This window comes from Alcaligenes sp. WGS1538 (assembly GCF_043187505.1).
Taxonomy (GTDB): Bacteria; Pseudomonadota; Gammaproteobacteria; order Burkholderiales; family Burkholderiaceae_B; genus Alcaligenes.
The window spans coordinates 676,215-904,226 of the sequence record NZ_CP171109.1 but is presented as its reverse complement, the minus strand read 5'-3'; the positions used below and the strand labels follow the sequence as shown (position 1 = coordinate 904,226).

Sequence of the window (228,012 nt, the reverse complement as noted above, 5' to 3'; positions counted from 1 at the left end):
CGTACAGTCCGGGTTGATCGGAAAGACCAGGGCGTCAACTTCAAGCAGATTGCCCCGGCGGCGAATTTGCGCTTCAGATAGCAGAGGATGCTCGATGGCTCCGGCGGGGAGAATATCGCCATCGGCCAAGAAGGACAAATCAAGCGCCAAGTCCTGCAAAATCAAAATTTCACCCTTTTTAGCGAGCACCAAGACTGATACATCGTCTCGGACTTGAGGTGTCAATTTAATATTGAATTCAATCATTTCCATCGCCCTATTGAAAATACAGAGATAGGCTGTTCATTGTTGCTGAAGTAGGGAGCAAAATGAGTAAACGTAGCTGACGTATTCGTCGTTACGCCGCTGCCCATTCCGATCCATGAGCTGCCTCGATTGGGCCCAGACCACGCACCGCAAGTTGGGACTGAGCCTGCTGCAAAAACAATTGGAAATTGCCATATATGCGATCTGGACATATAAATTCCAGTTGTTCCTACTGGTTGATCCAGCCAGCTCATGATTAAGCCGTAGTGCTGGCATACCTGCAGTCCATTTTGCAGGCGATACCAAAGCCCATTTGAATTGCTGCCTGACTGCATAACCGCCCCAGCGCCCACATCGCCGATCAGATCGCCGAATGCCGCAGACTTCAGACCAAGGTCCGCCTGGCTTTTGGTAGCAAGGTCTTTCAGGCCAAGATTTGTGCGAGCTGCTGCTACGTCGGCCAGGCCGGCCAAGTTCCTAGCATCGGTCAGCACTTCAACCCACGGGTCCCAGGCAGAGTCCGATGCCGCGCCGGAAATGAACATCCGGCCATTGAGGCAGACGAACATGCGCTGAATACCGCGGATACCAGTCGTATCCCTGTAGTGGGCCTTTATCGAGAACACGCCATAATTGTTGTTACCGCCGCCCAACTGAGGAATTGCCAGCCCCCGGTTTGTCGTCGCGGTTCCGCCGTTTGCAAATCCTGATATCTCGCCAAGCCCATAAAATGCCGACGGGGGTGACCTTGGGTCGATCGCCCCGGTCCGCAAGTCCAACTGAGCTCCAACACCAAATGAACCACGGATCAGGATCTTATTTCCACTAGTGCTTACTGGAGCCCCGGAGGTCATCAACTGACTTGTTTGCACGGCGTTTTCAGCTAACGTCGCTACATCTGAATAGTGCTGCAACAGCTCAGCAGCTCTATCCGCCAGTTCCTTCACATACCCTTGAAACGGCGCCAGCGCATATTGCTGACCAGTAGCTGTCGCTCCTCGGTAAGGTTTTGTGAGCGTCAACGACGTGTTCGATGCGATATTCAGCACCTCGTACAGTCGACCGTCCGGGCCAACAAATGCTTCCCCCTGCCGAGCTCCGGCTACCCACTGCGTGCCGCTACCCGTCACCGTAGCGCTGTTGGCTGTGACGTTAACTGTTCCTGTGTCATACCAAGCCATGTTTTCTCCAAAAAAAACCGCATTTGCGGCAGATAAAAAAAATGCCGCTCAAGCGGCCGGTTAATCCTCGGTTTCACCCTCGGCCTCTAGTTCCTCGGGATACAGACTCGGATCCTCGGCAAATCGCAGGCTGATGAACCGCCCCTCAAGGATGTCCACCGGCTCGCCGGCTTCGGCGCGCCCTGTGCTGTAGTCCGGCGTTGTCGTCTTGATCGTGAGCGTGCGGGCGGCCGAACCCTCCTCATAGTCCATGTGGAAATAGATGTTTCCGTTCCGGTCCTTGGGCGTCTCGATGTACCAGCCATCGCGGCTCAGCAGCGGTACATTGCGCAGCACGTAATGCCCCACCCCGGCATGCTCGAGCACCACATCCCGGATTTCCAGGTGATCGGACCGCTCTATGCGGTCAGCGTAGAGCTGGACAATGGGCGAGGCCCGTTTGATGAACCCGTTGCTGTCGACTATGGTATTGCCACTATGCCAAAGGACTCGCCAGGGGTTATACGCGCTAGATCGCCGTCCTCTGACAAGGGCCTCGCCGAGGAAACTGACGTATATCTGCCCCCCGCCGCTGCCCGTCTGACGATGCACGACCACGCCCTGGGTGTTGATGCCTGCCGGCAGATCACTGGCCAAACCGATGTCTGGCGCCACATAGTGCAGCCCGGCCGGGACACCGGTCTCGTTCAACGACGCCGCGGGAAACCTGTCGTCAGTCGCTGCTCCATCCCGCCCGATGCCAAACATGCCGACCGTCATCAACTCCTTCCAGGCTTTCGCAGTGCCATTCTCGACGTTCCGCATCCAGAATTTGTCAGCAATCGGCGACGCATAGAGTAGAGTTTTATACGAACTGCTCCATCCGAATTTTATGTACCCTGCTCCAGTGAGCCCGTCTGGCGTTCCGGTATCCCCAGAGCCTGACCTGTAAAACCCGTTGGCATGATTGTTCAGAACGTTTTGATCAGCGATCAGACCGCTGATACCCCCTAAGCCATGATCCCCGACTCGCAACACTCGACCCACAGTTGTGTCGGTATTGCTTGCGGTCAACGTGCCCTTGGCGGCCGTGCCGATATCGGCCACGGCTGGCAGTAGCTGCGCGGCGCGGTCGGCCAGCTCTTTCACGTACCCCTGCATTGGCGCCAGCGCATACTGCTGGCCGCTGGCGGTCGGTCCGCGGTAGGGTTTCGTCAGTGTTAAGGACGTGTTCGAGGCGACGTTCAGCACCTCGTACAGACGCCCATCAGGCCCTACGAATGCCTCACCCTGCCGCGCGCCGGCGAGCCACTGCGTGCCTACGCCCGTCACGGTGACGCTGTTCGCGGTGACGTTGACCGTCCCTGTGTCATACCAGGCCATTGTCGCCCTCCTGTTCGTCGTGATGCCCCTGGCCAGCCGGCTGGACGAGTTCGCCTGCCGGGTCCACATCGGCCCGCTGCTGCACGCCGACAGCCAAAATGTCGATCAGACTGCGGATCATGCCGCTAGCCAGCTCCGGCGTGATCCGGTTGCCCATGTTGTTCTCGAAAACCTGGGCGAAAGAGTGATGGATTCTCATGATTTCCCCATAAAAAAAGCCGCGCTAGGCGGCTGGATACTTTTCCTTGACGGCCCGACACCGGATCACCCAATCCTCAACCTCGGGCGGCAACCTCTGACCCTGCTCCTGCAGGTGGCGGGCCAATTTGTAGACCGCATCGAGCTGGTCCCCAATGTCGGGATATTCCGCCCGACGCTTCTGGCGGTAGTCAGACTGGTGGTGGATTTTCAACGGTGTACCTCCCATCAAGATACGGCCAGCGCGTGACCGTGATTTCATAAGTGCCGAGGTACTGGAACGACAGCTCCACGTCCCCGCCCTCGGGACATTCGTACTGCTGGCCCTCGATCGTGATCGTGCTGCCGGGGAGAACCCCGCGCAGGATCTGGCCGTCGGGAATGACCGGACACGCTTGGCGCTTGCGCGCTTCGCCACTGCAAAACCACCACGTATCGTCAAGCCTCCCCTCAGCCCATTGCCCTGCCCAGTCCTGCAGAGTTGGCTGAACCACGAACTGATCAGGCCCCGACACAACCGCATGAAAGCGGCCCTGACTAAACAACGAAACTGTTCTCATGCTTACCTCATCGCGATCAGCATCACCATAGATGCGGCCGGGAAAATCGACTGTAACAGTGAGGCGCCAAAACTAGGCTGCTGCCTCATTGTTATCGAGTGGCGGCCAGCAGGCAGCCAGCCCTTGATGGAGGTAGAGCCGCCTGTAGAAAGCACGGCCTGCAAATCGCGTACAGAGTAGACTGACCCAATCGCATAACCTCCGTTGTCGTACCAAATGACACTACGCGCATCGCGCGTGCCGTTACCACCAAAAATCGTAAACGGTTCAACGTTGGCAATCAGCGTGAAATCCGCTGCGTTTGGCAAGTAAAACTGCAGATTGAAAGAACGTTCATCCACCACAAACCCGGGTTGGTAATACGGCGCAATGACCGATGCATGAATCGTTACGGCATTACCCGCAAGCCGTAACGTATCGACCTCCGCAATACCAATTTTTGCACTTGAGATTGCGGCATCCTCGATCTTCGCGCGAGTAATAGCCGCATCCTGAATCTTGGCTCGAGTGACTGCCGCGTCTGCAATTTTTGTGCTTGTAATCGACGCGTTACCGATCAGCGCCGAGTTTAAGATGCTCGCTCCGCCCTGGACCGAGAACACCGTCGCAGGGCTGCCATTAGCCGCATGCATGACGGCAAACCGATCCGCCAAGACTGCAAATGTGGACTGCATCACGCCAGACTCGTTGGTTAAGTCCAGGCCCACGCCGGCAACGTATTTCACGCCAGCCTGGTTCGTTTGCAACTTGAGGCCCCAAGATGAGGCAATTCTGCCATCCAGCTCAACAAGAGACCTCATCGTTTCCTGGATCGCCGCTGATGCAGCCTCGGCCTGGCCCGACACATCATCAATCTCTGCCTGCACGATACGGATGGACTCTGCCATCGCTCGACTGTCATCAGCCACTGCCTGGCTCAACTGCGCTACCGATGCACGAGTCTGCCATTGGTTAAGCACGCTCTCCAGGTCAGCATCCTCCGTACCCTGAAGGCGCTTCACCTCCGCGTTCAGAACGAGCTGGTTGGTGGCCTGCGCCTCCTGCTTGCCCTCAATGCTGGTGACCCGGCTTTTCGTGTCGTTCAGCGCGCCGGCTGTAGCGGCCAAGCCCGTGCTCGGGTCGTTGACCGTATTCTGCAGCGCCGTCAGATCCCGCCCCTGGGACGTGATCGTGTTGCCCTGCTGGGTCACAGTACCGCTCAAGCTGGTAACGGACTGGGCTGTGGCGACTTCGTCGGGATTGATGTCAATGCCCTGCACTACGCGCGTAACACGGTAGCCTTGGATCTCCGCCCAGCCCCGGGTGCTGGTGTAATTGATGGCGAATCCGAACCGCACGCCGGTAAACCCGTCGGCAATAACCGATGCGGCTGCCTGGTAGACGAAATCGACCAAGTGCCATTCGCCGTCCGCCGGAACCTGGGCTATTACCGACGCGGAGCTGTAGTTGGTCTGGATCCCCGAGTCCCCGTCTGTCGTCTTACGGTACTTGTAGGTAATCCGCATCTGGCCGTCAGAGTCTGGCGACCGACGCATCCAGGCCTGAATGCGGTATTGCTGCGTGATGGGCAGCGTCACGACGCTGAAGTTGAAGGTCCGACCCGTGTCGAAGTGGAAAACCGTAGGCGCGATTTTCCCGTCCGTAACACGGATGAAATTCGGCGCCAGATCAGTCCCTGGATAGTAGCTATACCAGCTATCGGAGTTGGCCATCATGTAATCGGGCAGCAGCGAGTCACTATCAAGGCCAGCGGCCAGCCGGGCATCAATCTTCGTCACGCTCTCGCCCTGGGCCATCAGGCCCTGCTCCGTCGCCGTCACCCGGTTCGTTAAGGCCTGAACTGTGCTGGCGTCGGCTTTCTGACTCGCGATGGCCTGGGCAGCGTCGGCGGCCGCTTTCGCAACAACCGCAGCCGCGGCCGCATCCGTTGCCGCTTTATCTGTGACGGCCACCCACGCCGAACCGTTCCAGCGTTTCGGCGTGTTCGCATTGCCTGTAGTGTCGATCCACAGATTCTGCGGCAAACGCTTCGCTGCAAGCGGAGCTGCACTCCCGAAAACAACCTCCCCTTTTGCGCCAGCAGCATCGGCAGCCGCGGCCGCTGCCTGCTGAGCGGCCACGGCCTTGGCATCTGCATTGCTCACGCTCGCGCCTAACTGCGTGATGCTGCTGGCCTGACTGTCCAGCTGGCCCTCGGTGGCCGTGACTCGCGTGCCCAGCGAGCTGACAGCCGTCGCCAGCCCCTGCTGGGCCTGGTCAAGCCCATCGACGCGGCTGGACAGCGCAGTCGTGGCCTCAGACAGGGATTGCAGGCCGGATTCGAGCTGGCCTGCCTGTGTGCGCATCGATTGCACCGCTGAACCTAAAGCGCCCAGGCCGGTGCTCGGATCGTCGACCTTGCCGGCAACCGTGCTGATCTGCTCGGCGTTTGCCTGGATCCGACCTTCAGCCTGATCCACGCGGCTGATCGTCTCCTGCGCCTGCACGGCCAGCGCGGCCAAGCCGTCCGTGATCGAGGCGTAATCACCGATCAGCTCCCAATGCGCAGCATCCGATACAGGCGTTCCGGCCGGCACAGCCTTCTTGGCACGGTACATTTTGCCGTCGGCAAATACCACCGTACCCACCGCATACGCGGCAGCCGGATCCCACTCGCCCGCGCTCAGCAGCTCCTGGACCTGGCCGTTGATCTCATCTACCCGGCCGTTCAGCTCGCCCAGATCGACGCTGATTTCGTCTACCGTATCCCGGATGCTCGGAATATCCCGAATGTCTCCCATGACGACTTCGCCCAAGCCGCCCTCAACGATTTCGGGCGTGATCAGGTCGTTGTACTCGCTGGCTATCTGGGAGGGCACTCCGCGCACCCCAGGCGCCGACTCAGCCGGATACCAGGGCCCCTGGGTGCCATTCTTGTCGATGATCCGTGCCCAATAAAAATGCTGTGTGGTCACCGCCAGACTGGTCTGAGCCATGGAATCCGTAGGATAGGCATAACTGCCCCCATCTTTCCCATCGACAAACAACTCTGTGGCGCTATATCGGATCTCCACCCGACCCGCAATACTGGGACCGGCTGGGAACCCCCAGCGTACTTTCACGCCCCAAGGAATGGACTCCGTCGTCAAATGCGAAACCGCCGGGGGCTCAGCAACCTGCCCAGTCAGCGCCGTAGTCGGCGAATATGCCCACAAGGACGGTACGTCCAGCGCATTGATCGCCCGCACCCGCACCACATAGTCGCCCGTGTAGAAGTCCGGAATCTCCACCAGTTGCAGGCCCGTGCGCGGCACTTGCACCCATCCGCCATTGTCACGGCGCCATTGCACGTCGTAATACATCGCATGCTCGACCGCCTTCCAACTGATCTCCGCGATATGGCGCGACTGCCCTTGGCGAACCACATAGTGTTCGCGGATCTGCACCTGCGTGGGCGCCGCTTGCACCCGCGGCGGCACCACGCTCACCGGCAAAGGCTCTAGCCGCACCCCATTGTCGATGGCCGAGAATTTGCCCGGGTGGTGGAATACCGCCGACACGTCGAACAGGATGCCGTCGCGCTCCTTGATTGCGATCACTCGCGCCTGCTGCGTGAGCAGATCATCCGCATCCACGGACCAACCTGCTTCTGGCTGCGGTGCGGCACTGTAAGCTGGATGCACCTTCACTACATCACCGTCCACACCGACTACCGCACGGCTTTGCGCCTGGCCATCAGGCAGATTCACCGTCAACTGATCGCCCACCTTCACCGGATGAGCCGCATCGAGCGTAACGTCCGTACCCGTGGCCTGACGAATCAGCCCGCCCAGACGACGGCCCGCCCGGTTGCGGTCGGCGATCCTGATCAGACTGCCCGGCTGCGGAATCACGCCATCCAGCCCCACCGTGAACGACACGCCTCCCTGCTCCATGCGCGCCGTGTGCAAGTGATACAGGCCGACACGTTGCGCTTGGCCACGCGTCGTGCAACCGAACGCCGTCAGCTCAGTCTTGCGGATCCCGAACTGGCGCACCCCCTCCTCGTCTTGCACCACCTCGACCTTGGCCCGGTAAAAATCGTCCGGATCGCTCCAGGACACCAGCGCAACCGTTTTAAGTGTGCCCAGATCCGAACCCACATACTTGAACTGGCCATCGATCACCCGGGCATTGGTATAGGTATAGACCGGGTCGCTGGGCATATCGGCCACGCCCACGACCTGGCCATTGGCCCAATAGCTCATCCCCCGGAACACGCTGGCCAGATCGTTGACCACTCGCAAGGCATCGGCCGAAGATTGCAGATAGGCATTACACACGAAACGCGGCTCCGTGCCGCCTTGCCCATCGGAGACTCGTTCGTCGCAATATGCCCCAATCTGGTACAGCGCATAGCGGTCAATCATGGCCGCGTTCAGCCGTTCACCCAAGCCGTACAGCTTATTGGTCAGCATGTCGTAGAACACCCAGGCCGGGTTGTTCGACCAGGCCCGCTTGAAGGTGCCATCCCATACTCCGCTGTACGTGCGTGACTGCGGGTCGTAATTGCTCGGCACGCGGATGAGCTGGCCGCGCCAACGATAGGCGCGCGTCGGAATGGACCGGAACTGTTCGGCATCGATCTTGACGCCCACCATCGCCGTCATCGGATAGCGAAACTTGCCGTCTATCACCTCCGCGTAGGACTGCACCAGCATGCGCGACTGTACAGCGCTGCTTGTCGAGTCCGGACTCAAACGGCGCACGCGTACGCGCCAGCCGTGCGAACTGGCTGGCAAGTCGATCCGGTGCGTGCGGGTGTAGCCATTGACCGTCTTGCCATCAACCGCCGTAGTCAGCACATTCTCGAACGAACCGCTGCCTACCGCCAAGTCAATAGCGTACTCCACTCGCACCCCGATACGATCGCCCGCCTTAGACCCTGATTCAACCATCTGCATCAATTGCGGCCAGTGCAGGCTGATGCGAATGGCCGACAGATCCGGGTTGGTCAGTAGCTGCGTCCAGGGCGTAAACCAGTCTACCTCCTGCCCGACCGAGGACACGCTGGCACCGGCTGGGAAGCCGGCAATCGGCTCCTGGTCTTGCGTACCCAGACGGAAGTCCACCTGCACCCGTTGGAAATTCAGCGAACCATCCTCGTTCTGAATCGGCGTACCATCCAAGAAAATATCACGCAAGGGCGCATGCGCATGTACCGGACCAGCCATCTCGCCGTTGCCGATCACATCGAGTACGACCGCATAAGCAGTGTTGTGCAGGCTATCGGGTTGCTCTACAGGGGTACGGCCGCTGCTCCCGCCTCCGCCGCCCGAACCAATGATGCGCTGGCCGCCGCGCTTGGCTTCAATTGCAATGGTCATTGTTGATCCTCCGCGTACATATCGCCCGAGATCGTGGCCGCGCCTACGATCATCTCGCCGTACAGCACCGGCACCGGATTGCCTTGAGCCGTAGTATTGACGGGGCCGTTGAAGTTGTATGAAGCCCCGTTGTCCGCGGCCCCTACGCTGGTCAACCCCTGGGGCTGCCGGGTCAGTAGTTGAGAAACACCGCCCAACACCATTGCCCAGCCCAACATGGGCGCATTCGCCGCAATAGCCACGGCCAACGTAGCGCTTGTGCCCCAAACCGCCCCCGCCAAATAGGGGGCGCCTATAATCAAAGCCACCCCAAGGACGATCTGAAACAAGCCGCCCCGGCCAGAACCCAAGATCACAGGCGCAATCCGAATATCCTCATCGCCAACGGGATACTGCAGCTCGTCTTCCCCGATGTTCTGCTTACCGATGAAACAGGCATATCCCAAACCTCGATCCTTGCTTTCGTAAAGAAACCGCTGAAAGTTAGGCAGCATCTGGCACAAAGCGCTGACGGCCTCAGCCGTGCTATTGCATACCAGGCGATGGACCCGGCCGAATCGAGCGCCCAGCACGCCATACAAACGCACAGTGCGAATCTTCTCGGGCAAGAAAAAGCCCGCCGTAGCGGGCTCCATAACAGTTACGACATTCATTTTGCATACCTCACGATCAAACGGGTGATGTCGCGCCAATACCCCGCATACAGCACGCGCTCCGACAAGCGCGGCATGGCATGGTGCAACATCGCCCCGGTCATGCTGGACAAATCAGGCTGGCTCTTCAAAGAAGCACTCCCCAGGTAGACGCCGCCATGATTCGTGCGCTCGCTGCGATACTGCATCAACACCACATCGCCATATTCGGGATCGCCGTCCACTCGCCTGAATCCCGCCTTCTCGAAATTCTCCAAATACAACTCGCCATGCTCCGGCTTGGCCCACCAGTCATCCGGCCGCTCAAAATCCATCAGGGTGATTCCAAGTTCCCGGCTATAGAAATCCCGGATAAGGCCATAACAATCCAGGCTGCCGTGGTGAAAGGCGCGTCCCACCAGCGGCGCCTGGTAACCGGAGGGCGCAAAAGAAAACCACTCGCCTATGCTGGGCCTTTCAACCCCGGCATCCCGCTTAACGCTGACGATGTGCCAAGGCAGCCCCGTCGCCTCGCAAGACACTCGATCGGCTTGCGATGGCTGCGCATCCTGATCGATATGCGAATGCACTACTGCCAGAATGACTCCCAGGTCCTCCGCAGCAGCATAGTCCGCCGCGGACAACTGAAAGTCGCGTCCGTGCTCGGCGCCGTTACGGCAAGGCACATACTGCTGCTTGTCACCTACCGCAACGATCAAGCCGCAGGCTTCGCGTGGATACTCCGCAAGAGCATGGCGCTCGATCGCGTTCTTGACGGCCGTGCGCATCATCGGATCCGGTCCGCCGACGAGAATCCGCCAAAAGGCAAAGGCTGCCACTCGCCAAAGCGCTTCTTGCAGTCGGACAGCAAGCCCCCACACTTATCCAGGGACGGGTCACTGACAGGCGCGCCATTTCTATCGAACATGGCCGAACCTGTATAACCGCACCACGCGCCGCGGTAGCCCCCTTCAGGTCCCGCCTTGGTCAGCCAGCCGCATATATTGGCAATGACCTGCCGGCTGGGGAGTTGAATGCCATCGAACTGCAAAGGCGAAGCCAAGGTGAATTCGACCGCTTCAGGCGTCTCCGCGCTTTTCTGGCTGATGATCCATTTTTCGTCGGGCAAATGTTCCGTGGGACTGGCCGAGGGATTTCCATCCGGAAAATTGACAGCATCAAGGTACTTGGCAAATGTACGCCGCCGGATCACAGTCGCTCCCTTGAGGTCGTTCAGCGCCAGACACAAGGCCGATACCACGCCGGTGATAGCTTGGCCATTCTGATCCCGGCCAATATTGCCCACCATCAACGCCGGCTGAGGCTGCTGTCCATCGCCGGTACGCTCGAAGTCTCGCCCCTCGATCGCCCAAGGCAGGTATTCCTTGCCCTGCCAGACAATCACGCCATCGTTGTGGTTGTGATAGCGCTCGACATCTCCGCCAAGCGCGGCGCAATCCAGCTCCCACATCGTCACCAGGTTGCCGGGCGTCAGTTTTTGAACATCAGAAAGAATCATTGAAAACTCCCAAAAAAAAACCGCCATGAGGCGGTTTTAGTCATCAAGGTGCGAAGCGTTGCACAAAGGTGGCAAAGAGGCTGTAAATGCCTCCCCCATGTGGTCTCACCGTGAACTCAGACACTTCGAACAAACCCTTGGTATCCATGGGAGGGGTCCATTCGAATGGTCTGAAGCCCTGATGTGCTCGCAAAAAATCCCGGATCGGCCGAATCTCGTGTTCCGCACCGGTAAACGTCAGAGGCCACGTACGAGACTCGTTGTTGATGCCGTCCCCAACCACCTGCTTATAACCGTCTCCAAACTGGGCGGCACGCACCCGGAATGTGCTGCTGCCTTCTGGATCCACTCGAGGATTCCATTTGAACTCTTGATAAGCCATTATCTGAATGCTCCTTGTTGCGCCTGCCACGCCATGCCGCCGCCCTGATAGGACCGCAGCTGCAGCTTCTGATACTCGGACCGGGCAATTTCGCCCATCAGCTTCGCGAAGGACTCCAGCCCGTCCGAAGATTGGGTTTGAATCTGCTGATCCGAACCATTGATTTCAATATTGACCTGGACGGGAGCCTGACCCGCTCCGCCGGAAATCGCCGGAGGCAAAGCAGGAGCTCCCGCCATCCCGCCCATAGAGTGGCGCGGACCTCGAATCGCGCGGCGCAAGGCATTAAAGCCCGCTTCACCGCCAATAGCCCGGATCTCGTCCTGGTTCAGAACACCCTCGCCACGGTGGACGATGCCGGCTGGTTCATAGCGCCCGCCGTCTCCTGTATACCCACCGCTCGATAAAGGCAAAAGCGGCCCCCATGTAGCTCCGACAAGGCTCGCCCCAGTCAAATTGCCGCTTCCCCCACCGAACAGGCCACCAAATAGACCAGCCAAAGGACCAACAATAGATTGCTGTATCGCTATCTGAACCAGGTTTTCGATGATGCTGTCTGCCAGGCCTTTGAACTCCAGCTTGCCTGTCATGACAAACTTGCTTAACGATTGACCCATACTATCGAACACGCCAATCACGGTCTTATTCAACCTCTCAAACATATCTCCCGTATTTTGAGAATAGTCCGTCAACCCATCACCGACCTCTTCCCACCAGTCTTTATATTGCCTACCCCCACCATAAATCATATCTTCGCTAATTTTTAAGTAACCAAGCTCATTTCTTTCTTTTTCAACATCATCCACAACCCCACTCCTATCTCCCCCCTTTACTTTATCATCAAAAATATCATAATTTTTTCTACTAATTTCTTCTCCTAAATTTCCACAGCAATAGTTTTTACAAAGCATTTCACTTGAAATACTGTTTTTACGACCCTTCCTTTCTATTCTTTCTTTCGCCCCCATGCCAGACCCTATACCCCTGCTCTCTCCAACCTCCGACTCTGATCCAGTTCCAGGTGGCCCACCTCCATATTTAGCCCAAAGAGAGTGCTGATCAAGCATAACTTTACGTGCTATATAACCTTTCAGCTCATTTTCATATTTTTCTTTTTCCTGCAGCGCAAACTTTATTCCAGATTTCTTAGTCGAATCCATCAGGCTTTTATCATTGTTTATTTTATTTATAAGTTCTTCATTAGCATTTATCCTCTCTTTTACTTCCTTTATTTTTTCATCCAATCCCACAAACTCATCGTTTCTTCCGATACCACGCGCCGCATCCCAAGTCCTCATAAAAGTGTTCGTCACCGAATTTAAAGCTTTTTCTACCCCCGACCAGCTATTTTTTATTCTTTCCGATCTTTGAAAAAACTCATTCGCCGATTTTTTTTCCAAAACATCTATTGCCTCTCTTACCTTTCCTTGCGCCATCAATATTCTAATATTTTCTTCAATCTCACCATTCAGCATCCCATACTTATTTTGAAAAAATTCTATGGCTCGAATCGGGTCTTTCTCAATCAGAGCGAACTCGTCAATAGTTTTTTTAATACTCTTTCCGGTAGCCACCGACATACCAATAGCCGCTTGAGCCATCAATTCAAAGTTCTGACTCGATTTCATCCCGGACTCTGTTAATAAAACCAGAGCCTCTGTCGCCTGAAAAGTCGTTCCTACGACGGCTTTCACATTATTTGCCATCTCCGCTAACTGATAGTTGGTGATCTTTGCTGGATTTCCTGAAACAGTAAGCGCCTCGTTATATCGATCAAATTCTTTTGCGCCTTGATAGTATGCAAAACCGGCAGTGCCAACAGTCGCCGCTACACCTGCTCCCACCATGGCTACAGGTCCGGCAGCAATTATCCCCGCCCCTATACTTCCTATAGTCTCTATAGTGTCTACAACTTCAACCGCTTTACTAACATCGTCCCACCAAGAAGAATCCTGACGCTCTGTTTCAGGCGTTTCAGTAAGTCGTTTAGCAACGGCCACAGCTTTTCCCATCGCCTGTGAAAACTGCTGGACTTTTTGAACGTCCAACTGCTGGCTTTGAGTATTAAGAGCAAAGATCGCATCCGTGTACAAAGCCGCATCCAATTTCCCTTTTTGAAAAGCTTGGGCTAATGTCTGCTCTGTAACGGCTGCATGCGCAAGGCCGCTGGCCATCATGTCTGCTTGGCTCCGCCATTTATCAAGGTCAGCTCGGCTCCTACCACTTGCGCTGGCAACCACATCCAATGCTTGGCCTCGGCCGTGGACAGCCTTGGTTGCGCTCTGCTCCGCCGCAGCTACCGTGGCATGCGCCTGCGCCTCGGCCTGCAGCGCTTGCTGACGCTGAGACGCGGCGTCGCCCAGTTGCCGGTAGCGAATCAACGCTTCCTGATTGGAGGACGACAAGGCTTCCACTGCCCGCTTAGCGTTATCGGCGCTTTGCGAGAACTCGTCCATCGCCTTCTTTGCCTCTTTAGCTCGACGACTGTCAAGTTCAATTTGTAGGCTTGCAATACTCAACATAATATTTCACTCAAAAAAAATCCTGCCCACCGGCAGGATCTTATTGACAGAAGGCATCTTGACAATCAGCCCTGCATGGCAAGGCCATTTCCTCCAGCCAACCCATTAATCAAGGTCCATAGACTCTAGGCTCGAATTTCGTCCAGATAGTCATGTCCTTCCCATGTCAATTCATTCACCTTACAGTCTCGTTGACCATTCACACGCATTGAACTGATCGCTTTTACATAGCCCACCTCCATCAGCATGAAAAGATGATGGGCGACCAGATCCGGATCAAACTGAGGAAAATCCTCTTGGCTGATATAACTGTTGTCAGGCAGATTTTCGATCGCCAGTAAAATCTGGCGAACCAATTCCTTGTTTCGCTTCATATCTACTCCTTCTCAATGAGAACAACATCATGAGGCGCGCATGGCCTGCCCCAAGCCAGACGCCGTCCCGGTCTCGGATACCTGACCGGAATCCATCAACGTGGCCCGGAACACATTGTCCAGTTCAGAAATCAAACGAATCTGCCAAGCGGGCGCCTGTGTCCTCGCAAGACAAAAATACGCATGTATTTCCTGATAGCTAATCGGGTCAGGAACGGCGCCGCCCGAACTCATCTGCCAGCGCCGCTTAGCCGTCAGATCCTGAAAATAGCCCCACACGCGGTAGGCCGCCTCGGGCAGGGACGGACCATCGAGCTGAACCGGCCGGATCCCTGTCTGACGTTCCACATCCTCGTAAAGCTGCCTGAGCGGCTTTCCTGTCTGCTGATGCAGGCGCATCAAGCCGAACTGATGCCTGGCGAAGGCAAGCGTGTCGTCGCTCAGGCCAACATAAAATTTGCGCGGTCCCGCGAAGCTTCCAGAATCTGATCCACGAAATCAGGGTTGTTCTGCAGAAAGCCTTGCAGCAGTTCCGTACTGAACTCCTCCTTGATGCCGCGCCATGCAATTACCCGATGCGCTGCGGATTCGCGATTGTTCTGCAACACCTCTTTGACAGTCCGAACTTTGACCTCACCGGTCTTGGCCGAGGCCAGTTGCTCTTGAGCTCGGCGGTCAGCCCGCTCGATCTCATACTGTTCAACAATGTCGGAATGCTCACCCAAAACCGTCAAAAAGATGCCCAAGCCGTGGCCGACGGGGTATTCCAGTTCGATCTCGAAGCCTCGATCCGCAATAGCGCGGGTATTGATGTCGGACAGAGAGTAGATTGCTTGCATTTCAAATCCTTAGTAAATCCGGCTGACTGATTGGTAGTGCAGCCATTCAATGAATACGACAGGCGCGCCGGCGGCTGATCAAGCCTTGACCAGCCGCCTTGTGCTTAACCCCTATTTAAGGAGCAACAGGAGCAGCCGTCTCCACGGGTTCGCCAGTCAGACGGAAATTGAACGTGGAAGCAATAACACCATCGACGTTCGCATCCCACGAGCGCTGCTGAACCAGTGCCAGGCATGCGAATTTCGATTTGTCTTCAAATTCGATTTCAATCAAACGTGGCTTCTTGTCCTTGTCAGCCGTTTTGATGACGGTCTGAGCAGGATCATCCGATTTCCAGAAGCCGGTCACGCTCAGCGTGCCAGCGTCGCTCAGCCCCAATCGGAACTCTTTGGCCGTACTGCAGATGGTAGTGACATCGTTCTCCGTTGCTTGACCGCCCTGCCATTGGATCTGGCGGGTGGTGCAGTTGAGCTCGGCCATGGTCAGGCCGGTCTTGTCGGTGCTTGTCGCCTCTTGAGTGGAAATATTCATTTTGGTGCCTTGCACCAGTACAACTTTGCTGCTCATATGAGCCTCCAAAAAAAAAAGACCGCCTGCGGCGGTCCATTGATTAAAACGACATCTTTTCCAAAAACGCGAAAATCATCAGATCAAGTTTTTAGTGTTAACTGATCGATTATTTTCAGCATATTTTCTTGCTATAAAAAAAAGCCCCGTAAAAACGAGGCTATTTCTTCAGGGCGCAAGCTCCCTACACGAATTGTCTCACTTGCCTTCCCAGTTTTCAAAGTGTTCATGTCCCACTTTCCACTGGTATTTTGAAAATGCTCCTTTTTTTTCCGCATGTATCATCTTGACCTGGCCTGACTCGGCAAGGCTCTCCAAGACCCGCTTGACGCCTTTGCGCAACCTGTCTCGCTCCTGAGCGCAAACAGGCTGCCCATTGGCTACATAACGCACGATGTGAATCATCCGAAACTCCCGCCCAGGATAAGCCGCCAATAACTCGATAACCTCGGACGCGTACTTCATACCCAAACCTCCACTTCCACTTTGGCTCTGAACTCCTCGACAAAACGCAGATAGTCCTCGTCTTGCACCACCTCTCCGGTCGCCTTCTGTATCCAGCGACGCGCCAATACCCGTCGCTCCATGGCCGTGTTCTGACCAAACCAGGTATTTTTGCGCGTGTACTCCGCCTGTACCGCCATGGCCTGGGTTCGTGGCAGTCGCTGATACAAAGCGTCCACTGCGAGCGCATGCCCCATATGAATAGGACGGAAATCCTCATCTTCCCGGATGTAAGGCTCCATATTTCCTACGGTGTCTCCCGACCAGCACCACCTTGCCCAGTTCCAGAGCAGATCATCCCCCGTCAACTTTTCCACTGCACACCTCCATTTGCCGCCATGCTCTTCATTGACTTGCCCTCCCCCCAGCATCTGTTCCGCCAGCCCCTCCATTCACTGATGCCGCACTCAGCGCGTCGTTCAGCTCGCTCTTGCCCAAAGGCTTGATCACGATCTGCGGACCTGCGCAAGCGCCAGAAAGCAAAGCTCGCGCTTTGTCCGCGTCCCCGACCAGCAATGGCGGTTCAACCGCCTGGCCAGCCTGGGCGTTATGCAGCTCGGCCGCTCCCACCAGCCAACGCGGATACGAGAACTGGGGCTGCAAGGCATAGCCGCGGTAGCGGTTTTCAAACTCCCTGGCAACAAAAGGCCACTCCGCCTCGGTTTTCATGCCCAGAGCCACCCAGCCTCCCATGTCCTGCACGACTGCCAAGATAATGGGATCGTCAAACAACACGCTGCGATAGCTTCCTACGGTGCGCATCACCCTATCCACTTTGGCCCACGCTGCTAAAGCGCTATCTTGAGTAGAACCTTGCAACAGCCTGACGATGTCCGAGGGCTTGGGCAGGAACTGGCCGTTGTCGGGATTGACGCAATGTCTGTCAAACGCCATCCGGACGGCTGCGCCGTCAAACGTCTTCATCGCCTGCCACCAGACGTTCAGGGCAAATCGTGAGAGATCCTGGCGATAGAAAGCGTAGACGTCCGCCATCAACACAAAGAAAGCCTGTTTTTCAGCGTCGTGCATGTCATTTCTCCAAAGCGGCCAAACGGGCGACCTCACGGTTGCGAAACTCCAGGGCTTCCTGACGACTTGATGCCGCCTTGCCTTTGGATTCAGGCGGTACAGTTCGCAGATGCTGATCCCGGCTCAGCCATTCCGCTTTCCCGCCCCGCCAGCCCCTCAACATGCATTCCGCCAGGAAATCGTCCGCTGAATATCCCAGGCTTTGCGCTCGCCGCACTTCCGCTCCAAGACGATTGACCGCCGTCTGGGTCATGGCCGCCTTCAGCTCCCGGCGGTGTTTGAGGTAATCCCCCCAGACAGCCGCCGAGGGTGTTTCGGGCCAAGCCGCAAAATCGACGCCATCCATCACCAGTTCTCCCTTCATCTTTTCTGAATCTGCTTCTGACTCTGGCTCTGCATCTTCATCTAGGCCCGTGACCGCAGGAAAAGTCACACGTGACCTTGGCGTGACCGGCGTGACCTCGGTCACGGCAATGCCCGCCGACTCCGTCGCGGCTACCGTGTCCCGTGCCGCCATTCCCTGCTCTTTCGCCCTTTGCCGGCGTTTCCGTTCAGCCGCGGTCGGATCACCATCACTACGCATCTGCCGCTTGTTCCATCCCAACGGTTGCCAACGGGCATCAATCAAGCCGGCGGCGACCAGACGCTTCTTCACATCGCGAATGATGGCGTGATCGATCCACAGCCGTTGAGCCACGATACGATCGAGCAAGTCTGGCTCACACTCGATGTCCAGAGCGCCGTCAGACTTCAAGGCCAGGACGCCAATGAAGTGCCGCTGGTCCTCAAAAGCCAGGCCGATCAACTTGTGGTCCACCAGAAAATCCGTGTACATACGGAACCAAGGCATCCTGCTCATTTCTACTCCTTTCACTCTGCATTCGAGGCCCACATGGCTCATGCCCTCTGTTTGAAATGCCAGGTCCAGCACACACGCTCGCTGTCACCCGTTCACCACCACTCGCTTTGATGGAAGCGAGCAACCCATGCGTAGAAATCCAGTGCTGAACATACGGATTGGGCAAATACAAAGCGGGACGGATAATGAAACCATTCCCGGCGGCCCGGCTACCGGACAGGACTGTCGCTAAGCCGCCTGCCCGGACGCATTGCCAGCAGTTCGCCTTGCGCGGTGCGGCGTGAAGCCAACCCCATCTGCTTTGCATGAAAGACCAGGAGGCGATGCCCGTTGGACCACCTCATGTCTCTTTGCCCGCCAGACAGCAAGCCGGCGATGGTCGGTTGGGTCACCCCGGCCATGCGGGCGATCTCAGCCTGTGTGAAACCGGAGGCGACAAGGTCATTGATGATGTTCTTCCAGTTCATGACGATATTTATCGGTTTTCCAATAATAATGCCTATCGGCAAACCGATTGTCAATGCTATCAGAATACCGATATGAATACTTTTGGCGAACGGCTGCGTGAAACCCGTAAACGGCTGAAGCTGAGTCAGAAAGAGGTGGCTCAGCGGGTAGGCATGTCCCAACCTTTACTATCGGAGCTCGAGAACGACGAGTACCCTACCTCGGGGTTCACGACGAAGCTCGCCTTCCTGTACAAGGTCAATGCCCGCTGGCTGGCCGAAGGGAAAGGGCCGCGGGACGCTTCCGCAGTCGAGCTTTTTGATGACGAGCGCGCAGCAAAGTTGTGGGAACGCTACCTGGCCCTGGATGAAGCGGGACGCGCTCTGATCGACTATCTATTAGCCCCCGAATCCAAGCCTGAATGGCTCAGCGATGGGGCGGCGGCACTGATCGAAAACGCAAAGGTCCTAGTAACCGAACAAATACCCAAGTAGGGAAAATACATAATCCTTTCATGCGCCTGCTCAAGCAGGCGCTTTTTTTTGGCTTGAGTTTTGCACCTAGCTATTATACTGTACAAATAAACAGCATTTTGTCCCGCCGCCTTTAACTCAAACTCTAAAACCCAGCGGACATCAAAATGACAAGTTATGACGTGTGAAGCTATTTAGGGTTGAACTAATGAGCAAGGCCGAAAAACAACGACAAGCAAAGCCACCTGACTTACCTCATCCAGCCGGTGCCTACCTGAATGCGCTGGACGACGTCCTCCAACTTGCGGACCTCGGGGTGCTTGCTCGAGCGACTCTGTCCCGAGTGCATGAACTCAGGAGCTGCCTTGCGCGCCGCGCTTCTTCCCCCAAAGACTCCGTTCGGTCTACCGATAGCTGAGTCAAAATTAATACGGTGACTTATTGTTACAAATGAATTATCGGTAAACCGATTGACTTGGTTAATCGGTTTACCGATAATCAACGTCTCCCATAACCTAGCAAGGAGTTTCTCCGCGATGACAGCACTGACCGATCTATTCATGTGGGCCGGAGTCGTCACAACGGGAATTTTTCTGGACAAGCTCTGGATACGCTTTATCCGCCCCCTGTTCGCACGGCGCTTGGGCTGGGCAGACCTCCGCCCAGATCATGAAATCCCCTGGACATGGTGCATATGCGCCGCCGCTCTGGTCGGATCAAGCGCCGCAATCCTGAAATACGTGGCCCCTGCAGCGGGCTTCTAAAACGAGAAAATGGAACAAAAGATCAAGAACATGCTGTTCGTGACAGCAAAAGCCTGGAACCTGCCCTTACCGAATCAGACACGACAATCCCAACACCCGTAAGCCAGACCTTTCTGGTGATACATAAGAACCTGCAACAGATCCTGGACGTTTCGTCGGAAGCAGTACGCCGCTGGCTTACAGCAGGAAAGCTTTCTCAGCCTGACGTTAAGTTGTCTCTCCGCACCTCCGGCTGAAACGCTTCAACGCTCATCTCCGCCGAAGGATGTGGCCTTGTTTGTCACCGAACCGATAGGCCATAGGCCGCACTCGCCTTCTTGCGGGAGGACCAAAGATGCCGACCATGGCCGTCAAGAAGCTTCTGGGGCTTGTCCGTGGCCTGAGCGGCACGGCATTGAGAATCTGTCAGGGTATTTGTCGGCATCCTGCCAGACCAGCGAAACGATACCAACGAGAATGCCAACCCATACCGCGTGGTGAACCGTGTCTTCGTGTAGATCGACGTGGGTGAAAACGCGCTCAATCCTTCGGTTTCAGCGGATTTTCGGGGTCTTACAAGAACATGGGAGGGGTGTGGATGGCGGGCCCAGCAGGAATCGAACCTGCAATCTTCCCTTAGGAGGGGAAAGTTATATCCATTTAACTATGGGCCCGCGATGGCGCCGCGGACTCGATCGACGTGGCGCGCTTGCGTAAAGCAGGCGCAAAGTGTATCAGCTAGACCGGAGCGGCGAAAGTCTCGGATGCAAAAGAGCGGTGCGCACGCCTGTGAAGCAGCCGGCACGGTGGGCCGTTCTGGAACCACACGACTGTGTTCATGGCCCGAAGTTGGATCACACGCCGGTCTATTGCAGGCCTTGTAAAAGGGTGCTTTTCCATCGATGAATCCTTTGCGTAACTGCTTGCCTTCCGCTGTTCAATGACTTGGCCCATGCCGCCTATAAGGATCCGTAGATGTATGAGGCTTGCTCCTTGGGTTACAGTGCCAGGCGGCCGCTCACATGGGGGGCTTTTTCGTCCTGGATCACGTCATGAATGATTTTCTCGCCAACGCCCTGCCCCTGCTGGTGCTGGTCTTCGTCGTACTGGGCTTTTGCCTGCCGGATCGTCGTTTCGCCGCCTCAGGCCGTCCCGGCGGTTACGGCGGGTGGCTGATCGCCCTGTCGCTGAGCCTGGTCTTGTCCGCGCTGACCACCGTGGGCAACGCCTACGAGAACGGTCCCTTCGGGCCCGGCCAGATCCCCCTGGCATGGGCGGCCGGGCTGCTGTTCTTCAGCGCCATCGTGGCGTTGCGCCGCTTCTACGACAAACGCACGGTCTGGTGGGCGCTGGCCGTGCTGTGGCTGGCCGGACCCGGCTATTACCTGGCCAGCATGATGCTGTGGAGCCAGCACGATGCACAGGCCTACGCCCTGCAATCCCACCAGCAGGGCCTGATGCACCATCTGGTCCATGCCGTGGTCTGGTCCCTGTACCTGACCCAGTCGCGCCGCGTGGCGCTCACCTACTCACCCGCCGCCCAGACGGCTCAATAGAAGAACGCGCCGCGCTCCAGCGGCACGGTCTTGTCCGTGCACAGGCGCTTGAGCGCCTGGCCGAACAGGACGTCCACCGGCCGATGCGGCCCGGCCACCCGCGTGAACAGGGCAATGGGCGACAGCGTCCATTCGAAGGAATAAGGCACGATGGCCACGCCCGACACGCGCACCAGCTCCTCGGCGATCTCCGTGGGCACCACGGACACGGCGCGCGGATTGTTGGCGATCAGCTCGCCGATAAGCTTGGGCGAGGCGGTCTCCACGCTGGGCACCGGCTCCAGCAGGCCGGCCTTCAGGAACAGGTCGGCCACCTGGCGGCGCATGGGCGTACGGCGCGGCCCCAGGATCCAGTCCAGATCCTGCAGCTGCGCCCAGTCCAGCCTGCGCCGGCCCAGGCGCCCGGCCAGTTCCCGGCTGGCGATCAGGCGCGGATGCTGCGAGTACAAGGCTTCGTGACGCACGCCTTTCATGTTCAGGCCGGGCGAGGTGCGCGCCACCACGCAATCCAGGGAGTGATCCAGCAATTGTTCCAGCAGGTCTTCGGTCAGGCCTTCGGATACGCTGACGGATACAGTCTGCCCCTGCGGGCGCGTGTCGTGAATGGCGCTGGAGATCAGCTTGCCCGACACCAGGGGTATGACTCCCAGCCGCAGATGGGCTTGCCGCCCCGCCGCGTGCGCCTGCAGGTCCAGGCTGAGCAGCTCCAGGTCCTGCAGCATGGCGCGTGCACGAGACAACACGATCCGCCCCTGGGGCGTGGCCGCCATGCCGCGCGAGGAGCGCAGGAACAAGGGCGTGCCGAAGACCTGTTCGGCCTCCGCCAAAGCCTGCGTCACGGCCGGCTGGCTGGTGGCCATGTGCTCGGCCACCTTGGTCAAGGATCCCAGCCTGTCGATATGAAGCAGCAGGGCCAGGTGGCGCAGCTTCAGGCGGCTGAGCAGCCGATGCACCATGTCCGTGGAATCGGGCAAGTCCATACACATCCATAAGCAATTGCTAATAGGGTAATAATAAACCCGAATATCGCTCCCCGAAGGTTTATCTACACTGGCTCCATGACTACAGCCGGCCCGCGCCGGCGCCCGACAACCGGTTTCTTGCCGGCCAGCTGGCCGGCAGCTTGCAAAAGAGGATGACATGAGCACGACGGTAGACCGACAGGCCGCCCTGGATTATCACGAGTTCCCCATTCCCGGCAAAGTCACCATTGCCGCGACCAAGCCGCTGGTCAGCCAGCGCGACCTGGGCCTGGCCTATTCGCCCGGGGTGGCGGCCGCCTGCGAGGAAATCGTCTCCGATCCGCAGAACGTGTTCCGTTTCACCGGCCGCGGCAATCTGGTGGGCGTGATCTCCAACGGCACCGCCGTGCTGGGCCTGGGCAATATCGGCGCGCTGGCCTCCAAGCCCGTCATGGAAGGCAAGGCCGTGCTGTTCAAGAAATTCGCCGGCCTGGACGTGTTCGACATCGAGATCAACGAAACCGATCCGGACAAGCTGGTGGACATCATCGCCGGGCTGGAGCCTACCTTCGGGGGCATCAACCTGGAAGACATCAAGGCGCCCGAGTGCTTCGAAGTCGAGCGCAAGCTGCGCGAGCGCATGAACATCCCGGTCTTCCACGACGACCAGCACGGCACGGCCATCTGCGTGACGGCCGCCTTCATGAACGGCCTGAAGGTCGTGGGCAAGGACATCAAGAAGATCAAGGTCGTGACTTCCGGCGCCGGCGCGGCCGCCCTGGCCTGCCTGGACCTGATGGTGGACATGGGCCTGCCCGAGGAAAACGTCTGGGTCACGGACATCGACGGCGTGGTCTACGCGGGCCGTCCCGGTCATCAGGTGCCCGAGCTGGCTCGCTTTGCCAAGCAGACCGAGGCTCGTACCCTCAATGACGTGATCGACGGCGCGGACGTGTTCCTGGGCCTGTCGGCCGGCGGCGTGCTCAAGCCCGAGATGCTCAAGAAAATGGCCGACCGCCCCTTCGTGATGGCCCTGGCCAACCCCACGCCCGAGATCCTGCCCGAGGCCGCCCGCGCCGCGCGCGAGGACGTCATCATGGCCACCGGCCGTTCGGACTTCCCGAACCAGGTCAACAATGTGCTGTGCTTTCCCTACATCTTCCGCGGGGCGCTGGATGTGGGCGCCACCACCATCACCCGCGGCATGGAAAAGGCCGCCGTGCACGCCATCGCCGCGCTGGCCGAAGAAGAGCAGGACGAGACCGTGGCTGCCGCCTATGGCGGCTATGGCCTGAGCTTCGGCCCCGATTACCTGATTCCCAAGCCTTTCGATCCCCGCCTGATCGTGCGCATTGCGCCGGCCGTGGCCCAGGCCGCCATGCAGGACGGCGTCGCCACCCGTCCGCTGTCGGACCTGGACGGCTACATCGCCAAGCTGCAGCAGTTCGTCTACCATTCGGGCGCCTTCATGAAGCCGGTGTTCGCCGTGGCCAAGCAGTTGGTGCGCGAAGGCGGCAAGGCGCGCATCGTCTTCACCGAAGGCGAAGAGGAGCGCGTGCTGCGCGCCGTGCAGGTCATCGTGGACGAGAAGCTGGCGCACCCCATTCTGGTGGGCCGGCCCGCCGTGCTGCTGTCGCGCATCAAGAAGTTCGGCCTGCGCCTGCGCCTGGGCGTGGACGTGGAAGTCACCAACCCCGAGTCCGACGACCGCTTCCACCAGTACTGGACCACGTACTGGGAAAAAATGTGCCGCCGCGGCATCAGCAAGGAAATGGCCCGCGTGGAGATGCGCCGCCGCCTGACGCTGATCGGCGCGACCATGGTGCACCTGGGCGATGCCGACGGCATGATCTGCGGCACCATAGGTTCTTACCACGCCCACCTGCGCTACATCGACGAGATGATCGGCCGCAAGCCCGGCTCCAGCGTCTATGCCGCCATGAATATCCTGTTGCTGGGCGAGCGCACCGTGGCCCTGACCGACACCCACGTCAACGACGATCCCAGCGCCGAACAGATCGCCGAATACACCGTGGAAGCCGCCAAGGCCCTGAGCTCGCTGAACCTGGAGCCCAAGGTGGCCCTGCTGTCGCGCTCGAATTTCGGCTCGGACGCCTCCTCCTCCGGTCCCAAGATGCGCCGCGCCCTGGAACTGGTGCACGAGAACGCCCCCGACCTGGAAGTGGACGGCGAAATGCATGCCGACTGCGCCCTGGACGAAGCCCTGCGCAACCGCACGCTGCCCACGTCCACCCTCAAGGGAGCAGCCAACCTGCTGGTCTGCCCGAACGTGGACTCGGGCAATATCAGCTACAACCTGCTCAAGACGGCGGCCGGGAGCAACGTGGCCATCGGCCCCTTCCTGCTGGGCGCCAACGCGCCCGTGCACATCCTGACCTACAGCTCCACCGTGCGCCGCATCGTCAACATGACGGCCCTGACGGTGATGCAGGCCAACCGGGTCTGATTCCCGCTGCTAAGGCAAAAAAAACCGGCCCCGAAGGGCCGGTTTTTTGTTGCAGCAAGAGCCGCGGGCCTTATTCCAGCTTGATGTTGCCTTTCTTGACCACGTCGTGCGCCCAGTCGTACTGCTCCTTGATCTCCTTGGCGAACTCCTCGGGCGTGTTGCCCGATGGCGTGGCGCCCTGTTTTTCCAGGGCGGCAATGATCTCGGGGGACTTGAGCGCCTGCACGGCGGCGTCATGCAGCTTGGCCACGATCTCGGGCGGAGTGCCCTTGGGGGCCAGCAGGCCGTACCAGGCGGGACTGTTCAGCTGCGGATAGCCTTCCTCGGCCAGCGTGGGCACGTCCTTCAGGGCGGCCAGGCGCTCGGGCCAGGCGATCGCCAGGGCGCGCAGGTTGCCGGACTGGATCTGGCCCATGGACGAAGGCAGGTTGTCGAACATGGCGTTGATCTGGCCGCCTACCGCGTCGGCCACGGCCGGGCCCGCGCCGCGATAGGGAACGTGCACGATGTCGGTGCCCGTGGCCAGCTTGAAGGCCTCGCCGAACAGGTGCAGCACCGAGCAGGTGCCCGAACTGCCGTAGGAATACTTGCCGGGATTTTCCTTGAGCTGCTGCACGAACTCCTTGAAGTTCTGCGCCGGGAACTTGGGATTGACCTCGATCACGTTGGGCAGGTTGGCGAAATTCGTCACCGGCACGAAATCGTTCAAGGGATCGTAGGGCAGGTCGTTGGGGCGGCAGGCCGGGTTGACGGCCAGCGTCGAAATGGTGGCGATGGACAGCGTGTAGCCGTCGGGCTTGGCGCGCGCCGCCTCGGCCGCTCCAATGGCGCCGCCGGCGCCGCCTTTGTTCTCCACCACCATGGACTGGCCCAGAACCTCGCTCATGCCCTTGGTGACGATGCGCGTCACGATATCGGTGGAGCCGCCGGGCGCGAACGGCACGATGACCCGGATGGCCTGCTTGGGGTAGTCTTCGGCCGCCCGGGCCGACTGGCTGAATCCGACTGCGGCCAGCCCTGCACAAAGGGATAAGAGCGCAAAGCGTCGATGGAGCGTAGATGTCATAGGGTGTCTCTCCTGAGAAAGCTTCTTTTTGGTACCTCCCCCTGGGTAAGGGGTGCTCATCAATAGTAGCGCAGCTGATCGAAAGCGTAGTCAAATAATGCAAAACCTATTGATGCAGGACAGGCCTGCACGCCCGCCGATATCACTTGCGCCATGCCCGCCATTTTCTCGCTGATCCTGCCCGACTTCCTGCTGATCGCCCTGGGAGCCTTGCTCCTGCATCGTTTCCGCTTCAGCGTCGAGTTTTTCCAGGGAGCGGAAAAGCTGGTGTACTACGTGCTCTTTCCCGCCCTTTTGTTCCACTCCATCACGCGCACGCCCCTGAGTCTGTCCGAAGCGTGGACGCTGCTGCTGGCCGCCGCCGCCCTGATCGCCGCCGGAACGGCGCTGGCCTGGCTGGCCCTGCCGGTCCTGAAGCCCGACCTGCGCCGGCACGCCTCGGTCACGCAGTGCGCCTTCCGCTTCAACACCTACCTGGGCATGTCGCTGGCCAGCGCCATCGCCGGCTCTTCGGGCGTGACCGTCATGGCATTGCTGGTGGGCTTTTCGGTGCCCATGGCCAATATGGTGGCCGTGACCGTGCTGGCGCGCGGCCAGCAAGGGCGCATCTGGGTCGAGCTGCTGAAAAATCCCCTGATCCTGGCCACGCTGCTGGCCCTGGCCTGGAACCTGCTGGGCCTGCCCCTGTCCGGTCCGGTGGAGGTGGCGCTGAGCCGCCTGGGCGCCTGCGCCCTGGGCGTGGGCCTGCTGTGCGTGGGCGCGACCCTGTCGGTGCAAGGCGCCCGGCAGGCCGGGCCGCTGATCGGCTGGATGGCCGTCGTCAAGCTGATGGCCCTGCCGCTCGTGGCCCTGCTGTCCGGCTGGCTGCTGCAGATGAGCCCCGTGGAGCGCCAGATGCTGCTGGTCTTCGCCGCCCTGCCCACAGCCTCCTCGGCGCACGTGCTGGCGGCGCGCATGGGCGGGGACAGCCGGCTGGTCGCACTGACCATGTCGATCGGCACTATACTAGCCGGCTTCACCATTCCATTCTGGCTGGCCATCGCCGGCTGAACGCCATGACACATGACACCCTGACGCTGACCCTGCCGGACGAGGAAGCCACCACCCGTCTGGCGGAACGCTTCGCGCCGCTGCTGACCGGGCAGGCGCCGGGCATGGGCCCCGGCGGGCGCATCCACCTGCACGGGGACCTGGGCGCGGGCAAGACGCACTTCGTGCGGGCGCTGTTGCGCGCCTGCGGCGTCGCCGGCCGGATCAAGAGCCCCAGCTACGCTCTGCTTGAAAGTTATAAAGTTTCTAGCTTATACTTCTATCACCTTGATTTCTATAGATTTAGCGATTCACGAGAATGGGTGGATGCTGGTTTTCGTGATATTTTGCAAGACAATGCGGTCGTGCTGATCGAATGGCCTGAAAAAGCAGGGAATTTACTGCCCCCGCCCGACCTGGATTTACACCTGGATTACTGTGGCGACGGTCGTCTGGCCACCCTGGATGCACACAGCGCCAAAGGAACGCTATGGATTACGACACTCGCCCCCAGCCAGCAGAAGTAGGCGCCCCCGGCAAGGCTCGTCGCCGATTCGTCGCCACGGCCACCACCCTGTTCCTGCTGCCCGTGATCCCGCGCCTGGCCAAGGCCAGCACGATCGTCGCCGTCCGCACCTGGCCCGCCGATGAATACACCCGCGTCACGCTGGAGATGGACAGCGAACTGAAGGCCGAGCACTTCACGCTGGAGAATCCCCACCGCATGGTGGTGGACATCCAGGGCCTGACCATGAACCGTACCATCGAAGAACTGGTGTCCAAGGTCCGCCCCAACGATCCCTACATACGCTCCGTGCGCGTGGGCCAGAACCGCCCCGACGTGGTGCGCCTGGTGCTGGACCTGAAGCAGGCCGTCGCCCCCCAGATCTTCACCCTCAAGCCCGTGGGCGAATACAAATACCGCCTGGTGCTGGACCTGTATCCGCGCATCGCCCAGGATCCGCTGGTCGCCCTGCAGATCCAGGACGACAACGATCCGCTGGCCTCCGTGCTGGAAAGTCTGGCTCAGAATTCGTCCGACGCTCCCGTGCCCACGGTCAAGGGCCAGTCCCTGCCGCCGGTGGCGCGCACGCCGGCCCCGCCCGTGGCCGTGCCCTCGCCGCCCTCGGCGCCCAGCACCAGCGGCAGTCCCAACCGCCCCCTGCTGATCGCGCTGGATCCCGGCCACGGCGGCGAAGACCCGGGCGCCATCGGCCCCGGGGGCACGCGCGAGAAAGACGTGGTGCTCAGCATCGCCCGGCGCCTGAAGCGCCTGATCGACGCCCAGCCCAATATGCGCACCTACCTGACGCGCGACGCGGACTTCTTCGTGCCGCTGCAGGTACGCGTGCAGAAGGCGCGGCGCGTCAAGGCCGACCTGTTCATCAGCATCCACGCCGACGCCTGGATCAAGCCCAGCGCGCGCGGCTCGTCCATCTACGCCCTGTCGCAGAACGGCGCCACCAGCTCGGCGGCCCGCTGGCTGGCCAAGAAGGAAAACGACGCCGACCTGATCGGCGGCATCAACCTGGGCTCGCACAACCGCCAGGTGGCGCAGATCCTGCTCGACTTGTCCACGGCGGCGCAGATCAACGATTCGGTCAAGGTCGGCTCGCGCGTGCTGGGCGAGATCGGCAAGATCAATCGCCTGCACAAGAACAATGTGGAGCGCGCGGGCTTCGCCGTGCTCAAGGCCCCGGACATCCCGTCCATCCTCATCGAGACCGCTTTCATCAGCAATCCCGAAGAGGAACGCCTGCTGCGCAGCGCCTCCCACCAGGACAAGATCGCCCAGGCCATGCTGACCGGCATACGCGGCTATTTCGCGGAGTTCCCGGCCCTGGCCAGCCGCGGCTGAAACATCCGCTCCCCCAAAAAAAACCGGCCCCCAGGCCGGTTTTTTTGTCGGCGCCCGGAACAGGCATGTGCCGCCCCGGCGCTTCGCTGTAAAGTCAGCTCAGGGGCGCATCGCCCTTGGCCTTGCGCTTGAACAGCTTCCACAGCGCGCCCGCCACCACGGGCACCGCGGCCGCGCTGATGCCGATCAGCACGATGGTGTTCAGATGCGCCTTGATGAAAGGCACGTTGCCGAAGAAAAAACCCAGCGTGATCAGGCCGCCCACCCACAGGACGGCGCCGGCGACGTTATAGAGCTGGAAACGCAGGGCGTTCATCTGGCCCACCCCGGCCACGAACGGCGCGAAGGTGCGGAATATGGGCAGAAAGCGGGATATCACGATGGTCTTGCCGCCGTGTTTTTCGTAGAAGGCGTGCGTCTTGATCAGGGCCTTGCGATCCAGGAAGCGCGAATCCGTGGTGAACACCTTGGGACCGATGAAACGCCCCACATAATAGTTAACTGTATTTCCCAGGATGGCGCCCACGATCAGCAGGCCGCCCAGCAGGACAGGATCGAGCATGCCCGAAGCGCCGAAGGCGCCGGCGATGAACAGGAGCGAATCGCCCGGCAGGAAAGGCAGGACCACAAGGCCGGTCTCGCCAAATACGATCAGGAACAGAATAAGGTAGATCCAGGCTCCATATTGCTCGACCCAGATGCCCAGGTACTGGTCAATATGGAGAATCATGCTGAATAAATCGGGCATATCTCGACACCAAAAAGAAACCGCGCCGCGCCTTCGGCTTGCCGCTCCGATTCGCCAGGCGCATGGCGGTCCGCAGGGATTGCCATGGGTCCGGGCTCATCCCCAAGGAGGCGCGTTTTACCTTGGGACGGCCGGACGGACACCATAGAATAAGCTAGTAAAATAAGCCGTTACCGTTTAAAACCCGCGGGCCCGCAGCAGCCGGCCCGACACCGATCAAACGCGAGGCAAGACGCCCCATGTCATCACGCCGCAGTATTATCCCACTCCCCGACTTGCTTGTAAGCCAAATCGCGGCCGGCGAGGTCATCGAGCGCCCCGCCTCGGTCTTGAAGGAGCTGCTGGAAAACGCCATCGACGCCGGCGCCCGCTCCATCGAGATCCGCCTGGACGGCGGCGGCATACGGCGCATCTCGGTCAGCGACGACGGCCACGGCATTCCCCGGGATGAACTGCCGCTGGCCCTGCAGCAGCACGCCACCAGCAAGATACGCACGCTGGACGAGCTGGAATCCGTGGCCTCCATGGGTTTTCGCGGCGAGGCCCTGCCCTCCATCGCCTCGGTGGCGCGCCTGACCTTGAATTCACGCACGCAGGACGATGCCCACGCCTGGGAATACGTCCCCGGCCAACCGGGCGCCGAACCCGCATCCGGCCAGATCGGCACTCGCGTGGACGTGCGCCAGTTGTTCGACGAGATCCCTGCGCGCCGCAAGTTCCTGCGCACCGAAGGCACCGAGTACGGCCACTGCGTCACGGCCCTGGAACGCATCGCGCTGGCGCAGCCGCAGATCGCCTTTCGCCTGTTCCACAATGACAAGCCCCAGCGCCACTGGCGCGCCGGCTCGCTGGAACAGCGCCTGCTGGAGATCCTGGGCAAGGATTTCGTGGACCAGAGCCTGCCCGTGGGGCAGGAGCAGGGGCTGATCGGGCTGCGCGGCCTGATCATCCATCCGGCGCATGCCCGTCCCAGCGCCGACAAGCAGTTTCTGTTCGTCAATGGCCGCTTCGTGCGCGACCGCACGGTGGCCCACGCCATACGCAGCGCCTACGCGGACGTGCTGCACGGCGACCGCCAGCCGGCCTATGCGCTGTTCCTGGACATAGATCCGTCCACCCTGGACGTGAACGTGCACCCGGCCAAGCACGAGGTGCGCTTTCGCGACAGCGGCGCGGTCTACCGCTTCGTGCTCCAGACCCTGAGCCAGGCCCTGGCGCAGGGCAGCATGGCCGGCGACACGCACGTAGGCGCCATGCCTCTGCCCGCCGGCGCGCCCGCCCCTGCGGACTCCTCCGCCGGCGTCCCAGCGGGCTTGGCGCCGCAGGAGCGCGAATCCCACGCCGTGACGGGCATGCCCTACACGCATCCGGCCCGCCAGGGCTGGCAGTCCAGCTTCAGCCTGCGCGAACCCGCCATGGCGCGTCCCACGGACTGGAAAAGCCTGTATCGCCCCGTCGAACCCCAGGCGCCCGCCCTTCCCGCGGCCGCCACGGCGCCCGCGGATGACGCCGCGCCGGACGAATTTCCCCTGGGCATGGCGCTGGGCCAGCTGCACGGCATCTACATCCTGTCCGAGACCCGCCAGGGACTGATCCTGGTGGACATGCACGCCGCGCATGAGCGCGTGGTCTACGAGCAGCTCAAGCAGGCGCTGGACGGGCGCGAACTGCCCCGCCAGGACCTGCTGGTGCCGGTGGTCTTCGCCTGCACGGAAAGCGACATCGCCCTGGTGGACGAACACCAGGACACCCTGGCCGAACTGGGCCTGGCCCTGAGCCCCGCCGGCCCCGCCACCCTGGCCGTACGCGCCGTCCCCGCCCTGCTGGCGCAAGGCGACATCGAATCGCTGGCGCGCGGCGTGCTGCGCGACCTGGCCCAGGTCGGCTCGTCCCGCCATCTGGCCGAGCAGCGCAACGAGCTGCTGTCCACCATGGCCTGCCACGGCGCGGTACGCGCGAACCGGCGCCTGACCATACCGGAGATGAACGCCCTGCTGCGCAAGATGGAGCAGACAGACCGCGCCGATCTGTGCAATCATGGCCGCCCTACCTGGTTCCAGTGGAAACTCAGCGAACTGGACAAACTCTTCATGCGTGGACAATGACGGATTTTCCCATACTGTGCCTGGCCGGCCCCACGGCCAGCGGCAAGAGCGCGACCACGCACACGCTGGCGCAGCATTGGCCGATAGAGATCATCGTCATGGACTCGGCCACCATCTACCGGGACATGGACATAGGCACGGCCAAGCCTTCGGCACAGGAGCAGGCGGCCATCCCCCACCACCTGCTGGACATCCGCGACCCGGCCGAGCGGTATTCGGCTGCGGAATTCACCGCCGACGCCGGCGCCCTGATCCGCGACATCCGCGCCCGCGGCCGCCTGCCGCTGCTGTGCGGCGGCACCATGCTGTACTACAAGGCCTTGCGGGAGGGCCTGAACGATCTGCCCGGCGCAGACCAGGCCATCCGCGACCAGTTGGACGAGCAGGCCAGGCAGGAAGGCTGGCCCGCCGTGCATGCGCGCCTGGCGCAGGTCGATCCTGAGACGGCCGCCCGCCTGGCGCCCAACGACAGCCAGCGCATCCAGCGCGCCCTGGAAATCTACCTGTCCAGCGGTCGCCCGATGAGTGTCTGGCTGAAGGAGCAGCGCCCTGCTCAGGACGACGGCCTGCGCTACGTCACGCTGAGCCTGGAGCCCTCGGACCGGCTGCAGCTGCATGCGCGCATCGCCCAGCGCTATCACGCCATGGTGGAACAGGGACTGGTGGACGAGGTGCGCGCCCTGTACGAGCGCGGCGACCTGCACATTGGCCTGCCCTCGGTGCGCTGCGTGGGCTACCGGCAGATCTGGGACTACCTGGACGGACAAACCAGCCTGGAGCAGGCCGTGGAGCAGGCCATCGCGGCCACCCGCCAGCTGGCCAAGCGCCAATTGACCTGGCTGCGCAGCGAGCCGGAACGCCGCCAGGTGGATTGCCTGGCGTCCGACGCGCCCCAACAGGTATGCGAGATCGTGCGGGAGTACTGGCCCGCAGCTTGAAAAGGCTGATCGACAGCACGGCTGACCCGGCGCAGCTCAGGACCGGACCAGCTCCCCCCCAAAAAAAACCCGACCCCGCAGCGGGATCGGGCTCTTACTATGCCGCCAGCGGAATGCGTGCGCGTCAGACCACCACGGTCTGGGGCTGGCCTTCTGCGCGCTCGACGATCTCGCCCAGCGTCCAGACCTGCTCGCCCTGGGCCTGCAGCGTGGCGCTGACGGCCTGGGCCTGTTCGGCGGAAACGATGATGACCATGCCGATGCCGCAGTTGAAGACCCGGTACATTTCCTCGTCGGCCACGTTGCCGTTGGCCTGCAGCCATTGGAACAGGGCCGGCATGGTCCAGGAATCGCGGCGCAGGCGGGCCGTCAGGTGATCCTGCAGGATGCGGGGCACGTTCTCCAGCAGGCCGCCGCCGGTGATATGGGCCAGGCCCTTGATGTCCGTGCCGTGCGCGGCCAGGGCGGCCAGGACGGATTTCACGTAGATGCGGGTGGGCTCCATGACCACGTCCGCCAGGGGACGGCCGTCCAGCTCGTCGGTGGGCTTGGCGTTGGCGTGCGCCAGGATCTTGCGGATCAGCGAATAGCCGTTGGAGTGCGCGCCGCTGGAGGCCAGGCCCAGCACCACATCGCCCGCGGCGATGGACTTGCCGTCGATGATGCGGGACTTCTCCACCGCGCCGACCGCGAAGCCGGCCAGGTCGTACTCGCCCTCGGGGTACATGCCGGGCATCTCGGCCGTCTCGCCGCCGATCAGGGCGCAGCCGGACAGTTCGCACCCCTTGGCGATGCCACCCACCACCTGGGCGGCGGTGTCCACCGACAGCTTGCCGCAGGCGAAATAATCCAGGAAGTACAAGGGTTCGGCGCCCTGGACTAGAATGTCGTTCACACTCATGGCCACCAGGTCTATGCCCACGGTGTCATGGCGCTGCCAGTCGAATGCCAGGCGCAGTTTGGTGCCGACGCCGTCGGTCCCCGAAACCAGCACCGGCTCCTTGAGGTGGGCAGGCACTTCGAACAGTGCGCCAAAGCCTCCGATTCCAGCCATGACGCCCGCGCGCATGGTCTTGGCGGCCAGTGGCTTGATGCGATCGACCAGGGCATCGCCCGCGTCGATATCCACGCCTGCATCGCGGTAGGTCAGGGAAACAGAAGAATTGTTTTTCATGAGAAAAGCCGTGGGATATGTGAAAATTGCGAGTTGGACGAAATTGTACGACACATGACCGAGCAACTGATTCTGGATATATCTCCAGCGCCGCCTGCTTCTCTGGACAACTTTGTTGCCGGAGCGAACCAGGCTGCGCTGCAGGCCCTGCGCCAGTGCGCTCCAGGACGTGCGGTCTATCTGTGGGGACCGCCCGGCGCGGGCCGCACGCACTTGCTGCGGGCCATGGCCAGCCGGGATGACAGCCGCTATTTTAGTGCAGATGAACCCCCGCAACCCATTCTTCGCATCGCCACCGACGACAGGCCCCCGCCCGGGCTGGTGGCGGTGGACGATATAGAACGTTTCGACCAGGCCGGCCAGGCGGCCGTGTTTGCACTGTACAATCGCTGGCGCGAATCGGCCACCCGGACGGACGCCTTCACGCTGGTGGTGTCGGGCGACCGCGCGCCCAAGGCCATGTCCGTGCGCGAAGACCTGCGCACCCGGCTGGGCTGGGACCTGGTCTTTCGCCTGGAGCACCTGTCGGACGCCCACCGGGCCGAGGCCATGCAGCAGCGGGCCCAGGCGCGCGGCCTGCAGCTTCAGGCCGAAGTCATCGCCTGGATCCTGACCCACTACGCGCGCGACATGAATCGCCTGAGCGCCCTGGTCGACGCGCTGGACAATTATTCATTGGTAAAGAAACGCCCCATCACTTTGCCCCTGCTCAAAGAACTGCTGGCCAACAGCCGGACCCAATCCTCTTCCTGAGTCATGACTGCCACTTCCTCTATCGCCCTTTTCGATCTGGACCACACCCTGCTTCCCCTGGACAGCGATTACCAATGGGCGGACTTCCTGGCCCGCAGCGGCCGCGCCGGCGACCCGCTCGAAGCCGTGCGCCGCAATGAAGACCTGATGGAACGCTACAACCAGGGCCTGCTCACCGCCGAGGAGTCGGCCGAATTCATGCTGGGCCTGCTGACCCGCGGCACCCAGGAGGAACTGCTCGCCTGGCAGGACGAATTCATGCAGGCCATCATCCTGCCCTCCATCACCCCGGCCGCGCGCGAGCTGCTGGCGCAGCACCAGGACCAGGGCCACCTGGTGGCCATCGTCACCGCCACCAATGAATTCGTCACCCGTCCCATCGCGGCCGCCCTGGGCGTGCAGCACCTGATCGCCACCACGCCGGAAATGCTCGAAGGTCGATACACCGGCAAGATCGCCGGCGTGCCCAGCTTCCAGGCAGGCAAGATCATCCGGGTCAACCAGTGGCTGCAAGGCATGGGAAAGACCCTCTCCGATTTCGAGCGCAGCTGGTTCTACAGCGACTCGCCCAATGACCTGCCCCTGATGGAGGTGGTCAGCCACCCCGTGGCCACCAATCCCAGCGACCGCCTGCGCAGCGTGGCCGTCGAGCGCGGCTGGGCCGTCATCGATCTGTTCGCTGACATGATGGACAGCAAATCGTAAAATCGAACGCATGCTTAAACGGACAATAAAAACATTCGTCAGCCGGCTCCTGAATCCGGCCCAGCGCGCCCGCCCCGACGGACCGCGCCGCTACGAGCGCCAGGAGCACGGCATAGACCGGCGCCTGGTCTCGCGCCATGCCGTCAAGGTCTGCGAAGTCCTCAGCCAGCACGGCTATGAAGCCTATGTGGTGGGCGGGGCCGTGCGCGACCTGATCGTGGGCCTGGAGCCCAAGGACTTCGACGTGGCGACCAACGCCACGCCCGAGCAGATCCGCGCCCTGTTCCGGCGCGCGCGCATCATAGGACGGCGCTTCCGGCTGGTGCACGTGGTCTTCGGCCAGGAAATCATCGAGACCTCGACCTTCCGGGCCGACGACAGCGGCAAGCAGACCGACGAGCACGGCCGCATCCTGCGCGACAACGAATTCGGCACGCTGCAGGACGACGCCGCGCGCCGCGACTTCACCCTGAATGCGCTGTATTACGACCCGCTGTCCGAGACCGTCATCGACTACCACAACGGCGTGGCCGACCTGAAGGAACGCCTGGTGCGCATCATCGGCGACCCCGAGACCCGCTACCGCGAAGACCCCGTGCGCATGCTGCGCGCCGTGCGCTTCGCCGCCAAGCTGGACGCGTCCATCGAAGCGAAGACGCACGAGCCCATCAAGCGCCTCTCGCGCCTGATCGAGAACGTGCCCGAATCGCGCCTGTGCGACGAGACCCTCAAGCTGCTCAATTGCGGGCACGCCATGGACTGCATCCGCCGCCTGCAGGACGAAGGGCTGCACAACAAGCTGCTGCCCATGATCGAGCCCCTGCAGCGCCTGCCCCACGGCGAGGCCTTCCTGGACATGGCGCTGGCCCGCACCGACAGCCGCGTGCGCGCCGGCAAGTCGGTCAGCCCCAGCTTCATCTATGCCTGCCTGCTCTGGAAACTGGTCCAGAAGGATTGGCTGCTGCGCTGCGACAAGGGCGAGCATCCCCAGCAGGCCTTGCTGGAGGCGGCCGATATGGTCATCGAGTCGCAGACCCGCGTCATGCCCATCCAGAAGCGCTACCAGTCCGACATGCGCGAGATCTGGTTCATGCAGCCGCGCTTCGAACGTGTCGCCAACCGCGCCATCTGGCGCATGACCGAACAGCCGCGCTTTCGCGCCGCCGTGGACTTTCTGCAACTGCGCGCCGAAGCCAAGGAAGTGGACAGCGTGCTGGCGCAATGGTGGATGGACCTGGCCAATGCAGGCGATGACGAGCGCAGCGAGATGATCGCCGTGCGCAAGCCCGCCGGCGCCACCGCCGCGCCCCGCAGCGGCCAGCGCCGCAATCGCCGCCGGCGCTCCAACGCCAAGCGCACCCAGCAGGCCGGCGGCATCGAGGCATGAGCGCGCCCCTGGTCACCGCCTACGTGGGCATGGGCGCCAACCTGGGACAGGCCCGCCAGACGCTGGAGGCCGCCGCCGCCGAACTGGCCGCCACGCCCGGCGTGCAGGACCTGGAGCTGGCGCGCTTCTACCGCACGGCGCCGGTCGATGCCGGCGGTCCGGACTACACCAATACCGTGGCGCGCCTGCGCTGCACCCTGTCGGCGCTGGAGCTGCTGGACCGCCTGCAGGCCATCGAACTGGAGCATGGCCGCACCCGCCTGTACCGCAACGCGCCGCGCACCCTGGACCTGGACCTGCTGCTGTACGGCGAAGCGCCCATCTCCCACGAGCGCCTGACCGTGCCCCATCCACGCATGCACGAGCGCGCCTTCGTGCTGGTTCCCCTGGCGGAGCTGGCCCCCGGATTGCGTCTGGCCCAGGGCAGCCTGTCCGATCTGCTGGCCCGCGTCGGCGACCAGGACATCGCTCCGCTGGATTGAAGCCGTCGGACACAGGACGACACGAAAAAAGCCCGCGCATTGCGCGGGCTTTTTCATGCTTCATGCGGCGGGACGGGCGTCCCGCCGTGCCGGACTCAGATCGCGACCAGCGGGATCTCGGCGATACGCTTGCGCCATTCGGCCGGGCCGGTATTGTGCACCGACACGCCTTCGGAATCCACGGCCACCGTCACAGGCATGTCCTTGACGTCGAACTCGTAGATGGCTTCCATGCCCAGGTCCTCGAAAGCGACGACCCTGGCGCCGCGGATGGCCTTGGACACCAGATAGGCCGAGCCGCCCACGGCCATCAGGTAGGCCGACTTGTGGGCGCGGATGGACTCGATGGCGACCGGGCCGCGCTCGGCCTTGCCTATCATGGCGATCAGGCCGGTCTTGGACAGCATCATGTCGGTGAACTTGTCCATGCGGGTCGCCGTGGTCGGGCCCGCAGGACCCACGACCTCGTCGCCCACGGGATCGACGGGGCCCACGTAGTAGATGACGCGATTGGTGAAGTCCACGGGCAGGGACTCGCCCTTTTCCAGCATGTCCTGGATGCGCTTGTGGGCGGCGTCGCGGCCGGTCAGCATCTTGCCGGACAGCAGCAGGGTCTCGCCGGGCTTCCAGGAGGCGACCTCGGCCGGCGTCAGGGTATTCAGGTCCACCTGGCGGGACTTGTTGTAGTCGGGCGCCCAGTGGATGTCGGGCCAGGCCGACAGCGGCGGAGGCGTCAGTTCGGCAGGGCCGCTGCCGTCCAGGGTGAAGTGCGCATGACGCGTGGCGGCGCAGTTGGGGATCATGGCCACGGGCTTGGAGGCGGCGTGCGTGGGGAAGGTGTTGATCTTCACGTCCAGCACGGTGGTCAGGCCGCCCAGGCCCTGGGCGCCTATGCCCAGCGCATTGACCTTCTCGTAAAGCTCGATGCGCAGCTCTTCCAGCTTGTTCTGCGGGCCGCGCTGCAGCAGCTCGTACATGTCGATGTCTTCCATCAGGGCTTCCTTGGCCATCAGCATGGCCTTCTCGGCGGTGCCGCCGACCCCGATGCCCAGCATGCCGGGCGGACACCAGCCGGCGCCCATGGTGGGCACCGTCTTCAGCACCCAGTCCACCAGCGAGTCGCTGGGGTTCAGCATGACGAACTTGCTCTTGTTTTCCGAACCGCCGCCCTTGGCGGCCACCTGCACGTCGACCCGGTCGCCTGCGACCAGTTCGACGTTGACGATACAGGGCGTGTTGTCGCGCGTGTTCTTGCGCGTGAACAGGGGATCCGTCAGGATGGAGGCGCGCAGCGGATTGTCGGGGTTCAGGTAGCCGCGGCGCACCCCTTCGTCACACAGCTCCTGCAAGGAACGCTGGGTGTCGAAGCGCACGCCCATGCCCACCTTCAGGAACACATTGACCACGCCCGTGTCCTGGCAGATGGGCCGATGACCTTCGGCGCACATGCGCGAATTGGTCAGGATCTGGGCGATGGCGTCCTTGGCGGCCGGGTTCTGCTCGCGCTCGTAGGCGCGCGCCAGATGCTGGATGTAGTCGGTGGGATGGTAATAGCTGATGAACTGCACCGCGTCGGCGATGGACTGAATCAGATCGTCTTCTTTGATCGTGGTCATGGTGGCGTCTATAAAACGGAGTGAAACGAAGGGAAATTACTTGCCCTGCCAGACGGGCTCGCGCTTCTCGGCGAAGGCGGTGGCGCCTTCCTTGGCGTCGGCGGAGGTGAAGATGGCGGCGATGCGCGGACGCTGCAGGTCGAACATGTCGGCCTGGCGCCAGTCGCGCGATTCGGCAATGATGCGCTTGGCGGTCTGCACGGCCAGCGGACCGTTGGCGGCGATCCGGGCGGCCAGCTCCAGGGCCTGCCCGCAGGCCTGGCCCTCGTCCGCCAGACGGCTGACCAGGCCCAGCTCGGCCATGCGTTCGGCCGGGTACATGCCGCCGGTCAGCACCATTTCCATGGCCACGTGATAGGGCACGCGGCTGGGCAGGCGCACCATGCCGCCCGAGCCGGGCACGATGCCGCGCTTGACCTCGGGCAGGCCGAACGAAGCCTTGCGCGAGGCGACGATCAGGTCGCAGGACAGGGCGATCTCGAAACCGCCGGCCAGGCAATAGCCCTCCACGGCCGCGATCAGGGGCTTGCGGGGCGGGCGCTCGCAGATGCCGGCAAAGCCGCGCTCGCCCACATAGGGACGCTGGCCGGTCTTGGCGAAGGCCTTCAGGTCCATGCCGGCGCAGAAGGTCTGGTTCGCGCCCGTGAGCACGCCCACCGCCACGTCCGGGCTGCCGTCCAGCTCGTCCAGCGCCTGGGCCAGCTCCTGGGCCGTCTCCAGGTTGATCGCATTGCGCGCCTCGGGACGGTTCAGCGTGATGAGCAGCACCTTGCCGATGCGTTCGAGCTTGACGAGTTCACCCATGGATATGGCCTCCTGAGACGCCGGCCAGATAAAGCCGGCAAATAAGCGAAGTTTGAATAAACGCATATCATACGTCTAAAACTGTGCTACCCGCTGAGGCGGGTCCGGCCCCGCCCGTGGCCCGGACGGCGCGGCCCGGGCCGGCGGCGGGCGCTTTTATGCTGCAAGCGCGCAGTTCACGGTAAAATAGAAAAATTTTGCGGCTTCTCGCTTTACTGGCCATTGCTCATGCTCACCTTTCAGCAAATCATACTTACGCTCCAGCAATACTGGGACAAGCACGGATGCGCGCTGCTTCAGCCCTACGACATGGAAGTCGGCGCCGGCACCTCCCACACGGCGACCTTCCTGCGGGCCATAGGCCCCGAACCCTGGCGCGCCGCCTATGTGCAGCCTTCGCGCCGCCCCAAGGACGGCCGCTACGGCGACAATCCCAACCGCCTGCAGCACTACTACCAGTTCCAGGTGGTGCTCAAGCCCGCCCCTGAGAACATCCTGGACCTGTACATAGGCTCGCTGGAGGCGCTGGGCATCAATCCCAAGGCGCACGACATCCGCTTCGTCGAGGACGACTGGGAAAACCCCACGCTGGGAGCCTGGGGCCTGGGCTGGGAAGTCTGGCTCAACGGCATGGAAGTCACCCAGTTCACCTACTTCCAGCAGGTGGGCGGCCTGGACTGCACGCCCACGACCGGCGAGATCACCTACGGCCTGGAGCGCCTGGCCATGTACCTGCAGGGCGTGGAAAGCGTCTACGACCTGGTCTGGACCGAAGGCCACAACGGCCAGCGCATCTACTATCGCGACGTCTTCCACCAGAACGAAGTGGAGCAGTCCGCCTACAACTTCGAGCATGCCAGCACCGAAGTGCTGTTCGCGCACTTCAACGACCACGAAGGCGAAGCCAAGCGCCTGATCGACGTGCCGCTGGCCCTGCCCGCCTACGAACAGACCCTGAAAGCCGCCCATACCTTCAACATGCTCGATGCGCGCGGCGCCATCAGCGTCACCGAGCGCGCCGCCTACATCGGCCGCATCCGCAATCTGTCGCGCGCCGTGGCGCAGGCTTATTACGATTCCCGCGAACGCCTAGGTTTCCCCATGCTGACCAAGAACACCACGGAGGCCAGCGAATGAGCGCCTCCAACACGCAGCCTTTGCTGGTCGAGCTCTTCACCGAAGAACTCCCTCCCAAGGCATTGAACCAACTGGGCCAGGCCTTTGCCGAAGGCCTGCAGAAGATCCTGGGCGAACAGGCCCTGCTGGCCGAGGGCTGCGAACTGCGCGCCTACGCCACCCCGCGCCGCCTGGCCGCCTGGTTCAGCGCCGTGCACAAACAGGCCGACGACCAGCCCTACACTGAAAAACTGATGCCCGCCCACATCGGCCTGACCGAGGACGGCCAGATCGCCCCCGCCCTGGCCAAGCGCCTGGACGCCAAGGGCCTGGGCCACCTGGGCGCGGGCGACCTGGTGCGCGAATCCGACGGCAAGCAGGACTATCTCTACGCCCGCGGCGTGGCGCCGGGCGCCGCCCTGCAGGACGGCCTGCAACAGGCCCTGGACTGGGCCATAGGCCATCTGCCCATCCCCAAGGTCATGCGCTACCAGCTGGCCGACGGCGTCACCAGCGTGCGCTTCGTGCGCCCGGCCCACGGCCTGGTCGCGCTGTGGGGCTCGGACATCGTTCCCGTCAGCGCGTTGGGCCTGCAGGCCGGCCGCCGGACCCACGGCCATCGCTTCATGTGCGACACCCCCTTCGACATCCGCGATGCCGACTCCTGGGCCGCCCAGATGCTGGAGCAAGGCAAGGTCGTGCCCTCCTTCGAAACCCGCCGCGAGCAGATCCGCCAGGACCTGGAAAACCAGGCCCGCGCCCTGAACGCCACGCTGGGCCAGGACCCCGAAGTCGAGGCCCTGCTGAACGAAGTCACCGCCCTGGTGGAATTCCCGACCATCTACGTGGGCGAGTTCGACGAGCAATTCCTGAAGGTGCCGTCCGAGTGCCTGATCCTGACCATGCGTCTGAATCAGAAGTACTTCCCTCTGTTCGACCCCGCCACCCAGGCGCTGACCAATCGCTTCCTGATCGTCAGCAACATGCGCGTGGACAACCCGGTCAACATCATCGAAGGCAACCAGCGCGTGGTGCGCCCCCGTCTGGCGGACGCCCAGTTCTTCTTCGAGACCGACCGCAAGCTGCCCCTGGCCGAGCGCGTGGCCACGCTGGCCAACAGCGTCTACCACAACAAGCTCGGTTCGCAGCTGGAACGCGTCGACCGCCTGCAGGCCGTCGCCGGCTATATCGCCGACCAGCTGGGCGCGGACAAGGCCCGCGCCCAGCGCGCCGCCCTGCTGGCCAAGGCGGACCTGAATTCCAACATGGTCGGCGAATTCCCCGAACTGCAGGGCGTGATGGGCGCCTACTATGCCCAGGCCGACGGCGAGGCCGAGGACGTGGTCCTGGCCATCCGCGAGCAGTACCGCCACCGCCTGGACCAGCCCGTGCATCCCCGCACCCTGACCCAGGCCGTGCTGTTCCTGGCCGAGCGCGCCGAGGTGCTGGTCGGCATCTGGGGCATAGGCCTGGCGCCCACGGGCGAACGCGACCCCTATGCCCTGCGCCGCGCCGCGCTGGGCCTGATCAGCGCCTACGAGCAGCTGGAGCGCGGCGGCTACTTCGACAACCGCAGCCTGGACCTGGGCGCGCTGCTGAACCACACCGCCTCGCTGTTCAAGGACGGCATGCTGGCCGCCGACACCGTGCCGGCCGTGCAGTCCTTCATCTACGAGCGCTACCGCAACCAGTTGGGCAACGAATACGACCGCAACGTGGTCGACGCCGTCCTGGCCCTGCAGCCGCCGCTGGAGCAGGTGCACGCCCGCATCCAGGCCTGCGCCTCCTTTGCGCAGCGCCCCGAGGCCGACAGCCTGGCCGCCGCGAACAAGCGCGTCAGCAACCTGCTCAAGAAGGCCGATGGCGCACTGGCCGCGCTGGACCCCGCCCTGCTGGTGGAGCCCGCCGAACGCGAGCTGGCCGAACTGGTTGCGCAATTGCAGCCGGTGGCGCAGCAGCAGTTCGAAGCCGGCGAATTCGACGCCTCCCTGGCAACCCTGGCCCAGGCGCGCAGCGCCGTGGACGCCTTCTTCCAGGACGTCATGGTCATGGCTGACGACCCGGCCGTGCGCGCCAACCGTCTGGCCCTGCTGGGCAAGCTGCACCAGCTGATGAACCAGGTGGCCGACATTTCGGGGCTGGCTCGATAGTGAAGCTCGCCATCATCGATCGGGACGGCGTCATCAACCAGGACAGCGACGCCTTCATCAAAAGCCCGGACGAATGGGTGCCCATTCCGGGCAGCCTGGAGGCGCTCGCGCGCCTGACCGAGAACGGCTGGAAGGTGGTCGTCGCCACCAACCAGTCGGGCCTGGCGCGCGGCCTGTTCAGCATGGCCACGCTCAACGCCATCCATGCCAAGATGCGCCGCGAACTGGCGCTGCACGGCGGCCTGATCGACGCCATCTTCATCTGTCCGCACGGACCGGACGACGGCTGCGCCTGCCGCAAGCCGGCATCGGGCATGTTCCGCGACATCGCGCAGCGCTACGAGATCAGCCTGCAGAACGTGCCCGCCGTGGGCGACTCACTGCGCGACCTGCAGGCCGCCGCCGCGCTGGGCTGCGCGCCCTGGCTGGTGCAGACCGGCAAGGGACTGCGCACCCTGGAAAAAGGCGGCCTGCCCGAGGGCACCCGGATCGAGGCCGATCTGGCGGCCGTCGCCGACAAATGGCTCAGCGAGACCTGACATGGGCATCATCCGCGCCACGCTCTACCAGCTCTTCCTGCTGGTCACCGTCATCCCCTATGCCTTCGCCTGCCTGCTGTGGGCTCCCCTGCCCCTGGACTGGCGCTACCGTCTGACCGTGGGCTGGCCGCGCCTGGCCCTGTGGGGCGCGCGCGTCATCCTGGGCATACGCTGGCAGACCAAAGGCTGGGAGAACCTGCCCGACGGCAAGGCCGTCATCCTGTCCAAGCACCAGTCTGCCTGGGAGACCCTGTTCTTCCCCGGCCACATGCCGCGCCAGGTCTGCTTCGTCTATAAAAAAGAACTGCATCGCGTACCCTTTTTCGGCTGGGGCCTGGCCCTGCTGCGCATGATTCCCATCGACCGCTCCAAAGGCCGCGACGCCTTCGAACAGGTCATACGCGTAGGCCAGCAGCGCATCGACGAAGGACGCTGGCCCCTGCTGTTCCCCGAAGGCACGCGCACCGCGCCGGGCACGACAGGCCGCTACAAGATGGGCGGCGCCCTGCTGGCCAGCCGCACCGGCACGCCCGTCATCCCCGTGGCCCACAACGCCGGCGAGTGCTGGCGCCGCAACGCCTTCGTCAAGACGCCGGGGCTGGTCACGGTTTCCTTCGGTCCGCCCATCGATCCTGCCGGCCTCACGCCCGAAGAATTGAACCAACGCGTGCAGGAATGGATCGAAACCGAAATGCGCGTCCTGAACCCCGAACGCTATGCCGGTACCTCCACAACTGGCGCTGTTTCCTGACACCGCCTTTCCCCACCCCGAGCAGCGGCCCGCGCCGTCCGCCGAACAGCCCGCCCTGCCCGCCAGGGCGCCCGCGCCGCTGACCGTCAAGCCCGACACCCTGCCCGCGGGCGTGCAGTGGCGCCATATCGTGCTGGACGGCCACGACATAGGCTACCAGCTGAAACGCTCGCGGCGCCGCACCGTGGGCCTGACCATCAACGACAGCGGCCTGACCGTCTCCATCCCTTCCTGGATCAAGCTGAGCCAGGCCGAGCAGGTCCTGCAGCGCAAGACGGACTGGGTCGTGCGCAAGCTGCAGGAATACCGCGAACGGCGCGAACAGCTGGCCCTGAACCGGCTGCGCTGGCAGGACGGCGACTGCCTGCCCTACATGGGCGCCTCCATCCGGCTGGCCCTGGACCCGACCGCCCAGCAGATCAGCTTCAGCGGCGCGCCCCTGGCTCCGCAGGCCGGCGACTGCCTGTGCCTGCCCCTGCCCATGCAGGCCGACTCGCGCCGCGTCCAGGAACTGACCCAGGCCTGGCTGCAGCAGCAGGCCCGGCAGTGGTTTGAACAACGCCTGGCGCACTATCTCCAGGCGGCCGGACTGACGGCCCGGAAACTGCGCCTGGCGGCCCCGGCCAAGCGCTGGGGCTCATGCAGCAGCGACGGCACCATCATGCTGAACTGGCGGCTGATACACTTTGAGCCGTCCGTCATCGATTATGTGGTCGCCCACGAGGTGGCCCACTTGAAAGAAATGAACCATGGCCCCCGATTCTGGGCCCTGGTCGAGACGCTTTATCCGGACTTCATGCGCGCCCGCAACCATCTGCGGCAACATGACCCGGGCACCCTGCCCCTGCTGTAAGGCAGGCTGAACTCAAGGAGCTTTTACCCATGCGTATCCTGCACACCATGCTGCGTGTCGGCAATCTGGACCGTTCCCTGGCCTTCTACACCGAAGTGCTGGGCATGAAGCTGCTGCGCAAGTCGGACTACCCCGACGGCCGCTTCACACTGGCTTTCGTCGGCTACCAGGACGAGGCCGACGGCGCCGTCCTGGAACTGACCCACAACTGGGACACCGAATCCTACGACCTGGGCAACGCCTACGGCCACATCGCCCTGGAAGTGGAAGACGCCTACAAGGCCTGTGAAGACATCAAGGCGCGCGGCGGCAAGGTCGTGCGCGAGGCCGGTCCCATGAAGCACGGCACCACCGTCATCGCCTTCGTGGAAGATCCCGACGGCTACAAGATCGAGCTGATCCAGGCCAAGGGCCGCGTGGACTGATTCCAGCCTCAGCCGCCGGACATGGCGGCCGGGTCCATCCAGGCCGCCTCCCACACATGCCCGTCCGGATCGGCAAGATTGCGGTTGTACATGAAGCCCAGGTCCTGCCTGGGGTTGATGTCCGCCATTCCTCCATGCCGGGCGGCCGCCTCGTTCATGCGATCGACGGCGTCGCGGCTCTCGCAGGAAAGCGCCAGCATCACCTCGCTGGCCTCGGCGGCGGGGATGGGACGGCTGGTGAAGGTGCGCCACCGCTCGTGGGTGTGCAGCATCACATTGATGGCCTCGCTCCATACCATGCAGGCGGCGCTCTGGTCGGTGAAGCGCGGGTTGTTGGTAAAACCCAGGGCTTCGTAGAACGCCACGGACCGCGGCAAGTCCGTCACCGGCAGATTCACGAAAATCATTTTCTGCATGTCAGTCTCCTTGCGCAATGCAGCGCAGGCCGGCGGCCATCCGCCCAAAGCCTGCCTGTCAGCCCAAGCTTAAAGACGTTCCCATGCATGGAAAACGGAATTTGGTAAGGGAACGCATCCGTCTGGCACGCGTGCCGGGGCACGCTCGAGCTCAAGCGCAAGAATTGGCAACAACCAGAGTCAGGCCGGCTGGGAACCGTCCGGGCCGCCGCCGCTGCCATTGGTCCGCGCAAAGGCGTCCGCCGGGAAGTCGTCCACGGCAATGACATCGGCCACCGCCTGCTGATAGGCCTCGATCAGGGCGGCCTGCTCGATGGTGATGGCGCCCTTGTCCCGCGCGATGCGCCAGTCGGCCAGGCCGGCCTTGCGCACCTGGTCCAGCAGCGGCTGGGCCTGCACCGCCAGGCTGAAGGCGCGTTCCAGCAAGGCGACGGAGGGCGTGTCATGTCCTTCCCAGACCGCGCCCACCAGGCGGTCGCGCGAGCCGGACGATTCCAGCAGGATCCCGGCCGCCTTGCGGGTCAGCTCATCGCACGGCGGGCGCGCCGCCAGCCCGAATGGCCGCAGCAGCACTCGCAGAAGCCACGCCAGCGGGCGGGAAGGCAGATTGGACAGAACCTCGTCCATGCGCCTGTCCAGGCGCGCCAGGCTGTCCCGCGCGCACCAGTGCACCAGGGGCAGGTCGGAATGATGGCGCCCTTCATCGTTCCAGCGCTTGAGCACGGCGGACAGCAGGAACAGTTCGGCCAGCATGTCGCCCAGGCGGGCGGACAGCATTTCCTTGCGCTTCAGGCTGCCTCCCAGCGACAGCAACGCACATTCCGCCAGCAGCGCGAACGCGGCGGCATAGCGGTCCAGGCGCCGATAGACCGGCGCGATCTCGCCGGCCTGGCGAGGCCAGCGGCCGATCAGGCCGCCCGTCCAGGCCATGCCGGTAGCGCGCAGCGCATTGCGCACGCTGTGAGCCAGATGGCGCCAGATGACGGCGTCGAAATCATCCTCGCCCTGCTGCTCGTCCGGATTGGACAGGGCCTTGACTTCCTGCATGAGCCAGGGATGGGAGCGGATCGCCCCCTGGCCGAAGACGATCAGGCTGCGGGTCAGGATATTGGCGCCTTCCACCGTGATGGCCACGGGCAGCGCCCGATACAGGCTGGAGAGGTAATTGTTCGGACCGTCGATGACGGCCTTGCCCGCATGCACGTCCATGGCCGCGTTGACCGATTCACGCATGCGCTCGGTGCAGTGCAGCTTCATGATGGCCGAGACGACCGCCGGCTTGACGCCCTGGTCCAGCCCGGCGCAGGTCATGCGCCGCGCCGCCTCCACCACGTAGGCATTGCCCGCCATGCGCCCCAGCATTTCCTGCACGCCTTCGAACTTGCCGATGGGGATGCCGAACTGGGTGCGTACGCGCGCATAGGCTCCGCTGGTGTGGGCGGAGAACACGCAGGCGGCCGCCGCCAGCGAGGGCAGCGAGATGCCCCGGCCCGCGGCCAGGGCGCTCATCAGCATGATCCAGCCCTTGCCGGCCTGGGCCGGGCCGCCGATCAGGGCGTCGATGGGCACGAAGACATCCTTGCCTTGCGTGGGACCGTTCTGGAACACCTGCATGGCCGGCAGATGCCGGCGCCCGATGGTGATGCCGGGCAAGTCGGTGGGGACCAGCGCCACGCTGATGCCCGGCTCCGGATCATCGCCCAGCAGGCCTTCCGGATCCTGCAGCTTGAAGGCCAGGCCCAGCACGGTGGCGACCGGGGCCAGGGTGATGTAGCGCTTGGACCAGTTCAAGCGTATGCCCAGCACGGAGCGGCCGTCCACGTCCTGCCGGCAGACCACGCCCGTGTCCACCATGGATGCGGCGTCCGAGCCCGCTTCGGGACTGGTCAGGCCGAAGCAGGGAATTTCCTGGCCGCTTGCCAGGCGCGGCAGCCAATGGCGGCGCTGCTCGTCGGTGCCGAACTGCAGCAGCAGCTCGCCCGGCCCCAGGGAATTGGGCACCATGACCGTGACGGCGGCCGTGATGGAACGCACCGCGATCCGGCGCACCACTTCCGAATGCGCATAGGCCGAGAACCCCAGGCCGCCGTATTCGGCCGGGATGATCATGCCGAAAAAACCCTGTTCGCGCAGAAAGGCCCAGACCGTCGGAGGCAGGTCGCCCCGCACCCACTGGGTGTCCCATTCGTCCAGCATCTTGCACAGTTGCGCCACGGGACCGTCCAGGAAGGCCTGCTCCTGCGTCGTCAACCGCGCGGGCGGCACGGCCAGCAGCTTCTGCCAGTCGGGCCGGCCGGAAAACAGTTCGGCTTCCCACCAGGTATCGCCAGCGTCTATGGCCTGCTGTTCGGTGGCTGACAAGCGTGGCAGGGCATCCCGTCCCAGACGGTACAAAGGAACCGTCAACCATTTTCTGCGCCAGGCTTTCCAGTCCATAATGTCTCCTTAAGAACCTGTTCGATGTCTTTTCATAGCGCCTGTTCCCCCTACCGGCTCGTGGATGCAAGATGCAAGGCGCAGCCGGGCTGGTAGCCCGGCGAGTACTTGCAACGCCGCGGACGCAGCTGGTAGAGGTAAGCCTTCGGGCCCGTGCTCGCGCCACGCCCCTCGTCGTTGCGCGGCTTGCTCAGGCGCGGAGCATGAGCGGCGCCACTCGCCTAGATGGACGCGGCGGGAGTACGGGCAGGCGCTATGAAAAGACATCGAACAGGTTCTAACATGATGCCGTGCTCAATCTTCATTATCACCTTAATGCCCTGAGTCTGCGACAATCTTGCGTGGCCCTTTGTTCCTTCGCGCACTGCCGACAACATGCTCAATACTCTCTGGCTGGTTTTTTTCCTGATCGCCGCCGTCAGCGGCTTCTACCAATGGCTGGTCCAGGGCAACAGCGAGATTTTCGCGCACATGGTGCGCAGCCTGTTCGACATGGCCGCCCTGTCGGTGCAGCTGATGCTGCTGCTGTTCGGCACGCTGACGCTCTGGCTCGGTTTCCTGAAGATCGCCGAGCGGGCCGGCCTGATCGACGTGCTGGGCCGCTGGCTGACGCCGCTGTTTGCCCGCCTGATGCCCGAAGTGCCGCGCGGCCATCCAGCCCTGGGGCTGATCACCCTGAACTTCGCCGCCAATGGCCTGGGCCTGGACAACGCCGCCACGCCCATCGGCCTGCGCGCCATGAAGGCCCTGCAAAGCCTGAATCCCCGGCCGGACACCGCCACCAACGCGCAGATCCTGTTCCTGGTGCTGAACGCCTCATCCCTGACGCTGCTGCCGGTCAGCATCTTCATGTATCGCGCGCAGCAGGGGGCGGCCGATCCCACCATGGTGTTCCTGCCCATCCTGCTGGCCACCACCGCCTCTTCGCTGGTGGGCCTGCTGTGCGTGGCCCTGGTGCAACGGCTGCGCCTGCTCGATCCGGTCCTGCTGCTCTGGTTCACCGCCCTGGCCGTGGTGCTGGGCTCCTTCATGGCGCTGCTGGCCACGCTCAGCTCGGCGGCCATCCAGACCCTGTCCTCCCTGCTGGGCAATCTGACCCTGCTGGGCATCATCTGGTTGTTCCTGCTGGTGGGCTGGCGCCGCAAGGTGGCGCTTTATGACTGCTTCATCGAGGGGGCCAAGGAAGGCTTCGCCGTGGCCCGCGACCTGCTGCCCTATCTGGTAGCCATGCTGTGCGCCGTGGGCATTCTGCGCAGTTCGGGTGCGCTGGATATCGCCCTGGACCTGATACGCTGGCTGGTGGGCCTGTCGGGATTGGACACCCGCTTCATCGACGCCCTGCCGACCGCTCTGGTCAAGCCTTTCTCGGGAGGCGCGGCGCGCGCCCTGCTGATCGAGACCATGCAGCATCACGGCGTGGACAGCTTCCCCGCCCTGCTGGCCGCTACCGTGCAGGGCAGCACGGAAACCACCTTCTATGTGCTGGCCGTGTACTTCGGCGCGGTAGGCATACAGCGCGCGCGGCACGCCGTGCCCTGCGCATTGATCGCGGACCTGGCCGGCGTGCTGGCCTCCATCGGAGTGTGCTACTGGTTCTTTGGCTGATCAGGCGGCCTTACGAGGCCTCGCCGATCTGTCACGCGCCGAGCACGCCCTTGTCCAGCAAGTGGTCCGCCAGGGCGATGTACTGCTGCAGGGACAGGTCCGCGGGCCGGGCGGTGGGGGCAATGCCCAGATCGTCCCAGGCAATGTGCGGCGTCCAGTCGCCCAGTCCGCCGCGCAGCATCTTGCGCTTCTGGGCAAAGGCGCGCGCGACCACCTGCTCGAACGCGCCGGCGTCCCTGGCCTGCGGGCGGTCCGCCGGCAAGGGCACCATGCGCACCACGGCCGACACCACGCGCGGCGGCGGGTTGAAGGCTTCGGGCGGCACCTCGAACAGCTTGACCATGCGATAGCGCGACTGCAGCATGACGGACAGCCGGCTGTAATCGGACGAGCCGGGCCTGGCCACCATGCGATCGATGACCTCGCGCTGCAACATGAAGTGCTGGTCCACCACGGCGTCCGCATAACCCAGCAGATGAAACAACAGGGGACTGGAAATGTTGTAGGGCAGATTCCCCACCACACGCAGTTGCGGGCCCAGCGCGCCGAAATCCACCGTCAGGGCGTCCGCCTCGATGATTTCCAGCTTGCCGGCAGGATACTGATGGCGCAGGCGCGCCGCCAGGTCACGGTCGATTTCCACCACGCGCAGGCGCTCGACCGCCTGCGTCAGCGGCCGGGTCAGGGCCGAGAGGCCCGGACCGATTTCCACGATATTGTCGATGGCACGCGGGCCGATGGCCCGGATGATCTGGTCGATGATGGCTTCATCTTCCAGGAAGTTCTGTCCAAAACGCTTGCGCGCCTGATGCTGCGCCATACCTGTCCTTAACGTTTGCGCGTGCTGGATTCGGGGTCCAGGCGATTGTCGATGTAGGCGCGGCCGCGCAGACCGTTGAGCCAGTCCTCGAAGGCCGGCTCGGCGCGCTGCTGGAACAAGGCCTGACGCGCCTGCATGCGCTTGTACTCGTTTTCCATGTTGCGCGTGCGGCGCTCCACGACCTGGATCAGGTGCCAGCCGAACTGGGACTCCACCGGCCCGCTGATCTGGCCGGGCTCCAGCCTGTCCATGGCCTGCTCGAAAGGCGGCACGGTCTCGCCGGGCGACAGCCAGCCCAGGTCGCCGCCCTGCGGCGCGCTGCTGTCTTCCGAATAGCGCTTGGCCAGGTCTTCAAAGGATTCGCCGTTGTTGATGCGCTGCTGCAGTTGCTCGATGCGCTGGCGAGCCTGCGCGGAAGTCATGACCTTGGACAGCTTGACCAGGATGTGGCGGGCGTGCGTCTGGGTGACCATCATCGGACCGGACTGCACCGCGCCCGCGCCAGGCGCCTGCGTGGTGGTGACGGGCGCGCCGGCGCCGCCGCGCTCGAGCAGCTTCAGGATGTGGAACCCCTGGCCGCTGCGCACCAGATTGGAGACCTGGCCGGGCTCCAGCGCATGGATGGCCCGCACGAACAGGTCGGGCCAGTCGGAAAGCGGCCGCGTACCCAGCACGCCGCCCCTCAGGGCTTCCTGTCCATCGGAGCTGGAAGCCGCCAGGCCGGCGAAATCCGCGCCCGAGCGCGCCTGGGCCAGCAGGCCTTCGGCCTTGCGGCGCAGCCTGTCCTCTTCGCGGGCGTCGGCATTTTCCGGCACGCGCACCAGGATCTGCGCCAGCGTGACCGGCGCATCCTGATGCTGGGCCGCCGACTGCCCCAGGGATGCCAGACCGGCGCCGCCCTGGGCGCGCAGGTAGGTGTCGATATCGGCGTCGGTGATGTTGATGGAGCTGTCCACGGCGCGCATGCGAAGCTGATCCAGCAGGATTTCCTGCTTCAGGTTGGTCAGGTACTGGTCCCAGCTGATGCCGTTCTTCTCGACTTCGGCGCGCAGCTGGGCTTCGGTCATCTTGTTGCGCGTGGCGATCAGCCGCACGCCTTCGTTCACCTGCTCGGGCGTCACCCGTATGCCCATGGTGCGGGCTTCCTGCTGCTCCAGACGCTCGTTGATCAGGCGCTGCAGCACCTGCTTGCGCAATACGTCCTGTTCCGGCGCGGGAATCTTCTGATGCTGCAGCTGCTGGCGCACCTGAGCCGCCTCCTGCTCGACCTGGCGCAGGGTGATGACCTCGTCGTTGACCACGGCCGCGATGCCGTCCACGAACTGCGGGCCGGCCGGTTGGGCCGCCTTGGCTTTGTCCTGCTTGGCCTGCGCCCAGACAGGTTGGGCCGTGCCCAGGCCCATGGCGGCCGTCAGGGCCAGCGCCAGGGTACGGTTTTTCAAGCTGAAACGCATATTATTCATACCTCTCGTAGATCGTTTTTTCCGGTGCGGGCTCCGATACGGGCTCGTAGCCGATCACGCGGTCACGCAGCAGACGCATGGGGTCGTTGCCGATGCCGCCCAGTCCGGAGAGCTCCAGCTGGAAGAACATGGCCTTGTTGGTTTCCTTGGCCGACACGGCATAGCGCTGCAACACCACGCGCGCCGTCCAGCAACAGTCGCCCTTGTACTCCAGCCCCAGGATGGATTGGGTGCCGCGGCTTTCCTGGAAGGAATAGTCGTAGCGCCCCACCGCATAGACCTTGTTGGTGAGCGGCCACTGGCCGGTCACGGAGATGGATTCCTTGCCGCGGAAATCATCCGGCGCGGGCACATAGGAGGGATCCAGGACCTGGTCGGGATTGCGCTCGTAGCGATAGTTCACGCCCAGCGTGGCCAGGCGCTTGGGCCGCCAGCGCAGGCCGGAGGACATGCGGTTGCGGCGGCTTTCCTCGGGGTTGAACTGGGCGTCGAAGTTGACCGACAAGGTATTGGTCAGCGCGGCGCTGGCGCCCACCAGGTAGTCCGAGCGGGTGCTGGTGCGCGGTTTTTCGCCCAGGGTCACCTTCTGATCGTCGAAGTACAGGCGCTGCGCGGCCTGCAGCACCAGGCGCTCGAAGCCCGTGTCGGCGTCCAGCCAGCGGGACGTCAGCCCCAGCGTGATCTGGTTGGCGTTGGAGATGCGGTCCCAGCCGCCGGAGTAGATGTTCTCGCTGAAGGCCTGGGCGAAGTTGAAGCTGGCCAGGCCCGTGTCGAACAAGGGCAGCGTGGACTGGTCGCGGTACGGCACGTACAGATAGTAGACGCGCGGCTCCAGGGTCTGGATGGAAGGATTGCCGAACAGCGAGGTGTCGCGCTCGAAGGTCATGCCCGAGTCCAGAGACAGGATGGGCAGCACGCGGCTTTGCGTGCGGGAGCGATTGGCGTACTGAGGCAGCTCGCCGGGATACCAGTCGGTGGAATACTGGCTCATGTGCAGGCCGGCCTTGGGCGTGATGTACCAGCCGGGACGCACGATGGGATAGGCCACCGTGGTGTAGGAAGAAAAGCGCGTGCCGTCGGGTGCGATGCGCCGGTCCCGATACGCATCGAATTCCCTCAGATTCCCGCTGTAGAAAGGCATGCGGAAACGCGTGGCGTAGTTGTCGCTGACCACGTCCAGGCCGCCCCAGTTGTAGCGCGAGGCCCCCAGGTAGAGTTCGGGCAGCTTGTCGAACTGCGGCTGGCGATAGGTGGTGGTCGCATCCTGCAGCGTCTGGTAGCGCGTGGCGCTCAGATTGGCGCGGAAGTACTTGGAGCCGCCCCAACCCAGGTTGATGGTGCTGGCCAGGTCCTGGATGGTGGAGTCGTTCAGGCCGAAGCTGCTGAAGTCGCGGAAGTAATCGTCGTCCGAGACGCGGCGGATGTCGGCGTTCAGATAGAAGCTGGCGGGCAGCGCCTGGCGGTACTGGCCCATGAAGAGCCAGCGCTTGAAACCCAGCTCGCGATCATGCGGCAGGTAGTTGCCGGTCAGCTCGCCCGAAAAAGTATCGCCCAGATAGCGGAATTCGCCGCCCAGCATGGCGCCGCGCTTGAGCATGACGCGCGGGGTCAGGGTGGCGTCGTAGTTGGGCGCCAGGTTCAGGTAGTACGGCACGCTGATGTCCATGCCGCTGCGGGTGGACATGCCGTAGGTGGGCATCAGAAAGCCGGACTTGCGCTCCTTGCGCAGCGGGAAGGTCAGGTAGGGCGAATACAGCAGCGGCACGCCCTTGAAGTACAGCACGCCGTTGCGCGCGACCCCTTCGTTCTCCTTGGAGTACAGGTCCACTTTGGGGGACTTGATGTACCAGGCGGGTTCAGGGCAAGGACAGCCCGAATACGCCACCTTGGACAGGCGCATGTGATTGCTGCTGAGGATGTCCGCTTCGGTGGCGGTGCCGCTGCCGCCGGTGGCGCCCAGCCAGAATTCCGGCATGGTCATGCGCCCGGTCTCGGCATCCAGGTTGTAGTCGAACTCCGGGCTGCGCACGATAGAGCCGTCGCGCATGATCAGGCCGTTGCCGCGCACCCGGACCTGACCCGACTTTTCGTTGTAGTCGATGCGGTCGCCCTTGACCACGGAATCGATGCGCCGCACCTGGGCGTTGCCCTGCAGGCGCAGGGTGCCGTCCTCCTTGGCCTGCATGTCGTCCCCGATCAGGTAGACGGACATGTCCTCTTCCTGGAGCTTGCGCACCTGCAGTTCCGGAGACGTCTGCAGAGACGGACGGACGGACGACTGGGCCTGGGATGTACCCAGGCCGGCCACCATCAAGACGAAAGACCACGCCGCGACTCGCACTAAGAATGCGCCTCCAGTTGTGTGCTGCACATTTGCTCGCGCCAGGTGCTGAAAACCCTGGCGAGCCGGTATTATAGTTAAGCCTGCCGTTTAGCGGCACTGCTAAAACATCAATCCGTTACGATCCTCTGCACCGAATCATCTCATGTCAGTTCCATTTTCTCCTACTGCGGACGCTCGCCTGCAGCAAGCCATCGCCTGGCTGACCACTCTGAAAGACCGTTACAGCCTGCAACTGGAGACCTTGCAACCGGCATCCAGCGACGCCAGCTTCCGCCGCTATTTCCGCCTGCAGGCCGACGGCCGCAGCCTGATCCTGATGGACGCGCCGCCGGCCATGGAGGACTGCGGCCCCTTCCTGCACGTGACCGAGCTGCTGGCGCCCACCGGGATCAACGTGCCCGACATTATCGCTGTCGACCGTGAACAGGGTTTCATGCTGCTGAGCGACCTGGGCAAGGACAATTTTTACAATGCCTTGCAATCGCCCATGGAGCAGAAGGCGCTGGACCAGCTGTACCGCAGCACCCTGCTCACCCTGGTCAAGATGCAGCAGGCCGACACCACGGGCCTGCCCGCCTACGACGAAGCGCGACTGCTGGAAGAACTGCAGGTCTTTCCGGAATGGTACGTGCAGCGCTACCGCCAGGTCGAGCTGACCGATAAGGAACGGGACATGCTGCGCAGGACCTTCGACGAACTGGTCAAGGCCAACGTGCAGTCCGCCACCGTGCTGGTGCACCGCGACTTCCACAGCCCCAACCTGATGATGCCCCTGCCGGGGCAGACCGAACCAGGCGTGATCGACTATCAGGACGCGCTGGCCGGCCCCATCACCTACGACATCGCCTCCCTGGTGATGGACGCCCGCCACACCTGGCCGGAGGAACAGCAGCTGGACTGGGCCATACGCTACTGGCAGGCCGCCGTGGAAGCGGGGCTGGAAGTGCCGGCCGACTTCGCCGTCTTCCATCATCAGTACGAGTGGATGAGCCTGCAGCGCAACCTGCGCATCCTGGGCGTGTTCGCGCGCCTGTCGCTGCGCGACGGCAAGCATCATTATCTGGACCACATGCCGCGCCTGCTGCAGTACGTGCACCAGGTCGCCAGCCGCTACCAGGCCTTCAGCGGCCTGCTGCGCCTGCTCAACCGCCTGGAAGGCCGCCAGACCGTGCTGGGAATGACGGTCTGATGCGCGCCATGATCCTGGCCGCCGGCCGGGGCGAGCGCATGCGCCCCCTGACCGACACCTGCCCCAAGCCCCTCATACCCGCCGGCGGCCAGCCCCTGATCGTCTGGCATCTGCAGGCCCTGGCCCGCGCCGGCATCCGCGACGTCGTCATCAACCACGCCTGGCTGGGCGAGCAGATCGAGGCCGCCCTGGGCGACGGCAGCCGCTGGGGGCTGCGCATCCGCTTTTCGCCCGAGCCCAGCGCGCTGGAGACCGCCGGCGGCATCGCCAACACGCTCGATTTCTTCCAGGGGGAGCCGTTTCTGGTCATGAATGGCGACGTCTGGAGCGACTGGGATCCCGGCCAGGCTTTCGCCATGGCGCAGCGCCTGCGCGAGGGCGACGAACTGGCCTGGCTGGTGCTCACGCCCAATCCGCCCCACCACCCGGGCGGCGACTTCGGCATGCGGACGGGCCAGGCCCGCCTGTGCGCCAAGGACGAACCGGGCGCGCGCAGCGCCACCCTCAGCGGCCTGGGCGTCTACAAGCCGGAGCTGTTCGCGCACGTGCCCAAAGGCCAGCCCGCCAAGTCGGCCGCCCTGCTGCACGCAGCCATCGACCGGCAACAGGTGCTGGGCAGCCTGCACGAAGGATTCTGGATGGACGTGGGCACGCCCGAACGCCTGCAGGCCTTGAATCAGCACTTGGAATCGCTGACGGCCTCACGGTAAACTGAAACTCAGGGACAGCGAAGCAATCGTTTCCAGGCACAACAAAGGGCAACAATGCAGGCTTAATGCGCCCGTACGCTGCAAATGACGACTATGCTGTCTGGTTTTGTAAACAGGACTTGCCCGCTCGCAAGCCCGCATGTCTGACAGGAACAATTGTTCTCATGCTTGGTTCCTCCAAACGCGCCGTATTCAAACCCACCGCCTACGGTTCCAGCCGTCGCAAGCGCCGCGTGCCGCGCTGGCTCGTGCTGCTGCTGACCGGCATCGCCCTGGGTGCGGGCGGCCTTCTTTTTCTACAGAAAAGCTATGGCCCGCCCCGCCTGACCGTGGAACAGTCGGAGCAGCTGCACTATGACCTGAACAGCGCCAACGCCGACAAGCAGCGCCTGCAGGGCCAGCTGAGCCAGACCAGCCGCGACCTGGAGGAAACCCGCCAGAAAGAAGAAGCGCTGGACAGCAGGGTCGGCGGCCTGCAGGCCAAGGTGGACAAGCTGGAAAAGGACATCGCCCTGTTCGCCGACGCCATGCCGCCCGATCCGCGCGGCACCTCGCCCGGCATCCGGGCCGCCGAGTTCACCGTGATCGACGGCCAGTTGCGCCATTTCGTGCTGATCATGCAGGACAAGGGCAAGGACGCGGCCTTCAAGGGCACCATGGAAATGGTCGCCGCCGGCCGCTACAGCAATGGCCGCAACGGCAGCATCGACCTGCCCGCGGTCGCCTTCGAGGTCGGGCGCTACGCCTACATCGACGGTCTGTCCGACCTGCCCGCAGGCTTCACGCCGCGCCAGATCACCATCCGCGTGAAGGCCGAAGGCTCGGAGCGCGTCAGCGCCACCCGCACCATCTACGTCTCGCGCTGACCGACCTTTCCCCAATGAAAAACCGGCCTGCAGGCCGGTTTTTCATTGGCGCTCCACCATACCCGAACTAGGCCACGTGCTGCAGGAAGTCCTTCAGGCGCTGGCTGGGCGGATTGGCCAGCAGTTCGGCTGGCGAACCGTCGTGGGCCACCTTGCCCTGGTCGATGAACAGCAGCCGGCTGCCCACGCGGCGGGCGAAGTCCATCTCGTGGGTCACCACCACCATGGTCATGCCTTCTTCGGCCAGCAGTTGCATCACTTTCAGCACCTCCTGGCGCAACTCCGGATCCAGGGCCGAGGTGGGCTCGTCGAACAGCATCAGCTTGGGCTTGATCGCCAGCGCACGCGCAATGGCCACCCGCTGCTGCTGGCCGCCGGACAGCTCGCTGGGGTAATGGTCCACCCGTTCGGCCAGTCCGACCTTGGCCAGCAGGTCCAGCGCCTGGGAACGGGCCTGGGCGCGCCCGGTCCCGCGGGTATGGATGGGGCCGAACATCACGTTCTCCAGCGCCGTCATCTGCGGGAACAGATTGAACTGCTGGAACACCATGCCGGCCTCGCGGCGCAGTTCGCGCACCTGGGCCGGCGTGCCGTTGACGCTCAGGCCGTTGACCACGATGTCGCCGGACTGGATGTCCTCCAGCTTGTTGATGCAGCGCAGGAAGGTGGACTTGCCCGATCCGGAAGGCCCCACCACCACCACGACCTCGCCCTTGTCCATGTTCAGGCTGATGTCGTCCAGCACCGTATTCTGGCCGAAGCGCTTGGTCACATTCTTGAACTCGACAATGCTCATACTATCCTCATGCGGTGTTCGATGAACTTCAGCGTCAGGGCGATCAGGCCGGTCAGGATCAGATAGATCACGGCCACCGCCCCCCAGATCTCCACGGAACGGAAATTGTTGGCGATGATCTCCTGCCCCTGGCGGGTCAGCTCGGCCACGCCGATCACGATGAACAGCGAGGAATCCTTCAGGCTGATGATGCACTGGTTGCCCATGGCCGGGATCATGCGGCGAAAGGCCACGGGCCCGATGATGTGCGTGAGGATCTTGTGGAACGGCAGGCCCATGGCCTCGCCCGCCTCCTTCAGGCCCTTGGGCACGGACTGCAGCGCGCCCCGGACAATTTCGGAGATGTAGGCGCCGGAGTTGATCATGAGGGTGAAGATGGCCGCCGTCAGGCCGTCGATGCGGATGTTCGCCAGCATGGGCAAGGCGAAGTAGATGAACATCACCTGCACCACGATGGGCGTGCCGCGTATGACCAGCACATAGGCCTGGCACAGGAAAGACAGGATCACCAGCAGCGAGCGCCGCAAGCCTCCCAGCAGCGCCACCACCACCAGCGCCTGCAGGGCGCTCCAGACCCAGCCCGGCACGCTGCCGAACCAGTGGCTGACCGCCCAGGAGATGCCGCGTCCCAGGAAACCCAGCGCGATCAGGCCCAGCACGGCCAGCAGCGCATTGCGCAGGGTGACGGGCACCCGCACGTAAGTGGTGATGACGCCGGTCAGAAACCCCAATACGGCTCCGCCCGCCAAGCCCATCAAGGTGATGAGCAAGGTCATCTTCGTTCCTTCCAGGAGGCTGGGCAGCGCCCCCCAGATAGCGTCCCATTGAAAAGTCACGTTGCTACCTTTGCGTTAAGTGACGCGCCGCGGCGCGCGCGGCGGAAAAACAAAAGCGGCGACCCGCGACTGGCACGTGATCACCGCTCCGTACTGCACCGGGCCTGACTCAGTCAGGCTGCTTGCCGAACCACTTCTGATAGAGCTTGTCGTAGGTGCCATCGGCCCGGATGTCCTTCAGGGCCTGGTTCACCACGGGCACCAGCTTGCTGCCCTTGGGGAAGGCGATGCCGTAGAAATCGCCGCTCTTGACCGCGCCGGTGACCTTCACGCGGTCCTTGCCGCCGGTCTGGGCGTAGTACTGGACGTTGGGCGTATCATGCACCACGGCGTCCACGCGGCCCGTGGCCAGCTCCAGGAAGGCATTGTCGATATTGGGAAACAGCTTGAGCTTGGCGGTGGGCACCGAGCGCTGCATGTAGTCCACCGTCGCGGTGCCTATCTTCACGGCCACCGTTTTGCCTTCCAGGTCCTTGGCCGACTTGATGTCCGAATTGTCCGCGTTGACCAGGATGGCCAGGCCGCTTTCGTAATACGGATCGGAGAAATCGATCACCTGCTTGCGGTCGTCGCGGATGGTGATGCCCGCCAGCGCCACGTCCAGGTTGCGCGTCTGCAGGCCGGGGATGATGCCGTTGAAGTCCATGGGCTGAAGCTTGTAGTTCAGCTTGGCCTTCTTGGCCACGGCGTCCCACAGATCGATGTCGAAGCCCGTGTACTTGCCATTCTGCTTGAACTCGAATGGCACGAAGGCGGTGTCCGTCGCCACGACCAGTTCCTTCCCCTGCTGGGCCAGCGCCTGTCCGGCGGGCAAGGCCAGGGCCAATGTCAGGCCGGCCACAAGTGTCTTCATTTTCTTATTGAACATCAACAGCTCCTCTCTAGGTTCCGGCCTGCGGAAGGCCGGTACGATGATTCAGCCCGGATCGGCGCCGGGCTTATGGCCTGCGCCGAGCTAGGCCTATCGTACCTGAAGCGGTGGGAAGCGATGCGTTCTTGACGTCCAAAAAAAGAAAAACCTCGGGAAATCCCGAGGTTTTTCAAGCATGCGGATCAGGGCCTGGGCGCGGATCAGAATGCGGGCACGATGGCGCCTTTGTACTTGTCGGCGATGAAGGTCTTGACCTCGTCGCTGTGCAGGGCCTTGACCAGCTTGGCCACGCGGGCATCGTCCTTGTTCTTGGCGGCCACCGCGATCAGGTTCGCGTAGGGAGAGTCAGCGCCTTCGATCACCAGGGCGTCCTTGGTGGGGTTCAGGCCGGCTTCCAGGGCATAGTTGGTGTTGATCAGGGCCAGGTCCACGTCGGCAAGCACGCGCGGCAGCGTGGCGGCTTCCAGTTCCTTGAACTTCAGCTTCTTGGGGTTCTGGTCGACGTCGCGCGCCGTAGCCTGGATGTTGGACGGATCCTTGAGCGTGATCACGCCCGCCTTTTGCAGCAGCAACAGAGCTCGGGCGCCGTTGGAGGGGTCATTGGGGATGGCGACCAGAGCGCCTTCCTTGAGTTCGTCCAGGCTCTTGACCTTCCTGGAGTAGGCGCCGAAAGGCTCCACGTGCACCAGACCCACGGACACCAGGTCGGTCTTGTGCTCTTTGTTGAAGCTGTCCAGGTAGGGCTTGTGCTGGAAGAAGTTGGCATCGATGTGGCCGTCGGCAACCTGCTGGTTGGGCTGCACGTAGTCGGTGAACACCTTGATGTCCAGCTCCACGCCTTCTTTGGCCAGGGCGGGCTTCACGAATTCCAGCAGTTCGGCGTGCGGCACGGGCGTGGCCGCCACGGACAGCTTGTCGGCGGCGTGGACGGCGCCGGCGAACAGCGCCGACACGGACAGGGCCAGAACGGGTACGAATTTCTTCAAAGACATGAACAACTCCATTGCGAGAAAGGGGCCGACACCCTAGCTTCAGGCACCAGCCGGACTTATTTTCGGCTCAAGCGAGCCACCATGGCATCTCCAAACACCTGCAGGAGCTGCACCAGCACCACCAGGATCGCCACGGTCACCACCATGACGTCCGTCTGATATCGTTGATAGCCGAATCGCAGGGCCAGGTCGCCCAGGCCGCCGCCGCCGATCACGCCGGACATGGCCGAATAGCCCACCAGCGCAATGGCCGTGACGATGACCGCCGCCACGATGCCGGTCGTGGCCTCGGGCAGCAGGGCCCACAGCACCGTCTGGCGAGAGTCGGCGCCCATGGCGCGGCAGGCTTCGTTCACGCCGGGGTCCAGTTCGCGCAGCACATTCTCCACCAGACGGGCGAAGAACGGCGCGGCGCTGAGCACCAGCGGCGGGATGGCGCCCGGCACGCCCAGGGACGTGCCGGCCAGCACGCGCGTCAGGGGGATCATGACGATCAGAAGGATCAGGAACGGCACGGAACGCAACACGTTCACGATCAGGGACAGTGTCTGATAGACCCAGGCATTGTCCAGCATCTGTCGGCGGCTGGTCAGGAACAGCAGCACGCCCAGCGGCAAGCCGATGATGACGGTGAAAGCCAGGGACACGCCCGTCATCAGCAAGGTATCCAGGGTCGCTTCGCCGATCAGCGCCCAGTCCAGATTGGTGAAATTCATGGCCGCAGCACCTCGGATTCAATGTTCAGCTCGGTCAGCAAGGCCTGCAGGCGGTCCTGGGAAGAAGCGTCTCCTTCCACCGCCACCACCAGCTGGCCATAGGGTTCGCCCTTGATGCGGCTGACGGCGCCTTGCAGGATGCTGACGTCCAGGCCCAGCTCGCGGGTGACGCGGCTGAGCAGCGGCTGCGTGGTCGCGGCGCCGCGAAAGCTCAGGCGCAGCAGGCGGCCGCCCACCGTACCGGCCAGCTCCTGCCAGCCGTCGGCGTCCACGCCGCTTTCGCTGAGCAGGGATTGCGTGGTCGCGTGGTGCGGGTGCAGGAACACGTCCAGCACCTCTCCCATCTCGACGATCTGCCCGGCGTCGATCACGGCGACGCGGTCGCACACGGACCGGATGACATCCATGCCGTGCGTGATCAGCACGATGGTCAGGCCCAGTTCCTGGTTGATCTCGCGCAGCAGGCGCAGGATGGATTGCGTGGTTTCGGGATCCAGGGCCGAGGTGGCCTCGTCGCACAGCAACAGCTGCGGCCGGTTGGCCAGGGCGCGCGCGATGCCCACGCGCTGCTGCTGCCCGCCGGACAACTGGCGCGGATATTTGTGGGCATGGTCCTGCAGGCCCACCAGATGCAGCACCTCCAGCGCGCGCTGCTGGCGCTGGGCGCGCGGCACGCCGGCCAGGCGCAGCGGAAAGCATACATTGTCCAGAACGGTGCGCGAATGCAGCAGGTTGAAATGCTGGAACACCATGCCCACGCTCTGGCGAAAGGCACGCAGCTGGGCGTCGGAAAAACGGGTAATGTCCTGATCCTGTACCCAGACCTGTCCGGTACTGGGTTGCTCGAGCAGGTTCAGCATGCGGATAAGCGTGCTTTTCCCGGCCCCGGAGCGGCCGATGATGCCAAAGACCTCGCCTTGGCGGATCTGCAGGGATATGTCGCGCAATGCGTGAACCGACCTGCCCGCCGAGGTGTAGGTTTTGGAAATATGTTCAAGACGAATCAAGGTGGACTCAGCCTAAATACGTTAGTCAGTCGAGTTATAAGCGCCTGACCTGAAAGCGAAATTTACCATAAAGCAAATCCGGCAATGAGCAGATGCATATAGCAGCAGGAAATATGAGCCCCTGCCCAGACGCGACCCTCCTGGCGACGGCTCCAGACCTGCTCCATCCCGGCTTGACCACTCGCCCTCGCGCAGCCCCGTCACGCATGGCGATATCAAGCGAGACTGGACAGACGCGGCGCCAAGGGCGCCCCTGCAAGGCGTCAAAGAAACGCTGGCCTCAAGACCGATGCGTCTTTACTTCAGGCGGCACAAAATGAAAGAACCAAAGAAAAAGGCCGCTGAAAGCGGCCTTGTTTCATGTTTCAGCTTAAGGTGGTGGGTCGTGCGCGACTCGAACGCGCGACCAACGGATTAAAAGTCCGCTGCTCTACCGACTGAGCTAACGACCCCCGACTGAAAGATAGAATTATGCAAGGATAAACCCAAGCTGTCAAGCACTGTAGCTCGACTTCAGCAAAATACAGGTGGCTGGGGCCAACTCCATCAGCAGGTCGCCCGCACGGAGCCCTGCAGTCGTTCCCGCCGCAGGAGAAACTGCCTGAGCGCCTGGACAAACAGAACAGGCTGTTCCAGATGCGCGGCATGGCCGCAGTCGGGCAGCACGCACAGGCTCGCCTGCGTCATGGCCTGCACCAGCGCCAGCGCACTGGCCGGCGGGTGGCTGCGTTCGTGCTGCCCCAGTATCACCAGGACAGGCGCCTGCGCCTGCCCCAACCGCCCCGTATAGTCCACGGACTCGAAAGCGTTCAAGGCCGCCGCCGCGCCCTCGACCGTCATGCCCTGCAAGGCGCGCCTGCACAGTTCACGCTCTCCGACATGGCGCCCGGGCCGGGCGAACCATTTTTCCAGCACGGGCAAAGAACTGGCCAAGGGTCCCTGCCGCTCCAGCCGCTCCATGGTCTGGGCAATGGACTCGAAGCGCCGTGCCTTGTCCACACGCAGCCCCGATCCGTACAAGGTGGCCGACGCCAGACGGCGGGGGTGGCTGACCAGCAATTCCTGCACAGGAAAGCCTCCCATGGAATGCCCCAGCACATGGAAACGTTCCAGCCCTAGAAAGTCGGCCAGGTCCAGGACGCGGCCGGCAAACTCCTGCACTGTACGGCAAGGCTCCAGCGACTGACTGCGGCCAAAGCCCGGCCAATCCGGCGCAATCACGTCAAAGTCAGGCTCGAGCTCGCGGCGCAAGGGCTCCCAGAACAAGGATGAAGATGCGTAGCCATGCAGCAGCAGCAAGGCCGGCCCCTGCCCGCTGCGCCGATAGAACAATGGCGGGCGCATGTCACTGCTCGATACGGATGTTGGCGCGCTCGATCACCGCTTTCCAGTACGGAGCCTCCTTCTGCAACTCGGCGGCGAACTGGCCGGCATTGCCCGGCGTCACCACAAAGCCCAGTTCCAGCAGCTTCTTGCGCACATCATCCTGGGCCAGTACTTTCTGCACGGCCTTGTCCACCGTCTGCACCACCTCATCCGGCGTGCCGCCGGGCGCGGCCAGGGCCCACCAGTTGTTCACCACCGCTTCCGCTATGCCCAGTTCGCGGGTCGTGGGCACGTCGGGCAGATCCTTGAAGCGCTGTTCGGCGGACACGGCCAGGGCGCGGATCTTGCCGGTGGGCAGAAAGGAGGTGGCAATGCCATAGCCGCCGATATACATCTGCACTTCGTTGCCCAGCAGGGCCTGCACGCCGGGACCCGACCCACGGTAGTTGATGCCCACCATCTTGCCCTTCACGGCGTCCGAGACCAGCCAGCCGGACAGGTCGGGAGTCGTGCCCGCTCCCGGCGTGCCATAGTTGATGGCGCCGGGGTGCGCGGCGGCATAGTCGCGAAACTCGGCATAGGTTTTGACGGGCAATTGGGCGTTGATGAAAATGAAGGCAGGCACGTCCACCAGCTTGCCGATGGGCTTGAGGTCCTTCAGCGGGTCGAAGCCCAGGTTCTTGTACAGGTACTGGTTGATGACGAAGTTGTTGGTCGCGCCCAGCAGCAAGGTATAGCCGTCGGGCTCGGCCCGGGCAGCGTTCAAGGCTCCGATGTTGCCGCCCGCCCCCGTCTTGTAGTCCGCCACCAGGGTCTGGCCCAGCTCGCGCGTCAGCTCCGGCTGCAGGATGCGGAACACGACATCGCCCGCCGCGCCCGGCGCGTAGGGGATCACCACCTTGATGGGCTGGCGATCCGGGTAGGCGGCCTGCGCCGCCGCGCCGGCGGCGGCCAGCATCAACCCGAACCCTGCCAGGCGCACTGCTTTGTCGTACATCATCCCTGCCTCCTTTGAACAAGTTTGCTTTATGCTTAAATCATAAAGTACGTTCTATAGTTCTTTTTATTCAAAAAAACCCTTAGAGACAGAATTCTACGCAGACGGCAGGAGGGCTATTGGACAGATTTTTCATAAGCCAAGCAGGTAATGAACAGATGCCGGCGCGCCCCTGGGAATGCCACCAAAGGTGGAAAGCGGTTTGTCTGTTGGAAGATTCTGCTTTTGGAGACGCCGGTCTGGTCTTTGTCCCGACTGGACTGGGCTGACGACCTGCCGGTGCTGCGCACCGGTTCCCTGGTCGGGGATCGCTACGGGCGCGCTCTGAACTCCCGCGGTGGCTCGTCCCCCGGACGAGCCACAAGCGTCGCGGTCGAACAGCAGAGCGCTTGCTTCCCTGCGCTCCTCCCCGCCTGCGGCAAGCCGTCCGACCCGCCCTGTCCAGTCGGGACAAAGACCAGACCGGCTCAAAAAACACAACCAACAGACAAACCGCTTTCCACCCAAGCCCGGCCCATAAAAAAACCGCCCCGAAGGGCGGCTTTCCAGCAGGAACGGAACGCTCAACGTGCGCGGGAGATGCGCACCTCGGCGCCGCGGCGCTTCACTTCCAGGCCTTCGGAAGGAAGGATCTTCAGCCCTTCCAGGCCCTTGATATAGCTGGAGCCCTGCATCTGCATGACACGGATCTTGTTGCGCATGACGACGGGACTGTGCTCGGGCATGCCGAACATCCAGACCTCGTCGAGCAGGCGCGCGGAATTGAACTCGGAGGTATGGCCCACCACCGGCCCCAGGCACAGCATGTGTCCTTCGCGACCGAAGACCGGCAGACGATCCAGCCCCGCCTTGAAGTCCAGGGTCGTGCCGCCCTCATAACGCCAGCCCGTGCTCAGGTCCCACCAGGCCTCGCCCTTGGGCAGATAGACCTGGATATCTTCGCCCGGCCGCAGGATGGGCGCCACCAGCAGGGCCGGACCCAGCAGATACTGGGTGTCCCACAGACGCGCCTCGCCGTCGGCCGGGAAAGCCTGGGCCATGGAGCGCTGCACCGGCAGGCCGGTGCGCACAGCGTCCTCGATGATGCCCAGCACATACGGCACCAGGCGGAAGCGCCACTCCAGCCAATGGCGCACCAGCGCCTGGGTGGCCTCGTCGAACGCATCCGGACGCAATGCCGGCACGCCTTGCAGGCTGAAGTTGGCGGAGAATACCGCCATGGCCAGCCAGCGCAGGTACAGCTCGGGCGACATGCCGTAAGTATCGGCGGCCGCATTGCCCAGGCCGTGTACCTGAATGGGCACGCCGCTGTTGCCCGTGGACAGGGCGGATTTCAGGGATTGGGCCAGGCCCTCCCAGGAATTCTCCACGGCCGGCCCAAGCTGCCAGGCAAAACGCTGCGCCGATGGAAACAAGTCCCGGCTGGCGATCACGCCTTCCTGGGGCGTCTTGTGCCCGGCCACCGCATCGAACAGGGCCTGGCGGGCCAGCACGGGGTAGATGGCGCGCAGCAGCGCGCCCGATTCGCCGCCGCGGCTGGTGATGGCGTCCGGAATGTCGAAGCGGGCGTTGCACAGCACGGCGCCCAGGCCATCGTCCACCATCTGGCGCTGGCGCTCCGTCCACATGCGGAACACGTCCTTGTGGGTCAGGTCCAGCAGACCGTAGTCCCGGCCGCCGCTCAGCGCGTCGCCCTTGAAGACGTGGGCGCTGCCGTCCTCGTCATTGATCAGCAGCCAGCCCCTGTCTTCCCATTCGTCGAACAGGGCCGTGCCGGCCGGCACGCAGGGCCGCGTCCAGGCTGCCAGCTGCGCCTGCTCGGCCTGCAGGCCGGCCAGGGTCTCGCGGGGATCGGCCAGACGGGCCGCATCCCACTCCAGCATGGGCTTGTCCTGCTGGAAACCGTAGGACTGCGGCGCGGGCAGGACGGCCACGTCGGCCGCGATGCCTTGTTCACGCAGTTGACGGGCCTGCTCGCGCAAGGCCTGGGCGTCCTGCCCGACGGCGCCGTCCAGCCACAGCCCCATGGGCCAGACGCCGGGCTGGCCGGCGCGGCCGGTCAGTGCGGAATACTGGTTGATGATCTCGCCCGGTTCGCCCACGAACAGGAAGGCGTCCAGTTCAGCCGCATGAATACGGGCGCGGTAGCGGTCATCCGCATCCCTGCCCAGATCGTGCTCCACGCGCTCGAAGGTATTGATGTACAGGCCCCACCCCTGGGTGCTCCACAGCAAGGGCAGGCTGCGATCGGCGGGGCGGTCCGTGTCCACGGTTTCCTCGCGCCGATCCAGCTCGCCCAGGGTCTCGCCCAGGCCATACAGGGCGTCTTCGTCAGCCAGGGCCAGATCCAGCTGCCAGCAGGGGGCGTCGCCCTGCAGCAAGGCCAGAGGCTGGTCGCTGCTGCTCAGCACGCAGCGCTCGCCGCGCCGGATCTCGAAGCGCCAGGGCGCGGCCTGCAGGTGCACGACGACGTCGCCCTGCTCGATGCGCCAGCCCTGTTCCGCGGACTCGAGCTGGAATTCGCTGACGGCCTCATGGCGGGCCAGCAGCATGTCGCCCAGGGCTTTGGCCCGGGTACTGAGCTTTTCGTTATCGAGCTTGGCGCTCGGCAGGCAGCGCAAACGGAAAACACCCGGCGCATGCGCCTCGATGCGGAGCGCGTAATCGGTTTCGACAAAGGCGAAATCAGCATGCGCTGGTTTCGCCGTCAATAAACTCAGATGATTAAACAATTGTGTCACGTCGTCAGAGTGGAAGGACGGAACGATGCTTATCGCAGGGCACGCCCAAAATACTAAACAAGGCCATTATTTTGACGTATTTGCGCCACAAAGGAAAACCCTCGTTAAAAATAAGCGGAAATAAAAAATAAAAAAAGAAATCAGCGCGGCAGAACCGCCCGTTCCAGGCGCCGCTCCAGAGGAGCCGGCTCCTCCAGCCAGCGCGAGGCCAGCAGGCCGGCTGCCAGCAGGCTCCAGCTCAGGCCGCGCGAGCCGTAGGCCGCCGCCATGAACAGGCCCGGATGGCCCGGCAGGCATCCCATGACGGGCAGATGGTCGCTGAGGGCGGCGCGCCAGCCCGCCCAGCCCGACCGGGGCTCGCGGCCGGCTGCCTCAGGCGGATCCGCCAGCATGGCGCCCACCTTGGACAGGTTCTGCGCATGGCCCTCGGCCGTCACTTCCGGCGTCTGGCCGGAACGCAGATACGTGCTGCCGATGACCTGGCCGCTCGCGTCCGCCGGCAGGATGTAGCCCAGGCCGCTGAGCGTGGGCCCCGACGGTGTCAATGACTGATCCGGCGACAGGTAGCTGACCTGTCCCGCCAGGTCCTGCATGCGGGACAGGCGCGGCAGCAGATGAGCCGCCAGCACATCCGAATGCAGGGCCCGCAGGCTGCGCCCGGCCGCCGCCACCACGACGCGCGGCGTACGCTCGGCCACTCCGCCTGCCTCGCGATGGATGTCCCAGCAGCCCGGCTCGGACGAATCCCACACCTGCACCCGCTCCGGCAGGCATTCGATCAGGGGATGGTCCAACAGATGCGCCACCAGGGCCCCCGGATCCACCACCATGCCCTGCGGGAAATGCAGCCCGCCCCGGGCCAGGGCCAAGCCGGCAGCCTGCGAGGCCCGGCCCCGATCCCACCATTGCACCCATTCCTCATCAAGCTGAAGGCGCGCAAGGGCGTCCTGGATATCTTCATCCAGGTTCCCGGCCTGCCCGACCAGCAGTGTGCCGACGCGCCTGGGCCGCGCGGCTTCCGGCAGATCCTTCCAGCCCTGCCAGGCGCGCAATACGGCGTTGCGGCTCAGGCGCGCGAGCGGAGCGTCATCCAGGGCGAACACGGGAGAGATGGCCGCCAGCCTGTGCCCCTGGTGGGAACCGTCGCGCCCCAGGCGCAGCACCGGGTCGCAGACCAGCACCGGCTGACCGCGGCGCGCCAGCTCCCAGGCGCAGGCCGCGCCGGCCAGGCCGGCGCCCACGATCACCACCCGCCCTTGCGCGGGCGGCGCGTCCCGGCGCCCCAGATGCGGCCGCAGGCTCGCCTGCATCGTGCACCATTTGCCGCCCGAGCCGGGCACCTTGCGCACCTCGAAGCCGACCGCGGCCAGATCGCGCCGCACCTGTCCGGCGCAGCACCAGGACGCGGCCGTCGCCCCGGGCGCGGCCAGACGCACCAGCTGGCCCAGCACCGCGCGCGACCACATCCCCGGATTGCCCCTGGGAGCGAAACCGTCCAGGTAGAAGGCGTCGGCCCGGCATTGAAGTTCGCGCATGACGCTGTCCGCCTGGCCCAGGGCCAGGGTCAACGTGACGCGGCCGCCTTCCAGCTCCAGGCGGTGCACGCCGGGCACCAGCACCGGCCAGGCGGACAGCAGCTCCTGCGCCCGAGGCTGCAACTCCTGCGGCAGGCGGCGATACAGGCGCGCCAGGTCGGCCCGTCGGAACGGATGGGCTTCGACTGACACAAAATGCAGGAAGTCGCTGCGCTGGGGATCGCTGCGCCATGCATCCCAGGTCGCAAGGAAGTTGGAACCCAGTCCGAAGCCCGTCTCGCAAATGGTGAATTGGCGACGCCCGCGCCAGCGTTCGGGCAAGCCGTTGCCGCGCAGGAACACTTGCTCGGCCTGGCCCAGCGGACCGCCGGGCGGGTGATAGACGTCCTGATAGGCCGAGCTGACGGGCACGCCCTGCTCATTGAATTCCAGGCGGGCCGGAACGAGCGGTTCGTAAGCTGCTGCAGTCATTGAAAAATTCGCCTGAAGAAAGACCGCCCATTGCCGGTCGCGCCCCCGGTCGGGGGCTTAATAAAACTGGAACAAAGACGCGCGTACAATGAAATGATCCACCGGCTTTTTTCAATCTCGAGAACACATCACATGCCATTGCCACGTTTACCGCTCAGCGACTGCCTGGACGCCGCCGTCACGGCGGCGCACGCCGCTGCAGCCATTTTACAGGCCTACGCCTTGAACCGCAGCGAACTGGTCATCACCAGCAAGATGCGCAACGACCTGGTGTCGCAAGCCGATCACGAAGCCGAGCAGGCCTGCATCGCGGTACTGCGCGAACGTACGCCCGACATGGATATCGTGGCCGAGGAAAGCGGCGGCGCCAGCAACGGCCGCCCCACCTGGTACATAGACCCGCTGGACGGCACCACCAACTTCCTGCATGGCATCCCCCAGTATGCCGTCTCGGTCGCCCTGATCGCGCCGGCCGGCACCCAGATGGACAATGTCGTGCTCGCCGAGGACACGCCCGTGATCGCCGTCGTCTACGACCCCAACCGCGAGGAGATGTTCACGGCCATGCACGGAGTGGGCGCCTGGCTGAACGGCAGCCGCATCCAGGTCTCCCAGGCCAAGACCATCGCGGATTCCGTGCTGGCCACGGGTTTTCCGTTCCGCGACTTCTCCTTCGCCGACCAGTACATGCCCACGCTGCAGGCCGCCATCACCGGCAGCCGCGGCGTGCGCCGCATGGGCGCGGCCGCGCTGGACCTGGCCTGGGTGGCCTGCGGCCGCTACGATGGTTATTGGGAAATGGGCCTGGCGCCCTGGGACGTGGCGGCCGGCACCTTGCTGGTGCGCGAAGCCAAGGGCGTGTGCCAGGACCTGTACCAGGAACAGCCCTGGCCCTCGGGCGGCTACGTCTATGCGGGCAATCCGCAAATCGCCGAACAGTTGCTGGAGATGGCCCGCCCCCATCTGACCCGGCGTCCTTGATCGTCCGCGGGCCGGACCGTTCTGCGCCGCGCCGGTTCAACCGGCCGGCGCCTTCCCGGCTTCCTCGTCGCGCAGCACGCGGCGCAGGATCTTGCCCACATTGCTCTTGGGCAGCTCGTCCCGGAACTCGATGATGCGCGGCCGCTTGTAGGCCGTCAGCCGCTCCTTGCACCAGCGCTTGATCTCGTCCTCGGTCAGGGACGGGTTCTTGCGCACCACGAAAAGCTTGATGGTCTCGCCGCTGTGCTCGCTGGGCACGCCCACGGCGGCCACTTCCAGCACGTCCGGATGCGAGGCCACGACATCTTCGATCTCGTTGGGATAGACGTTGAAGCCCGAGACCAGGATCATGTCTTTCTTGCGGTCGACCAGGCGGATGCGGCCCTGCTCGTCCATGATGCCTATGTCCCCCGTCTTCAGGAAGCCTTCGGCGGTGAAGGTCTTGGCGGTTTCCTCGGGCTGGTTCCAGTAGGCGGACATGACCTGCGGCCCTTTCACCGCCAGTTCGCCCTGCTCGCCCTGGGCCACGGGCTGATCCTGGCTGTCCAGCAGGACAACGTCCGTGGACGGCAGCGGAAAGCCGATGGTGCCGCTGTAGTCCCTGGAGTCGGTGGCGTTGACCGCCACCACGGGCGACGTCTCGGACAGGCCGTAGCCCTCGATCAGCGGGCACCCGGTCAGCGCCAGCCAGCGCTCAGCCACGGACTTCTGCAGCGCGGCCCCGCCGGCCAGGCACAGCTTGAGCTGCGCGAAAGGCAGGGAACGGAACGGTCCGTGATTGGCCAGGGCGTTGAACAAGGTGTTGACCGCCGGCACGACCTCGGGCGGGTTGCGCTTCCAGGCCTTGCAGATGGAATCCAGATCGCGCGGATTCATGATCAATACCATGTGCATGCCCGCATACAGGGCGAACAGACCGCACACGGTCAGGGCGAAGATGTGATAGAGCGGCAGGGCCACCATCATGGTGTAGGCCGGTCCCTGGAAATCGCCCAGGGCCGGATGCCCGACGGCTTCCACCTGCAGCACGTTGGCCATCAGGTTGCGCTGGCTGAGCATGGCGCCCTTGGGACGGCCCGTGGTGCCGCCGGTGTACTGCAGCAGCGCCAGATCATCGGGATGCGCGGGCTCGCGCCGCAGGGGCAGGCTCGCGCCCTGCTCCAGCACATCCTGCAGGCGCAGCGCGCCGGGCAGCGAGTACGAGGGCACCATGCGCTTGAGATAGCGCACCGCCAGGTTGATCACGGCGCCCTTCAAACCCATCAGGTCGCCCACCGTGCTGATCAGCACATGGCGCGGCTGCACTTGCTTGGGCACCTGCTGCAGCACATGCGCGAAGTTTTCCAGGATGACGATGACATCGGACTGGCTGTCGGCCAGCTGGTGCTCCAGTTCGCGCTCGGTGTACTGCGGGTTGGTGTTGACCGCCACCATGCCGGCGCGCAGCGTGCCCACCAGGGCCATCAGAAACGGCAGGCCGTTGGGCAGCATCAGCATGACGCGGCTGCCGCGCTCCAGCCCCTGGGACTGCAGCCAGGCCGCAAAGGCATCGGCGCGCCGGTCCAGCTGCGCGTAACTGACGTCATGGCCCATGAAGGTCAGCGCGGTCCTGTCTTTGTGCTTCTTGATGGCGGTATCCAGAGAGTCGATCAGGGTCTGGTCGGGACCGAGCCGGATGTCCTTGGGCACAGATGGCGGATAGTGCTCGAGCCATGGTTTTTGCTGAGTATCCAAGAGCTTGTCACCTAATTCTGGTTTATTTATGGTTAACTCTACTCTACCTCATTGTTTAGGACCTGTTCACGTTCTTTTCTTGGCGCCTGCCGCCCCTCCGAGGCTGTGGATGCAGGGCGCAAGCCGCAGCCGGGCTGGCGGTCCGGCGAGAAGTTGCGACGCGCCAGACGCGGCCCTGAAGGGGCGATTCTTCGGGCAAGGCATACAGCGACATTCCTTGCTGCATGCCCTGCCCAGGCGCCAGCTTGAGCGGCGGCGCGCGCTCGGCTTGTCTCTGCCTGCTGTCCTGCGGACGCCATGGAAAGAACGCGAACAGGTTCCCGGCCCACGAACAGGACTGCATCATGAAGCTGCTCGAACCCATTTCCGCCTGGTCCCACGAGATCGCGGCCATACGCCGCGATCTTCACGCCCATCCCGAACTGGCCTTCGAAGAGACCCGCACCGCCGACCAGGTGGCGCACTGGCTGCAGCAGTGGGACATCCCCGTGCACCGGGGGCTGGGCGTCACCGGGGTGGTGGGCGTGCTCAAGGGCACGGGCGGCGAAGGGCCTTCCATAGGCCTGCGCGCCGACATGGACGCCCTGCCCATGCAGGAACTCAACGAGTTCGCCCACAAAAGCCGCCACGACGGCAAGATGCACGCCTGCGGACACGACGGCCACACCGCCATGCTGCTGGGCGCGGCCCGCTATCTGTCCGAGCACCGCGATTTCGCCGGCACCATCCACCTGATTTTCCAGCCGGCCGAGGAAGGCTTCGGCGGGGCCCGCGAGATGATACGCGACGGACTGTTCGAACGCTTCCCCATGCAGGCGGTCTTCGGCCTGCACAACTGGCCCGGCATGCCCGCGGGCACCTTCGGCGTGCTGCCCGGCGCCATGATGGCCTCCAGCAATACTTTCGAGATCCGCATCGAGGGCAAGGGCGCCCACGGGGGCATGCCCAACCTGGGCGTGGACCCCGTGGTCACGGCCGTGCAGCTGGCCCAGAGCCTGCAGAGCATCGTCAGCCGCAACGTGGACCCGCTCGAGCCCGTGGTGCTCAGCATCACGCAGATCCATGCCGGTTCGGCTGACAACGTCATTCCCAACGAGGCCGTCATGCGCGGCACCGTGCGCACCTTCTCCGTGCAGGCCCTGGACCTGGTCGAGCAGCGCATGCGCGAGCTGGCCGAGCACACCTGCGCGGCCTTCGGCTGCAAGGCCGAATTCGACTTCGACCGCCGTTACCCGCCCACCATCAACGACCCCGGCCAGGCCGCCTTCTGCGCCCAGGTCATCCGCGAACTGGTGGGCGAAGACCGCCTGCGCCAGGACATCCGCCCCTCCATGGGGGCCGAGGACTTCTCCTTCATGCTGCAGGAGGTGCCCGGCTGCTACGTCTGGCTGGGCAACGGCGACGGCGACCACCGCAGCCAGGGCCACGGCATGGGGCCGTGCATGCTGCACAACGGCAGCTATGACTTCAACGACGCGCTCATCCCCGTGGGCGCCAGCTACTGGGTCAAGCTGGCGCTGGACTGGCTGCGACAGCATCGATCACCGTCGATGCTTTAACAAATGTTTAGCGGCAGACCTCGCGCTTGCCATTACAATGCCAGTTCCCGCCGTCTGCCGTGCGCGGCCCGGTCGCGCACCTCGGCCATCCGCCAATCCGTACCACTGGAGTATTCGTGAGTACCCCAAGCATTCCCACCCAGCTTCCCGACGGCGCGCCCACCCTGCGCGTCATGCCCATGCCCTCGGACGCCAACATCCACGGCGACGTCTTCGGCGGCTGGATCATGTCCCAGGTCGACATCGCCGGCGCCATCCCGGCCACGCGCCGCGCCCAGGGCCGGGTCGCCACCATTGCGGTGAACGCCTTCACCTTCAAGCAGCCCGTCTTCGTGGGCGACCTGCTCAGTTTCTATACCGAGATCGTCAAGACCGGCCGCACCTCCATCACCGTCTCGGTGGAAGTCTATGCGGAGCGCAAGCGCCTGCAACTGGAAACGGTCAAGGTGACCGAGGCCACGCTGACCTACGTGGCCACCGACGACGAGCGCCGCAGCCGCCCGCTGCCCCCACTCTAAGCAACAGCAACAGGCAGGCCTATGCAGGAAAACCAGGTTTCCCCCTCCGACACCAGCCCCAACCCGACGCCGCGCCGGCTGGAGCCCGAAGACGCGCAACAGGCCCTGCATCGCCTGCAGAACATCCTCAAGCGCCAGGAAGTGGTGGAATCCCTGGCCCAGCGCCAATTCGAGGACGATGACCGCTCCAACCTGCTCGAAGGCCTGATCCACCGGCAGCACGAAGCCGAGATCAAAGCCATCATCAACGACCTGCATCCGGCCGACATCGCCTTCATCCTGGAGTCGCTGCCCGAAGCCGAGCGCCAGGCCGTCTGGCAGCTGGTCAGCTCCGAACACGACGCCGACGTGCTGCTGGAAGTGGCGGACTGGGCGCGCGAGTCGCTGATCCGCTCCATGGACACCGCCGACCTGATCGCGGCCGCCGGCAACATGGACGCCGACGAGATCGCCGACCTGGTGCCGGACCTGCCGCCGGACGTGGTGGCCGCCGTGCAGCGCGGCCTGACCGACGAGGAGCGCGCCCAGCTGATCGAAGCCATGGGCTATCCCGAGGACACCGTCGGCGCCATCATGGACTTCGACATGGTGCGAGTGCGCGAGGACGTCACCCTGGAGGTGGTGCTGCGCTACCTGCGCCGCCTGCAGGAACTGCCCGACCACACCGACCAGATCTTCGTGGTGGACCGCGCCGACAAGCTGCAGGGCACCCTGTCCCTGACCCGCATGCTGGTCAGCGAGCCCGAAACCCTGGTCTCCTCGGTGATGTCCACCGACTACCTGACGCTCAATCCCCTGGATTCGGACTCCGACGCGGCCGGCGCCTTCGAGCGCTACGACCTGGTGTCCGCCCCCGTGGTGGACGACATGGGCCGCCTGATCGGGCGCGTGACCATCGACGAGGTCGTGGACGTGCTGCAGGAGGACTCGCAGGAACAGGCCCTGTCCCGGGCCGGTCTGCAGGAAGAAGACATCTTCTCGCCCATCCGCACGGCCATCCGCAACCGCGCCCCCTGGCTGCTGATCAATCTGTGCACGGCCGCCACCGCCTCTTTCGTCGCCTCGCGCTTCGAGGACACGGTCAGCCACATCGTCATCCTGGCCTTCCTGATGTCCATCGTGGCCGGCATAGGCGGCAACTCCGGCAACCAGACCATGACCATGATCATCCGCGCCATGGCCACCGGCCGCGTCACGGGCTCGAACGTGCTGCCCCTGATCAAGCGCGAACTGCTGGTCACCTTTCTGGTGGGGGCCTGCGGCAGCATCGTCACGGCCTTCTTCGCCTGGTTCATTTCCGATTCCATCGCCATCGCCGCCGTGATGATGGCCGCCATGATAGGAAACATGCTGCTGGGCGCCGCACTGGGTGTGCTCATCCCCATTCTGCGGGACCGCTTCGGCAACGACCCCGCCGTGGGCTCATCGGTGCTGCTGACCTTCGCCACCGATTCGCTGGGCTTTCTGCTGTTCCTGGGCCTGGCCACCATCTTCCTGCTGTAGGGCCGGCGCAGGCCTCACAGGCACGCGGACGGAAACTCGGCCTCCCCCTGTGGCGGCATTTCCGGCGGCGTCGCGCCGTCAGCGCGCCTTGTCGTCCGCGTCCGCCAGCAGCACCGCCAGGCTTTCTTCCACGCCCAGCGCCTGGCCGCGCTGCAGCGCCGGCGTATCCGCCGTATGCTGGAAAAAATCCAGAACCCCGCCCATGACGCGAGGCGCTATGCCCGCCTGTTCGAGCTGCCGCTTCACTTGCAGCACTTCGTCACGCCTGCGCACGCCGTGCACCAGGTGCGTGCGCAGGCACAGTTCCATGAAATGGCGCAGCCCGTGGTGATCCAGATCCCGCAGCACCTCATGCAGCTCTTCGCGCAGGCCCATTCGTTCGGCCAGCATCAGGTTCTCGATGGCCAGCGCTTCCAGGCCCTTGGTCATCAGACTGCGCAGCAGCTTCAGGCGCATGGCGTCGCCCGCCTTGCCGGGCAGCACCCGCATGGCAGCCCCCCGAGCCTGCCAGAAGGCGGCGGCGCGTTCGGCGCCCTGTCCGGCCCCCAGCAGCGAGGTGCGCACGCCGGTGGTGGGCACCGAACCCATGATGGCGATGTCCACGAAATCCACGTCGCGCTGCCGGGCCAGCTCCGCCATGGCCTCCATGTCCTGCGGCTCGCCGGTGCACAGGTCCATGTACAGGCTGCCCGGCGACAGCCAGGGCAGCACGGCCTGCGCCACCGCCGCCGCCTGCGCGCCCGTGACGGCGCTGATCACGGCGTCCAGTCCGAGCCAGGCTTCATCGGGCGCCAGGCATAGTTCGGCCTGCAGTTGCCGCGCCAGCTCGAGCGCCGCCGGCGCCTTGCGCCGCACCAGCAGAAAGGGAATCTCCACCCCGGCTGACTTCAAGGCCGGGCCATAACAACGGGCGACCTCGCCCGCGCCCACGAGGGCGATACGATGCAATTCAGGGAACATGCTCATGAGGGGGAAACGAGGGCTGCCATATGGGTACAAGCTTCAAGCTTAAATCAAGTTGATGAATCCTTGGGAAGCGAGCGTTTTTTTCACAGTCAGCTCTGTATATGAAAAACGAAAAACTTGAGTCAAGTCTGCCGTTCGATTACAAAGCCGATCTTTGTGAGGACGCCGTTCAAGCCTTTAGGGGGACAGCCTGGGCTGACGGCTTGCCGGTGCTGCGCACCGGGTCCCTTGTCAGTGTTTCGCTCCGGGCGCGCCGTTAACTTGCCCGGTGACTCGTCCCCCGGACGAGCCACAAGCGTCGGGCGCGAACAGAACGGCGCTTGCCTCCCTGCGCTCTCCCCCTGCCTGCGGCAAGCCATCTGATCCGCCCTGCCTGTCCCCCTAAAGGCTTGAACGGCTCACAATGACCGCTGTATCGAGCACCGAACACAATCCATCCTCTGCATTCCGGCAAAAATCGCTCAATCGCTTCTCCGCATTTCGGCGAAACTGTCATGCCATGCAGGCTGCTACCTGCTTGTGTCCCCTCCTCCTACGGGAAACAAATTGTCTCGGCGCGCCCGCCAAAGAAAAACCCCATGGGCCGGAGCCCATGGGGTCGATGAATGACAGCATCCGGCCTATGCGGGCCGGGGATGCGTCAGGCCAGTCGGCCGTGGCATTGCTTGTATTTCTTGCCGCTGCCGCACGGGCAGGGGTCGTTGCGGCCCACGCGGGGGACTTCGCCCTTGGGGGACTCGTCCAGGCCGGGGTCCTCGCCGCTGAGGGCGGCGTCGTAGTCCGAATGATGGAAACGCACATTGGCCGGAGGCGGCGTGTCCACCGCGGCTTCCTGCGCCTGTTCGGGCGACTGGATGCGCACGGTCATCAGCACCTTGACCACTTCGTCACGTACGCGATCCAGCATGTCGGAGAACAGTTCGAAGGCTTCGCGCTTGTATTCCTGCTTGGGATCCTTCTGGGCGTAGCCGCGCAGGTGGATGCCCTGGCGCAGGTGATCCAGCGCCTGCAGGTGACCGCGCCATTGCGTGTCGATGGACTGCAGCAACACCGCGCGCTCGAAGCTGCCCCAGTTGGGCTGCCCCACCTGGTCGATCTTGGCCTGCAACAGGCGGCGGGACTCTTCCACGACGCGGTCGTGCAGGTCCTCGTCGGTCAGGTTGGGCTCCTGCTCCAGCATGGCGGCCAAGGGCAGCTCGATCTGGAAGGTGCTGGCCAGGGCCGTGGTCAGGCCGGGAATGTCCCATTGCTCTTCCATGGACTCTTCAGGCACATACTCGCGGAACAGGCGGCTGACGGCGGCTTCGCGCAGGCTGCTGATGGTGTCGGTGATGTCGGCCGATTCCAGGACCTCATTGCGCTGGGCGTAGATGACCTTGCGCTGATCGTTGGCGACGTCGTCGTACTGCAGCAATTGCTTGCGGATGTCGAAGTTGCGGGCCTCGACCTTGCGCTGGGCCGACTCGATGGAGCGGGTGACCATGCGGGCCTCGATGGGCTCGCCTTCGGGCAGGCGCAGGCGTTCCATGATGGCGCGCACGCGGTCGCCGGCGAAGATGCGCATCAGCGAGTCTTCCAGCGACAGGTAGAAGCGCGAGGAGCCGGGATCGCCCTGGCGGCCGGCGCGGCCGCGCAGCTGGTTGTCGATGCGGCGCGATTCGTGGCGCTCGGTGCCGATGATGCGCAGGCCGCCGGCCTGCTTGACCTGCTGGTTGACGGGCTCCCAGGCGGCGCGGATGGCCTGGATCCGGGCGTCCTTCTGTTCCTGGCTGAGCGAGGCGTCCTCGCGCACCTGCGCGATGGCGCGCTCGATGCTGCCGCCCAGCACGATGTCGGTGCCGCGGCCGGCCATGTTGGTGGCGATGGTGACATGGCCCGGCTTGCCGGCCTCGGCCACGATCTCGGCTTCGCGCGCGTGTTGCTTGGCGTTCAGCACCTCGTGCGCCACGCCCGCGGCCTTCAGGCGCTGGGAGATCAGCTCGGAGTTCTCGATGCTGGTGGTGCCCACCAGCACGGGCTGGCCGCGTTCATGGCAGTCCTGGATGTCCTTCAGGATGGCGTTGAACTTTTCCTCGTCGGTCTTGAAGACCTGGTCGTTCTGGTCGTTGCGCTGGGGCGGACGGTTCGGAGGAATGATGACGGTTTCCAGGCCGTAGATTTCCTGGAACTCGTAGGCTTCCGTATCGGCCGTGCCGGTCATGCCGGCCAGCTTCTCGTACATGCGGAAGTAGTTCTGGAAGGTGATGGAGGCCAGGGTCTGGTTTTCGTTCTGGATGCGCACGCCTTCCTTGGCTTCCACGGCCTGGTGCAGGCCGTCGGACCAGCGGCGGCCGGCCATCAGGCGGCCGGTGAACTCGTCCACGATGACCACTTCGCCGTTCTGCACCACGTACTGCTGGTCGCGGAAGAACAGGTTGTGGGCGCGCAGGGCGACCATCAGGTGGTGCATCAGGGAGATGTGGCGCGGCTCGTAAAGGGACTCGCCCTCGGGCAGCAGGCCGATCTCGGTCAGGATTTCCTCGGCGCGCTCGTGGCCGGCCTCGGAGATGTGGACCTGCTGGCCCTTCTCGTCCACCCAGAAGTGGCCTTCGGGCTCGGGTTCGTTGGGGCGCGGCTCCTGCGTCATGCGGGTCAGCATGGGCGGGACCACGTTCATGCGCACGTACAGTTCGGTGTTGTCCTCGGCCTGGCCGGAGATGATCAGCGGCGTGCGGGCCTCGTCGATCAGGATGGAGTCCACTTCGTCGACGATGGCGTAGGACAGGCCGCGCTGACGGCGATCCTCGGCGCGATATTCCATGTTGTCGCGCAGGTAGTCGAAGCCGAATTCGTTGTTGGTGCCGTAGGTGATGTCGGCCTGGTAGGCGGCGATCTTCTCGGCGTTGTCCTGCTGGGGCACGACCACGCCCACGCTCAGGCCCAGGAAGTTGTACAGGCGCCCCATCCATTCGGCGTCGCGCCGGGCCAGGTAGTCGTTGACCGTGACCACATGCACGCCTTTGCCCGCCAGGGCGTTAAGGTAGACGGCCAGCGTGGCGGTCAGGGTCTTGCCTTCGCCGGTGCGCATTTCGGCGATCTTGCCGTTGTGCAGGGCGATTGCGCCCAGCATCTGCACGTCGAAGTGGCGCATGCCGAAGACGCGTATGCTGGCCTCGCGCACCACGGCGAAGGCCTCGGGCAGCAGCGAATTGAGCGACGCCCCGTCGTTGGCGATGCGCTGGCGGAACTCCTGGGTCTTGGCAGCCAGGTCCTCGTCGCTCAGCCCTTTCACGGAGGGTTCGAGCGCATTAATCTGCGCGACCAGCTTGCGGTATTGTTTGAGCAATCGGTCGTTGCGACTGCCAATAAGCTTTTTCAGCAATGAAACCATTCTTGTGTCGTCAATGTGGGCGAGGCTGCAAGGACTTGCAACAATACCCCATTCCTATATCAGGTTAAAGGGAAGCGCAAGAAAACAATACAGTTTAACGCACATGCCGTCCGGTGGAACTACTTGCCCGAATCCAATTGCGCGATCTGATTGTCCACGTACTCGCGCGCCGGCAGGAACAGGTTGGGGTCCAGCGCATGGCCCGCCATGCGCACCTCGAAGTGCAGATGCGAGCCGGTGGACTGTCCGGTGGAGCCCACGCGGGCGATCAGCTGGCCTTTTTCCACGACGTCGCCCAGCTTGACGATGATGGAGGAGGCATGCGCGTAGCGGGTGCTCATGCCGTTGCCGTGATTGATTTCCACCAGCTTGCCATAGCCGGGCACGTAGCGCGCCTCGGACACCACACCGCCGGAAGCGGCATAGATGGGCGTGCCCTTGGGCGCCGGAAAGTCCAGCCCCTCGTGCAGGGCGTGGCGGCCCGTGATGGGGTGCCGGCGCCAGCCGAACGACGAGGCCACGGCATCGTAGTCAATGGGGCGGTAATTGGGCAGGCGCGCTTCGTTGCCGCTGCGTTCGGTCAGCACGGAATCCAGCATGTTGAACCAGTCCTGCTGGTCGGACATCTGCTTGGCCAGGCTGTCCAGCTGCTCCCCCAGGCGTTCGGCGCTCCAGCCCAGGTCGGCGCCCGCGATGCTGGTGGACAGCTCGGCGTCCTGCACCGGCATGGAGTCGGCCAGTTCGGGATTGGTGTAGGCGATACCGGCGGCCTCGGCCACACGCTTGCTCACGCCGTCCATCTCGATCAGCTTGGCCTGCAGGTCGCCGACCTTTTCGGCCAGGCGATTGACGTTGTCCTGCAGTGCGGCGCTGCGCACCTGCTGCTGGACATCCGCCCCGCCCTGCGGGGCGGAGGCGCCGTCGCGTTCGTTCCAATGCGATTGCACCCAGGCGCCCGCACCTGCGGAAACGCCCAACGATGCAGCGGCCAGGACGGCAATCAGCGCCTGGCGCAGTCCTTTGGCGTTAGAATCCAAGGACTTGTTGTCTTTCTGTCGATCCACTTTCGTCAAACCTCGAACATGACCTGGAAACCGCATTCACCGTCGGCGGCGCGCAAGCGCGGCAGTGGCCAGAGCCACGCCTTGGGCTGGCTGGCCAGCGACCAGCAAGGTTCCCAGGTTCTGGAAATGGCCCGGCAGCTCATGGCGGCGCAGACCCATGTCAGCAAGGCCTTGCCACCGGCATTGGGCAAGGCATGTAAGGTAGCCCGTATAGACAGACAGCAATTGACGCTGGCAGTTCCCAGCGCCGCGCATGCCGCCAAGCTGCGACAGCTGCTGCCCACCGTGATGCGGCGCCTGAACGCCGCTGGCTGGAACATTACCGATGCGCTGGTCCATGTACAAGCCTATTTGTTCGCCGGCGAGACAATAAAAGCCGAGCGCCAGGTCCAGCCCCTGGACGAGCGGGCCTTGCAATCGTTCGAGCAGTTGCGCGACTCACTGCCTCAGGGGCCGCTGGCCGAGGCCATAGAACGACTGCTGCGGCATCACCGCGGCTGACTTTCCCCGCCAGGGGAAGCGGCCCGCGATCAGGCGAACTTCCACTCGCTGGTGTAGGCGCGCGGCGCGGCCGCGGCCGATTCGAAGGTGACCAGTTCCCAGCTGTCCTGGGCGGCCAGCAGGGCGCGGGCCAACTGGTTGTTCAGGCCATGGCCGGACTTGCAGGCCACGTAGCGCGCGATCAGCGGATGGCCGATCAGGTACAGGTCGCCGATGGCGTCCAGGATCTTGTGCTTGACGAACTCGTCTTCGTAGCGCAGGCCGTCGCTGTTGAGCACGCGGTACTCGTCCATGACGATGGCGTTGTCCAGGCTGCCCCCGCGGGCCAGCCCGGCCGCCCGCAAGGCTTCGACTTCGCTGGCAAAACCAAACGTACGGGCACGGGCGATGGTCTTGACGTAGGAGTCGCGGGCGAAATCCACTTCGGCGAAATTGGCGGTGGCGTCAATGGCCGGGTGGTGGAAATCGATGGAGAACTGCAGGGCGAAGCCTTCGAAAGGCTCCAGGCGCGCCCACTTGATGTCCTGCCCTTCGCCCTCGGAGACTTCGATGGGCTTGAGCACGCGCAGGAACTTCTTGGGCGCGGCCTGCTCCTGCAGGCCAGCCGAACGCAGCAGATACACGAAGGTGCCGGCGCTGCCGTCCATGATGGGCACTTCTTCGGCAGTCAGGTCCACGTGCAGGTTGTCGATGCCCAGTCCGGCGATGGCCGACATCAGGTGCTCGACGGTGGAGACGCGCACGTTGTCCTTGATCAATACAGAAGCCATGCGGGTGCCGCCGACCTTGTCGGCCTGGGCCGGCAGGTCCACGACTTCGGGCAGATCAACGCGGTGAAACACAATACCGGTATCGGGCGCGGCGGGGCGCAGCGTGATCTCCACGCGACGCCCGGAGTGCAGGCCGACTCCTTTGGTACTGATGACGTTCTTGATGGTGCGTTGGCGAAGCATGGCGGTTCTTGTATTTGTAAATCGTTGTTCGTAAAGACGATTGTAACCGGGTTACGGGTTATCCACTATACCTTTTGTGTTGCCGAACCTTGTTGTCAAGGGGTAACTGCAACAGAACCGGCAAAAAACACCCCTCGCTGCGCCTTCGGCTTGCTGCCCCCCAGGGGGGTGCTTTTTGCCTTGGGAACGGCCCGGCGACAAATAAGAACGCCCCCCGGGGCGCGAGCGCCCAGGGGGAGTGTGGGAGAAATCAAACAGGCGAATCGGGTATCGCCGGCCTGATTCAATCAGCTTGCTTGCGCAGGAATGCCGGAATGTCGAAATGGTCCATGCCGGCGGTTTCCAGGGCGCGCACCTGGGCCGATGCCTGGCTGCGCGGGTTGCGGATCACGGCGGGCACGTCCGCATTGGCGTAGTCCACGCCGATGACGGGCATGTTGTCCGTGCCGGTGCGCAACACTTCTTCGTTGTTCTGCACCAGTTGAGGACGGGACTGCTTGCGGCCCAGGCCGGTCGCCACCACGGTGACGCGCAGGCTGTCACCCATGGACTCGTCGTAGGCCGTGCCGAAGATGACGGTGGCGTCCTCGGCGGCGTAGCTGCGGATGGTGTCCATGATCTCGCGGGTCTCGCGCATCTTCAGCGAGGACGAGGACGTGATGTTCACCAGCATGCCGCGGGCGCCGTGCAGGTCCACGCCTTCCAGCAGCGGGCAGGCGATGGCGCGCTCGGCGGCCTCGCGGGCGCGGTTCGAGCCCGAAGCGATCGCCGTGCCCATCATGGCCTGGCCCTGCTCGCCCATGATGGTCTTGACGTCCTCGAAGTCCACGTTCACGTTGCCTTCGACATTGATGATCTCGGCAATGCCGGCGCAGGCGTTGTGCAGCACGTCGTCGGCGGCCTTGAAGCAGTCGGACTGCGTGGCGTCCTCGTCCATCAGGTCGTACAGGTTCTCGTTCAGCACCACGATCAGCGAATGAACGTGCTTGCTCAGCTCCTCGATGCCTTCCTCGGCCATGCGCAGGCGGCGGCTGCCTTCAAACGAGAAAGGCTTGGTCACCACGCCCACGGTCAGGATGCCCAGCTCCTTGGCCACTTCAGCCACCACGGGGCTGGCGCCCGTGCCGGTGCCGCCGCCCATGCCGGCGGTGATGAAGACCATGTTCGCGCCGTTCAGGGCCGCGCGGATTTCCTCGCGGGCCGTCTCGGCGGCGGCGCGGCCCTGGTCGGGCTTGGCGCCGGCGCCCAGGCCGGTGCGGCCCAGGCGGATCTGGACGGGGGCTTCGCTGCTGGCCAGAGCCTGCGAATCCGTATTGGCGCAGATGAAATCCACGCCCTGCACGCCCGAACGGATCATGTGCATGACGGCATTGCCGCCCGCTCCGCCCACGCCGACCACCTTGATGACCGTGCCGTTCCGGCTGGTATCCAACATTTCAAAATTCATCATGATTGACTCCCACTCAAACACAAATTAGTAAATTTCCAACTCGCTTCCCCGATACAGCTTCGATTTGGAATCGCCTCAAAACACCTGCCAGCCTTGGGGCTCGCAACCGGTTTGAATCGCCTCCCGGACAGTCCCGAAGGACCGCCCCTTTCAGACATCTGCATGCCTTTAATTCATGAACCACTCCTTCATGCGCGCCAGCAGGCTTTTCACGCTGCCTTTCTGCTGGGCGACCTTGCGGCCCCGCGCACTTTGCAGCCGCGCCTCGGTCAGCAAGCCCATGACCGTGGAAAAACGCGGATTGCGCATCACATCGGCCAGGCTGCCTTCATAACTGGGCACGGCGACCCGCACCGGCTTGAGGAACACGTCCTCGGCCAGCTCGACGATGCCGGGCAGCATCGCCGTGCCGCCGGTCAGCACCACGCCCGAGGACAGCAGGTCCTCGTAGCCGGACTCGCGCAGGCTCTGCTGCACGAAGGTGAACAACTCTTCGACACGCGGCTCGATCACCGCGCCCAGCGCCTGGCGCTTGACCTGGCGGTTGGGCCGGTCGCCCAGGCCGGGCACTTCGATCATCTCTTCGGGATGGGCCAGCGACTGCTTGGCCAGGCCGAAGCGCAGCTTGATCTCCTCGGCGTCGGGCGTGGGCGTGCGCAGCATGGCGGCGATATCGCTGGTGATCTGGTCGCCGGCGATCGGGATCACGTCGGTGTGGCGGATGGCCCCGCCCGTATAGATGGCGATGTCCGTCGTGCCCCCGCCTATGTCCACCAGCACCACGCCCAGCTCTTTTTCGTCGGCCGTCAGGCACGACAGGCTGGAGGCCAGCGGCTGCAGGATCAGGTCCTGCACTTCCAGTCCGCAGCGGCGCACGCATTTGACGATGTTCTGGGCCGCGCTGACGGCGCCGGTCACGATGTGCACGCGCACTTCCAGGCGCAGGCCGCTCATGCCGATGGGCTCGCGGATGTCCTCCTGCGAGTCCACGATGAATTCCTGGGTCAGCACGTGCAGCACCTGCTGGTCCGTGGGAATGTTCACCGCCTTGGCGGTCTCGATGACGCGCGCCACGTCAGTCGCGGTGACTTCCTTGTCCTTGACGGCCACCATGCCGCTGGAATTGAAGCTGGTGATGTGGCTGCCGGCGATGCCCGTGTAGACCTCGCGGATCTTGCAGTCGGCCATCAGCTCGGCTTCCTCCAGCGCGCGCTGGATGGAATTGACCGTCGTCTCGATGTTGACGACCACCCCTTTGCGCATGCCCTGAGACTCATGCTGTCCCAGCCCAAGCACTTCAAATCGGCCTTCGGGCAAGACTTCGGCCACCACCGCAACGACTTTGCTGGTGCCGATATCCAATGCAACGATCAGGTCTTTGATGTCACGAGTCATATGTTCTTTACTTCACAGGGGTAGATGAAACCGGAGCCAGCGTAATCGCAAAGCCATTCGGATAACGTAGATCGGCACTCTGCAGCGCGCGGTCGCCCAGGCGCTGCATCAAGGCAGGCCAGGCCTGCACGAATCGTTCAATGCGCACGGCGAAGGGCAAGGCCCCCTTGCGCCCGTGCGGGTCGGCGATGTCCGCCGCCGGGTCGCGCCCCAGGCTCAGCTGCACGCCGTTGGACAGCACCACGTCCCAGGCGTAGCGCGGGCTCAGCGTGACTTCGCGCACCTGCACGTCCAGCGGCCCGAACCAGCGGGCCAGCTCGGCGTAGCGCTGCACCACCAGCCGCTCCGAATTGGGCGGGCCGCTCAGCTGGGGCAGCTCGACATCGTCCGGGATCACGGCCTGGTTGGCGGCGAAGGCCTCGCCCCAGGTGTTGATCATGTCGTTCTCGTTCCAGTACGCCAGAGGCTGCTGCTCTTCGATGCGCACCTGCAGCGTGTTGGGCCAGACCCGGCGGATCTGGGCGCGCCGCACCCAGGGCGCGGTCTCGATCAGGGCGCGGGACTTGTCCAGGTCCACCGTGAAGAAGTTGCCTTGCAGGCGGCCGGCCACGGTGGCCTTCACGCCTTCGGGCGTGACATAGGCCAGCGGCTCCCCCTGGGAGGACTCGATCTGGATGCGCTCGATGTTGAAGTACGGACGGCGCACGGCCCAGACCACGACCCCGACGACCAGCGCCGACACGGCCAGCAGCGCCAGCGTGTTAGCGATCAGATTGGTCAGGCGGGCATCGGAAAACATGATCCTGGCTCCTTGCGTCTACAGGCTGCGGGCGATGGCCTGCACCTTGCAGCGCGCCGTCGCCAGGATGTTCACGCAAAGCTGCGCATAGCTGCAGCCTTCCGCCTTGGCCGCCATGGGCACCAGCGAATGGCTGGTCATGCCCGGCGAGGTGTTCATCTCCAGCAGCCAGGGCCGGTTCTGCTCATCGAGCATGAAATCGGCGCGGGCCCAGCCTTCGCAGCCCAGGGCCTGGAAGGCGCGCACGGCCAGGTCCTGCACCTGGGCGGTCAGCTCGGCAGGCAGATCGGCGGGGCAGAAATACTGGGTATCGTTCGAGTAGTACTTGTGCTCGAAGTCGTAATTGCCCTGCGGGGCGACGATGTCGATGACGGGCAGCGCGCGCGCCTGCTCGCCCGTGCCGATGATGGGCACGGTCAGCTCGCGGCCGCGGATGAACTGCTCGGCCAGCACCACGGTGTCGTAGTGCATGGCGGTTTCAAAGGCGGCCTGCGCCTGATCGGCATGGTCCACGCGGACCACGCCGACGGTGGAGCCTTCGTGCGGCGGCTTCATGATCATGGGCACGCCCAGACGCTGCACGGCGGCCGGCACGTCCTTGGCGTCGAACAGTTCGACGAAATCCGGCGTGGGCAGGCCCACATGCTGCCAGATGCGCTTGGTCATGATCTTGTCCATGGCCACGCCGGAAGCCATCACGCCGCTGCCGGTATAGGGAATGCCCAGCCATTCCAGCGCGCCCTGCAGCGTGCCGTCCTCGCCGAAGCGGCCGTGCAGCGCGATGAAGACGCGATCGAATCCCGCCTGGGCCAGCTCCACCAGGCCTTTCTCGCCCAGGTCGAACAGGTGTGCGTCCACGCCCATGCTGCGCAAGGCCTCATGCACCCCCTGGCCCGACATCAGGGATACCTCGCGCTCGGCGGACTTGCCGCCATACAACACGCCGACCCGGCCAAAATCCGCTGTCATGCCACCTCTCCCAATTGGGCAGGGATCCGGCTGATGGACCCTGCTCCCATTACCAACACCACATCGCCGTCGCGGACAAAGTCCAGGACGGCTTGCGCCATATCATTGATTTCCGCCACGAAGATCGGTTCGACCTTGCCCAGCACGCGCACGGCGCGGCTCAAGGCCCGGCCGTCCGCCGCCACCAGAGGCGGCTCGCCGGCCGCATAGACTTCGCTGAGCAATACCGCGTCGGCCTGGCTGAGCACCTGCACGAAGTCCTCGAAGCAGTCGCGGGTGCGCGTGTAGCGGTGCGGCTGGAAAGCCAGCACGATGCGGCGCTCGGGCCATGCGCCACGCGCGGCAGCCAAGGTAGCAGCCATTTCGACCGGGTGGTGGCCGTAATCGTCAACAACTGTAAACGTGCCGCCGCCCTGGCGCTCGGGCACCGGAAAGTCGCCCACCATGGAGAAGCGCCGGCCCACGCCGGTGAACTCGCTCAGGGCGCGGGCGATGACTTCGTCGCTCACGCCCAGCTCCGTGGCCACCGCGATGGCCGCCAGGGCGTTGAGCACGTTGTGCCGGCCGGGCAGGTTCAGGCACACGGACAGCAGCGGCAGGTCCCCGCCCGCGCCCTTGCGCTGCACGTCGAAGCACATGGTCGTGCCGCGGCTCTCGATGTTGACGGCGCGCACCTGCGCATCGCTGTCTATGCCGTAGGTCGTGACAGGACGGGATACAAAAGGAATGATTTCGCGCACATTGGCGTCGTCGCTGCACAGGATCGCGCTGCCGTAGAACGGCAGGCGGTGCGTGAAGTCGATGAAAGCGCTCTTGAGGCGCGCGACGTCGTGGCCGTAAGTGTCCATGTGGTCCACGTCGATGTTGGTGACGATGGCCATCACGGGCAGCAGGTTCAGGAAGGAGGCATCGGATTCGTCCGCCTCCACCACGATGAATTCGCCCTGCCCCAGACGCGCGTTGGCGCCGGCCGAATTGAGCCGGCCGCCGATGACGAAGGTGGGGTCCAGCTCGCCGGCGGCCAGCAGGCTGGCCACCAGGCTGGTGGTGGTGGTCTTGCCATGCGTGCCGGCCACGGCAATGCCCCGCTTCAGGCGCATCAGCTCGGCCAGCATCAGGGCGCGAGGCACCACCGGAATGCGTGCGGCGCGGGCGGCAAGGACCTCGGGGTTGTCGCCGGCGATCGCCGTGGAGGTGACGATGGCGCCCATGCCCGCCACGTTCTCGGCCTTATGGCCGATGACGATGCGCGCGCCCAGCTTTTCCAGGCGGCGCGTGACCGCCGTCTCCTGGATGTCCGAGCCGCTGATGGCGTAGCCCAGGTTCAGCATGACTTCGGCGATGCCGCTCATGCCCGAGCCGCCTATACCTACAAAATGAATTCGTTGAATGCGGTGCTTCATTCCGCTCTCCTTGCCGCCTGCTGACATGCTTCGGCAATCTGCTGCGTGGCATTCAACTGTGCATGCTCCTGCGCGTGGCTGGCCACGCGCGTCAATTCTTCACGATCCAGGTCCTGCAGCCATTGCGCAAGCCACTGGGCCGTCAACTCCGATTGTTTCTTCAGCCAGGCGCCCGAGCAGTCGCTCAGGTACCGGGCGTTGGCCGTCTGGTGGTCGTCGATGGCGTGCGGCAACGGCACGAACAGGGCCGCCACGCCGATCGCGGCCACCTCGGCCACCGTCATGGCGCCCGCCCGGCAGATGAGCAGGTCCGCCTCTTTCATGGCCTGCGCCATGTCGCCGATGAAGGCCTTGCAGTCGGCCTGCACCCCGGCATGGGCGTAGCGCTCCTGCAGGGACGCCAGGTGCTGCTCGCCGGCCTGATGCGTGACCACGGGCCGGCGATCGACCGGAATCAGGGCCAGCGCCTCGGGCACCACCGAATTCAAGGCCGCCGCGCCCAGGCTGCCGCCCACCACCAGGATGCGCAAGGGGCCCTGGCGGCCGGCGTAGCGGCCGGCGGCGGCGCCCTGTCCGACGAAAGCGTCGCGCACCGGATTGCCCACCATGAGGGCGCCCGGCAGCGCGCCGGGAAAGCCGGTCAGCACCCGGTTCGCCATCTTGGCAAGGTAGCGGTTGGCCGTGCCGGCCACGGCATTCTGCTCATGAATGACCAGCGGGCGGCGCGACAGAAAGGACATCAGGCCACCCGGAAAGGCGACATAGCCGCCCATGCCCAGCACGACGTCCGGCTGCGCTTCCTTCAGGCAGCGGCGCGCCTGCAGGCAGGCGCCCAGCAGGGTGAAGGGCAGCTTGAGCAGGGCCGCGACACCTTTGCCGCGCAGGCCCGAAAATCGCAGAGGCAGCATTTTAATACCGTGCTGGGGAACCAGGCTACCCTCCATGCGCTCGGGGTGTCCCAGCCATACCACGTTCCAGCCGCGCCGGCGCATCGCCTCGGCCACGGCCAGGCCCGGCATGATGTGCCCGCCGGTGCCGCCTGCCATGATCATGATGGTGGGTGCGCTCATGTGCGTTTCCCCCTCATCATCTGCCGATTCTCGAAGTCCACGCGCAGAAGCAGCGCCAGGGCCACCAGATTCATCACGATGCCCGAGCCGCCATAGCTCACCAGCGGCAGCGTCAGCCCCTTGGTGGGCAGCAGGCCCAGCACCACGCCGATATTGATGAAGGTCTGCACGCCGAACCAGACAGCCACGCCCTGGGCCACCATGCCGCTGAAAATGCGCTCCATGGCGATGGCCTGGCGGCCTATGTTGAAGCTGCGCCACACCACGAAGGCAAAGGCCAGCACCAGGGCGGACACGCCCACGAAACCCAGCTCTTCGCCGATCACGGCCACGATGAAGTCCGTGTGCGCTTCGGGCAGGTAATGCAATTTCTCCACGCTGGAGCCCAGGCCCACGCCGAACCATTCGCCGCGTCCCAGCGCGATCAGGGAATGGGACAGCTGGTAGGCGCTGCCGTAGGCATTGTCCGGATTCCAGGGATCCAGGTAGACGAACAGACGCTCGCGCCGCCAGGGCGAGAGCCAGATCAGCAGCAGGAAGCTGCCCACCAGAATGCCCAGCAGGGCCGAGAACAGCTTGCCGTTGATGCCGCCGATGAACAGAATGCCCACCGCGATGGCCACGATGACCATGAACGCGCCCAGGTCGGGCTCCATCAGCAGCAGCACGCCCACGAAACCCAGGGCGACCGCCATGGGCAGGAAGCCCCGCAGGAAGGTCTGCAGGTGCTCCTGCTTGCGCACGGTATAGTCCGCCGCGTACAGGACCATGGCGATCTTCATCAGCTCGGAAGGCTGGAAGTTGATGACGCCCAGCGGCAGCCAGCGCCGCGCGCCGTTGACTTCGCGGCCGATGCCGGGAACCAGCACCACGATCAGCAGCAGGATGGCGAACACGAAAAGAGGGATGGCCAGTTTCTGCCAGACGCGCATGGGCACGGTGGCGGCGAACACGGCCATGAAGGTGCCCACGGCGATGAACATGCCATGGCGGATCACGAAGTAGTAGCGGCCGTAGCTTTCATAGCGGGGCCCGTCGGCCAGGGCGATGGAGGCCGAATACACCATCAGCAGCCCGAACAGGGTCAGCATCAGCGTGGAAGCCAGCAGGGGGCGGTCGAAAGTGGGCAAGGCGGTGCGCCCGGGCCGCACGGCGTTCACGCCGGAGGTCAGTTCCGCGAACAGACTCATGCCGCCTCTCCTCTGTCCAGGGCCAGTTCCGTCACGGCGGCCACGAAGCACAGCCCGCGATGGTGATAGCTCTTGAACATGTCCATGCTGGCGCAGGCCGGCGACAGCAGCACGACGTCGCCGGAGCGGGCCTGCTCGGCCGCCTGCCGCACGGCGGCGTCCAGCCCGTCGCAGAAGCGGTGCGCCACCTCTTCTGCCTGCAGGGCCTGGGCCAGCTGCCCGGCGTCGCGCCCGATCAGGAATACTTCGGCCACGCTCTTGCGCGCCGCCTGGGCCAGCGGCCCGAAATCCTGGCCCTTGCCCAGGCCGCCGGCGATCAGCCAGACGCGCTGGTCCAGCCCGCGCAGGGCGGCCACGGTGGCGCCCACGTTGGTGCCCTTGCTGTCGTCCAGGTACTGCACGCCATCGATGACGCGCACCAGCTCCACGCGGTGCGGCTCGCCCCTGTAGCTGCGCAGGCCGTTGAGCAGTTCGGCCCAGCCCAGGCCCAGGCTGCGCGCCAGGATCAGGGCGGCCTGTGCATTCAGGGCGTTGTGACGCCCTTTGATCTGCAGGGCTTCCGCCGGCATCAGGCGGTTCAGCCGGCCGGGCGCGCGCAGCGCCGGGCCTTCTTCGCCCTTGCGGCGGCGCGGCGCGGCGGGCGCGTCGAAATCCTGAGGGTCGCTGGCCAGCAGCCACTCCACGCCCCCGTCCAGACCCAGCCCCATGTCGCCGGTCAGCTCCGGCTTGCCCAGCCCGAAGCTGCGCACGGTCTCCAGGGAGACATCGTCCACCATGGCCATGACGGCCGGATCGTCGCGGTTGACCACGGCCAGGCGGCACAGGCCGAACAGGCGGGCCTTGGCCTGAATGTACGGCTCCATGCCGCCATGCCAGTCCAGGTGGTCCTGGGAAATATTCAGCACCACGCCGGCCTCGGCCTGCAGGCTGAACGTGGCCTCCAGCTGGAAGCTGGACAGCTCCACGACCCAGACCTGCGGCAGGTCGTCATCCTGCAGGGCCTGGTACAAGGCCGCCAGCCCGGCCGGGCTGATGTTGCCCACGGCGCGGGCCGACACGCCGGCCTGCTCCAGGATGTGACGGGTCATGGCGGTGACCGTGGTCTTGCCGTTGGTGCCGGTGATGGCCAGGACGCGGCTGTCGCGTCCCTGCTGCGCCAGATCCTTCAGCGCGCGGGCGAACAGTTCGATCTCGCCGATGACTTCGGCGCCCTGCTCGCGGGCCTGCGCCAGGAACGCCGCGATGGGCGCCTCCAGCGGCGACAGGCCGGGGCTGATCACCACGGTATGCACGTCCTGCAGCGAGGCGGACTGCAGGGCCTGGCCGCCCAGGCGGCAGTCCAGCTCGGCGCCCGCCAGGGCGGTCAGTTCATCCCGTCCCTGGATCTGATCGCGCGTGTCGGCCAGACGCACGACGGCGCCCTGGGCGATGCACCAGCGGGCCGCGGCCATGCCCGTCTCGCCCATCCCCAGGATGAGCGTGACGCCGTCGGTGCGGATCGAAGGAAAGCTCAGACCGTTCATCGCAGTTTCAATGTAGACAGACCCAGCATCACCAGCATCATGGTGATGATCCAGAAGCGGACCACCACCTGCGTTTCTTTCCAGCCGCCCACCTCGAAATGGTGGTGCAGCGGCGCCATGCGGAAGATGCGCCTGCCCTCTCCATAGCGTTTCTTGGTGTACTTGAACCAGGTGACCTGGAGCATGACGGACAGGGTCTCCACCACGAAGACGCCGCCCATGATGAACAGCACGATCTCCTGACGCACGATCACGGCAATGGTGCCCAGCGCGCCGCCCAGCGCCAGCGCGCCCACGTCGCCCATGAAGACCTGGGCGGGATAGGCGTTGAACCACAGGAAGGCCAGGCCCGCGCCGGCGATGGCGGCGCAGATCACCATCAGCTCGCCCGCACCGGGAATGTAGGGGAACAGCAGGTACTTGGAATAGTCCACGCGGCCGACCACGTAGGCGAAGATGCCCAGGGCGCTGCCCACCATGACAGTGGGCATGATGGCCAGGCCGTCCAGGCCGTCGGTCAGGTTGACGGCATTGCTCGAGCCCACGATCACGGCCCAGGTCAGCACCACGAAGCCCAGCACGCCCAGCGGATAGCTGACGGACTTGAAGAACGGCACGATCAGGTCGGCCTGGGTGGGCAAGGACATGGTGAAGCCGCTCATCACCCATTCCTTGAACAGGGGCCACAGCTCCGTGCTGGCGGGCACGGACACGGCAAAGCTCAGGTACACCGCGGCCACCGCGCCGATCAGCGCCTGCCAGAAGAACTTCTGGCGCGAAGACATGCCTTCGGGATCGCGGTTGACGACTTTTTTATAGTCATCGGCCCAGCCTATCCAGCCGAAGCCGAAGGTGACCAGCAGCACGACCCAGACGAAGCGGTTGGTCCAGTCCGCCCACAGCAGGGTGCTGACGCCGATGGAAATAAGGATCAGCACGCCGCCCATGGTGGGCGTGCCGTTCTTCTGCAGGTGCGACTGCGGGCCGTAGGCGCGGACGGCCTGCCCGATCTTCAGCTCGGTGAGCTTGCGAATCACCCAGGGGCCGCACAGCAGGCCGATGGCCAGCGCGGTCGCGCACGCCAGGATGGCGCGCAGCGTAATGTATTCGAACACACCGAAGGCGCGAATATGATCGTCCGACAACCAGCGCGCCAGTTCAAGAAGCATTCGTCGCCCCTTCGAGTTTGGAGAAATGGTTTTCCAGGGCCGTGACCACGCGCTCCATGCGCGCGCTGCGCGAACCCTTGACCAGGATGTGCGAAGGCTCCAGGGCCAGCAGATAGGCCACCATGTCCTCGAAACCGTCGAACTGGTGGGCCCGGGCGCCGAAGGCCTGCGCCGCGTGGCTGGCGTCGCCGCCCAGCGTCAAGAGCTCGTCCACCCCGCGCTCCTTGGCGTAGGCGCCTACCTCGGCGTGCAGTTCGGAACTGTTCTCGCCCACTTCGGCCATATTGCCCAGCACCAGGACCTTGCGGCCGCTCAACTGGGCCAGCACGTCGATGGCGGCGCGCACGGAATCCGGATTGGCGTTGTAGCTGTCATCGATCAACTGGTAGCCGGTGGACAGCAGCTTGGGCTGCATGCGGCCGGACACGGGAAGAAAGCTTTCCAGGCCCTGCACGATGGCTTCCAGCGGCGCGCCGGCGGCATGGGCGCAGGCCGCGGCGGCCAGCGCGTTGCGCAGATTGTGGAAGCCGGGGGAGTTCAGGGTGACCGCTGCGGTTTCGCCGGCCACGCTCAGCACGAAGCGCGTGCGCGCCGGTTCCACGAACATGTCGGCGGCGAACACGTCCTCCTGGCCGCTCAGACCAAAGCGCAGCACGCGGCGCTCGCCGGCCTGCCCCGACCACAGGGCGCTGAATTCGTCGTCGCCCGGAATGACTACCTGGCCGTCCTGCGGCAGGAAGTCGATCACCGAGCCGTTCTCGCGGGCCACGGCTTCCACGCTGCGCATGAACTCCTGGTGCTCCCGCTGGGCGTTGTTCACCAGCGCGATGGTGGGCCGCACGATGGCGGACAGCAGGGCGATCTCGCCAGGATGGTTCATGCCCATCTCCAGCACGGCCGCCTTGTGTTCGGGCGTCAGGCGCAGGACCGACAGCGGCACGCCCAGGTCATTGTTCAGGTTGCCCTGCGTGGCCAGGCTGTGGGCCTCGCCCAGCCAGGCGCGCAGGATGGCGGCAATCATTTCCTTGGTGGTCGTCTTGCCGTTGCTGCCGGTCACGCCGATCAGCGGGATGGCGAAGCGCAAGCGCCATTCGCCAGCCAGGGTCACCAGCGCCTGGCGGGTGTCGCCCAGCACGATCTGGGGCAGATCCACGGCGGGATCACGCTCAGCCACGATGGCGGCGGCCGCGCCCAGCTCCTTGGCCTGGGCCAGGTAGTCGTGACCGTCGAACTGCTCGCCGCGCAGGGCGAGGAAGATGTCGCCCTTGGCCAGCTTGCGGGTGTCGCTGCCCAGGCGCGCGCCGCGCAGCCAGCACAAGGCGGCCTGCGCCCAGTCGCGATCATCGAACACGTGGCGCTCGCCGCGAACTTCCTGATAAGTCTCGTGGCCTTTGCCGGCCAGCAGCACGATGTCGTTGGGGTGCGCCGCCCAGACGGAGGCCAGGATGGCGCGCGCCCGGTCGGCCTGCACGTGGGGCGTGCCAGGCATGCCGGCCACGATCTGGCGGATGATCTCGTCCGGTTCCTCGAAACGGGGGTTGTCGGTGGTCACCACCACTTCGTCGGCCAGCCGGGCGGCTATCCCGCCCATGACGGGCCGTTTGGCGGTGTCGCGATTGCCGCCGCAGCCGAATACGCAGACCAGCTTGCCGCCGCGCACCTTGGCCACGTCGCGCAGGGCGAGCAGCGCGCGCTCCAGCGCATCGCCGGTGTGGGCGTAGTCCACCACGACCAGCGGCGCGGGCTGGTGGCGGCCCACGGCGGAGATGGGATCGACGATCTGCAGGCGGCCCGGCACGGACACCAGCTTGGCCATGATGCGGGCGATCTTGGAGACCGGCCAGCCCACTTCCTGCAGCACGCCGGCCACCAGCAGCAGATTGGCCACATTATGCTCGCCCAGCAGGTGGGTCAGGATCTGGGCGGTGCCGTGCGGCGTGACCAGGCTGAAGACCTGGCCGTCGGCGCCGGTGTGCACGTCCTCGGCCAGCAGGTCCACGCCGGGCTGGCTCATGGAATAGGAGACCACGCGCGCGGACAGGCCGGCCTGCATCAGCTCGCGGCCCATCGCGTCGTCGGCGTTGACCACCGCGCTGCGCAGGCCCGGCCAGCTGAACAGGCGCAGCTTGGCCTGCTTGTAGGCTTCCATGGTCGCGTGGTAGTCCAGGTGGTCGTGGGTCAGGTTGGTGAAGCCGGCGATGTCGATGCGCACGCCGTCCAGGCGGCCCTGCTCCAGGCCGATGGAGGAAGCCTCCAGGGCCACGGCATTGCCGCCCTGGGCGCGTATGGCCGCCAGGCTGCGGTGCATGGTCAGCACATCGGGCGTGGTCAGCACGCCGCCCAGGTTGGAGCCGTCAGGCAGGGTCACGCCCAGCGTGCCTATGGTTCCGCAAGGCACCTGGGAATGATTCAGGGCCGAAGCCACCCACTGCACGCTGGAAGTCTTGCCGTTGGTGCCGGTCACGGCCACCACGGTCATGGACTCGGACGGGCGGCCCCACCACTGGTGGGCCACCTCGCCCAAAAGAGCGTTCAGCCCGGCGACCTGCAGGACCGGCACGCCGGGATCGGCCGCCTGCTCGCCCTGCTCGCGGACAATCGCGGCCGCGCCCTGCTGCACCGCCTGGGCTTCATACTGCCGGCCGTCGCCGCCATGCCCCCGGCACGCGAAGAAAACGTCTCCTGCCTTGATCTGACGGGAGTCCAGGCACAAGTTTGCCGTCGGCGCCACGTGCTGCGCCAGCCATTCCAATACTGCTGCGGCATTCATCGTACTTCCTCCCCGCTGGGGCCTATGGCCACCAGCGACTCTATGGGCGCATCGGGCTGCACGCCAAGGCGTCGCAGGCTCCGGGCCACAATTTCTGAAAACACCGGCGCGGCAATGCGCCCGCCGTAATAACTGGAACTGTGCGGTTCGTCGATCGTGACGGCCACCACGATGCGCGGATTGGACACGGGCGCAAAGCCCACGAAGGAGCCGCGGTACAGCGACTTGCTGTAGCGGCCGTTCACGATCTTGCGCGCCGTGCCGCTCTTGCCGGCCACGCGGTAGCCCTGCACCTGGGCCAGGCGGGCGCCGTCCGGGCCGGCCGCGGCCTCCAGCATGCCGCGCATCAGCTCAGCGGTGCGCGGCGAATAGACCTGCACGCTGGCCGGCTTGCCTTCGCGCTTGAGCAGCGTCATGGACACCATGTCGCCGTTGCGCGCGAACGCCGTGTAGGCGTGCGCGATCTGCAGCAGTGAGACGGACAGGCCGTAGCCATAGGCCATGGTGGCGCGTTCGATGGGACGCCAGCGCTCCCAGGGCCGCAGGCGGCCGCTGGCAATGCCCGGGAAGTCCGCCTGGGGAGAACGGCCGAAGCCCAGCTCGGTGAACTTGTTCCACATTTCCTGCGAGGTCAGGCGCTCGGAAATCATGGTCATGCCGATATTGCTGGAACGGCGCAGGATGCCCGCCACATCCAGCACGCCGTTGCGGCTCACGTCGGTGATGGTGTTGCCCTGGTAGCGGTACTGGCCGTTGCCCGTATTGAACTGGGTGGAGGTGCTGATGCGATTGATGTCCAGGGCCAGCGCCGCCGTGAACGGCTTCATGATGGAGCCGGGCTCGAAGGTGTCGGTCAGGGCGCGGTTGCGCAGCGCGGCGCCCTTGCGGTCGTCGCGATCATTGGGATTGTAAGTAGGCAGATTGACCAGCGCCAGGATCTCGCCGGTCTTGACGTCCAGCACCACGGCGGCGGCGGCGTTGGCCTTGACGTCCTCCATGCCTTTCTTCAGAGCGGTGTAGGCGTCGAACTGCAGGCCGGCGTCGATGGACAGGTGCAGGTCCTGGCCGTGCGTGGGAGGGATGACGGCGCGCACGTCCTCGACCACCCGTCCCAGGCGGTCGCGGATGACGCGGCGCGAACCGGGCTTGCCCGACAGGGCCGAATTGAAGGCCAGCTCGATGCCTTCGATGCCCTGGTCCTCGATATTGGTGAAGCCCAGGATGTGCGCCATGACGTCGCCTTCGGGATAGAAGCGGCGCATTTCCTCCTGCTGGTGGATGCCGGGGATCTTCAGTTCGGCGATGCGGGCGGCCGTGTCCACGTCCACCTGGCGCTTGATGTAGACGAAACTGCGGTCCTCGACCGAGAGGCGGCGCTGCACGTCGGGCAGGCCCATACCCAGCAGCTTGGCCAATTCGGAGATCTGTTCGGGCCTGGCATTGCGGGCGTCGTCCGGAATGGCCCAGATGGCGCGCACGGGCACGCTGGAGGCCAGCACCACCGCGCCGCTGCGATCGAACACCTTGCCGCGCATGGGCGGCAGGACCAGGGTGCGCTCGTAGCGGCGCTCGCCCTGCTGCTGCAGGAACTCCGTGGACAGGCCCTGCAGGTAGAGGGCCTTGACGATCAGCGCACCGAATCCCAGGAACAGCAGCACCAGCACCAGGCGCGAACGCCAGAACGGCAGCTGCACATTCAGTACGGGATTCTCGTGGTAGCCGAAACGCCTCATGGATGGTCTCCCTGCTGCGCCGCATTGGAAGTCAGCTCGCCGCCTTGCAGGTAGAGCGTGCGGTCCGGCGATCCCAGCACCAGATGCAGCTCATTGCGGCCGATATCGTCCACGCGGGCGTTGCGGGCCAGTTCGGCGCGCTCCAGCTGCAGGCGGCGCCAGTCGGTGTCCAGCTCGCGGGCCTTGGTGGCCAGACGATCGGTCTGTACAAACAGTTCGCGCGCCTGATAGCGCGCCGTGACCAGGGAGATGGCCGACAGCATGAGCACCAGGGCCAGGGTGATGACAAGGCGCATCATCGGCGCGCCCTCCTGCCGGCGGGCTGGCGGCTGTAGGCGGCCTGATGCAGCAGGCGCTCGCTGGCGCCGCGCATCCATTCCTGGGGGATGGGAGTGTCGGTACGCTGCACGACCCGCAGCACCGCCGAGCGCGCACGGGGATTGTCGGAGGCTTCCTCGTCCGTGGGCAGCACCCGTCCCAGGGAACGGACCAGGGGCTGGGGCATGTCTTTTTCAAGAATGGGCAGGCGCGACTGCTCCTGCGCGGGACGCGCCGCCGCATTCATGAACTGCTTGACCATGCGGTCCTCCAGCGAATGAAATGCAATCACCGCGAGCCTTCCCCCTGGCGCCAGCCGGCTCAGAATTGACGGAAGCGCATGCGCGAGCTCTTCGAGCTCACGATTGAGGTAAATCCGTATAGCCTGGAAGGTCCTGGTTGCCGGATGTTGACCCTTTTCGCGCGTGTGGACGACACCGGCGACGAGCTCGGCGAGATCACGCGTTGTATGCAGCGGGCGGGATTGGCGGCGATCAACAATCGCCTTTGCAATCTGGAAAGCAAACCGTTCTTCGCCATATTCTGCAATGACCTCCTTTAAAACTTCCACGCTGGCCTGAGCCAGCCACTGTTCAGCGGTCGGACCGCTGCTGGTGTCCATGCGCATGTCCAGAGGACCTTCGCGCATGAACGAAAAACCTCGTTCCGCATCGTCGATCTGGGGCGAGGACACACCCAGATCCATCATCACGCCGCTCAGGGACCCGGCGTCGATCTCGTCCAGCGCCTGCGCCAGTTCGCCAAAGCCGCTGTGCAGCACCGTGACGCGCGCGTCCCGGGCGGCCAGCTCGCGGGCCACGGCGATGGCCTGCGGATCCTTGTCGAACACGATCAGGCGGGCCTGGGGCCCCAGGTAGGACAGCAGCAGGCGGCTGTGCCCTCCCCGGCCGAACGTGCAATCCACGTACACGCCGCCCAGTACACCGTGTGCCGGCGGGGCCTGCGTCCAGCGCCGGGCCTCGAATGACGGGTCCACGAGGGCCGCCACCGTAGGCTCCAGCAGCACGGATCGATGTACCAGCGTCATGACTTACTCAGAAAGAAAATGTTTCGAATACTTCTGTGGAGCCTGCCGCCAGATCCTGGGCCTGGCGGCGTTCCAGTTCCTGGGCGTTCCACAATTCAAAATGGGTCGCCATGCCCAACAGCATGGCGTCGCGCTCCAGGCCCACTGCGGCGCGCAGTTCGGGAGCAATCAGTATCCGGCCGGCGGAATCCAGATCGACGTCCTGAGCGCTGCCCAGCAGCAGGCGTTGCAGAAAACGTGCGCTCATGGGGAAGCGGGCGATCTGTTCACGCTTTTCCTCCCAGACGCTGCGCGGATAGACCAACAGGCAGCCGTCGGGATGACGGGTCAGAGTCAGGCGACCTTGTTCCTGCTGAGCGAGCGCGTCACGATGCCGGGTCGGAATGGACATCCGCCCCTTTGCATCGATCGTGAGTGCGCTGCTGCCTTGGAACATTTCCCCCCCACTTTTTCACACTATTTCCTACTTTTCCCCACTCTACGGCGGAAACTGAGACTGGTCAAGACGCAGGTTGCAATTTTTTCAATCACAACAAGCACTTAGCGCACTATCGGAGAAAGCGCCGCAAAAAATTTCTCTGTTAAATCAAGAAATTGCAGGGTGCATTAAAAGTGATTTGTCATAAAAACGGACGCGGGCGGGCCAAGCCTGGGCTTTGCCGTCCCTGACAATTCATTTCAATTGACTGAAATATGAATGAAATATGGCGAGCGCCGTGGCAGACTGGCGGGCGCTTGCGCCGCCGCAGACGCGGCCCGGCAGGAGCAGTCTTTCGGGCCCGCCATGAAAAGACATCGAACAGATTCCAGGAGTGTGAGACAGGCCTGTAGGCCGGATTCTGTATGCCGGCGGGAACCCGCCGGCCGGCAATCATTCCTCTGGGCCGGCCATTGCTGGACGGCTCTAGCTACCTACCCGCATACTGAGACGAGCCGCCTCTCTGGCTTGATGCCTGCGTATGCCTATTTGGTATTGCTCCGGGTAGAGGTTACCGCGTTTCACCCCGCAGCGCCCTGCCCCCTGAGGGACAGGAAATACGGAGATGGCCATATCTGTGTCCGCCGTGGCGGACCCTCGCTGCGGTCTCGTCTCTGTGGCCCTGGTCCTCGACTTGCCCGGCGCGGGGCCTGGTTCGTCGGACGGCTGTTAGCCGCTACCCTGCTCTGTGGAGTCCGGACCTTCCTCGATGCGTGCGCACCGCGACTGCCCAGCCTGCCTCACAAGGTCATTGTAACCTGCGACAATAATGAAATTCGCACGACGCGCCGATTTATCTGGAGTTTTATGTCCATCAACCTGATTTCCCTGACCGACGCCCAGTTGGCGTTCGGCCACCATGCCCTGCTGGACCATGCCGACCTGGCCATCCAAAGCAACGAGCGCATCGGCCTGATCGGACGCAACGGGGCGGGCAAATCCTCTCTGTTGAAGATCCTGGACAAGCGCATCGCCCCCGACGACGGCCAGGTGCAGAGCCTGAACGGCCTGAAGGTCGCCACCGTGGAGCAGGAGCCCGAGCTGGACCCCGGCCAGAGCATCTACGACATTCTCTGCGGCGACCTGACCGAGACCGAGGACTGGCAGCGGCCCGCGCGGGTCAACGCCCTGGTCGACAAGCTGGGCCTGGACCCGCAGGCGCCGGCCGGCAGCCTGTCGGGCGGCCAGCGCAAGCGCGTCGCGCTGGCGCGCGCCGTGGTCGAGGAACCCGACCTGCTGCTGCTGGACGAACCCACCAACCACCTGGACTTCGACGGCATCCTCTGGCTGGAACAGCTGCTGCTGGGCTTCAAGGGCAGCGCCGTGATCATCACGCACGACCGGCGCTTCCTGGACGCCGTGGCCACGCGTATCGTGGAACTGGACCGCGGCAAGCTGTTCAGTTTCCCGGGCAATTTCAGCGAATGGCAGACCCGCAAGGCTGAATGGCTGGAGGCGGAGAAACAACAGAGCGCCAAGTTCGACAAGTTTCTGGCGCAGGAAGAAGTCTGGATACGCAAGGGCGTGGAAGCACGCCGTACGCGCAACGAAGGCCGGGTGCGCCGCCTGGAGCGGCTGCGGGTGGAGCGCGCCGAACGGCGCGAGCGCTCGGGCGACGTCAAGTTCGCCCTGGCCGAGGGCCAGCGCTCGGGCAAGCTCGTGGCCGAGCTCCAGCACGTGTCCCACGGCTACGACGACCGGATCCTCATACGCGACTTCTCCACCTTGCTGATGCGCGGCGACCGCATCGGCCTGATCGGCCCCAACGGCGCCGGCAAGACGACCATGCTGCGCATCATGCTGGGCCTGCAGGAACCGAACGAAGGCACGGTGCGCCACGGCACCCGCCTGAACATAGGCTATTTCGACCAGATGCGCAGCCAGCTGGACGAGAACGCCACCCTGGCCGACACCATCAGCCCCGGCAGCGAATGGGTGGAGATAGGCAGCCAGCGCAAGCACGTCATGAGCTACCTGGAGGACTTCCTCTTTCCGGCCGCCCGCGCCCATTCGCCGGTGCGCAGCCTCTCGGGCGGGGAGCGCGCCCGCCTGGCGCTGGCGCGCATGTTCGCCCAGCCCACCAACGTGCTGGTGCTGGACGAGCCCACCAACGACCTGGACATCGAGACCCTGGAACTGCTGGAGGACCTGCTGCAGGACTACGCCGGCACCGTGCTGCTGGTCAGCCACGACCGGGCCTTTTTGAACAATGTGGTCACGCAGGTCATCGCCGCCGAGGGTGACGGGCTCTGGGCGGAGTATGTGGGCGGCTATGACGAATGGCTGGCCCAGCGCCCGGAACCGGCCGCACCGGCGGCTGCCGCGCCCGAGCCGGCCAAACCCGCCGCCGAGCGCCCCGCCAAGGCCAGCAAGCCCGGCCGGCTCGCGCCCTGGGAGGAAAAAGAGCTGGACGCCCTGCCCGAGAAAATCGCCGACATTGAAGGCCGCCAGGCCGCCCTGGCCGAGCAGCTCGGCGATCCGGACCTGTACAAGGACGGCGCCGCCCGCGCCGACGACATCAACCGCCAGCTCGACGAACTGAACGCGGAACTGGAGAAGCTGTTCGAGCGTTGGGAGAAGCTAGAAGAGAAGCGGCAGGCGAGCCAGTAGCCTGCCTGCCGCTCGAAAAAACCTCCCCGACGATAATGCCGGTCAGTTAAATATTGACACCTGTTTTTGCCGTTCCTGGGCAGATTGTGCTGCAGAAGGAATTTGTTGGTTGATAGCAGAGTAAGTCTTTGTGAAGACGCCATTCGAGGCGGGGCAGGGACAGACTGGGCTGACAGTTTGCCGGTGCTGCGCACCGGTACCCTTGTCGGCTGCCGTGGCCGGGCGCGTCGTTAACTCCGGCGGGTTGCTCGTCCACTGGACGAGCAACAAGCGCCGCCGTCAAACAGAACGACGCTTGCATCCCGGCCACGGCAGCCGCCTGCGGCAAACCGTCTGACCCGCCCTGCCTGTCCCTGCCCCGCCTCAAATGGCTCACAATGATCACTGTATCGCCCCACCCGACCATAAAATGACGGCGCTTGAAGACTTAACTTGTATGGTTGAGGTTATCGAGGGAAGGGTTCTTCTTGAGCCAAGCAGAGAAGAGCCTTGGTTCTCTTGGCCCAAGCGTTAGCGCACCAAGTCGTCATGCAGCCATACTCTTGCAAGCCTCCCTATCGTCTGGTCGATAAAGTGGCCTTGTGAGCCGTTCAGGACGAGGGCGGGCCCGTCAGGGCGGGTAAGATGGCTTGCCGCAGGCGGGAGACCGCTCCGGGAGGCAAGAGCCGTTCTGTTCGAGCACGACGCTTGTTGTTCGCCTGGGAGGCGAACAACCGGGCGAGTTAACGGCGCGCCCGGAACGGTCACCCGACAAGGGCACCGGTGCACAGCACCGGCAAGCCGTCAGCCCAGACGGGCCCGCCCTCGTCTTGAATGGCGTCTTTACAAAGACCAGCTTCGCTATCGACCAGGCGATTCATACCCTGCTAATAAAAACAAGAAAACCTGGTTTGCGTGAACTGAAACACTCCCCCCACGTTACTGCGGATGGATCTCCTCCACGCAGCGCAGCAGCGCCTCCCCGTAGGCTTCGCGCTTGCGCACCCCTATGCCGGTGATGTGCTCCAGGTCGGCCTCCGAGCGCGGGCAGCGGATGGCTACCTCCCGCAAGGTCGCATCGTGAAAAATGACGTAGGCGGGCACGCCATGCTCCTTGGCCGTGGCGGCGCGCCAGGCGCGCAGGGCCTCGAAGCGGGCCTGCTGCTCCGGCTCCAGCGCCGGCCCCTGACTGGCCTGGCCGCGCGTGCGGTGCGCCGCCGGGCCGCGGGAGACGGTCTCGCGGCGCAGCATCAATGTACGCTCGCCCTTGAGCACCTCGCGGCTGGCCTCGGTCAACATCAGGGTGCCGTACCCTTCCGGATCCACGGCAACCAGGTTGTGCGCCAGCAGTTGGCGCAGCACGCCGCGCCAGGCCTGCTCGGACAGGTCCGCGCCCACGCCGAACACCGTCAGGCTGTCGTGCTGGTTTTCCTTGACCCGATCCGTCAGCTTGCCGCGCAGGATGTCGATCAGGTGCCCGGCGCCGAAGCGCTGGCCGCGCTCGCGCCACAGGCGATAGATGGTGGAGAGCATTTTCTGCGCGGCCACCGTGCCGTCCCAGGCCTGCGGCGTTTCCAGACAGGTGTCGCAATTGCCGCAAGGTTCGATCTGCTGGCCGAAATACGCCAACAGGCGCTGGCGACGGCAGGAGATGGTCTCGCACAGGCCCAGCATGGCGTCCAGCGCCTGGCCCTGCTGGCGCCGGTAGGCGGCATCGCCCTGGGATTCATTGATCATGCGGTGCAGTTGCACCACGTCCTGCAATCCATAGGCCAGCCAGGCCGTGGCCGGCTCGCCGTCGCGCCCTGCGCGCCCCGTCTCCTGGTAATAGCCCTCCACGGACTTGGGCAGGTCGATGTGGGCGACAAAACGCACGTCCGGCTTGTTCACGCCCATGCCAAAGGCAATGGTGGCCACCATGACCACGCCTTCCTCGCGCAGGAAGCGTGCCTGATTGGCGGCCCGCACCTGGGCGTCCAGGCCCGCATGATACGGCAGGGCATTGATGCCGTTGCGGCACAGGAACTCCGCCGTATCGTCCACCCGGGAGCGCGACAGGCAGTAGACAATGCCCGCCTGGCCGGCGTGCTCCTCCTGGATGAAGCCGAGCAGCTGCTTGCGCACCTCGTTCTTTTCGACGATGCGGTAGCAGATGTTGGGACGGTCGAAGCTGGCGACGAAATGGCGCGCGTCCTCCAACTTCAGGCGCTGGGCGATTTCCACCCGGGTGGCCTGGTTGGCCGTGGCCGTCAGGGCCACGCGCGGCACGTCCGGCCAGCGCTCGGCCAGCAGGTCCAGGCCCAGATACTCGGGCCGGAAGTCGTGCCCCCACTGCGACACGCAGTGGGCCTCGTCAATGGCGAACAGGGAAATGTTGCCGCGCGCCAGCAGATCCAGGCAGCGGTCGGTCAGCAGGCGCTCGGGCGCCACGTACAGAAGGTCCAGCTGTCCGGTCAGGAACTCGCGCTCGACCTCCCGGGCGGTCTGCCAGTCCTGGGAGGAATTCAGGTAGGCCGCGTTCACCCCCAGTTCGTTCAGGGCGTCGACCTGGTCCTGCATCAGGGCGATCAGCGGCGAGACCACCACGCCCGTGCCCGGGCGCACCAGCGCCGGGATCTGGTAGCACAGGGACTTGCCGCCGCCGGTGGGCATCAGCACCAGGGCATCGCCGCCCTGGATCAGGGTGTCGATGATCTCGTGCTGAAACCCCCGAAAACTATCGTAGCCGAAAACTTCCTGGAGAACGTCAAGTGCTGACTGGGCCATGCCGCCTGCTTAAAAAATCGGAACGGAAAAACGCACGGCGATGTTCGACTGGCGGCTTTCCAGATGACGGCGGGCCTGCAGGCCCACCCTGAGGCTGGGACTGTACCAGAACTGCTGCGACACCCCAACATAACGGTTCACTCCGCCGGCCAGGGGATGCTGCACCTCGTACTGCGTGTTCAGCTCCCCCCAGCGGCGCAAAGGCACGGTGGCGCCCAGCACCTGCCGGCTGCTGGCCACCACCGTCTTCATGCCCTGATAACGGCTCAGGTCCACGAAATGATCCTGGTAGCGTTCCCCCCGCCACTCCAGGCGCAGATCGTCCAGCACATCCATGCCGTAGGCGGCCTGATAGCGCCAGCCCTGCCCCAGCGAATGAGAGGCCCGGGCCACGCTGGCCTGCCACACCCCCCACTGCGGCGAACGATAGGTGGCGCCCAGCCCCGTCATGGCGAAGTCGCGCGCGCTCTCCATCTGGGTATCCACGCTGGTGTTCTTGCTCACGTCGGTGCTCAGCATCAGGCTGCCGGCCGTGGGCCCGTAGACCAGGTCGCCATTATCGCGGTTGCCGGTGGCGTCCAGGGCGCCGATGGCCAGGGCATAGCGCCACGGCCCCGTCGGCCCCTGCTGGAATTCCTGGGTCAGGTTGACCCCGCCCATCGAGACGGGCTGCGCCCAGTCCGGACCCGTGATGGTATCGTTGCCCAGCGTCAGCTGCAGGCCCTGTTCCCCCACATAGCGCCAGTTGCGCTCGCCGAATACCCAGACCTGGTCCGCCGAGCTGGGCAGCCAGCGGGCGCGCCAGATCGGCGAGGACTGGCGGCTGTACTGGATGGAACGGGCAAGACTGGCCGTTCCCGCTCCGCTCAGGCTGTAGTCGGAGAAGGAGAAGGCAACATCGGCGTCGGACGCGGGGAGCGTGTCGACCTGCCACTGCGAAGGATCGAAGAAAGGAGCGGGAGGCGGCAATTCCCGGGCGGGAACGGCTCTGGTCTCCGTGACCCCGTATACCTGCGTGGAAGACAGGTTTTCCAGACCGATGCGGTTTTGCGCGACAGCCGCCGGGCACACCAGCATCGCAGTCAGGCCGGACATCAGCACCCCTGCCGACAAGCGGGCGCGGGCAAGGATGGACATGATTCAGATTATAAAATCAGTAGATCAGCGACGGGCATCGAGCATCACTTCGCCGCTGGCGTCCAGCGAGCGTTTGATGGCGGAGTACTTCTCCAGCACGGCAGACTTGTAGACTACGCCGATCAGCCGGCCCGAACCATCGCCATTGAGCACCGGCAGGCGCTCACCCAGAAAGTGTACAAAATGCTCCTGGGCTTCATCCAGGCTCATGTCCGGATAAAGCGTCTTGACAAAATCCATGCGCAGGATGTCCCCTACGAGACGCTGCTGGGCGTCGTTGTCATCGAGCAACATCCGGGTCAGGTCCTGTTGCGCGATCACGCCCTGATAGACCTGGCTCTCGTCCACCACATACAGATAGCGCACGGGATATTCCAGGAACATCTGCAGGGCCTCGCGCACCAGAGTGGTGGTGCTGACCACCGTGTCGGCCGGCCGGATCAGCTCGGCCAGGGTCGTGTGGCGCAGCTTGTGGCGCAGCAGCGCGTCGCGCTCGCGCACCAGGGTGACCTCGTACATGGCCACTTCGGCCACCGCGCGCGACACGAAGTACGCCATGACGCAGGCCACGATCAGCGGCAGCACCAGCTGGTAGCTGAGCGTCATCTCGAACAGCATCAGGATGGCCATGAAGGGCGCGCTGGTGGCCGCGCCCAGAAAAGCGCCCATGCCCACCAGCGTGAACAGATACAGGGGCACGTCCAGGCCCGGCAGCAGCATCAGCGCCAGCTTGCCGAACAAGGTGCCAAAGGCGGCGCCCACGAAGATGGCCGGCGTGAACACCCCGCCCACCGCGCCCGAGCCCACGGTCAGCCCGGTGGCCAGAACCTTGAAGAACAGCATCAGCAGCACGGCGTGCCAGGCCCAGTCGCTGTGCAGCATGGACGACACCACGCTGAAGCCGTTGCCGGCCACACGCGGCACGAACACCAGCAGCAGGCCCAGCAACAGGCCGCCCAGCGCCAGGCGCAGCGGCAGCCCCAGGCCGGTGCGCTTGAACAGGCTGCGCGACAGATTCATCAATTTCAGGAAGGCCGGCGCAGCCACGCCGATCAGCGCTCCCAGCACCAGGAAAGGCAGGATGTCCAGGCCGGCGACGGACTGCACATCCGCCATTTCATAGGGAGCATGGTAATTGCCCAGCATGCGCATGGTGATGTGCGCGCTGACGGCGGCCATCAGCAAGGGACCGAAGCTGGCCATGGTCATGGTGCCCAGCACGATCTCCGCCACGAAGACCGCACCGGCGATGGGAGCGCCGTAGGCGGCCGCCACCCCGGCCGCCGCGCCGCAGGCCACCAGCAGGCGCAGCCGCGCCTCGCTGAACAAGGTGAAGCGGCCGATGGCCGAAGCCGACAGGGAAGCCAGGTGCACCATGGCGCCCTCGCGTCCGATGGAGCCGCCCGAGGCCACGGTCATCAGGGACGAGAGCGAGCGCAGCAGGCCCTGGCGCACCGACAGGCGGCCGTCGCCGATGGCCACGGCCTCCATGTAGTCCGAATTGCCCTTGGACGGCAGACGGCCGGCCAGCCACAGCAGCGCGCCCGCGCACAGTCCGCCCAGGGCGGGAAACAGGATGCGCATGGGCCAGGACAGGCTCTCGGTGACCGCCACGATGCCGCCGTGCTGGCCCGTCACCCATTGCTGGACCAGCTTCATGCCGTAATGGAAGGCAATGGTGGCCAGGGCGCCCAGCACGCCGGCCAGCACCGCCCAGGCCAGCATGGCCGGCAGGTCCGACAGCCATCGGAAACCCTGCAGGCGCTTGCGCATGGAAAGGACGGAATGGGCGATCATGAGGTCGTCAGCCTTTGAAGCTGGGCGGCTGGGGCGGCCGCGACAGGCCGAACATGCGCCAATAGACCCAGACGTTGAAGATCAGCGTGACCGGCAAGGCGATGATGATGGCCGACAGGATCAGGCTCAGCGACGGCACCGAAGCGGCCGCGTCCCAGATGGTCATCTCGTCCAGGATCAGGTAGGGGAAGAAGCTGAAGGCCAGGCCGCCCATGACGGACACCATCACGAACAGGGTCAGCAGAAAAGGCAGCGCCGTGGTGCGATAGCTGCTGTTGATCATGCGCTGCAGGCTCATCTCGATGGACACGAAGCTGATCAGGATGGCGGCCCACAGCAGCAGGACCACGCCCCAGTAGGGGCCGTCCGTCCACTTGAGCAGCACGCCGGCGTTGACGAAGGCCAGCACCACGGACACGCCCACCGCCCCCGCCGCGAACCAGCGCACCGAACGCCGCCCCCAGCTGACGGCGCGCGCCCGCAATTCCCCGGCCTCGCGCATGATCAGCCAGCTCGAACCCAGCAGGCAGTAGGCGGCAATGGCGCAAAAGCCCATGAATACGGAAAACCAGGCGTAGCCCGAATCGCTCTGGAAGCCCACCGCCACCTGCGCCAGCAGCACGCCGTGGGAAAAGGCGGTGATCAGCGACCCCAGGGCGAAGCCGATCTGCCAGCGCGACTGCAGCTCCAGCGGCGCGCGCATGCGGAACTCGAACGACACCGAACGCACGAAGACCCCCGCGCCCAGCGCGCACAACGGTCCGTAGAGCTCGCCCATGACCGCGCCCCAGCCCTTGGGAAAGGCGCACACGAACAGCCCCAGCCCCAGGAACAGCCAGAATTCGTTGGCGTCGCGCCAGGGGCTGAGCAGGGACAGCATGCGCGGCCGCAGGGTCGGCGGGGCCAGCACCGACAGGCAGCCCACTCCGATATCGAAGCCGTCCAGCACCGTGCCGGCCACGATGATCAGGAAGAACAGGGCCAGGAAGGCCAGCGGCATCCAGAAGGCGGGATCGTGCGCCCCGATGCCCACCGCGTTAGCGAAGGAATCTATCATGCGCGCCCCCGATGACGGGCCACGGGCACCACGCCGAAGCGCACCACGTGCCGCAGCATCTGCAGAAAACCGAGCATGCACAGGACATAGACCAGCGCGTACACCAGCAGGCCCAGGGACACGGTGAACACGCTGTTGCCGCCCTGGACCTCGGCCAGGGTGACGTCGGCCCCCACCACGTAGGGAGCGAAGCCGAACAGCAGGTAGGCGGCGCCGGCCAGCAGCATGACCCAGCCCAGCACGGAAGCGCCCACGAGCGCCTGGCGTGAACGATAGGACAGGGAGTGCGGATCCAGACCGTAGCGGCGCGTGCGCAGCAGCACCCAGCCCAGCACCAGCAGCATCAGCACGCCGGCGAGCAGGGCCGCGCGGAAAGACCAGAACGTCAGGGCCACGGGCGGCAGGGAATCGGCGAACTGGTCCAGTCCGATCAAGACGCCGTTCTCGTCCTTGCCCAGCCAGCGCCCTCCGGCGTGCGTCCAGCGCAGCGCGCCCAGTATGCCGTCCTGCAGGCGCGAAGGCGCCGCCACGAAGATCAGGTCGGGCTGCTCGCCGCTGTGCCAGTAGGCGGCCGCGGCCGCGGCCTTGGCCGGCTGGTGCTCGGCGGTCATGAACCCGTTGCCCGCGACCAGGAACACCTGCACGCACCAGGCCGCCGCCCCGAGAAACAAGGCGGTGCGAAAGGCCAGCCGTTCATTGTCCGTCACAGGTCTTTGCATGGTCTGCGCGCAGGTCACTCCCAACATGAAAAAAGCCACCGTCAGCAGACTGCCGGCCAGCAGCAGGCCGCCGTACCAGGGCAGCGCCGGGGTGCCCAGCACCGCCAGCCAGTCCAGCACCACATAATGCCCTTCCACCACGTCCACGCCCGTGGGCACCTGCATCCAGGCCAGCACGGCCACCAGCCAGAACGCGGTCACCGTCACGCCCACCGCCACCATGAACACCACCAGCGTGTGCACCACATTGGACAGCATGCGCTGGGCGAACAGCATCACGCCCAGAAAGCAGGACTTGAAGATGAACAGGCACAGCATGGAGGCCGCCAGCATGGGACCGACCACATCGCCCACCCGCTCCATCAGGCCCGGCCACACGCCGCCGAACTGGATCAGCACCGGCATGGAGGCGGCAAAGCTCAGGATGAAGGCCAGCGCGAAGATGCGCACCCAGAACCGGTAGGCGCCCATCCAGGCGTTTTGTTTAGAACCAAACGTTTTAATCCTAAAGTAGAACAGCACCCAGGACAAGCCCAGCTCCAGGGCCAGGAACAGCAACATGAAGCCCAGGCTGAGGAAAAACTGGACCTGGGAAATGGAAAGGGCGGAGTGCGTCATAATGTCCAGGACCTGTTCACACGATGGAAGGAGATCGAGTTCGAACCAGAGCGGATTGCGCCCACCGCAGCCAGGCCCCATGCCTGGCGAGGATGGGCAACACCGCGAACAGTACACTCTGGCTCGAACCCTTCGGGAAGGGTTGAAACCTTCTTGCACTCTGCGTTGCATCCCTTGTGTGCATGGACATGCACACTGCGAGCTGCGCCTTGATTGAAAGCAGGTTTCATCCCTTCGCGACTCCTTCCATCGTGTGAACAGGCCCTAAGTTTAGGGCGAATCGCCCCGCCCACGCCACCGTTCCCGTGCAATGCCCCGCCACCATTTCTGCTCGCGAATGAGCCACCAAAACAAGAACGTGGCAAAATGACCGATTAGTCCGTCGCATTCTTTTTTTCATACGTGTATGACCTCTGCCTCCACTCCCGCTCCCGCCTCTAATTTCCTGCGCACGATCATCGACCAGGACCTGAGCGCCGGCCGCTACGCCCAGAAGACCTGGGCCGGACAGCCCGGCCCGGCCGATGTCCAGCAGGGCGCCGAGCCGGACATTGCGCGCATCCGCACCCGCTTCCCCCCCGAGCCCAACGGCTACCTGCACATCGGCCACGCCAAGAGCATCTGCCTGAACTTCGGGCTGGCCAGCGAGTACCAGGGCGCCTGCCACCTGCGCTTTGACGACACGAATCCTGAAAAGGAAGAGCAGGAGTACGTGGACGCCATCATCGACATGGTGAAATGGCTGGGCTTTGACTGGACTTTCAAGAACGAAACCAATCTTTATTTCGCCAGCGACTACTTCGGCCATATGTACCGCTTCGCCGAGGCCCTGGTGGAGGCGGGCTACGCCTACGTGGACCAGCAAAGCGCCGAGGAAATGCGCATCAACCGCGGCACCCTGACCGAGAAAGGCGTGGACTCGCCCTGGCGCGACCGCCCGGCGCAGGAATCCCTGGCCCTGCTGCGCGAGATGCGCGACGGCAAGCACCCGGACGGCAGCATGGCGCTGCGCGCCAAGATCGACATGGCCTCGCCCAACATCAACCTGCGCGATCCGGTCATGTACCGCATCCGCCACGCCGAGCACCATCGCACCGGCAAGCAGTGGTGCATCTACCCCATGTACAGCTGGGCCCATCCGGTGGAAGACGCGCTCGAGCGCATCACCCACAGCCTGTGCACCCTGGAGTTCGAAGACCAGCGCCCCTTCTACAACTGGATCCTGGAACGCCTGGTGGAACTGGGCCAGTTGTCCGACCCGCTGCCCAGGCAATATGAATTCTCGCGCCTGAACCTGTCCTACGTGGTCACCAGCAAGCGCAAGCTGCGCCAGCTGGTCCAGGAGAACCACGTGCAGGGCTGGGACGACCCGCGCATGCCCACGCTGGCCGGCCTGCGCCGGCGCGGCTACACGCCGGGCGCCATACGCCTGTTCACCGACCGCCTGGGCGTGTCCAAGGCCGCCCAGCACATCGACTACAGCAGCCTGGAACAGGCGCTGCGCGACGACCTGGACCCCGTGGCCGACCGCAGCGTCGCCATCCTGGATCCCATCAAGCTGGTCATCACCAACTACCCCGAAGGCCGGAGCGAGCTGTGCCACGCCCCGCGCAACCCGCACGACCCGCAGGCCGGACAGCGCGAGTTCCCCTTCAGCCGCACGCTCTACATCGAGCGCGAGGACTTCAAGGAAGAACCGCCCAAGAAATATTTCCGCCTTTTCCCGGGCAATCTGGTGCGCCTGAAGTATGGCTACGTGGTGCGCTGCACCGGCTGCGTCAAGGACGAACAGGGCAATGTCACCGAAGTGCAGGCCGAATACCTGCCGGACACCAAGAGCGGCACGCCGGGCGCGGACTCCGTCAAGGTCAAGGGCAACATCACCTGGGTCAGCGCCGAGCACGCCATCGCCGCCGAGTTCCGGCTGTACGATCGCCTGTTCGCGCATCCGCAGCCCGATTCCGGCGACCAGGACTTCCTGGAACACCTCAATCCGGATTCGCTGCGCGTCGTGCAGGGCTGGATCGAGCCGGGCACGCGCGCCGAGCCCGACGCCCGCTGGCAGTTCGAACGCCTGGGCTATTTCGTGGCCGACCGCGTGCAGTCCACGCCCGCCAAGCCCGTCATCAACCGCACCACGACCCTGAAAGACACCTGGGTCTAAGGTTTCCCACAACGATCACAAGCGATTCAAGTGAACGATCAGACTCATGCCAAAGGGCCCCAGGCCCTGGATTTCAAGAGCGCCACCCTCTATGCCGTGCGCGTGGTGCTGCGCTCCGCCGATACGTCCGAGCAGCTGGCGGCGCTGGCGCAGCGCATGAAGGACGCCGGTTCGTTCTTCGAGGACGAACCCGTGGTCATCGATGCAAGCGCCATCGCCGCCGCCGTGGACTGGCCGGCCCTGACGGCGGCCCTGCGCCAGTACAAGCTGCACCCGGTGGGCGTGGTGGCGCACCCCGACCATGCGCACGCCGCCCTGGACAGCGGCCTGCCTCATGTGGAGCTGTCCAGCCCGCCGGCTCGTCCGCAGGCCGAGGCCGCGCCCGACAAGGACGTCCCGGCGCTGTCCGTCGCGCCGCAGGAGCAGCCGCAGGCGGCTCCCGCCGCGCCGGCCGCGCCCGCCGTCGCCCCGGCGGCGCTTCTCATCAACCGGCAGTTGCGCTCGGGCCAGCGCATCTACGCGCGCCATACCGACCTGATCGTGGTGGGCGCGGTCAGCCAGGGCGCGGAGGTCATCGCCGACGGAAACATACACGTCTACGGTCCGCTGCGCGGCAAGGCCATGGCCGGCGCCCGGGGCGATGCCAACGCCCGCGTCTTCACCACGGAGCTGGACCCGGAACTGGTGGCCATCGCCGGCGTCTACCGCGTCATCGAGACCCGCCTGGATTCCCAGCTGCGCAACAAGCCGGCGGTCGTGGCGCTGGACGGCGACAAGCTCAGGATAGACCCGCTGGGCGCCTGAATCCCCAAGGGTCGGCTCTGCGCCGGCCTTTTTTGTAGTAATTCCCGGCAAACCGGCACGAAACAACGCAATTGATATTTTTTGTTGCGAAGCAGTAGGCGAAGTCCAGGGACGAATGCCAAAATAGCGCCGGTTATGCTTTACGATTATGTAACTTGAAAAACAAAGGAATCCGATTGTCATGGCGCGTATAGTTGTGGTGACATCAGGCAAGGGCGGTGTAGGCAAGACCACCACCAGTGCCAGTTTTGCATCTGGTCTTGCGATGCGCGGTCACAAGACCGTGGTCATCGACTTTGACGTCGGCTTGCGCAATCTGGACCTGATCATGGGCTGCGAACGGCGCGTCGTCTACGACTTCGTCAATGTCATCCAGGGCGAGGCCACGCTGAACCAGGCCCTGATCCGCGACAAGCAGCTGGAAAACCTGTTCATCCTGCCCGCCTCGCAGACGCGCGACAAGGACGCCCTGACCCGCGAAGGCGTGGAAAAAGTGCTCGAAGAGCTCAAGGGCATGGACTTCGAGTACATCGTGTGCGACTCGCCCGCCGGCATCGAGACCGGCGCCCTGATGGCCTCCTACTTCGCCGACGACGCGCTGGTGGTCACCAATCCCGAAGTCTCCTCCGTACGCGACTCGGACCGCATCCTGGGCATTCTGGCCGCCAAGTCGCGGCGGGCCGAACGCAACGAGGAACCCATCAAGGAATACCTGCTGCTGACCCGCTACAGCCCCAAACGCGTGTCCGAAGGCGAAATGCTCTCGCTGCAGGACGTGGAGGACATCCTGCGCATCAAGCTGATCGGCGTGACGCCCGAATCGGACACTGTGCTCCAGGCCTCCAACCAGGGCGTGCCCGTCATCCATATCCGCGAAAGCGACGTGTCCCAGGCCTACCAGGACATCGTGGCCCGCTACCTGGGCGAGGAAAAACCCCTGCGCTTCGTGGACTACGAAAAACCCGGCCTGTTCAAGCGCCTGTTCGGAGGAAAGTGATATGTCTTTCCTGTCCTTCCTGCTCGGTCACAAGAAAACATCAGCGACGGTCGCCAAGGACCGCCTGCAGCTGATCCTCATCAACGAACGCGGTCAGGGCGGCGTCGCCCCCGACTACCTGCCTCGCCTGCAGAAAGAGCTGGTGGAGGTCATTTCGCGCTACGTGAAAATCGACCCCGACGACATCAAGGTCAACCTTGATCGCCAGGACTCGCTGGAAGTGCTGGAAGTCAAAATCGAAATGCCCCAGGTGGACGCGGCCGCGCTGGCCGGCAAGCCGGCCGCCGACGGCAAGGCCTGATCCCGGCCGCAGGGCCGCCCCGATCGCGGGCGGCCTGGCCAGGCCCTGCCGGCCTTGCTCGTTCACCCCTGAACCATCAGTCTGCAAAAAAAACGCCTCCCCCGCGGCTTTTCTGGCTTTGCCGGGCGCACAAGCAAAAGGGATGGGGTACAATTTTCCGTTTGCAATCGGCCAGTTCCGATTTTTCTTCGCGCCAGTAGCGGCAACGGCTCAATCCAGAACAACCCCGCCGGCTGGCTTATTTATCCATGCGGAGGGAATCATGACCGACATAGGTCGCATGGCACATGTGGTGCCGGCTCGCCCCCAGCTTCCCGTCAGCGCCTACTTTGACGAAGCCCTCTTCGAGCGCGAGCAAGAACTCATTTTCAAGCAGTCCTCGCTGTACGTCGGCAACGAAAAACTCGTTCCCGAGCCCGGCGACTGGCGCACCCTGGTCCAGGAAGACGCGGGGCGGGTGCTCGTGCGCAGCGCCAACGGCGTGGAACTGCTGTCCAATGTCTGCCGGCATCGCCAGGCCCTGATGCTGGGCGGCGCGCCCGGCCAGGTCCAGGGCCCGGCCAACGGCAAGGGCAACCTGGCGGGCACCGGCGGCAACATCGTCTGCCCGCTGCACAGCTGGACCTACAACGACAGCGGCGAGCTGCTGACCGCCCCGCGTTTCAAGGACAAGCCCTGCCTGAACCTGCAGCGCTACTGCCTGCGCGATTGCCACGGCCAGCTGTTCGAAGGCCCGCGCGACCCGGCCGCCGACATGGCGCCCCTGTTCGCGCGTCCGGAATTCGACTTCGGCGACTACGTCCTGGACCACGTCGAGATCCACCAGTGCAATTACAACTGGAAGACGTTCATCGAAGTCTACCTGGAGGACTACCACGTCGCGCCCTTCCACCCCGGCCTGGGCCAGTTCGTCACTTGCGATGATCTGCAATGGGAGTTCAACGACTGGTACAGCCTGCAGCGCGTCGGCGTGCACCAGGCTCTGGCCAATCCGGGCTCGGACATCTACCGCAAGTGGCACGACAGCCTGCTGGCCTATCGCGGCGGCGAAGCGCCCGACTTCGGCGCCGTGTGGGTGACGTATTTCCCCACCCACATGATCGAGCTCTACCCGCATGTGCTGGTGCTGTCCACGCTCTATCCCAAGAGCCCGCAGGAGACCGTCAACGTCGTCGAGTTCTACTATCCCGAGGACATCGTGGCCTTCGAGCGCGATTTCGTGGAATCGCAGCGCGCCGCCTATATGGAAACCGCCATCGAGGACGATGAGATCGCCGAGCGCATGGATGCGGGCCGCCGCGCCCTGATGCAGCGCGGCGTCTCAGAAGCCGGCCCCTACCAGTCTCCCATGGAGGACGGCATGCGCCACTTCCACGAATGGTATCGGCGCCTGATGGACGACCCGACGCTATAAGACCTCGCTCGTGCGGCAAAGAAAAACGCGAACCCGTGGGTTCGCGTTTTTTCTGAGGAAGATCCTGCCTGGCGATCATCCGCCCGACATCATCAGGTCCGGCAGCCACATCACGGACTGGGGCCAGACAATGATGGCGAACACGAACAGCAGCATGACCAGCATGAAAGGCAAGCTGCCCAGCATGACGTCCGTGATCGCTCCCCGGCCGCGCACGCCCTGCACCACATACAGATTCATGCCCACGGGCGGGGTGATCAGCGAAATCTCCATCATCAGCACCAGGAAGATGCCGAACCAGACCGGATCGAAGCCGAACTGCAGAACCAAAGGCACCACGATGGGCACGGTGGCGATCATCATGGACAGAGTCTCCAGGAAGCAGCCCAGCACCAGGTAGAACACGACCAGGAACAGGATCAGCGTCAGCGGACTCAGGCCCAGGTCGGACACCCAGCGCGACAAGGCGGCCGGAATGCCCAGGATGCCCACCACATAGTTCATGAAATAGGCGCCCACGATGATGAGCAACAGCATGGCCGTGGTGCGCGCCATGGACAGGAAGCATTCATGCAGCATGGCCAAGGTCAGCTTGCGACGCTGCGCGGCCACCAGCAGGGCCGCCACCACGCCCAGCGCGGCCGCTTCGGTAGGGGTGGCCCAGCCGCTGTAGATGCTGCCCATGACGATGAAGAACACGAAGGCCGGCGGCAACAGGTCCTTCAGGGCGGCGAGCTTCTCGCCCCAGCTGGCTGGCGGCTCCCCTTGCCCCGCGATGCCTGGCTTGAAGACGGCGTACAGGTAGATGGTGGCGGAGAACGCCGCCGCCAGAGCCAGCCCCGGCAATATGCCGGCAATGAACAACTTGCCGATGGACGTGTTGGTGATGGCGCCGTAGATGATCATGTTGATGCTGGGCGGGATCAGGATGCCCAGCGTGGCGCCGGCCGCCAGCGAACCCAGCGCCAGGCGTTCGTTGTAGCCGCGCTGCTTGAAAGCCGGCAGAGCCACCGTGCCTATGGTGGCGGCCGTGGCCACCGAAGAACCGGACATGGCGGAGAACACCGTGGAGGCGCCGATGTTGGTATGCAACAGGCCGCCGGGCAACCGTTGCATCCAGACCGACAGGGCGCCGTACATGCGCTCGGTGATCCCGCAGCGCAGCAGGATCTCGCCCAGCAGGATGAACAGGGGGATGGCGGTCAGCAGAAAATCATTGAGCGTGGCCCACAGATTGTTGCCGAAATTGAACAGCAAAGAGGTGTTCAAGTACATCAGCACCCCGGTGGTGGCCACGGTGAAGATGGCGACGGCGACGCTGATGCCCGCAGCCAGCAGAGCCAGCAGCAGGACGAAGCCGCCGGCGATTCCCAATAGCGTGATCATGGCTTGGCCTCCATATGAGTTTCCAGCCCGCGGTTGGGCAGCGGAGCCATCTGACTGTCCTCCAGGGCCTCGTTCAGCTCTTCATCGGTGGTTTTGGGACCCAGCAGGCGATTCAGGGAGTCGATCTCCCCGCCAGACGCCAGGCGCAGGCCGCGTACCAGGTAGCTGAGCGCCACCACCGCGAACAGCGCGAAACCCACCACCCAGATGAGCTGCGGTATCCACAAAGGCGTCTCCAGCGGCGTGGAGGCCCGGCTGTCGAACTCCAGCGTCTCGCGCAGCGTCGCCACGCTTTGCCAGCACAGGAAGCAGGCCAGCGCGGCCATCATGGCGGCGGCCAGCACATTGAAGAAGGCGCGCACGCGGCGGCCCAGGGGATTGATCAGCACGTCCACCCGCGTGTGCGCGCGCATGGCCAGCGCATAGGACAGGCTCAGGCTCACGCCGATGGCCAGGACGTAGCCGCCGTACTCGTCGACGCCCTGGAAAGAAAAACCGAAGAACTTGCGGCTGATCACCTCGATGGTGATCAGGATGGACAGGATGAACGTCGCATAGCCGGCCACCATGGCGGCCATCTTTACGATGACCTGGGCCGCGCCGGTTCCTTGTTCAGACATAGCACACCTCCCGGATGCGCGGGGCGCGCCCGCGCATCCTGACTTGAATGGTACCTATTGAATGGAGAAGCCGGTCGCCTGGCCCACGGTCTCGTTCCAGACGCTCTTGCACTCCTTGTAGCCCCGGGAGCAACTGGCGCCCCAGGCGGGCAGGACGGCCTGATTGGTCAGCTCCACCACGCGCTGCCGGTTCTGGCCGTCGATGGGGACCTCGCGCATGGAATAAGCCGTGTGATGCTTGCATTCGCCCTGGCCGGTGCTGCACTGGATGGCATCCTTGTTGTAGTCGTTGGCCAGGTTCCACATGCGATCGTCCATCTTCTTGAACTCGGCTTCCAGCTTGGCCTGCTGTTCAGGACTGAGCGCCTTCCAGCGATCCAGGTTCATGAAGTGGCCCTGTACCGAATAGGACAGCGGCAAAGGCAGCAGCACCTTGGTCACTTCCGGCCATTTGCCGCTGTTGCCGGCGCTGGGCGCGGTCACCCCGCAGTCGGCCACTCCCCGCTGCAAGGCCAGGTACACCTCGCTGAACTGCAAGGTGACGGGCGTGGCCCCCAGGCCCTCCACCAGCCGGGACATGGATGGCGTAAACACGCGCACCTTCTTGCCCTTGAGGTCGTCCACCGAATTGATGTCGCCGTTGCAGAACAGCACCTGGGCGCCAAAGGGCCACAAGGTCAGCAGCTTGGCGTTGAAGCGCTGCTGCAGGCGCTCGTCCATCTTGGCCCGGAAAGCGTCCACGGCCCTTGCGCTGGCTGTCCAGGTCGGCGGATACGCCCGCCAGGTCTATGCCTTCGAAAAAGGGATCATCGCGGGAGGCCATGCCGATCTGCACCGACATCACGTCGAACGAACCCGAACGCAGCATGCGCAAGGCGTCCGCGGCGTTCACGCCGATGGCGTCCATGGTGTTGTAGACCACAGGCATGCCCATGCTGGTCTGCAATTGCTCGAAGAAGGGCCGCTCGATCTCCTCCACATGGATCTTGTTGCCGGAAAAATTGCCCACGACTCTCAGCGGCGTCTGTGCCTGGCTGAGGCCGCTGCCCAGAATGCCCGCGCCCAGCAGGGCGCTCCCAACCCACTTCACAAGTTTCAGGTGTTGCATGGTGTCTCCTCCTTGCTTGTTAGCCTGAACGAATGTTGCCTGGCGCAGCTTTATGCTTTTTCAGCCAGGCTGGCTTGTCGGAACAACTGCCCCCAGCCGCGTATGCGGGCAGGGTCCTGCCCGGCCAGCAGCAGCGACTTCCACACCGTCACGCTGACCGAATCATAGACAGGGATGCCAATCTCCTTTTCGATGTCCTCCACCAGCCGCGCGCCGCGCAGATTGGTGCACAAGATGGCGATGGCCTCGGGCCGGCTGTCGGCCACGCGATAGATCATGTCGCGCAAGGTGGGCTCGCCGTACTCGGAAAACGAGAAATTGCCTTTGTCGCCCAGATGTTCCTCGGCCACGACCTGATGCCCTGCCGCGTCATAGTTGCGCACGATGGCGCGCTGTACGTCGTCCAGGTAGGGCGTCACCAGCCCCAGCCGGCCCACGTTGCCGCGCGCCAGCACCTCGTTCAAGGCCAGCACGCTGGTGGTGGCGGGAATGCCGGTGCGCTCGGTGATCGCCGCGCACAGACGCTCGTCCACCTCGAAGCCCAGCCAACTGGCCGCCGTGCCGCTCCAGGCAATGGCGTCCATGCGCGCATCGCTCAACAGTTCGGCCGCCTCCAGCAGGGCTGGCAGGGAAAACTGGGCGAGCGCGCCGTCCTCCAGGGATATCTCACGCACCACGAAGCGCTGGAAATGCGCCGTCACCAAGGGGAACAAATCCATCAGCAAGGCGCTGGTGTAGGGCTCCAGCACGGTGTTGGAGGAAGGGGTGATCATGCCCAGCAAGGTCCGCTTCATCGCAGAGTCTCCTGTTAAAAATTGCGTTTTTAATTTTGTATGCAAAATTCAAAGTTCAAAAACATGCTATAAAATTCACTGCAAAGCCGCAATCAAAAATCGAGCGGATTAGGGAATGTTCTAAGGACCCCAATCGGAGCATCGCCATGAATGGCATCAGCAATACCTCCACCGGCGCCGCACTGCGCGTCAAGCGCGAACCCATGTACCTGGCCATCGCCAACCAGTTGCGCGGCCTGATCCTGAAGGCCGAGCTCAAGCCGGGCAGCCGCGTGCACGAGCAATACCTGTCCGAGCTGTTCGACGTCTCGCGCACGCCGCTGCGCGAAGCCCTGAAAGTCATCGCCCAAGAGGGACTGATCGAGCTGCTGCCCAACAAGGGCGCACGCATCACCGCCATCGACGTCAAGGAGCTGCAGGAAATCTTCCAGGTCATGACCAATCTGCAGGCCCTGGTGGCCGAGCAATTGCTGGAGCATGCCGGCGAACCCGACGTGCGCGGCCTGCTGCAACTGCACGAGGCCATGGTGCGCGCCGCCGACCAGGGCGACCGGGACACCTACTTCAAGCTGAACCAGAACGTGCACCACGAGTTCAGCCGCCTGGCCGGCAACAGCGTGCTGGCCGACATCGAAAAACAACTGGGGGTGAAAATCGCCCGCGCCCGCTACCTGGCCAACCTGAACCCCAACCGCTGGCTGGAGTCGGTGGCCGAACACGGGCGCATCATGCAGGCCCTGCAGGCCCGCGATCGCAGCGGCCTGATCGCCGCCATGAGCGAGCACATGCGCAACACCGGCCAGGCCGTGCTGGCCGGCCTGCCGCCCGACGAACAAGACTGAGAGCACACACCCTTGTACAACAGTGTCCACGAAGACACGCGGAGGAGCCTTTTCATGTTTGACCTGATCATCAAGAACGCCGACATCGCCACCGCCAGCGAACGCTACACCTGCGACATCGGCATACGGGACGGGCGCATCGCCGCCCTGGCGCAAGGGCTGGAAGGCGCGCGGGAAACCGTGGACGCCTCCGGCTACCTGGTGCTGCCGGGCGGAGTGGATGCGCATTGCCACCTGGACCAGCCCATGCCCGAAGGCGTGCGCATGGCCGACGATTTCCTGAGCGGGACGCGCTCGGCCGCCTGCGGCGGCACCACGACCGTGATTCCCTTCGCCGCGCAGGAGAAAGGCCAGTCCCTGCGGGCCGCCGTGCAGGACTACCACCAGCGCGCCCAGGGCAAGGCGGCCATCGACTATGCCTTTCACCTGATCGTCTCGGACGCCACGCCCGAGGTGCTGGATCGGGAACTGCCCGAACTGATCCGCGAAGGCTACACCTCCTTCAAGATCTACATGACCTACGACGACCTAAAGCTCAGCGACCTGGAGATCCTGAAGGTGCTGGACGTGGCGCGCGGCGAAGGAGCGCTGGTCATGATTCATGCGGAAAGCGCGGACTGCATCACCTGGCTGACCGAACGGCTCAGCGCCGCCGGGCACACCGAGCCGCACTACCACGCCGTCTCGCGCCCGTCGGCCGTGGAGCGCGAGGCCACCCATCGCGCCATCACCTTTTCCGAACTGGTGGACGTGCCCATCCTGATCGTGCACGTATCGGGCCGCGAAGCCATCGCCCAGATCCACTGGGCGCAGGGCAAGGGACTGAAGATCCACGCCGAGACCTGCCCGCAGTACCTGTTCCTGACGCAGGACCATCTGGAAGAGCCCCATTTCCACGGCGCCAAGTTCGTCTGCAGCCCTCCGCCCCGCGACAAGGACAACCAGCAGGCCGTCTGGAACGGCCTGGAGAAGAACATCTTCAGCGTCTTTTCCTCGGACCATGCGCCGTTCAATTTCGAGGATCCCTGCGGCAAGAAACTGGGCGGGCGGGAACCCGATTTCCAGTACATCCCCAACGGCATCCCCGGCCTGGAAACCCGCCTTCCCCTGCTGTTCTCCGGCGGCGTGAACGAAGGCCGCCTCAATGTGCACCAGTTCGTTGCACTCACGGCCACCAATCCCGCCAAGCTGTACGGGCTGTACCCGCGCAAAGGCTCCATCGTGATCGGCGGCGACGCCGACCTGGTCCTCTGGAAGACGGACCTGGAAGTCACCATACGCAATGAGGCGCTGCACCACGCCGTGGACTACACGCCGTACGAGGGCATCACGGTGCGCGGCTGGCCCATGATGACCTTTTCGCGCGGCAAGCTGGTCAGCAAGGACTTCCAGTTCGTGGGAGAAGCGGGCGCGGGCGAATTCATGCCTTGCCAGAAGCCCACGCTGGACGGCCGCCTGCGCTAGCGGCTGGCGGCCGGGGCGGCTCGCCGGGAAGTCCCGCCCATGAAAAAACCCCTTGGTTTCCCAAGGGGTTTTTCGTGTCGGTCGTGCGAAAGGACGGGATCAGCGGCGCTTGCCGACCTGATCGCCGATCACGCCGCCGATGGCTGCGCCACCGACCGTGCCCAGCACGCCGCCACCGCTGATCACGGCGCCGGCAACGCCACCCAGACCTGCGCCGGTGACCGTGCTCTTCTGACGGTGGCTCATGTTGTCCCAGGAGGAACAGCCCGCCATGGTGATCGCCAGGACGGCGGCCAAACCTGCCTTGGTGATAGTAGCTAATTTCATATGCAACTCTCCGTGAAATAGCAGTTGTTGAAACTACATTAACGGATATGGCACAAGCGTAGCAAGAAAACGCCCGGACAGGGTTGTTAGGTAACACTACATTTGTAAATCCCGCCTTCCCCTACTTGATCAAGGCCAGAACCTGCTTGAAAGCCGGGTTCGACGGAATCTCCAGCCACTCGAACATGGCCATTTCCGCCGTGATGCGCTCCAGCCCGTGACAGGCCCAGCGATCCCAGGCGGCCTGCCTGTCCTCGAGGCGGCGCGAACCCACGCAGTCGCCCACCAGAACGGGCTCGTAGCCGCGCTCCTTCAGGCCAAGGCCGGTTTGTAACACGCAGATGTGGGCCTCCGTGCCCAGAAGCAACACTCGAGGCCGACCTACGGCCAGAGCGGGCAGAAAATCCGCTTCGCGGGTGGCGTCGAAATGCTTTTTATGCAGCACCTGGTCCACATGGGGCGCCAGGGCGGGGTCGGTCGGGCCGATCTTGTCGGCCCAATGTTCGGTCGCCAGCACCGGCACGCCCAGCAGACGCGCGGCCTGCGCCAGCTTGCCGGCGCGATCGAGCAGCGCCTGGCCGTCCGCGATGGCCGGCAGCAGGCCGGTCTGCATATCGACGATCAGCACTTGCGATTGATGGGCGGTCAGTACGGGCATGGCGGCTCCTTACTTCAGGGACTTGTAGCGGATGCGGCGAGGCTTGGCGGCCTCCTCGCCCAGGCGGCGCTTCTTGTCGGCTTCGTACTCCTGGTAGTTGCCGTCGAAGAACACGACCTGGGAATCGCCTTCGAAGGCCAGGATGTGCGTCGCGATGCGGTCCAGGAACCAGCGGTCGTGGCTGATCACCATGACGGTGCCGGCGAACTCCAGCAGGGCGTCTTCCAGTGCGCGCAGGGTTTCCACGTCCAGGTCGTTGGACGGTTCGTCCAGCAGCAGCACGTTGCCGCCGGCGATCAAGGTCTTGGCCAGGTGCAGGCGGCCGCGTTCACCGCCGGACAGATTGCCGACGATCTTGTTCTGGTCGGCGCCCTTGAAGTTGAAACGGCCCAGGTAGGCGCGCGAGGGCATCTCGAACTTGCCCACGGTCAGCAGGTCGGCGCCGTCGGCGATAGCGTCGAACACGGTCTTTTCATTGGCCAGGGCGTCGCGCGACTGGTCCACATAGGCCAGCTTGACCGTCTGGCCCAGCTTGACCGTACCGGAATCGGGCTGCTCCTTGCCCGCCAGCATGCGGAACAGCGTGGATTTGCCCGCGCCGTTGGGGCCGATGATGCCCACGATGGCGCCGGCCGGCACCTTGAAGCTGAGATTGTCGATCAGCAGGCGATCGCCGTAGCCCTTGCTGACGTTCTCGAATTCGATGACCTCGTTGCCCAGGCGCTCGGCCACGGGAATGAAGATCTCCTGGGTCTCGTTGCGTTTCTGGTATTCGTGCGAGGACAGTTCCTCGAAGCGAGCCAGACGGGCCTTGGCCTTGGCCTGGCGCCCCTTGGGATTCTGGCGCACCCACTCCAGCTCCTTCTTGATGGTGCGCTGGCGGGCGCTCTCGGACGCCTCTTCCTGCTTCAGGCGGTCTTCCTTCTGCTCCAGCCAGGAGCTGTAATTGCCCTTCCAGGGAATGCCATGGCCGCGGTCCAGCTCCAGGATCCACTCGGCGGCGTTGTCCAGGAAGTAGCGGTCGTGGGTGACGGCCACCACGGTGCCGGGGAACTGGCGCAGGAACACTTCCAGCCATTCCACGCTTTCGGCATCCAGGTGGTTGGTGGGCTCGTCCAGCAGCAGCATGTCGGGCTTGGACAGCAGCAGCTGGCACAGGGCCACGCGGCGCTTCTCGCCGCCGGACAGATTGCCGATCACCGCGTCCCAGGGCGGCAGGCGCAGGGCGTCGGCGGCGATCTCCATCTGGGTCTCGATGTCGTCCGCGCCGCTGGTGGCGGCGGCGGCGATGATGGACTCCAGCTCGGCCTGCTCGGCGGCCAGGGCGTCGAAATCGGCGTCCGGCTCGGCATATTCGGCATACACCTGCTCCAGGCGCTGGCGGGCTTCGAAGACCTGGCCCAGCCCGGCCTGCACGGCTTCACGCACGGTATGGGCGGGATCGAGCTGGGGCTCCTGGGGCAGGTAGCCGATCTTGATGCCCGCCATGGGAATGGCTTCGCCCTCGATATCCTTGTCCACGCCCGCCATGATCTTGAGCAGGGTGGATTTGCCCGAGCCGTTCAGGCCCAGCACGCCGATCTTGGCGCCGGGGAAGAAGGACAGGGAGATATTGCGCAGGATCTGCCGCTTGGGCGGCACGATCTTGCCGACGCGGTTCATCGAATAAACGTATTGAGCCATAAGAACCTAAAAGGAAAAAACAGGGCGTGTTCGGAAAACAGGGATTGTAGGCGTTCGGCGCGCGAAAAGCGCGCTGTTGCCCGGCATGCGGGCTGAAGAACGAACTGCCCGTGAGCATCCGTCGGGTAATATACTCACTTTATGCTGACAAACCAAAGACGCCATGTCCACCCCCGACGCACCTGACCTTGTTTTTACCGCCGACGAGCTGGAAACCCTGGGCCGTACGGCCGACGCCCTGAGCGCCTACCTGGGCCGCGCCGTGCTGGCTGAAGTCGTGGACGCCGAGGAAACCGGCTTCGAATGGGCCATCTTCGCCGTCCCCCTGGACAAGGACGAGGACGAGAGCAAGTTCACCGTGGTCCAGATCGGCGGCGAAGGCGCGCGCGTGCTGGGCAACCGCGGCGGCCTGGAGCCGGACGATACGGCGGTGTACGCCTGCCGCTACCTGTGGGCCGTCCAGTTGACGGACGCCGACCCTATACGTTTCATCAAGGTGGACGAAGAAGGGGACGAGGTGGCCTGGACCGAAACGCTGGAAGAACTCCTGCCCTTCGCCCTGAGCGACGACGCCTTCGTCCCAGAAGATGACGATGATGACGACGACGAGGATGACGAGGACTTCCCGGATCCCCAGGGGCGCACCCTGCACTAAGGCGACGCCTTTCCAGGGCGCGGTGTCAGGCGCGCATGCGGTCGCGCAGGTACAGGGCGACGCCCAACGGCCACATCAGCCCCACCAGCAGACGCGAAGCCAGGCCCTTCAGTTTGTATTGCGGCGGCGGGGTGCGCCCGCTGGCCCGCAGGTGCAGGCCGAAGCGCGTGTAGCGCGCAGCCGCCATCAGGAAAGCCTTGGGGCTGTAGCGGAACCAGGGCAGGCACTCCACCACCGTGTCCTGCGCCAGCAGCCATAGCCCCAGCGCATGCTGTTGGCTGGTCCTGCCCTGAACCGACAGGGAATCGGGGCTGTCGTGGTAGACGCGGAACACCATGTTCACGAAACGATTCTTGTAGCCGGCGCGTGCGATCGCACGCCAGACCATGCTTTCGGGCACGAAGCCCTCGATCTGCTCGGGAAACGGGAACTGCCGCAGCACGGCCGTGCTCAGGCAGCCGAATTTCTCGCCGCGGATGTCGTAGCGGAAGGTCAGGTCCAGAGAGGTCGCATCGAACACGTCGCTGGGATACATATCGCCCACGACCTTGCCGTCGGGCCGCACGCACAAGCCGGTCACGCCCGCATAGCGCCCGCGCTCCTGCTCGGGGATGTCGCGCCAGACCTGCGCCATGTCGTACAGGGCGTTGGTGTCCAGCGCGTCGTCGCTGTCCAGGGCGACGATGAGCTCGCCGTGCGCCAGGGCCACGCCATGGTTGAAGGCCGCCTTCTTGTGACGGTTCTCCTGCCAGGCATAGTGGATCGGAAAGCGCGCCTCCTGCTGCCAGCCCAATACCAGCTCGCGGGTGCCGTCCGTCGAGCCGTCGTCGATCACCACCCACTCGAAATCCTGATACGTTTGTTCACACAGTGAGCGGTAGGCTCGCTCCAGGGTGTGGGCCCGATTGTAGGTGGGCGTCAGAACCGTGAACAAATGGCGCCATTCCATGATTTTTTTTCTTCTTTCCCAAGATTGAACGGCCGACGCAGCGAGCGTATGCAGGCCTCGGCCAACATGCACGCATACCATAGCATGCGCGCCCCCTGCCGCCATCGCCCGGCCAGCGCAGGCCCGCCAGGGATTTGGTATCCATTCTTAACCGGCGCCGTGGCGCGCGCAAAAAAAACCACAGGCATGCCTGTGGTTTTTTTCCTGTTCAGAAACAGTTCGCCTTCCCTGGGGCCGCGGATGCGATCCGGGCCGGGGCGCGGCCAGGCGCACTTACACGCGCTTGACTTTTTCCAGCATCTTGAACACGCCTTTGGGGGCGCGAACAAACAGACGCTTGAAGGCCTTGCCCAGGCAACGACGCTCCAGCGTGTTGCGGCGAGTGCGTTTGATTTCCGCCATGGTGATCTCCGATCTCAAATAAAAGCCCTGCCGGATGATCCCGACAAAAGCGCAAAAGCTAACCGGAAATTCTACCGTAATCCGCGTTAAGATACAAAGGTTAGCGTGAGCCCTCCATGGTGAATCGACGCTCGGAGCCCACAGGCTGCGCCCAGCCTGCGCGCGGTCCGCACCCGCGACCCGCCCCTCTCGGAGGCCCGGCTCTCTCCTGCGCGTCCTTCTCCGCCCTCTCCAAGAAGCCTACCTTGCCATGAGTTCAGAAATACGCATTTTTGGCGCCCGCCAGAACACCCTGAAAAACCTGGATGTCAGCATCAAGACCGGCGAGCTGCTGGTCATCACCGGCGTGTCCGGCTCGGGCAAGAGCTCGCTGGCCTTCGACACCCTGTATGCGGAAGGGCAGCGGCGCTATGTGGAAACCTTCTCGCCCTATGCGCGCCAGTTCCTGGACCGCATGGACAAGCCCCAGGTCGACCGCATCGAGGGCATCCTGCCCGCCATCGCCATCGACCAGGTGAACCCGGTGCGCAACTCGCGCAGCACGGTGGGCACCATGACGGAACTGAACGATTACATCAAGCTGCTGTACGCCCGGCTGGGCGAGCTGTTCTGCCGCCAGTGCTCGCGCCCCGTGCGGCGCGACAATGCCGACAGCATCGCGCGGCAGATCCGCGCGCTGGCCCGCGACCACGACGACCCGCGCCTGGTGCTGACCTTCCCGGTCAAGGTGCCGGCCAATTTCACCAGCGAGGAAATCGAGAAGCTGCTGCACCAGCAGGGCTATACCCGCCTGCACCACGAGGAAACCGCGCCGGCCGACACGCCGGCCAAGGGCAAGGCATCCAAGGGGCGGCCCGCGGAACAGAAGACGCTGTACGTGATCCAGGATCGCTTTCGCGCCGGCACGGTGGAGCCCGAGCGCTTCATGGAAGCCATCGAGGCCGCCCTGCGCCACGGCCAGGGCAGGCTGACGGTCTACGCTTCGGCCAGCAGCGAAGGCCCGGAAACCGCCTGGCGCTTCAGCCAGGGCCTGCACTGCGCGCATTGCGACATCGACTACAGCGCGCCGGTGGCCAGCACCTTCTCCTTCAATTCGCCCTTGGGCGCCTGCGACAGCTGCCGGGGCTTTGGCCGCGTCATGGGCATAGACTACGGGCTGGTGGTGCCCGACCAGACCAAGAGCCTGCTGGAGGGCGCCGTGCGCCCCTGGCAGACGGCCAGCTACAAAGAATGCCAGCAGGACATGGAACGCTACGCGCCGGCGGCGGGCGTGCGCCTGGGCGTGCCCTGGAAAGACCTGAGCGACGCGGAAAAGGATTGGGTGATCCACGGGACGCCGGACTGGAAAGGCGGCAACCACGCCTGGAAGACCCAGTGGTACGGCGCCCAGCGCTTCTTCGACTGGCTGGAGTCGCGCGCCTACAAGATGCACGTGCGCGTGCTGCTGTCCAAGTACCGCAGCTACAACACCTGCCCGGCCTGCGCCGGCTCGCGCCTGAAGCCCGACGCCAGCCTGTGGCGCGTGGGCGGAGACGCCGCGCCCGCCGAGTCTGTCTACAAGCGCTTCATGCCGGTGCATGCGCTGTGGTCGCGCGAGCAGCTGAACGCCCTGCCCGGCCTGAGCGTGCCCGACCTGATGCGCCTGCCCATCGAGCATGTGCGCGACTTCTTCCGCGGCCTGCATTTCGGCGATGCGCGCGACGCCGCCATCGACCTGCTCCTGAAAGAAACCCTGGCGCGCCTGGACTACCTGTGCGATGTGGGCCTGGCCTACCTCTCGCTGGACCGCCAGAGCCGCACGCTGTCGGGCGGCGAGGTGCAGCGCATCAACCTGACCACGGCGCTGGGCACCTCGCTGGTCAACACCCTGTTCGTGCTGGACGAACCCTCCATCGGCCTGCACCCGCGCGACATGCATCGCATCATCCAGGTCATGCACCGGCTGCGCGGCAACGGCAACACCCTGGTGGTGGTGGAGCACGATCCGCAAGTCATGGTGGCGGCCGACCGCATCCTGGACATGGGGCCAGGGCCCGGCGAGCGCGGCGGACAGATCCTGTTCGACGGTTCCCCGCAGGCGCTGCGCCGCGCCGACACCCTGACGGGCCGCTACCTGAGCGGCGAACTGAGCATCGAAGCGCCCCGCCCCCTGCCCGTGGCCGACAGTACGCCGCGCCTGCTGCTGGAAGACGTCAGCGCGCACAACCTGCGCCACATCTCCGTCTCCATCCCCTTGGGCCGCCTGGTCTGCGTGACCGGGGTGTCGGGCTCGGGCAAATCCACCCTGATCCAGGACGTGCTCTACCCCGCCATGCTCAAGCAGCAGGGCAAGCCCACCGAGGCGCCCGGCGCCTACGGCGCGCTGCTGGGCGTGGAGCAGGTCGCCGAGGTCGTCATGGTGGACCAGACGCCCATCGGCAAGACCGCGCGCTCCAACCCGGCCAGCTATGTGGGCGCATTCGACCCCATCCGCAAGCTCTTCGCCCAGGCGGCGCTGTCCAAGGAGCGCGGCTACACGCCCGGCACCTTCAGCTTCAACAGCGGCGACGGCCGCTGCCCGACCTGCGGCGGCACCGGCTTCGAGCACATCGAGATGCAGTTCCTCTCGGACGTCTACCTGCGCTGCCCGGACTGCGACGGCAAGCGCTTCCGCCCCGAAGTGCTGGAAGTGCGCATCGAGCACTTCGGCCGCAGCGCCTCCATCGACGAGGTGCTGGACATGACCGTGCACGAGGCGCTGGAGTTCTTCGAAGGCCTGCGCGATGTGCAGACGGGCCTGGCGCCCCTGGCCGACGTGGGCCTGGACTACCTGAAGCTGGGCCAGCCCGTGCCCACGCTGTCAGGCGGCGAGGCCCAGCGCCTGAAGCTGGCCGGCTACCTGGCGGAAGCCTCGCGCAGCCGCCTGAGCCGGGTGCAAGTGGCCAAGAAGGGCAATCTGTTCCTGTTCGACGAACCCACCACCGGCCTGCACTTCGACGACATCGCGCGCCTGATGCGCGCCTTCCGCAAGCTGCTGGCCGCCGGCCACAGCCTGCTCATCATCGAGCACAACCTGGACCTGATCCGCGCCGCCGACTGGGTCATAGACCTGGGCCCCGAAGGCGGCGAGCACGGCGGCCTGGTGCTGGGCGCGGGCACGCCCGCCGACATCATGGCCCTGCCGCAATCGCATACCGGCCGCGCCCTGAAGGAATACGAAGACGCCATCATCGGCCAGGCCGCACCGGCGCTGGCCGAGCCCGCCGTCGCCTACGCCGCCGCGCCCGCCAAGGAGGACGACGGCCGCATCGCCATCCTGAACGCGCGCGAACACAACCTGAAGGGCATCTCCGTCCACATCCCGCGCAACACCTTCACCGTGGTCACGGGCGTGTCGGGGTCGGGCAAATCCACCCTGGCCTTCGACATCCTGTTCAATGAAGGCCAGCGCCGCTACCTGGAATCCCTGAACGCCTACGCGCGCGCCATCGTGCAGCCGGCCGGCCAGCCCGACGTGGACGCCATCTACGGCATCCCGCCCACCGTGGCCATCGAGCAACGCACCAGCCGGGGCGGCCGCAAGTCCACCGTGGCCACCATGACGGAGATCCACCACTTCCTGCGCCTGCTGTACGTGAAGCTGGCCACGCAGTACTGCCCCACCTGCCATGTGCCGGTGGCGCCGCAGACGCCCGAGCAGATCGCCGCGCAACTTCTGCGCGACCACAAGGGCGAACACATAGGCCTGCTGGCCCCGCTGGTGACGGCGCGCAAGGGCTACTACACCGACCTGGCCAAGTGGGCCCAGGGCAAGGGCTACACCCACCTGCGCGTGGACGGCGAGTTCATCCCCGTCTCCCCCTGGCCGCGCCTGGACCGCTACAGCGAACACACGCTGGAGCTGCCGGTGGCCGACCTCATCGTGGACCCGCGCCACGAGCTGCAGCTGCGCCAGGCCATACGCGAGGCGCTGGAACTGGGCCACGGCACGCTGAGCGTGCTCGCGCCGCTGACGCCATCCGGCGCCCTGCCGCTGGAGGAACGCCGCCGCGGGCGGCCGTCGGCCGAGGCCGGCCAGCAGCATTTCTCGGTTAAGCGCGCCTGCCCCTGCTGCGGCACCAGCTTTCCCGAGCCCGATCCGCGCATGTTCTCCTATAACTCCAAGCACGGCTGGTGCACGGACTGCTTCGGCACCGGCGTCAAGCTGACCGGCTTCGACCAGGAGCAGACCGGAGAAGAAAGCGCCTGGAACGCCGGCTACGAAGGCGAAGCCGTGGAATGCCCGAGCTGCCGCGGACAGCGCCTGAACCCCGTATCGCTGGCCTTCGAATGGCGCGATCGCTCCATCGCGCAACTGGCCTCCCTGCCGGTGGAGGAGGCGCAGACCTTCTTCACGGGACTGGACATGGACGGACGCGAGGCCGACATCGCCCGCGACATCCTGAACGAGATCCGCAGCCGGCTGGACTTCATGCACGAAGTGGGCCTGGGCTACCTGGCCCTGGATCGCGCCGCCCCCACGCTCTCGGGCGGCGAGGCGCAGCGCATCCGCCTGGCCGCGCAGCTCGGCTCCAATCTGCAAGGCGTGTGCTACGTGCTGGACGAGCCCACCATAGGCCTGCACCCGCGCGACAACCAGATCCTGCTCAAGGCCATGGCCCGCCTGGAAGGCAATGGCAACACCCTGGTGGTGGTGGAACACGACGAAGACACCATACGCCGCGCCCAGCACATCATCGACATGGGACCGGGCGCCGGCAAGCGCGGCGGCGAAGTCATCGCCCAGGGCACGCTGGAGGAAATCGAGGCCAATCCGGCTTCGCTGACCGGCCGCTACCTGCGGGAACCCTTGCAGCACCCCATGCAGGCGCGCCGCCCGGTGGAGGCGGACACGCCGCTGCTGACCGTGCACGGCGCCCGCCTGCACAACCTGCAGGACGTGCAGGCCGGCATCCCGCTGGGCAAGCTCAGCGTGGTCACGGGCGTGTCGGGATCGGGCAAGTCCACTTTCGCGCGCGACGTGCTGCTGGACAACCTGGCGCGCGCGGTGGGCAGCAAGCTGCCGCCGTCCTGGCAGGGCTGCTCGCGCATCAGCGGGTGGGAGTCCCTGGACCGCGTCCTGGAAGTCGACCAGACCCCCATCGGCAAGACGCCGCGTTCCTGCCCGGCCACCTACATCGGCTTCTGGGACGAGGTGCGCAAGCTGTTCGCCGGCACGAACGACGCGCGCCTGCGCGGCTGGACCGCGTCGCGTTTCTCCTTCAACACCGGCGAGGGCCGCTGCCCCCTGTGCGAAGGCCAGGGCATGCGCACGCTGGAGATGAGCTTCCTGCCCGACGTCAAGGTGCCGTGCGACGCCTGCCACGGCCAGCGCTTCAATCCCGAGACCCTGTCCGTGACCTGGCGCGGCGTGTCCGCCGGCCAGCTGCTGCAGATGGACGTGGACGAGGCCGTGGAATACTTCGCCGCCCACCCCAAGATCCTGCGCCCCTTGCAGCTGATGCAAAGCGTGGGCCTGGGCTATCTGACCCTGGGCCAGCCTTCGCCCACCCTGTCCGGCGGCGAAGCCCAGCGCATCAAGCTGGTCAGCGAACTGGTCAAGGCGCGGCTGGATGAAGGCCTGACCCGCACGGGCCGGGCCTACAAGGCGCCCCATACGCTGTACGTGCTGGACGAGCCCACCGTGGGCCTGTCCATGGCGGACGTGGAAAAACTGATCCTGGTGCTGCACAGGCTGGTCGACGCCGGGCACACCGTGGTCGTGATCGAACACAATCTGGACCTGATCGCCGAAGCCGACTGGATCGTGGACCTGGGCCCCGAAGGCGGCTCGGGCGGCGGCCGGCTGGTCGTGCAGGGCACGCCCGAACAGGTCCAGGCCACGCCGGCCTCGCACACCGGAGCGGCGCTGGCGGCATTTTTAGAGGAACACGGCGCATGTATGGCCGATTCGAAGACCGACTGACGAACACGGCGCTGGAAATGCGGGAGTGCCTGGGCAAGATCGAAGCCCGCACGCCCCGGGAGCTGGACCAAGCTTTCGACGCCATCGAGCAGGCCCGTCTGGCGGGCCGCTGGGTGGCGCTGGCCCTGGACTACGAGCTGGCCGAACTGTTCGAGCCGCGCCTGGAGCCGCGTCCGGCGCGCGCCCAGGCGCCGCTGACCGCCCTGGTCTTCGAACAGGCCCGGCACGTCCCCCTGTGGAACAGCCAGGCCGCGCCCGCGCTGCAGGCCAGCCTGGACGTCGCGCCGCAGGACTACCGCGCCGCGCTGGAACAGATCCAGGCCGGGCTGCGGGCCGGCGAGTTCTACCAGATCAATTACACCGTGCCCGTGCGCATCCATGCGGACATGCCGCCGCGCGAACTGTACGCCGCCCTGGCCGCGCGCCACCCGGTGGCCTACGGCGCCTACCTGGACCTGGGCGGCCGCCACATCCTGTCCTTGTCGCCCGAGCTGTTCCTGGAAAAGCGCGGCGCGCGCATCCGCACGCGCCCCATGAAGGGCACGCGGCCGCGCGACCCCGACTCCTTGCGCGACCAGGCCAATGCGCAGGAACTGCGTGACAGCCTTAAAGACAGGGCGGAAAATGTCATGATCGTGGACTTGCTGCGCAACGACCTGGGCCGGGTGGCCCGCACCGGCACGGTGCGCGCCACCAGCCTGTTCGACGTGGAGCAGTATGCCTCGGTCTGGACCATGACCTCCACCGTCGAGGCAGAACTGGATGCGGACTGCGGGCTGGAAGCCCTGCTGCGCGCCCTGTTCCCCTGCGGGTCCATCACCGGCGCGCCCAAGCTGGCCGCCATGCAATGCATACGCCGGCTCGAGCCCTGGCGCCGCGGCATCTATTGCGGCTCGGTCGGGTTCCTGAGCCCGCAGGGCGACCTGTCCCTGAATGTCAGCATCCGCACCCTGGAGCTGGACGACCACGGCCAGGGCGTGTTCGGCGCCGGCGGCGGCATCGTGCTGGACTCGGATCCCGAACAGGAGTGGCAGGAGTGCCTGTGGAAGGCGCGCGTGCTGCAGACCCCCGTAACCCTGACGCAAAGGCCCCGCCATGACGCACGGCAAACCTGAACTGATCGAAACGCTGCGGGTGGATGCGGACGGCCAGATTCCGCTGCTGGAGCTGCACCTGGAACGCGTGGCGCGCAGTTGCGCCGCCCTGGACTACGCCTGGGACACGCAGATCTGGCTGCAGGCCGTGCATCTGGCCCTGGCGCGGGCGCCCAGCCGGACCGCGCTGCGACTGCGCGTGCTGTGGCAGGCGCATGGCGCGGCCGCCGCCCAGGCGGAACCGCTGCCCGCGCTGCCCGGACCGCTGCGGCTGCGCCTGTCGCCCACGCCGCTGCCGGTCCTGGATCCGCTGCTGGCCCACAAGACCACGCATCGCCCCTGGTACCAGCAGGCGGGCCGCCTGCTGGCGGAAGACCCCGATCTGTTCGACATCATCTTCGTGGACGGCCAGAACCGCGTCTGCGAAGGCAGCCGCAGCAACATCTACATCCAGGACGAGCACGGCGCCTGGTGGACGCCGGCCGCCAGCGGCTGGCTGCTGCCCGGCGTGCAGCGCCAGGCCCTGCTGAACAGCGGGCTGGTACGCGAAGCCGACATCACGCTGGACATGCTGCGGCAGGCCCGGGCGCTGCGCGTCTCGAACGCCCTGCGCGGCTGGCAGGACGCCTTACTGATTCAGGATGCGGCGTAAGGCAAAATCGGCCGCCAGCAGGCCCATGCTGGCCGTGACCGTCACGCCCGAGCCATAGCCGGCGCAGGCCAGGCCCTGCAGGGCTCCGTCCTCCCGGGCCGTCCAGGCCTCCGGCAGGCGGGTTTCCTGCTCGAACCACAGGCAATCCACGCCCATGCGCGGCACGCGCTTCAAGGCGCGGCCCTGCGCATCGCTGCCGCGCGCAAAGCCATGCTGCTTGCGCAGGATCTGCCGCAGCCGCCCCAGCAGCGCATCGTGCCGGGCCTGCGACAGGTCGCCGGCGCGCAAGGAAAGAGGATCGGTCTTGCCGCCGGCGCCGCCGCAGGTCAGCAAGGCGACGCCGCGCCGGCGGGCCTCCAGGATCAGGGCGATCTTGGCGCTGGCCTGATCGGTGCAGTCGAGGAACACGTCGGGCTGCTGCCCGAGCAGGTCGGCCACATTGTCTTCCGAGACGAAATCATCCACCACCTGCACCCGGCAGGCCGGATTGATGTCGTGGATGCGGCGGGCCATGGCCTGCGCCTTGCCCTGCCCCAGCGTGCTGTCCAGCGCCGGCAGCTGGCGATTGATGTTGGACTCGGCGATATGGTCCAGGTCGATCAGGGTGATGGCGCCCACGGCCGAACGAGCCAGCGCCTCCACCGCCCAGGTGCCCACTCCGCCTATGCCCGCCACCATCACGTGCGCCCCGGCCAGGCGCGCGCGGGCGCCCGCGCCGTACAAACGGTCAATGCCGCCGAAGCGGCGCTCGGCATCCATGTCCTGCAGCTCTGTCATACGTCCTTCCACGACCGGCCAGCCCGGCCAAACCCATCAATTTTACGAAAATTTCCCGCCTCCGAAGCCTTATGCCCCGACGGCTTGACGGCGGCCTGCCAAATAGCAACACTCGTATAAGCAAATTATTATTTTTCCTTAGTTATCAGGCAGAAAGCCCGCTACAGTAGGTTCTGCTTGATCTACAATCGCTACAGGTATCAACTATCAGTGACTCAGGCCACAAGCCCCTTGCCGTGAACATGGATTCCTCCTTCGCCCAGCCCTCCGAAGCGCCCAAGCCCTGCAGCTTCCGCGTGTTGACCGATGATGAACGCAACGCTTCCTTGCGTCAGTCCCTGGACCAGGTCCAGTGGTGCGGAGAACAAGACCTCTGGGTCTACGGCTACGGATCCCTGATCTGGCGTCCCGATTTCGAATTCGTCGAGCAGCGCCAGGCGCTGCTGCGCGGCTACCACCGCGCCCTGTGCCTGTGGTCGCGCATCAACCGCGGCACCCCCGAACAGCCCGGCCTGGTCTTCGGCCTGGACGTGGGCGGCTCGTGCCGCGGCATGGCCTTCCGCATCCCCGGGCGCGACGTGCCCAAGGTCTTCGACGCGCTGTGGCAGCGCGAGATGCCCAGCGGAGCCTACATTCCCCGCTGGCTGCGCTGCCGCACCACCCAAGGCGACATCCGCGCCCTGGTGTTCACCATGAACCGCAAGACCGATGCCTACGTGCCGCGCATGCCCGACGACCAGCTCATGCAGGTCGTCCATTCGGCCCAGGGCATCAACGGCCCCTGCATCGAATACGTGATGGAAACCGCGTCCGCGCTCCGACGCTCTAAAATCCTGGATAAACGCCTGCAATCGGTGGTTCAATTGCTGCAAAGCTATACTGGGCAGGCAATCCCTCATCAAGCATAAGAGCGCATCATGTCCCTAGCCGATATTCGGAACGAGTACGAACGTTTTTCCCTGAGCGAGCAGGAGGTCGCCGCCGATCCGCGCGTGCAGTTCCAGCGCTGGCTGGACCAGGCGCTGGAGCTGAAGGAAACCGAACCCACGGCCATGACGCTGGCCACCGTGGACGCTCAGGGCCGCCCTTCGGCGCGCATCGTGCTGCTCAAGGGCTACGACGAGCAGGGACTGGTGTTCTTCACCAACTACCGTTCCCGCAAGGGCGCCGACCTGGACGAGAACCCCTGGGCCAGCCTGTCCTTCTTCTGGCCGTCCATGCAGCGCCAGGTGCGCTTCGAAGGCCGCGTCAGCCGCATCAGCCACGCCGAGTCCGATGAATACTTCCACAGCCGTCCGCTGGGTTCGCGCATCGGCGCCTGGGCTTCGCCGCAGAGCCAGCCCATCACCCGGGCCGAACTGGACGCGCGCACCGAACACTATGCGCGCAGCCTGGGCGAGCACCCCGCCCGGCCTGAACATTGGGGCGGCCTGCGGCTGACTCCGGATCACGTCGAGTTCTGGCAGGGGCGCGCCTCGCGCCTGCACGACCGCCTGGTGTTCGATCGCAACGACCAGGGGCAATGGGAGCTGAGCCGGCTGGCTCCCTAGGGTGACTCGCCGCTCGATGACCGCATTCCCCTCCGCCTTCGATACCGACTTCTTCCGTTCCGCGCTGGGCCGCTTCGCCACCGGCGTCACAGTGGTGGTCGGCCCCGACAAGGACCATCCGGGCCGGGCCGTCGGCCTGACCGTCAGCTCCTTCAACTCCGTTTCGCTGGATCCGCCGCTGGTGCTCTGGTCCCTGGCCCGTCATTCGCGCTCCCTGCCCCATTTCCTGCACGGCGCCGGCTACGTCATCCACGTGCTGAGCGCCAGCCAGCTGGCGGTGGCCAAGCGCTTCGCCTGGGGCGAACAGGCCGATCGCTTTCGCGACCACCCCCTGACCGCCTCGCCCCACGGCCTGCCCATGCTGGATGACGAGCGCTGCAGCGCCTGGTTCGAATGCAAGCCCTATGCCTGCCACGAAGCCGGAGACCATCTGATCTTCATCGGCGAGGTCACGCATTGCGGACGCAGCGCCCACCAGCCCCTGATCTATCACGCCGGCGACTTCGACCTGACGCCGACCCAAGGCTGACCTCGGGATAAAGCCGGGAGTACACTAGTTCCTTTTTCCTGATTCTGCAGGCAGGGGCTTGATCATGAGCAATGATGTGGATTGCGTGGTGCTGGGCGCGGGCGTCGTCGGCTTGAGCCTGGCGAGGGAACTGGCCGGACAAGGCATGGACGTGCTGGTGGTCGAACAGACGCCGGGCATAGGCAACGGCGTCAGTTCGCGTAATTCGGAAGTCATCCATGGCGGCATCTACTACGCCCCCGGCAGCCTGAAGGCCAGGCTCTGCGTCCAGGGCAAGGAGCAGTTGTACGACTACTGTCGCGAGCGACACGTGGAGCACAAGCGCTGCGGCAAGCTGATCGTGGCCGCCTCCGCGTCGCAGGAAGCCGCCTTGCGGGAACTGCAGGCCAATGCGCAGGCCTGCGGCGTGCACGATCTGCAGTGGCTCTCCGCCAAAGAGGCCCAGGCGCTCGAGCCGGCCCTGCGCTGCAGCGCCGCCCTGCTCTCGCCCTCGACCGGCATCGTGGACAGCCATGGCCTGATGCTGGCGCTGCAGGGCGACGCCGAGAACCTGGGCGCGCAGATGGTCTTCAACACGCCCTTCACCGGCGCCCGCGTGCTGCCGGGCCAGGGTTTCGAAATCCAGGTGGGCGGCGCGGAAGCCTTCTCGCTGACCGCCACCCGCCTGGTCAATGCGGCCGGCCTGGGCGCCGTGGCGGCGGCCCGCCAGATCCAGGGCCTGGATCCGGCCCACGTCCCCCAGGCCTATCTGTGCAAGGGCAGCTATTTCTCGCTGTCCGGGCGCTCACCCTTCAAGCGCCTGATCTACCCCATGCACAACGAGGCCGGCCTGGGGGTGCACCTGACGCTGGACCTGGCCGGGCAGGCGCGTTTCGGCCCCGACACGGAATGGGTCGAGCACGAGAACTACGACATGGACCCGCAACGCGGGCAGTCTTTCTACGCCGCCGTACGTCAGTACTGGCCTGACCTGCAGGACGGCAGCCTGAGTCCGGCCTACAGCGGCATACGCCCCAAGGTCGTGCCGGCCGGCGCGCCGGCGGCCGACTTTCTGTTCTCGGGCCCCGGGCAGCACGGCGTGCCCGGGCTGCTGAACCTGTTCGGCATCGAATCGCCCGGCCTGACGGCCTGTCTGGCGATTGCGCAACACAGCCGGGAAATCCTGGCTTCATCAGATCAAAAAACCCTCTGAAGTCTTTACAATACCGTCGATGAACGATTACATCTTGACCCTTTCCTGCCCGGACCGCACCGGCATCGTGCACAACGTGTCCGGCTGGCTGCTTGAACAGAACGGCAACATCATTGAAGCCCAGCAGTTCGGCGACGCCGAGACCGAGCGATTTTTCCTGCGCATCCAGTTTTCCCTGCCCGAGAAAGTGGCCGTGGCCGACCTGCAGGCGCGCTTTGCGCCCATCGCCGACAGATTCGGCATGGACGCCAACATCTACGACGCGCAGCGCAAGGCCCGCCTGCTGATCCTGGTCAGCCGCCAGGGCCACTGCCTGAACGACCTGCTGTTCCGCGCCCACAGCGGCCAACTGCCCGTGGAGATCGCCGCGGTGGCCTCCAACCACACGGACCACGCCGGCCTGGCCTCCTCCTACGGCATTCCCTTCCACCACCTGCCCGTCACGCCTGAAACGCGTCCGCAGCAGGAACAGCAGATCCTGCAGCTGGCCGGCGACCTGAAGGTGGACCTGGTCGTGCTGGCGCGCTACATGCAGATCCTGTCCACGGACCTGTGCCGCGCCCTGTCGGGCCGCGCCATCAACATCCACCACAGCTTCCTGCCCAGCTTCAAGGGCGCGCGCCCCTACCATCAGGCGCATGCCCGCGGGGTGAAGATCATCGGCGCCACCGCCCACTACGTCACCGAGGACCTGGACGAAGGCCCCATCATCGAGCAGGACGTGGAACGCGTGAACCATGCCGTCAGCCCCGCCGAACTGACCCAGGTGGGCAGCGACGTCGAGTCCCTGGTCCTGGCCCGCGCCGTGCGCGCCCACGTCGAGCATCGCATCCTGCTCAACGGCCAGCGCACCGTGGTGTTCCGTTAATCATCCGGGCCCGCCGCCCTGTACCGAAGCCCGGCCGCTGGCCGGGTTTTTTTATCGCTGGATTTTCCCCATGCCCTGAGCGCCTCGCCGACGCAGGCCGTCCGGGGGCTGGCGCTAGAAGGGTTTGCGGTTTTGAGCTTGGTCAGTGTGTGTCAGGGCCAGCAGGCGGGTCAGGGCGGTCGCCGCAGACGAGGTGCAGGGGCGGGAGGCAAGGGGCGTGCTGTTCGAGCGGAACGCTTGCAGCTCGTCTGGGGGACGAGCTGCTCCGCGAGTTCACGCCCCGCCCGTCACCAGGCTCGTCAAGGGAACCGGCGCATGGCGCCGGCGACTGCCCAGCCTGCAGGCCCTGACACACACTGACCAAGCGCACAGTCTGACACCGATCCTTCCAGCGCCAGCCCCCGGACTCGACGCATGTTCCGAACACAAAGTCCGATACCTGCCCTGGCGAAGCGCCATCACCGCCCCAGCGCCAGCCCTTCCCTGCGCGGGTCCACGCCCGCCTCCAATCCATTCTGCGTCCAGCGGATCACGTGGGTGCCGCTGGGAAAAGGCTGTTCACGCACCTCGTGCCCCATGGCCCGCAAGGCCTGGGCCTGGGCGGTCACGGCCGTGCCGGCCTCCAGTTCCGTGGCCCGGTTGCGGCTGCCATAGTGCGGCAGGCTGACGGCCTGCTGGGCATCCAGGTTCCACATCAGCATGCCGGTCAAGGTCTGCGCCACGTATGAAATGATGGCGCTGCCGCCAGGCGAGCCCAGGGCAATGACGGGGCGGTCTTTCTCCAGCACCATCATGGGCGCCATGGAACTGCGCGGGCGTTTGCCCGGCTCGACGCGGTTCACGGACAGGCGGCCGGCTTCGTCCCTGGGGCTGAGCGCAAAATCGGTCAGCTGGTTGTTCAGCAGGAAACCGCGCACCATGATCTTGCTCCCGAAAGCCGACTCCACCGAAGTGGTCATGGACACCACCTGCCCTTGGGCGTCGGCCACGGACAGGTGCGTGGTGGACGGCAATTCAAGCGTGTTGTCTCCCGCCGGCTGACGGTCGGCCAGCGGCTGGCCGGGCGGCGCGTGGCCCAGGGAGCGGTCGGGACGGATCAAGGCGGCGCGCGCCTTCAGGTAGTCGGGCGCCAGCATGGCCTGCTGCGGCACGGCCACGAAGGCCGGATCCGCCACCCAGGCGTCGCGATCGGCAAAGGCCAGGCGTCCCGCCTCGGCAAAGTAATGGATGGCCCGGGCCGATTGCGGCTCCAGCGAGGCGATGGGCGTGTGCTGCAGAATGCCCAGCATCTGCATGACCGTCAGCGGGCCGGAACTGGGCGGCGCCATGCCGCACAGGGCCCAGCGCTGCCAATCCATGCACAGCGGCTCGCGGCGCAGAGCGCGGTAATCGCGCAGGTCCGCCTCCGACAAATCGCCGGGAATGGGATCGGCGGCCACCGCCGCCGCCATGTCGCGCGCCAGTTCGCCCGTATAGAAGGCGTCCGCGCCCTGCTGCGCCAGCATCTTCAGGACCTGGGCGTAGGCCGGATTGCGCAGGCGATGCCCCACCGGCCAGGGCCGGCCCTGCTCATCCAGGAAATAGGCGCGCGCGGCCGGCTTGTCCGCCAGCCCGGGATTGTCGGCGATCAAGGCATGCAGACGGGGACTGACTTCGAAGCCCTGTTCCGCCAGATCGATGGCCGGCCTGAACAGGCTGGCCCAGGGCAGCCTGCCGCCGTCCTGGTGCATCAGCTCCAGGGCGCGCATGAGGCCCGGCACGCCCACGGAGCGTCCGCTGTTGACGGCTTGCTTGAAGGACATGGTCTTGCCGTCCAGCTCGAAACGGTCCAGCGGACTGGCGGCGGGAGCCGTCTCCCGCCCGTCGTAGCTGAGCAGGCCCTTGTCCGGCCGGAACAGCAGCAGGAAGCCGCCTCCGCCCAGGCCGGACGACTGCGGTTCGACCAGCCCCAGCACCAGCTGGCTGGCAATGGCGGCATCCACGGCGCTGCCGCCCTGATCCAGCATGCTCAGACCCGCGCGCGTGGCCAGCGGATGCGCGGTGACCACCATGCTTGCGGCGCTGCTTACCTTCTCGCGCTGCACGCTGGCCGTCGCCGCCTCGGGGTTCAGATCGGGCGCGGCGGGCTCTCGTCCCTGCGCCAGGCCCGCGAGGGCCAGTGTCAGGGCGCCGGCGGCCAGCCCTCGCATCCAGGCGTGCTTCATGACGTCTCCTTGTCGTAGTGGGCCAGCCATTGCTCCAGAAGCAGGACGGCCTCCCCCGGGCCGTCGGCCGTCGGGTAGCTGAAAAAATAGGCTTCACTGACCAGCATGGCGTGCCGCACGGGCATGACCAGCTCGCCGGCCGCCAGGGCGTCCTCGACCAGAAAACGCGGCATCAGGGCCGCGCCCATGTCGGCCTGCAAGGCGGCCAGGATCAGCGTGAACAATTCATACCGCGGACCGGCGCTGACGCGCAAGCCCGGCTCCAGGCCCGCCGAGCGGTACCAGTCCAGCCAGCTGTCCGGCCGGGTGGACATGTGCAGATGCACCAGCTCCTGCAAAGGCGCGCGGGCCGCCAGGCGCGGCGTGCAGACCGGAACCAGTTCGCCCTCGTCGAACAGGCGTATGCCCTGGGTCTGGGGCCACAGCTCCCGGCCATGGTAGATGGCCGCGTCAAAAGGGTGGTCGCCGAACTGGAACGGCGCCGTGCGTACCGACAGGCTGACGGTGATGTCCGGATGCCGCCGGTTGAAGGCCGCCAGGCGCGGCATGAGCCATACCGTGGACAAGGTCGGCAGCACCGCCAGGTGCACGCTGCGCCCCACGCCCGCGCGGGCTATCAGGCTGAAGGTGTCCTTGCCTATCTGTTCCAGGTGGTGGCGTATGCGCGCCGCGTAGTCGCGTCCGGCCGGCGTCAGGACCAGCCGCCGGCGCACGCGCGTGAGCAGCTGCACGCCCAGGCGCTGCTCCAGGCCGCTGACCTGGCGATACACCGCGCTGTGCGTCAGGGACAGCTCTTCGGCCGCGCGTGAAAAAGACCCCAGCCGGGCCGTGGCCTCGAAAGCCTGCAAGGCTCCCAGGCTGGGTATGCCGTGTCTCATGGAAATCCCCCTGGGCCGGGCCCGCGCCCGCCCGTAGCATGATGGTGCAGCCGCGGCGGCTCGTTACGCCAGCACACGACAATGTGCAATTTTATCAATTGCCCTGTGCGCTTTACGCACACTATCCTGAGACATTATGACGACATCCGACTCTTCCGCTCGCTCGCCACGTCTGGGTGGCCATCTCCTGGTCGATCAATTGCGCCTGCACGGCGCGGATCATGTCTTCTGCGTGCCCGGCGAGAGCTACCTTGCCGTGCTGGACGGACTGGTGGACTCGGGCATGCAGGTCACCGTCTGCCGCCAGGAAGGCGGGGCGGCCATGATGGCCGACGCCTACGGCAAACTCACGGGCCGGCCCGGCATCTGCATGGTCACCCGCGGCCCCGGCGCTTCCAATGCCATGGCCGGCGTGCACATCGCCTCCCAGGACTCCACGCCCATGATCCTGCTGGTGGGCCAGGTGGAGCGCGGCATGCTGGAGCGCGAGGCGTTCCAGGAAATGGACTACAAGGCCGTCTTCGGCACCCAGGCCAAATGGGTGGCGCAGATCGACCAGGTCGAACGCATCCCCGAGATGATGGCGCGCGCCTTCCATGTCGCCGCCAGCGGCCGCCCCGGCCCGGTCGTGCTGGCCCTGCCGGAGGATATGCTGACCGATTCGACGGATGCGCCCGATGCGCGTCCCATGACCCCGCTGGGCATCCATCCTTCTCCGGAGCAGCTCCAGGCCATGCGCCAGATGCTGGACAAAGCCAGGCAGCCGGTATTCATCCTGGGCGGCGGCGCCTGGGACGAAGAGGCCGTGCTGAGCCTGGAGCGGATTGCCGGCCGGCACGCCGCCGCCGTATGCGTGGAGTTCCGCCGGCAGATGCTGTTCTCCACGCGCCACGACTGCTTCATCGGCGACCTGGGCCTGGGCGCCAACCCGGACCTGCTTGACTATCTGCGCCAGGCCGACCTGATCGTGCTGCTGGGCGGACGCCTGCCCGAAGTGCCCAGCCAGTCCTACACCCTGCTGGGCATTCCCCAGGCCGGCACGCCCCTGATCCATGTCCATCCGGACAGCGCCGAGCTGAACCGCGTCTATCAGGCCGACCTGGCCATCAACAGCACGCCGCGCGACTTCGTCCGGGCGCTGGCCCAGGACCCGCCCGCGCCGCGCCAAGCCGGTCCCGCCCTGCAGGCCATGCGCCAAAGCTACCTGCGCTGGAGCGACCCGAGCGGGATCCGCGTGCCCGGCGCCCTGCAGATGGGCCGGATCATGGCGCACCTGGCCGACACGCTGCCCGCGCACGCCATCCTGTGCAACGGCGCCGGCAACTACGCCACCTGGGTGCACCGTTTCCATCCCTTCCAGCGCTACGGCACGCAGCTTGCGCCCACGTCCGGCAGCATGGGCTATGGCCTGCCCGCCGCCGTGGCCGCCAAGCGCCTGCAGCCCGACACGCCCGTGCTGTGCTTCGCCGGCGACGGCTGCTTCATGATGCACGGCCAGGAGTTCGCCACGGCCGTGCAGTACGGGCTGCCCATCGTGGTCATCGTGATCGACAATGGCATGTACGGCACCATACGCATGCACCAGGAGCGCCAGTATCCCGGACGCGAAAGCGCCACGGCGCTGCGCAATCCCGATTTCGCGGCCCTGGCGCAGGCTTATGGCGGCTGGGGCGAGACCGTGCTGGACAGCGAAGAGTTCCCGGCCGCCCTGGAGCGCGCCCAGGCCAGCGGCCTGCCCGCCCTGATCCACTGCCTGCTCGACCCGCAGGCCATTTCTCCCTCCACGACGCTGGACGCCATCCGCACCCGCGCGGAGCAAGCGCGCCGCTCGGACAGTCTTTGATTTTCCGGAGTACCTCGATGTCTTCCTCTCCTTCTTTCCACTGGGACGATCCCCTGCTGCTGAACCAGCAGCTCAGCGACGAAGAGCGCATGGTGCGCGACGCCGCCCAGGCCTACGCGCAGGACAAGCTGCAGCCGCGGGTGCTGGAGGCCTTCCGACACGAACGCACCGACCCCGCCATCTTCGCCGAAATGGGCGAGCTGGGCCTGCTGGGCGCGACCATCCCCGAGGCCTATGGCGGCGCCGGGCTGAACTACGTCAGCTACGGCCTGATCGCCCGCGAGGTGGAGCGCGTGGACTCCGGCTACCGCTCCATGATGAGCGTGCAGTCCTCCCTGGTCATGGTGCCCATCTTTGAATTCGGCAGCGAAGAACAGAAGCGCAAGTACCTGCCCAAGCTGGCCAGCGGCCAATGGATAGGCTGCTTCGGCCTGACCGAGCCCAACCATGGCTCGGACCCCGGCGCCATGGAGACGCGCGCCGTGAAGGTGGACGGTGGCTACCGCCTGAGCGGCAGCAAGATGTGGATCACCAACTCGCCCATCGCCGACGTGCTGGTGGTCTGGGCCAAGGTCGTGGGCGGCGAGGACGACGGCAAGATACGCGGCTTCATCCTGGACAAAGGCATGGCGGGCCTGTCCACGCCCGCCATTCACGGCAAGGTGGGCCTGCGCGCCTCCCTGACCGGGGAAATCGTCATGGACGGCGTCGAGGTCGAGGACAAGCGCATGCTGCCCGGCGTCAGCGGCCTGCGCGGCCCCTTCACCTGCCTGAACTCGGCCCGCTACGGCATCGCCTGGGGCGCGCTGGGCGCCGCCGAGTTCTGCTGGCACACGGCGCGCCAGTACACGCTGGACCGCAAGCAGTTCGGCCGCCCCCTGGCCGCCAACCAGCTCATCCAGAAAAAACTGGCCGACATGCAGACCGAGATCACCCTGGCCCTGCAGGGCTGCCTGCGCCTGGGCCGCATGAAGGACGAAGGCACGGCGGCCACGGAAATCACCTCCATCATGAAGCGCAACTCCTGCGGCAAGGCGCTGGAGATCGCCCGCCTGGCGCGCGACATGCTGGGCGGCAACGGCATCTCCGACGAATTCGGCGTGGCCCGCCACCTGGTGAACCTGGAAGTGGTCAACACCTACGAAGGCACCCACGACGTGCACGCCCTGATCCTGGGACGGGCGCAGACGGGGATTCAGGCTTTCTTCTGAGTTGTTCCCATACAGGGACAAAAGCAAAAAGCGCTCCCTGCGGAGCGCTTTTTTATAGCCGGTTGCGTCCGTCAGCCCGCAGACTGCTTCAGATCGAACATGCTGGTGGCTTCGACCTCCAGCACTTGCTGGTCGTTCTGGTTGAAGACGCTCCAGGACCAGCGCACGATGCCCAGGTCGTCGCGGCTGGAGGAGACGCGCTTGGAGGCGACCGTGGCTTCCAGGCGGATGGAATCGCCGGGACGTACGGGCAGCAGCCAGCGCAGGCGCTCCAGGCCGGGGGAGCCGAAGGATTCGGAGTCGTGCAGCGCGGCGTCCACCGCCATGCGCATGGTCTTGCTGCAGGTCAGCCAGCCGCTGCCGATCAGGCCGTTCCAGTGTCCGTGCTCGGCCCGCGCCTCGTCCACGTGGAACCACTGCGGATCGTACTGCCGCGCGAACTCCAGCATTTCTTCCCGCGTGACGGGAACGAGCGGGTGATGGATCACCATTCCCACTTCGAATTCGTCGAATTTCATGTTGTGACGCAACAAAAAGATGTTCAGGCCGCCAGTGTACCAAGACTGCATGGTTTTGCAGCGCAGCAAGGACCATGCCTGAAATGTCCGCTCCGGGCACATCTGCGGACCGCGGCGAGCGCCCGGGCGCAATCTGTGGCATAAAGACTATTTTTCCAGATCATGCCGGCCCGTTGCGGCCGCCTACGCACAATCCGTTTATGAGCAGCCTGGACACATCCCTACAATTTGCTTCCCTGACCCAGGGCGGTCAAGCCATACGCCTGGAATACCAGTGGATACGCCCCGAGCGGCGCGAAGCGCCGCTGCTGGTGTTCCTGCACGAAGGCCTGGGCTCCATCGCCATGTGGAAGGACTGGCCCGCGCAACTGTGCGAGCAGACCGGATGCAGCGGCCTGATGTACTCGCGCTACGGCTATGGCCGCAGCACCCCGCGCAACGAGCACGGCCCCAAGCCCCTGGACTACCTGCATGAACAGTCGCTGGAAGTCCTGCCCCAATTGCTGAAGCAGTTGGGCGAAGACGGCCGCAGGCCCATCATGCTGGTGGGTCACAGCGACGGCGGCTCCATTGCGCTGCTGGCCGCCAGCGGCTTTGGCGACCGGCTGCAGGGCATCGTGGTGATGGCGCCGCACCTGTTCGTGGAAGACATTTCGCTGCGCGGCATCCTGGTGGCCCGCGAGGCCTACGAACAGGGATTCCTGCGCGAGCGCCTGGCCCGCTATCACGACGATGTGGAGTCGGCTTTCTGGGGCTGGAACCGCACCTGGACCGAACCGTCCTTCCGCGCCTGGAACATCGAAGAAGAAGTCAGCCGGATCCCCTGCCCCATCCTGGCTATACAGGGCGTGGACGACGAATACGGCACGCTGGAGCAGATACGCCGCATCCGCGAACTGGTGCCGCACGCCGAGCTGCTGGAACTGGAGCAATGCGGCCACCTGCCCTACCGGGACCAGACGGCCATCGTCAACCAGGCCATCCAGGATTTTCTGGAAAAAACCCGGCGAACCTGATTGCGGAGCCTACTCGAAGGCGGCGGCCGCCCGGCCCAGGCGGTCGTTCACCGCCCGCCATTCGGGCGTATCCGGACAGCGCTGCACCCAGATATGCTCGTACTGGCCCTGGTCCAGGCGACGCAGCATGGCGTACAAGTCCTGTGCGTAGGCCTGCGGCTCGGGCGAGCATACATGCCAGTCGTGCCGGTCCGCTGCAAAAGGCGGCAAGGCGGCGAAAGCCACCACGGCGTGCCGCCCGCCCTGGGACAGCACGGCCTTGAGCGCGGGCACGGACTGCTCGTCGAACAGCGACAGCGGCGTGCGCGGCGCATAGTGCGCCTTGAGGCTGCCCGAGACCTGCGGCGCCTGCGCGTCGGGGCCGGCAGGTTCGTAGCCGATGACCTGCGCGATCATGGCGGCCGTGATGTGGCCGGGACGCAGCAGCACGGCTCCCAGGCCCTGCCGGGTTCGCGACACATCCACGATGGTCGACTCGATGCCCACTTCCGAAGGGCCGGCTTCCAGGATCAGCAGTTCGTCAGAGGACAGGTCGGAGAACTCGTCGCGCACGTGGCTGGCGGCCGTGGGCGAAACCTGGCCGAACTTGTTGGCCGACGGCGCGGCCACGCCCGCCTGTCCGCTGGGCCTGAGCGCCGCCATGCGCTGCAGCAGGGCTTGGGCCACGGGATGCGAGGGGCAGCGCAGGCCTATGGTGGCCTGGCCGCCGCTGACCGTGTCCGGGATGCGCGGGTTGCGCGGCAGGATCAGCGTCAGCGGCCCCGGCCAGAAGGCGGCGATCAGTTGCTGCGCCAGGGGCGGCAGCTCGGACGCCCAGTAAAGCAGGTCGGCCTGCGGCGCCACGTGCACGATCAGGGGATGGTCGGACGGACGCCCCTTGGCGCGGTAGATGCGCCGCACCGCATCGGGATTCTCGGCGTCGGCGCCCAGGCCATAGACGGTTTCGGTGGGAAAGGCCACCAGCCCGCCTTGCGCCAGGCGCTCGGCGGCCCGTTGGATGTCCTGGTCGGAAGGATGAAGGACGGCGTCAGTCATGATCGAAGGCGATGCGCAAGGCGGCGGCGGCCTGGGCGGCGCGCTGGCGGACCTGCGCGTCGGACTCGCCCACCACATTGACGTGGCCCATCTTGCGGCCATGGCGCGCCTGCGCCTTGCCGTACAGGTGCAGGGACACGCCGGGAATGGCCAGCAGGCCGGCCCAATCCGGCTCGCGATGCGCGCCCTGCTCGTCGAACCAGATGTCGCCCAGGATGTTCAGCATGATGGACGGACACAGGGCCTGAGTGCTGCCCAGCGGCAGGGCCGCCATGACGCGCGCCTGCTGTTCGAACTGGCTGCTGACGCAGGCGTTCATGGTGTAGTGGCCGCTGTTGTGCGGGCGCGGCGCCACTTCGTTGGCCAGCAGGCGGCCGTCCTTCAGGATGAAGAATTCCACGCACAGCACGCCGTAGTAGTCCAGCGTGCGGGCGATGGCCGCCGCGGCCGAGCGGGCCTGCTCGGACAAGGCATCGTCCTGGAACTGGTCGCTGACGGTGGACACGGCCAGGATGCCGTCGCGATGTTCATTGCGGGCGCAGGGAAAGGTCTGGACCTGCCCGTCCAGGCCGCGCGCCAGGACCACGGAGATCTCCGACTCCAGGGGCTGCAGGGCTTCCAGCACGCAAGGCTTGGAGCCGAATTCGGCAAAGGCCGCCAGGGCCTCGTCAAGGTTGGCGACGCGAGCCTGGCCCTTGCCGTCATAGCCGAAGCGCGCCGTCTTGAGGATACCTGGGAACAGGCCGGCATCGGCCGTCTGCAGGTCGGCTGCGCTTTCGATGGCGGCATAAGGCGCCACCGGCACGCCGGCCTGAACGATGAAGGCTTTCTCTCGGATGCGGTCCTGCACGATCCCAACGGCATGCCCCGACGGGGTGACGCGGGTATGGCGGGCCAGGGTCAGCAGCGATTCGGCGGGCACGTTCTCGAATTCGGTGCTGACGGCCTGGCACAGCTCGCCCAGGCGGGCCAGCGCATCGGTGTCGTCGTAGGGCGCGCACACATGAAGGTCCGCCACGGCGCCGGCGGGGCTGGCCGTGTCCGGGTCCAGCACCGCCACCTTGTAGCCCAGGCTCTGGGCGGAGTGGCAGAACATGCGGCCCAGCTGGCCGCCCCCTATCATGCCCAGCCAGGAGCCGGGGACCAGTAGGGCAGCGTCGGTAGTCGGGGTAGTCATAGCAGGGCAGTAATCAGGCAGAAACGGGTGGGACGACCATGGCGCGGGCCGCCTCGGTCTGGCGGGCGCGGAAGGCGATCAGTTTTTCGGTCAGCTCGACATCGTTGACCGCCAGGTTGGCGATGACGTGCAAGGCGGCATTGGCGGCGCCGGCTTCGCCGATGGCGAAGGTGGCCACGGGCACGCCCTTGGGCATCTGCACGATGGACAGCAGGGAGTCCTCGCCGCGCAGGTAGCGCGAGGGCACGGGCACGCCGAACACGGGCAGATGCGTCAGCGCAGCCAGCATGCCCGGCAGGTGGGCCGCGCCGCCGGCGCCGGCGATGACGGCCTTCAGGCCGCGCGCGGGCGCCTGGGCGCCGTATTCCACCATGTCGATGGGCATGCGATGCGCGGACACCACCCGGCATTCGTAGGGCACGCCGAACTCATCCAGCACGGCCACCGCCTGTTTCATGACCTCCCAGTCGCTGGAGGAGCCCATGACGATGCCCACCACGGGAGAGGGACCGGTAGAAGAAGATGCGCTTGCGCTCATAAGAAATGCACCAATTCAGAAAAGGACGAAGGCGCCAGCCATGCAGCGGCGCCTTGCTGAAGGACGGGAAAGCAGGATCAGGCCGTCAGGCGATCCAGGGCTTCGCGGTACTTGGCGGCCGTGCGGCGCGCCACTTCCTCGGGCAGGCGCGGCGCGGGCGGCGTCTTGTCCCAGACCTGGGTTTCCAGCCAGTCGCGCACGAACTGCTTGTCGTAGGACGGCGGGCTGATGCCTTCGGCATAGCTGTCGGCAGGCCAGAAACGGGAGGAGTCGGGCGTCAGCACCTCGTCCATCAGGTGCAGCCGGCCCTGCTCATCCAGGCCGAACTCGAACTTGGTGTCGGCGATGATGATGCCGCGGCTGGCGGCGTAGTCGGCGGCCTCGGTGTACAGGCGCAGGGTGACGTCGCGGATCTGTTCGGCCAGTTCGCGGCCCACTTCCTTGACGACGTAGTCGAAGTCGACGTTCTCGTCGTGCGAACCGAACTCGGCCTTGGCGGCAGGCGTGAACAGGACCTCGGGCAGCTTGGCGGCCTGTTTGAGACCGGCGGGCAAGGTGATTCCGCACAGCGTGCCGGTGGCCTGGTAATCCTTCCAGCCGGAGCCGATCAGGTAGCCGCGGGCCACGGCCTCGACCAGCACGGGCTTCAGGCGCTTGACCACCACGGAGCGGCCGGCGACCTGCTCGCATTCGTTGGGGGCCACCACGTCGGCCGGGTCGATGCCGGTGGAATGGTTGGGGATGATGTGCGCAAGCTTGTTCAGCCAGAATTCGGTCATCTGGGTCAGAACGGCGCCCTTGCCGGGAATGGGGTCATCCAGAATCACATCGAACGCCGAGATGCGGTCGCTCGCCACGATCAACAACTTATCATCACCCACGGCGTACATGTCCCGGACCTTGCCGCGCGCGATCAGCGGCAGGGACTTCAGGCTGGATTGATGTAAGGGCTCTTGCACGATTTCATCCTTGAAACGAAAACATCCCGCTGGCCGGAGAAGCTGGCGGGACGACAGTCCCGGCGCCGCGGGCGCCGGGGGTAAAGACGGGACGGGGGCAGACGGCGAGGACGCGCATGCCCGGGCCCGTCAGACGGTTACTGAACGATCTGGGCCAGCTGGCCGGAGGCATACTGGCGAGCGATCTCGTCCAGCGGAATGGCCTTGATCTTGGAGGCGTTGCCGGCCGTGCCGAACTGCTGGTAGCGGGCGATGCACACCTTCTTGGCGGCTTCGCGGGCGGGCTTGAGGTATTCGCGCGGGTCGAACTTCTCGGGATTCTCGAACATGAAGCGGCGGATGGCGGCCGTCATGGCCAGGCGAATGTCCGTGTCGATGTTGACCTTGCGCACGCCGTACTTGATGGCTTCCTGGATTTCCTCCACGGGCACGCCATAGGTTTCCTTCATGTTGCCGCCGAACTGGCGAATCTCGGCCAGCAGTTCCTGGGGAACGCTGGAGCTGCCGTGCATCACCAGGTGGGTGTTGGGCAGGCGGCGGTGGATTTCCTTGACGCGCTCGATGGACAGGATGTCGCCGGTGGGCTTGCGGGTGAACTTGTAGGCGCCATGGCTGGTGCCGATGGCGATCGCCAGGGCGTCCAGCTGAGTGCGCTTGACGAAATCGGCGGCCTGCTCGGGATCGGTCAGCAGCTGGTCCAGGGTCAGGGTGCCGTCGGCGCCGTGGCCGTCTTCCTTGTCGCCCTGCATGGTTTCCAGCGAACCCAGGCAGCCCAGCTCGCCTTCCACGGTCACGCCCAGCTTGTGGGCCATGTCCACCACTTTGCGGGTGACGTCCACGTTGTATTCGTAGTCGGCGATGGTCTTGCCGTCGGGCAGCAGCGAGCCGTCCATCATGACGCTGGAAAAGCCCAGGGCGATGGCGCCCTGGCAGACGTCGGGCGACTGGCCGTGGTCCTGGTGCATGACCACGGGGATGTGCGGGTAGGCTTCCACGGCGGCTTCGATCAGGTGGCGCAGGAAGGCTTCGCCGGCGTACTTGCGGGCGCCGGCCGAGGCCTGCATGATGACGGGGCTGTCCGTCTCCGACGCTGCTTCCATGATGGCCTGGACCTGCTCCAGGTTGTTGACGTTGAACGCTGGAATACCATAACCGTGCTCGGCTGCGTGATCGAGCAGCTGGCGCATGGAAACTAGGGCCATGAGAAGACCTCCTGAAGACGAAATTGATTGAAAACGTGGCTACGCATTTTAAATGCGAACCCGATTGTGTGCTTGACGGTTCAAGGGCCTGGCCGGCGCGCCGACTTGGGTCGGAACGCCTGGACCACCTCGTCGCGGGTTTGCGCGTAAGGTCCGCCGATGAGATCGATGCAATAAGGCACGGCCGCGAAGATGCCGGGAACCAGCACCCGTCCGGACTCCGGATCACGCAATCCTTCCAGGGTCTCCTGGATGGCCTTGGGCTGCCCCGGCAGGTTGATGATCAGGGCGGCGTGGTCCTGGATTTCACGGATGACCGCGACTTGTCGCGACAAAATCGCTGTTGGTACGAATTTTAAACTGATTTGCCGCATCTGTTCACCGAAACCGGGCATTTCGCGCGTGCCGGCGTCCAGGGTGGCCTCCGGAGTCACGTCGCGCCGCGCGGGCCCCGTTCCCCCGGTGGTCAGGATCAGGTCGCAGCCGGCTTCGACCAGGTCTATCAGCGTGCCGGTGATCAGGGGGCGCTCGTCGGGAATCAGGCGCTCTTCATAGAGCGGGGTCACCGTCAGGGCCGAATCCAGCCAGCGGCGCAGCGCAGGGATGCCCTCGTCCTGGTACTGGCCGCTGGATGCCCGGTCGGACACCGACACCAGGCCGATGATGAGCTGGTCGGGATGCTGGCGCTGGGACTGCAGGTGTAAAGACATGTTTTTCCTTGCAACAGAATGAGCGCAGGCCTCGCCAGAGGCCTGCCGACAACAGCATTGTAGCGGGAGGACGACGCCTCAGATGCAGCGGCCGCCGTCGACCTCGATGCAGGCGCCGGTGATGAAGTCCGCTTCGTCCGAAGCCAGATAGAGCGCCGCGGAGGCCACGTCGCGCGGCGTCGAGAAACGCCCCAGCGGAATGCCGGCAAGAAAGCGGGCGCGGTTCTCGGGCGTGTCGGGCATGCCCATGAATTCCTCCAGCAAGCCCGTATCGCCGATCACCGGGTTGACGCAATTGACCCGTATCCTGTCGGGTCCCAGCTCGGCCGCCATGCCCTTGCTGATGGTCACCACGGCGCCCTTGGTGCCGTTGTACCAGACCAGGCCGGGGCGCGGGCGCAGCGCGGCCGTCGAGGCGATGTTGACGAAGGCGCCGCCGCCCTGCGCCCGGAAGTACGGCACGAAGTGGCGCGCCGTCCAGTAGATGCTCTTGACGTTCACGGCATAGACATGATCGAACTCGCTTTCAGTGACCTCCAGCAGCGGCTTGTTGCGATGCGTGGTGCCCGCATTGTTGACCACCACGTGCAGTCCGCCGCACTCGCGCAGCGCGATGTCCAGCAAGGCCTCGACCTCGTCGCCGTGCGAGACGTTGCAGGGCGCGAACATGGCCTGTCCGCCCTGCGCCTGGATATGGGCGGCGGCGGCCTGCCCTTTCTCGGCGTTCAGATCGGCGATCAGCACGCGCGCGCCTTCGCGGGCGAAGCATTGCGCAATCCCAAAGCCGAATCCCGATGCGCCACCGGTCACGATGGCCACCTTGTCTTGCAAACGCATGGTTGTCTCCTTGCTGTCAGATGAATGGGCGGCCCGCGGGCCGCCCCTGGTTCGCCCCCGAAGGCGCCGGAGCGCCCGCAAAGGCTGTGGGCCGCAGCGCTCTCAGGCGCCGTCGTGCCGCACCGCCACGGTCTTGAGGCTGGTCAGGGCGTACAAGGCTTCGAAGCCTTTCTCGCGCCCGATGCCGGACTGGCCGGAACCGCCGAAAGGCAGTTCCACGCCGCCGCCGGCGCCATAATTGTTGATGAAGACCTGGCCGGCGCGCAGGCGCCGCGCCAGCCGTATCTGCCGGGCGCCGTCGCGCGTCCACACGCCGGCCACCAGGCTGTAGGGCGTGCCGTTGGCCAGGGCGACGGCTTCGTCCTCGGTGCCGAAAGGCTGCGCCACCAGCACCGGGCCGAAGATTTCCTCCTGCGCCAGCCGGTGCTGGGCCGGGACGTGGTCCAGCAGCACGGGCACCTGGTAGAAGCCGCCCTTGGGAGCCTGGGAATCAAGCTTGCCCTGGGCGACCACGGCGATGCCGTCCTCCTCCAGCCCGTCCAGATAGGAGCGCACCCGCTCCAGCTGCCGGGCGCTGATCAGCGGCCCGCAATCCAGGTTGTCGGACGCCGCGCCGGTCAGCAGCCCCTTGAAGGCCTGAGCCAGCCGGTCCAGGAAATCGCCGTAGACGGCCCGCTGGATCAGCACGCGGCTGCCGGCCGAACAGGTCTGGCCGGCGTTCTGCACGATGGCGTTGACCACCACGGGCAGCGCGGCGTCCAGATCGGCGTCGGAGAACACCAGCTGGGGGGACTTGCCGCCCAGCTCCAGGGTGACGGGCACGAAATTCTGCGCGGCCAGCAAGGCCACCAGCCGCCCGGTGGAGGGAGAACCCGTGAAGGAAATGTGATTGATGCCCGGATGGGACGCCAGCGCCTGCCCCGCCTCCGCGCCCAGGCCGGTGCAGATGTTGAGCACGCCGGCCGGCAGCCCGGCCTCGTTGAGCAGCTCGGCCACGCGCAGCAGGGACAGGCTGGCGTCCTCGGCCGGCTTGACCACGCAGGCATTGCCCGCCGCCAGCGAGGCGGCCACGCTGCGCCCGAAGATCTGCAGGGGATAGTTCCAGGGAATGATGTGCGCCGTCACGCCCAAAGGCTCGCGCAGGGTGAAGGCCGTCATATCCGGCCCCAGGGGGATGGTCTGGCCGTGCAGCTTGTCCACCGCGCCGGCGTAGAACTCGAAATAGCGCGCGATGGCGGCGGCGTCGGCCTGGGCTTGGCGCAGGGGCTTGCCGGTGTCGCGCGACTCCAGCCTGGCCAGCTCCTCGCGGGCGTCGGACAGCATGCGCGCGCAGCGCAGCAGCAACTGGCTGCGCTGGGCGGCGCCCAGGCCTCGCCAATGGGCCTGGCTGGCGCGCTGGGCCGCCTTGACCGCCCAGTCCACGTCCACCTCCGAGGACTGGGCCAGGCGGGCGAAAACCTCGCCGGTGGAAGGATCCGTCACCGGCAGCAGCGCGCCGCTTTCCGCCCCCAGATATTGCCCGTCAATCCAATTGCGACACTCCATGACTGCCTCCGATGCTATCGTTATACCAGCCGACATGAGCTCTGCTCGACAACCATTCTACTCAAGGACATGCCGCTGTGGACCCACGAGACTGTACTTTGCTGCTGGCCGGAGCCGGAGACCTGGGCCGGCGCGCCGGCCTGCTGGCCTTGCGAGAGGAATGGCAGGTCATGGGACTGCGCCGCCACCCGCCCGCCGACGACTCGACCGGCATCGAATGGGTGGCCGCCGACCTGGGCGAACCCGCCACCCTGCGCCTGAAGCACCGCGCCATCACGCACGTGCTCTATGCGGTCTCGCCCGACCAGCGCAGCCAGGCCGCCTACGAACGCGTCTTTCTGCAAGGCCTGGAAAATCTGCTGAATGAACTGGATTTGCGCGCGCTCAAACGCCTGGTGTTCGTGTCCTCCACGGCGGTCTATGGGCCGGCCTCGGACTGGCTGGATGAAAACTCCCCCACCCTGCCCACCCACTTCAACGGCCAGGTCCTGCTGCGGGCCGAACAGATGCTGCAGCACCTGATACCCGCCCAGGCCGTGGTGCTGCGCCCTTCGGGCCTGTACGGCCCTGGCCGCACCCAGCTGCTGGACCGCCTGCGCCAGGGCCGCGCCACGGTGCCCGACGACCCGAACCAATGGGCCAACCGCTTCCACATCGAAGACGCGGCCCGCGCCTGCCTGCACCTGTTGCGCATCCCGGCGCCCTTTCCCTGCTACATCGGCACGGACAGCCGCCCCTACCGGATCACCGAACTGTACGACGGCCTGGCGGACCTGCTGCAGGTTGCCCGCCCCGCCCGCGTACCCGCCGGCGAGGGCGGCAAGCGCCTGAGCAATCAGCGCCTGCTGGACAGCGGCTTCGAGCTGAACTGGCCGGACGCCCTGAACGGCTATGCCCAGCTGATCCGCGACGGGGCGTGACGGGCGAAGCCACGGCCGCCAGACAACTTCATGAGCAATGAGCCCGGCGGTATCGCCGGTGAATAACTGAGTCCGTCCGGACCGATGGCGCTCGAGGACACGGAAACTTCCGACCCGCCTGGCGTTAAAAAAGCCAGTCAGCGCAAGACTGACTGGCTTTCATGCCTGTACTTGAAAACGCCGCGCCGCCCCGTGAATCCGGATGACGCGGTCGTCTTGAAAATCAGGCGCGGTCTTCCAGGGCGGCCACGGCCGGCAGGCGCTTGCCTTCCAGGAACTCCAGGAAGGCGCCGCCGCCGGTGGAAATGTAGCCCACCTGATCGCCGATGCCGAACTGGGCGATGGCGGCCAGGGTGTCGCCGCCGCCGGCGATCGAGAAGGCCGGCGAGGAGGCGATGGCGCGCGACAGGGTTTCGGTGCCCTGCGCGAAGGCGGGAAACTCGAACACGCCCAGCGGGCCGTTCCACACCACGGTGCCGGCCTTGGCGATGATGTCCGCGATCTGGCCGGCCGTCCGCGGCCCCACGTCCAGAATCATGTCATCGTCCTGGACCTGATCGGCCGACTTGGTCTGCGCGGGCGCATCCGCGGCAAAGGACTTGGCGCACACCACGTCCACCGGGATGGGCACCTCGGCGCCGCGCTCTTTCATGATGCGGATCACTTCGCGCGCCTCGTCCAGCTGGCTTTCCTCGACCAGGGACTTGCCCACGGGCAGGCCGCTGGCCAGCATGAAGGTATTGGCGATGCCGCCGCCCACCACCAGCTGGTCCACCTTGGCGGCCAGGGCGCGCAGGATGGACAGCTTGGTGGAGACCTTGGCGCCGCCCACGATGGCCACCAGGGGGCGGGCAGGTTCGTGCAGGGCGCGACCCAGGGCCTTCAGTTCGGCTTCCAGCAGCGGACCGGCACAGGCTACGGGCGCGAAGCGGGCGATGCCTTCCGTGGTCGCTTCGGCGCGATGCGCAGTGCCGAAGGCGTCATTCACGTAGACATCGCACAGGGCGGCCATCTTGCGGGCCAGTTCAGGATTGTTTTTCTTTTCGCCGACGTTACAGCGGCAGTTCTCCAGCAGCACGACCTGGCCGGGCGAGACCTGCACGCCGTCGAGCCAGTCGCGGCGCAGTTCCACCGGCATGCCCAGCAGCTCGGACAGGCGCTGGGCCACGGGAGCCAGGGAGTCGGCTTCCGTGAATTCGCCTTCCTTGGGGCGGCCCAGATGGGAGGTGACCATGACGGCCGCACCGGCGTCCAGCGCCATGCGAATGGCCGGCACGGACGCGCGCACGCGCGTGTCCTCGGTGATGCGTCCGTCCTGCAGCGGCACGTTCAGGTCGGAGCGAATGAATACCCGTTTTCCGCGCAGCGCATCGCTGTCAGCTAGCGCAGACAAAGTCTTGATGGTAGTAGACATGATTTTTTGTTGTGGGAATTAACGTGACAAGGGCGGGATGACCCGCCCTTGCCGGTCTGTCGGCTTACTTGGCCGACATCAGTGCAACCGTGCTGTCCAGCATGCGAATGGAGAAGGCCCATTCGTTGTCGTACCAGGCGGCGACCTTGACCATATTGCCGCCGGTGACCTTGGTCAACAGGGAGTCCACGGTGCTGGAGGCCGTGGTGTGGTTGAAGTCGATGGACACCAGAGGCTCGGTGCAGTAGTCCAGGATGCCTTTCATGTAGCCTTCGGAAGCGCTCTTGAGGATGCCGTTGACTTCTTCGACCGTGGTGTTGCGGCTGGCCACGAAGGTCAGGTCCACCATGGAGACGTTGATGGTGGGCACGCGCACGGCATAGCCGTCCAGCTTGCCGTTCAGCTCGGGCAGCACCAGGCCCACGGCCGCGGCGGCGCCGGTCTTGGTGGGGATCATGCTGCTGGTGGCGGAACGGGCGCGGCGCATGTCCTTGTGGCGCACGTCGGTCAGCACCTGGTCGTTGGTGTAGGCGTGGATGGTGGTCATCAGGCCGCTGACCACGCCCAGTTCCTTGTGCAGGGGAGCGACCAGGGGAGCCAGGCAGTTGGTCGTGCAGGAAGCGTTGGAGATGACGGTGTCCGTGCTCTTGAGGATGTCGTGGTTCACGCCATAGACGATGGTGGCGTCCACGTCCTTGCCGCCGGGCGCGGAAATGATGACCTTCTTGGCGCCGGCCTTGATGTGGTCATTGGCTTTTTCCTTGGAGGTGAAGGCGCCGGTGCATTCCAGCACCACGTCCACATCCAGTTCGGCCCAGGGCAGGGTCAGCGCATCGCGCTGGCTCAGCAGGCGGATGCGGTCGCCGTTGACCACCAGGTGATCGCCGTCCAGCTTGACGTCGGCGTTGAAGCGGCCGTGCACCGAGTCGTAGCGGGTCAGGTGTTCGTTGATCTCGGCACCGCCCGAGGCGTTGATGGCCACGATCTCGATGTCGTGCTTCTTGCCGTACTCGTAATGGGCACGCAGGACCATGCGGCCGATGCGACCATAACCATTGATTGCGACGCGAATCGTCATTTCAGGGACTCCAATTACAGAATTCGTTGTACCGCCGCGGCGACATTGTCCGCCGTCAGGCCGAAATGCTTGAACAGGACGCCGGCGGGGGCGGACTCGCCGTAGGTGTCGATGCCCACGACGGCGCCTTCCAGGCCTACGTACTTGAACCAGAGCCCGGTCGTGCCGGCCTCGACGGCCACGCGCGGCAGGCCGGGCGTAAGCACGCGGTCGCGCCATTGGGCGTCCTGGGCATCGAACAGGTTGGTGCAGGGCATGGACACCACGCGGGTCGGGATGCCTTGCGCGGCCAGCTGCTCCTGGGCCTGCAGCGCCAGGGCCACTTCGGAGCCGGTCGCCATGATGATGGCGCGGGCGCCTTCGGCATCGCGCAGCACGTAGCCGCCGCGACGGATGTCCTGGATGGTCTGGGCGTCGCGGGCCACGAAAGGCAGGTTCTGGCGCGACAGCAGCAGCGCGCTGGGGCCGCCGTCACGCACGTCCATGCCGATGCTGGCTGGTCGCTCCACGGCGCAGGCCCAGGCCACGGCGGTTTCCGTGGTGTCGCAGGGACGCCAGACGTGCAGGTTGGGGATCAGGCGCAGGCTGTTGGCATGCTCGATGGACTGGTGGGTGGGACCGTCTTCGCCCAGGCCGATGGAATCGTGGGTGAACACGTGCACCACGCGCTGCTTCATCAGGGCGGCCATGCGGATGGCGTTGCGCGAATAATCGGAGAAGGTCAGGAAGGTGCCGCCGAACGGCAGGTAGCCGCCGTGCAAGGCCAGGCCGTTCATGATGGCGGCCATGCCGAACTCGCGCACGCCGTAGTTGATGTGGCGGCCGAAGTGCACGCCGTCTTCGTGGGCGCGCACGGCCTGGGCGCCCTTCCAGTCGGTGAAGTTGGAGCCGGTCAGGTCGGCCGAGCCGCCCAGCATCTCGGGCAGCAGCTCCACCAGCGCGGCGATGGCGAATTGCGAAGCCTTGCGGGAAGCCACGGTTTCGGCCTTTTCGGCGGTGGCGGCGATGAACTCCTGCACCTTGGCGGCGAAGCCCTCGGGCAGCTCGCCCTTCAGGCGGCGCTCCAGTTCGGCGGCCAGCTCGGGGTGGGCCTGGCGGTAGGCGTCGAAACGCGACTGCCAGCCGGCCTGCAGGGCGGCGCCCTTCTCGCGGCCGTCCCAGGCCTGGTAGATATCCTGAGGGATTTCGAAGGGACCATGGTTCCAGCCCAGCGCGGCGCGCGTGGCGGCGATTTCATCGGCGCCCAGCGGAGCGCCGTGCACTTTCTCGGAGCCTGCGGCATTGGGCGCGCCCTTGCCGATGACGGTGCGGCAGCAGATCAGGGTTGGGCCGGCGCCTTCGGAGGCGTTGCGCCGGGCCTGCTCGATGGCGGCCTCGATGGAAGCGGCATCGTGGCCATCCACGGCGCGGATCACGTTCCAGCCGTAGCTTTCGAAGCGCGCGGGCGTGTCGTCGCCGAACCAGTTCTTCACCTGGCCGTCGATGGAGATGCCGTTGTCATCGTAGAACACGATCAGCTTGGAGAGCTTCAGGGTCCCGGCCAGGGAGCAGGCTTCGTGGGACACCCCTTCCATCAGGCAGCCGTCGCCGGCAAAGACCCAGGTCAGGTGGTCCACGATGTCGTGGCCTTCGCGGTTGAACTCGCGCGCCAGCAGGGCTTCAGCCAGGGCGAAGCCCACGGCGTTGCCCAGGCCCTGGCCCAGCGGACCGGTGGTGGTCTCGACGCCGGCCGTGATGCCCACTTCGGGGTGACCGGGCGTGCGCGAATGCATCTGGCGGAAATTGCGCAGTTCCTCGATGGGCAGATCGTAGCCCGTCAGGTGCAGCAAGGCATAGATCAGCATGGAACCGTGGCCGTTTGACAACACAAAGCGGTCGCGATCAAACCAGGCGGGGTCCGAGGGGTTGTGTTTCAGGTGCCTGGACCACAGAACCTGGGCGATATCGGCCATGCCCATGGGCGCACCGGGGTGACCGGAATTCGCTTGTTGCACGGCATCCATAGACAAGGCGCGGATGGCGTTGGCTAGGGTTTTATCAGAGGCTGACGCAAGATCCATTAGAAGCTCGTTGGGGCGCGGGCAGCAGCGGGTCCGGCGTTGCGGACGGCCCACGGCCCGGATTAGTTTATAAAACGCGCTATTTTAGCATTGCTGGCGCTAAACCGCCGCGACACGCTGCCGCCGGGGTACGGTATGCTTGTGCCGTTTTTTGTGTTCCTTGGTGTCCGGATATGGCCGCTCCCCGTTTTTATCATCCCCTCCCCCTGGAGTCCGGCGCTCATGTCGCCCTGCCCGAGGCGCTGGCGCATCACGCCATCCGCGTGCTGCGCCTGGCCGACGGCGCCGACATCGTGCTGTTCGACGGCCAGGGCGCCCAGTACCCGGCCACGCTGCGCATGGAAGGCAAGAAGGGCTATGCCTTCCTGGGCCAGGCCCAGGCCCCGGCCACCGAGCTGGCCGGCCGCATCACCGTGCTGCAAGGCATCGCCTCGGGCGACAAGATGGACTGGATCATCGAGAAGGCGGTGGAAATAGGCGTCTGCCATTTCGTACCCGTCCGCGCCCGGCGCAGCGTTCTGCAGCTCAATGCCGAGCGCCAGGCCAAGCGCCTGGCGCACTGGCAGCGCGTGATCGAATCGGCCAGCGAACAGTGCGGACGCAACCGCCTGATGACGCTGTCCGAACCCCTGACCCTGGCGGACTATTTCCGCCAGCCCCGGACCGGCCTGCACCTGTTCTGCGATCCCGAGGCGCCGCAGACGCTGGCGCAGGCCATTTCACCGGACCAGCAGGACATCGTGATCCTGATCGGCCCCGAAGGCGGCTGGGCGGACGAGGAACAAGAGGCCGCGCTGCGCGCGCAGGCCCAGGCCATCCGCTTCGGCCGGCGGGTGCTGCGCACCGAAACCGCCGCCCTGGCCCTGGGCGCGGCCATCAGCGCGCTGCAGGGCTGGGAATGAGAAGGGCCCCCACGCCGCGCAGGCTGATAAAAAAACTCCGGCTCAAGGCCGGAGTTTTTCATTTGTTCTGTAGCGCATCCAAATGCGTGAGCGCGGGATCAGTCTTCGTCCTGGCCCGAATACGGCACGGGGTCCACGCCTGGCTCGGGGTCGGGGTGCTTGCCGGCATGCAGCACGGCATAGACAAAACGGCGATCGTTGTTGGAGGCCCACTCATGCACGTCGTCGCAAACGCGCAAGATGGCCTGGGCGTCTTTTTCCAGGGCGGGATCGCCCGAATGCAGATTGTCGAACCACAGGGCCAGGCCGCTCTTCTGGTCCAGCACGGTATCGCACAGACAGTCGTACAAGGCGTCCAGATTGCCGCCGAAGAACTCGGGAAAGTCCACCGCCTTGACCACGGCGCGCAACACCGCCGAGCGGTTGCGCGCCCGGTCGCACTCCACCACCATGGCCGTCAGGCCGTGGGCCTGGGCCTGCTCCAGGAAATCGGCGGCCTTCAGGCCGCCTGCGTCGAGCAAACCGCCCTTCTGCAAGACAGCTTGCAAAGTAAGGTCCTGGCTCATTTCGACGTCTCCTTAAAAAACGCTAACACTTCTTCACGACGACTCATGGTATCGGTCTTTCCTAACTCGATCAGCTCTTGGGTGTAGCCGGACTCGAATAACAAATATGAGATTAATGCGCCGCCTGTAGTCGGACCGGACTTTGAAGATACACCAAGTACTCGAAATAGGGTACGCGCAGCAGTAGGCATCTGATGGATATGCCGGATGGCAATTTCGTCCAGCGAGCGGCTGGGAGTGATGGCAAACGTGCTGACAGGACGCAGCGATTGGCTTTGTAATACATTTGCCGGCATGTACGCAAGTAGCGTATTGATGCGCTCCATGCGCTCGATATCCATTGACACGCTGTCCAGGAATATGTTGGATAAAGCATAGCCGCTGATCTGCGCCAGGGACGGATAGGGAGGGTCGGAAGGCTTTTCGCTGCGATAGGTATTGTCGGCATAGCCCGTGCCCACGATCAGGACCTTGTGCGCCCCCAGGTGGATGGCGGGACTGATGGGCGCGAGCTGGCGCATGGTGCCGTCGCCGCACCACTGCACCTGCCCTTCCACCATCAGCGGCTGGGCCGGGAAAACGAAGGGAATGGCGCTGGAGGCCATCAGGTGTTCCACGCCGATGGCGCCCGATATGGCGCGGCGCAGATTGCGCGACCAGGCGCGGATGCGCCGGTCGGATTGATAGAAGGTCAGGTGTTCGCCCGTGGTGTAGGCCGCCGCCGTGATGGCCAGCGCGCCCAGGTGTTCGCAGGCCAGGTTGCGCTGCAGGCGCTCGAAGTCCAGATTGTCCTCCAGCAGACGGCGCAAGGGCGCATTGTCCAGCAGGGAATGAGGCGTGTGTTCGCGCAAGCGCGGCGCCAGCCAGCCCAGCGATACCGTCGCCAGCCAGTGCAGGCTGGTCCTGAGCAGCAGCACCGGATCGGCGTGGAAGACGTGGTGGCTGTTCAGCGAGCCCCACAGCTGTTGTATGTGGTCCACACCCTCATGGGGCTTGTCGGCCTTGCAGGCCAGTCCCGCCGCATTGATGGCGCCGGCCGAGGAACCGCAGATGATGTCGAACGGATTGGTGAAGTCCGGATTGCGCTGCGGATCCAGGATCTCCAGCAGGCCGGCCAGCACGCCGGCCTGGTAGGCGCCGCGCGCCCCGCCCCCGTTCAGGACCAGCGCGACGGGAGACGAGGTGCGGAAGATCATGGCGCGGGATCAGGCGTCGGCGGCCACATTGGCGTCCACCACCGTGACCGCCGTCATGTTGACGATGCGCCGCACGGACGACGTGGAAGTCATGATGTGCACCGGGGCGCGCGCGCCCAGCAGGAAAGGACCGATGGCCACGTTGCCGCCGGCCGCCGTCTTGAGCAGGTTGTAGGCGATGTTGCCCGCCTCCACGTTCGGGCAGACCAGAAGATTGGCCTCGCCGCTGAGCGTGGACGTAGGCAGGACCTGCAGCCGGGCCTTCTCGTCCAGCGCGCAGTCGCCGTGCATCTCGCCATCCACCTCCAGCGTGGGATCCAGCATCCGCACCTTTTCCAGGGCCTGGCGCATCTTCACCCCGGCCGGCGCGTCGTTGGTGCCGAAGTTCGAGCTGGACAGCAGCGCCACCTTGGGCTCGATGTTGAACTGGCGCATCTTGCGGGCCGCGGCCAGCGTGATCTCCGCCACCTGGGCGGCGTCCGGGTCGTGATTGATGTGCGTATCGGTCAGCGCCACCGAGCGCTCGCTGAGCAGCAGGATGTTCATGGCGGCGTAGGTCTGCACGCCCGACGCCTTGCCGATGACCTGGTCCACCAGCTCCAGGTGGTTCTCATAGCGGCCCACCGTGCCGCAGATCATGCCGTCGGCATCGCCCAGGTGCACCATCATGGCGCCGATCAGCGTGGGGCGGCGGCGCATTTCCACGCGGGCCATTTCCTTGCTGATGCCGCGCCGCGACATGATCTCCCAATAACTGGTCCAGTATTGGTGGAAACGGTCGTCCTGCTCGGGATTGGTGACTTCCACATCGACGCCCAGGCGCAGGCGCAGGCCGTAGCGCTCGATGCGCTGCTGCAGCACGGCGGGTCGGCCGACCAGGATGGGGCGGGCCAGGCCTTCGTCCACGATGATCTGCACGGCGCGCAATACCCGTTCGTCCTCGCCCTCGGTGAAGACCACGCGGGCCTCGCCGCCGTCCTGCACCAGGCCCCGGGCCAGGGAATAGATGGGCTTCATGAACGAGCCCGACTTGTAGACGAACTGGCGCAACTGATAGACGTAGTTGTCGAAGTCCTGGATGGGCCGGGTGGCCACGCTTTCGTCCATGGCCGCCTTGGCCACGGCGGGCGCGATGCGCACGATCAGGCGCGAATCGAAAGGGCGGGGAATGAAGAAGCCCGGACCGAAGGTGACTTCCTGCAAGCCGTAGGCGGCCGCCACGCCTTCGTCCTGCTCTTCGCGCGCCAGCTGGCAGATGGCGTGCACGGCGGCCTTCTCCATGCCGCGGGTGATGGTGGTGGCGCCCACATCCAGCGCCCCGCGGAAGATGTAGGGAAAGCACAGCACATTATTGACCTGGTTCGGATAGTCCGAACGGCCGGTGGCCATGACCACGTCGTCGCGCGCGGCGTGCGCATCCTCGGGCAGGATCTCCGGATTGGGATTGGCCAGGGCCAGGATCAGCGGATTGTCCGCCATTTTCCTGAGCATCTCGGGCTTGAGCACGCCGCCGGCCGACAGGCCCAGGAACACGTCCGCGCCGTCGATCACGTCATTGAGGGTGCGAGCCTCGGTCTGCTTGGCAAAGCGAGCCAGCTCGGGCACCTGGTGGCCGGGGCGGCCCGCGTAGACCACGCCGTCGATGTCCGTGACCCAGACGTTTTCCTCGGGCAGGCCCATGTCCACCATCAGGTCCAGGCAGGCCAGGGCGGCCGCGCCGGCGCCGGAGGTCACGACCTTGATCTTCTTGATGTCCTTGCCGACCACGCTCAGGCCATTCAGGAAGGCGGCCGTCACGCAGATGGCCGTGCCGTGCTGGTCGTCGTGGAAAACCGGAATGCTCATGCGCTCGCGCAGCTTGCGCTCGACCTCGAAGCACTCGGGCGCCTTGATGTCTTCCAGGTTGATGCCCCCGAAGGTAGGCTCCAGCCCGGCGATGATGTCCACCAGCTTGTCCGGATCGGTTTCGTTGATCTCGATGTCGAACACGTCCAGACCGGCGAAGCTCTTGAACAGCACGGCCTTGCCTTCCATGACGGGCTTGGAGGCCAGTGCGCCGATATTGCCCAGGCCCAGCACGGCGGTGCCGTTGGAGATCACGCCCACCAGGTTGCCGCGGCCCGTGTAGCGGAAGGCGTTCTGCGGATCGGCGACGATCTCCTCGCAGGCGGCCGCCACCCCGGGCGAATAGGCCAGCGCCAGATCCCGCTGATTGGACAATTGTTTGGTCGGTATGACCGACAGCTTTCCGGGCCGTCCCTGCTCGTGATATTCCAGGGCCGCTTTCCGAAAATTGGCATCCATGCTGTACACCTACACAAAAAACCATTGAACGAACTGGCGGCCCGGCGGCGAATCGTCATTCCCCGGCCCCAGTGGCGTCATCCCCTCGCCAGGACGGGACAGGGTTCATTCTAGCCCTTGAGCATGAGGCTGGGGAAATCGGGCAGGACAGATCGGCTACAGCGCCTGGCCGGGATAGGAAAAACGATCGGTGGGATCGAACAGGGCCTTCACCTGGCTGTCCACATCCTGGGCCTGCCAGGACTGGCCTTCGCCCGGCCAGCGCCAGTCGTCCGGGTCAGCGCCGGCTTGCAGGTTCTCGTCCAGCACCAGCCATTCCACCCAGGCCAGATCGCCCCCATGGCCCAGCATCAGGTGCGCCAGATTGATGCCGTCGCCGGCCGCCGGTTGCAGGGCGTCCAGCCGGTAGCGCCCCGGCCATTCGCAGCCCGGCCATCCGCCCTGCATCAGAGCCTGCGTATCCGGCCGGGACATCAGCTGGAACAAGGCGGGAATCAGCTGCTGCAGGCGCAGGCTGTCGAGCGGATTGCGATTGGCTTCGCCGAAAGGCCCCAGCGCCGCCTGCGTATTGTCGGCCAGCAGCACAGAACAGTGCCGCAGCCCGGACAGGGCCGTGCGGCCCGCGGGCCAGGCATGCAGGCGGCGGTCGGCCAGCCAGGCTCCCACGCTCATGCCCGCCGGCAGGTGTGCCAGTCCCGCGAAGCCGTGGGCCTCCAGCTCGCCCAGCAGGCAGCCGGGCTGCACGAACCACAAGGGCGAGCCCGGCTCCAGGCGTTCGCAGCGCGCCATCTGGCGTCCCGGCGCCAGCCAGAGCGTCGGCCCTTGCGGTTCGGCGGCCAGCGGCACGCCATCCAGCCCCAAGGTGATGCCGTACTCGGCGGCCAGGGTCAGGGCGATATGCACGTCGGCGCTGGAGTCGGGCGCCAGGCGGGCCTGTTCATGCCCCTCGGCATCGTCCAACTGGAGAAACGAGCCCTGGACCCGGGCCGCCAGGCGCGAGCCAAACGCCTGCCAGGCCGTCTGGGGCGGGCGGCGCCCCATGAGAAATGCACGCCGGGACGGAGAAACCATAGACTTTTCCTGCAACAGACCTAAACTTGAGACAGGCCGACCCTTGCGCGCCGCGCACGCGCGGTCCAGGCCGCCCCGTTGCCCTTTCGAGCAACGCACTACAATACACTTTTTGCCCGAGATTTGCCGTATGTCCCGCCTCGCCAGCCGCACCGAACTGGTCGCTCCCTTCCACGCCGTGGAACTCTTCAAGCAAGCCAATGCCCTGCAGGCCGCCGGCCGCGACATCATCAGCCTGGGCATAGGCGAGCCGGACTTCACCGCGCCCCAGCCGGTCGTGGAAGCCCTGCGCCGGGCGGCCGAACAAGGACTGGGCCAGTACACGGCGCCGGCGGGCCTGGCAGCGCTGCGCGAGCGCATCGCGCTGTACTACGAACAGCAGTTCCGCGCGCGCGTGGACCCATCCCGCATCCTGGTCACGGCCGGAGCCTCCGGCGCCCTGTCGCTGGCCACGCTGGCGCTGATCAACCCGGGCGACGAAGTGCTGATGCCCGACCCCTCCTACCCGGCCAACCAGAACTTCATCACGGCCGCCGGCGGCGTGGCGCGCCTGATCCCGGCCAGCGCCGACGAACGCTTCCAGCTCAGCGCCCGGCACATCCGTGAGCATTGGGGCCCCGCCACGCGCGGCGTACTGATCGCCTCGCCGAGCAACCCCACCGGCGCCACCATCTCGCGCCCCGCCCTGAAAGAGCTGATCGCCGAAGTGCGCGCCCGCGACGGCTTCATCATCATGGACGAGATCTACCTGGGCCTGTTCTATGAAGAGGCGCCGCTCAGCGCCCTTACGCTGGATCAGGACATCATCGTCATCAACAGCTTCTCAAAATATTTCCACATGACGGGCTGGCGCCTGGGATGGATCATCGCCCCTGCCTGGATGACGGCGGTCTGCGAGCGCATGGCCTCCAGCCTGGCGATCTGCGCGCCCTCGCTGGCCCAGCACGCCGCCCTGGCCTGCTTCGAACCCGAAACCATGGCCATCTACGAAGAGCGCCGCCTGGCCTTCAAGCAGCGCCGCGACTACCTGCTGCCCGAGCTCGAGCGCCTGGGCCTGCGCGTGCCGGTGCGCCCCGACGGCGCCTTCTACATCTACGCCGACATCCGGGAACACAGCCAGGACAGCGACGCGTTCTCGCACCTGCTGCTGCACGAAGCCGGCGTGGCCGCCGTGCCGGGCCGCGACTTCGGCCATGCGCATGCCTCCTACACCCTGCGCCTGGCCTACTCCACCGGCATGGATCGCCTGCAGGAAGCCATCGCCCGCCTGGGCCGCTTCCTGGGACGCTGACGCCAGGGGCGGGCTCAGCCCGTCCGGATGGGAATGCCCGAAGCCAGGGCGATGCGGCGCCGTTCGGCCAGGACCTTGGCCCCGTAGCCGCCGTCGCTCGGCCCCGTGGCGCCCACATAGCAGGCCAGACCGCCCTCGACGGAGCCCCGCCGCCGTATGCAGTCGGACAGGATCTGGGCTCCCACGCGCACATTGGCTTCGGGGCTGAGCACCGCCAGCGTGCCCTCCATGTAGATGTCGAATTTTTCCTTGTGCACCTTGGTCATGACCTGCATCAGGCCTTGCGCGCCCACATGGCTTTCCGCATACGGGTTGTAGCGCGATTCGATGGCGATGACCGCCAGGATCAGCTGCGGATCCAGATTCTTTTCCTTGCCCACGATGAAGGCGGTGTGGATCAGGGCCCCGGCCACGGAGTGGGCGATCTTGTACTTGCGGGCCAGGTAGCTGCGCAGGGCCTGCATCTGGGCGGGCGTCACGCCTTCCACCGGCTGGCCCGCCACCGAGGCGCGCAAGTTGCGCATGAAGCCCTGGTAGGCCGACACGGCCTGGCGCTGCTCGGCCGGCGTCAAGCTGGCGTCGGCCGCCGGTTCATCCTGCAGCTGCTGCTCGGCAGGCCAGACGGCCTGGCTGTAGGCGTCGTATTTCACCGCTTCCGGACGCAGGGTTTGCACGAGTCCGGTGTAAAGCTGGTTAAACTGGGCGCGCATCGAGGGCACGACCACGCAGGCGGCGATCGTGACCAGCACGGCAATGCCCAGGTACATGGCGCAGACGTGCACCAGCTCGCCGACGCGATACGTCAGGGTGCGAGCCGAACGACTGAGCACATGATCCATTTCCTGGAAGACCATCCGTGGCATCCTTAGTGTTGCAGACTGCCCGATGTTAACCTTAACGATCCAATCAAATGTAACCGGAGCCACTTTCATCTGTGAAATACCGTGACTTGAGAGACTTTATTGCCCAGCTGGAAGCGCGTGGCGATCTGAAGCGGATTACGCAGCCGGTGTCGACCCGCCTGGAAATGACGGAGATCAGCGACCGCGTGCTGCGCGCCGGTGGCCCGGCCCTGCTGTTCGAAAATGCGCAGCACAACGGTGCTCCCGCCGCCATGCCCGTACTGGCCAATCTGTTCGGCACGCCGCAGCGCGTGGCTCTGGGCATGGGCGCGCAGGACGTGTCGGCCCTGCGCGAGACCGGCGAGCTGCTGGCCTCTCTGAAAGAACCCGAGGCGCCGCGCGGCATGCGCGATGCGCTGGCCAAGGTGTCCATGCTGAAATCCGCGCTCTGGGACATGAGCCCCAAGAACGTGCGCTCGCCCGCCTGCCAGGAAGTCGTCCTGGAAGGCAAGGACGTGGACCTGAACCAGATTCCGCTGCAATTGTGCTGGCCGGGCGACGTGGCCCCCCTGCTGACCTGGGGCCTGGTGATCACCAAGGGGCCGCACGCCAAGCGACAGAACCTGGGCATCTACCGCCAGCAGCTCATCGGCCGCAACAAGCTCATCATGCGCTGGCTCTCGCACCGCGGCGGCGCGCTGGACTTCCGCGACCACGCCCTGGCCCATCCCGGCCAGCCCTTTCCCATCGCCGTGGCGCTGGGCACGGATCCGGCCACCATCCTGGGCGCGGTCACCCCGGTACCCGACAGCCTGTCCGAATACCAGTTCGCGGGCCTGCTGCGCGGCTCGCGCACGGAAGTGGCCAAGGCCCTGGGCAGCGAATTGTCCGTGCCCGCCTGGGCGGAAATCGTGCTGGAAGGCCACATCCTGCCCGGCAGCCATCCGGACGCGCTGGCCCCCGTCGTGCCCGAGGGCGTGAACCCGCCGCCCGACAGCGGCTATGAAATGGCGCTGGAAGGCCCCTATGGCGATCACACCGGTTACTACAACGAGCAGGACTGGTTCCCGGTGTTCACGGTGGAGCGCATCACCATGCGCCGCAAGCCCATCTATCACAGCACCTACACCGGCAAGCCGCCGGACGAGCCGGCCGTGCTGGGCGTGGCCCTGAACGAGGTATTCGTGCCGCTGCTGCGCAAGCAGCTGCCGGAAATCGTTGACTTCTACCTGCCGCCCGAAGGCTGCAGCTACCGGCTGGCCGTGGTCTCCATCCGCAAGCAGTATGCCGGCCACGCCAAGCGCGTGATGTTCGGGGTCTGGAGCATTCTGCGCCAGTTCATGTACACCAAGTTCATCGTGGTGGTCGACGAGGACGTCAACACGCGCGACTGGAAGGAAGTGATCTGGGCCATGACCACGCGCATGGACCCGGTGCGCGATACCGTGCTGGTGGAAAACACACCGATCGACTATCTGGACTTTGCTTCGCCGGTATCCGGGCTGGGCGGCAAGATGGGAATGGATGCGACCAACAAATGGCCTGGCGAGACCCAGCGCGAATGGGGCGTGCCGATCAAGATGGACGACGCCACCCGGAAGAAAGTGGATTACATGTGGTCGTCCCTGGGGCTGTAGGCGCAACAGCCCCTTGAACGACAGGCCGGCCCAGAGATAAACAAAGACCATGCGTCATCGCGGCGCTTGGTCTTTGTTTCATACGGCACATCAAACGGGACGCAGGCCTTCGTCAGGGCGATGCAAGCGGCTCCACCAGTTCAATCAGGTACTCATCGGGGTCCAACACAAACGCAATCGTGCGTTTGCCGTGATTCATCTGTTTGGGCGGTGTCTTTATCTTTACCCCGCTCTCTTCCAGCTTGCGCACAGCCTGATGAACATCATTCACCATCAATGCCAGATGACCAAACGCCCGGCCCTTTTCGTAGGGTTCCGGCTGGTCCCAGTTATACGTCAACTCCAGGCTGGACTGGGTGGCTTCATCAAAGCTGAGAAACACATTGGTGAATCTGCCTGATTCGTAATCGGTGCGCCGCAGTATCTTCATGCCCAGAATGTCTCTGTAGAACGCCAGGGATCGCTCCAGATCCAGTACGCGCAGCATGACATGATCAAGGCCAAATTGTATTTCAGAGGTGCTCATGGAGACGGGCATGTATTTGAAAATTGCAATGTAGCAAAACCGCCCGTCTTCAATCATGACCGCTCGTCACAGAGCCATGAGAAATGCTCAAGGCCGATCAGGTGGATGCCATCAAGCCTGAAGAGATGGTCTGGATAAACAAAGGTACGCAAGGGTTGGCATTGCTTTCCTGCCACATGATGTTGATGAAGGACTGTGGGTGTTGCCCTGACAAGTCCAGATCAATCGCAACCAGGTCCCGGTGTACGTACTTGCGCAGGGACTGGGACAGAATGGCAATGCCGATATTGGCCGCGACCATGCTCATGATCCCGGTAATGGTGCTGGCTTCCTGCACGGAATTGGGGTGAAACCCGGCATGACGGCACAAGGAATAAAAATAACGCCGCCATACCTGCCAGTGAGTCTTGCTGCCCACCACAAAGCGTTCATTGGCGAGATCCACCAAAGGAATGGTCTTTTCCTTTGCCAAAGGATGATGGCTCTGCAACAACACAATCGGATCATCGCGACACACCGGCTTCCACCGCACCCCCAGCTCTTCAGGGTCATCGGAAAACGCAAAGCCGAAGCCCAGGTCGAGGCTGCCCTGCTGCAGGCCCTGGATCTGCTGCTGAGTCGGCATATATAGCAGGTCGGTGGTGATGTTGGAGTACTGCTGCTTGAAATGTTCCAGCGTTCTGGGCAGCACATCCTGAACGGCGTAGTCGTTATAGGCGATGATCAAATGACCGATATCACCAAACTTGGCTTTCTGAGCCAGCTCGATGCCCCGCTCCAGGTGCACGAATACTTGCTCGATCTCTTGCAAAAGCAGGAAGCCAGCCGCGGTCAGTTTGACCTGGCGGGTACTGCGCTCGAACAGGTCCACCTGCAAGTCATCTTCAAGTTTCTTGATGATGCGCGTCAGCCCCGGTTGCGTGATATGCAGCAGCTCGGCCGCCTTCTTGAAGTGCAGCTGCTCGGCCACCGTTTTAAAGGCCCGCAAGTGATGCAAGTCGAGGCGACCTGGGATCATGGCTCAGCTCGTTTTTCTATTATTAACGTCACGATCAATAATAGTGCGCGAATAGTGAATGGACAAGCAATTTGCAGAGGTTTAGCTTATCGATCACGTGCTGGCCAGCATATCCACGAGGATCTCATGACCTCATTCAGCCCCAGATAGCAAGGAGGATTCCGTCCTGTTCCAGTCGATTCTCTATTCGACCTTTGGAAGAACATCAATAAGACCTACACCAACTTATAAATAATAAGAACGAATATTCCCACAGGGTTTGATTTCAGAAAAAACAGATAGTCCCAGCACTTGAGGAGACATGAGTATGCAAAGGGAAACCAAGGTGGCGGAATCGGGACATACCGATACCGGCCATATTAAAAAAGTAATGATGGGTTCAGCGGCAGGCACTATCGTTGAATGGTTTGATTTTGCTTTATTCGGCTACATGGCCGTCTATATCGCACAGAACTTCTTCCCCTCGGAAGACAAGATGGCTGGGTTGCTGGCAACCTTTGCCGTGTTTCTGGTGTCGTTTATCGTAAGGCCGCTGGGGGGAATCTACTTCGGCAAGCTGGGAGACAGGATTGGCCGAAAAAAGATCCTGGCCTTGACCGTCCTGCTGATGTCCGGATCGACCGCAGCGATTGGCCTGATTCCCACCTATCACAGCATCGGTATCTGGGCTCCGATTCTGCTGATCATCATCCGCTGCATCCAGGGACTGTCCGCAGGTGGTGAATATACCGGCGCCACCATATACACCGTCGAGCACAGCCCCATGAACAAACGCAATTCCTATGCCTGGGCCATGTCGGGCGCGACTTACTTTGCCTTTGCGCTGGCCGCGGGGATCAGCGCGGCTCTGGCGGCAATTGTAGGGACCGAAGCCATGGGAGACTGGGGCTGGCGCACGATTTTCCTGCTGGCCATTCCAATGGGTATTGTGGCTTTCTTCATCCGTGACCACTTGTCCGAATCGCCTGAATTCCAGCAAATGCGTGCGGAGAAAAAGGGCCAGGTCAGCTACACGGCCTCGCAGGTTTTCAAGGCGGAAGGCTACAACATCGTGAAGCTGGGCGGATTCATCGTGCTGTACGCCTTGTCCTTCTATATTTTCTCCACCTACATGAACACCTTCTTGCGTACCGTGATTGGCTTGTCGCCGGTACAGTCCCTGACCGCCAATATGGTTGCCCTGCTTTTCGTGACGGCGCTGACACCGATCGCCGGCGTCATTTCCGACAAAGTGGGCCGTCGCAGGATGATGCAGTTCGCCGCTGTCTGGCATGCGTTGTTCACGATTCCCGCCTACATCATCGTCAGCAAGGGAGCCTCTCTGGAAGCGGCCATCATTGGCATGCTGATCATCGGCATTGGCCAGGTTGCAGCCAGTGTCGTGGCGGTAACGCTGCTGTCCGAGATGTTTCCCACCGACATGCGCTATACCGCATCGAGCATGTGCTACAACATCACCTTCGCCGTTTTCGGCGGCACCGCTCCCTACTTGGCCATCTGGCTGACTGCCCAGACCGGCAGTTATCTGGCGCCGGCCTTTTACGTCACCGTGGTGGCGGTATTGTGCTTCTTCTGGGTCACGATCTTGATGCCCGAGACAGCCAACAAGCCCTTGCGTCGCTATCACACTGAACCGGCACATGATGCCAAGCCGGCTGTCAGCCTGGGCAAGGCAAGTGCCGGCTAGCCAATAAGACTCCCTGCTCGTTTTCAGTCTTGGACAGCCCTGTTTTACAGGGCTGTTTTTTATGCCGTGAAAACATTGATTCACATTAAATCCAATTAACAAAAACGAAAGTCTGTTTATACAAAAAGCATATTCCCATACCGGCTCCTATAGAATAGCCTTCTGTAGAACTCATCATAAGCAGACTCGCTCCCCTCCTACAGCAGACTGAAGGACGACGTTGAACCTGCCAAAGGGATAAGCACCATGACCACCATAAGCCTGACTGACGTAACGGTAAGCAGCGATGTCGCCTCGCGTTCCGAAGGATGGCTGAATGTTCATTTCAGCAATGGTCACACCATCAACGCCTACTGTCCTGCAGACAATGACAACTGGGCAGCAGGCGCCAAGCATCTGTGCAATACCGATCGGGAGCACAGCCCGCCCCCCATCAAGGTGGACACGCTGTTATTGCAGGCGGCCCATGACGGCAGATACATCATTTTGCAGGCAGACCTGCCCAAGGCAGCCATCCCCATGACCTATGCGCGGCCTGCGGATGAACATGTGTATCTGGAGCTGCCCCATAAGCAGCAAAGCGTGTTCAGCGCTGATTTTCTGGCAATTGTCGCCCTTGTTTTTGCTGCACTGTACGGCCTGAAATGGCTGTTTGAAAAGTACTTTCTGCACAAGCTTTAGAAAAAACGGCTTGAATAAAAAAACGTCCTGTAAAGACAGGACGCAAAGTGGAAAAAGCGGCAAGTCACACGGCAAGTACAGCGCCCGCATGCAAGAACCTTTGCTGCAACTGCCTGGCCTGCAGCAGCAGGGCATCGTCCTGATGCGGCTTGCCTATCAGTTGCAGGCCCATGGGCATTTTCTGGTAATACCCCAAAGGCAAGGACACCACAGGCAGGCCCACAAGCTGCCAGGCTCGACTCATGAAAGGCGCTCCCGTGCCTTCGCTTTTATAAGGTGCAACACCTGATGCAGCAGGAGCAAGAATGAAATCGACATCATTGCTGTCAAACCATTGCAGCAGCGTGTGCTTGATCGCATCGGCTCTTTGCAAGGCGGCAATGTAATCCTGGTATGGCAAAGCCAGGCCGCTGCTTATCAAATCCTGCATATGAGTACTCAAGGCTTCAGGCTGCTGTTGCTCATGGATCAAGTTGCGGGCCACCTCATAGGACATGATCTGGCCATGCAATGCAGTTAGCTCGGCAATGGCCTGCGGCAAGGGAAAATCGATGCACTGATGCCCCTGCTCCAACAGCTCCTTCCGGCAGCCATACAGCGTCTCCAGCATCTTGTCTTGCACAGCGCCCAGGATCTCACCGGAGAAAATACCGAAAACGCAGGACCTGTGCTTGCCTGGCAAGGCGAGGCTCAAAGATTTGTGCAGCAATATATTCCGTACCAGTATGATATCGAGTACATCGTTGCCGAGGATGCCCAGCGAGTCCAGCGATTGAGCCAAGGGCTGAATATTGCGCAGGGAGAACTCGTTCTTGCTGCCCACATAAGCAATACAACCACAGTAGGAGGCAGGCCTGATCACGGATGCAGCGGTCTGGGTGCCGAAAGCGACAGGCACCATGTAATCAGCGACAGCGGCAGCCGAGCCGCTGGACGAACCTCCTGGCGTGCGCTCCGGGTCATGAGGGTTGTTCGTCTTGCCTGCCTGAAAATAGGCGAATTCAGTCGTGACGGTTTTGCCCATCAAAATGCCGCCTGCCGCTTTCATCGCAGTGACACAAGAGGCGTCCATGTCAGGAATGCGATCCTGATGAATGACAGAGCCCATGGTGGTGGGGATACCGGCCGTATCAATGACGTCCTTGACCGCAAATGGCAGGCCCATCAAGGGCGATGCCCTGTAAAACTCCCTGCGGCTCTCGTACTCTGCCAGATAATCTTCCTGATCAATCAGATATTGCCAGGCGCCAATTTTTTCATCGCGTGTCGCAATGCGCTCATAGAAAGAAGCCGCAATCTCCGGCAGCCCTGCTTCCCCCGTATGAAGCGCATGCAGCAATTGATGCAAAGGCTGCTTAAACCACTGTCGTTTCACTCTGCCACTCCCTAAGCGTTCGCAACAATTGGGCGTCCACAGTCGCCACGCCGCCGCCGATGCGCCCCCGTTCCCCCGCTCCGTCAATCATGCCCAGCAACACCAGGGGCCCCGTGCCGCTGGCCATCACATGGCTGAAATCGGTGATGCCCGCGCGACCAGCCAGAAATGGGAGTCTGGTGCACAAAAAACGGCGTTGACGGCTCAGGTAATCAGCAGGCAGGAAAGCCTGCAGGTTCTGGGCACTCAAGCTGGCCAGGTCCAGGCACTGGCCCCCCAGCCCGACAAAATCCACCACGGCGCTGTCGCCTAATGTGCCCAGTGCTTCCGCCTGCTCATTGCCCGGATCTTTATTGCCGGCTATGGCCGGAGCATCCACCACCAGCCAGGTCTTCGAGCTTGCCAATTGCAAACCGAAACGCAGCCCGTTGCCGCCCACCTTGACAATCCGATCACTGCCCTCGGCTTGTTCCTGCGTGGCCAAAATCAGTGCGCTGGCCGCCATCCAGTAGTTCAGCGCCCATGCCGGCGCGCCGTAAAGAAAGGTCTTGCTGTGTTCGTCATTAATGCCCCACGAGACAATAATGTCAGCCAGCAAACGAGAGGCATGCATGGTGCGGGCATGGCCATCGTCGCCATTGAGTAGCGAGGCCTGCAGAATGGGGGACAGGTCCACGCTGCCCTCGAAGCGGGCAGCCAGTCCTGCCCCCAGGTCCTGATGCAGCCAGCGCAGATGCGGCACCATTTCATCGGCAAAAATGCCAAGGCGCGTGCACCACTTCATCCCCTCATTCAGCACCGAGTATTTTTTGTTCTCAGGCCGATTGCCATCGCTGACTTCTATCAGGTACATGGAAGGAGTGGCCACTCCAGCCAGCGGCACCACGACCCCGTAATCCTGTGCAGGCGCCAGTTGCACGCCTCCCTCATCCAACAATGCCCGGGCCTCTGCCTTGCTGGATGCCCAGCCTTCATACAGAATGCCGACCAGCACCGAGTTACGTATGGCGGCAGGCATTTCCCGGGCATCACGAAAAGGAGGCCCGGCATGCAGAACCAGGCGGCCTTGTGACGGCAGAAGGTGTTGCAGCGGTCTGACTCCCGTCCAGAACGGCATGACTGCTGGCGCGCTCTTATCCACATGCTGAGCCATCTCGCCCCCTTACGCCACGCGTACCCAGGTTTCACTGTTCGCCAGGCTGGCGGATTGCGCCCGCGCGCCATTGAAGTCCCGTTCGATCGTGGTGCCCGCCAAAGGAGTGCCATTGACCAGAACCCGGGCCTGCTGCGCGGGGTGGAACACGCACATCATTTCATGCTTCTGGGTCTGGGTCTGGCTTTGCGGCAGGTCCACGCAGATGGCCTGCTGCGTCATCTGATGCCATTGCAGTTCTATTTTCAGATTGGCGCTGGCAGATTCCGCCGCCTCTGTCACGAGCTCGGGGAAGCGATTGACCGTATGAAACACTCCGTCGCTGAGAATCTTCAATTTGTCCAGCGCAACCGCTTTGCGAAACAGACCGAAATGGCGCACGAAGTCGCGGACCAGATACTCGGCCAGGGGCTGGTTGTTGGTGACAAGCAAACGGGTGTCGCTGTCGTCCCCCTCTTCGTAAGGCTTGTCCAGCACCAGAATGGCCTGGCCGCTGCCGTATTCCGAACTGGCGATACGGAAATACAAAGACAAGGAAGACCATTCCTGATCAGGATCGGTTTTCAAGTAAATAAATGGGTTGTCGCCCGTCCAGTCCAAAGTGCCTGTTTTAATACCGGTCATGGCCAGTCTCCGTGTTCAAGTTTTCGATCATTGCTAGGCTTCACGTTGGCGCTGTCAAGCAAGGTCTTTCGCCGCCGCATATTCTTCACGTAATTGCTTGAAATCCGTGCTGGGCTGCCAGCCCAGGATTTCCTTGGCGGCGCTGCTGCTGAAGATGGAAGCGCGCGGATTGTTTTGGTACCAGCGAGGATTCTTGATTTCAGGGACGGGGCCGATGATGCGCTGATACCACTCGGTGGTCGCCAAAGGATGCGAGGTGTCGTCGGCGCTGATGAAGAACACACCATAGCGCAAGCCCTGGACATTGACCGCGGCCTCGAAAGCACGCGCCAGATCGGCCGCCCAGATGTAATAGAACAGCCAGTTGCGGCCCGGGCCATCCACAAACTGGATGTATTCGGCGATGGTCTCCGGCAATACAACGGCCAGCGGACGCAGGCAGATGACTTCCATATCGGTGGCGTCGCTAAAGCTTTTTGCCATCTGCTCCATCACGATTTTGCTGACGCTGTAAGCCTGGTAAGGCTTGTTTTCATGGGCCTCGTCAACCGGCAGGTACTGGGGCTTCCAGTCGGCGCGCATTTCCGACAGGCCGCAGGCGGAAATACTGGAGCACAGCACCACTTTTTTCACGCCATTCTCACGACAAGCCTGCAGCACATGCCATGTACCGCGCACATTGACATTGATGTATTGCTCTTCGGCCGCCTTCCAGTCGAAGTCAATTGCAGCCAGATGAATGACGGCATCCGCGCCTTTGGTCGCTGCGCGTACCGCCTCCAGGTCCATCACGTCGGTTTGAATGAACGATACCGGGTGCTGGCTGGGCTTCAAGTCCGCCACCACCACGTCCATGGTCTGCATCAGCTGCTGCACCACGTACGACCCTACGCGGCCCGAGCCGCCTGTTACCACCACTTTCTTCATGGTGTTTTCTCCTGTTTATTGTTATAGATCCAAAACCAGTTCGTCTGACAAGGCGCGCGAGACGCATATCATCATGGTTTCATTCGACTGCCGTTCTTCTTTGGACAGCACGAAGTCCCGGTGCTCGGGCAGACCTGAAATCACAACGGTTTCGCAGGTTCCGCACGTGCCGTTCCGGCATGAGCACTTGACCCGTACTCCTTCACGCCTCAAGGCCGCCAGGATGGTTTCATCGCCCGCCACGGTGATGCTTTTGCCCGATTTCCGCAGTGTCACGGTAAAGCTGTTGCCTTCGAGCAGACCGGCGCCGGTTTCGACAGAAAACCGCTCCAGTACCAGCTGCCAGCCAATATCCGCCTGTTCCTGTCGGTAGCTTTCCAAGGCGTTGAGCAAGGCTTGCGGGCCGCAGGAATACACGACGGTCTGCTCGTCCAGCGCCTGCAAGACACGCTGCAGATCAAACAGGCCATCTTGGTTGGAGGCATGCGTTGTAATGCGTGAGCCATCCACCTGTTGCAGCTCTTGCAGAAAGATGAAATCAGCAGCGTTCCTTGCCAGATACAGCAAGCTCCAGTCCAGGCCCGCTGCCGCAGCGGCCTGGACCATGGGCACGATGGGGGTGATGCCGATGCCGCCGGCAATAAAGAAACACTTTTTGTTGGCAGCAAAGGGAAAGTGATTTTTCGGAATGCTGACGGCCAATGCATCACCTTCCTGCAGCACCTCATGGATATACGCAGAGCCGCCACGACCGGCCTCTTCCTTCAGAACGGCTATTTGCCATTCACGGGTATTGGCCTGTTGGCCACAAAGCGAATATTGACGATAAAGCGACTCTGTCTTGGAAACAGCCAGCTCCAGTTCAATATGCGCCCCCGGTTCCCAGACGGGAAATTCGGCGCCATTCGGCAGGCCAAGCGTCAGGCCCACGACCCGATCCGACAGCCTGGTTTTTTTCAGCACGCGTGTTTGCAATGTTTGCTGCATGATGCTGCTCCTGCTCTTTTATGCAATCGCTCTGATAGGCAGGACTCGGCTTTCCTCGTCGGCGCGACGGTCTTCAGCACGGTACAGTTCAATCAGCCAGTTCTGCAGGCGCTTGATGACTAGCTCTTCGTTGGTCAGACGGCCCCGGGATGCAAAATTCGATTGCATGCCCATGTGAGAACGACGCCATGCGAAGAGATCCTCGATCATCACCGGGTACAGATCGTCATGTTCCTGGTCGAATTTTTCCTTGTGATCATCACGTTCCAGAGTGGATTGCGGATACATCCAGGACACGCCGTAGGTGGACTGCTTGGCGCTTTTGGGCAACCACATGAAATACTTGACCTTGTCCGGCATGGCGACCAGCAGCAGGTTCGGCGCAACCGTCACGTATGAAAGCCGGGTACGCTCCTGATCAGTCAGAAACGCCATGGGAGGCTGCAGGATGGAGCCGGTATGGGTAGGAGCCGCGTCCTTGTGGGTGGAGATCAGGTTGTAGGACACGATGCCGTTGGATACGTCGTTGAAGACGGCGCTTTCATCCACGCGGTCCGGATTGGTTTCGTACATGCCGCCCCACGACGACGCATGCAGAAAGCTGCAGTGGTAGCACTCGTCGTTGAAGATCTTCCAGTTCCAGTCGAAGCTTTCCATCTTCAGCGGCTCTGAAGACTTCAGTTCGGACATCCGGTAGTTCGCCAGCTGTTCGCCCAGTTTGCCCAGACGGGTATGCAATGCCGGGGCCAAGGAGTCGTAATTGATGAAGATGAAGCCTTCCCAGACTTCTGCACGGATTTTGGGCAGACAGACGCTCTTGGGATCGAAGTCGGCGCCGGCATCGGTCAGGCCCGGGGCGGACACCAGCTCACCGTCCATGTTGTACACCCAGGCGTGCAAGGGACAACTGATGCGGCGCACATTGCCTGTCCCTTCCAGCAACAGCATATTGCGATGACGGCAGACATTCGAGAGCACATTGATCCCGCCGTCACGGGTGCGGATGGCGAACAGCGCGTCATTACCGACATCGAACGTGAAAAAGTCCCCGGCGTCGGGAATATCAGTGGCGCGACCGACGCAGAACCACTGCTTCTTCCAGACCGCATTCAGTTCAAACTCAAAGAACGCTTCCGATGTGAAGCACTCCGGGGGCAAGGCAAGAACCTCATCGGTTTCCTGCTGGAAGTAGCTTCGGTCGAATTCTTCAATATCAATCGGCGAGCGTAGGGCTGTGTTCATCTCGATGTCTCCTCTGATTGGCATGAGCGCCATCAATGGCTGGTTGTCAGGTCAGGCCAATCATGCGGCAGGGAGCCATTCTTGAAAATTGAGCAAATTTGACTGATGGATGAGTTTTTTTTGAGGTCCGAGCCAAACCATCGGCTTGTTCCGTCCGGCAAAAGCCGGGATGCAAAAAAAATGCCTGCGAATTCGCAGGCATTTCAGACAAGGCAAGGCGGCTAAGCAGTAGGTGTTACTGAATGGCGATGGACGCCACCCAGTCGATGAATTCCTGTTCCTGGCTGCTTAAATTGGCTTGCATGGGATAAGCCAGAAAGTACGCATACTCATCCAGGTACACATCAAACAGCTGGATGATTTCCTGCTTCTCGATCAGGGGCTGCAGCAAAGCCGGGCAGCCCAGCATCACTCCCTGACCGTTCAGCACGGCGTTCATGCGTACATTGGTGTCATCGATATGGAAGCTTTTTTTGGCTGTCAGCTCCTGACCCGCGGCCTTGTGCAGCCATTGCTGCCAGCACACATGGTTTTCTTCATGAATCAGAACATGCTGGTTCAAATCGGCTGCGGATTTGATGTCGCCATGCGCCTTCAGATAGGACGGCGCGCAGACCGGCGTGAGATTACCGGGGATGATGCGCAAGGTGTTCAAATGCGGCCAGTCGCCCTGCTTGCCCCAGACGATGGCAAAGTTGATGTTGTCTCTGAAAAAATCAGGCGCTTGCAGACGATGCAGCAGGTTGATTTCAATATCAGGATGCTTGAGCCAGAAGTCGTGCAACCGCCGGGTAAACCACATGCTCGAAACAAAAGGCCGCAAGGACAGGTTGATGCGGCTCTTGCCATGCGGCATGCGCAACTCGCTCAAGGCCTGGTTGATTTCATAGAACGGCCGTTGCAGACGATCAAACAAGAACTGCCCCTGCTCCGTCAGCTCCAGTGACCGGTTTTTACGCAAGAACAGCTTGCATCCCAAATACTCTTCCAGAACCTTGATCTGGTGACTGACCGCCGAAGGAGAGACCAGCAGGTCTTCTGCCGCCTTGGTGAAGTTCAACCTCTGTGCTGATACCGTAAAGGTCTTCAAGGCATTCAGTAATGGCACTTGCATGGCGGCCTACGTCTCCTGATCATCTTATTTCCAGAATGAAATTGGAATATAAGCTTAGCAGGCGTCAGCAAGGCGGAGAAAGGACTTCCAGAGAACGAGACCTCAGGCTTATCTGGAATCGCCGCCCCGATCGCGCCGCACCGGCACCAGCACGCTTTCGCGCTTCTTGCGCTGGTGGTCCACAGCGGAGCTGTACAGCTTCCAGCCCGTCAGGGCCAGGGCGCCCAGGCGCACCCAGCGTCCGCCCAGGCTGCTGAGCAGGGCCGAGGCGCTGCTCAGCAACAAGGGATAGCGGCGAGTCAGGGTCAGAGCGCTGCTCAGCAGGCCGCCCATGCTGTGTCCGGACGGCGCCATGCTGCGCAGCAGATTGCCGGGGCGCAGATCGTCGCCCAGCGCGTGGATCTGTTGCGACAGGGCCTGGCGCTCCAGTGCGGCCCGAGCGCGCAGCAATTCAATACGGATGGCCCGCTCCTGCGAGCTCATGCTCTCTTTCGCACTCATTCCCGTTCTCCCGCTTTATCGCCCAGGCGCTCCAGAAACGCGGCGTCACGGCGCAGTTCGTCCAAGGTGGCGGCAAATGGAATGGGGCCGGTGGTCAGTCGCCGACGCACGGCCAGAAACAGTCCCACGCCCAGGACGGCATAGACCACCACCAGGATGCCCAGTGCCACATACCGATAGTCGGTCGGCCAGAAATACAAGGCCAGCAGCAGGCTGAAGACCAGCACGGCCAGGGTGGAGAACAGCAATGCGCCAAACAGCATGCTCAGCAAGGAAATCAGACTGGCCTTTTGCTGCCCTGCTTCCAGCGCGAACAGTTCGAGACGGGTGCGGGCCGACGACACCAAGGTCGAGCCCAGTTCACTGACGGATTGCCGAAGCGCCATAATATGTCCCTGCTCCACGGCGTCCTTTCATTGCAAGCAATGACGGCCGCCAGATTGGTATAAGAACCTGTTCAAGGCTGCCGACCGGCGCCGCGGGGCGCCGGTCGGCAGGACCGGTATGCGCCACGCAGGCCCGCGGCCGCGCGGCGCAAGGCGTGGACGGATCAACGGCGGCACATGAGCATGCCGAACATCAGGCCGACCACGCCGGCAATGCCGATGGCCTGCCAGGGGTTGTCGTGCACGTAATGGTCGGTGGCCTTGGCGGCGCGCACGCTGCGCTCCACCACGGCTTCCTGGGCGTCATGCAGAGAGTCGCGCGTCAAGCGCAGCGAGCGCAAGGCCTTCTCGCGCAGTTCGCCGGCCTTGTCGCCGGTTGCGTCGGCCGCTTCGCGCAGGAGCTTCTCGGCCTCGTCCAGGCTTGCCTTGACCTCGGCGATGAAATTTTCGCTGGTTTCCACACTTTTCTTGGTTGCCATATACAGCTCCTTCTGGTTGAAAGGGATGCACGTTGCGAGCGCATCGCCAAGTTGGTGGCGCGGCTGGGCGCCGGATTGGTACTGTTCGCCGCCCATGGCCCTGCAGCCGGGGGACGGCGCCATTCAATGGGCAGCGACCTCACCTGTTGTACAGGTTTACTTCAATTGCGTCACGTCCACAAGGGACGCAACGCCGTTCTGCACGCTTTCCTGCTTCATGACCATCTGCACCTCGGGGCAATACCAGTCCGTGACCTGGGCATTGACGCCGGGCAAGGGCAGGCTGATGCCGCTGAAACTGGCCTGCGTGGGTTCGATCTCGCGCTGGTAACGTATGGGCCAGCATTCATGGCGGCCCAGCGCGGTTTCTATGGTCTGCGCCGCGCCTACCGTCTTGGTGCCGGTGTGGATGCGCAGAGGATTGGTCTGGGCGCGCTTGTCCAGCTGGATCTGGAAATCCTGGCGCGGGAAGGTCTGGCCCTCACGCAGCGCATTGCGATCATAGGAGAACAGACCCACCAGGCGCAGGTCGAACGAACCCTTGACCGGCTCCAGCCCGCCGCGTCCGTCGTCGCGCTGAAAGCTGGCGCGTCCATCGCGCACCGTCATGACGTAGTCGATGTTCGGCTTGCTGGCCGGCAGGCCCGCCAGCGCCACGCTGGCCTGGCCGCGCACCCGCGCGCTGCAATGATCGCCGCCGGATTTGGTGACGTCCGAGAACGCCAGGTCGGCGCCCATGGCAAGAAAACCCGAGCCGGTCAGCTGCACCTGCCCGCCGTCGCGCATGAAAGGGACGTCGCACAGGCCGGCCCGGGCGGTGCCCAGGCCCAGCAGCAACAGGAACGGCAAAGCAGACCAGACTGGCAGTTTCATGATCTTCCGTTTACTCCAAGGAATCACAGTTCATCCTACCCTATTTATCGCGGAGGTCGGGCCGCGCCCTGGCAAGGGAATGTAAAAAACCGCGACAGCTTCTGGTTCAAGGATATGGGTCAGACCTTCTGGCGCGTCCCGAAGATGCGGTCGCCCGCATCGCCCAGGCCCGGAACGATGTAACCGCTCTCGTCCAGGTGGCTGTCTATGGATGCCGTATAGATATGCACGTCGGGGTGATGTTTTTCAAGAGTGGCGATGCCTTCGGGCGCCGCCACCAGCACCAGGGCGCGGATGTTCTTGCAGCCGGCCTTCTTGAGCAGGTCGATGGTGGCCACCATGGAGCCGCCGGTGGCCAGCATGGGATCGACGATCAGGGCCAGGCGCTGGTCCAGGGCGCCCACCAGGCGCTCCAGGTAGGTCTGGGCCTGCAGGGTCTCCTCGTTGCGCGCGATGCCGATCACGCTGACCTTGGCGCCGGGAATCAGGTTCAACACGCCGTCCAGCATGCCTATGCCGGCGCGCAGGATGGGCACCACCGTGACTTTCTTGCCCGCCAGCTTCTCCACTTCCACCTCGCCGCACCAGCCTTCGATGGTGGTGGGCTCCAAGGGCAGGTCCTTGCAGGCCTCGTAGGTCAGCAGCGAGGCGATCTCCTGGGACATCTCGCGAAAGTTCTTGGTGCTCAGGTCCGCCTTGCGCATCAAGCCCAGCTTGTGGCGGATCAGAGGGTGGCGTATTTCGTGTATGGGCATGGTTGCCTGCTAAATAGAGGTACAAATAGAAAAACGGGGTCCGGAGGAACCGGACCCGGATAAAGCGGGGATCAGCGCACGGCCAGCCACTTCACCACGGCGTCGAAAAAGGGCCGGGCCGCGGCGGAGCGCTCGTCGTTGACCATCATGACGACAATATACCGCTTTCCACTGGCGCCCAGCACGTAGCCGGCCAGGGCGCGGCTGTCGCGCAGCGTGCCTGTCTTGAGGTGGGCGCGGCCCTGGACTTCGTCATCGCGCAGGCGTCCGCGCACCGTGCCATCCACGCCCGAAATGGCGAAGGAGGAAATGTATTCGGGCATCCAGTTGGAGCGCCAGGCGACCTTGAGCATGTCGGCCATGCCGCCGGCGGTGACGCGCCCGTTGCGCGACAGTCCCGAACCGTTGTCCACGACCCAGCCGCGGGTGTCCACGCCCTGGCGGGCGAGAATGGACATGACGGCGCGCTCGCCGCTGGCCACCGTGGCGCCCTGGCCGCTGGTCTCGGCGCCCACCGTCAGCAAGATGGTGCGCGCCATGACATTGTTGCTCTGCTTGTTGATGATGCGGATCAGGTCCGAGAGCGAGCGCGAATCGTGCCAGGTGATGGCCTGGGCATTGCCCGGCACGCGGCCGGTCCGGATGTCGCGCGCCAGCGTGCCGCCCAGGTCGCGCCACAGGGAGCGAAACAGCTTGTCGAAGAATTCGGTCTGCGAATGCACCAGGCGATAGACGCTGAACTCGCCGCAGGAAGCCGCCGCCTTGCCGCTGACGCGGATGACGATGTCGCGCCCCTCGTGGGCGACCTGCGTGCCCACCACCGGCGAACCGGGGCAGACCGCCGTGGACCACTCCACCTCGCCCTGCACGCGCACGCCGGGCAGCGGGGGATCGACGATGGCGACCCACTTGCGCGCCTGGGCGTCGGGCTGGAAGACCAGGCGGGACGCCCCCAGCCCGACCATCATGGCGTCGGGACTGGCGTTGTAGGGCCGGTCTCCCGCGTTGTCGAAATCGCCCGGATTGATGGTGACGTTGCCGAAGATGGAACGATCGACGACGACCTCGGTCAGATTCTTCACGCCGCGCAGCCGCAGCTCGCGCAGCATGTCCCACAACTCCGGCACGGTCAGGAATGGATCGCCGCCGGCCTTGATATACAGAGGTCCCTTCAACGTGCCCTGCTCATCGACCTGCAAGCCGCCCTGCGCCATCAAAGTGGTGCGCCAGGTATATTCCGGCCCCAGGGCCGACAGGCCCGCCCAGGTGCTGACCAGCTTCATGACCGAGGCCGGGTTGCGCGGCTCCTGGGCATTGACGCCGATCAGGCGCGCGCCGTCGGCCTCATCCACCACGATGGACAAGGCCGATTGCGGCAGGCGGCTGGCGCCCCAGACCGTGGCCAGTTCGGGCGGCAAGGCCTGCGCCAGGGCGAGCGTGGCCCCTTGCGCCGCCAGCAGCGCGGCGAGCGCCAACTGTTTGCAGCGGTTCAAAACAGGCTTTGCCATCAGGGCCGTCATGCACGCGTCTCCGTCAGTTCGTTCTGGAAAGCCCCAAGCATACCGAAAGAAAAACAGCGAGGAAACGGCGACTTCGGTAATCCGGGGACAAAGCGTTAAAATGGTCGGCTTATATCGGGTCCGGCCATCCCGCGCCCGGACCTTCATTGCACACCATGAGCATCGATCCCTCTCTTGATATCTCGCAGTTCGACTATGAACTGCCTCCCGAGCTGATCGCCCAGAGCCCCGCCGCCCAGCGCCAGGACAGCCGCCTGCTGCGCCTGGACGGCGCCGGCCGGCTGCACGATCTGCGCTTCACCGATCTGCCCGGCCTGCTGCGCCGCGGCGACCTGCTGGTCTTCAACGACACCCGCGTCATCAAGGCGCGCCTGCACGGCCGCAAAAGCAGCGGCGGCAAGGTCGAGGTGCTGATCGAGCGCGTCACCGGCCCGGACACCGCCCTGACCCACATCCGCGCCAGCAAGTCGCCCAAGGCCGGCGTCCTGCTGGAGCTGGCCGATGGACGCGTGCTGGCCGACTGCACGGGGCGCGAAGGCGCCCTGTTCGCCCTGCGCTTTCACGAACCCGTGCTCGACATGCTGGAGCAGTACGGCGCCACCCCCCTGCCGCCCTACATCACCCACCAGGCCGACGAACAGGACGAATCCCGCTACCAGACCGTCTATGCCCGCCACCCCGGCGCCGTGGCCGCGCCCACGGCCGGGCTGCACTTCACCGACGACATGCTCGCGCTGCTGCGCGAACAGGGCGTGGAACAGGCCTTCGTCACCCTGCACGTGGGCGCCGGCACCTTCCAGCCCGTGCGCGTGGACAAGATCAGCGAACACGTCATGCATGCCGAACGCTATCGCGTGCCGGCGCAGACCCTGGAAAAGATCCGGGCCGCCCGCGCCGCGGGAGGCCGCGTGATCGCCGTGGGCACCACCAGCGTGCGCTCGCTGGAATCGGCGGCCCGCCGGGAGGAAAGCAACAGCCACCTGTGCCCGGACGGCAGCATCGAAGGCGACACGCGCCTGTTCATCACGCCCGGCTACCAGTATCAGTGGGTCGACGCCTTGATCACCAATTTCCACCTGCCCCAGTCCACCCTGCTGATGCTGGTGTCGGCGCTGGCCGGCATGGAACCCATACAACGTGCCTACCGGCACGCCGTCCAATCCCGGTATCGCTTCTTCAGCTACGGCGATGCCATGTTCATCGAGCCCCCATCCCATGAGCGGACTGAAGTTTGACCTGCTGAGCACCGACGGCGCCGCGCGCCGCGGCCAGCTCACCCTGAACCACGGCGTCGTGCAGACGCCCATCTTCATGCCGGTCGGCACCTATGGCAGCGTCAAGGCCATGATGCCGCACGAGCTCAAGGACAACGGCGCCCAGATCATCCTGGGCAACACCTTCCACCTGTGGCTGCGGCCCGGCACGCAGGTGCTGGACCGCTTCGGCGGCCTGCACGGCTTCATGGGCTGGGACAAGCCCATCCTGACCGACTCGGGCGGCTTCCAGGTGTTCAGCCTGAAAGGCATGCGCAAGATCACCGAGGAAGGCGTCAAGTTCGCCTCCCCCATCACCGGCGAGCGCCTGTTCCTCACGCCCGAAGAATCCATGCGCATCCAGTATTCGCTCAATTCGGACATCGCCATGGTGTTCGACGAGTGCACGCCCTACCTGATCGAGGACCGGCCCGCCACGCACGCCGAGGCCGCCACGTCCATGCGCATGTCGCTGCGCTGGGCGCGCCGCTCGCGCGAGGAATTCAAGCGCCTGGGCAACCCCAACGCCTTGTTCGGCATCGTGCAGGGCGGCATGTTCGAAGACCTGCGCGACGAATCCCTGGCCGGCCTGACCGACATCGGCTTCGAAGGCTATGCCATCGGCGGCCTGTCCGTGGGCGAGCCCAAAGAAGAGATGATGCGCATCCTGGCGCACACGACCCCGCGCCTGCCCGCGCAGGCGCCGCGCTACCTGATGGGCGTGGGCACGCCCGAGGACCTGGTGGAAGGCGTCAGCCGGGGCGTGGACATGTTCGACTGCGTCATGCCCACCCGCAACGCCCGCAACGGCTGGCTGTTCACCCGCTACGGCGACATCAAGATCCGCAACGCCCGCTATCGCGACGACACCCGCCCCCTGGACGAGGGCTGTCGCTGCCACACCTGCATGAACTTCTCGCGCGCCTACCTGCACCACCTGCAACGCGCCAACGAGATCACCGGCGCGCGCCTGAACACCATCCACAATCTGCATTTCTACCTGCAGATCATGAAAGAGATGCGCGAGGCCATCGAGCAGAAACGGTTCGAAGCCTGGCGCGAACAGTTCCACCAGAACCGGGCGCATGGCATCGATGGAGGCCGTCTTGAGTTCCTGCAACAAACTACCGCTACAATACAGAGTTAGTTTTTACAACCCACATTAAAAATACTCAGGAGCCCTCCATGTCCGCAGTTGACATCTTGACTCTCATTCCAGCACAGGCGGCCGCCGGCGGCGAAAACGCCCTGATGGGCATGCTGCCCATCATTCTGATGTTCGTCGTGCTGTATTTCCTGATGATCCGCCCCCAGATGAAGCGTCAGAAAGAACATCGCAACCTGGTCGCCGGCCTGTCCAAGGGCGACGAGGTCATCACCTCCGGCGGCCTGCTGGGCAAGGTCAGCAAGGTGCACGACAACTACCTGACCATCGAAGTGGCCAACCTGGCCGACAAGCCCGTCGAGATCCTGGTCCAGCGCGTGGCCGTGACGACCGTGCTGCCCAAGGGCACCATCAAGTCGCTGTAATGCCCCCGACCCCGGACCCAGGTCCGGGGTTGCCATTTCTGCACCCGCCGTAGATACCCCATGAATCGTTACCCCATCTGGAAATATCTCATCGTATTGGTGGCCCTCGCGATCGGCCTGCTCTATACGCTGCCCAACTTCTTTGGCGAATCGCCTGCCGTCCAGGTCTCCAGCGCCAAATCCACCGTACGGGTCGACTCCAGCCTGCTGAGCCAGATCGACGAGCTGCTCAAGCGCAACAATATTCCCACGACGGGTTCGTATTTTGAACAGAACGGCCCCAGCGCCACCGCGCGCGTCCGTTTCGAATCCACCGACACCCAGCTCAAGGCCAAGGACCTGATCGAGCGCGAGCTCAACAAGGACGCCTCCGCCCCCGACTACACCGTCGCCCTGAACCTGCTGCCCGCCTCGCCCTCCTGGCTGACGGCCCTGGGCGCACATCCCATGTACCTGGGCCTGGACCTGCGCGGCGGCGTGCACTTCCTGCTGCAGGTGGACATGCAGGGCGCGCTGACCGCCCGCTACGATTCCATGGTGGCCGACGCCCGCAGCGTGCTGCGCGAAGCCAAGACGGCGGTCGGCGGCATCGAGCGCGAAGGCCAGTCCCTGCGCCTCACCTTCGCCTCCGAGCAGGATCGCGACGCCGCCCAGCTGGAACTGCGCCGCGGCATGCCCGACCTGGTCTTCACCAATGCCGGCCCCACCGGCCTGACCGGCCGCCTGTCCGAGGCCGCCGTCATCCAGGTCCAGAGCAACGCCCTGAAACAGAACATCACCACCCTGCACAACCGGATCAACGAGCTGGGCGTGGCCGAGCCCGTCATCCAGCAGCAGGGCGCGGACCGCATCGTGGTCCAGCTGCCCGGCGTGCAGGACGTGGCCAAGGCCAAGGAAATCCTGGGCCGCACCGCCACCCTGGAGCTGCGCATGGTGGAGGACTCCCCGGCCGCCATCGCCGCCCTGAACGCGGGCACCGTGCCTTTCGGCCTGGAGCGCTATACCGAGCGCGGCGGCGCGCCCCTGCTGCTGCGCCGCCAGGTCATCCTGACCGGCGAGAACCTGCAGGACGCCCAGCCCGGCCGCGACCACCAGACCCAGCAGCCCACGGTCAACCTGACCCTGGACAACAAGGGCTCGCGCATCTTCCGCGACGTCACCCGCAACAACATCAACAAGCGCATGGCCATCGTCCTGTTCGAGAACGGCGTGGGCGAAGTGGTCACCGCGCCGGTCATCCGCAGCGAAATCCCCAACGGCCAGGTCCAGATCAGCGGCAGCATGAACGCCCAGGAAGCGGCCGACATCTCCCTGCTGCTGCGCGCCGGCTCGCTGGCCGCGCCCATGAGCATCATCGAAGAGCGCACCATAGGCCCGAGCCTGGGCGCGGACAACATTCGCCAGGGCTTCGACGCCACGCTGTACGGCTTCATCGCCATCGCCATCTTCATCATCCTGTACTACCACCTGATGGGGGTGTTCTCCACCATAGGCCTGGCCTTCAACGTGCTCCTGCTGCTGGCGGTGCTGTCCATGCTGCAGGCCACGCTGACCCTGCCGGGCATCGCGGCCATCGCGCTGACGCTGGGCATGGCCATCGACGCCAACGTGCTGATCAACGAGCGCATCCGCGAGGAACTGCGCAACGGCGCCTCGCCCCAGCAGGCCATCCACCTGGGCTTTGACCGTGCCTGGGCCACCATCTTCGACTCCAACCTGACCAGCCTGATCGTCGGGGTGGCGCTGCTGGCCTTCGGCTCCGGCCCGATCCGCGGCTTCGCGGTGGTGCACTGCATCGGCATCCTGACCTCCATGTTCTCCTCCGTGGTCGGCGTGCGCGCCCTGGTCAATCTCTGGTACGGCAACAAGCGCCGCCTGCAGAAGATCTCCATCGGCCAGGTCTGGAAACCACAGGACAAGTAATGCGCCCGCGCCGGCACGCGCCGGCCAGGCCCCACAACAGGCATAACGCATCATGGAATTTTTTCGTATTCACCGCAGCATCCCGTTCATGCGCCATGCGCTGGTGCTGAACCTGATCAGTCTACTGACCTTCATCGCGGCGGTCGTATTCATCGTCCTGCGCGGCTTTCACCTGTCGATCGAATTCACCGGCGGCACGGTTATGGAAGTGCACTACCAGCAGACCGTGCAGGTCGAGGAAGTGCGCCGCTCGGTCCAGTCGCTGGGCTACTCCGACTTCCAGGTCCAGAACTTCGGCACTTCCCAGGACATCATGATCCGGCTGCCCGTGCAGGACGGGAAGGACTCGGCCCAGCAAAGCGACCAGGTCCTGCAGGCCCTCAAGCAGCAGCACGCCGACGTGGAGCTGCGCCGCGTCGAATTCGTCGGCCCGCAGGTGGGCCAGGAACTGCTGCACAACGGCCTGATGGCGCTGGCCTTCGTGGTCGCGGGCATCCTGCTGTACCTGGGCTTTCGCTTCGAGTGGAAGCTGGCGCTGGCCTGCGCCATCGCCAACCTGCACGACGTGGTCATCATCCTGGGCTTCTTCGCCTTCTTCCAGTGGGAATTCTCGCTGTCGGTGCTGGCTGGCGTGCTGGCGGTGCTGGGCTACTCCGTGAACGAATCCGTGGTGGTCATGGACCGTATCCGCGAAAACTTCCGCAAGCAGCGCAAGATGTCCGTGTCCGACATCATCGACCTGTCCATCACGCAGAACATCTCGCGCACCATCATCACCCACGGCTCCACCCAGATGATGGTGCTGTCGATCTTCTTCTTCGGCGGCCCCACCCTGCACAACTTCTCGCTGGCCCTGACCATCGGCATCTGGTTCGGCATCTACTCCTCCGTGTTCGTGGCCGCCGCCATCTCCATGTGGCTGGGCGTCAAGCGCGAGGACCTGGTCAAGCCCATCAAGAAGGACGAAGGCGGCGAAGTCCTGGAAGGCTGATCTTCCTTCCGCCTCCCTCAAGCCCGGCATGATCATGCCGGGCTTTTTTTTATTCATCGCCAGTTTGCGGGGCAGAGGTCGACTGGTCGATAGTAGAGTAGGTCTTTGCGAGAACGCCGTTCAAGCAGTGGGCGAGCCCGTCTGGGCTGACGGCTTGCCGGTGCTGCGCACCGGTGCCCTAGTCGGCGGATCGCTCCGGGCGCATTCTGAACTCGCGCGATGGCTCGTCCCCCGGACGAGCCATAAGCGTCGCGCTCGAACAGCAGAATGCTTGCCTCCCGGATCGCTCCTCCGACTGCGGCAAGCCGTCTGACCCGCCCTGACGGGCTCGCCCACTGCTTGAACGGCTCACAATGGCCACCTTATCGACCAGCCGATGAAAGTGTCTGCCGATAAGGAATATCTTGTCGCATCGTGGCCTTGGGCCACTGCGCCTAATGACTTGATGACCCTGGCATAGCGCTGTTTGGGCCAAGCAAAGCGATGCTGTTTTCTTGAGGAGGGCCTGGGCGGGCCGGCGGGCGAGTCAGGGACTTCGCCTTGTCAGCACGCTGGAGCGGGAGGCAAGGGGCGTGCTGTTCGAGGAGCACGCTTGCGGTTCGTCCGGGGGACGAACCGCGCTCCGAGTTCACGGCCCGCCCAGGCCCTCCTCAAGAAAACCGAGATTTTTCCCTGCTTGGCCTAAAAAGGCCCTACCCGTACTGCAATACCCCAGAAATCAATTGAGTAGCTTTTTTAACCGTCGGACCGCCCAATAAAAAGACGCCCCATGCTCAGCAAGCAGCCCCCAGCCTGCGCAGCAGCATCACGGGCTTTTTTTCCGCCCTGCAGGCGGCGGCGCTATAATGAACGATTCATCATTTCCAACCGCCCCCGGGATATACACCCGTCACGGCCCCATCCATGACCGACACCACCCTGCCCACGCCCGCCAGCGCGGACAACGCCGCCAAGCCTGTCCGCAAGCTGTTCATCCGCACCTTCGGCTGCCAGATGAACGAGTACGACTCCGAGAAAATGGCCGACATCCTGAACCAGGACCGGCCGGTGGAACTGACCACCAATCCCGAAGAGGCCGACATCATCCTGTTCAACACCTGTTCGGTGCGCGAGAAGGCGCAGGAAAAAGTATTCTCCGACCTGGGCCGGGTGCAACACCTGAAGGCCCTCAACCCGGACCTGGTGATCGGCGTGGGCGGCTGCGTGGCCAGCCAGGAAGGCGACACCATCATCCGCCGCGCCCCCTACGTGGACGTGGTCTTCGGCCCCCAGACCCTGCACCGCCTGCCCGAACTCATCGTCAAGCGGCGCAACAGCGGCCGCTCGCAGGTGGACATCAGCTTTCCCGAAATCGAGAAATTCGACGCCCTGCCGCCGGCCCGCGTGGAAGGCTACTCGGCCTTCGTGTCCATCATGGAAGGCTGCAGCAAGTATTGCAGCTTCTGCGTGGTGCCTTACACCCGCGGCCCCGAAGTCTCGCGCCCCTTCGACGACGTGCTCATGGAGATCGCGGACCTGGCCGACCAGGGCGTGCGCGAAGTCACCCTGCTGGGCCAGAACGTGAACGCCTACCGCGGCCCCACCGGCGTGGCCGGCGAAATCGCGGACTTCGCCATGCTGCTGGAATACGTGCACGAGATCCCCGGCATCGAACGCATCCGCTATACCACCTCGCACCCCAAGGAGATGACCTCGCGCCTGATCGAGGCCCACGGCAAGCTGCCCAAGCTGGTGCCCTTCCTGCACCTGCCCGTGCAGGCCGGCAGCGATCGCGTGCTGGCCGCCATGAAGCGCGGCTACACCTCGCTGGAATTCAAGTCCATCGTGCGCCGTCTGCGCGAAGCGCGCCCCGGCATGGTGCTGTCCTCCGACTTCATCGTGGGTTTCCCGGGCGAGACCGAGGACGACTTCCAGAAGACGCTCAAGCTGATCCGCGACGTCAACTTCGACCAGTCCTTCTCCTTCGTGTATTCGCGCCGTCCCGGCACGCCCGCCGCGGACCTGGAGGACACCACCTCCAAGGAAGAAAAGCTGGACCGGCTGCACCGCCTGCAGGCCCTGATCAACGAACAGGCGCAGGCCATCAGCCAGGCCATGGTGGGCGGCGTGCAGCGCATCCTGGTCGAAGGCACCTCGCGCAAGGACGAATCCGAGCTGATGGGCCGCACCGAGAACAACCGCATCATCAATTTCCCCGGCGGCAAGCGCCTGATCGGCCAGATCGTGGACGTGCGCGTCACCCAGGCGCTGACCAATACCCTGCGCGGCGAAGTCCTCACGCAGGAACTCGTGACGGGAGCCTGACATGAGCGCCAACCGACGACGCATGCCCACCACGCTGCGCCTGGACGGGGACAACACCCACCTGGCCAACCTGTGCGGGCCGCTGGACGAAAACCTCAAGCAGATCGCCATCGCCTACGGCGTCGCGGTGCGCCGGCGCGGCAGCCACGTGTCCGTCGAAGGCGAGCGCGCTGCCGAAGCCGCCAAGGCCATCGCCTGGTTCCACGCCCGCGCCGTGCACCAGGCGCTGAACATCGACGACATCCAATTGGGCCTGGTGGAGCTGGGCGCCAGCCGCAGCCGTGACGAAGAACGCCAGCAGGACGCCCTTCCGGAACCGCCTCCGGTGGGCCAGGACGACTTCCAGCTGCGCACCAGCAAGCGCGACCTGCGCCCGCGCACGCCGCGCCAGCGCGACTACCTGCGCAACATACTGCACCACGACGTCACCTTCGGCGTCGGACCGGCCGGCACGGGCAAGACCTGGCTGGCGGTTGCCTGCGCCATCGACGCCTTGGAGCGCGAATCGGTGCAGCGCCTGATCCTGACCCGTCCGGCCGTGGAAGCAGGCGAACGCCTGGGCTTTCTGCCCGGCGACCTGGCCCAGAAAGTGGACCCCTACCTGCGTCCGCTCTACGACGCCCTCTATGACCTGATGGGCCTGGAGAAAGTCCAGCGCCTGTTCGAAAAGCAGACCATCGAGATCGCCCCGCTGGCCTATATGCGCGGGCGCACGCTCAACCATGCCTTCGTGATCCTGGACGAGGCCCAGAACACCACGCCCGAACAGATGAAGATGTTCCTGACGCGCATCGGCTTCGGCAGCAAGGCCGTGATCACCGGCGACCCCACCCAGGTGGACTTGCCCAAGGGTCAGCGCAGCGGCCTGACCCACGCGGTCAACATCCTGAAGGACGTGCAGGGCATCGCCTCCACCCAGTTCACCAGCCGCGACGTGGTGCGCCATCCCCTGGTCGCCCGCATCGTGGACGCCTACGAGAATGCCGGCGATGCCTGACCTGACCCTGAGCGTCCAGTACGCCGCCGCCTGTCCCGCACTGCCCCGCTGGCGCCTGCGCCGCTGGATGCAGCGCGTCCTGGACATCGCCTGCGAACGCATCCATCCCGAAGACCGTTTCAGCGGCCTGTCGGCCACCCTGCGCATCGTGGATGCCGAGGAAGGCCGCAGCCTGAACCAGGGCTACCGCGAGAAAGACTACGCCACCAACGTGCTGACCTTCGAATACGGCCAGGATCCGGAAGGCGTGGTCCACGGAGACATCGTGCTGTGCCTGCCCGTGCTCGAACGCGAGGCCGGCGAGCAGGGCAAGCCCCTGCTGCATCACGCCGCCCATCTGGTGGTCCATGGCACGCTGCACGCCCTGGGCTACGACCACATCGACGAAGACGAGGCGCAGGACATGGAAGCGCTGGAGACGGCCGTGCTGGCCAGCCTGCGCATTCCCGATCCCTACCAGGAACGCTAGCTCGCAAGAGGCGCCGGCCGCCGCGGCCAAGCCCCTTCCAGCCCATGTCCTGCGTCCATTTTTCGGTTATGCTAACTTTTCCATCAACTCGTCCTTCGGACAATGTCAGATTCTGCCCCCGACCCTGAACCGCGCGCTTCCAAACCCGGTTCGACCAACCCCATCTCCCGCCTGAGTGCCTTCTTCAACCGGCGCGCCGCGCCAGAAGACCGAGAAGACCTCAAGGCCCTGCTTGTCTCGGCGCACGAGCGCCAGGTCATCGATGACGAATCCCTTTCCATGATCGCCGGCACGCTGGACATGGCCAGCAAGACGGTCGCGGACATCATGGTGCCGCGCTCCAAGATCGACATGCTGGACATCGCCAAGCCCCTGGCCGAGCTGCTGCCCGTCATCATCGAAACGGGGCACAGCCGCTTCCCCATCTACGAGAACGAACGCGACAACATCATCGGCATCCTGCTGGCCAAGGACCTGCTGCTGTCCATCGCCAACCCGACCATAGACCTGCGTCCGCTGATCCGGCCGGCCGTCTTCATCCCGGAGACCAAGCGCCTGAACGTGCTGCTGCACGAATTCCGCAGCAGCCGCAACCACATCGCCGTGGTCATCGACGAGCATGGCGGCACCGCCGGCCTGGTCACCATGGAAGACGTGCTGGAACAGATCGTCGGCGACATCGAGGACGAATACGACGAGGATGCCGAGCAGACCATCTTCCAGGCCAGCCCGGACAGCTGGCGGGTCATGGCGCTGACGGAAATCCCGGATTTCAACGAGGCCTTCCACACGTCCCTGCCCAACGACGACTTCGACACCGTGGGCGGCTGGCTCGCTTCCGAGCTGGGCCACATCCCCCGCCGGGGCGACGTCGTCCAGCTGGACGGCATCAGCATCACGGTGGTGCGCGCCGATGCCAAACGCGCCCTGTGGCTGCACGTGCAGCGGGCCGTTCCCGCCGAGCCCGATCTTGAGCACAACTGATCCCAAGCCCTTGCCAGAGGCCCTGCGCATCGCCCTGCTGATCGCACTGGGCGGCTTCCACGCCCTGTCCTTCTCCATCGGCCCGCTGCCGGCCTGGACGCTGCCCTTCTATCAGATCGCCCTGCTGGCCATGGCCAGTTCACAGATCATGGCGTCCGCCGGCATGCGCCAGGCCTTCGGACGCGCCTGGCTGTTCGGCCTGGGCCACTTCGGGGTGGGCGTCTACTGGCTGTACATCAGCATGCACCAGTACGGCGGCATGCCCGCCTGGCTGGCTGCGCTGGCCGTGCTGCTGCTGGCCGCCGCCCTGGCCGTGTTCCTGGGACTGGCCGCCGCCCTGTGGCAGGGCCTGCGACGCGGCCTGCGGGCCGATTCCTGGCCCGCCCGTCTGCTGCTGGCCGCCGCCTGGGCCAGTTGCTGGACCCTGGCCGAATGGCTGCGCGGCACGCTGTTCACCGGCTTTCCGTGGCTGAACATCGGCTACGCCCATGCCGAAGGCATGTTCGCCGGCTGGGCGCCCGTCGTGGGCGTGTATGGGCTGGCCTGGATGTCCGCCTTCAGCGCAGCCGCCATCGCCCAGTTCGCCGCCTCCAAGGACAAGAACCAGAGCCCGTCCACCGCCATCGGCATCGGCGCGGCGCTGCTGCTCGGGCTGGTGGGCATAGGCCTGCCTCATGTCGCCTGGGTGCAGGCCGACGGCCAACCCTTCATCGTGCGCCTGGTCCAGGGCAATGTGGACCAGGCGGACAAGTTCGGCCAGTCCATGGAGCAGGGCATACGGCGCTACTATGAGCTGGCCGACCTGCCCGCCAAGTCGCCGGAAGACGCGCCGCGCCTGATCGCGCTGCCCGAGACCGTCATCCCCGTCCTGCAGAACCGCCTGGATCCCGCTTTCTGGCAGGACTGGACGGAACTGGCGCGCCGCCGCCAGGCCGACGTGATCCTGGGCGTTCCCATGGACCGCAGCCAGCCCCAGGGCGATTTCCAGTACACCAACAGCGCCCTGCTGATCCGGCCGGACACCCGTCCCGAGGACATCCTGCAAAGCGCGGCCCCCTATTACGACAAGCATCACCTGGTGCCGTTCGGCGAGTTCATCCCGCCGGGCTTCCGCTGGTTCGTGGACATGATGCAGATCCCGCTGGGCGACTTCTATCGTGGAGCGCTGCCCCAGCCGCCTTTCCGCCTGGACCAGGGTCGCATCGCGCCCAATATCTGCTACGAAGACGTCTTCGGCGAGGAGATCCTGCAAGCCGTTCGCGGCGACGGCCGCAACCCCGGCGCCAACCTGCTGCTGAACCTGAGCAATCTAGGCTGGTTCGGCGATTCCTGGGCGCTCAGCCAGCACCTGCAGATTTCCCGCATGCGTTCCCTGGAAACAGGCCGGCCCATGCTGCGCGCCACCAATACTGGCATGACGGCCGCCATCGATCCGCGCGGCCGCATCCGCGCCGTCCTGCCGCCGCTCAAGCCAGGCGTGCTGGACGTGGAAGTCCAGGGCACGCAGGGGCTGACGCCCTATGTGCGCATGGGCAACCTGCCCGTGCTGGCCTGGTCCGCACTGATTCTGATCCTGCTGCTGTGGCGGGGCCGGCGCAAGGCGGCCGAAACGGACGAGGCGGCCTGAAGGAGAAAGCGGGCCGCCGCGGCCTGCGCCGCAGACTGAAAAAAGAACAGGCTCCGGCCTGTTCTTTTTTTTTCAGGCGGACTCCTCTTCGAACTGAGCGCGCGAGCGGCGCACGAAGTCCTGTGCACGATCGCGGTTCCAGTCCTTGCACCACTGGACGAAATCCGCAGCCGGGATGGGCGGCGAGCACAGGTAGCCCTGCATGTAATCGCAGCCGGCATGATGCAGCAGCTCCACTTGCTCGTAGGTGGTGACGCCCTCGGCCACGACGCGCAAGCCCAGCTTCTGCGCCATGACGATCATGGCCTGGGTCAGCACCAGATCCTCGCTGCCCTGGGCCAGGTTGCGGATGTAGCACTGGTCTATCTTGAGCACATTGATGGAGAAGCGCTTCAGGTGCGAGAGCGACGAATAGCCCGTGCCGAAGTCGTCCAGCGCCACGCCCATGCCGTATTCGCGCAGGAAACGCAGTTGCTGCAAGGCCTGGTCCTGGCCGTCCAGAAGCAGCCGTTCCGTGATCTCCACCACCAGCGCATCGCCCGGAATGTTTTCGCTCTGCAGGTGCTCGACCCAGTCGCGGGCGCAGGAGCCGTTAAGCTTGAATTGAGCCGGCGACACGTTCAAGCTGACCCGGAAGCCCGGATCCAGCTCGCGCCGCAATTCCATGGCGGCCCGGGCGGCCGTCTCGAAGACCCATTCGCCGATAGCGACGATCAGCCCGGAATCTTCGGAGAAAGGGATGAATTCCGACGGCGGCACCAGGCCCAGCTGCGGGTGCTCCCAGCGGATCAGGGCCTCGGCGCGCGAGATCATGCCGGTTTCCAGGTCGACGATGGGCTGGTAGTAAAGGCGGAACTGCTGCTCATGCAAGGCGTTCTGCAGATCCTGCGAGAAGCGCAGGCGCGCCTGGACGGCCTCGCCCATGGCGGGCAGGAAGCGGCAATACTGGTTGCGGCCGCAGGCCTTGGCCGCGTACATGGCCATGTCGGCGTTCTTAAGCAGTTCGCCGGCGTCGTCGCCGTCCTCCGGATACAGGGTGATGCCGATGCTGGCCGACACCGACATGGAGTTGTTGTCCAGCTGGAACGGTTCCTCGATGGTGTCCAGCATGCAGCGGCAGGTGCGCTCCACGATGGATGGATCGCTGATGTCCGAGATGATCACCGTGAACTCGTCGCCGCCGATGCGCGCCACGGTATCGGGCCCCCGTACGCATTGCTGCAGGCGTCGCGCCACCTCCTGCAGCAGGACATCGCCCTTCTCGTGGCCCAGCGAATCATTCACGTCCTTGAAGAAATCCAGGTCCATGAAGATCAGGGCGAATGGCAGGCCGGTGCGCTGGGACTGCTCCATGGCCTGCTGCAGCCTGTCCTGGAACATCTGCCGGTTGGGCAGGCCCGTCAGGTGGTCGTAGTGCGCCTGCTTCCACATCTGCGCCTCGCGCTTCTTGTGGCTGGTGATATCCGTGAACAGGCCGATGTGGCGATAAACCGTGCCGTCGGGATTCCATGCCGTACTGATGGTCAGGCGTTCCGCGTATTCCTCGCCGCTCTTGCGACGGTTCCAGATATCGCCCTGCCAGCGGCCGGTCTCGATGATCTCCTGCCACATCTTGCGGTAGAACTCCTTGTCCTGCCGGCCCGAACTGAGGATGGCCAGGGTGCGCCCGCGCACCTCGTCCAGCGCATAGCCTGTGATGCGGCTGAAAGCCGGGTTGGCGTCGACCACGTGCCCGAAGCGGTCCGTCACGACGATGGCCTCGCAGGTGTTGTCGTAGACCACGGCCGCCAGCCGCCCCGTCACTTCGTTGCGCACGCGGGTGGTGATGTCCTGGACCACCGCCACCGTGGTGACGCGGCCCTCCAGGCGTATGGGCACCTCGCACACCTCCACGTCGATGCTCTTGCCGTCATGGCGCACGGCGCGGGTCTCGTAGCGTACGCTGTTGGCGCCCAGGTGGCGTTTGGGAACGACCTCGGACAAGGAGGGGAAGCGCGGTTCCAGGAAGACATCGGCCAGGGTCAGGTTCTGGCGCAGCTGGGCGCGCGTGTATCCCAGCGTATCGGCCAGCTTCTTGTTGACGAAATCGAACCGGCCCTCGCTGGATATGTAAACGCCCAGCAAAGGGTTATGGCTGAGGCTGCGGCATGCGGCATTGACCTGTGCAAGATTGCGCTGCTGGATGGAAAGCTGCGCGTCCAATTGCTGGATGCGCAAACCGCAAAAGTTCAGGACCCGCGACAGATAATTGATTTCACGCGTGCCCGAAGCCGTGCTCTTGGCGCGATAATTGCCGCGGAAAAAAGCGCCCGCCTGAGCCGACAATTGATTCAGGGGCTGGGCCGCCCAAGCGCGAAACATCAGGTATGAACCGATCAGCACCAGAATATTCAGGCCCAGCAGCGCTACCACCGTCCAGCGATGCCGGGCCTGCGTCTTCTGGCGCTGCAGCTCGAAGGAATCCAGCAGCTGCTGCGTGTTGTGGCGGAACAGGGAGTCTTCGGCGCTGAGGGTGGCGGCCGGCAGCAGCACCTGATCGGGGGAAGCCGGGAAATCCAGCCGCATCAGGCGGCGCTGCCATTCGTTGGTGACCTGCCCGACCAGGCCCAGGAGCGGCTTGTCCAGCGGCTCCAGCCGCACGCCGTCCACCGTGCCGCCTTCCTTGAGCAGCTGCACCACGCTCTGGAACTGCTGGTCCAGCCGTCGCAGCCTCGACGGCGTGGCGCTGTCGGGCGCAGACAGCGCCACGGAATAGCTGATGTCGGACAATTGATGCAACAGTGCGCTGCCGGCCTGAAGCTGGGCCTTGGCCTGGTTCTGCTTGTAGATGACGGTGACCGTGGCCGAAACCAGCAACAGCCAGATCAAGAGCACCCATATCAACAAAGCGCCCAAACTGATTCGTCTTTGGGCATCCGCAGGGACAGGCATGGACGAAGATGTGCACTGCTTAGCTGACATAGCGCCATTAAATAAAAAATGCAGGCTCTGGGAATGGCCTACAAAACGTAATTATTGCAGGTGAAATGTTACTCGCTGAAGCATACCATTAATAGATTGCAGCACTGAGGACATTTATCAAGAAGCGCTTGATACAGCGTTTGCGGCGTTGAAATAAAGCCTCGGTACATTCGGGCGGCGGGTGAAAAAAGATGCACGTTGATCCGCGCAAGCAGGCGGGAATTGCAACGCGTCGAAACAAAATAGCTTTTCAGCGCGCAGCGCCGCGTCGCGGAACGCCGCATCGTCATGCCGCGCCTGGCCGCTTGGCGCCCCGCGCCGACCGGCGTCTCTCTGCGCGCATATCGCATATGTAACACAGCGGCGCTCACAAACACATTTTCACTGTATCTTCATACAGCCAGGCAGGCTGATGCACCTTCCAGACGCACTTTTTTGAGCTGTTCCGTCATTTTTTCCAAAAAGAGCTTGCGCAAAGCAAAAAACATGTTCATAATCTCATTTCTTCGTTGGTGGACAACAAGTTGAACACCGAAATGGGGGTATAGCTCAGCTGGGAGAGCGCTTGCATGGCATGCAAGAGGTCAGCGGTTCGATCCCGCTTACCTCCACCAAGACGAAGAAATGCATGTCCTGTCCCCTTCGTCTAGAGGCCTAGGACACCACCCTTTCACGGTGGGTACAGGGGTTCGAATCCCCTAGGGGACGCCAACGCTTCTGCTTGGCACCGCTGCGGAGCGGTAGTTCAGTTGGTTAGAATACCGGCCTGTCACGCCGGGGGTCGCGGGTTCGAGCCCCGTCCGCTCCGCCAAAGAACAATGGAATCAGCACCAGACTGGTTCTTGCAGGTCAAAGTGAAAAGGCCCGTCAAGCCTGACACTTGTTTCGTCGGACAGACGTCGTGGCAAATCCAGGATGCTGCCGAACGAAAAAAATGGGGGTATAGCTCAGCTGGGAGAGCGCTTGCATGGCATGCAAGAGGTCAGCGGTTCGATCCCGCTTACCTCCACCATATGACGTAGCTGTAAAGTCCTGTCCCCTTCGTCTAGAGGCCTAGGACACCACCCTTTCACGGTGGGTACAGGGGTTCGAATCCCCTAGGGGACGCCAACGCTTCTGCTTGGCACCGCTGCGGAGCGGTAGTTCAGTTGGTTAGAATACCGGCCTGTCACGCCGGGGGTCGCGGGTTCGAGCCCCGTCCGCTCCGCCAAAGAATTCCAAAGCCCGACGATTCCGCATCGTCGGGCTTTTTGTTTTTCCGCTCCCCGCCCAGGCCATGCAGACCTGCACCATGCGGCAGGACATGGCTTGCGTGCGGCCTGCACCGCTCTCGCAGAGACAACAGCCTTCACACGAGCATCGTCGACGCCAGCCGACCTGTGTCCGCTGGGCGCCGACTTCGGGGCCGTTCAATCAGTCGACAGTTTGCCCAGCGCCTGCCGCTTGGTATGGACCCAATCGCCCTGCTTGTCGCGCTTGAGCGTGGCGCGGTACTGCAGGCTGGGACAGCAATTGGAGTCATCCTCGTCGAAATCCAGATACTCCACCACCAGCGTATCGTGCGTGGCGGAGACGATGCGCTCCAGAAAACGCGTGTTGAACTCGAAACTGGCCAAAGGGGATGAACGGGACGGATCCACATAATATTGGCCTCGCGGCCCCCGGATCACATAAGCCGCGTTGTAGCCGGTGGTGCCCGAGCCGCCGGCGCAGCCCACGTCGCCCGCCCAGAATGCCAGATACTCCGCATCGTCATAATCATCGGCGCCTCGGTACGGCCGCAGGGCCGCGATCAGGTCGGGAGAGATCTGTTCGCTGCCCTCCATGTCCATGCAGGACACCGCCTGCCCATACTCCCACGCTTTCTGCGCCACGTTGCGCATCACCGACTCCGCGCTTTCATCCTGCGCCCAGACTGCCGGCGCCACGCACAACAAGCCCCAGATCCCCAACCGCACCGCTCGCTTCATGACATCCTCTATTTACTTTTGAGCCGCTGTCGCAAACTGCTGATTTTATCGGATTCGTCAGGCCCGCGGCAGCCGGGCCTCTTGCCGCCAGAGCTCGATAAGGTTAACGTATTTCATTATCGTTACCTGAACCACGCCTATCCCATGCCAGCCAGCACCAGCGGGCAACGCGGCCCCAGCGATCACCACAGACGCGAACAGATCATCGAACAGGCCGATGCGCATTTCCGGCTGTACGGCTATCGCAAGACCTCGGTCGCCAGCCTGGCAAAAGCCATCGGGGTATCCAGCGCCTACCTGTACCGCTTCTTCGACTCCAAGCAGGCCATAGGCCAGGCCATCTGCCATTCCGTGCTGGCCGGCCTGACCACGCAGTTGCAAGCCATCGTGGACAGCGATCTGCCCGCCATCGAACGCCTGCGCCGCTACACCGACACCGCCTGCACGCTCAGCCTGGAGCTGTTCCTGCAGGAAGGGCGCATGCACGAAGTGGTCATCGAAGCGCTGCAGAACGCCTGGCCGCCCGTGGCCTTGTACGAGCAACAGCTGCTGGAGCAGATCGCCACCCTGGTGCGCCGCGGGCGCGACAGCGGCGACTTCGAACGGCGCACGCCTCTGGACGAAGTGGCGCAGGGCATTCTCGAAGCCTTGACCCCCTGTCTGCATCCCGTGCTGCTGGAGATGCGCCCCCCGGCCGAAACCCGCCAGGGGCTGCACGCGGCCACGCAGCTCATCCTGCGCAGCCTGATGCCTTGAAGCCCCTGAAAGTTACGATTCAAAATAATCTTTACCCATCCGGAGTCTGGCATGGCCTTTTCGCGACACATCCCCCCTGTCCTGGCGCTGACCGCCGCACTGCTGCTGGCGGGCTGCAAAGGCCAGGCCCATGACGTCGATCCGCGCACCCAGCCCCCCCTGGTCATCCAGGATCAGGTCCGCCCGCCGCAGACCGAACAGCGCCGTTTCCTCGGACTGGTCAGCGCTCGCGTGGAGAGTCCGCTCAGCTTCCGGGTGGGCGGCAAGATAGAAACGCGGCAGGTCCAGAACGGGGAACGCGTGGAGCGCGGGCAGGTTCTGATGACGCTCGATCCCAAGGACCTTCGCCTCGACCACCAGGCCCGGCAGGCCGCCGTGCAGGCGGCCCGCGCACAGGCCGAGCAGGCCCAGGCCGACCTGCGGCGCATGAAATTGCTGGTGGATCAGGGCGCCGTCTCGCGCCAGGCCTACGAGCAAAGCCGCCAGGCCGCCACCAGCGCACAGGCCAATCTGCAGTCGGCGCGGGCGCAGGCGGAAATATCCCGCAACGCAGACCAGTACAGCACCCTGAAGGCGGAGGCCGATGGCGTGATCACGGCACAACTGGCCGATGCCGGCCAGGTGGTCGGAGCCGGCCAGGCCGTGCTCCAGTTCGCCCACGACGGTCCGCGCGACGTGCTGGTCAGTCTGCCCGAACAGCTGGATGTGCCCCTGGGCACGCACGCGCGCGTCGAGCTCGCCGGCCGGCAGACTTTCGCGCCGGCCCGCCTGCGGGAGCTGGCCCAGTCTTCCGACCCCGCCACGCGCAGCTATCAGGCGCGCTTCTCGCTGGATGACGAGCAGGCGCAGCCCCGCCTGGGCTCGAGCGCGATCGTCTATCTGGACATGCCTGGCGCCGCGGGGCTGAACCAGGTGCCCATTACGGCGCTCTACGATGCCGGCCAGGGGCCGGGCGTCTGGGTCATCGCCGAAGACGACACCGTGCATTGGCAGGCCGTGCGGATCGCCCGGCTGGCCGAAGAAAACGCGTATCTCTCCCACGGGCCGCAAGCCGGCGCCGCCATCGTGGCGCTGGGCGCGAACCTCCTGCATGAAGGACAGAAAGTGCGCCCCCAGCCGCGCAAGGCGGGTGAATGATGGGGCGCTTCAATCTCTCCGCCCTGGCGGTGCGCGAACGCGCCGTCACCCTGTTCCTGATCATCGCCATCGTGGCCTCCGGCGTGTACTCCTTCATCAAGCTCGGACGCGCCGAAGATCCGGACTTCACGGTCAAGGTGCTGACGGTGACGACCCTGTGGCCCGGCGCCACCGCCCAGGAGATGCAGGACCTGGTGGCCGAGCCCCTGGAAAAACGCATGCAGGAGCTGCGCTGGTTCGATCGCGTCGAGACCGTCACCCGGCCGGGCACGGCCCTGATGGTGGTCCTGCTCAAGGACTCCATGCCGCCCAAGGAAGTGCAGAGCGAGTTCTACCAATTGCGCAAGAAACTGCAGGACCAGGCTCCGCGCCTGCCCCAAGGCGTGCAGGGGCCTTTCGTGAACGACGAATATTCCGACGTGTCATTCGGCCTGTTCGCCCTGCAGGCCCCGGGGCTGCCGCCGCGACTGCTGGCGCGTGAAGCCGAGAACGTGCGCAGCCGCCTGCTGCAGGTGCCGGGCGTCAAGAAGGTCAACATCCTGGGCGAACAGGGCGAGCGCATCTACGTGGACCTGGACGAAGGCAAGCTGCACAATCTGGGCGTGCACCCGCAGCAGATCCTGTCGGCCCTGTCGCAGCGCGGCGCCATGACGGCCGCGGGCGCTATCAGCACCGAAGGACCACGCATCCACCTGCGCCTGGCCGCCGGCCTGGACGACCCCGAGGCCGTGCGCAACACCTACGTCTACGTGCAGGGCCGGAACCTGCGCCTGGGGGACATCGCCAGCGTCACGCGCGGCTACGAGGACCCGCCCGCCTTCGAGATCCATCACAACGGCCAGTTCGCCATGCTGCTGGGCGTGGTCATGCAGGAAGGCTACAACGGCCTGCGCCTGGGCGAGGACCTGGAGCAGGCGCGTCGCGACATCGCCGCGGACCTGCCCCTGGGCTTCCAGTTCGACACCGTCACCAACCAGGCCGTGAACATCGCCTCGGCGGTGGACGAATTCATGCTGAAGTTCTTCGCCGCGCTGGGCGTGGTGCTGCTGGTCAGCCTGGCGAGCATGGGCTGGCGCGTGGGCATCGTGGTCTCGGCCGCCGTGCCGCTGACCCTGGCCATGGTCTTCGTCATCATGATGATGACGGACCGGGTGTTCGACCGCGTCACGCTGGGCGCGCTCATCATCTCGCTGGGCCTGCTGGTGGACGACGCCATCATTGCCATCGAGATCATGATCGTGAAGATGGAAGAAGGCATGGACCGCCTGAAGGCGGCCGCCTATGCCTGGAACCATACGGCCGCGCCCATGCTGTCGGGCACGCTGGTGACCATCATCGGATTCCTGCCGGTGGGCTTCGCCCGCTCCTCGGCCGGCGAGTATGCCGGCAACATCTTCTGGATACTTGCCGCCGCCCTGCTCGCCTCCTGGCTGGTGGCGGTGGCCTTCACGCCCTACATGGGCGTGAAGCTGCTGCCGCCCATCGCGGCGCGGCCGGGCGGCCACCAGGCCATCTACGACACGCCCAACTATGCCCGCCTGCGGCGCATGATCGCCTGGTCCGTGCACCACAAGTTCCTGGTGGCCGCCGTCGTCGCGCTCGCGCTGGTGCTGTCCGTGCTGGGCATGGGGCTGGTCAAGCAGCAGTTCTTCCCGACCTCGGACCGACCCGAGCTGCTGGTGGAAGTCCAGTTGCCCGAAGGCAGCAGCATCCAGGCGACGCAATCCGTCACCCGCCGGGTGGAGCGCTGGCTGATGGAGCAGCCCGAAACGCGCCTGGTCACCAGCTATACCGGCCAGGGCGCGCCGCGCTTCTTTCTGTCCTACAACCCTGAACTGCCGGATCCCTCGTTCGCGCGGCTTATCGTACTGACACCCGACGACAAGGCGCGCGACGCGCTGCAGGCCCGTTTCCGGCAGAGCGTGGCGGACGGCCTTGCTCCCGGCGCGCGGGTGCGCGCCACCCAGCTGGTGTTCGGCCCGGCCACCAAATACCCTGTCGAATTCCTGGTGCGCGGACCGGATGTGGCCGCCCTGCGCGGGATCGCCGAGCAGGCCATGGCCATCATGCGCGCCGATCCGGCCATGCGCCAGGTCAATGTGGACTGGGGCGGACGCGTGCCCGTCCTGAAACTGGACGCCGACCCCGAACGCCTGCAGGCCCTGGGCCTGGACCGCCGGAGCCTGGCCGAACAGATCCAGCTGCAGCTGGACGGCGCCACGATCGCCGAATATCGCGAAGATGTGCGCAATGTCCTGGTGGTGGCGCGCAGTTCAAGCGCCAACCGGCATGACCCCGCCCGGCTGGCAGGCCTGACGATCGTCAACGACCAGGGCCGCAGCCTGTCCCTGGAGCAAATAGGCAAGCTGGAGATCCTCCAGGAGGATCCGAAACTGGCGCGCCGCAACCGCCTGCCCACCATGACGGTACGCGGCGACATCGATGACGCCTTGCAGCCTGCCGAGGCGGCCCGCCGCCTGATGCGCGACTTCCAGCCGCTGATCGACGCCCTGCCGCCGGGCTACCGCATCGAGATGAGCGGCATCACGGCCGAAGCCGACAAGGCCAACGACGCGCTGCTGCCGGTGTTCCCGGTCATGATCGCGCTGATGCTGCTGGTCATCGTCATCCAGGTCCGTTCGCTGTCGGCCATGTTCATGGTGTTCCTGACCGCGCCGCTGGGCCTGATCGGCAGCGTGCCGGCCCTGCTGATCTTCCAGCAGCCCTTCGGCTTCACAGCCATCCTGGGCCTGATCGGCCTGGCCGGCATTCTGATGCGCAATACCTTGATCCTGATCGAGCAGATCAAGACCAACCGCGCCGAAGGGGCCTCGCCCTACGATGCGGTGATCGAGGCCACCGTACAGCGCGCCCGCCCCGTGATCCTGACCGCCCTGGCCGCCGTGCTGGCGTTCATCCCGCTGTCTTTTTCCATCTTCTGGGGATCCATGGCCCTGACCCTGATCGGCGGCACTGCCGTCGGCACCGTGCTGACCCTGCTCTTCCTGCCCAGCCTGTATGCAATCTGGAACAGAATCGAGGATCCGCGCGCGGCCGAACTTGCCTGAGTCCGGATATTGTGCAAATAATGGTTGCACGACTCGCCGCCAGTCAGCCCGGCCGCTGACTGGCTCCGGCACGAGGCCCGGCGGGCCACGCACACGCAGGACGGCATCATGCTTGAAAAGGTTGATCTACCCGCATCCCTGTCCAAGGCCTTTCAGCAGGCCATCTATCAGGTGCAGACTCCCGAAGGGGAATTGAAGCTGCGCATCGGCGCGCACCATCCTCGCCTGGCCCGGTGGCTCGACACGGAAAACTGCCGCGGCGCTGCCATACTGACGGCCTACAATCCGCAAGCCCAATTGTGCGACGACAGCTTCAACGAAGCCGTGCAGGAAACCCTGCTGCGTTCGCTGCAGCAGCTGGGGCTGCGCTGGTGGCCTGCCGTGAACCTGGATCCGGCCGGCAAATGGCCGCCCGAACCGGGCTTTCTGGTGCTGGACATCGGTCTGCACCAGGCGCGCTGGCTGGCCCGCCTGTTCAATCAGCTGGCCTTCGTCTACGTCCGGCCGGACGGCACCCCCAGCCTGCAGCAAGTGCAGCAGCGACTGCGCCAGTCCGAACCGGCGTGACTCAGTCCGCGCCGGCGCTTTCCAGACGCCGGCGGAAATCGGCGGCGACCGGCTCGCCCTTCAGGCGCCCTTCGGGCAGGACCCGTGCCCAGGCCCGCCATTCATGGCCCGTGGCCACCAGCAGGCCGTCCATGTTGTAGACCTCGTAATCCAGCTTGAAGCGCCGCTCCAACCATTGCGCCACCCGCACGCACACTCGTATGTCGCGGTCATAGGCGACCGGCGCACGGAAGTTCGCGCCCACATCCACCAGCGGCGTCACCGCCCCGTGCTCCTGGCGCAATACGCGCTGGCTCAAGCCGACCCGGCGCAACCAGGCCTGATAGGTGCAATCGAACCAATAGAAGTAATTGGGATAGAACACGATACCCGCCTCATCGCAATCCCCCCACTCCACGGTGATGCGGCGCTCGAACGCATGCATGGCAATCCTTGGCTGAAAAAAACCCCGGCATTTTAACGCTAAAGCATTTGTCCCTTGCCCGCGCCCTTCCAAATGCGGGAAACATTTTGAATATATTTTCAATGAAACAATTTGCTACTTTGTAAATGGCAGAAGTTAGCAGCTTATAGGCTCAAGTTCGGCAAACAAGCACTCAGCCATGCGCCGCCTCGCCGACAGCGCACGGCGGCGCCCCCGCCGCCGATTCGTCTTTGCCGCCGCCGACCACTAGCATGGCCGCACAACTGAACACGACCGCATGCCATGACCCAAACTGTTTCTTCCCCCTGGACCATTCGCGCCATCCTGGACCTGTACGAACTGCCCTTCATGGAACTGATGTTCAAGGCGCAGGAGATCCATCGCCGCCACCACCGCCCCAACGAGGTACAGCTCTCCAGCCTGCTGTCCATCAAGACCGGGGCCTGCCCCGAAGACTGCGCCTATTGCCCGCAATCATCCAAATACGAGACCGAACTGGAACAGGAGCCATTGATGCCCCTGCCGCAGGTCCTGGAGGCGGCGCGCAAGGCCAAGGAGCAGGGGGCCCAACGCTTCTGCATGGGAGCGGCCTGGCGTTCGCCCACGGAAAAGCAATTGGATCAGGTCATCGAGATGGTCAGCGCCGTCAAAGCCATGGGGCTGGAGACCTGCGTGACGCTGGGCATGCTCAAGAACGGCCAGGCCGAGCGTCTGAAGGACGCCGGCCTGGACTACTACAACCACAACCTGGACACCTCGCCCGAGTTCTACGGCGAGATCATCAGCACCCGGACCTACCAGGACCGCCTGGACACGCTGGAGCGCGTGCGCGCCGCCGGCCTGAACACCTGTTGCGGAGGCATCATCGGCATGGGCGAGAGCCGGCGCGAGCGCGCCGGCCTGCTGGCCCAGCTGGCCAATATGCGCCCCTATCCCGAGTCCGTACCCATCAATCAGCTGGTCAAGGTGCCCGGCACGCCGCTGGGCGAGGTCCAGGACCTGGATCCCTTCGAGTTCGTGCGCACCATCGCCGTGGCCCGCATCCTGATGCCGACCAGCGCCGTGCGCCTGTCGGCGGGACGCGAAGCCATGGACGACAGCACCCAGGCCCTGTGCTTCATGGCCGGGGCCAACTCCATTTTCTATGGCGAACAGCTGCTGACCACCGCCAACCCGCAGTTCGCGGCCGACCAGGACCTGTTCGCGCGCCTGGACCTGCAACCGGCGCAGTCCGCCCTGGCCGACGATCATCCGGTTGCCGGCAAGACTCGTTTCGTCGCCCTTACCGAGGCTCTCTGAGATGTACACCCTGATCGCCAGCGTCGCCTGCAGCGTCGCCGTCTCCATCCTGCTCAAGGTCGCCCGTCAGAAACAGGTGGACGTGGGCCAGGCCATTGCCGTGAACTACCTGGTGGCTGTGCTGCTGGCCGTGGCTCTCCTGCAGCCGCATCCTTCCAGCCTGCTGAATCCGGCCACCCCCTGGTGGATCCTGATCGCCCTGGGCGTGCTGCTGCCCACCATCTTCCTGGCCATGGCCGCCGCCGTGCGCCATGCGGGCATCGTGCTCAGCGACGCCGCCCAGCGCCTTTCCCTGTTCATTCCGCTGCTGGCCGCCTTCCTGCTGTTCGGCGAACAGCTGGGCGGACAGAAGCTGCTGGGCGTGGGCCTGGCCCTGACGGCCCTGCTGTGCCTGCTGGCGCGCCCCCGCCAGGCCGACGATCCGGCCCAGAACGGGCGCTCCGTGGCCATGCTGCTGGCCGTCTGGGTGGGCTACGGCGCCATCGACATCCTGTTCAAGCAGCTCTCCAAGGCAGGCGCCGCCTTTTCCAGCAGCCTGGTGGTGTCCTTCTCGCTGGCGGGCGTGCTGATCCTGGCCTGGCTGCTGGCGCGCCGTACCCGCTGGAACCGCGCGAGCCTGCTGGCCGGCCTGCTGCTGGGCCTGCTGAACTTCGGCAACATCTATTTCTACATCCGCGCGCACCAGACTTTCCCGGACAATCCGACCCTGGTGTTCTCGGCCATGAACATCGGCGTGATCTCCCTGGGCGCGCTGGTCGGCGCCGGTTTCTTCAAGGAAAAGCTCAGCCTCGTGAACATGGCGGGCGTGGCCCTGGCGATCGCCGCCATCGTGGCGCTGATCCCGCGCTGAACCGCCCGCCGGCATAAGCAAACAAGACACAAGGCCATAAGAACATGGCCTTTCTGTCGTTCAGGCGCGGCGCGCCGCCGACCACAATGAAAGGCAATCGCCCATCCGGCGCGACTCAACCGTCTTTCAGGAGGCCCCTACGTGATCCACGGCATAAGAACCCGGCTGCGCTCCTTGTCCCTGCTGCTGGCGCTGTGCTGCGCCGCGATGTCCGCCGCGCAGGCCGAAGGCAGGATACGCATCTCGGAACAGCACGGCATCGTGTACGTGCTGCTGCACATCGCCCGCGACCAGAACCTGATCCAGAAGCACGGGCAGGCGCTGGGTCAGCCCATCGAGGTGGAATGGGTGCGCCTGTCGGGCGGGCCGGCCATCAATGACGCCCTGCTGTCCGGTTCGATCGACATCGCCGCGGCCGGCATAGGCCCGCTGCTCAATATCTGGGACAAGACGCGCGGCAAGCTGGACGTGCGCGGCGTGGCCTCGCTGGGCAGCTTTCCCAACTACCTGATCAGCCACAACCCCAAGGTGCGCGGCATCGAGGACTTCACCGACCGGGACAGGATCGCCCTGCCCGCCGCGGGCACCTCCGTCCAGGCGCGCATCCTGCAACTGGCCGCCGCCCGGAAATGGGGCGAGGCCAACTACCGCAAGCTCGACGCGCTGACGCTCACGCTGCCGCATCCGGACGCGGCGGCGGCCATCATCTCCAACAGCCCGGACATCACCGCGCATTTCGCCAACTCCCCCTTCCAGGAGCAGGAGCTGGCCGCCAACCCCAATGCGCATATCGTGCTGAACTCCAATGACGTGCTGGGCGGCCCCAGTTCCGCCACCGTGCTCTACGCCACGGAGCGCTTCCGCTCCCGCAATCCCAAGACCTACGCCGCGTTCCTGGCCGCACTCCAGGAAGCGGCGCAGATCGCCCGCCAGGATCCCGAGGCCGCCGCCCGGGCCTACCTGCGCGCCACCGGCGCCAGCACCGACAAGGCCCTGCTGCTGTCGGTCCTGACCCAGCCCGAGGTGCGCTACGACCTGGCTCCACGCAACACCCATGTGCTGGCCCACTTCATGTACCGGGTGGGAGCCATCCAGAACGAACCGCGCTCCTGGCAGGACTACTTCTTTGCCGATGACGCCGTCCAGGGAGGCAGCTGACATGGCCAAGCCTGACATTCTGCTGCGCGCCCGCGGACTGCACCTGCGCTACCCCCAGGGCCGCGAGCAGCTCGTGGCCTGCCACGACATCAGCTTCGATGTGCACCGGCATGACAGGCTGGTGCTCCTGGGACCCTCGGGCTGCGGCAAATCCACCCTGCTCAAAGCCGTGGCCGGCCTCCTGCCGCTGCAGTCCGGCGTCCTGGAGCTGCAGGGCCGCCCCATCCAGGGGCCGTCGCCGGAACGCGCCGTGGTCTTCCAGGAGTTCGACCAGTTGCTGCCCTGGAAGACCGTGCTGGACAACGTGGTCTTCGCACTGACCGCCAGCGGACGCCTGGCGGCGCAAGCGGCGCGGGACCGGGCGCGGCAGGCCCTGCAGTCAGTGGGACTGGACGGGTTCCTGCACGCCTACCCGCACACGCTGTCCGGCGGCATGAAGCAGCGCGTGGCCATCGCCCGGGCCTTCGCGCTGCAACCGGAAATCCTGCTGATGGACGAACCCTTTGCCGCGCTGGACGCCCTGACCCGCGCCGGCTTGCAGCAGGAGCTGCTGGCCCTGAGCGTCAAGACGCGCCTGACCCTGCTGTTCGTCACGCACTCCATCGAAGAGGCCCTGCTGGTGGGCACCCGCATCCTGCTGCTCAGCCCCCATCCCGGCCAGGTCCGGGCGGAGCTGCACGCAGGCGCGCACCAGCCCGGCAGCCCCGCCTTCGATCGACAGGTACGCCGGATCCACGACTTGCTGTTCGGACAGGCGCAGGAGCAGCCGCAAAGGAGGGCCGCATGAACACAAGCGCGCGCACGCCCCGCCCGGATGTGATCCATGTTCCGGACCCGCTGGCTCCTGCCCGCCTGCCTGCCGGCCGCCAACCCTGGCGGCACTGGCTGCTGCAGCCCGTGGCCCTGCAGTTCGTCCTGATGGCCGCCCTGGCGCTCTGCTGGGAGCTTGCGGCTCGCTGGAACGACAATCCTCTGCTGTTGCCCACCTTTCTGGATACGGCCCGGGCCTTGTGCGACGGTCTGCTCGGCGGCGAGCTGATCCGGCGCAGCCTGACTTCCCTGGGCCTGCTGGCGCAGGCCTATGCCGTCGGCGTGCTGCTGGCCGCCGCCATCACCTGCGCCGCCATGCTCAGCCGCGTCGGCCAGGCCACGCTGGGCATGCTGACGGCCATGTTCAATCCCCTGCCGGCCATTGCCCTGCTGCCCCTGGCCATGATGTGGTTCGGCCTGGGCACGTTCAGCCTGATCTTCGTCATCATCCATTCTGTGGTCTGGCCGCTGGCCCTGAATGCCTGCGCGGGCTTCGGCGGCGTGTCGCCCACCCTGCGGCTGGTGGGCCGCAACCTGGGGCTTTCAAGCCTGCAGATGACCACGCGCATCCTGATCCCCGCCGCGCTGCCTTCCCTGTTCTCGGGGCTGCGCCTGGCCTGGGCCTTCGCCTGGCGCACCCTGATCGCGGCCGAACTGGTCTTCGGCGCGGCCTCCAGCGGCCAGGGGGGCCTGGGCTGGTACATCTTCCAGAACCGCAACGAGCTCAATACCGATCAAGTCTTCGCCGGGCTGATCTGCGTGATCGCCATCGGCCTGCTGGTCGAAACCCTGGTGTTCGAGAACCTGGAACGCCTGACGATACGCCGCTGGGGAATGCGCCATCAAAATTGAACACATATACATATATGCAAAATCGTATATTTGATATTTAAACTTTGAGCGCGCGGACCATTTTCAACTCCTGTAGATTAGAAAAAAACTTTTCACCGGCGCACACGCCGGGTAAAACACAGGAGACACCATCATGGCAGGACTTACCCGTCGACAACTACTGCTGGCCGCCGCTTCGGCCGGCGCCGGGGCCCTGACGGCCCCCTGGCTGAGCCGCGTCGCCTTCGCGGCCGGCAAACCCGTGGTGGCCGCGCTGTTCTGCGGCCACATCGACGACAACGGCTTCATGCAGGCCGGATACCAGGGCTTTAAGAAGGCCCAGGACAGCCTGGGCATCACCGCCCATTACAAGGACAAGGTCGCCAACGAGACCCAGGCCCAGATCGCCGCCCTGCGCGAGCTGGCCAAACAATACAAACCCGCCTTGCTCATCGCCCACGGCGGCCAGAATACGGACGCAGCCCTGGCCGTCGCCAAGGAATTCCCGGAGATGCGCTTCGTGGTCACCCAGGGCGCCGTGACCGCCGACAACCTGAGCAGCTACGATGTGCGCCAGGAAGAATCGGCCTGGCTGGCCGGCGCCTATGCCGCGCTGATGACCAAGACCGGCGTGGTCGCCCACCAATCGGGCATCCGCGTGCCGCCCGGCCTGCGCGCCCGGGCTTCGTATGCCGCCGGCGTGAAGTACGCCAATCCGGACGTCAAGCTGCTGACCAACTTCTCCGGCAACCAGGACGACACGGCCCTGGCCGAACGCGTGACGCGCGCCCAGGCCAAGGCCGGCGCCGACATCATCTACACCATGCTGAACAAGGGCCGCAGCGGCACCACCCAGGCCTGCCGCGAACTGGGCATCAAGGAGATCGGCAATGTGATCGACTGGGTTGCCCGCGAACCGGACGTGTTCATCGGTTCGGCCTGGGCCGACGTGGGCATAGGCGTGTTCGAAGCCTGCAAGGACCTGGCCGACGGCAAGTTCCAGGCCGGCAAGATCTTCAAGGTGGGGCTGCAGCAGCCCGACGCCGTGCGCCTGATCATGGCCCCGGACACGCCCGATGCCGTGCGCCAGCGCATCGCCGCCCTGCAGCAGGACATCCTGGCGGGCAAGATCCATGTCGAGTCCGAATTCAACGGACCTGAATTCCAGATCTGATCGCGGCTTTGGAGCCAGCGCAGAAAAGCGGCCCGCAGGCCGCTTTTTTCTCTTGCTCTTCATGAAGCCAATCCGCGGATCAACGGGGAAAAACAACTCTTTCGGAAACGCCCTTCCCTAGTTTGAAGGCACAGGCAGGGCTGAGCCCTCGCCGTTGCTGCGCGGACTCAAGTGCCGGAGCGCAGCGCAGGCTCTTGCGGCTTGTCCCCCTCGAGCCCCGCCCCGTCAAGCGAATCGCTTGCCGCCGGCTCCACCGGCGCGCCCTCGGCCGCGGCCGGCACGCGTTCCTCGACCGGAGGCAAGTCTTCAAAGACGGGATCGTGCGATACGTCCGAGGTGATGTCCACACGCGGATCCAGCGCCACCGCGGCAGCCGAGCTTTGCAGGCTGTCGGGCATGGGCACGAAAGTGGTCGGGGCGTCCTGGCTCAGGTGATCGCCCAGGACCTTCTGCGGACGCACCAGCAGCACCAGGGACAGGCCGCACAGGGCCACGAAGATATAGTAGAGATTGCTGCCTATGTAGGACATCAGCAGGCCCGCCAGCAGCGGCCCCAGGCAGGCGCCCAGCCCGTACACCATGTAGAGGATGGCGCTCAGGCCCACGCGGCGCTCCGGGTCCACGTTGTCGTTGGCGAAGGCCGCGCCCAGCGGATACAGGGTGAACTGCAGGATGCCGAACAGGGCGGAAAACGTCAGCAGAAACCAGAAAGGCGCCTCGAACCAGCCCCATAGCGGAATGGCCAGGGCCAGCAGACAGGCGGCATTGATACGGATCAGCAGAACGCGGCTGACGCGGTCGGCCAGCCAGCCCACGGGCCATTGCGCCAGCACCCCGGCGGCCACCGATACGGCCACGAACAGGGCGGCCTGCTCGTTGCTCAGGTGCACGCGCACCGCGTACACCGGCGCCAGGCCGTAGAAGGCCCCCGTCAGCATGCCGGCGATCAGCAGCACCATCATGGACATGGGCACGCGATCCACATAGTAGCGGGCGTTGATCGGGGCGGGCACCTGCAGCGGCGGGTGGCTGCGCCGCGTGATGGCCACCGGCACCAGGCTGAAGGCCGAGCAGATGGCCACGAAGACCAGGGGTTCGAAATTCAGGTGGGGAAACAAGGTCAGGGACAACTGGCCCAGCACCGTGCCCAGGCTGGAGAACACCATGTAGAAGGCGAAGATGGTGCCGCGCTGGGAATTGTCGGTCTGTTCATTCAGCCAGCTCTCGATGCCCATGAACTGGACCACCATGGCGGCGCCGGCCAGAAAGCGCAGCACCAGCCAGATGTACATGGTGTCGATCAGGATCTGAGCTAGCACGCAGATGGTGACGATGGCGGCGCTGGCGGCATAGGCACGGATATGCCCCACTCTCATGATCAGGCGGTGGCCCACCCGGGCGCCAAACACCAGACCCAGGTAATACACCGCGATCAGCCCGCCCACCCAGACTTCCGACACCGAGATGGCCGTCAGGCGCACCCCCATGAAGGTGTTGAACAGCCCCGAGCTCATCAAGAGCATCAAGGTGGCGAAATACAGCGACGAGAAGGCGCCTACCGATGACAGCATTCGCGGGTATCCTAAAATAACGCCCCCATGCCGCGCAGGCCGGGGCCTGCTTGCCGCGCCCCAAGAGGGCGTTTTTACCTTGGGGCGGCCCGGCGGAAAAAAAGACGCCGGCACGAGGCCGGCGCCTTCTTGCTGTCCACCTCGCGGCTGGCAGGCCGCTCGGATTCGCCGGGCGCAGGACAGTCCGCAGGAACTGTGCTGCGCCCGGGCTCATCCCGCGCCGCGCCGGACGGGGCGCGGGACCGCTGACTTAGGACTGGACCTGCTTGAGCAGCGTGTCGGCATCGCTGGTGTGCAGCCCGCCGCCCTCGTCGATGTTCAATTGCTTGACCACGCCGTCCTCCAGCAGCGCCGAATAGCGCTTGGAGCGCACGCCCAGGCCCTTGGCGGTCAGGTCGAATTCCAGGCCCAGCTTCTTGGTCCAGATGCCGCTGCCGTCCGCCAGCAGGCGCACCTTGCCATCGATGTTCAGGGACTTGCCCCAGGCGCCCATGACGAAGGGATCGTTCACGGCCACGCACCAGATCTCGTCCACGCCGGCGGCCTTGAAGGCATCGGACTTGGCGGCGAAGCCAGGCAGGTGCTGCTCGGAGCAGGTGGGCGTGAAGGCGCCGGGCACGGCGAACACGGCGATTTTCTTGCCCTTGACCAGGTCGGCCACCTGGAAGTTGTTGGGGCCGACGGCGCAGGTGTCCGTGGCGGTTTCGATGTATTCGCTCAATGTTGCGTCTGGAACGCGTTCGCCGACTTTGATAGACATGAGGGTCTCCGTGTTGGGTTGCACCGCCGAAGCGGCGGTCTTGAACCGCCTATGATACTGATAGTCCGGCCCTGCTTGAAGCCTATAGTGCTTATCAGGAAGTATCACGATGCAAGGAAGGATGCGAAAAGGCCGGGCGCATGGCCCGGCCTTCAGTCTTGACGCATCGTGTGCGGCAGGACGACTACAGCCATCCCATCATGCGGGGCAGCCAAAGCGTGATTTCCGGCACGAAGGTGATCATCAGCAGGAAACCCAATCCGGTGAGCAGCCAAGGTATGGTGGACTTGGTCACTTCGGTCAGCCCCAGCCTGGATATGCTGGAGGCGACGTACAGGTTCAGGCCTACCGGCGGCGTGGCCAGGCCGATCTCCATATTCACCACCAGCATGATGCCGAAGTGCACGGGGTCCATGCCCAGCTTCATGGCGACCGGGAACAGGATGGGCGCCATGATCAGGATCAGGCCGGAAGGCTCCATGACCATGCCGATCACCAGCAGCAGCACGTTCACGAACAGCAGGAAGGCGATCAGGCCCATGCCCTGCGTGACGATCCATTCGGCGATGGCCTGCGGGATCTGCTCGGAAGTCAGGATGAAGGCGAACATCACGGCGTTGGTGATGATGTACAGCAGCATGGCGCTCATGGCCGCCGATTCCAGCACGATACGCTTGACGTCGCGCATCTTCACGTCCTTGTAGACCCAGACGGCGATGACAAAGGCGTAGACCGCGCTGATGGCCGCCGCCTCGGTGGGCGTGAACACCCCGGAGTAGATGCCGCCCATGACGATGACGATCAGCATCAGGCCCCAGATGGAGTCCATGAAGGCGCGCCAGCGTTCCTTGTAGGAAGCGCGCGGCATGCGCGGGTAGCCCAGCTTCCAGGCGCGGAACATGGTGGTGGCGCCCAGGCACAGGGCCAGGATGATGCCCGGCACCACGCCAGCGATGAACAACTGGCCGATGGACGCGGTGCCCACCTTGGCGCCGTCCGGGCCTTCGACCATCATGCCGCTGGTGGCCACGGCGTACATCACCATCACGATGGAGGGCGGCAGCAGAATGCCCAGGCCGCCGGACGTGGACACGATGCCGGTGCCGAACTGGGCCGGATAGCCCTGCTTGACCATGGCCGGAATCATGATGGAGCCGATGGCCGCCACGGTGGCGGGCGAGGAACCGCTGATGGAGGCGAACAGCGCGCAGGCCAGCACGGCCGCCAGCCCCATGCCGCCGGGCAGGTGGCCGACCATGGAGGAGGCAAAGCGGATCATGCGCTGGGCCACGCCGCCATGCGTCAGAAAGCCCCCGGCCAGGATGAAGAACGGGATCGCCATGATCTCGAATTTCTCGATGCCGGTGAACAGCTTGAGCGCGATGCTGTCCATGGGCACTTCGGTCATGGTGAACAGAAAGCCCATCACCGTCAGGCCCAGCGCGATGGACACGGGCATGCCGGTCAGCAGCAGGACCGCCAGCAGGGCGAAAATGATCAGGGCGGTCATGCGCGCGCTCCTTGGTTTTCAGCCAGGCCTTGCTCGGTCTCGGCGACCAGGTCGGCGGCGGGCTGGTGGTGGACGAGCTCGCCTGTCTGCACGAAGCGCACCAGCGCCTGCAGGAAGCGGAAGCACATCAGCAGGGAACCGGCGGGCACCGCCAGGTAGACGATCCAGACAGGCACTTCCAGGTCGGCGGACACCTGCGCGGTCTGGGCGATGCCATAGACGAACTTGCCGCCGATCCAGGCCACGATGGCCGTGAACAGCGCGCCGGCGAACAGGGAGATCACCACCAGCAGGTGGCGCCAGCGCGGCCCCACGGCATTGACCAGCACGTCCACGCCCACGTGGATGCCCACGCGCACGCCGTAGGCGGCGCCGAACTTGGCCATCCAGACGAACAGGTAGATGCACAGCTCCTGGGCCCAGAGCAGGTTGACGCCCACCACGCTGCGGTAGGCGGAGCGCGCCATGCCCATCAGGGTCTCATGGCCGTTGGCGCGCGACCAGGACACCAGGTCGGCCAGCAGGCTGACCGAATAGCGCTGGCAGACCGCCACAAAAATGAGCAGGACCGCCGCCACCATCAGAAGCGAGATGAAGGCTTCCTCGAAACGATCCAGTAATCGTAAGAACATGATATCTCCAGGCTGCAGGCGGACTGCCCGGCACGCGGCAGGCACTCGCCCATAGCGGGAACGAAAGGGAAAAAGCGGGCCTGGAACAGGCCCGCGGGACGCGGCCGCCGCAGCGGCGCGCGCCTTACTCCATGGCTTTGTAGAACGAGTCGATCACGTCCTGGCCGATGCGGGAAGCCATTTCCTTGTGCACGGGACGCAGCTGCTTGATCCACTCCTGGCGCTCGGCATCGCTCAGCTCATAGAACTGGGTCTTGCCCGAATCCTTCATGGCCTGCAGCGACTCCAGGTTTTCCTGCTCGGCGATGTCATTGGCGTACTGGGTGGCTTCGGTCATGGCCTTCTCCAGCGGCTGGCGCACGTCCTCAGGCAGGCCTTCCCAGAATTTCTTGTTCACGATGACCGCATAGCCCAGGTAGCCATGATTGGACATGGTGGCGTGCTTCTGCACTTCGTGCATCTTCTGGGTGTACATGTTGGAAGGCGGGTTCTCGGTGCCGTCCACCACGCCGGTCTGCAGAGCCTGGTAGACCTCGGAAAACGCCATCACCTGGGGCACGGCGTCCAGCGCCTTGAACTGGGCCTCCAGCACCTTGGAGGACTGGATGCGCATCTTCAGGCCCAGGAAGTCGTCCGGCGTGTGCAGGGGGGAATTGGCGCTCATGACCTTGAAACCGTTGTCCCAGTAGGCCAGGCCCTTGATGCCCTTGGACTCCAGCTTGTCCAGCAGCTGGCGGCCGACCGGGCCTTCGGTGACCTTGCGCAGGTCCGTGCGGTCCTTGAAGATGAAGGGCAGGTCGAACACCTCGAATTCCCGCACGCCCAGGGGGCCGAACTTGGCCAGCGACGGCGCCAGCATGTGCACCGCGCCCAGTTGCAGGGCTTCCAGCTCCTCCTTGTCCTTGTACAGCTGCGAGTTCGGATAGACCTCCACCACGACCTTGCCTTCCGTGTACTTTTCCGCCAGCTCCTTGAAGCGCGTGGCGCCCTTGCCCTTGGGCGTGTCCGGCGAGACCACGTGGCTGAACTTGATGATCAGGGGGTTGGCCATGGCGGGAGCGGACAGGAATACGGAAGCCACCAGGGTGGCCATGAGCGTCTTTTTCATGATTGCCTCCGGTCGGAGCGGAACCGACACACTTTATTGATTGATATGCGTAAAAGCGTGTAGCTTAAAAAAGCAGTGTGATTTTATCTATTGTGGAAATCCGAAACCTTTTGTCATGAAGCGCCTTGCCCGACCGCCCCGCCCCGACGGCCCCGCCGCCTCCCTGGCCCTGGCGCCTCATCCGCTCAGCCCCTACGTGCCCATCCTGGCCATCGTGGTCATCGTCCTGCTGATGGGCGTGTTCGCCTGGGCGGTCAGCTCGGAGCGGCGCGACGAACAATCGGACGAGCTGATCCGCAATGCCCTGTGGGTCGAACAGTCGCTGTCCTTCCAGCTGCGCTCGCACGAAAACAACCTGACCCGCATCGCGGACGACCTGAGCCTGCCGGACCATCCCGGCGACACGCGCGACGCCCTGACCCAGCTGCAGCATTTCAAGACCATCCATTCCGACCTGCTCAAGGTGGTGGTCCAGGACCGCTTCGGTACCACCTTGCTGGTGCGCCCGCCCGGCGCGGACACGCGCATCGCCGCCCACGTGTCCACGCCGCGCAGCGCCACCTGGCTGCCGGCTTACGAGTCCAGCGAGCACAAGGAGGCCGTGCTGGACCTGGTCGTGCCCATCTACGAGAAAGACGAAATCGCCGGCACCCTGCGCGCCACTTTTTCACTGCACAAGATCCTGACGGAAAACGTGCCCTGGTGGATTGCCGAGCACTACCACGTCATGCTGGTGGACAGCAACGATACGGTGCTGGCCATGCGCTCCAAGGGCGAGCCGGCCCGGGACGCGCTGCGTCACGCCATGTCCGTGGACCCGCCGCTGCACGGGCTGCGCATGATCATCACTCCCTATCAGCAGAAAAGCATTCCCACCTTCACGCTGCTGCTGACCGTGATCGCCGGCCTGGCCTTGCTGGCCGTGGTCAACCTCATCATCCAGCACCACTACGCCCGCAAGCGCCGCGACGCCGAGAACGCGCTGATGCAGGAGCAGGCCTTTCGCAGCGCCATCGAGAACTCCATGGTCACCGGCATGCGCGCGCGCGATCTGGACGGCCGCATCCTGTACGTCAATCCGGCCTTCTGCCGGCTGGTGGGCCTGGAGAGCCGCGACATCATCGGCCTGTCCCCTCCCATGCCCTGGTGGGTGCCGGAAATGATGGACGAGACCCTGGAGAGGCGCGACCGCCTCAGGCGCGCGCCCTCGGTGCAGGTTTTCGAGACCCGCTTCCAGCACGCGGACGGCTCGCGCCTGGACGTGCAGGTGTTCGAGTCGCCGCTGATCGACGCCCAGGGCGAACAGGTCGGCTGGATCGGCTCCATCATCGACATCAGCTCGCGCAAGCAGGCCGAGGCGCTGGCCAGCTCGCAGTCCGAGCAGCTGCACCACACGGCCAAGCTCATCACCATGGGGGAGATGGCGTCCACCCTGGCGCACGAACTGAACCAGCCCCTGTCGGCCATCGCCAGCTATGCGGCCGGCGCGCTGAACCTGCTGCGCGCCGGCCAGGCCGATCCGGCCCTGCTGACCCGCAGCATGGAGAGCCTGGCCGAGCAGACTCGCCGGGCCGGCCTGATCATCCACCGCATCCATGACTTCGTGCGCAAGCGCGACCCGCAACTGACCCGCCTGAACCTGGTCGAGGCCCTGCAGGGCGCGCTCGCGCTGGCGCGCGCGGACCTGCGCCGCCACGACATCCAGCTGCGCCTGCCCGCGCATCCGGCATGCCTGCCGGTGCTGGGCGACAAGGTGCTGCTGGAGCAGGTCATCTTCAACCTGGTGCGCAACGCCGCCGAGGCCATGTCCGGCCTGCCGCCCGAGCGCCGCCTGCTGGAAGTCTCGCTGCAGGAGCGCGACGGCATGGTCCTGGCCATGGTGGCCGACCAGGGTCCGGGGGTCGCTGCGGCCATCATGGCCGAGGTGTTCCAGGCCTTCACCACTACTAAAAACGACGGACTGGGGATAGGATTGAACATTTGCCGCTCCATCATCGAGCTGCACCATGGCAAACTCTGGTTCGAGAACGAGGCCCCCTACGGCGCCACCTTCCTGTTCTCCCTGCCCCTGATCGAACATGACTGAGCCCCTATCCTCCCCGCTGGTCCATATCGTGGATGACGACGACGCCATCCGCGACGCCCTCTCCTGGCTGTTCGCCACCCGCCGGGTGGACACCCGGACCTGGAGCAGCGGCGAAGCCTTCCTGCAGGCCATCACCTCCGAAACCCAAGGCTGCATCCTGCTGGACATACGCATGGGCGGGATCTCGGGCCTGGAAGTGTTCGAGCGGCTGCGCCAGATGCATTCGGACCTGCCCGTCATCTTCCTGACGGGCCACGGCGACCTGCCGCTGGCCGTCAATGCGCTCAAGCAGGGCGCGGCCGACTTCATCGAGAAACCCTTCAACGACAACGACCTGGTGGACCGCGTGCTGGAGGTATTGCGCAGCTATCAGGCCAGCCAGGCCGAGCGCGCCAGCGAGGACGCCCTGGAGCGGCGGCTGGAGACGCTGTCCCAGCGCGAACGGGAGGTGCTGGGCCTGGCCCTGGAAGGCCGCCTGAACAAGCAGATCGCCGAGGAGCTGAACATCACCATGCGCACGGTGGAAGTGCACCGGGCCCGCGCCCTGGAGAAAATGCAGGCCCGCACCCTGCTGGAGCTGGCACGCGCCCTGGATCCGGCCCGGCTGCGCGAAGACCGCGGCCCGGCAGGGGCATGAGGCGGCGGCGCCCGCCCCGATGTATATAATGAAAACATAAAGCAATGGAGCCGCGCGGGCGCCCGCCCGGTGGGCTCCCGGAGGAATGATGAGCAACACACCCAAGCCGGCCGCTGCCGCACTGCACCTCTCCCACCTGGACGACGACGGCAAGGTCCGCATGGTGGATGTCAGCGACAAGACCGCCACCGCCCGCTCGGCCACCGCGCGCAGCGTGGTGCGCCTGAGCCCGGCCGCCTTCGAACTGCTGTCGGCCAGCCGTAACGCCAAGGGCGAAGTGCTGAACACCGCCCGCGTGGCCGGCGTGCTGGCCGCCAAGCGCTGCGCCGACCTGATCCCCATGTGCCACAGCCTGCCGCTGGATTTCGTGGGCATAGATTTCGAAAGCGATGCCGCCACGGGCACCATCGCCGTGCTGGCGACCTGCCGCACGCGCTACACCACGGGCGTGGAAATGGAAGCCATGACGGCCTGCAGCGTGGCCGCGCTGACCATCTACGACATGTGCAAGGCTGCCGACAAGGGCATCATCATCGAACAGACACGCCTGCTGGAGAAGACCGGCGGCAAGAGCGGCACCTGGACGGCCCCGGCCTGACAGGCGCCCACGGAGACTTTCATGACTAACCCATCGACTTTGCGCGTTCTGTACTTCGCCCAGGTGGCCGAGCGCACTGGCGTGCGCCAGGAAAGCTGGGACTGGCCGCAGGAGGGCACCGTCCAGCAATGGCTGGACGCGCTGCTGCAACGCCACCCGGACCTGCAGGACATGGCCGGCCGGCTGAAGGTGGCCGTCAACCAGTTCCACGCCCGCCCGGACGACCCCGTGCGCGCCGGCGACGAAGTGGCGGTCTTCGAACCCGTCACCGGAGGCTGACATGGTCATCGTGCAGACCCAGGACTTCGACGTCGCCGCGCTGAACGAGCAGCTGCGCCGCACGGCCGGCGGCAAGGCCGGCGCCATGGTCACCTTCGTGGGCTATGTGCGCGACCAGGCCGACGGCACCCCGACCCGCTCCCTGTTCCTGGAGCACTATCCGGGCATGTGCGAGCGCGAGATCGAGGACGTGTGCGCCCAGGCGCGGGCGCGCTGGCCCATCCTGGACACCCTCGTCGTGCACCGCGTGGGCGAGCTTTCCCTGACGGACCAGATCGTCTACGTGGGCGTGACCAGCCCCCATCGCGGCGACGCCTTCCGGGCCTGCGAGTTCATCATGGACGTGCTCAAGACCCGGGCTCCCTTCTGGAAGCGCGAAACCCTGGCCGACGGCCAGCGCTTCTGGGTCCAGCAGCGCGACAGCGACGCGCAGAAGACCGACTCCTGGAATTCTCCTTCCGACACCGCCAAACATGTCTAAAGCCAAACCCGACCTGCCCCCGGTCAGCCTGGCCGCCGCCGTGCTGACCATCTCGGACAAGCGCGGGCCCGGGGACGACGCCTCGGGCGACTACCTGGCCGCCAGCCTGCAGGAAAGCGGACACCGCTGCGTGCAGCGGGCCATCAGCCGCGACAATATGTACGCCATCCGCGCCGTGCTCAGCCAGTGGATCGCCGATCCGGCCATCCAGCTCATCCTGTGCAACGGCGGCACCGGCTTCAGCCACCAAAAGTCCGCCATCGCCGCCGTCACCCCGTTGCTGGACCAGGTGGTCACCGGCTTCGGCGAACAATTCCGCTTCCTGTCCTACCAGGAGATCGGCTCCTCGGCGCTGCAGTCGGACGCCCTGGCCGGCACCGCCAACGAAACCCTGCTCTTTTGCCTGCCCGGCTCGCCCGGCGCCTGCAAGCTGGCCTGGGAAGGCATTCTGCGCCAGCAACTGGACAGCCGGCACCGCCCCTGCAACTTCGCCTCGCAATACCTGCGCTGAGGCCCTGTTTCCACGGACTCCTGTACAACGATGATCGAATTTGACGTAGCCCAGCAGCGCCTGGCCCAGGCGGGCCGGCTTCCCGAACGGACCGAAACCTGCGAACTGGGCGCCGCCCTGGGCCGCATCCTGGCCCAGGACATCCAGGCCCAACTGGACATGCCGCCGGCCGACAACAGCGCCATGGACGGCTATGCCGTGCGCCTGGCCGACGTCTCGGACGGCCGCGTGCTGCCCATCCAGCAACGCTGCTATGCCGGCGAGGTTCCCGAGACGCTGAAGGAAGGCATGGCCATCCGCATCTTCACCGGCAGCCTGCTGCCGCCCGGCGCGGACACCGTGATCATCCAGGAGAACTGCCAGGAAGACGAACACGGCGTGCGCATCCTGGAAGCCCCCGAGGTCGGCGCCAACATCCGCCGCCGCGGCGAGGACATGCGCCACGGCGAAGTCCTGATCCAGTCCGGCACGCGCCTGACCGCGTCCCACATCGCGCAGCTGGCGGCCCAGGGCCACGCCGCCCTGTCCGTCTATCCGGGACTGACCGTGGGCATCCTGACCACGGGCGACGAGCTGACGCCCGCCGGCCAGCCGCTGCGCCCCGGCCAGATCTACAACTCCAACGCCCCCATGCTGCAGGCCCAGCTGCTGGCCCTGGGCGTGGCCGCGGTGCGTGCCGTCCACGCCGCCGACACGCTGGAGGCCATCCGTGACGCCCTGCAGTCCCTGCTGGCCAAGTGCGACCTGGTCCTGACCGTGGGCGGCGTGTCCGTGGGCGAGAAAGACCTGGTCAAGCCCGCCATCGAGTCCATCGGCGGCCAGCTGGACCTTTGGAAAGTGCGCATGAAGCCGGGCAAGCCCCTGGCCCTGGCCTATGTGCAGGACAAGCCGCTGGTCTGCCTGCCCGGCAATCCCGTCTCGTCCTACGCCGTCTTCGCCCTGATGGTCTCCCCCCTGGTGCGTCGCCTGCAGGGCCGCCGCGAAACGCTGCCCGCGATACGTTACGGCGTGCTGCAGGGCGAGCGCCACTTCCAGGGCGACCGCGAGGAATTCATCCGCGTGCAGCTGGACAGCGACGAGCAGGGCCGGCTGCTGGTCCGCCCCTTCGGCAACCAGGGCTCGGGCGTGATCAGCTCCTTGCCCTGGGCCCAGGCCCTGGCGCGCATCCCCGCCGACGCCCACGTCGCGCCCGGCGACGTGGTCCGCATCTACGAATACAGCCAGTGGCAGGCCTGATGTCCTGACTTGTTGAGGGCCTTTCCGCCGTAACGATGCCGGTCAGCTCAGCGCTGACTGGCATTTTTTTGGCCCACTCCAGAATTCCGCAACACTAATCAGTTGCTCGATAGCAGAGTGAGTCTTTGTGAGGGCGCTGTTCGAGGACGACGTTTGTGGCTTGTCCGGGGAACAAGCCACCGTCCGAGTTAACGGCACGCCTGTCGCTGTCCTTGGACAAGGGGACCCGCGCATAGCGCGGGCGAGGGCCCCAGCCAAGCCGGCCAGCACAGGCTTCCCTCAAGAAAACCACGGCTCTCCGGCCTTCGACCACATCACATTGCCTCTCAATCAAGGATCCCCGCAAAAATTTGCGACACGCCGTAGCCCACCCGCTTGGACGACAAGACCTTTCATGAGCCCCGGCCGGCATCAAAAAATAAAATCAATAGAATGCGCCGCCTCCAGGTCCTGGGGCGTATTGATGTTGAAGAACGACGGCGCCGGCGCATCGCGGAAGTCCACCTCCAGGGCGCCGGCGGCGTGCAGCCAGCCCATGACGCGGCGCTCGCCGCTGAGCAGGTACTTCTTCAGGGAAGCCGCCTGGTCGGCCCGCAGCAACAGGCACAAAGGATGCGTGCGCTCGGCCTGCGCATAGGCCATGGGTGCGCCGTGCTCCTGCACGGCCTGTGCCAGCCGCCTGCCCAGGTCCGCCGGCAGGAAAGGCAGGTCCACCGGACAGGACAGGGCCCATGGCGTGTCGACCTGCTCCAGCGCGCTGGCCAGTCCGGCCAAGGGGCCCAGGAAGCCACCCAGCCCGGCCTCATCCGGCACGACGCGCCCCCAATGCGCATACTGTTCGGGATTGCGGTTGGCGCTGATCAGGATGGAGCCGACCTGCGGGCGCAGGCGCCGCACCACGTGCTGCACCAGCGGCTGCCCCGCCAAGGGCAGCAGCCCCTTGTCGACCCGACCGGACAGATCGAACCGTCGGGCCTGCCCGCCCGCCAGCAC

Annotated in this window: 198 protein-coding genes, 8 tRNA genes and 1 other RNA gene (2 of these 207 running past the window's edge); 87 read left to right on the top strand and 120 right to left on the bottom strand. The window is 64.6% G+C overall.

Translation table 11 applies throughout. The features are described 5' to 3' along the window. From ACF3ND_RS04205 to ACF3ND_RS04115, 19 genes are all read right to left on the bottom strand, one after another. A protein-coding gene (locus ACF3ND_RS04205; RefSeq protein WP_394064547.1) for a hypothetical protein crosses the window boundary here: on the bottom strand, positions 1 to 246 show its 5' portion. The gene continues 105 nt to the left of window position 1, outside the view; only the first 246 of its 351 coding nucleotides appear in the window; its start codon is at positions 244 to 246; its stop codon lies beyond the left edge, outside the window. Then, positions 243 to 1,427, bottom strand: a complete 1,185-nt coding sequence (locus ACF3ND_RS04200; protein ID WP_394064545.1) for a hypothetical protein — start codon at positions 1,425 to 1,427, stop codon at positions 243 to 245. The genes ACF3ND_RS04205 and ACF3ND_RS04200 overlap by 4 nt, the downstream gene beginning before the upstream one ends. 60 nt (positions 1,428 to 1,487) lie before the next feature. Continuing rightward, a complete protein-coding gene (locus tag ACF3ND_RS04195; protein ID WP_394064543.1) occupies positions 1,488 to 2,789 on the bottom strand; it encodes a hypothetical protein in 1,302 nt (433 codons plus the stop codon). Continuing rightward, positions 2,776 to 2,988: a hypothetical protein gene (locus ACF3ND_RS04190; protein ID WP_394064541.1), complete on the bottom strand. Its 213-nt coding sequence runs from the start codon at positions 2,986 to 2,988 to the stop codon at positions 2,776 to 2,778. The genes ACF3ND_RS04195 and ACF3ND_RS04190 overlap by 14 nt, the downstream gene beginning before the upstream one ends. A 190-nt stretch (positions 2,989 to 3,178) precedes the next feature. Beyond that, on the bottom strand, positions 3,179 to 3,547 hold the full coding sequence (locus tag ACF3ND_RS04185; protein ID WP_394064539.1) for a hypothetical protein: 369 nt from the start codon (positions 3,545 to 3,547) through the stop codon (positions 3,179 to 3,181). A 2-nt stretch (positions 3,548 to 3,549) separates the two neighbouring features. Beyond that, complete coding sequence (locus ACF3ND_RS04180; protein ID WP_394064537.1) at positions 3,550 to 8,892, bottom strand: phage tail protein; 5,343 nt, start codon at positions 8,890 to 8,892, stop codon at positions 3,550 to 3,552. After that, positions 8,889 to 9,500, bottom strand: coding sequence for a tail assembly protein (locus tag ACF3ND_RS04175; protein WP_394065778.1), 612 nt, complete (start codon positions 9,498 to 9,500; stop codon positions 8,889 to 8,891). The genes ACF3ND_RS04180 and ACF3ND_RS04175 overlap by 4 nt, the downstream gene beginning before the upstream one ends. A gap of 41 nt (positions 9,501 to 9,541) precedes the next feature. After that, a complete protein-coding gene (locus ACF3ND_RS04170) occupies positions 9,542 to 10,363 on the bottom strand; it encodes a C40 family peptidase (protein WP_394064535.1) in 822 nt (273 codons plus the stop codon). Next, a complete protein-coding gene (locus ACF3ND_RS04165; protein WP_394064533.1) occupies positions 10,312 to 11,043 on the bottom strand; it encodes a phage minor tail protein L in 732 nt (243 codons plus the stop codon). The genes ACF3ND_RS04170 and ACF3ND_RS04165 overlap by 52 nt, the downstream gene beginning before the upstream one ends. A gap of 43 nt (positions 11,044 to 11,086) precedes the next feature. Continuing rightward, the gene (locus ACF3ND_RS04160) at positions 11,087 to 11,425 is read right to left on the bottom strand and encodes a phage tail protein (RefSeq protein WP_394064532.1); all 339 of its coding nucleotides are present in this window, start codon (positions 11,423 to 11,425) and stop codon (positions 11,087 to 11,089) included. After that, on the bottom strand, positions 11,425 to 13,947 hold the full coding sequence (locus ACF3ND_RS04155; RefSeq protein WP_394064530.1) for a phage tail length tape measure family protein: 2,523 nt from the start codon (positions 13,945 to 13,947) through the stop codon (positions 11,425 to 11,427). Before ACF3ND_RS04155 ends, ACF3ND_RS04160 begins: the two co-directional genes overlap by 1 nt. 125 nt (positions 13,948 to 14,072) lie before the next feature. Continuing rightward, the gene (locus tag ACF3ND_RS04150) at positions 14,073 to 14,321 is read right to left on the bottom strand and encodes a DUF2513 domain-containing protein (protein ID WP_394064528.1); all 249 of its coding nucleotides are present in this window, start codon (positions 14,319 to 14,321) and stop codon (positions 14,073 to 14,075) included. Positions 14,322 to 14,348: 27 nt separating this feature from the next. Next, entirely contained in the window at positions 14,349 to 14,723 is a 375-nt protein-coding gene (locus ACF3ND_RS04145; protein ID WP_394064526.1) for a hypothetical protein, read from the bottom strand. 38 nt (positions 14,724 to 14,761) lie between these two features. Beyond that, on the bottom strand, positions 14,762 to 15,160 hold the full coding sequence (locus ACF3ND_RS04140) for a hypothetical protein (protein ID WP_394064524.1): 399 nt from the start codon (positions 15,158 to 15,160) through the stop codon (positions 14,762 to 14,764). A 115-nt stretch (positions 15,161 to 15,275) separates the two neighbouring features. Beyond that, a complete protein-coding gene (locus tag ACF3ND_RS04135) occupies positions 15,276 to 15,728 on the bottom strand; it encodes a phage tail tube protein (RefSeq protein WP_394064522.1) in 453 nt (150 codons plus the stop codon). 198 nt (positions 15,729 to 15,926) lie between these two features. Next, positions 15,927 to 16,193 carry a hypothetical protein gene (locus ACF3ND_RS04130; protein ID WP_394064520.1) on the bottom strand — a complete coding sequence of 89 codons (267 nt, stop codon included), beginning with the start codon at positions 16,191 to 16,193 and terminating at the stop codon, positions 15,927 to 15,929. Further along, a complete protein-coding gene (locus tag ACF3ND_RS04125) occupies positions 16,190 to 16,474 on the bottom strand; it encodes a hypothetical protein (RefSeq protein ID WP_394064518.1) in 285 nt (94 codons plus the stop codon). The genes ACF3ND_RS04130 and ACF3ND_RS04125 overlap by 4 nt, the downstream gene beginning before the upstream one ends. Positions 16,475 to 16,577: 103 nt before the next feature. Further along, on the bottom strand, positions 16,578 to 17,261 hold the full coding sequence (locus tag ACF3ND_RS04120; RefSeq protein ID WP_394064516.1) for a DUF6475 domain-containing protein: 684 nt from the start codon (positions 17,259 to 17,261) through the stop codon (positions 16,578 to 16,580). A 1-nt stretch (position 17,262) separates the two neighbouring features. Then, positions 17,263 to 18,120: a hypothetical protein gene (locus ACF3ND_RS04115; protein ID WP_394064514.1), complete on the bottom strand. Its 858-nt coding sequence runs from the start codon at positions 18,118 to 18,120 to the stop codon at positions 17,263 to 17,265. Positions 18,121 to 18,425: 305 nt separating this feature from the next. On the opposite strand from ACF3ND_RS04115, the gene ACF3ND_RS04110 reads away from it, so the two are divergent. Further along, entirely contained in the window at positions 18,426 to 19,061 is a 636-nt protein-coding gene (locus ACF3ND_RS04110) for a helix-turn-helix domain-containing protein (RefSeq protein ID WP_394064512.1), read from the top strand. A 664-nt stretch (positions 19,062 to 19,725) separates the two neighbouring features. Beyond that, positions 19,726 to 20,040 (top strand): hypothetical protein, encoded by a 315-nt coding sequence (locus ACF3ND_RS04105; protein ID WP_394064510.1) that lies wholly within the window; start codon positions 19,726 to 19,728, stop codon positions 20,038 to 20,040. 342 nt (positions 20,041 to 20,382) lie between these two features. Here the strand turns inward: ACF3ND_RS04105 and ACF3ND_RS04100 are convergent. After that, positions 20,383 to 20,457: transfer RNA gene (locus ACF3ND_RS04100), tRNA-Arg, on the bottom strand. A gap of 378 nt (positions 20,458 to 20,835) precedes the next feature. Between ACF3ND_RS04100 and ACF3ND_RS04095 the strand changes: the two genes are divergently transcribed. Further along, positions 20,836 to 21,339 carry a hypothetical protein gene (locus ACF3ND_RS04095; RefSeq protein WP_394064508.1) on the top strand — a complete coding sequence of 168 codons (504 nt, stop codon included), beginning with the start codon at positions 20,836 to 20,838 and terminating at the stop codon, positions 21,337 to 21,339. On the opposite strand, the gene ACF3ND_RS04090 is transcribed toward ACF3ND_RS04095, so the two are convergent. Further along, on the bottom strand, positions 21,333 to 22,319 hold the full coding sequence (locus ACF3ND_RS04090; protein WP_394064506.1) for a LysR family transcriptional regulator: 987 nt from the start codon (positions 22,317 to 22,319) through the stop codon (positions 21,333 to 21,335). The two genes, ACF3ND_RS04095 and ACF3ND_RS04090, sit on opposite strands and share 7 nt — an antisense overlap. Before the next feature lie 160 nt (positions 22,320 to 22,479). Here ACF3ND_RS04090 and ACF3ND_RS04085 point away from each other — a divergent pair, with 160 nt between their 5' ends. Beyond that, complete coding sequence (locus ACF3ND_RS04085) at positions 22,480 to 24,768, top strand: NADP-dependent malic enzyme (RefSeq protein WP_394064504.1); 2,289 nt, start codon at positions 22,480 to 22,482, stop codon at positions 24,766 to 24,768. Between the two features lie 70 nt (positions 24,769 to 24,838). Here the strand turns inward: ACF3ND_RS04085 and ACF3ND_RS04080 are convergent, their stop codons facing one another. Beyond that, on the bottom strand, positions 24,839 to 25,834 hold the full coding sequence (locus tag ACF3ND_RS04080; protein WP_394064502.1) for a tripartite tricarboxylate transporter substrate binding protein BugE: 996 nt from the start codon (positions 25,832 to 25,834) through the stop codon (positions 24,839 to 24,841). Between the two features lie 153 nt (positions 25,835 to 25,987). On the opposite strand from ACF3ND_RS04080, the gene ACF3ND_RS04075 reads away from it, so the two are divergent. From ACF3ND_RS04075 to ACF3ND_RS04065, 3 genes are read left to right on the top strand one after another with little or no spacing between them, the layout of a single operon-like run. Continuing rightward, positions 25,988 to 26,884 carry an AEC family transporter gene (locus ACF3ND_RS04075; RefSeq protein ID WP_394064500.1) on the top strand — a complete coding sequence of 299 codons (897 nt, stop codon included), beginning with the start codon at positions 25,988 to 25,990 and terminating at the stop codon, positions 26,882 to 26,884. A 5-nt stretch (positions 26,885 to 26,889) separates the two neighbouring features. Continuing rightward, entirely contained in the window at positions 26,890 to 27,390 is a 501-nt protein-coding gene (gene tsaE, locus ACF3ND_RS04070) for a tRNA (adenosine(37)-N6)-threonylcarbamoyltransferase complex ATPase subunit type 1 TsaE (RefSeq protein ID WP_394064498.1), read from the top strand. After that, positions 27,354 to 28,721, top strand: a complete 1,368-nt coding sequence (locus tag ACF3ND_RS04065; RefSeq protein WP_394064496.1) for an N-acetylmuramoyl-L-alanine amidase — start codon at positions 27,354 to 27,356, stop codon at positions 28,719 to 28,721. Before tsaE ends, ACF3ND_RS04065 begins: the two co-directional genes overlap by 37 nt. A gap of 94 nt (positions 28,722 to 28,815) precedes the next feature. Here ACF3ND_RS04065 and ACF3ND_RS04060 read toward each other — a convergent pair whose 3' ends face one another. Next, a complete protein-coding gene (locus ACF3ND_RS04060; protein ID WP_394064494.1) occupies positions 28,816 to 29,469 on the bottom strand; it encodes a VTT domain-containing protein in 654 nt (217 codons plus the stop codon). 239 nt (positions 29,470 to 29,708) lie between these two features. Between ACF3ND_RS04060 and mutL the strand changes: the two genes are divergently transcribed. Both mutL and miaA read left to right on the top strand, forming a co-directional pair. Further along, positions 29,709 to 31,574 carry a DNA mismatch repair endonuclease MutL gene (gene mutL / locus ACF3ND_RS04055; RefSeq protein ID WP_394064492.1) on the top strand — a complete coding sequence of 622 codons (1,866 nt, stop codon included), beginning with the start codon at positions 29,709 to 29,711 and terminating at the stop codon, positions 31,572 to 31,574. Then, positions 31,571 to 32,512, top strand: a complete 942-nt coding sequence (gene miaA, locus ACF3ND_RS04050; RefSeq protein ID WP_394064490.1) for a tRNA (adenosine(37)-N6)-dimethylallyltransferase MiaA — start codon at positions 31,571 to 31,573, stop codon at positions 32,510 to 32,512. The genes mutL and miaA overlap by 4 nt, the downstream gene beginning before the upstream one ends. A gap of 124 nt (positions 32,513 to 32,636) precedes the next feature. Here miaA and purM read toward each other — a convergent pair whose 3' ends face one another. Beyond that, the gene (gene purM, locus ACF3ND_RS04045) at positions 32,637 to 33,686 is read right to left on the bottom strand and encodes a phosphoribosylformylglycinamidine cyclo-ligase (RefSeq protein ID WP_394064488.1); all 1,050 of its coding nucleotides are present in this window, start codon (positions 33,684 to 33,686) and stop codon (positions 32,637 to 32,639) included. Positions 33,687 to 33,740: 54 nt separating this feature from the next. Between purM and hda the strand changes: the two genes are divergently transcribed. From hda to folK, 4 genes are read left to right on the top strand one after another with little or no spacing between them, the layout of a single operon-like run. Next, on the top strand, positions 33,741 to 34,439 hold the full coding sequence (hda, locus tag ACF3ND_RS04040; protein ID WP_394064486.1) for a DnaA regulatory inactivator Hda: 699 nt from the start codon (positions 33,741 to 33,743) through the stop codon (positions 34,437 to 34,439). Positions 34,440 to 34,442: 3 nt separating this feature from the next. Then, positions 34,443 to 35,144, top strand: a complete 702-nt coding sequence (locus ACF3ND_RS04035; protein WP_394064484.1) for an HAD family hydrolase — start codon at positions 34,443 to 34,445, stop codon at positions 35,142 to 35,144. A gap of 10 nt (positions 35,145 to 35,154) precedes the next feature. Continuing rightward, entirely contained in the window at positions 35,155 to 36,531 is a 1,377-nt protein-coding gene (pcnB, locus tag ACF3ND_RS04030) for a polynucleotide adenylyltransferase PcnB (RefSeq protein ID WP_394064482.1), read from the top strand. Further along, positions 36,528 to 37,013 carry a 2-amino-4-hydroxy-6-hydroxymethyldihydropteridine diphosphokinase gene (folK, locus tag ACF3ND_RS04025; RefSeq protein ID WP_394064480.1) on the top strand — a complete coding sequence of 162 codons (486 nt, stop codon included), beginning with the start codon at positions 36,528 to 36,530 and terminating at the stop codon, positions 37,011 to 37,013. Before pcnB ends, folK begins: the two co-directional genes overlap by 4 nt. A 95-nt stretch (positions 37,014 to 37,108) precedes the next feature. Here folK and ACF3ND_RS04020 read toward each other — a convergent pair whose 3' ends face one another. Beyond that, entirely contained in the window at positions 37,109 to 38,629 is a 1,521-nt protein-coding gene (locus ACF3ND_RS04020) for a fumarate hydratase (RefSeq protein WP_394064478.1), read from the bottom strand. 36 nt (positions 38,630 to 38,665) lie between these two features. Beyond that, the gene (locus tag ACF3ND_RS04015; protein ID WP_394064476.1) at positions 38,666 to 39,433 is read right to left on the bottom strand and encodes a crotonase/enoyl-CoA hydratase family protein; all 768 of its coding nucleotides are present in this window, start codon (positions 39,431 to 39,433) and stop codon (positions 38,666 to 38,668) included. Between the two features lie 228 nt (positions 39,434 to 39,661). Here ACF3ND_RS04015 and glyQ point away from each other — a divergent pair, with 228 nt between their 5' ends. Genes glyQ through gloA (ACF3ND_RS03985) form a run of 6 tightly spaced genes read left to right on the top strand, consistent with a single transcriptional unit; the run spans position 39,662 to position 45,267 of the window. Further along, positions 39,662 to 40,570, top strand: coding sequence for a glycine--tRNA ligase subunit alpha (gene glyQ / locus ACF3ND_RS04010; protein WP_394064474.1), 909 nt, complete (start codon positions 39,662 to 39,664; stop codon positions 40,568 to 40,570). After that, on the top strand, positions 40,567 to 42,699 hold the full coding sequence (gene glyS / locus ACF3ND_RS04005) for a glycine--tRNA ligase subunit beta (RefSeq protein WP_394064472.1): 2,133 nt from the start codon (positions 40,567 to 40,569) through the stop codon (positions 42,697 to 42,699). The genes glyQ and glyS overlap by 4 nt, the downstream gene beginning before the upstream one ends. Next, positions 42,699 to 43,238: a D-glycero-beta-D-manno-heptose 1,7-bisphosphate 7-phosphatase gene (gmhB, locus tag ACF3ND_RS04000; RefSeq protein WP_394064470.1), complete on the top strand. Its 540-nt coding sequence runs from the start codon at positions 42,699 to 42,701 to the stop codon at positions 43,236 to 43,238. The genes glyS and gmhB overlap by 1 nt, the downstream gene beginning before the upstream one ends. Before the next feature lies 1 nt (position 43,239). Then, on the top strand, positions 43,240 to 43,989 hold the full coding sequence (locus ACF3ND_RS03995; protein WP_394064468.1) for a lysophospholipid acyltransferase family protein: 750 nt from the start codon (positions 43,240 to 43,242) through the stop codon (positions 43,987 to 43,989). Further along, positions 43,955 to 44,842 carry a M48 family metallopeptidase gene (locus ACF3ND_RS03990; RefSeq protein ID WP_394064466.1) on the top strand — a complete coding sequence of 296 codons (888 nt, stop codon included), beginning with the start codon at positions 43,955 to 43,957 and terminating at the stop codon, positions 44,840 to 44,842. The genes ACF3ND_RS03995 and ACF3ND_RS03990 overlap by 35 nt, the downstream gene beginning before the upstream one ends. Before the next feature lie 29 nt (positions 44,843 to 44,871). Next, complete coding sequence (gene gloA, locus ACF3ND_RS03985) at positions 44,872 to 45,267, top strand: lactoylglutathione lyase (RefSeq protein ID WP_394064464.1); 396 nt, start codon at positions 44,872 to 44,874, stop codon at positions 45,265 to 45,267. An 8-nt stretch (positions 45,268 to 45,275) separates the two neighbouring features. Here the strand turns inward: gloA (ACF3ND_RS03985) and ACF3ND_RS03980 are convergent, their stop codons facing one another. Continuing rightward, positions 45,276 to 45,683 carry a VOC family protein gene (locus ACF3ND_RS03980; RefSeq protein WP_394064462.1) on the bottom strand — a complete coding sequence of 136 codons (408 nt, stop codon included), beginning with the start codon at positions 45,681 to 45,683 and terminating at the stop codon, positions 45,276 to 45,278. A 180-nt stretch (positions 45,684 to 45,863) separates the two neighbouring features. After that, positions 45,864 to 48,119 (bottom strand): acyl-CoA dehydrogenase, encoded by a 2,256-nt coding sequence (locus ACF3ND_RS03975; protein ID WP_394064460.1) that lies wholly within the window; start codon positions 48,117 to 48,119, stop codon positions 45,864 to 45,866. A 375-nt stretch (positions 48,120 to 48,494) separates the two neighbouring features. On the opposite strand from ACF3ND_RS03975, the gene ACF3ND_RS03970 reads away from it, so the two are divergent. Further along, the gene (locus ACF3ND_RS03970) at positions 48,495 to 49,724 is read left to right on the top strand and encodes a nucleoside recognition domain-containing protein (protein ID WP_394064458.1); all 1,230 of its coding nucleotides are present in this window, start codon (positions 48,495 to 48,497) and stop codon (positions 49,722 to 49,724) included. Positions 49,725 to 49,755: 31 nt separating this feature from the next. Here ACF3ND_RS03970 and rsmA read toward each other — a convergent pair whose 3' ends face one another. Genes rsmA through ACF3ND_RS03955 form a run of 3 tightly spaced genes read right to left on the bottom strand, consistent with a single transcriptional unit; the run spans position 49,756 to position 54,348 of the window. Next, complete coding sequence (gene rsmA / locus ACF3ND_RS03965; RefSeq protein ID WP_394064456.1) at positions 49,756 to 50,544, bottom strand: 16S rRNA (adenine(1518)-N(6)/adenine(1519)-N(6))-dimethyltransferase RsmA; 789 nt, start codon at positions 50,542 to 50,544, stop codon at positions 49,756 to 49,758. Between the two features lie 8 nt (positions 50,545 to 50,552). After that, positions 50,553 to 52,007, bottom strand: coding sequence for a peptidylprolyl isomerase (locus ACF3ND_RS03960; protein WP_394064454.1), 1,455 nt, complete (start codon positions 52,005 to 52,007; stop codon positions 50,553 to 50,555). Next, complete coding sequence (locus ACF3ND_RS03955; RefSeq protein ID WP_394064452.1) at positions 52,000 to 54,348, bottom strand: LPS-assembly protein LptD; 2,349 nt, start codon at positions 54,346 to 54,348, stop codon at positions 52,000 to 52,002. The genes ACF3ND_RS03960 and ACF3ND_RS03955 overlap by 8 nt, the downstream gene beginning before the upstream one ends. Positions 54,349 to 54,493: 145 nt before the next feature. On the opposite strand from ACF3ND_RS03955, the gene ACF3ND_RS03950 reads away from it, so the two are divergent. From ACF3ND_RS03950 to ACF3ND_RS03940, 3 genes are all read left to right on the top strand, one after another. Next, the gene (locus tag ACF3ND_RS03950; RefSeq protein ID WP_394064450.1) at positions 54,494 to 55,540 is read left to right on the top strand and encodes an aminoglycoside phosphotransferase family protein; all 1,047 of its coding nucleotides are present in this window, start codon (positions 54,494 to 54,496) and stop codon (positions 55,538 to 55,540) included. Then, positions 55,540 to 56,250 (top strand): N-acetylmuramate alpha-1-phosphate uridylyltransferase MurU, encoded by a 711-nt coding sequence (murU, locus tag ACF3ND_RS03945; RefSeq protein WP_394064448.1) that lies wholly within the window; start codon positions 55,540 to 55,542, stop codon positions 56,248 to 56,250. Before ACF3ND_RS03950 ends, murU begins: the two co-directional genes overlap by 1 nt. A gap of 164 nt (positions 56,251 to 56,414) precedes the next feature. After that, the gene (locus ACF3ND_RS03940) at positions 56,415 to 57,116 is read left to right on the top strand and encodes a hypothetical protein (RefSeq protein WP_394064446.1); all 702 of its coding nucleotides are present in this window, start codon (positions 56,415 to 56,417) and stop codon (positions 57,114 to 57,116) included. Between the two features lie 67 nt (positions 57,117 to 57,183). Here ACF3ND_RS03940 and glnQ read toward each other — a convergent pair whose 3' ends face one another. The 11 genes from glnQ to mnmD form a co-directional block, all read right to left on the bottom strand. Continuing rightward, positions 57,184 to 57,912: a glutamine ABC transporter ATP-binding protein GlnQ gene (glnQ, locus tag ACF3ND_RS03935; protein WP_394064444.1), complete on the bottom strand. Its 729-nt coding sequence runs from the start codon at positions 57,910 to 57,912 to the stop codon at positions 57,184 to 57,186. After that, entirely contained in the window at positions 57,909 to 58,688 is a 780-nt protein-coding gene (locus ACF3ND_RS03930; RefSeq protein ID WP_394064442.1) for an ABC transporter permease subunit, read from the bottom strand. Before ACF3ND_RS03930 ends, glnQ begins: the two co-directional genes overlap by 4 nt. Positions 58,689 to 58,857: 169 nt before the next feature. Continuing rightward, a complete protein-coding gene (gene glnH / locus ACF3ND_RS03925) occupies positions 58,858 to 59,601 on the bottom strand; it encodes a glutamine ABC transporter substrate-binding protein GlnH (RefSeq protein WP_394065777.1) in 744 nt (247 codons plus the stop codon). A gap of 218 nt (positions 59,602 to 59,819) precedes the next feature. Further along, positions 59,820 to 60,611 (bottom strand): MetQ/NlpA family ABC transporter substrate-binding protein, encoded by a 792-nt coding sequence (locus ACF3ND_RS03920; protein WP_394064440.1) that lies wholly within the window; start codon positions 60,609 to 60,611, stop codon positions 59,820 to 59,822. 56 nt (positions 60,612 to 60,667) lie between these two features. Next, positions 60,668 to 61,327, bottom strand: a complete 660-nt coding sequence (locus tag ACF3ND_RS03915; RefSeq protein WP_394064438.1) for a methionine ABC transporter permease — start codon at positions 61,325 to 61,327, stop codon at positions 60,668 to 60,670. Beyond that, on the bottom strand, positions 61,324 to 62,334 hold the full coding sequence (locus ACF3ND_RS03910; protein WP_394064436.1) for a methionine ABC transporter ATP-binding protein: 1,011 nt from the start codon (positions 62,332 to 62,334) through the stop codon (positions 61,324 to 61,326). The genes ACF3ND_RS03915 and ACF3ND_RS03910 overlap by 4 nt, the downstream gene beginning before the upstream one ends. A gap of 376 nt (positions 62,335 to 62,710) precedes the next feature. Continuing rightward, positions 62,711 to 62,786 (bottom strand) — tRNA-Lys (locus ACF3ND_RS03905). Between the two features lie 94 nt (positions 62,787 to 62,880). Next, complete coding sequence (locus ACF3ND_RS03900) at positions 62,881 to 63,678, bottom strand: alpha/beta fold hydrolase (protein ID WP_394064434.1); 798 nt, start codon at positions 63,676 to 63,678, stop codon at positions 62,881 to 62,883. A gap of 1 nt (position 63,679) precedes the next feature. Next, positions 63,680 to 64,660: a Bug family tripartite tricarboxylate transporter substrate binding protein gene (locus ACF3ND_RS03895; protein WP_394064432.1), complete on the bottom strand. Its 981-nt coding sequence runs from the start codon at positions 64,658 to 64,660 to the stop codon at positions 63,680 to 63,682. A gap of 560 nt (positions 64,661 to 65,220) precedes the next feature. Beyond that, positions 65,221 to 67,425 (bottom strand): glycoside hydrolase family 31 protein, encoded by a 2,205-nt coding sequence (locus tag ACF3ND_RS03890; RefSeq protein WP_394065776.1) that lies wholly within the window; start codon positions 67,423 to 67,425, stop codon positions 65,221 to 65,223. A gap of 113 nt (positions 67,426 to 67,538) precedes the next feature. Next, the gene (gene mnmD / locus ACF3ND_RS03885; protein ID WP_394064430.1) at positions 67,539 to 69,404 is read right to left on the bottom strand and encodes a tRNA (5-methylaminomethyl-2-thiouridine)(34)-methyltransferase MnmD; all 1,866 of its coding nucleotides are present in this window, start codon (positions 69,402 to 69,404) and stop codon (positions 67,539 to 67,541) included. A 132-nt stretch (positions 69,405 to 69,536) separates the two neighbouring features. Between mnmD and ACF3ND_RS03880 the strand changes: the two genes are divergently transcribed. After that, complete coding sequence (locus ACF3ND_RS03880) at positions 69,537 to 70,385, top strand: inositol monophosphatase family protein (protein WP_394064428.1); 849 nt, start codon at positions 69,537 to 69,539, stop codon at positions 70,383 to 70,385. A gap of 36 nt (positions 70,386 to 70,421) precedes the next feature. On the opposite strand, the gene ACF3ND_RS03875 is transcribed toward ACF3ND_RS03880, so the two are convergent. Beyond that, entirely contained in the window at positions 70,422 to 72,119 is a 1,698-nt protein-coding gene (locus ACF3ND_RS03875; protein WP_394064426.1) for an AMP-binding protein, read from the bottom strand. A gap of 344 nt (positions 72,120 to 72,463) precedes the next feature. On the opposite strand from ACF3ND_RS03875, the gene ACF3ND_RS03870 reads away from it, so the two are divergent. The 3 genes from ACF3ND_RS03870 (at position 72,464) to mgtE (ending at position 75,699) form a co-directional block, all read left to right on the top strand. Then, on the top strand, positions 72,464 to 73,678 hold the full coding sequence (locus ACF3ND_RS03870; RefSeq protein WP_394064424.1) for a M20 aminoacylase family protein: 1,215 nt from the start codon (positions 72,464 to 72,466) through the stop codon (positions 73,676 to 73,678). Between the two features lie 173 nt (positions 73,679 to 73,851). After that, positions 73,852 to 74,196 (top strand): acyl-CoA thioesterase, encoded by a 345-nt coding sequence (locus tag ACF3ND_RS03865; RefSeq protein WP_394065775.1) that lies wholly within the window; start codon positions 73,852 to 73,854, stop codon positions 74,194 to 74,196. A 21-nt stretch (positions 74,197 to 74,217) separates the two neighbouring features. Further along, a complete protein-coding gene (mgtE, locus tag ACF3ND_RS03860) occupies positions 74,218 to 75,699 on the top strand; it encodes a magnesium transporter (protein WP_394064422.1) in 1,482 nt (493 codons plus the stop codon). A 78-nt stretch (positions 75,700 to 75,777) separates the two neighbouring features. Here the strand turns inward: mgtE and ACF3ND_RS03855 are convergent, their stop codons facing one another. The 3 genes from ACF3ND_RS03855 to ACF3ND_RS03845 form a co-directional block, all read right to left on the bottom strand. Continuing rightward, entirely contained in the window at positions 75,778 to 76,665 is an 888-nt protein-coding gene (locus ACF3ND_RS03855; RefSeq protein ID WP_394064420.1) for an NAD(P)-binding domain-containing protein, read from the bottom strand. Positions 76,666 to 77,305: 640 nt separating this feature from the next. Further along, positions 77,306 to 80,035: a preprotein translocase subunit SecA gene (gene secA, locus ACF3ND_RS03850; protein ID WP_394064418.1), complete on the bottom strand. Its 2,730-nt coding sequence runs from the start codon at positions 80,033 to 80,035 to the stop codon at positions 77,306 to 77,308. A gap of 119 nt (positions 80,036 to 80,154) precedes the next feature. Then, positions 80,155 to 81,099, bottom strand: coding sequence for a M23 family metallopeptidase (locus ACF3ND_RS03845; protein WP_394064416.1), 945 nt, complete (start codon positions 81,097 to 81,099; stop codon positions 80,155 to 80,157). A gap of 18 nt (positions 81,100 to 81,117) precedes the next feature. Here ACF3ND_RS03845 and ACF3ND_RS03840 point away from each other — a divergent pair, with 18 nt between their 5' ends. Next, complete coding sequence (locus tag ACF3ND_RS03840) at positions 81,118 to 81,600, top strand: DciA family protein (RefSeq protein WP_394064414.1); 483 nt, start codon at positions 81,118 to 81,120, stop codon at positions 81,598 to 81,600. A 29-nt stretch (positions 81,601 to 81,629) separates the two neighbouring features. On the opposite strand, the gene lpxC is transcribed toward ACF3ND_RS03840, so the two are convergent. From lpxC to rnpB, 16 genes are all read right to left on the bottom strand, one after another. Next, positions 81,630 to 82,553: a UDP-3-O-acyl-N-acetylglucosamine deacetylase gene (gene lpxC / locus ACF3ND_RS03835; RefSeq protein ID WP_394064412.1), complete on the bottom strand. Its 924-nt coding sequence runs from the start codon at positions 82,551 to 82,553 to the stop codon at positions 81,630 to 81,632. Positions 82,554 to 82,836: 283 nt separating this feature from the next. Then, positions 82,837 to 84,003: a cell division protein FtsZ gene (gene ftsZ / locus ACF3ND_RS03830; RefSeq protein WP_394064410.1), complete on the bottom strand. Its 1,167-nt coding sequence runs from the start codon at positions 84,001 to 84,003 to the stop codon at positions 82,837 to 82,839. A gap of 168 nt (positions 84,004 to 84,171) precedes the next feature. Next, a complete protein-coding gene (ftsA, locus tag ACF3ND_RS03825) occupies positions 84,172 to 85,398 on the bottom strand; it encodes a cell division protein FtsA (RefSeq protein ID WP_394064408.1) in 1,227 nt (408 codons plus the stop codon). Positions 85,399 to 85,405: 7 nt separating this feature from the next. Continuing rightward, positions 85,406 to 86,197, bottom strand: coding sequence for a cell division protein FtsQ/DivIB (locus ACF3ND_RS03820; protein ID WP_394064406.1), 792 nt, complete (start codon positions 86,195 to 86,197; stop codon positions 85,406 to 85,408). A gap of 18 nt (positions 86,198 to 86,215) precedes the next feature. Continuing rightward, positions 86,216 to 87,166 (bottom strand): D-alanine--D-alanine ligase, encoded by a 951-nt coding sequence (locus tag ACF3ND_RS03815; RefSeq protein ID WP_394064404.1) that lies wholly within the window; start codon positions 87,164 to 87,166, stop codon positions 86,216 to 86,218. Continuing rightward, entirely contained in the window at positions 87,163 to 88,569 is a 1,407-nt protein-coding gene (murC, locus tag ACF3ND_RS03810; RefSeq protein WP_394064402.1) for a UDP-N-acetylmuramate--L-alanine ligase, read from the bottom strand. Before murC ends, ACF3ND_RS03815 begins: the two co-directional genes overlap by 4 nt. Next, entirely contained in the window at positions 88,566 to 89,639 is a 1,074-nt protein-coding gene (murG, locus tag ACF3ND_RS03805) for an undecaprenyldiphospho-muramoylpentapeptide beta-N-acetylglucosaminyltransferase (protein ID WP_394064400.1), read from the bottom strand. The genes murC and murG overlap by 4 nt, the downstream gene beginning before the upstream one ends. Next, a complete protein-coding gene (gene ftsW, locus ACF3ND_RS03800; RefSeq protein ID WP_394064398.1) occupies positions 89,636 to 90,829 on the bottom strand; it encodes a putative lipid II flippase FtsW in 1,194 nt (397 codons plus the stop codon). Before ftsW ends, murG begins: the two co-directional genes overlap by 4 nt. Continuing rightward, on the bottom strand, positions 90,826 to 92,352 hold the full coding sequence (gene murD / locus ACF3ND_RS03795; RefSeq protein ID WP_394064396.1) for a UDP-N-acetylmuramoyl-L-alanine--D-glutamate ligase: 1,527 nt from the start codon (positions 92,350 to 92,352) through the stop codon (positions 90,826 to 90,828). The genes ftsW and murD overlap by 4 nt, the downstream gene beginning before the upstream one ends. Beyond that, a complete protein-coding gene (mraY, locus tag ACF3ND_RS03790; protein ID WP_394064394.1) occupies positions 92,349 to 93,521 on the bottom strand; it encodes a phospho-N-acetylmuramoyl-pentapeptide-transferase in 1,173 nt (390 codons plus the stop codon). The genes murD and mraY overlap by 4 nt, the downstream gene beginning before the upstream one ends. Continuing rightward, a complete protein-coding gene (murF, locus tag ACF3ND_RS03785) occupies positions 93,511 to 96,291 on the bottom strand; it encodes a bifunctional UDP-N-acetylmuramoyl-L-alanyl-D-glutamate--2,6-diaminopimelate ligase MurE/UDP-N-acetylmuramoyl-tripeptide--D-alanyl-D-alanine ligase MurF (RefSeq protein WP_394064392.1) in 2,781 nt (926 codons plus the stop codon). Before murF ends, mraY begins: the two co-directional genes overlap by 11 nt. Further along, positions 96,288 to 98,024, bottom strand: coding sequence for a peptidoglycan D,D-transpeptidase FtsI family protein (locus ACF3ND_RS03780; RefSeq protein WP_394064390.1), 1,737 nt, complete (start codon positions 98,022 to 98,024; stop codon positions 96,288 to 96,290). Before ACF3ND_RS03780 ends, murF begins: the two co-directional genes overlap by 4 nt. Further along, positions 98,021 to 98,323, bottom strand: a complete 303-nt coding sequence (gene ftsL, locus ACF3ND_RS03775) for a cell division protein FtsL (protein WP_394064388.1) — start codon at positions 98,321 to 98,323, stop codon at positions 98,021 to 98,023. Before ftsL ends, ACF3ND_RS03780 begins: the two co-directional genes overlap by 4 nt. Continuing rightward, a complete protein-coding gene (gene rsmH / locus ACF3ND_RS03770; RefSeq protein ID WP_394064387.1) occupies positions 98,320 to 99,390 on the bottom strand; it encodes a 16S rRNA (cytosine(1402)-N(4))-methyltransferase RsmH in 1,071 nt (356 codons plus the stop codon). Before rsmH ends, ftsL begins: the two co-directional genes overlap by 4 nt. Positions 99,391 to 99,397: 7 nt before the next feature. Then, positions 99,398 to 99,826 carry a division/cell wall cluster transcriptional repressor MraZ gene (gene mraZ / locus ACF3ND_RS03765; protein WP_394064385.1) on the bottom strand — a complete coding sequence of 143 codons (429 nt, stop codon included), beginning with the start codon at positions 99,824 to 99,826 and terminating at the stop codon, positions 99,398 to 99,400. Positions 99,827 to 100,202: 376 nt separating this feature from the next. Next, positions 100,203 to 100,610: RNase P RNA component class A (rnpB, locus tag ACF3ND_RS03760), an RNA gene on the bottom strand. A 65-nt stretch (positions 100,611 to 100,675) separates the two neighbouring features. Here rnpB and ACF3ND_RS03755 point away from each other — a divergent pair. Beyond that, a complete protein-coding gene (locus ACF3ND_RS03755) occupies positions 100,676 to 102,478 on the top strand; it encodes an ATP-binding cassette domain-containing protein (protein ID WP_394064384.1) in 1,803 nt (600 codons plus the stop codon). 918 nt (positions 102,479 to 103,396) lie between these two features. Here the strand turns inward: ACF3ND_RS03755 and recQ are convergent. From recQ to ACF3ND_RS03730, 5 genes are read right to left on the bottom strand one after another with little or no spacing between them, the layout of a single operon-like run. Further along, the gene (recQ, locus tag ACF3ND_RS03750; RefSeq protein WP_394064382.1) at positions 103,397 to 105,223 is read right to left on the bottom strand and encodes a DNA helicase RecQ; all 1,827 of its coding nucleotides are present in this window, start codon (positions 105,221 to 105,223) and stop codon (positions 103,397 to 103,399) included. 9 nt (positions 105,224 to 105,232) lie between these two features. Further along, positions 105,233 to 106,360, bottom strand: a complete 1,128-nt coding sequence (locus ACF3ND_RS03745; RefSeq protein ID WP_394064380.1) for a hypothetical protein — start codon at positions 106,358 to 106,360, stop codon at positions 105,233 to 105,235. A gap of 24 nt (positions 106,361 to 106,384) precedes the next feature. Beyond that, positions 106,385 to 108,157 carry a ClcB-like voltage-gated chloride channel protein gene (locus tag ACF3ND_RS03740; RefSeq protein WP_394064378.1) on the bottom strand — a complete coding sequence of 591 codons (1,773 nt, stop codon included), beginning with the start codon at positions 108,155 to 108,157 and terminating at the stop codon, positions 106,385 to 106,387. A 7-nt stretch (positions 108,158 to 108,164) separates the two neighbouring features. Then, complete coding sequence (locus ACF3ND_RS03735) at positions 108,165 to 109,214, bottom strand: cytochrome d ubiquinol oxidase subunit II (protein ID WP_394064376.1); 1,050 nt, start codon at positions 109,212 to 109,214, stop codon at positions 108,165 to 108,167. Beyond that, entirely contained in the window at positions 109,211 to 110,551 is a 1,341-nt protein-coding gene (locus ACF3ND_RS03730) for a cytochrome ubiquinol oxidase subunit I (RefSeq protein WP_394064374.1), read from the bottom strand. The genes ACF3ND_RS03735 and ACF3ND_RS03730 overlap by 4 nt, the downstream gene beginning before the upstream one ends. Before the next feature lie 406 nt (positions 110,552 to 110,957). On the opposite strand from ACF3ND_RS03730, the gene ACF3ND_RS03725 reads away from it, so the two are divergent. The 5 genes from ACF3ND_RS03725 to ACF3ND_RS03705 all read left to right on the top strand — a co-directional run bounded on the left by ACF3ND_RS03725 (position 110,958) and on the right by ACF3ND_RS03705 (position 116,231). Beyond that, positions 110,958 to 112,715 carry a glutamine--tRNA ligase/YqeY domain fusion protein gene (locus ACF3ND_RS03725; RefSeq protein WP_394064372.1) on the top strand — a complete coding sequence of 586 codons (1,758 nt, stop codon included), beginning with the start codon at positions 110,958 to 110,960 and terminating at the stop codon, positions 112,713 to 112,715. Between the two features lie 30 nt (positions 112,716 to 112,745). Beyond that, complete coding sequence (gene minC, locus ACF3ND_RS03720; RefSeq protein WP_394064370.1) at positions 112,746 to 113,519, top strand: septum site-determining protein MinC; 774 nt, start codon at positions 112,746 to 112,748, stop codon at positions 113,517 to 113,519. A gap of 181 nt (positions 113,520 to 113,700) precedes the next feature. Continuing rightward, positions 113,701 to 114,516: a septum site-determining protein MinD gene (gene minD, locus ACF3ND_RS03715; protein WP_394064368.1), complete on the top strand. Its 816-nt coding sequence runs from the start codon at positions 113,701 to 113,703 to the stop codon at positions 114,514 to 114,516. Position 114,517: 1 nt separating this feature from the next. After that, a complete protein-coding gene (gene minE, locus ACF3ND_RS03710; RefSeq protein ID WP_394064366.1) occupies positions 114,518 to 114,817 on the top strand; it encodes a cell division topological specificity factor MinE in 300 nt (99 codons plus the stop codon). 262 nt (positions 114,818 to 115,079) lie between these two features. After that, positions 115,080 to 116,231 (top strand): aromatic ring-hydroxylating dioxygenase subunit alpha, encoded by a 1,152-nt coding sequence (locus ACF3ND_RS03705; RefSeq protein ID WP_394064364.1) that lies wholly within the window; start codon positions 115,080 to 115,082, stop codon positions 116,229 to 116,231. Between the two features lie 75 nt (positions 116,232 to 116,306). On the opposite strand, the gene ACF3ND_RS03700 is transcribed toward ACF3ND_RS03705, so the two are convergent. The 4 genes from ACF3ND_RS03700 to ACF3ND_RS03685 form a co-directional block, all read right to left on the bottom strand. Continuing rightward, on the bottom strand, positions 116,307 to 117,617 hold the full coding sequence (locus ACF3ND_RS03700; protein WP_394064362.1) for a TRAP transporter large permease: 1,311 nt from the start codon (positions 117,615 to 117,617) through the stop codon (positions 116,307 to 116,309). Continuing rightward, complete coding sequence (locus ACF3ND_RS03695; protein ID WP_394064360.1) at positions 117,614 to 118,237, bottom strand: TRAP transporter small permease subunit; 624 nt, start codon at positions 118,235 to 118,237, stop codon at positions 117,614 to 117,616. The genes ACF3ND_RS03700 and ACF3ND_RS03695 overlap by 4 nt, the downstream gene beginning before the upstream one ends. Positions 118,238 to 118,291: 54 nt before the next feature. Further along, positions 118,292 to 118,978 (bottom strand): TRAP transporter substrate-binding protein DctP, encoded by a 687-nt coding sequence (gene dctP, locus ACF3ND_RS03690; RefSeq protein WP_394064358.1) that lies wholly within the window; start codon positions 118,976 to 118,978, stop codon positions 118,292 to 118,294. A gap of 417 nt (positions 118,979 to 119,395) precedes the next feature. Next, positions 119,396 to 120,139, bottom strand: a complete 744-nt coding sequence (locus ACF3ND_RS03685) for an aspartate/glutamate racemase family protein (protein ID WP_394064356.1) — start codon at positions 120,137 to 120,139, stop codon at positions 119,396 to 119,398. 146 nt (positions 120,140 to 120,285) lie between these two features. Here ACF3ND_RS03685 and ACF3ND_RS03680 point away from each other — a divergent pair, with 146 nt between their 5' ends. Both ACF3ND_RS03680 and hydA read left to right on the top strand, forming a co-directional pair. After that, positions 120,286 to 120,981: a GntR family transcriptional regulator gene (locus tag ACF3ND_RS03680; RefSeq protein ID WP_394064354.1), complete on the top strand. Its 696-nt coding sequence runs from the start codon at positions 120,286 to 120,288 to the stop codon at positions 120,979 to 120,981. Between the two features lie 54 nt (positions 120,982 to 121,035). Next, on the top strand, positions 121,036 to 122,445 hold the full coding sequence (gene hydA / locus ACF3ND_RS03675) for a dihydropyrimidinase (protein WP_394064352.1): 1,410 nt from the start codon (positions 121,036 to 121,038) through the stop codon (positions 122,443 to 122,445). Between the two features lie 99 nt (positions 122,446 to 122,544). Here the strand turns inward: hydA and ACF3ND_RS03670 are convergent, their stop codons facing one another. The 3 genes from ACF3ND_RS03670 to ettA all read right to left on the bottom strand — a co-directional run bounded on the left by ACF3ND_RS03670 (position 122,545) and on the right by ettA (position 125,113). Further along, the gene (locus tag ACF3ND_RS03670) at positions 122,545 to 122,772 is read right to left on the bottom strand and encodes a glycine zipper 2TM domain-containing protein (RefSeq protein ID WP_394064350.1); all 228 of its coding nucleotides are present in this window, start codon (positions 122,770 to 122,772) and stop codon (positions 122,545 to 122,547) included. 121 nt (positions 122,773 to 122,893) lie between these two features. Beyond that, entirely contained in the window at positions 122,894 to 123,430 is a 537-nt protein-coding gene (locus ACF3ND_RS03665; RefSeq protein WP_394064348.1) for an isochorismatase family protein, read from the bottom strand. Positions 123,431 to 123,439: 9 nt separating this feature from the next. Further along, positions 123,440 to 125,113, bottom strand: coding sequence for an energy-dependent translational throttle protein EttA (ettA, locus tag ACF3ND_RS03660; protein WP_394064346.1), 1,674 nt, complete (start codon positions 125,111 to 125,113; stop codon positions 123,440 to 123,442). Positions 125,114 to 125,276: 163 nt separating this feature from the next. Here ettA and ACF3ND_RS03655 point away from each other — a divergent pair, with 163 nt between their 5' ends. Next, entirely contained in the window at positions 125,277 to 125,768 is a 492-nt protein-coding gene (locus tag ACF3ND_RS03655) for a hypothetical protein (protein ID WP_394064344.1), read from the top strand. Between the two features lie 25 nt (positions 125,769 to 125,793). Here the strand turns inward: ACF3ND_RS03655 and ACF3ND_RS03650 are convergent, their stop codons facing one another. Next, on the bottom strand, positions 125,794 to 126,717 hold the full coding sequence (locus tag ACF3ND_RS03650) for a glycosyltransferase family 2 protein (protein WP_394064342.1): 924 nt from the start codon (positions 126,715 to 126,717) through the stop codon (positions 125,794 to 125,796). Between the two features lie 273 nt (positions 126,718 to 126,990). Further along, positions 126,991 to 127,119 carry a hypothetical protein gene (locus tag ACF3ND_RS03645; RefSeq protein WP_003803595.1) on the bottom strand — a complete coding sequence of 43 codons (129 nt, stop codon included), beginning with the start codon at positions 127,117 to 127,119 and terminating at the stop codon, positions 126,991 to 126,993. 250 nt (positions 127,120 to 127,369) lie between these two features. Here ACF3ND_RS03645 and uvrA point away from each other — a divergent pair, with 250 nt between their 5' ends. From uvrA to ACF3ND_RS03630, 3 genes are read left to right on the top strand one after another with little or no spacing between them, the layout of a single operon-like run. Continuing rightward, positions 127,370 to 133,063 (top strand): excinuclease ABC subunit UvrA, encoded by a 5,694-nt coding sequence (uvrA, locus tag ACF3ND_RS03640; RefSeq protein ID WP_394064340.1) that lies wholly within the window; start codon positions 127,370 to 127,372, stop codon positions 133,061 to 133,063. Next, positions 133,036 to 134,178, top strand: a complete 1,143-nt coding sequence (gene pabB / locus ACF3ND_RS03635) for an aminodeoxychorismate synthase component I (RefSeq protein WP_394064338.1) — start codon at positions 133,036 to 133,038, stop codon at positions 134,176 to 134,178. The genes uvrA and pabB overlap by 28 nt, the downstream gene beginning before the upstream one ends. Further along, positions 134,159 to 134,809 carry an aminotransferase class IV gene (locus tag ACF3ND_RS03630; RefSeq protein ID WP_394064336.1) on the top strand — a complete coding sequence of 217 codons (651 nt, stop codon included), beginning with the start codon at positions 134,159 to 134,161 and terminating at the stop codon, positions 134,807 to 134,809. The genes pabB and ACF3ND_RS03630 overlap by 20 nt, the downstream gene beginning before the upstream one ends. On the opposite strand, the gene ACF3ND_RS03625 is transcribed toward ACF3ND_RS03630, so the two are convergent. Beyond that, positions 134,786 to 135,586 (bottom strand): ThiF family adenylyltransferase, encoded by an 801-nt coding sequence (locus tag ACF3ND_RS03625; protein ID WP_394064334.1) that lies wholly within the window; start codon positions 135,584 to 135,586, stop codon positions 134,786 to 134,788. The two genes, ACF3ND_RS03630 and ACF3ND_RS03625, sit on opposite strands and share 24 nt — an antisense overlap. A 236-nt stretch (positions 135,587 to 135,822) precedes the next feature. Between ACF3ND_RS03625 and ACF3ND_RS03620 the strand changes: the two genes are divergently transcribed. The 5 genes from ACF3ND_RS03620 (at position 135,823) to purU (ending at position 139,725) form a co-directional block, all read left to right on the top strand. Then, positions 135,823 to 136,494, top strand: coding sequence for a gamma-glutamylcyclotransferase (locus tag ACF3ND_RS03620; RefSeq protein ID WP_394064332.1), 672 nt, complete (start codon positions 135,823 to 135,825; stop codon positions 136,492 to 136,494). A gap of 9 nt (positions 136,495 to 136,503) precedes the next feature. Further along, entirely contained in the window at positions 136,504 to 137,136 is a 633-nt protein-coding gene (pdxH, locus tag ACF3ND_RS03615; protein ID WP_394064330.1) for a pyridoxamine 5'-phosphate oxidase, read from the top strand. Between the two features lie 16 nt (positions 137,137 to 137,152). Then, complete coding sequence (locus ACF3ND_RS03610) at positions 137,153 to 137,665, top strand: flavin reductase family protein (RefSeq protein WP_394064328.1); 513 nt, start codon at positions 137,153 to 137,155, stop codon at positions 137,663 to 137,665. A gap of 64 nt (positions 137,666 to 137,729) precedes the next feature. Next, positions 137,730 to 138,857 carry an NAD(P)/FAD-dependent oxidoreductase gene (locus ACF3ND_RS03605; protein WP_394064326.1) on the top strand — a complete coding sequence of 376 codons (1,128 nt, stop codon included), beginning with the start codon at positions 137,730 to 137,732 and terminating at the stop codon, positions 138,855 to 138,857. A 19-nt stretch (positions 138,858 to 138,876) separates the two neighbouring features. Continuing rightward, positions 138,877 to 139,725: a formyltetrahydrofolate deformylase gene (purU, locus tag ACF3ND_RS03600; protein ID WP_394064324.1), complete on the top strand. Its 849-nt coding sequence runs from the start codon at positions 138,877 to 138,879 to the stop codon at positions 139,723 to 139,725. A gap of 458 nt (positions 139,726 to 140,183) precedes the next feature. Here the strand turns inward: purU and ggt are convergent, their stop codons facing one another. Further along, entirely contained in the window at positions 140,184 to 141,929 is a 1,746-nt protein-coding gene (ggt, locus tag ACF3ND_RS03595) for a gamma-glutamyltransferase (RefSeq protein ID WP_394064322.1), read from the bottom strand. Further along, positions 141,926 to 142,807: a LysR substrate-binding domain-containing protein gene (locus ACF3ND_RS03590; protein ID WP_394064320.1), complete on the bottom strand. Its 882-nt coding sequence runs from the start codon at positions 142,805 to 142,807 to the stop codon at positions 141,926 to 141,928. The genes ggt and ACF3ND_RS03590 overlap by 4 nt, the downstream gene beginning before the upstream one ends. A gap of 136 nt (positions 142,808 to 142,943) precedes the next feature. On the opposite strand from ACF3ND_RS03590, the gene ACF3ND_RS03585 reads away from it, so the two are divergent. Together ACF3ND_RS03585 and ACF3ND_RS03580 are read left to right on the top strand one after the other, a co-directional pair. After that, entirely contained in the window at positions 142,944 to 144,650 is a 1,707-nt protein-coding gene (locus ACF3ND_RS03585) for a thiamine pyrophosphate-binding protein (protein ID WP_394064318.1), read from the top strand. Positions 144,651 to 144,667: 17 nt separating this feature from the next. Beyond that, positions 144,668 to 145,861 (top strand): acyl-CoA dehydrogenase, encoded by a 1,194-nt coding sequence (locus ACF3ND_RS03580; RefSeq protein WP_394064316.1) that lies wholly within the window; start codon positions 144,668 to 144,670, stop codon positions 145,859 to 145,861. Positions 145,862 to 145,932: 71 nt separating this feature from the next. Here ACF3ND_RS03580 and ACF3ND_RS03575 read toward each other — a convergent pair whose 3' ends face one another. Beyond that, a complete protein-coding gene (locus ACF3ND_RS03575; RefSeq protein ID WP_394064314.1) occupies positions 145,933 to 146,379 on the bottom strand; it encodes a MaoC family dehydratase in 447 nt (148 codons plus the stop codon). Positions 146,380 to 146,579: 200 nt separating this feature from the next. Between ACF3ND_RS03575 and ACF3ND_RS03570 the strand changes: the two genes are divergently transcribed. Then, positions 146,580 to 147,395, top strand: a complete 816-nt coding sequence (locus tag ACF3ND_RS03570) for an alpha/beta fold hydrolase (protein WP_394064312.1) — start codon at positions 146,580 to 146,582, stop codon at positions 147,393 to 147,395. 9 nt (positions 147,396 to 147,404) lie between these two features. Here the strand turns inward: ACF3ND_RS03570 and ACF3ND_RS03565 are convergent, their stop codons facing one another. The 8 genes from ACF3ND_RS03565 to ACF3ND_RS03530 all read right to left on the bottom strand — a co-directional run bounded on the left by ACF3ND_RS03565 (position 147,405) and on the right by ACF3ND_RS03530 (position 155,398). Beyond that, positions 147,405 to 148,430, bottom strand: a complete 1,026-nt coding sequence (locus ACF3ND_RS03565) for an L-threonylcarbamoyladenylate synthase (protein WP_394064310.1) — start codon at positions 148,428 to 148,430, stop codon at positions 147,405 to 147,407. Beyond that, complete coding sequence (locus ACF3ND_RS03560) at positions 148,423 to 149,607, bottom strand: 5-(carboxyamino)imidazole ribonucleotide synthase (RefSeq protein WP_394064308.1); 1,185 nt, start codon at positions 149,605 to 149,607, stop codon at positions 148,423 to 148,425. The genes ACF3ND_RS03565 and ACF3ND_RS03560 overlap by 8 nt, the downstream gene beginning before the upstream one ends. A 13-nt stretch (positions 149,608 to 149,620) precedes the next feature. Further along, positions 149,621 to 150,145 (bottom strand): 5-(carboxyamino)imidazole ribonucleotide mutase, encoded by a 525-nt coding sequence (gene purE, locus ACF3ND_RS03555; RefSeq protein WP_394064306.1) that lies wholly within the window; start codon positions 150,143 to 150,145, stop codon positions 149,621 to 149,623. Between the two features lie 77 nt (positions 150,146 to 150,222). After that, a complete protein-coding gene (locus tag ACF3ND_RS03550; protein WP_394064304.1) occupies positions 150,223 to 151,104 on the bottom strand; it encodes a phosphoribosylaminoimidazolesuccinocarboxamide synthase in 882 nt (293 codons plus the stop codon). A gap of 137 nt (positions 151,105 to 151,241) precedes the next feature. Further along, positions 151,242 to 152,306 carry a class II fructose-bisphosphate aldolase gene (gene fba, locus ACF3ND_RS03545; protein ID WP_394064302.1) on the bottom strand — a complete coding sequence of 355 codons (1,065 nt, stop codon included), beginning with the start codon at positions 152,304 to 152,306 and terminating at the stop codon, positions 151,242 to 151,244. Positions 152,307 to 152,386: 80 nt separating this feature from the next. Then, positions 152,387 to 153,016: a molybdopterin adenylyltransferase gene (gene mog / locus ACF3ND_RS03540; protein WP_394064300.1), complete on the bottom strand. Its 630-nt coding sequence runs from the start codon at positions 153,014 to 153,016 to the stop codon at positions 152,387 to 152,389. A gap of 78 nt (positions 153,017 to 153,094) precedes the next feature. After that, positions 153,095 to 153,853 carry an SDR family oxidoreductase gene (locus ACF3ND_RS03535; protein ID WP_394064298.1) on the bottom strand — a complete coding sequence of 253 codons (759 nt, stop codon included), beginning with the start codon at positions 153,851 to 153,853 and terminating at the stop codon, positions 153,095 to 153,097. Positions 153,854 to 153,955: 102 nt separating this feature from the next. Next, the gene (locus ACF3ND_RS03530) at positions 153,956 to 155,398 is read right to left on the bottom strand and encodes an aldehyde dehydrogenase family protein (RefSeq protein WP_394064296.1); all 1,443 of its coding nucleotides are present in this window, start codon (positions 155,396 to 155,398) and stop codon (positions 153,956 to 153,958) included. Between the two features lie 77 nt (positions 155,399 to 155,475). Between ACF3ND_RS03530 and ACF3ND_RS03525 the strand changes: the two genes are divergently transcribed. Further along, entirely contained in the window at positions 155,476 to 156,318 is an 843-nt protein-coding gene (locus ACF3ND_RS03525; RefSeq protein WP_394064294.1) for an NAD-dependent epimerase/dehydratase family protein, read from the top strand. A 223-nt stretch (positions 156,319 to 156,541) separates the two neighbouring features. On the opposite strand, the gene ACF3ND_RS03520 is transcribed toward ACF3ND_RS03525, so the two are convergent. From ACF3ND_RS03520 to tkt, 3 genes are all read right to left on the bottom strand, one after another. After that, entirely contained in the window at positions 156,542 to 157,732 is a 1,191-nt protein-coding gene (locus ACF3ND_RS03520; protein WP_394064292.1) for a phosphoglycerate kinase, read from the bottom strand. Positions 157,733 to 157,796: 64 nt separating this feature from the next. Beyond that, a complete protein-coding gene (gene gap, locus ACF3ND_RS03515) occupies positions 157,797 to 158,810 on the bottom strand; it encodes a type I glyceraldehyde-3-phosphate dehydrogenase (protein ID WP_394064290.1) in 1,014 nt (337 codons plus the stop codon). 14 nt (positions 158,811 to 158,824) lie between these two features. Beyond that, positions 158,825 to 160,870 (bottom strand): transketolase, encoded by a 2,046-nt coding sequence (gene tkt, locus ACF3ND_RS03510; protein WP_394064288.1) that lies wholly within the window; start codon positions 160,868 to 160,870, stop codon positions 158,825 to 158,827. A 173-nt stretch (positions 160,871 to 161,043) separates the two neighbouring features. Between tkt and ACF3ND_RS03505 the strand changes: the two genes are divergently transcribed. Beyond that, positions 161,044 to 161,772 carry a 16S rRNA (uracil(1498)-N(3))-methyltransferase gene (locus ACF3ND_RS03505; RefSeq protein ID WP_394064286.1) on the top strand — a complete coding sequence of 243 codons (729 nt, stop codon included), beginning with the start codon at positions 161,044 to 161,046 and terminating at the stop codon, positions 161,770 to 161,772. A gap of 98 nt (positions 161,773 to 161,870) precedes the next feature. Here the strand turns inward: ACF3ND_RS03505 and ACF3ND_RS03500 are convergent, their stop codons facing one another. The 4 genes from ACF3ND_RS03500 to ACF3ND_RS03485 all read right to left on the bottom strand — a co-directional run bounded on the left by ACF3ND_RS03500 (position 161,871) and on the right by ACF3ND_RS03485 (position 166,909). Beyond that, positions 161,871 to 162,338, bottom strand: coding sequence for a barstar family protein (locus ACF3ND_RS03500; protein WP_394064284.1), 468 nt, complete (start codon positions 162,336 to 162,338; stop codon positions 161,871 to 161,873). Continuing rightward, the gene (locus ACF3ND_RS03495; RefSeq protein ID WP_394064282.1) at positions 162,335 to 163,534 is read right to left on the bottom strand and encodes a patatin-like phospholipase family protein; all 1,200 of its coding nucleotides are present in this window, start codon (positions 163,532 to 163,534) and stop codon (positions 162,335 to 162,337) included. The genes ACF3ND_RS03500 and ACF3ND_RS03495 overlap by 4 nt, the downstream gene beginning before the upstream one ends. 9 nt (positions 163,535 to 163,543) lie before the next feature. Further along, positions 163,544 to 165,838, bottom strand: a complete 2,295-nt coding sequence (locus ACF3ND_RS03490; RefSeq protein ID WP_394064280.1) for an NADP-dependent malic enzyme — start codon at positions 165,836 to 165,838, stop codon at positions 163,544 to 163,546. Between the two features lie 156 nt (positions 165,839 to 165,994). Next, a complete protein-coding gene (locus ACF3ND_RS03485; RefSeq protein WP_394064278.1) occupies positions 165,995 to 166,909 on the bottom strand; it encodes a hypothetical protein in 915 nt (304 codons plus the stop codon). 130 nt (positions 166,910 to 167,039) lie between these two features. On the opposite strand from ACF3ND_RS03485, the gene ACF3ND_RS03480 reads away from it, so the two are divergent. Continuing rightward, positions 167,040 to 168,200: a pyridoxal phosphate-dependent aminotransferase gene (locus ACF3ND_RS03480; protein WP_394064276.1), complete on the top strand. Its 1,161-nt coding sequence runs from the start codon at positions 167,040 to 167,042 to the stop codon at positions 168,198 to 168,200. A 14-nt stretch (positions 168,201 to 168,214) separates the two neighbouring features. Here ACF3ND_RS03480 and ACF3ND_RS03475 read toward each other — a convergent pair whose 3' ends face one another. After that, positions 168,215 to 169,054: a transglycosylase SLT domain-containing protein gene (locus tag ACF3ND_RS03475; RefSeq protein WP_394064274.1), complete on the bottom strand. Its 840-nt coding sequence runs from the start codon at positions 169,052 to 169,054 to the stop codon at positions 168,215 to 168,217. An 80-nt stretch (positions 169,055 to 169,134) separates the two neighbouring features. Between ACF3ND_RS03475 and ubiD the strand changes: the two genes are divergently transcribed. Continuing rightward, positions 169,135 to 170,679, top strand: coding sequence for a 4-hydroxy-3-polyprenylbenzoate decarboxylase (ubiD, locus tag ACF3ND_RS03470; protein WP_394064272.1), 1,545 nt, complete (start codon positions 169,135 to 169,137; stop codon positions 170,677 to 170,679). A gap of 112 nt (positions 170,680 to 170,791) precedes the next feature. On the opposite strand, the gene gloA (ACF3ND_RS03465) is transcribed toward ubiD, so the two are convergent. Both gloA (ACF3ND_RS03465) and ACF3ND_RS03460 read right to left on the bottom strand, forming a co-directional pair. Then, on the bottom strand, positions 170,792 to 171,262 hold the full coding sequence (gene gloA, locus ACF3ND_RS03465) for a lactoylglutathione lyase (RefSeq protein ID WP_394064270.1): 471 nt from the start codon (positions 171,260 to 171,262) through the stop codon (positions 170,792 to 170,794). Between the two features lie 40 nt (positions 171,263 to 171,302). Further along, the gene (locus tag ACF3ND_RS03460; protein ID WP_394064268.1) at positions 171,303 to 172,223 is read right to left on the bottom strand and encodes a LysR family transcriptional regulator; all 921 of its coding nucleotides are present in this window, start codon (positions 172,221 to 172,223) and stop codon (positions 171,303 to 171,305) included. A gap of 307 nt (positions 172,224 to 172,530) precedes the next feature. Between ACF3ND_RS03460 and ACF3ND_RS03455 the strand changes: the two genes are divergently transcribed. Both ACF3ND_RS03455 and ACF3ND_RS03450 read left to right on the top strand, forming a co-directional pair. Further along, the gene (locus tag ACF3ND_RS03455) at positions 172,531 to 173,910 is read left to right on the top strand and encodes an MFS transporter (RefSeq protein WP_394064266.1); all 1,380 of its coding nucleotides are present in this window, start codon (positions 172,531 to 172,533) and stop codon (positions 173,908 to 173,910) included. A gap of 246 nt (positions 173,911 to 174,156) precedes the next feature. Further along, complete coding sequence (locus ACF3ND_RS03450) at positions 174,157 to 174,591, top strand: hypothetical protein (RefSeq protein ID WP_394064264.1); 435 nt, start codon at positions 174,157 to 174,159, stop codon at positions 174,589 to 174,591. Positions 174,592 to 174,655: 64 nt separating this feature from the next. Here ACF3ND_RS03450 and ACF3ND_RS03445 read toward each other — a convergent pair whose 3' ends face one another. From ACF3ND_RS03445 to dacB, 13 genes are all read right to left on the bottom strand, one after another. Further along, positions 174,656 to 175,966, bottom strand: coding sequence for an amidase (locus ACF3ND_RS03445; protein ID WP_394064262.1), 1,311 nt, complete (start codon positions 175,964 to 175,966; stop codon positions 174,656 to 174,658). Next, positions 175,947 to 177,119, bottom strand: coding sequence for a DUF1116 domain-containing protein (locus ACF3ND_RS03440; RefSeq protein ID WP_394064260.1), 1,173 nt, complete (start codon positions 177,117 to 177,119; stop codon positions 175,947 to 175,949). Before ACF3ND_RS03440 ends, ACF3ND_RS03445 begins: the two co-directional genes overlap by 20 nt. A 9-nt stretch (positions 177,120 to 177,128) precedes the next feature. Beyond that, positions 177,129 to 177,653, bottom strand: a complete 525-nt coding sequence (locus ACF3ND_RS03435; RefSeq protein WP_394064258.1) for an NAD-dependent dehydratase — start codon at positions 177,651 to 177,653, stop codon at positions 177,129 to 177,131. A 144-nt stretch (positions 177,654 to 177,797) separates the two neighbouring features. Beyond that, on the bottom strand, positions 177,798 to 178,670 hold the full coding sequence (locus ACF3ND_RS03430) for an NAD-dependent epimerase/dehydratase family protein (RefSeq protein ID WP_394064256.1): 873 nt from the start codon (positions 178,668 to 178,670) through the stop codon (positions 177,798 to 177,800). Between the two features lie 21 nt (positions 178,671 to 178,691). Continuing rightward, positions 178,692 to 179,657 carry a PDR/VanB family oxidoreductase gene (locus ACF3ND_RS03425; protein WP_394064254.1) on the bottom strand — a complete coding sequence of 322 codons (966 nt, stop codon included), beginning with the start codon at positions 179,655 to 179,657 and terminating at the stop codon, positions 178,692 to 178,694. A gap of 18 nt (positions 179,658 to 179,675) precedes the next feature. Further along, positions 179,676 to 180,899, bottom strand: a complete 1,224-nt coding sequence (locus ACF3ND_RS03420; RefSeq protein WP_394064252.1) for an aromatic ring-hydroxylating dioxygenase subunit alpha — start codon at positions 180,897 to 180,899, stop codon at positions 179,676 to 179,678. A 235-nt stretch (positions 180,900 to 181,134) separates the two neighbouring features. Beyond that, on the bottom strand, positions 181,135 to 182,013 hold the full coding sequence (locus tag ACF3ND_RS03415; protein ID WP_394064250.1) for a LysR substrate-binding domain-containing protein: 879 nt from the start codon (positions 182,011 to 182,013) through the stop codon (positions 181,135 to 181,137). A gap of 108 nt (positions 182,014 to 182,121) precedes the next feature. After that, complete coding sequence (locus tag ACF3ND_RS03410) at positions 182,122 to 182,514, bottom strand: hypothetical protein (RefSeq protein ID WP_394064248.1); 393 nt, start codon at positions 182,512 to 182,514, stop codon at positions 182,122 to 182,124. After that, positions 182,511 to 182,900 carry a phage holin family protein gene (locus tag ACF3ND_RS03405; RefSeq protein WP_394064246.1) on the bottom strand — a complete coding sequence of 130 codons (390 nt, stop codon included), beginning with the start codon at positions 182,898 to 182,900 and terminating at the stop codon, positions 182,511 to 182,513. The genes ACF3ND_RS03410 and ACF3ND_RS03405 overlap by 4 nt, the downstream gene beginning before the upstream one ends. Positions 182,901 to 183,064: 164 nt before the next feature. After that, positions 183,065 to 183,379, bottom strand: coding sequence for a YqjD family protein (locus tag ACF3ND_RS03400; protein ID WP_394064244.1), 315 nt, complete (start codon positions 183,377 to 183,379; stop codon positions 183,065 to 183,067). A gap of 156 nt (positions 183,380 to 183,535) precedes the next feature. Beyond that, on the bottom strand, positions 183,536 to 184,252 hold the full coding sequence (locus tag ACF3ND_RS03395) for a hypothetical protein (RefSeq protein WP_394064242.1): 717 nt from the start codon (positions 184,250 to 184,252) through the stop codon (positions 183,536 to 183,538). A gap of 119 nt (positions 184,253 to 184,371) precedes the next feature. Further along, positions 184,372 to 185,007 (bottom strand): uracil phosphoribosyltransferase, encoded by a 636-nt coding sequence (gene upp / locus ACF3ND_RS03390; protein WP_394064240.1) that lies wholly within the window; start codon positions 185,005 to 185,007, stop codon positions 184,372 to 184,374. Between the two features lie 71 nt (positions 185,008 to 185,078). After that, positions 185,079 to 186,527 carry a D-alanyl-D-alanine carboxypeptidase/D-alanyl-D-alanine-endopeptidase gene (dacB, locus tag ACF3ND_RS03385; protein ID WP_394064238.1) on the bottom strand — a complete coding sequence of 483 codons (1,449 nt, stop codon included), beginning with the start codon at positions 186,525 to 186,527 and terminating at the stop codon, positions 185,079 to 185,081. Positions 186,528 to 186,682: 155 nt separating this feature from the next. Between dacB and queA the strand changes: the two genes are divergently transcribed. The 10 genes from queA to lnt all read left to right on the top strand — a co-directional run bounded on the left by queA (position 186,683) and on the right by lnt (position 198,605). Beyond that, positions 186,683 to 187,762: a tRNA preQ1(34) S-adenosylmethionine ribosyltransferase-isomerase QueA gene (gene queA, locus ACF3ND_RS03380; protein ID WP_394064236.1), complete on the top strand. Its 1,080-nt coding sequence runs from the start codon at positions 186,683 to 186,685 to the stop codon at positions 187,760 to 187,762. Next, entirely contained in the window at positions 187,743 to 188,927 is a 1,185-nt protein-coding gene (gene tgt / locus ACF3ND_RS03375) for a tRNA guanosine(34) transglycosylase Tgt (RefSeq protein ID WP_394064234.1), read from the top strand. Before queA ends, tgt begins: the two co-directional genes overlap by 20 nt. Positions 188,928 to 188,965: 38 nt before the next feature. After that, on the top strand, positions 188,966 to 189,310 hold the full coding sequence (gene yajC, locus ACF3ND_RS03370; RefSeq protein WP_394064232.1) for a preprotein translocase subunit YajC: 345 nt from the start codon (positions 188,966 to 188,968) through the stop codon (positions 189,308 to 189,310). A gap of 60 nt (positions 189,311 to 189,370) precedes the next feature. After that, complete coding sequence (gene secD / locus ACF3ND_RS03365; protein ID WP_394064230.1) at positions 189,371 to 191,233, top strand: protein translocase subunit SecD; 1,863 nt, start codon at positions 189,371 to 189,373, stop codon at positions 191,231 to 191,233. 52 nt (positions 191,234 to 191,285) lie between these two features. After that, a complete protein-coding gene (gene secF / locus ACF3ND_RS03360) occupies positions 191,286 to 192,224 on the top strand; it encodes a protein translocase subunit SecF (protein ID WP_394064228.1) in 939 nt (312 codons plus the stop codon). 903 nt (positions 192,225 to 193,127) lie between these two features. Continuing rightward, complete coding sequence (miaB, locus tag ACF3ND_RS03355) at positions 193,128 to 194,528, top strand: tRNA (N6-isopentenyl adenosine(37)-C2)-methylthiotransferase MiaB (protein ID WP_394064226.1); 1,401 nt, start codon at positions 193,128 to 193,130, stop codon at positions 194,526 to 194,528. A gap of 1 nt (position 194,529) precedes the next feature. Then, the gene (locus ACF3ND_RS03350) at positions 194,530 to 195,525 is read left to right on the top strand and encodes a PhoH family protein (RefSeq protein ID WP_394064224.1); all 996 of its coding nucleotides are present in this window, start codon (positions 194,530 to 194,532) and stop codon (positions 195,523 to 195,525) included. Then, positions 195,518 to 195,994, top strand: coding sequence for an rRNA maturation RNase YbeY (gene ybeY / locus ACF3ND_RS03345; RefSeq protein ID WP_394064222.1), 477 nt, complete (start codon positions 195,518 to 195,520; stop codon positions 195,992 to 195,994). Before ACF3ND_RS03350 ends, ybeY begins: the two co-directional genes overlap by 8 nt. Positions 195,995 to 196,096: 102 nt before the next feature. Beyond that, on the top strand, positions 196,097 to 196,978 hold the full coding sequence (locus ACF3ND_RS03340) for an HlyC/CorC family transporter (RefSeq protein ID WP_394064220.1): 882 nt from the start codon (positions 196,097 to 196,099) through the stop codon (positions 196,976 to 196,978). Beyond that, on the top strand, positions 196,965 to 198,605 hold the full coding sequence (gene lnt / locus ACF3ND_RS03335) for an apolipoprotein N-acyltransferase (protein WP_394064218.1): 1,641 nt from the start codon (positions 196,965 to 196,967) through the stop codon (positions 198,603 to 198,605). Before ACF3ND_RS03340 ends, lnt begins: the two co-directional genes overlap by 14 nt. A gap of 72 nt (positions 198,606 to 198,677) precedes the next feature. On the opposite strand, the gene ACF3ND_RS03330 is transcribed toward lnt, so the two are convergent. Then, positions 198,678 to 201,479: an EAL domain-containing protein gene (locus ACF3ND_RS03330; RefSeq protein ID WP_394064216.1), complete on the bottom strand. Its 2,802-nt coding sequence runs from the start codon at positions 201,477 to 201,479 to the stop codon at positions 198,678 to 198,680. A gap of 625 nt (positions 201,480 to 202,104) precedes the next feature. Between ACF3ND_RS03330 and ACF3ND_RS03325 the strand changes: the two genes are divergently transcribed. The 6 genes from ACF3ND_RS03325 (at position 202,105) to ACF3ND_RS03300 (ending at position 202,776) form a co-directional block, all read left to right on the top strand. Further along, positions 202,105 to 202,180: transfer RNA gene (locus ACF3ND_RS03325), tRNA-Ala, on the top strand. Between the two features lie 21 nt (positions 202,181 to 202,201). Then, positions 202,202 to 202,277, top strand: a tRNA-Glu gene (locus ACF3ND_RS03320). A 23-nt stretch (positions 202,278 to 202,300) separates the two neighbouring features. Further along, positions 202,301 to 202,377 (top strand) — tRNA-Asp (locus tag ACF3ND_RS03315). A 125-nt stretch (positions 202,378 to 202,502) separates the two neighbouring features. Continuing rightward, positions 202,503 to 202,578, top strand: a tRNA-Ala gene (locus ACF3ND_RS03310). A 22-nt stretch (positions 202,579 to 202,600) separates the two neighbouring features. Then, a tRNA-Glu gene (locus ACF3ND_RS03305) sits at positions 202,601 to 202,676 on the top strand. A 23-nt stretch (positions 202,677 to 202,699) separates the two neighbouring features. Then, positions 202,700 to 202,776, top strand: a tRNA-Asp gene (locus ACF3ND_RS03300). A gap of 199 nt (positions 202,777 to 202,975) precedes the next feature. On the opposite strand, the gene ACF3ND_RS03295 is transcribed toward ACF3ND_RS03300, so the two are convergent. Beyond that, positions 202,976 to 203,536, bottom strand: a complete 561-nt coding sequence (locus ACF3ND_RS03295) for a hypothetical protein (RefSeq protein WP_394064214.1) — start codon at positions 203,534 to 203,536, stop codon at positions 202,976 to 202,978. Positions 203,537 to 203,680: 144 nt separating this feature from the next. Between ACF3ND_RS03295 and ACF3ND_RS03290 the strand changes: the two genes are divergently transcribed. The 4 genes from ACF3ND_RS03290 to ACF3ND_RS03275 all read left to right on the top strand — a co-directional run bounded on the left by ACF3ND_RS03290 (position 203,681) and on the right by ACF3ND_RS03275 (position 209,064). Then, positions 203,681 to 204,292 (top strand): TetR/AcrR family transcriptional regulator, encoded by a 612-nt coding sequence (locus tag ACF3ND_RS03290; protein ID WP_394064212.1) that lies wholly within the window; start codon positions 203,681 to 203,683, stop codon positions 204,290 to 204,292. Positions 204,293 to 204,343: 51 nt separating this feature from the next. Further along, positions 204,344 to 205,429, top strand: a complete 1,086-nt coding sequence (locus tag ACF3ND_RS03285; RefSeq protein ID WP_394064210.1) for an efflux RND transporter periplasmic adaptor subunit — start codon at positions 204,344 to 204,346, stop codon at positions 205,427 to 205,429. After that, a complete protein-coding gene (locus ACF3ND_RS03280; protein ID WP_394064208.1) occupies positions 205,426 to 208,497 on the top strand; it encodes an efflux RND transporter permease subunit in 3,072 nt (1,023 codons plus the stop codon). Before ACF3ND_RS03285 ends, ACF3ND_RS03280 begins: the two co-directional genes overlap by 4 nt. A gap of 108 nt (positions 208,498 to 208,605) precedes the next feature. Then, the gene (locus ACF3ND_RS03275) at positions 208,606 to 209,064 is read left to right on the top strand and encodes a DUF3293 domain-containing protein (protein ID WP_394064206.1); all 459 of its coding nucleotides are present in this window, start codon (positions 208,606 to 208,608) and stop codon (positions 209,062 to 209,064) included. A 1-nt stretch (position 209,065) separates the two neighbouring features. Here ACF3ND_RS03275 and ACF3ND_RS03270 read toward each other — a convergent pair whose 3' ends face one another. Beyond that, positions 209,066 to 209,488, bottom strand: a complete 423-nt coding sequence (locus tag ACF3ND_RS03270; RefSeq protein WP_394064204.1) for an acyl-CoA thioesterase — start codon at positions 209,486 to 209,488, stop codon at positions 209,066 to 209,068. A gap of 282 nt (positions 209,489 to 209,770) precedes the next feature. On the opposite strand from ACF3ND_RS03270, the gene bioB reads away from it, so the two are divergent. From bioB to ACF3ND_RS03240, 6 genes are all read left to right on the top strand, one after another. Then, positions 209,771 to 210,787 carry a biotin synthase BioB gene (gene bioB / locus ACF3ND_RS03265; RefSeq protein WP_394064202.1) on the top strand — a complete coding sequence of 339 codons (1,017 nt, stop codon included), beginning with the start codon at positions 209,771 to 209,773 and terminating at the stop codon, positions 210,785 to 210,787. Between the two features lies 1 nt (position 210,788). After that, positions 210,789 to 211,637, top strand: coding sequence for an EamA/RhaT family transporter (locus ACF3ND_RS03260; protein WP_394064200.1), 849 nt, complete (start codon positions 210,789 to 210,791; stop codon positions 211,635 to 211,637). A 207-nt stretch (positions 211,638 to 211,844) separates the two neighbouring features. Further along, positions 211,845 to 212,795 (top strand): ABC transporter substrate-binding protein, encoded by a 951-nt coding sequence (locus ACF3ND_RS03255; RefSeq protein WP_394065774.1) that lies wholly within the window; start codon positions 211,845 to 211,847, stop codon positions 212,793 to 212,795. Between the two features lies 1 nt (position 212,796). Next, positions 212,797 to 213,582, top strand: a complete 786-nt coding sequence (locus ACF3ND_RS03250; protein WP_394064198.1) for an ABC transporter ATP-binding protein — start codon at positions 212,797 to 212,799, stop codon at positions 213,580 to 213,582. Next, positions 213,579 to 214,457, top strand: coding sequence for an ABC transporter permease (locus tag ACF3ND_RS03245; protein WP_394064196.1), 879 nt, complete (start codon positions 213,579 to 213,581; stop codon positions 214,455 to 214,457). Before ACF3ND_RS03250 ends, ACF3ND_RS03245 begins: the two co-directional genes overlap by 4 nt. Positions 214,458 to 214,590: 133 nt before the next feature. After that, entirely contained in the window at positions 214,591 to 215,610 is a 1,020-nt protein-coding gene (locus tag ACF3ND_RS03240) for a BMP family protein (protein WP_394064194.1), read from the top strand. A gap of 167 nt (positions 215,611 to 215,777) precedes the next feature. On the opposite strand, the gene ACF3ND_RS03235 is transcribed toward ACF3ND_RS03240, so the two are convergent. From ACF3ND_RS03235 to ACF3ND_RS03215, 5 genes are all read right to left on the bottom strand, one after another. Further along, a complete protein-coding gene (locus tag ACF3ND_RS03235; protein ID WP_394064192.1) occupies positions 215,778 to 217,181 on the bottom strand; it encodes an MFS transporter in 1,404 nt (467 codons plus the stop codon). Positions 217,182 to 217,431: 250 nt separating this feature from the next. Then, complete coding sequence (locus ACF3ND_RS03230; RefSeq protein WP_394064190.1) at positions 217,432 to 217,941, bottom strand: peroxiredoxin; 510 nt, start codon at positions 217,939 to 217,941, stop codon at positions 217,432 to 217,434. A 184-nt stretch (positions 217,942 to 218,125) separates the two neighbouring features. Further along, on the bottom strand, positions 218,126 to 219,451 hold the full coding sequence (locus tag ACF3ND_RS03225; protein ID WP_394064188.1) for a TRAP transporter large permease: 1,326 nt from the start codon (positions 219,449 to 219,451) through the stop codon (positions 218,126 to 218,128). Then, complete coding sequence (locus tag ACF3ND_RS03220; protein WP_394064186.1) at positions 219,448 to 220,083, bottom strand: TRAP transporter small permease; 636 nt, start codon at positions 220,081 to 220,083, stop codon at positions 219,448 to 219,450. Before ACF3ND_RS03220 ends, ACF3ND_RS03225 begins: the two co-directional genes overlap by 4 nt. A gap of 124 nt (positions 220,084 to 220,207) precedes the next feature. Next, positions 220,208 to 221,191 carry a TRAP transporter substrate-binding protein gene (locus ACF3ND_RS03215; protein ID WP_394064184.1) on the bottom strand — a complete coding sequence of 328 codons (984 nt, stop codon included), beginning with the start codon at positions 221,189 to 221,191 and terminating at the stop codon, positions 220,208 to 220,210. Between the two features lie 115 nt (positions 221,192 to 221,306). Between ACF3ND_RS03215 and ACF3ND_RS03210 the strand changes: the two genes are divergently transcribed. The 7 genes from ACF3ND_RS03210 to glp all read left to right on the top strand — a co-directional run bounded on the left by ACF3ND_RS03210 (position 221,307) and on the right by glp (position 227,019). Next, positions 221,307 to 223,277, top strand: coding sequence for a PAS domain S-box protein (locus ACF3ND_RS03210; protein WP_394064182.1), 1,971 nt, complete (start codon positions 221,307 to 221,309; stop codon positions 223,275 to 223,277). Further along, positions 223,270 to 223,914 (top strand): response regulator transcription factor, encoded by a 645-nt coding sequence (locus ACF3ND_RS03205; protein ID WP_394064180.1) that lies wholly within the window; start codon positions 223,270 to 223,272, stop codon positions 223,912 to 223,914. Before ACF3ND_RS03210 ends, ACF3ND_RS03205 begins: the two co-directional genes overlap by 8 nt. A gap of 88 nt (positions 223,915 to 224,002) precedes the next feature. Next, positions 224,003 to 224,512, top strand: coding sequence for a cyclic pyranopterin monophosphate synthase MoaC (gene moaC, locus ACF3ND_RS03200; protein WP_394065773.1), 510 nt, complete (start codon positions 224,003 to 224,005; stop codon positions 224,510 to 224,512). Positions 224,513 to 224,533: 21 nt separating this feature from the next. Next, on the top strand, positions 224,534 to 224,791 hold the full coding sequence (moaD, locus tag ACF3ND_RS03195; protein ID WP_394064178.1) for a molybdopterin converting factor subunit 1: 258 nt from the start codon (positions 224,534 to 224,536) through the stop codon (positions 224,789 to 224,791). A gap of 1 nt (position 224,792) precedes the next feature. After that, positions 224,793 to 225,272 carry a molybdenum cofactor biosynthesis protein MoaE gene (locus ACF3ND_RS03190; protein WP_394064176.1) on the top strand — a complete coding sequence of 160 codons (480 nt, stop codon included), beginning with the start codon at positions 224,793 to 224,795 and terminating at the stop codon, positions 225,270 to 225,272. Next, entirely contained in the window at positions 225,265 to 225,783 is a 519-nt protein-coding gene (gene moaB / locus ACF3ND_RS03185; RefSeq protein WP_394064174.1) for a molybdenum cofactor biosynthesis protein B, read from the top strand. The genes ACF3ND_RS03190 and moaB overlap by 8 nt, the downstream gene beginning before the upstream one ends. A 30-nt stretch (positions 225,784 to 225,813) precedes the next feature. Beyond that, positions 225,814 to 227,019, top strand: coding sequence for a gephyrin-like molybdotransferase Glp (glp, locus tag ACF3ND_RS03180; protein ID WP_394064172.1), 1,206 nt, complete (start codon positions 225,814 to 225,816; stop codon positions 227,017 to 227,019). Between the two features lie 411 nt (positions 227,020 to 227,430). Here the strand turns inward: glp and mobA are convergent, their stop codons facing one another. Beyond that, on the bottom strand, positions 227,431 to 228,012 hold the 3' portion of the coding sequence (gene mobA / locus ACF3ND_RS03175) for a molybdenum cofactor guanylyltransferase MobA (RefSeq protein WP_394064170.1). 30 nt of this gene lie beyond the right edge of the window; only the last 582 of its 612 coding nucleotides appear in the window; its start codon lies off the right edge, out of view; its stop codon occupies positions 227,431 to 227,433.

Coding starts and splice junctions, on each gene's coding strand:
- ftsL (WP_394064388.1), bottom strand. CDS start 98,323: ATGATGCGCCTTGTCATCACCCTGGCCCTGGTGCTCATGCTGTCGGCC.
- lpxC (WP_394064412.1), bottom strand. CDS start 82,553: ATGCTTCGCCAACGCACCATCAAGAACGTCATCAGTACCAAAGGAGTC.
- ACF3ND_RS03405 (WP_394064246.1), bottom strand. CDS start 182,900: ATGGCGCTTCGGCAATCCGTCAGTGAACTGGGCTCGACCTTGGTGTCG.
- ACF3ND_RS03585 (WP_394064318.1), top strand. CDS start 142,944: ATGACGACATCCGACTCTTCCGCTCGCTCGCCACGTCTGGGTGGCCAT.
- ACF3ND_RS03290 (WP_394064212.1), top strand. CDS start 203,681: ATGCCAGCCAGCACCAGCGGGCAACGCGGCCCCAGCGATCACCACAGA.
- mog (WP_394064300.1), bottom strand. CDS start 153,016: ATGTCTTTACACCTGCAGTCCCAGCGCCAGCATCCCGACCAGCTCATC.
- secD (WP_394064230.1), top strand. CDS start 189,371: ATGAATCGTTACCCCATCTGGAAATATCTCATCGTATTGGTGGCCCTC.
- ACF3ND_RS03655 (WP_394064344.1), top strand. CDS start 125,277: ATGTCCACCCCCGACGCACCTGACCTTGTTTTTACCGCCGACGAGCTG.
- murF (WP_394064392.1), bottom strand. CDS start 96,291: ATGAATGCCGCAGCAGTATTGGAATGGCTGGCGCAGCACGTGGCGCCG.
- ACF3ND_RS03865 (WP_394065775.1), top strand. CDS start 73,852: ATGCCCATGCCCTCGGACGCCAACATCCACGGCGACGTCTTCGGCGGC.
- tkt (WP_394064288.1), bottom strand. CDS start 160,870: ATGGATCTTGCGTCAGCCTCTGATAAAACCCTAGCCAACGCCATCCGC.
- ACF3ND_RS03295 (WP_394064214.1), bottom strand. CDS start 203,536: ATGAAGCGAGCGGTGCGGTTGGGGATCTGGGGCTTGTTGTGCGTGGCG.
- ACF3ND_RS03605 (WP_394064326.1), top strand. CDS start 137,730: ATGAGCAATGATGTGGATTGCGTGGTGCTGGGCGCGGGCGTCGTCGGC.
- ACF3ND_RS04035 (WP_394064484.1), top strand. CDS start 34,443: ATGACTGCCACTTCCTCTATCGCCCTTTTCGATCTGGACCACACCCTG.
- ACF3ND_RS03495 (WP_394064282.1), bottom strand. CDS start 163,534: ATGATCTTCCGCACCTCGTCTCCCGTCGCGCTGGTCCTGAACGGGGGC.
- ACF3ND_RS03535 (WP_394064298.1), bottom strand. CDS start 153,853: ATGCGTTTGCAAGACAAGGTGGCCATCGTGACCGGTGGCGCATCGGGA.
- yajC (WP_394064232.1), top strand. CDS start 188,966: ATGTCCGCAGTTGACATCTTGACTCTCATTCCAGCACAGGCGGCCGCC.
- ACF3ND_RS03895 (WP_394064432.1), bottom strand. CDS start 64,660: ATGATGTACGACAAAGCAGTGCGCCTGGCAGGGTTCGGGTTGATGCTG.
- ACF3ND_RS03705 (WP_394064364.1), top strand. CDS start 115,080: ATGACCGACATAGGTCGCATGGCACATGTGGTGCCGGCTCGCCCCCAG.
- mutL (WP_394064492.1), top strand. CDS start 29,709: ATGTCATCACGCCGCAGTATTATCCCACTCCCCGACTTGCTTGTAAGC.
- ACF3ND_RS04135 (WP_394064522.1), bottom strand. CDS start 15,728: ATGAGCAGCAAAGTTGTACTGGTGCAAGGCACCAAAATGAATATTTCC.
- ACF3ND_RS03285 (WP_394064210.1), top strand. CDS start 204,344: ATGGCCTTTTCGCGACACATCCCCCCTGTCCTGGCGCTGACCGCCGCA.
- ACF3ND_RS03815 (WP_394064404.1), bottom strand. CDS start 87,166: ATGACAGCGGATTTTGGCCGGGTCGGCGTGTTGTATGGCGGCAAGTCC.
- ACF3ND_RS03870 (WP_394064424.1), top strand. CDS start 72,464: ATGAAGCTGCTCGAACCCATTTCCGCCTGGTCCCACGAGATCGCGGCC.
- ybeY (WP_394064222.1), top strand. CDS start 195,518: ATGCCTGACCTGACCCTGAGCGTCCAGTACGCCGCCGCCTGTCCCGCA.
- ACF3ND_RS03940 (WP_394064446.1), top strand. CDS start 56,415: ATGCTTGGTTCCTCCAAACGCGCCGTATTCAAACCCACCGCCTACGGT.
- ACF3ND_RS03210 (WP_394064182.1), top strand. CDS start 221,307: ATGAAGCGCCTTGCCCGACCGCCCCGCCCCGACGGCCCCGCCGCCTCC.
- ACF3ND_RS03255 (WP_394065774.1), top strand. CDS start 211,845: ATGTCCGCCGCGCAGGCCGAAGGCAGGATACGCATCTCGGAACAGCAC.
- rsmA (WP_394064456.1), bottom strand. CDS start 50,544: ATGGCGCAGCATCAGGCGCGCAAGCGTTTTGGACAGAACTTCCTGGAA.
- hda (WP_394064486.1), top strand. CDS start 33,741: ATGACCGAGCAACTGATTCTGGATATATCTCCAGCGCCGCCTGCTTCT.
- queA (WP_394064236.1), top strand. CDS start 186,683: ATGAGCATCGATCCCTCTCTTGATATCTCGCAGTTCGACTATGAACTG.
- folK (WP_394064480.1), top strand. CDS start 36,528: ATGAGCGCGCCCCTGGTCACCGCCTACGTGGGCATGGGCGCCAACCTG.
- glyS (WP_394064472.1), top strand. CDS start 40,567: ATGAGCGCCTCCAACACGCAGCCTTTGCTGGTCGAGCTCTTCACCGAA.
- ACF3ND_RS03475 (WP_394064274.1), bottom strand. CDS start 169,054: ATGGTCTTCCAGGAAATGGATCATGTGCTCAGTCGTTCGGCTCGCACC.
- ACF3ND_RS04155 (WP_394064530.1), bottom strand. CDS start 13,947: ATGTTGAGTATTGCAAGCCTACAAATTGAACTTGACAGTCGTCGAGCT.
- ACF3ND_RS03490 (WP_394064280.1), bottom strand. CDS start 165,838: ATGGATGCCAATTTTCGGAAAGCGGCCCTGGAATATCACGAGCAGGGA.
- ggt (WP_394064322.1), bottom strand. CDS start 141,929: ATGAAGCACGCCTGGATGCGAGGGCTGGCCGCCGGCGCCCTGACACTG.
- ACF3ND_RS04125 (WP_394064518.1), bottom strand. CDS start 16,474: ATGGAGCCTTACATCCGGGAAGATGAGGATTTCCGTCCTATTCATATG.
- minD (WP_394064368.1), top strand. CDS start 113,701: ATGGCGCGTATAGTTGTGGTGACATCAGGCAAGGGCGGTGTAGGCAAG.
- ACF3ND_RS04060 (WP_394064494.1), bottom strand. CDS start 29,469: ATGCCCGATTTATTCAGCATGATTCTCCATATTGACCAGTACCTGGGC.
- ACF3ND_RS03730 (WP_394064374.1), bottom strand. CDS start 110,551: ATGACGCACTCCGCCCTTTCCATTTCCCAGGTCCAGTTTTTCCTCAGC.
- miaA (WP_394064490.1), top strand. CDS start 31,571: ATGACGGATTTTCCCATACTGTGCCTGGCCGGCCCCACGGCCAGCGGC.
- ACF3ND_RS03520 (WP_394064292.1), bottom strand. CDS start 157,732: ATGTCTACTACCATCAAGACTTTGTCTGCGCTAGCTGACAGCGATGCG.
- ACF3ND_RS03755 (WP_394064384.1), top strand. CDS start 100,676: ATGTCCATCAACCTGATTTCCCTGACCGACGCCCAGTTGGCGTTCGGC.
- ACF3ND_RS03250 (WP_394064198.1), top strand. CDS start 212,797: ATGGCCAAGCCTGACATTCTGCTGCGCGCCCGCGGACTGCACCTGCGC.
- pcnB (WP_394064482.1), top strand. CDS start 35,155: ATGCTTAAACGGACAATAAAAACATTCGTCAGCCGGCTCCTGAATCCG.
- ACF3ND_RS03990 (WP_394064466.1), top strand. CDS start 43,955: ATGCCGGTACCTCCACAACTGGCGCTGTTTCCTGACACCGCCTTTCCC.
- ACF3ND_RS03645 (WP_003803595.1), bottom strand. CDS start 127,119: ATGGCGGAAATCAAACGCACTCGCCGCAACACGCTGGAGCGTCGTTGC.
- glp (WP_394064172.1), top strand. CDS start 225,814: ATGATCGAATTTGACGTAGCCCAGCAGCGCCTGGCCCAGGCGGGCCGG.
- dacB (WP_394064238.1), bottom strand. CDS start 186,527: ATGACGGCCCTGATGGCAAAGCCTGTTTTGAACCGCTGCAAACAGTTG.
- moaC (WP_394065773.1), top strand. CDS start 224,003: ATGAGCAACACACCCAAGCCGGCCGCTGCCGCACTGCACCTCTCCCAC.
- pdxH (WP_394064330.1), top strand. CDS start 136,504: ATGTCCCTAGCCGATATTCGGAACGAGTACGAACGTTTTTCCCTGAGC.
- ACF3ND_RS03225 (WP_394064188.1), bottom strand. CDS start 219,451: ATGACCGCCCTGATCATTTTCGCCCTGCTGGCGGTCCTGCTGCTGACC.
- ACF3ND_RS03440 (WP_394064260.1), bottom strand. CDS start 177,119: ATGGCTCAGCATGTGGATAAGAGCGCGCCAGCAGTCATGCCGTTCTGG.
- ACF3ND_RS03960 (WP_394064454.1), bottom strand. CDS start 52,007: ATGAATAATATGCGTTTCAGCTTGAAAAACCGTACCCTGGCGCTGGCC.
- ACF3ND_RS03570 (WP_394064312.1), top strand. CDS start 146,580: ATGAGCAGCCTGGACACATCCCTACAATTTGCTTCCCTGACCCAGGGC.
- secF (WP_394064228.1), top strand. CDS start 191,286: ATGGAATTTTTTCGTATTCACCGCAGCATCCCGTTCATGCGCCATGCG.
- ACF3ND_RS03235 (WP_394064192.1), bottom strand. CDS start 217,181: ATGCTGTCATCGGTAGGCGCCTTCTCGTCGCTGTATTTCGCCACCTTG.
- ACF3ND_RS03415 (WP_394064250.1), bottom strand. CDS start 182,013: ATGCAAGTGCCATTACTGAATGCCTTGAAGACCTTTACGGTATCAGCA.
- ACF3ND_RS03920 (WP_394064440.1), bottom strand. CDS start 60,611: ATGTCTTTGAAGAAATTCGTACCCGTTCTGGCCCTGTCCGTGTCGGCG.
- glnQ (WP_394064444.1), bottom strand. CDS start 57,912: ATGAGCATTGTCGAGTTCAAGAATGTGACCAAGCGCTTCGGCCAGAAT.
- ACF3ND_RS03220 (WP_394064186.1), bottom strand. CDS start 220,083: ATGTTCTTACGATTACTGGATCGTTTCGAGGAAGCCTTCATCTCGCTT.
- ACF3ND_RS03970 (WP_394064458.1), top strand. CDS start 48,495: ATGCTCAATACTCTCTGGCTGGTTTTTTTCCTGATCGCCGCCGTCAGC.
- ACF3ND_RS03625 (WP_394064334.1), bottom strand. CDS start 135,586: ATGACAGAGCTGCAGGACATGGATGCCGAGCGCCGCTTCGGCGGCATT.
- ACF3ND_RS03995 (WP_394064468.1), top strand. CDS start 43,240: ATGGGCATCATCCGCGCCACGCTCTACCAGCTCTTCCTGCTGGTCACC.
- ACF3ND_RS03740 (WP_394064378.1), bottom strand. CDS start 108,157: ATGATCGCCCATTCCGTCCTTTCCATGCGCAAGCGCCTGCAGGGTTTC.
- ACF3ND_RS03340 (WP_394064220.1), top strand. CDS start 196,097: ATGTCAGATTCTGCCCCCGACCCTGAACCGCGCGCTTCCAAACCCGGT.
- ACF3ND_RS03745 (WP_394064380.1), bottom strand. CDS start 106,360: ATGTCCATCCTTGCCCGCGCCCGCTTGTCGGCAGGGGTGCTGATGTCC.
- gloA (WP_394064270.1), bottom strand. CDS start 171,262: ATGATTGAAGACGGGCGGTTTTGCTACATTGCAATTTTCAAATACATG.
- ACF3ND_RS03410 (WP_394064248.1), bottom strand. CDS start 182,514: ATGAGTGCGAAAGAGAGCATGAGCTCGCAGGAGCGGGCCATCCGTATT.
- moaD (WP_394064178.1), top strand. CDS start 224,534: ATGACTAACCCATCGACTTTGCGCGTTCTGTACTTCGCCCAGGTGGCC.
- ACF3ND_RS03695 (WP_394064360.1), bottom strand. CDS start 118,237: ATGTCTGAACAAGGAACCGGCGCGGCCCAGGTCATCGTAAAGATGGCC.
- gloA (WP_394064464.1), top strand. CDS start 44,872: ATGCGTATCCTGCACACCATGCTGCGTGTCGGCAATCTGGACCGTTCC.
- tgt (WP_394064234.1), top strand. CDS start 187,743: ATGAGCGGACTGAAGTTTGACCTGCTGAGCACCGACGGCGCCGCGCGC.
- ACF3ND_RS04015 (WP_394064476.1), bottom strand. CDS start 39,433: ATGGGTGAACTCGTCAAGCTCGAACGCATCGGCAAGGTGCTGCTCATC.
- ACF3ND_RS03650 (WP_394064342.1), bottom strand. CDS start 126,717: ATGGAATGGCGCCATTTGTTCACGGTTCTGACGCCCACCTACAATCGG.
- ACF3ND_RS03460 (WP_394064268.1), bottom strand. CDS start 172,223: ATGATCCCAGGTCGCCTCGACTTGCATCACTTGCGGGCCTTTAAAACG.
- hydA (WP_394064352.1), top strand. CDS start 121,036: ATGTTTGACCTGATCATCAAGAACGCCGACATCGCCACCGCCAGCGAA.
- ACF3ND_RS03880 (WP_394064428.1), top strand. CDS start 69,537: ATGCCATTGCCACGTTTACCGCTCAGCGACTGCCTGGACGCCGCCGTC.
- ACF3ND_RS03215 (WP_394064184.1), bottom strand. CDS start 221,191: ATGAAAAAGACGCTCATGGCCACCCTGGTGGCTTCCGTATTCCTGTCC.
- ACF3ND_RS03485 (WP_394064278.1), bottom strand. CDS start 166,909: ATGGTTTCTCCGTCCCGGCGTGCATTTCTCATGGGGCGCCGCCCGCCC.
- ACF3ND_RS04195 (WP_394064543.1), bottom strand. CDS start 2,789: ATGGCCTGGTATGACACAGGGACGGTCAACGTCACCGCGAACAGCGTC.
- ACF3ND_RS03425 (WP_394064254.1), bottom strand. CDS start 179,657: ATGCAGCAAACATTGCAAACACGCGTGCTGAAAAAAACCAGGCTGTCG.
- tsaE (WP_394064498.1), top strand. CDS start 26,890: ATGACACATGACACCCTGACGCTGACCCTGCCGGACGAGGAAGCCACC.
- ACF3ND_RS03400 (WP_394064244.1), bottom strand. CDS start 183,379: ATGGCAACCAAGAAAAGTGTGGAAACCAGCGAAAATTTCATCGCCGAG.
- ACF3ND_RS03275 (WP_394064206.1), top strand. CDS start 208,606: ATGCTTGAAAAGGTTGATCTACCCGCATCCCTGTCCAAGGCCTTTCAG.
- ACF3ND_RS03725 (WP_394064372.1), top strand. CDS start 110,958: ATGACCTCTGCCTCCACTCCCGCTCCCGCCTCTAATTTCCTGCGCACG.
- glyQ (WP_394064474.1), top strand. CDS start 39,662: ATGCTCACCTTTCAGCAAATCATACTTACGCTCCAGCAATACTGGGAC.
- ACF3ND_RS03580 (WP_394064316.1), top strand. CDS start 144,668: ATGTCTTCCTCTCCTTCTTTCCACTGGGACGATCCCCTGCTGCTGAAC.
- ACF3ND_RS03610 (WP_394064328.1), top strand. CDS start 137,153: ATGACCGCATTCCCCTCCGCCTTCGATACCGACTTCTTCCGTTCCGCG.
- ftsA (WP_394064408.1), bottom strand. CDS start 85,398: ATGACTCGTGACATCAAAGACCTGATCGTTGCATTGGATATCGGCACC.
- ACF3ND_RS03260 (WP_394064200.1), top strand. CDS start 210,789: ATGTACACCCTGATCGCCAGCGTCGCCTGCAGCGTCGCCGTCTCCATC.
- minE (WP_394064366.1), top strand. CDS start 114,518: ATGTCTTTCCTGTCCTTCCTGCTCGGTCACAAGAAAACATCAGCGACG.
- ACF3ND_RS04110 (WP_394064512.1), top strand. CDS start 18,426: ATGAAAGACCAGGAGGCGATGCCCGTTGGACCACCTCATGTCTCTTTG.
- ACF3ND_RS04140 (WP_394064524.1), bottom strand. CDS start 15,160: ATGCAAGCAATCTACTCTCTGTCCGACATCAATACCCGCGCTATTGCG.
- ACF3ND_RS04120 (WP_394064516.1), bottom strand. CDS start 17,261: ATGCACGACGCTGAAAAACAGGCTTTCTTTGTGTTGATGGCGGACGTC.
- ACF3ND_RS03590 (WP_394064320.1), bottom strand. CDS start 142,807: ATGAGACACGGCATACCCAGCCTGGGAGCCTTGCAGGCTTTCGAGGCC.
- moaB (WP_394064174.1), top strand. CDS start 225,265: ATGTCTAAAGCCAAACCCGACCTGCCCCCGGTCAGCCTGGCCGCCGCC.
- ACF3ND_RS03685 (WP_394064356.1), bottom strand. CDS start 120,139: ATGAAGCGGACCTTGCTGGGCATGATCACCCCTTCCTCCAACACCGTG.
- ACF3ND_RS03840 (WP_394064414.1), top strand. CDS start 81,118: ATGACCTGGAAACCGCATTCACCGTCGGCGGCGCGCAAGCGCGGCAGT.
- ettA (WP_394064346.1), bottom strand. CDS start 125,113: ATGGCTCAATACGTTTATTCGATGAACCGCGTCGGCAAGATCGTGCCG.
- ACF3ND_RS04150 (WP_394064528.1), bottom strand. CDS start 14,321: ATGAAGCGAAACAAGGAATTGGTTCGCCAGATTTTACTGGCGATCGAA.
- mgtE (WP_394064422.1), top strand. CDS start 74,218: ATGCAGGAAAACCAGGTTTCCCCCTCCGACACCAGCCCCAACCCGACG.
- ACF3ND_RS03855 (WP_394064420.1), bottom strand. CDS start 76,665: ATGAGCATGTTCCCTGAATTGCATCGTATCGCCCTCGTGGGCGCGGGC.
- ACF3ND_RS04185 (WP_394064539.1), bottom strand. CDS start 3,547: ATGAGAACAGTTTCGTTGTTTAGTCAGGGCCGCTTTCATGCGGTTGTG.
- ACF3ND_RS03670 (WP_394064350.1), bottom strand. CDS start 122,772: ATGAAATTAGCTACTATCACCAAGGCAGGTTTGGCCGCCGTCCTGGCG.
- purM (WP_394064488.1), bottom strand. CDS start 33,686: ATGAAAAACAATTCTTCTGTTTCCCTGACCTACCGCGATGCAGGCGTG.
- ACF3ND_RS04080 (WP_394064502.1), bottom strand. CDS start 25,834: ATGACATCTACGCTCCATCGACGCTTTGCGCTCTTATCCCTTTGTGCA.
- upp (WP_394064240.1), bottom strand. CDS start 185,007: ATGCCCATACACGAAATACGCCACCCTCTGATCCGCCACAAGCTGGGC.
- ACF3ND_RS04095 (WP_394064508.1), top strand. CDS start 20,836: ATGAATGATTTTCTCGCCAACGCCCTGCCCCTGCTGGTGCTGGTCTTC.
- murU (WP_394064448.1), top strand. CDS start 55,540: ATGCGCGCCATGATCCTGGCCGCCGGCCGGGGCGAGCGCATGCGCCCC.
- ACF3ND_RS03395 (WP_394064242.1), bottom strand. CDS start 184,252: ATGAAACTGCCAGTCTGGTCTGCTTTGCCGTTCCTGTTGCTGCTGGGC.
- secA (WP_394064418.1), bottom strand. CDS start 80,035: ATGGTTTCATTGCTGAAAAAGCTTATTGGCAGTCGCAACGACCGATTG.
- fba (WP_394064302.1), bottom strand. CDS start 152,306: ATGGCCCTAGTTTCCATGCGCCAGCTGCTCGATCACGCAGCCGAGCAC.
- ACF3ND_RS03430 (WP_394064256.1), bottom strand. CDS start 178,670: ATGAAGAAAGTGGTGGTAACAGGCGGCTCGGGCCGCGTAGGGTCGTAC.
- ACF3ND_RS03950 (WP_394064450.1), top strand. CDS start 54,494: ATGTCAGTTCCATTTTCTCCTACTGCGGACGCTCGCCTGCAGCAAGCC.
- ACF3ND_RS03930 (WP_394064442.1), bottom strand. CDS start 58,688: ATGACCTTGCTCATCACCTTGATGGGCTTGGCGGGCGGAGCCGTATTG.
- ACF3ND_RS03230 (WP_394064190.1), bottom strand. CDS start 217,941: ATGTCTATCAAAGTCGGCGAACGCGTTCCAGACGCAACATTGAGCGAA.
- ACF3ND_RS03500 (WP_394064284.1), bottom strand. CDS start 162,338: ATGAGCCAGGACCTTACTTTGCAAGCTGTCTTGCAGAAGGGCGGTTTG.
- ACF3ND_RS03505 (WP_394064286.1), top strand. CDS start 161,044: ATGGCCGCTCCCCGTTTTTATCATCCCCTCCCCCTGGAGTCCGGCGCT.
- ACF3ND_RS03980 (WP_394064462.1), bottom strand. CDS start 45,683: ATGCAGAAAATGATTTTCGTGAATCTGCCGGTGACGGACTTGCCGCGG.
- ACF3ND_RS03680 (WP_394064354.1), top strand. CDS start 120,286: ATGAATGGCATCAGCAATACCTCCACCGGCGCCGCACTGCGCGTCAAG.
- ACF3ND_RS03900 (WP_394064434.1), bottom strand. CDS start 63,678: ATGCGCCCGCCATTGTTCTATCGGCGCAGCGGGCAGGGGCCGGCCTTG.
- ACF3ND_RS04160 (WP_394064532.1), bottom strand. CDS start 11,425: ATGGCTTATCAAGAGTTCAAATGGAATCCTCGAGTGGATCCAGAAGGC.
- ACF3ND_RS04130 (WP_394064520.1), bottom strand. CDS start 16,193: ATGAAGTACGCGTCCGAGGTTATCGAGTTATTGGCGGCTTATCCTGGG.
- ACF3ND_RS03820 (WP_394064406.1), bottom strand. CDS start 86,197: ATGTTTTCCGATGCCCGCCTGACCAATCTGATCGCTAACACGCTGGCG.
- purE (WP_394064306.1), bottom strand. CDS start 150,145: ATGAGCGCAAGCGCATCTTCTTCTACCGGTCCCTCTCCCGTGGTGGGC.
- ACF3ND_RS03240 (WP_394064194.1), top strand. CDS start 214,591: ATGGCAGGACTTACCCGTCGACAACTACTGCTGGCCGCCGCTTCGGCC.
- recQ (WP_394064382.1), bottom strand. CDS start 105,223: ATGGCCCAGTCAGCACTTGACGTTCTCCAGGAAGTTTTCGGCTACGAT.
- ACF3ND_RS03190 (WP_394064176.1), top strand. CDS start 224,793: ATGGTCATCGTGCAGACCCAGGACTTCGACGTCGCCGCGCTGAACGAG.
- ACF3ND_RS03245 (WP_394064196.1), top strand. CDS start 213,579: ATGAACACAAGCGCGCGCACGCCCCGCCCGGATGTGATCCATGTTCCG.
- ACF3ND_RS04075 (WP_394064500.1), top strand. CDS start 25,988: ATGCCCGCCATTTTCTCGCTGATCCTGCCCGACTTCCTGCTGATCGCC.
- ACF3ND_RS03780 (WP_394064390.1), bottom strand. CDS start 98,024: ATGAGGCGTTTCGGCTACCACGAGAATCCCGTACTGAATGTGCAGCTG.
- ACF3ND_RS04020 (WP_394064478.1), bottom strand. CDS start 38,629: ATGACCACGATCAAAGAAGACGATCTGATTCAGTCCATCGCCGACGCG.
- ACF3ND_RS04190 (WP_394064541.1), bottom strand. CDS start 2,988: ATGAGAATCCATCACTCTTTCGCCCAGGTTTTCGAGAACAACATGGGC.
- miaB (WP_394064226.1), top strand. CDS start 193,128: ATGACCGACACCACCCTGCCCACGCCCGCCAGCGCGGACAACGCCGCC.
- murG (WP_394064400.1), bottom strand. CDS start 89,639: ATGAGCGCACCCACCATCATGATCATGGCAGGCGGCACCGGCGGGCAC.
- ACF3ND_RS03915 (WP_394064438.1), bottom strand. CDS start 61,327: ATGAATTTCACCAATCTGGACTGGGCGCTGATCGGCGAAGCGACCCTG.
- ACF3ND_RS03280 (WP_394064208.1), top strand. CDS start 205,426: ATGATGGGGCGCTTCAATCTCTCCGCCCTGGCGGTGCGCGAACGCGCC.
- ACF3ND_RS03450 (WP_394064264.1), top strand. CDS start 174,157: ATGACCACCATAAGCCTGACTGACGTAACGGTAAGCAGCGATGTCGCC.
- ACF3ND_RS03420 (WP_394064252.1), bottom strand. CDS start 180,899: ATGAACACAGCCCTACGCTCGCCGATTGATATTGAAGAATTCGACCGA.
- rsmH (WP_394064387.1), bottom strand. CDS start 99,390: ATGACGCTGGTACATCGATCCGTGCTGCTGGAGCCTACGGTGGCGGCC.
- ftsZ (WP_394064410.1), bottom strand. CDS start 84,003: ATGATGAATTTTGAAATGTTGGATACCAGCCGGAACGGCACGGTCATC.
- ACF3ND_RS03270 (WP_394064204.1), bottom strand. CDS start 209,488: ATGCATGCGTTCGAGCGCCGCATCACCGTGGAGTGGGGGGATTGCGAT.
- ACF3ND_RS04065 (WP_394064496.1), top strand. CDS start 27,354: ATGGATTACGACACTCGCCCCCAGCCAGCAGAAGTAGGCGCCCCCGGC.
- murC (WP_394064402.1), bottom strand. CDS start 88,569: ATGAAGCACCGCATTCAACGAATTCATTTTGTAGGTATAGGCGGCTCG.
- ACF3ND_RS03455 (WP_394064266.1), top strand. CDS start 172,531: ATGCAAAGGGAAACCAAGGTGGCGGAATCGGGACATACCGATACCGGC.
- ftsW (WP_394064398.1), bottom strand. CDS start 90,829: ATGAGTCTGTTCGCGGAACTGACCTCCGGCGTGAACGCCGTGCGGCCC.
- ACF3ND_RS04105 (WP_394064510.1), top strand. CDS start 19,726: ATGGTGCATATGCGCCGCCGCTCTGGTCGGATCAAGCGCCGCAATCCT.
- ACF3ND_RS03480 (WP_394064276.1), top strand. CDS start 167,040: ATGTCCCGCCTCGCCAGCCGCACCGAACTGGTCGCTCCCTTCCACGCC.
- ACF3ND_RS03665 (WP_394064348.1), bottom strand. CDS start 123,430: ATGCCCGTACTGACCGCCCATCAATCGCAAGTGCTGATCGTCGATATG.
- ACF3ND_RS03630 (WP_394064336.1), top strand. CDS start 134,159: ATGACGCACGGCAAACCTGAACTGATCGAAACGCTGCGGGTGGATGCG.
- ACF3ND_RS04200 (WP_394064545.1), bottom strand. CDS start 1,427: ATGGCTTGGTATGACACAGGAACAGTTAACGTCACAGCCAACAGCGCT.
- ACF3ND_RS03560 (WP_394064308.1), bottom strand. CDS start 149,607: ATGACTACCCCGACTACCGACGCTGCCCTACTGGTCCCCGGCTCCTGG.
- ACF3ND_RS03205 (WP_394064180.1), top strand. CDS start 223,270: ATGACTGAGCCCCTATCCTCCCCGCTGGTCCATATCGTGGATGACGAC.
- murD (WP_394064396.1), bottom strand. CDS start 92,352: ATGAACGGTCTGAGCTTTCCTTCGATCCGCACCGACGGCGTCACGCTC.
- purU (WP_394064324.1), top strand. CDS start 138,877: ATGAACGATTACATCTTGACCCTTTCCTGCCCGGACCGCACCGGCATC.
- ACF3ND_RS03565 (WP_394064310.1), bottom strand. CDS start 148,430: ATGACTGACGCCGTCCTTCATCCTTCCGACCAGGACATCCAACGGGCC.
- ACF3ND_RS04165 (WP_394064533.1), bottom strand. CDS start 11,043: ATGATTCTTTCTGATGTTCAAAAACTGACGCCCGGCAACCTGGTGACG.
- glnH (WP_394065777.1), bottom strand. CDS start 59,601: ATGAAGACACTTGTGGCCGGCCTGACATTGGCCCTGGCCTTGCCCGCC.
- ACF3ND_RS04180 (WP_394064537.1), bottom strand. CDS start 8,892: ATGACCATTGCAATTGAAGCCAAGCGCGGCGGCCAGCGCATCATTGGT.
- mraZ (WP_394064385.1), bottom strand. CDS start 99,826: ATGTTCCAAGGCAGCAGCGCACTCACGATCGATGCAAAGGGGCGGATG.
- ACF3ND_RS03975 (WP_394064460.1), bottom strand. CDS start 48,119: ATGGACTGGAAAGCCTGGCGCAGAAAATGGTTGACGGTTCCTTTGTAC.
- ACF3ND_RS03700 (WP_394064362.1), bottom strand. CDS start 117,617: ATGATCACGCTATTGGGAATCGCCGGCGGCTTCGTCCTGCTGCTGGCT.
- ACF3ND_RS03530 (WP_394064296.1), bottom strand. CDS start 155,398: ATGGAGTGTCGCAATTGGATTGACGGGCAATATCTGGGGGCGGAAAGC.
- gap (WP_394064290.1), bottom strand. CDS start 158,810: ATGACGATTCGCGTCGCAATCAATGGTTATGGTCGCATCGGCCGCATG.
- pabB (WP_394064338.1), top strand. CDS start 133,036: ATGTATGGCCGATTCGAAGACCGACTGACGAACACGGCGCTGGAAATG.
- ACF3ND_RS04085 (WP_394064504.1), top strand. CDS start 22,480: ATGAGCACGACGGTAGACCGACAGGCCGCCCTGGATTATCACGAGTTC.
- mnmD (WP_394064430.1), bottom strand. CDS start 69,404: ATGACTGCAGCAGCTTACGAACCGCTCGTTCCGGCCCGCCTGGAATTC.
- ACF3ND_RS04115 (WP_394064514.1), bottom strand. CDS start 18,120: ATGAGCAGGATGCCTTGGTTCCGTATGTACACGGATTTTCTGGTGGAC.
- ACF3ND_RS03350 (WP_394064224.1), top strand. CDS start 194,530: ATGAGCGCCAACCGACGACGCATGCCCACCACGCTGCGCCTGGACGGG.
- ACF3ND_RS03735 (WP_394064376.1), bottom strand. CDS start 109,214: ATGATAGATTCCTTCGCTAACGCGGTGGGCATCGGGGCGCACGATCCC.
- mraY (WP_394064394.1), bottom strand. CDS start 93,521: ATGCTTCTTGAACTGGCGCGCTGGTTGTCGGACGATCATATTCGCGCC.
- bioB (WP_394064202.1), top strand. CDS start 209,771: ATGACCCAAACTGTTTCTTCCCCCTGGACCATTCGCGCCATCCTGGAC.
- uvrA (WP_394064340.1), top strand. CDS start 127,370: ATGAGTTCAGAAATACGCATTTTTGGCGCCCGCCAGAACACCCTGAAA.
- ACF3ND_RS03575 (WP_394064314.1), bottom strand. CDS start 146,379: ATGAAATTCGACGAATTCGAAGTGGGAATGGTGATCCATCACCCGCTC.
- ACF3ND_RS04090 (WP_394064506.1), bottom strand. CDS start 22,319: ATGGACTTGCCCGATTCCACGGACATGGTGCATCGGCTGCTCAGCCGC.